The 230686-nt window shown below is 50.9% G+C and carries 217 protein-coding genes, 11 tRNA genes and 1 pseudogene (1 of these 229 only partly in view); 151 read left to right on the forward strand and 78 right to left on the reverse strand.

The genetic code is table 11. The annotated features are described in order from the left end of the window. Nucleotides 1–774: the 3' portion of a hypothetical protein gene (locus tag IVG45_RS19185; protein ID WP_196435370.1), read on the forward strand. It extends 402 nt beyond the left edge of the window; 774 of the gene's 1176 nt are visible here — the last part of the coding sequence; its start codon lies beyond the left edge, outside the window; the stop codon is at nt 772–774. A gap of 114 nt (nt 775–888) precedes the next feature. Here the strand turns inward: IVG45_RS19185 and IVG45_RS19190 are convergent, their stop codons facing one another. From IVG45_RS19190 to IVG45_RS19210, 5 genes are all read right to left on the reverse strand, one after another. Continuing rightward, a complete protein-coding gene (locus IVG45_RS19190; RefSeq protein ID WP_196435371.1) occupies nt 889–1809 on the reverse strand; it encodes a hypothetical protein in 921 nt (306 codons plus the stop codon). 234 nt (nt 1810–2043) lie between these two features. Continuing rightward, nucleotides 2044–2790: a hypothetical protein gene (locus tag IVG45_RS19195; RefSeq protein WP_196435372.1), complete on the reverse strand. Its 747-nt coding sequence runs from the start codon at nt 2788–2790 to the stop codon at nt 2044–2046. A 210-nt stretch (nt 2791–3000) separates the two neighbouring features. Next, nucleotides 3001–3222: a hypothetical protein gene (locus IVG45_RS19200; RefSeq protein ID WP_196435373.1), complete on the reverse strand. Its 222-nt coding sequence runs from the start codon at nt 3220–3222 to the stop codon at nt 3001–3003. A gap of 366 nt (nt 3223–3588) precedes the next feature. Then, entirely contained in the window at nt 3589–4719 is a 1131-nt protein-coding gene (locus tag IVG45_RS19205; RefSeq protein WP_196435374.1) for a tyrosine-type recombinase/integrase, read from the reverse strand. Between the two features lie 144 nt (nt 4720–4863). After that, a tRNA-Lys gene (locus tag IVG45_RS19210) sits at nt 4864–4939 on the reverse strand. Nucleotides 4940–5090: 151 nt separating this feature from the next. On the opposite strand from IVG45_RS19210, the gene IVG45_RS19215 reads away from it, so the two are divergent. Together IVG45_RS19215 and IVG45_RS19220 are read left to right on the forward strand one after the other, a co-directional pair. Next, complete coding sequence (locus IVG45_RS19215) at nt 5091–5885, forward strand: hypothetical protein (RefSeq protein WP_196435375.1); 795 nt, start codon at nt 5091–5093, stop codon at nt 5883–5885. Nucleotides 5886–5973: 88 nt separating this feature from the next. Further along, nucleotides 5974–6267 (forward strand): hypothetical protein, encoded by a 294-nt coding sequence (locus IVG45_RS19220; RefSeq protein WP_196435376.1) that lies wholly within the window; start codon nt 5974–5976, stop codon nt 6265–6267. A 409-nt stretch (nt 6268–6676) separates the two neighbouring features. Here IVG45_RS19220 and IVG45_RS19225 read toward each other — a convergent pair whose 3' ends face one another. Genes IVG45_RS19225 through IVG45_RS19250 form a run of 6 tightly spaced genes read right to left on the reverse strand, consistent with a single transcriptional unit; the run spans nt 6677 to nt 12456 of the window. After that, entirely contained in the window at nt 6677–7432 is a 756-nt protein-coding gene (locus tag IVG45_RS19225) for a beta-ketoacyl synthase chain length factor (protein ID WP_196435377.1), read from the reverse strand. Next, complete coding sequence (locus tag IVG45_RS19230; RefSeq protein ID WP_196435378.1) at nt 7432–8631, reverse strand: beta-ketoacyl-ACP synthase; 1200 nt, start codon at nt 8629–8631, stop codon at nt 7432–7434. The genes IVG45_RS19225 and IVG45_RS19230 overlap by 1 nt, the downstream gene beginning before the upstream one ends. After that, nucleotides 8628–10943: an MMPL family transporter gene (locus IVG45_RS19235; RefSeq protein ID WP_196435379.1), complete on the reverse strand. Its 2316-nt coding sequence runs from the start codon at nt 10941–10943 to the stop codon at nt 8628–8630. The genes IVG45_RS19230 and IVG45_RS19235 overlap by 4 nt, the downstream gene beginning before the upstream one ends. A 3-nt stretch (nt 10944–10946) precedes the next feature. Beyond that, a complete protein-coding gene (locus IVG45_RS19240) occupies nt 10947–11573 on the reverse strand; it encodes a LolA family protein (protein WP_230874657.1) in 627 nt (208 codons plus the stop codon). Then, entirely contained in the window at nt 11570–12190 is a 621-nt protein-coding gene (locus IVG45_RS19245; RefSeq protein WP_196435380.1) for a hypothetical protein, read from the reverse strand. Before IVG45_RS19245 ends, IVG45_RS19240 begins: the two co-directional genes overlap by 4 nt. A gap of 2 nt (nt 12191–12192) precedes the next feature. Then, entirely contained in the window at nt 12193–12456 is a 264-nt protein-coding gene (locus tag IVG45_RS19250) for a phosphopantetheine-binding protein (RefSeq protein WP_196435381.1), read from the reverse strand. 128 nt (nt 12457–12584) lie between these two features. On the opposite strand from IVG45_RS19250, the gene IVG45_RS19255 reads away from it, so the two are divergent. From IVG45_RS19255 to IVG45_RS19315, 13 genes are all read left to right on the forward strand, one after another. Further along, the gene (locus IVG45_RS19255) at nt 12585–13091 is read left to right on the forward strand and encodes a methyltransferase family protein (protein ID WP_230874658.1); all 507 of its coding nucleotides are present in this window, start codon (nt 12585–12587) and stop codon (nt 13089–13091) included. 38 nt (nt 13092–13129) lie between these two features. Beyond that, the gene (locus IVG45_RS19260; protein ID WP_196435382.1) at nt 13130–13363 is read left to right on the forward strand and encodes an acyl carrier protein; all 234 of its coding nucleotides are present in this window, start codon (nt 13130–13132) and stop codon (nt 13361–13363) included. Next, nucleotides 13360–14652 carry a hypothetical protein gene (locus IVG45_RS19265; RefSeq protein ID WP_196435383.1) on the forward strand — a complete coding sequence of 431 codons (1293 nt, stop codon included), beginning with the start codon at nt 13360–13362 and terminating at the stop codon, nt 14650–14652. The genes IVG45_RS19260 and IVG45_RS19265 overlap by 4 nt, the downstream gene beginning before the upstream one ends. A gap of 3 nt (nt 14653–14655) precedes the next feature. Then, entirely contained in the window at nt 14656–16083 is a 1428-nt protein-coding gene (locus IVG45_RS19270) for an amino acid adenylation domain-containing protein (RefSeq protein ID WP_196435384.1), read from the forward strand. Between the two features lie 85 nt (nt 16084–16168). After that, nucleotides 16169–17980 carry a type I restriction-modification system subunit M gene (locus IVG45_RS19275; RefSeq protein WP_196435385.1) on the forward strand — a complete coding sequence of 604 codons (1812 nt, stop codon included), beginning with the start codon at nt 16169–16171 and terminating at the stop codon, nt 17978–17980. Then, complete coding sequence (locus IVG45_RS19280; protein WP_196435386.1) at nt 17980–18309, forward strand: DUF1016 N-terminal domain-containing protein; 330 nt, start codon at nt 17980–17982, stop codon at nt 18307–18309. The genes IVG45_RS19275 and IVG45_RS19280 overlap by 1 nt, the downstream gene beginning before the upstream one ends. Nucleotides 18310–18319: 10 nt before the next feature. Continuing rightward, entirely contained in the window at nt 18320–19633 is a 1314-nt protein-coding gene (locus tag IVG45_RS19285; RefSeq protein WP_196435387.1) for a restriction endonuclease subunit S, read from the forward strand. Next, entirely contained in the window at nt 19630–20283 is a 654-nt protein-coding gene (locus IVG45_RS19290) for a transposase (protein WP_196435388.1), read from the forward strand. Before IVG45_RS19285 ends, IVG45_RS19290 begins: the two co-directional genes overlap by 4 nt. Next, nucleotides 20276–21301, forward strand: coding sequence for a virulence RhuM family protein (locus tag IVG45_RS19295; protein WP_196435389.1), 1026 nt, complete (start codon nt 20276–20278; stop codon nt 21299–21301). Before IVG45_RS19290 ends, IVG45_RS19295 begins: the two co-directional genes overlap by 8 nt. Beyond that, nucleotides 21298–24318: a type I restriction endonuclease subunit R gene (locus IVG45_RS19300; protein WP_196435390.1), complete on the forward strand. Its 3021-nt coding sequence runs from the start codon at nt 21298–21300 to the stop codon at nt 24316–24318. The genes IVG45_RS19295 and IVG45_RS19300 overlap by 4 nt, the downstream gene beginning before the upstream one ends. Before the next feature lie 96 nt (nt 24319–24414). Next, complete coding sequence (locus IVG45_RS19305) at nt 24415–25536, forward strand: acyl-CoA dehydrogenase family protein (protein ID WP_196435391.1); 1122 nt, start codon at nt 24415–24417, stop codon at nt 25534–25536. After that, nucleotides 25533–26354, forward strand: coding sequence for a polysaccharide deacetylase family protein (locus IVG45_RS19310; protein WP_196435392.1), 822 nt, complete (start codon nt 25533–25535; stop codon nt 26352–26354). The genes IVG45_RS19305 and IVG45_RS19310 overlap by 4 nt, the downstream gene beginning before the upstream one ends. Before the next feature lie 38 nt (nt 26355–26392). Beyond that, a complete protein-coding gene (locus IVG45_RS19315) occupies nt 26393–26770 on the forward strand; it encodes a rhodanese-like domain-containing protein (protein WP_196435393.1) in 378 nt (125 codons plus the stop codon). Nucleotides 26771–26881: 111 nt separating this feature from the next. Here IVG45_RS19315 and IVG45_RS19320 read toward each other — a convergent pair whose 3' ends face one another. The 9 genes from IVG45_RS19320 to IVG45_RS19360 all read right to left on the reverse strand — a co-directional run bounded on the left by IVG45_RS19320 (nt 26882) and on the right by IVG45_RS19360 (nt 39991). Beyond that, the gene (locus IVG45_RS19320) at nt 26882–29023 is read right to left on the reverse strand and encodes a putative bifunctional diguanylate cyclase/phosphodiesterase (RefSeq protein ID WP_196435394.1); all 2142 of its coding nucleotides are present in this window, start codon (nt 29021–29023) and stop codon (nt 26882–26884) included. Next, nucleotides 29020–30060: an ABC transporter substrate-binding protein gene (locus tag IVG45_RS19325; protein ID WP_196435395.1), complete on the reverse strand. Its 1041-nt coding sequence runs from the start codon at nt 30058–30060 to the stop codon at nt 29020–29022. The genes IVG45_RS19320 and IVG45_RS19325 overlap by 4 nt, the downstream gene beginning before the upstream one ends. Continuing rightward, entirely contained in the window at nt 30057–32069 is a 2013-nt protein-coding gene (locus IVG45_RS19330; protein WP_196435396.1) for a TonB-dependent receptor plug domain-containing protein, read from the reverse strand. Before IVG45_RS19330 ends, IVG45_RS19325 begins: the two co-directional genes overlap by 4 nt. Nucleotides 32070–32623: 554 nt before the next feature. Then, complete coding sequence (phoU, locus tag IVG45_RS19335; RefSeq protein WP_196435397.1) at nt 32624–33346, reverse strand: phosphate signaling complex protein PhoU; 723 nt, start codon at nt 33344–33346, stop codon at nt 32624–32626. Between the two features lie 11 nt (nt 33347–33357). Next, nucleotides 33358–34191, reverse strand: a complete 834-nt coding sequence (pstB, locus tag IVG45_RS19340; RefSeq protein ID WP_196435398.1) for a phosphate ABC transporter ATP-binding protein PstB — start codon at nt 34189–34191, stop codon at nt 33358–33360. A gap of 37 nt (nt 34192–34228) precedes the next feature. Beyond that, a complete protein-coding gene (gene pstA, locus IVG45_RS19345) occupies nt 34229–35884 on the reverse strand; it encodes a phosphate ABC transporter permease PstA (RefSeq protein WP_196435399.1) in 1656 nt (551 codons plus the stop codon). Beyond that, nucleotides 35881–38160 (reverse strand): ABC transporter permease subunit, encoded by a 2280-nt coding sequence (locus tag IVG45_RS19350; RefSeq protein ID WP_196435400.1) that lies wholly within the window; start codon nt 38158–38160, stop codon nt 35881–35883. Before IVG45_RS19350 ends, pstA begins: the two co-directional genes overlap by 4 nt. Before the next feature lie 203 nt (nt 38161–38363). Further along, entirely contained in the window at nt 38364–39353 is a 990-nt protein-coding gene (locus IVG45_RS19355) for a PstS family phosphate ABC transporter substrate-binding protein (protein ID WP_196435401.1), read from the reverse strand. A gap of 125 nt (nt 39354–39478) precedes the next feature. After that, nucleotides 39479–39991 carry a dihydrofolate reductase gene (locus IVG45_RS19360; RefSeq protein ID WP_196435402.1) on the reverse strand — a complete coding sequence of 171 codons (513 nt, stop codon included), beginning with the start codon at nt 39989–39991 and terminating at the stop codon, nt 39479–39481. 56 nt (nt 39992–40047) lie between these two features. Here IVG45_RS19360 and IVG45_RS19365 point away from each other — a divergent pair, with 56 nt between their 5' ends. Beyond that, on the forward strand, nt 40048–41058 hold the full coding sequence (locus IVG45_RS19365; RefSeq protein ID WP_196435403.1) for an asparaginase domain-containing protein: 1011 nt from the start codon (nt 40048–40050) through the stop codon (nt 41056–41058). A gap of 169 nt (nt 41059–41227) precedes the next feature. After that, a complete protein-coding gene (locus tag IVG45_RS19370) occupies nt 41228–43198 on the forward strand; it encodes a methyl-accepting chemotaxis protein (RefSeq protein ID WP_196435404.1) in 1971 nt (656 codons plus the stop codon). Here the strand turns inward: IVG45_RS19370 and IVG45_RS19375 are convergent. The 3 genes from IVG45_RS19375 to IVG45_RS19385 are packed head-to-tail and all read right to left on the reverse strand — an operon-like array spanning nt 43195 to nt 45948. Next, nucleotides 43195–43782: a phosphoheptose isomerase gene (locus IVG45_RS19375; RefSeq protein ID WP_196435405.1), complete on the reverse strand. Its 588-nt coding sequence runs from the start codon at nt 43780–43782 to the stop codon at nt 43195–43197. The two genes, IVG45_RS19370 and IVG45_RS19375, sit on opposite strands and share 4 nt — an antisense overlap. Nucleotides 43783–43789: 7 nt before the next feature. Continuing rightward, nucleotides 43790–44161, reverse strand: a complete 372-nt coding sequence (locus IVG45_RS19380; protein ID WP_230874659.1) for a YraN family protein — start codon at nt 44159–44161, stop codon at nt 43790–43792. Next, nucleotides 44158–45948, reverse strand: coding sequence for a penicillin-binding protein activator (locus IVG45_RS19385; protein ID WP_230874660.1), 1791 nt, complete (start codon nt 45946–45948; stop codon nt 44158–44160). Before IVG45_RS19385 ends, IVG45_RS19380 begins: the two co-directional genes overlap by 4 nt. 50 nt (nt 45949–45998) lie before the next feature. Here IVG45_RS19385 and rsmI point away from each other — a divergent pair, with 50 nt between their 5' ends. After that, the gene (gene rsmI, locus IVG45_RS19390; protein ID WP_196435407.1) at nt 45999–46844 is read left to right on the forward strand and encodes a 16S rRNA (cytidine(1402)-2'-O)-methyltransferase; all 846 of its coding nucleotides are present in this window, start codon (nt 45999–46001) and stop codon (nt 46842–46844) included. A 100-nt stretch (nt 46845–46944) separates the two neighbouring features. Continuing rightward, nucleotides 46945–48819, forward strand: a complete 1875-nt coding sequence (locus IVG45_RS19395; protein WP_196435408.1) for a cytochrome c peroxidase — start codon at nt 46945–46947, stop codon at nt 48817–48819. Nucleotides 48820–48859: 40 nt separating this feature from the next. On the opposite strand, the gene IVG45_RS19400 is transcribed toward IVG45_RS19395, so the two are convergent. Further along, the gene (locus IVG45_RS19400) at nt 48860–49861 is read right to left on the reverse strand and encodes a hypothetical protein (protein WP_196435409.1); all 1002 of its coding nucleotides are present in this window, start codon (nt 49859–49861) and stop codon (nt 48860–48862) included. A 380-nt stretch (nt 49862–50241) separates the two neighbouring features. On the opposite strand from IVG45_RS19400, the gene IVG45_RS19405 reads away from it, so the two are divergent. The 4 genes from IVG45_RS19405 to IVG45_RS19420 are packed head-to-tail and all read left to right on the forward strand — an operon-like array spanning nt 50242 to nt 52705. Beyond that, nucleotides 50242–50790: a flavodoxin gene (locus tag IVG45_RS19405; RefSeq protein WP_196435410.1), complete on the forward strand. Its 549-nt coding sequence runs from the start codon at nt 50242–50244 to the stop codon at nt 50788–50790. A 5-nt stretch (nt 50791–50795) separates the two neighbouring features. After that, the gene (locus tag IVG45_RS19410) at nt 50796–51563 is read left to right on the forward strand and encodes a 4Fe4S-binding leucine-rich repeat protein (RefSeq protein ID WP_196435411.1); all 768 of its coding nucleotides are present in this window, start codon (nt 50796–50798) and stop codon (nt 51561–51563) included. Next, nucleotides 51553–52230 (forward strand): hypothetical protein, encoded by a 678-nt coding sequence (locus tag IVG45_RS19415; RefSeq protein ID WP_196435412.1) that lies wholly within the window; start codon nt 51553–51555, stop codon nt 52228–52230. Before IVG45_RS19410 ends, IVG45_RS19415 begins: the two co-directional genes overlap by 11 nt. A 13-nt stretch (nt 52231–52243) precedes the next feature. Continuing rightward, nucleotides 52244–52705: an ankyrin repeat domain-containing protein gene (locus IVG45_RS19420; RefSeq protein ID WP_196435413.1), complete on the forward strand. Its 462-nt coding sequence runs from the start codon at nt 52244–52246 to the stop codon at nt 52703–52705. A 320-nt stretch (nt 52706–53025) separates the two neighbouring features. Here the strand turns inward: IVG45_RS19420 and pgi are convergent, their stop codons facing one another. Further along, the gene (pgi, locus tag IVG45_RS19425; protein WP_196435414.1) at nt 53026–54666 is read right to left on the reverse strand and encodes a glucose-6-phosphate isomerase; all 1641 of its coding nucleotides are present in this window, start codon (nt 54664–54666) and stop codon (nt 53026–53028) included. A gap of 436 nt (nt 54667–55102) precedes the next feature. Here pgi and IVG45_RS19430 point away from each other — a divergent pair, with 436 nt between their 5' ends. The 13 genes from IVG45_RS19430 to yacG all read left to right on the forward strand — a co-directional run bounded on the left by IVG45_RS19430 (nt 55103) and on the right by yacG (nt 68772). After that, nucleotides 55103–55696, forward strand: a complete 594-nt coding sequence (locus IVG45_RS19430; RefSeq protein WP_196435415.1) for a hypothetical protein — start codon at nt 55103–55105, stop codon at nt 55694–55696. 125 nt (nt 55697–55821) lie between these two features. After that, nucleotides 55822–56739 (forward strand): copper oxidase, encoded by a 918-nt coding sequence (locus IVG45_RS19435; protein WP_196435416.1) that lies wholly within the window; start codon nt 55822–55824, stop codon nt 56737–56739. A gap of 62 nt (nt 56740–56801) precedes the next feature. Further along, nucleotides 56802–57227: a YqaA family protein gene (locus IVG45_RS19440; protein WP_196435417.1), complete on the forward strand. Its 426-nt coding sequence runs from the start codon at nt 56802–56804 to the stop codon at nt 57225–57227. A gap of 15 nt (nt 57228–57242) precedes the next feature. Next, nucleotides 57243–58019, forward strand: a complete 777-nt coding sequence (locus tag IVG45_RS19445) for a hypothetical protein (RefSeq protein WP_196435418.1) — start codon at nt 57243–57245, stop codon at nt 58017–58019. A 112-nt stretch (nt 58020–58131) separates the two neighbouring features. Next, nucleotides 58132–60942 (forward strand): valine--tRNA ligase, encoded by a 2811-nt coding sequence (locus tag IVG45_RS19450; RefSeq protein ID WP_196435419.1) that lies wholly within the window; start codon nt 58132–58134, stop codon nt 60940–60942. Nucleotides 60943–60960: 18 nt separating this feature from the next. Then, nucleotides 60961–62391, forward strand: a complete 1431-nt coding sequence (locus IVG45_RS19455; protein ID WP_230874661.1) for an HDOD domain-containing protein — start codon at nt 60961–60963, stop codon at nt 62389–62391. 2 nt (nt 62392–62393) lie between these two features. Beyond that, a complete protein-coding gene (locus IVG45_RS19460; RefSeq protein WP_230874662.1) occupies nt 62394–63185 on the forward strand; it encodes a response regulator in 792 nt (263 codons plus the stop codon). Between the two features lie 129 nt (nt 63186–63314). Continuing rightward, nucleotides 63315–65024 (forward strand): type IV-A pilus assembly ATPase PilB, encoded by a 1710-nt coding sequence (gene pilB, locus IVG45_RS19465; RefSeq protein ID WP_196435421.1) that lies wholly within the window; start codon nt 63315–63317, stop codon nt 65022–65024. A gap of 3 nt (nt 65025–65027) precedes the next feature. Beyond that, complete coding sequence (locus IVG45_RS19470; protein WP_196435422.1) at nt 65028–66245, forward strand: type II secretion system F family protein; 1218 nt, start codon at nt 65028–65030, stop codon at nt 66243–66245. Nucleotides 66246–66323: 78 nt separating this feature from the next. Continuing rightward, on the forward strand, nt 66324–67187 hold the full coding sequence (locus IVG45_RS19475; RefSeq protein WP_196435423.1) for a prepilin peptidase: 864 nt from the start codon (nt 66324–66326) through the stop codon (nt 67185–67187). Nucleotides 67188–67190: 3 nt separating this feature from the next. Beyond that, on the forward strand, nt 67191–67802 hold the full coding sequence (coaE, locus tag IVG45_RS19480) for a dephospho-CoA kinase (protein WP_196435424.1): 612 nt from the start codon (nt 67191–67193) through the stop codon (nt 67800–67802). Then, nucleotides 67799–68569, forward strand: a complete 771-nt coding sequence (gene zapD, locus IVG45_RS19485; protein ID WP_196435425.1) for a cell division protein ZapD — start codon at nt 67799–67801, stop codon at nt 68567–68569. The genes coaE and zapD overlap by 4 nt, the downstream gene beginning before the upstream one ends. Then, nucleotides 68569–68772 (forward strand): DNA gyrase inhibitor YacG, encoded by a 204-nt coding sequence (gene yacG, locus IVG45_RS19490; RefSeq protein ID WP_196435426.1) that lies wholly within the window; start codon nt 68569–68571, stop codon nt 68770–68772. The genes zapD and yacG overlap by 1 nt, the downstream gene beginning before the upstream one ends. Before the next feature lie 14 nt (nt 68773–68786). On the opposite strand, the gene IVG45_RS19495 is transcribed toward yacG, so the two are convergent. From IVG45_RS19495 to IVG45_RS19510, 4 genes are read right to left on the reverse strand one after another with little or no spacing between them, the layout of a single operon-like run. Next, a complete protein-coding gene (locus tag IVG45_RS19495) occupies nt 68787–69719 on the reverse strand; it encodes a Nudix family hydrolase (RefSeq protein WP_196435427.1) in 933 nt (310 codons plus the stop codon). Continuing rightward, complete coding sequence (gene argJ, locus IVG45_RS19500; protein ID WP_196435428.1) at nt 69720–70934, reverse strand: bifunctional glutamate N-acetyltransferase/amino-acid acetyltransferase ArgJ; 1215 nt, start codon at nt 70932–70934, stop codon at nt 69720–69722. 21 nt (nt 70935–70955) lie between these two features. Continuing rightward, nucleotides 70956–71231 carry a sulfurtransferase TusA family protein gene (locus IVG45_RS19505; RefSeq protein WP_230874663.1) on the reverse strand — a complete coding sequence of 92 codons (276 nt, stop codon included), beginning with the start codon at nt 71229–71231 and terminating at the stop codon, nt 70956–70958. After that, a complete protein-coding gene (locus IVG45_RS19510) occupies nt 71228–72271 on the reverse strand; it encodes a tRNA (5-methylaminomethyl-2-thiouridylate)-methyltransferase (protein ID WP_196435429.1) in 1044 nt (347 codons plus the stop codon). Before IVG45_RS19510 ends, IVG45_RS19505 begins: the two co-directional genes overlap by 4 nt. Nucleotides 72272–72402: 131 nt before the next feature. On the opposite strand from IVG45_RS19510, the gene IVG45_RS19515 reads away from it, so the two are divergent. Continuing rightward, nucleotides 72403–73557: a PilT/PilU family type 4a pilus ATPase gene (locus IVG45_RS19515; protein ID WP_196435430.1), complete on the forward strand. Its 1155-nt coding sequence runs from the start codon at nt 72403–72405 to the stop codon at nt 73555–73557. A 44-nt stretch (nt 73558–73601) separates the two neighbouring features. On the opposite strand, the gene IVG45_RS19520 is transcribed toward IVG45_RS19515, so the two are convergent. Together IVG45_RS19520 and IVG45_RS19525 are read right to left on the reverse strand one after the other, a co-directional pair. Then, nucleotides 73602–73925 carry an NGG1p interacting factor NIF3 gene (locus tag IVG45_RS19520; protein WP_196435431.1) on the reverse strand — a complete coding sequence of 108 codons (324 nt, stop codon included), beginning with the start codon at nt 73923–73925 and terminating at the stop codon, nt 73602–73604. Nucleotides 73926–73935: 10 nt separating this feature from the next. Then, nucleotides 73936–74088 carry a hypothetical protein gene (locus IVG45_RS19525; protein WP_196435432.1) on the reverse strand — a complete coding sequence of 51 codons (153 nt, stop codon included), beginning with the start codon at nt 74086–74088 and terminating at the stop codon, nt 73936–73938. A 149-nt stretch (nt 74089–74237) separates the two neighbouring features. Here IVG45_RS19525 and IVG45_RS19530 point away from each other — a divergent pair, with 149 nt between their 5' ends. From IVG45_RS19530 to topA, 5 genes are all read left to right on the forward strand, one after another. After that, entirely contained in the window at nt 74238–75137 is a 900-nt protein-coding gene (locus IVG45_RS19530) for an IS1595 family transposase (RefSeq protein WP_196434642.1), read from the forward strand. Nucleotides 75138–75309: 172 nt separating this feature from the next. Continuing rightward, nucleotides 75310–76353 (forward strand): LysM peptidoglycan-binding domain-containing protein, encoded by a 1044-nt coding sequence (locus IVG45_RS19535; RefSeq protein ID WP_196435433.1) that lies wholly within the window; start codon nt 75310–75312, stop codon nt 76351–76353. 70 nt (nt 76354–76423) lie between these two features. After that, complete coding sequence (gene dprA, locus IVG45_RS19540; RefSeq protein ID WP_442923360.1) at nt 76424–77512, forward strand: DNA-processing protein DprA; 1089 nt, start codon at nt 76424–76426, stop codon at nt 77510–77512. 8 nt (nt 77513–77520) lie between these two features. Continuing rightward, a complete protein-coding gene (locus IVG45_RS19545; protein ID WP_196435434.1) occupies nt 77521–77988 on the forward strand; it encodes a DUF494 family protein in 468 nt (155 codons plus the stop codon). Between the two features lie 15 nt (nt 77989–78003). Further along, the gene (gene topA / locus IVG45_RS19550; protein WP_196435435.1) at nt 78004–80325 is read left to right on the forward strand and encodes a type I DNA topoisomerase; all 2322 of its coding nucleotides are present in this window, start codon (nt 78004–78006) and stop codon (nt 80323–80325) included. Between the two features lie 3 nt (nt 80326–80328). Here topA and IVG45_RS19555 read toward each other — a convergent pair whose 3' ends face one another. Then, nucleotides 80329–80808 carry a DUF192 domain-containing protein gene (locus tag IVG45_RS19555; RefSeq protein WP_196435436.1) on the reverse strand — a complete coding sequence of 160 codons (480 nt, stop codon included), beginning with the start codon at nt 80806–80808 and terminating at the stop codon, nt 80329–80331. Between the two features lie 70 nt (nt 80809–80878). On the opposite strand from IVG45_RS19555, the gene IVG45_RS19560 reads away from it, so the two are divergent. From IVG45_RS19560 to IVG45_RS19600, 9 genes are all read left to right on the forward strand, one after another. Beyond that, a tRNA-Leu gene (locus IVG45_RS19560) sits at nt 80879–80962 on the forward strand. A 147-nt stretch (nt 80963–81109) separates the two neighbouring features. Next, nucleotides 81110–82369, forward strand: a complete 1260-nt coding sequence (gene tig / locus IVG45_RS19565; protein ID WP_230874665.1) for a trigger factor — start codon at nt 81110–81112, stop codon at nt 82367–82369. 8 nt (nt 82370–82377) lie between these two features. Then, entirely contained in the window at nt 82378–83010 is a 633-nt protein-coding gene (gene clpP / locus IVG45_RS19570; RefSeq protein ID WP_230874666.1) for an ATP-dependent Clp endopeptidase proteolytic subunit ClpP, read from the forward strand. 98 nt (nt 83011–83108) lie between these two features. After that, nucleotides 83109–84383, forward strand: coding sequence for an ATP-dependent Clp protease ATP-binding subunit ClpX (gene clpX / locus IVG45_RS19575; protein WP_196435438.1), 1275 nt, complete (start codon nt 83109–83111; stop codon nt 84381–84383). Nucleotides 84384–84533: 150 nt separating this feature from the next. Then, nucleotides 84534–86948: an endopeptidase La gene (gene lon / locus IVG45_RS19580; RefSeq protein WP_196435439.1), complete on the forward strand. Its 2415-nt coding sequence runs from the start codon at nt 84534–84536 to the stop codon at nt 86946–86948. A gap of 209 nt (nt 86949–87157) precedes the next feature. Further along, complete coding sequence (locus IVG45_RS19585; protein ID WP_196435440.1) at nt 87158–87430, forward strand: HU family DNA-binding protein; 273 nt, start codon at nt 87158–87160, stop codon at nt 87428–87430. Nucleotides 87431–87443: 13 nt separating this feature from the next. After that, nucleotides 87444–87519, forward strand: a tRNA-Val gene (locus IVG45_RS19590). A gap of 6 nt (nt 87520–87525) precedes the next feature. Beyond that, nucleotides 87526–87602, forward strand: a tRNA-Asp gene (locus IVG45_RS19595). Nucleotides 87603–87700: 98 nt separating this feature from the next. Next, a complete protein-coding gene (locus IVG45_RS19600) occupies nt 87701–89566 on the forward strand; it encodes a SurA N-terminal domain-containing protein (RefSeq protein WP_196435441.1) in 1866 nt (621 codons plus the stop codon). A 139-nt stretch (nt 89567–89705) separates the two neighbouring features. Here IVG45_RS19600 and IVG45_RS19605 read toward each other — a convergent pair whose 3' ends face one another. Next, nucleotides 89706–91178 carry a lipopolysaccharide biosynthesis protein gene (locus IVG45_RS19605; RefSeq protein WP_196435442.1) on the reverse strand — a complete coding sequence of 491 codons (1473 nt, stop codon included), beginning with the start codon at nt 91176–91178 and terminating at the stop codon, nt 89706–89708. 166 nt (nt 91179–91344) lie between these two features. Then, nucleotides 91345–92313: a helix-turn-helix transcriptional regulator gene (locus IVG45_RS19610; RefSeq protein ID WP_196435443.1), complete on the reverse strand. Its 969-nt coding sequence runs from the start codon at nt 92311–92313 to the stop codon at nt 91345–91347. Nucleotides 92314–92562: 249 nt separating this feature from the next. On the opposite strand from IVG45_RS19610, the gene IVG45_RS19615 reads away from it, so the two are divergent. After that, complete coding sequence (locus IVG45_RS19615; RefSeq protein WP_196435444.1) at nt 92563–94524, forward strand: TonB-dependent receptor; 1962 nt, start codon at nt 92563–92565, stop codon at nt 94522–94524. Nucleotides 94525–94637: 113 nt separating this feature from the next. Then, entirely contained in the window at nt 94638–95900 is a 1263-nt protein-coding gene (locus IVG45_RS19620) for an amidohydrolase family protein (RefSeq protein WP_196435445.1), read from the forward strand. A 20-nt stretch (nt 95901–95920) separates the two neighbouring features. Here the strand turns inward: IVG45_RS19620 and trmB are convergent, their stop codons facing one another. From trmB to IVG45_RS19635, 3 genes are all read right to left on the reverse strand, one after another. Beyond that, nucleotides 95921–96610: a tRNA (guanosine(46)-N7)-methyltransferase TrmB gene (gene trmB / locus IVG45_RS19625; RefSeq protein WP_196435446.1), complete on the reverse strand. Its 690-nt coding sequence runs from the start codon at nt 96608–96610 to the stop codon at nt 95921–95923. Nucleotides 96611–96830: 220 nt separating this feature from the next. Next, nucleotides 96831–97502 carry an NAD(P)H-dependent oxidoreductase gene (locus IVG45_RS19630; RefSeq protein ID WP_196435447.1) on the reverse strand — a complete coding sequence of 224 codons (672 nt, stop codon included), beginning with the start codon at nt 97500–97502 and terminating at the stop codon, nt 96831–96833. Nucleotides 97503–97505: 3 nt separating this feature from the next. Next, the gene (locus tag IVG45_RS19635; RefSeq protein WP_196435448.1) at nt 97506–98258 is read right to left on the reverse strand and encodes a DUF5765 domain-containing protein; all 753 of its coding nucleotides are present in this window, start codon (nt 98256–98258) and stop codon (nt 97506–97508) included. A 355-nt stretch (nt 98259–98613) separates the two neighbouring features. On the opposite strand from IVG45_RS19635, the gene IVG45_RS19640 reads away from it, so the two are divergent. Both IVG45_RS19640 and IVG45_RS19645 read left to right on the forward strand, forming a co-directional pair. Next, entirely contained in the window at nt 98614–99387 is a 774-nt protein-coding gene (locus IVG45_RS19640; RefSeq protein ID WP_196435449.1) for an MBL fold metallo-hydrolase, read from the forward strand. Beyond that, complete coding sequence (locus IVG45_RS19645) at nt 99384–101573, forward strand: putative bifunctional diguanylate cyclase/phosphodiesterase (RefSeq protein ID WP_196435450.1); 2190 nt, start codon at nt 99384–99386, stop codon at nt 101571–101573. The genes IVG45_RS19640 and IVG45_RS19645 overlap by 4 nt, the downstream gene beginning before the upstream one ends. Before the next feature lie 21 nt (nt 101574–101594). Here IVG45_RS19645 and IVG45_RS19650 read toward each other — a convergent pair whose 3' ends face one another. Both IVG45_RS19650 and IVG45_RS19655 read right to left on the reverse strand, forming a co-directional pair. Then, nucleotides 101595–103811 (reverse strand): primosomal protein N', encoded by a 2217-nt coding sequence (locus IVG45_RS19650; protein WP_196435451.1) that lies wholly within the window; start codon nt 103809–103811, stop codon nt 101595–101597. A gap of 327 nt (nt 103812–104138) precedes the next feature. Beyond that, entirely contained in the window at nt 104139–104645 is a 507-nt protein-coding gene (locus tag IVG45_RS19655) for a disulfide bond formation protein B (protein WP_196435452.1), read from the reverse strand. Nucleotides 104646–104975: 330 nt separating this feature from the next. Here IVG45_RS19655 and IVG45_RS19660 point away from each other — a divergent pair, with 330 nt between their 5' ends. Next, entirely contained in the window at nt 104976–106196 is a 1221-nt protein-coding gene (locus tag IVG45_RS19660) for a potassium/proton antiporter (RefSeq protein ID WP_196435453.1), read from the forward strand. A 33-nt stretch (nt 106197–106229) separates the two neighbouring features. Here the strand turns inward: IVG45_RS19660 and IVG45_RS19665 are convergent, their stop codons facing one another. The 7 genes from IVG45_RS19665 to secA all read right to left on the reverse strand — a co-directional run bounded on the left by IVG45_RS19665 (nt 106230) and on the right by secA (nt 116358). Beyond that, on the reverse strand, nt 106230–106934 hold the full coding sequence (locus IVG45_RS19665; protein WP_196435454.1) for a potassium channel family protein: 705 nt from the start codon (nt 106932–106934) through the stop codon (nt 106230–106232). Continuing rightward, complete coding sequence (locus IVG45_RS19670; RefSeq protein ID WP_196435455.1) at nt 106931–108535, reverse strand: potassium channel protein; 1605 nt, start codon at nt 108533–108535, stop codon at nt 106931–106933. Before IVG45_RS19670 ends, IVG45_RS19665 begins: the two co-directional genes overlap by 4 nt. A 5-nt stretch (nt 108536–108540) precedes the next feature. Further along, nucleotides 108541–109254 carry an SDR family oxidoreductase gene (locus tag IVG45_RS19675; protein WP_196435456.1) on the reverse strand — a complete coding sequence of 238 codons (714 nt, stop codon included), beginning with the start codon at nt 109252–109254 and terminating at the stop codon, nt 108541–108543. Next, on the reverse strand, nt 109242–110234 hold the full coding sequence (locus IVG45_RS19680; RefSeq protein ID WP_196435457.1) for an SPL family radical SAM protein: 993 nt from the start codon (nt 110232–110234) through the stop codon (nt 109242–109244). Before IVG45_RS19680 ends, IVG45_RS19675 begins: the two co-directional genes overlap by 13 nt. A gap of 170 nt (nt 110235–110404) precedes the next feature. Next, entirely contained in the window at nt 110405–110875 is a 471-nt protein-coding gene (gene trmL, locus IVG45_RS19685; RefSeq protein ID WP_196435458.1) for a tRNA (uridine(34)/cytosine(34)/5-carboxymethylaminomethyluridine(34)-2'-O)-methyltransferase TrmL, read from the reverse strand. Nucleotides 110876–110878: 3 nt separating this feature from the next. Next, complete coding sequence (locus IVG45_RS19690) at nt 110879–113383, reverse strand: glycogen/starch/alpha-glucan phosphorylase (RefSeq protein ID WP_196435459.1); 2505 nt, start codon at nt 113381–113383, stop codon at nt 110879–110881. Nucleotides 113384–113622: 239 nt separating this feature from the next. Continuing rightward, nucleotides 113623–116358 (reverse strand): preprotein translocase subunit SecA, encoded by a 2736-nt coding sequence (gene secA, locus IVG45_RS19695; RefSeq protein WP_196435460.1) that lies wholly within the window; start codon nt 116356–116358, stop codon nt 113623–113625. A 567-nt stretch (nt 116359–116925) separates the two neighbouring features. Between secA and IVG45_RS19700 the strand changes: the two genes are divergently transcribed. Together IVG45_RS19700 and IVG45_RS19705 are read left to right on the forward strand one after the other, a co-directional pair. Continuing rightward, entirely contained in the window at nt 116926–118401 is a 1476-nt protein-coding gene (locus IVG45_RS19700) for a hypothetical protein (protein WP_196435461.1), read from the forward strand. A 299-nt stretch (nt 118402–118700) separates the two neighbouring features. Next, on the forward strand, nt 118701–119177 hold the full coding sequence (locus tag IVG45_RS19705; RefSeq protein WP_196435462.1) for a copper resistance protein NlpE: 477 nt from the start codon (nt 118701–118703) through the stop codon (nt 119175–119177). A gap of 123 nt (nt 119178–119300) precedes the next feature. On the opposite strand, the gene IVG45_RS19710 is transcribed toward IVG45_RS19705, so the two are convergent. The 3 genes from IVG45_RS19710 to IVG45_RS19720 form a co-directional block, all read right to left on the reverse strand. Further along, entirely contained in the window at nt 119301–120632 is a 1332-nt protein-coding gene (locus IVG45_RS19710; RefSeq protein WP_196435463.1) for a selenium-binding protein SBP56-related protein, read from the reverse strand. Nucleotides 120633–120750: 118 nt separating this feature from the next. Further along, entirely contained in the window at nt 120751–121023 is a 273-nt protein-coding gene (locus IVG45_RS19715; RefSeq protein WP_196435464.1) for a DUF4242 domain-containing protein, read from the reverse strand. A gap of 237 nt (nt 121024–121260) precedes the next feature. Continuing rightward, nucleotides 121261–121857: a TetR/AcrR family transcriptional regulator gene (locus tag IVG45_RS19720; RefSeq protein ID WP_196435465.1), complete on the reverse strand. Its 597-nt coding sequence runs from the start codon at nt 121855–121857 to the stop codon at nt 121261–121263. 160 nt (nt 121858–122017) lie between these two features. Here IVG45_RS19720 and IVG45_RS19725 point away from each other — a divergent pair, with 160 nt between their 5' ends. From IVG45_RS19725 to glk, 4 genes are read left to right on the forward strand one after another with little or no spacing between them, the layout of a single operon-like run. Further along, nucleotides 122018–123592, forward strand: a complete 1575-nt coding sequence (locus IVG45_RS19725; protein ID WP_196435466.1) for a bifunctional aminoglycoside phosphotransferase/ATP-binding protein — start codon at nt 122018–122020, stop codon at nt 123590–123592. A gap of 57 nt (nt 123593–123649) precedes the next feature. Continuing rightward, complete coding sequence (gene dcd, locus IVG45_RS19730; protein ID WP_196435467.1) at nt 123650–124216, forward strand: dCTP deaminase; 567 nt, start codon at nt 123650–123652, stop codon at nt 124214–124216. Continuing rightward, nucleotides 124213–127482 carry a glycoside hydrolase family 15 protein gene (locus IVG45_RS19735; protein ID WP_230874667.1) on the forward strand — a complete coding sequence of 1090 codons (3270 nt, stop codon included), beginning with the start codon at nt 124213–124215 and terminating at the stop codon, nt 127480–127482. The genes dcd and IVG45_RS19735 overlap by 4 nt, the downstream gene beginning before the upstream one ends. An 11-nt stretch (nt 127483–127493) precedes the next feature. Continuing rightward, the gene (gene glk, locus IVG45_RS19740; protein WP_196435468.1) at nt 127494–128486 is read left to right on the forward strand and encodes a glucokinase; all 993 of its coding nucleotides are present in this window, start codon (nt 127494–127496) and stop codon (nt 128484–128486) included. A 122-nt stretch (nt 128487–128608) separates the two neighbouring features. Here glk and IVG45_RS19745 read toward each other — a convergent pair whose 3' ends face one another. Genes IVG45_RS19745 through sucC form a run of 6 tightly spaced genes read right to left on the reverse strand, consistent with a single transcriptional unit; the run spans nt 128609 to nt 133849 of the window. Next, nucleotides 128609–129700 (reverse strand): hypothetical protein, encoded by a 1092-nt coding sequence (locus IVG45_RS19745; RefSeq protein WP_196435469.1) that lies wholly within the window; start codon nt 129698–129700, stop codon nt 128609–128611. A 3-nt stretch (nt 129701–129703) separates the two neighbouring features. Then, nucleotides 129704–131329 (reverse strand): NAD+ synthase, encoded by a 1626-nt coding sequence (locus IVG45_RS19750; RefSeq protein ID WP_196435470.1) that lies wholly within the window; start codon nt 131327–131329, stop codon nt 129704–129706. 21 nt (nt 131330–131350) lie between these two features. Next, the gene (locus tag IVG45_RS19755) at nt 131351–131596 is read right to left on the reverse strand and encodes a DUF2442 domain-containing protein (protein WP_196435471.1); all 246 of its coding nucleotides are present in this window, start codon (nt 131594–131596) and stop codon (nt 131351–131353) included. After that, nucleotides 131574–131807 (reverse strand): DUF4160 domain-containing protein, encoded by a 234-nt coding sequence (locus IVG45_RS19760; RefSeq protein WP_196435472.1) that lies wholly within the window; start codon nt 131805–131807, stop codon nt 131574–131576. The genes IVG45_RS19755 and IVG45_RS19760 overlap by 23 nt, the downstream gene beginning before the upstream one ends. A gap of 9 nt (nt 131808–131816) precedes the next feature. Beyond that, complete coding sequence (gene sucD, locus IVG45_RS19765) at nt 131817–132683, reverse strand: succinate--CoA ligase subunit alpha (RefSeq protein WP_196435473.1); 867 nt, start codon at nt 132681–132683, stop codon at nt 131817–131819. Then, nucleotides 132680–133849, reverse strand: a complete 1170-nt coding sequence (sucC, locus tag IVG45_RS19770) for an ADP-forming succinate--CoA ligase subunit beta (protein ID WP_196435474.1) — start codon at nt 133847–133849, stop codon at nt 132680–132682. Before sucC ends, sucD begins: the two co-directional genes overlap by 4 nt. Before the next feature lie 86 nt (nt 133850–133935). Between sucC and IVG45_RS19775 the strand changes: the two genes are divergently transcribed. After that, nucleotides 133936–135561, forward strand: coding sequence for a sensor histidine kinase (locus IVG45_RS19775; RefSeq protein ID WP_196435475.1), 1626 nt, complete (start codon nt 133936–133938; stop codon nt 135559–135561). Next, nucleotides 135558–136904, forward strand: coding sequence for a sigma-54-dependent transcriptional regulator (locus tag IVG45_RS19780; protein WP_196435476.1), 1347 nt, complete (start codon nt 135558–135560; stop codon nt 136902–136904). Before IVG45_RS19775 ends, IVG45_RS19780 begins: the two co-directional genes overlap by 4 nt. 236 nt (nt 136905–137140) lie before the next feature. Here the strand turns inward: IVG45_RS19780 and IVG45_RS19785 are convergent, their stop codons facing one another. Continuing rightward, entirely contained in the window at nt 137141–137623 is a 483-nt protein-coding gene (locus tag IVG45_RS19785) for a hypothetical protein (protein WP_196435477.1), read from the reverse strand. 320 nt (nt 137624–137943) lie between these two features. Then, nucleotides 137944–139797: an EAL domain-containing protein gene (locus tag IVG45_RS19790; protein ID WP_196435478.1), complete on the reverse strand. Its 1854-nt coding sequence runs from the start codon at nt 139795–139797 to the stop codon at nt 137944–137946. Nucleotides 139798–139978: 181 nt separating this feature from the next. Between IVG45_RS19790 and IVG45_RS19795 the strand changes: the two genes are divergently transcribed. The 3 genes from IVG45_RS19795 (at nt 139979) to IVG45_RS19805 (ending at nt 144391) form a co-directional block, all read left to right on the forward strand. Continuing rightward, entirely contained in the window at nt 139979–140824 is an 846-nt protein-coding gene (locus tag IVG45_RS19795; RefSeq protein WP_196435479.1) for an HDOD domain-containing protein, read from the forward strand. Nucleotides 140825–141279: 455 nt separating this feature from the next. Continuing rightward, complete coding sequence (locus tag IVG45_RS19800) at nt 141280–142746, forward strand: OprO/OprP family phosphate-selective porin (RefSeq protein ID WP_196435480.1); 1467 nt, start codon at nt 141280–141282, stop codon at nt 142744–142746. Between the two features lie 115 nt (nt 142747–142861). Further along, complete coding sequence (locus IVG45_RS19805) at nt 142862–144391, forward strand: choice-of-anchor I domain-containing protein (protein WP_230874668.1); 1530 nt, start codon at nt 142862–142864, stop codon at nt 144389–144391. On the opposite strand, the gene IVG45_RS19810 is transcribed toward IVG45_RS19805, so the two are convergent. The 3 genes from IVG45_RS19810 to IVG45_RS19820 all read right to left on the reverse strand — a co-directional run bounded on the left by IVG45_RS19810 (nt 144375) and on the right by IVG45_RS19820 (nt 148748). Beyond that, nucleotides 144375–145748 carry a lipopolysaccharide biosynthesis protein gene (locus tag IVG45_RS19810; protein WP_230874669.1) on the reverse strand — a complete coding sequence of 458 codons (1374 nt, stop codon included), beginning with the start codon at nt 145746–145748 and terminating at the stop codon, nt 144375–144377. The genes IVG45_RS19805 and IVG45_RS19810 overlap by 17 nt on opposite strands. Before the next feature lie 138 nt (nt 145749–145886). Beyond that, on the reverse strand, nt 145887–147284 hold the full coding sequence (locus IVG45_RS19815) for a sigma-54-dependent transcriptional regulator (protein WP_196438102.1): 1398 nt from the start codon (nt 147282–147284) through the stop codon (nt 145887–145889). A 36-nt stretch (nt 147285–147320) separates the two neighbouring features. Further along, nucleotides 147321–148748, reverse strand: a complete 1428-nt coding sequence (locus IVG45_RS19820) for a sensor histidine kinase (RefSeq protein ID WP_196435482.1) — start codon at nt 148746–148748, stop codon at nt 147321–147323. A gap of 184 nt (nt 148749–148932) precedes the next feature. Between IVG45_RS19820 and IVG45_RS19825 the strand changes: the two genes are divergently transcribed. Further along, nucleotides 148933–149874 (forward strand): cation diffusion facilitator family transporter, encoded by a 942-nt coding sequence (locus IVG45_RS19825; RefSeq protein ID WP_196435483.1) that lies wholly within the window; start codon nt 148933–148935, stop codon nt 149872–149874. A 20-nt stretch (nt 149875–149894) separates the two neighbouring features. Here IVG45_RS19825 and IVG45_RS19830 read toward each other — a convergent pair whose 3' ends face one another. Genes IVG45_RS19830 through hemA form a run of 4 tightly spaced genes read right to left on the reverse strand, consistent with a single transcriptional unit; the run spans nt 149895 to nt 153522 of the window. Next, complete coding sequence (locus IVG45_RS19830; protein ID WP_196435484.1) at nt 149895–150320, reverse strand: Mov34/MPN/PAD-1 family protein; 426 nt, start codon at nt 150318–150320, stop codon at nt 149895–149897. Continuing rightward, nucleotides 150317–151186 (reverse strand): peptide chain release factor N(5)-glutamine methyltransferase, encoded by an 870-nt coding sequence (gene prmC / locus IVG45_RS19835; RefSeq protein ID WP_196435485.1) that lies wholly within the window; start codon nt 151184–151186, stop codon nt 150317–150319. Before prmC ends, IVG45_RS19830 begins: the two co-directional genes overlap by 4 nt. Further along, a complete protein-coding gene (gene prfA / locus IVG45_RS19840) occupies nt 151179–152264 on the reverse strand; it encodes a peptide chain release factor 1 (protein WP_196435486.1) in 1086 nt (361 codons plus the stop codon). Before prfA ends, prmC begins: the two co-directional genes overlap by 8 nt. A 7-nt stretch (nt 152265–152271) precedes the next feature. Further along, a complete protein-coding gene (gene hemA, locus IVG45_RS19845) occupies nt 152272–153522 on the reverse strand; it encodes a glutamyl-tRNA reductase (protein ID WP_196435487.1) in 1251 nt (416 codons plus the stop codon). A 146-nt stretch (nt 153523–153668) separates the two neighbouring features. Between hemA and IVG45_RS19850 the strand changes: the two genes are divergently transcribed. The 57 genes and pseudogenes from IVG45_RS19850 (at nt 153669) to leuB (ending at nt 194810) form a co-directional block, all read left to right on the forward strand. After that, on the forward strand, nt 153669–155393 hold the full coding sequence (locus IVG45_RS19850) for a tetratricopeptide repeat protein (RefSeq protein WP_196435488.1): 1725 nt from the start codon (nt 153669–153671) through the stop codon (nt 155391–155393). Beyond that, nucleotides 155390–155959: a lipoprotein insertase outer membrane protein LolB gene (gene lolB, locus IVG45_RS19855; RefSeq protein ID WP_196435489.1), complete on the forward strand. Its 570-nt coding sequence runs from the start codon at nt 155390–155392 to the stop codon at nt 155957–155959. Before IVG45_RS19850 ends, lolB begins: the two co-directional genes overlap by 4 nt. Nucleotides 155960–156024: 65 nt before the next feature. Beyond that, nucleotides 156025–156825 (forward strand): 4-(cytidine 5'-diphospho)-2-C-methyl-D-erythritol kinase, encoded by an 801-nt coding sequence (ispE, locus tag IVG45_RS19860; RefSeq protein WP_230874670.1) that lies wholly within the window; start codon nt 156025–156027, stop codon nt 156823–156825. A gap of 14 nt (nt 156826–156839) precedes the next feature. Then, nucleotides 156840–156914: transfer RNA gene (locus IVG45_RS19865), tRNA-Gln, on the forward strand. Nucleotides 156915–156949: 35 nt separating this feature from the next. Next, a complete protein-coding gene (locus tag IVG45_RS19870) occupies nt 156950–157903 on the forward strand; it encodes a ribose-phosphate diphosphokinase (RefSeq protein WP_196435491.1) in 954 nt (317 codons plus the stop codon). Nucleotides 157904–157951: 48 nt separating this feature from the next. Continuing rightward, on the forward strand, nt 157952–158563 hold the full coding sequence (locus IVG45_RS19875; RefSeq protein ID WP_196435492.1) for a 50S ribosomal protein L25/general stress protein Ctc: 612 nt from the start codon (nt 157952–157954) through the stop codon (nt 158561–158563). Nucleotides 158564–158578: 15 nt separating this feature from the next. Further along, entirely contained in the window at nt 158579–159145 is a 567-nt protein-coding gene (gene pth / locus IVG45_RS19880; RefSeq protein WP_196435493.1) for an aminoacyl-tRNA hydrolase, read from the forward strand. A gap of 79 nt (nt 159146–159224) precedes the next feature. After that, nucleotides 159225–159309, forward strand: a tRNA-Tyr gene (locus IVG45_RS19885). Nucleotides 159310–159328: 19 nt separating this feature from the next. Further along, a tRNA-Gly gene (locus IVG45_RS19890) sits at nt 159329–159402 on the forward strand. A 21-nt stretch (nt 159403–159423) separates the two neighbouring features. After that, nucleotides 159424–159499: transfer RNA gene (locus IVG45_RS19895), tRNA-Thr, on the forward strand. 35 nt (nt 159500–159534) lie between these two features. Then, nucleotides 159535–160725: an elongation factor Tu gene (tuf, locus tag IVG45_RS19900; RefSeq protein WP_196435494.1), complete on the forward strand. Its 1191-nt coding sequence runs from the start codon at nt 159535–159537 to the stop codon at nt 160723–160725. Nucleotides 160726–160759: 34 nt separating this feature from the next. Then, nucleotides 160760–160835 (forward strand) — tRNA-Trp (locus tag IVG45_RS19905). A gap of 38 nt (nt 160836–160873) precedes the next feature. After that, the gene (gene secE, locus IVG45_RS19910; protein ID WP_196435495.1) at nt 160874–161254 is read left to right on the forward strand and encodes a preprotein translocase subunit SecE; all 381 of its coding nucleotides are present in this window, start codon (nt 160874–160876) and stop codon (nt 161252–161254) included. Next, complete coding sequence (nusG, locus tag IVG45_RS19915) at nt 161254–161787, forward strand: transcription termination/antitermination protein NusG (protein ID WP_196435496.1); 534 nt, start codon at nt 161254–161256, stop codon at nt 161785–161787. Before secE ends, nusG begins: the two co-directional genes overlap by 1 nt. Before the next feature lie 100 nt (nt 161788–161887). Then, nucleotides 161888–162319: a 50S ribosomal protein L11 gene (rplK, locus tag IVG45_RS19920; RefSeq protein ID WP_196435497.1), complete on the forward strand. Its 432-nt coding sequence runs from the start codon at nt 161888–161890 to the stop codon at nt 162317–162319. Further along, the gene (rplA, locus tag IVG45_RS19925; protein WP_196435498.1) at nt 162319–163014 is read left to right on the forward strand and encodes a 50S ribosomal protein L1; all 696 of its coding nucleotides are present in this window, start codon (nt 162319–162321) and stop codon (nt 163012–163014) included. Before rplK ends, rplA begins: the two co-directional genes overlap by 1 nt. 178 nt (nt 163015–163192) lie before the next feature. After that, the gene (rplJ, locus tag IVG45_RS19930) at nt 163193–163687 is read left to right on the forward strand and encodes a 50S ribosomal protein L10 (protein ID WP_196435499.1); all 495 of its coding nucleotides are present in this window, start codon (nt 163193–163195) and stop codon (nt 163685–163687) included. 49 nt (nt 163688–163736) lie between these two features. Further along, a complete protein-coding gene (gene rplL, locus IVG45_RS19935) occupies nt 163737–164105 on the forward strand; it encodes a 50S ribosomal protein L7/L12 (protein ID WP_196435500.1) in 369 nt (122 codons plus the stop codon). A gap of 126 nt (nt 164106–164231) precedes the next feature. Further along, on the forward strand, nt 164232–168308 hold the full coding sequence (rpoB, locus tag IVG45_RS19940) for a DNA-directed RNA polymerase subunit beta (protein WP_196435501.1): 4077 nt from the start codon (nt 164232–164234) through the stop codon (nt 168306–168308). A 76-nt stretch (nt 168309–168384) separates the two neighbouring features. Further along, a complete protein-coding gene (rpoC, locus tag IVG45_RS19945; RefSeq protein ID WP_196435502.1) occupies nt 168385–172584 on the forward strand; it encodes a DNA-directed RNA polymerase subunit beta' in 4200 nt (1399 codons plus the stop codon). 151 nt (nt 172585–172735) lie between these two features. Next, nucleotides 172736–173110 (forward strand): 30S ribosomal protein S12, encoded by a 375-nt coding sequence (rpsL, locus tag IVG45_RS19950; protein ID WP_013820393.1) that lies wholly within the window; start codon nt 172736–172738, stop codon nt 173108–173110. 13 nt (nt 173111–173123) lie between these two features. After that, nucleotides 173124–173594: a 30S ribosomal protein S7 gene (rpsG, locus tag IVG45_RS19955; protein ID WP_196435503.1), complete on the forward strand. Its 471-nt coding sequence runs from the start codon at nt 173124–173126 to the stop codon at nt 173592–173594. Nucleotides 173595–173618: 24 nt separating this feature from the next. Then, nucleotides 173619–175715: an elongation factor G gene (gene fusA, locus IVG45_RS19960; RefSeq protein ID WP_196435504.1), complete on the forward strand. Its 2097-nt coding sequence runs from the start codon at nt 173619–173621 to the stop codon at nt 175713–175715. A 28-nt stretch (nt 175716–175743) separates the two neighbouring features. Continuing rightward, complete coding sequence (gene tuf, locus IVG45_RS19965) at nt 175744–176934, forward strand: elongation factor Tu (protein WP_196435494.1); 1191 nt, start codon at nt 175744–175746, stop codon at nt 176932–176934. A 6-nt stretch (nt 176935–176940) separates the two neighbouring features. After that, complete coding sequence (gene rpsJ / locus IVG45_RS19970; RefSeq protein ID WP_013820389.1) at nt 176941–177252, forward strand: 30S ribosomal protein S10; 312 nt, start codon at nt 176941–176943, stop codon at nt 177250–177252. A 29-nt stretch (nt 177253–177281) separates the two neighbouring features. After that, nucleotides 177282–177932, forward strand: coding sequence for a 50S ribosomal protein L3 (rplC, locus tag IVG45_RS19975; protein ID WP_196435505.1), 651 nt, complete (start codon nt 177282–177284; stop codon nt 177930–177932). 3 nt (nt 177933–177935) lie between these two features. Then, on the forward strand, nt 177936–178550 hold the full coding sequence (gene rplD / locus IVG45_RS19980; RefSeq protein WP_196435506.1) for a 50S ribosomal protein L4: 615 nt from the start codon (nt 177936–177938) through the stop codon (nt 178548–178550). A gap of 2 nt (nt 178551–178552) precedes the next feature. Then, a complete protein-coding gene (gene rplW / locus IVG45_RS19985; protein WP_196438103.1) occupies nt 178553–178846 on the forward strand; it encodes a 50S ribosomal protein L23 in 294 nt (97 codons plus the stop codon). A gap of 31 nt (nt 178847–178877) precedes the next feature. Then, entirely contained in the window at nt 178878–179705 is an 828-nt protein-coding gene (rplB, locus tag IVG45_RS19990; protein WP_196435507.1) for a 50S ribosomal protein L2, read from the forward strand. 12 nt (nt 179706–179717) lie between these two features. Next, nucleotides 179718–179990, forward strand: coding sequence for a 30S ribosomal protein S19 (gene rpsS / locus IVG45_RS19995; protein WP_196435508.1), 273 nt, complete (start codon nt 179718–179720; stop codon nt 179988–179990). An 8-nt stretch (nt 179991–179998) separates the two neighbouring features. Then, on the forward strand, nt 179999–180331 hold the full coding sequence (rplV, locus tag IVG45_RS20000; protein ID WP_196435509.1) for a 50S ribosomal protein L22: 333 nt from the start codon (nt 179999–180001) through the stop codon (nt 180329–180331). A 12-nt stretch (nt 180332–180343) separates the two neighbouring features. Next, on the forward strand, nt 180344–181015 hold the full coding sequence (rpsC, locus tag IVG45_RS20005; RefSeq protein ID WP_196435510.1) for a 30S ribosomal protein S3: 672 nt from the start codon (nt 180344–180346) through the stop codon (nt 181013–181015). A gap of 16 nt (nt 181016–181031) precedes the next feature. Further along, on the forward strand, nt 181032–181445 hold the full coding sequence (gene rplP / locus IVG45_RS20010; protein ID WP_196435511.1) for a 50S ribosomal protein L16: 414 nt from the start codon (nt 181032–181034) through the stop codon (nt 181443–181445). Beyond that, nucleotides 181445–181636, forward strand: coding sequence for a 50S ribosomal protein L29 (rpmC, locus tag IVG45_RS20015; protein ID WP_196435512.1), 192 nt, complete (start codon nt 181445–181447; stop codon nt 181634–181636). Before rplP ends, rpmC begins: the two co-directional genes overlap by 1 nt. A 2-nt stretch (nt 181637–181638) precedes the next feature. Then, a complete protein-coding gene (gene rpsQ, locus IVG45_RS20020; protein ID WP_196435513.1) occupies nt 181639–181902 on the forward strand; it encodes a 30S ribosomal protein S17 in 264 nt (87 codons plus the stop codon). 28 nt (nt 181903–181930) lie between these two features. Further along, on the forward strand, nt 181931–182299 hold the full coding sequence (gene rplN / locus IVG45_RS20025) for a 50S ribosomal protein L14 (RefSeq protein WP_013820378.1): 369 nt from the start codon (nt 181931–181933) through the stop codon (nt 182297–182299). Nucleotides 182300–182314: 15 nt separating this feature from the next. Further along, on the forward strand, nt 182315–182632 hold the full coding sequence (gene rplX, locus IVG45_RS20030) for a 50S ribosomal protein L24 (protein ID WP_196435514.1): 318 nt from the start codon (nt 182315–182317) through the stop codon (nt 182630–182632). 12 nt (nt 182633–182644) lie between these two features. Continuing rightward, on the forward strand, nt 182645–183184 hold the full coding sequence (gene rplE, locus IVG45_RS20035) for a 50S ribosomal protein L5 (RefSeq protein WP_196435515.1): 540 nt from the start codon (nt 182645–182647) through the stop codon (nt 183182–183184). A gap of 11 nt (nt 183185–183195) precedes the next feature. Next, nucleotides 183196–183501, forward strand: a complete 306-nt coding sequence (gene rpsN, locus IVG45_RS20040) for a 30S ribosomal protein S14 (RefSeq protein WP_196435516.1) — start codon at nt 183196–183198, stop codon at nt 183499–183501. Between the two features lie 31 nt (nt 183502–183532). Then, nucleotides 183533–183928, forward strand: a complete 396-nt coding sequence (gene rpsH / locus IVG45_RS20045) for a 30S ribosomal protein S8 (RefSeq protein WP_196435517.1) — start codon at nt 183533–183535, stop codon at nt 183926–183928. A gap of 14 nt (nt 183929–183942) precedes the next feature. After that, nucleotides 183943–184476 (forward strand): 50S ribosomal protein L6, encoded by a 534-nt coding sequence (gene rplF / locus IVG45_RS20050; protein WP_196435518.1) that lies wholly within the window; start codon nt 183943–183945, stop codon nt 184474–184476. An 8-nt stretch (nt 184477–184484) separates the two neighbouring features. Beyond that, on the forward strand, nt 184485–184838 hold the full coding sequence (rplR, locus tag IVG45_RS20055; RefSeq protein WP_196435519.1) for a 50S ribosomal protein L18: 354 nt from the start codon (nt 184485–184487) through the stop codon (nt 184836–184838). Nucleotides 184839–184848: 10 nt separating this feature from the next. Beyond that, a complete protein-coding gene (gene rpsE / locus IVG45_RS20060; RefSeq protein WP_196435520.1) occupies nt 184849–185355 on the forward strand; it encodes a 30S ribosomal protein S5 in 507 nt (168 codons plus the stop codon). 5 nt (nt 185356–185360) lie between these two features. Beyond that, complete coding sequence (rpmD, locus tag IVG45_RS20065; RefSeq protein WP_196435521.1) at nt 185361–185546, forward strand: 50S ribosomal protein L30; 186 nt, start codon at nt 185361–185363, stop codon at nt 185544–185546. Then, nucleotides 185546–185980, forward strand: a complete 435-nt coding sequence (rplO, locus tag IVG45_RS20070) for a 50S ribosomal protein L15 (RefSeq protein WP_196435522.1) — start codon at nt 185546–185548, stop codon at nt 185978–185980. The genes rpmD and rplO overlap by 1 nt, the downstream gene beginning before the upstream one ends. Continuing rightward, entirely contained in the window at nt 185981–187306 is a 1326-nt protein-coding gene (gene secY / locus IVG45_RS20075) for a preprotein translocase subunit SecY (protein WP_196435523.1), read from the forward strand. A 21-nt stretch (nt 187307–187327) separates the two neighbouring features. Further along, entirely contained in the window at nt 187328–187441 is a 114-nt protein-coding gene (gene rpmJ / locus IVG45_RS20080; protein ID WP_196435524.1) for a 50S ribosomal protein L36, read from the forward strand. A gap of 69 nt (nt 187442–187510) precedes the next feature. Further along, nucleotides 187511–187867 carry a 30S ribosomal protein S13 gene (rpsM, locus tag IVG45_RS20085; protein WP_196435525.1) on the forward strand — a complete coding sequence of 119 codons (357 nt, stop codon included), beginning with the start codon at nt 187511–187513 and terminating at the stop codon, nt 187865–187867. A 20-nt stretch (nt 187868–187887) separates the two neighbouring features. Continuing rightward, complete coding sequence (gene rpsK / locus IVG45_RS20090) at nt 187888–188274, forward strand: 30S ribosomal protein S11 (protein WP_196435526.1); 387 nt, start codon at nt 187888–187890, stop codon at nt 188272–188274. A gap of 19 nt (nt 188275–188293) precedes the next feature. After that, nucleotides 188294–188914: a 30S ribosomal protein S4 gene (gene rpsD, locus IVG45_RS20095; protein WP_196435527.1), complete on the forward strand. Its 621-nt coding sequence runs from the start codon at nt 188294–188296 to the stop codon at nt 188912–188914. Nucleotides 188915–188932: 18 nt separating this feature from the next. Further along, complete coding sequence (locus tag IVG45_RS20100; protein ID WP_196435528.1) at nt 188933–189940, forward strand: DNA-directed RNA polymerase subunit alpha; 1008 nt, start codon at nt 188933–188935, stop codon at nt 189938–189940. Between the two features lie 18 nt (nt 189941–189958). Beyond that, nucleotides 189959–190327 (forward strand): 50S ribosomal protein L17, encoded by a 369-nt coding sequence (gene rplQ / locus IVG45_RS20105; protein WP_196435529.1) that lies wholly within the window; start codon nt 189959–189961, stop codon nt 190325–190327. A gap of 15 nt (nt 190328–190342) precedes the next feature. Next, nucleotides 190343–190418, forward strand: a tRNA-Thr gene (locus tag IVG45_RS20110). Nucleotides 190419–190705: 287 nt separating this feature from the next. Then, nucleotides 190706–191238: pseudogene (leuD, locus tag IVG45_RS20115) on the forward strand (3-isopropylmalate dehydratase small subunit). A gap of 69 nt (nt 191239–191307) precedes the next feature. Beyond that, nucleotides 191308–191838 (forward strand): DUF4184 family protein, encoded by a 531-nt coding sequence (locus IVG45_RS20120; RefSeq protein ID WP_196435530.1) that lies wholly within the window; start codon nt 191308–191310, stop codon nt 191836–191838. Nucleotides 191839–191988: 150 nt separating this feature from the next. After that, the gene (locus IVG45_RS20125; RefSeq protein ID WP_196435531.1) at nt 191989–193533 is read left to right on the forward strand and encodes an alpha-isopropylmalate synthase regulatory domain-containing protein; all 1545 of its coding nucleotides are present in this window, start codon (nt 191989–191991) and stop codon (nt 193531–193533) included. 170 nt (nt 193534–193703) lie between these two features. Then, nucleotides 193704–194810, forward strand: coding sequence for a 3-isopropylmalate dehydrogenase (gene leuB, locus IVG45_RS20130; protein WP_196435532.1), 1107 nt, complete (start codon nt 193704–193706; stop codon nt 194808–194810). A 116-nt stretch (nt 194811–194926) separates the two neighbouring features. On the opposite strand, the gene pqqE is transcribed toward leuB, so the two are convergent. From pqqE to IVG45_RS20165, 7 genes are all read right to left on the reverse strand, one after another. Then, nucleotides 194927–196054 carry a pyrroloquinoline quinone biosynthesis protein PqqE gene (pqqE, locus tag IVG45_RS20135; RefSeq protein ID WP_196435533.1) on the reverse strand — a complete coding sequence of 376 codons (1128 nt, stop codon included), beginning with the start codon at nt 196052–196054 and terminating at the stop codon, nt 194927–194929. Further along, entirely contained in the window at nt 196032–196304 is a 273-nt protein-coding gene (gene pqqD / locus IVG45_RS20140; RefSeq protein ID WP_196435534.1) for a pyrroloquinoline quinone biosynthesis peptide chaperone PqqD, read from the reverse strand. The genes pqqE and pqqD overlap by 23 nt, the downstream gene beginning before the upstream one ends. Before the next feature lie 32 nt (nt 196305–196336). Further along, nucleotides 196337–196903 carry a Uma2 family endonuclease gene (locus IVG45_RS20145; protein WP_230874671.1) on the reverse strand — a complete coding sequence of 189 codons (567 nt, stop codon included), beginning with the start codon at nt 196901–196903 and terminating at the stop codon, nt 196337–196339. Then, nucleotides 196900–197628: a pyrroloquinoline-quinone synthase PqqC gene (gene pqqC, locus IVG45_RS20150; protein ID WP_196435535.1), complete on the reverse strand. Its 729-nt coding sequence runs from the start codon at nt 197626–197628 to the stop codon at nt 196900–196902. Before pqqC ends, IVG45_RS20145 begins: the two co-directional genes overlap by 4 nt. Before the next feature lie 9 nt (nt 197629–197637). After that, the gene (gene pqqB, locus IVG45_RS20155) at nt 197638–198549 is read right to left on the reverse strand and encodes a pyrroloquinoline quinone biosynthesis protein PqqB (RefSeq protein WP_196435536.1); all 912 of its coding nucleotides are present in this window, start codon (nt 198547–198549) and stop codon (nt 197638–197640) included. A 105-nt stretch (nt 198550–198654) separates the two neighbouring features. Further along, nucleotides 198655–198729, reverse strand: coding sequence for a pyrroloquinoline quinone precursor peptide PqqA (gene pqqA / locus IVG45_RS20160; RefSeq protein ID WP_054760176.1), 75 nt, complete (start codon nt 198727–198729; stop codon nt 198655–198657). A gap of 152 nt (nt 198730–198881) precedes the next feature. Continuing rightward, nucleotides 198882–199670 (reverse strand): sulfite exporter TauE/SafE family protein, encoded by a 789-nt coding sequence (locus IVG45_RS20165; RefSeq protein ID WP_196435537.1) that lies wholly within the window; start codon nt 199668–199670, stop codon nt 198882–198884. Nucleotides 199671–199762: 92 nt separating this feature from the next. On the opposite strand from IVG45_RS20165, the gene IVG45_RS20170 reads away from it, so the two are divergent. The 7 genes from IVG45_RS20170 (at nt 199763) to IVG45_RS20200 (ending at nt 207025) form a co-directional block, all read left to right on the forward strand. Beyond that, nucleotides 199763–200995 carry a multifunctional CCA addition/repair protein gene (locus IVG45_RS20170; protein WP_196435538.1) on the forward strand — a complete coding sequence of 411 codons (1233 nt, stop codon included), beginning with the start codon at nt 199763–199765 and terminating at the stop codon, nt 200993–200995. A gap of 6 nt (nt 200996–201001) precedes the next feature. Next, nucleotides 201002–201352: a DMT family protein gene (locus IVG45_RS20175; RefSeq protein WP_196435539.1), complete on the forward strand. Its 351-nt coding sequence runs from the start codon at nt 201002–201004 to the stop codon at nt 201350–201352. A gap of 28 nt (nt 201353–201380) precedes the next feature. Continuing rightward, complete coding sequence (locus tag IVG45_RS20180) at nt 201381–202226, forward strand: 23S rRNA (adenine(2030)-N(6))-methyltransferase RlmJ (protein WP_196435540.1); 846 nt, start codon at nt 201381–201383, stop codon at nt 202224–202226. Between the two features lie 23 nt (nt 202227–202249). Continuing rightward, entirely contained in the window at nt 202250–202675 is a 426-nt protein-coding gene (locus IVG45_RS20185) for a hypothetical protein (RefSeq protein WP_196435541.1), read from the forward strand. Between the two features lie 31 nt (nt 202676–202706). Continuing rightward, nucleotides 202707–204146 carry a metalloprotease TldD gene (gene tldD / locus IVG45_RS20190; protein ID WP_196435542.1) on the forward strand — a complete coding sequence of 480 codons (1440 nt, stop codon included), beginning with the start codon at nt 202707–202709 and terminating at the stop codon, nt 204144–204146. Nucleotides 204147–204206: 60 nt separating this feature from the next. Continuing rightward, complete coding sequence (pmbA, locus tag IVG45_RS20195) at nt 204207–205538, forward strand: metalloprotease PmbA (protein WP_196435543.1); 1332 nt, start codon at nt 204207–204209, stop codon at nt 205536–205538. A gap of 191 nt (nt 205539–205729) precedes the next feature. Beyond that, nucleotides 205730–207025: an HD-GYP domain-containing protein gene (locus IVG45_RS20200; RefSeq protein WP_196435544.1), complete on the forward strand. Its 1296-nt coding sequence runs from the start codon at nt 205730–205732 to the stop codon at nt 207023–207025. A gap of 86 nt (nt 207026–207111) precedes the next feature. On the opposite strand, the gene IVG45_RS20205 is transcribed toward IVG45_RS20200, so the two are convergent. Continuing rightward, on the reverse strand, nt 207112–208134 hold the full coding sequence (locus tag IVG45_RS20205; RefSeq protein WP_196435545.1) for a quinone-dependent dihydroorotate dehydrogenase: 1023 nt from the start codon (nt 208132–208134) through the stop codon (nt 207112–207114). 5 nt (nt 208135–208139) lie between these two features. Next, nucleotides 208140–209231, reverse strand: coding sequence for a glycine oxidase ThiO (gene thiO / locus IVG45_RS20210; protein WP_196435546.1), 1092 nt, complete (start codon nt 209229–209231; stop codon nt 208140–208142). Nucleotides 209232–209602: 371 nt separating this feature from the next. Here thiO and IVG45_RS20215 point away from each other — a divergent pair, with 371 nt between their 5' ends. From IVG45_RS20215 to IVG45_RS20250, 8 genes are all read left to right on the forward strand, one after another. Further along, the gene (locus tag IVG45_RS20215; RefSeq protein ID WP_196435547.1) at nt 209603–210532 is read left to right on the forward strand and encodes a porin family protein; all 930 of its coding nucleotides are present in this window, start codon (nt 209603–209605) and stop codon (nt 210530–210532) included. 140 nt (nt 210533–210672) lie between these two features. Next, nucleotides 210673–211617, forward strand: a complete 945-nt coding sequence (pip, locus tag IVG45_RS20220) for a prolyl aminopeptidase (RefSeq protein WP_196435548.1) — start codon at nt 210673–210675, stop codon at nt 211615–211617. Between the two features lie 14 nt (nt 211618–211631). Beyond that, nucleotides 211632–212219 (forward strand): UbiX family flavin prenyltransferase, encoded by a 588-nt coding sequence (locus IVG45_RS20225; protein WP_196435549.1) that lies wholly within the window; start codon nt 211632–211634, stop codon nt 212217–212219. Nucleotides 212220–212476: 257 nt separating this feature from the next. Then, nucleotides 212477–213124, forward strand: a complete 648-nt coding sequence (gene hxlA, locus IVG45_RS20230) for a 3-hexulose-6-phosphate synthase (protein ID WP_196435550.1) — start codon at nt 212477–212479, stop codon at nt 213122–213124. Nucleotides 213125–213274: 150 nt separating this feature from the next. Then, complete coding sequence (gene tkt / locus IVG45_RS20235) at nt 213275–215287, forward strand: transketolase (protein ID WP_196434599.1); 2013 nt, start codon at nt 213275–213277, stop codon at nt 215285–215287. Between the two features lie 79 nt (nt 215288–215366). Beyond that, nucleotides 215367–215636, forward strand: a complete 270-nt coding sequence (locus tag IVG45_RS20240) for a hypothetical protein (RefSeq protein ID WP_196435551.1) — start codon at nt 215367–215369, stop codon at nt 215634–215636. Between the two features lie 116 nt (nt 215637–215752). Continuing rightward, nucleotides 215753–217096, forward strand: coding sequence for a hypothetical protein (locus tag IVG45_RS20245; RefSeq protein WP_196435552.1), 1344 nt, complete (start codon nt 215753–215755; stop codon nt 217094–217096). A 155-nt stretch (nt 217097–217251) separates the two neighbouring features. Then, nucleotides 217252–217596 (forward strand): DUF2782 domain-containing protein, encoded by a 345-nt coding sequence (locus IVG45_RS20250; protein ID WP_196435553.1) that lies wholly within the window; start codon nt 217252–217254, stop codon nt 217594–217596. Nucleotides 217597–217643: 47 nt separating this feature from the next. Here IVG45_RS20250 and IVG45_RS20255 read toward each other — a convergent pair whose 3' ends face one another. After that, nucleotides 217644–218045 (reverse strand): hypothetical protein, encoded by a 402-nt coding sequence (locus tag IVG45_RS20255; protein WP_230874672.1) that lies wholly within the window; start codon nt 218043–218045, stop codon nt 217644–217646. Between the two features lie 247 nt (nt 218046–218292). Here IVG45_RS20255 and IVG45_RS20260 point away from each other — a divergent pair, with 247 nt between their 5' ends. Together IVG45_RS20260 and IVG45_RS20265 are read left to right on the forward strand one after the other, a co-directional pair. Next, nucleotides 218293–218574, forward strand: a complete 282-nt coding sequence (locus IVG45_RS20260; protein ID WP_196435554.1) for a hypothetical protein — start codon at nt 218293–218295, stop codon at nt 218572–218574. Nucleotides 218575–218589: 15 nt separating this feature from the next. Next, on the forward strand, nt 218590–219321 hold the full coding sequence (locus IVG45_RS20265; RefSeq protein ID WP_196435555.1) for a pteridine reductase: 732 nt from the start codon (nt 218590–218592) through the stop codon (nt 219319–219321). Here the strand turns inward: IVG45_RS20265 and folK are convergent. Beyond that, nucleotides 219310–219807, reverse strand: a complete 498-nt coding sequence (gene folK / locus IVG45_RS20270; protein ID WP_196435556.1) for a 2-amino-4-hydroxy-6-hydroxymethyldihydropteridine diphosphokinase — start codon at nt 219805–219807, stop codon at nt 219310–219312. The genes IVG45_RS20265 and folK overlap by 12 nt on opposite strands. 1 nt (nt 219808) lies before the next feature. Then, nucleotides 219809–220162, reverse strand: coding sequence for a dihydroneopterin aldolase (folB, locus tag IVG45_RS20275; RefSeq protein WP_196435557.1), 354 nt, complete (start codon nt 220160–220162; stop codon nt 219809–219811). Between the two features lie 87 nt (nt 220163–220249). On the opposite strand from folB, the gene plsY reads away from it, so the two are divergent. Next, the gene (gene plsY / locus IVG45_RS20280) at nt 220250–220822 is read left to right on the forward strand and encodes a glycerol-3-phosphate 1-O-acyltransferase PlsY (protein WP_196435558.1); all 573 of its coding nucleotides are present in this window, start codon (nt 220250–220252) and stop codon (nt 220820–220822) included. Here the strand turns inward: plsY and tsaD are convergent. Continuing rightward, nucleotides 220819–221832: a tRNA (adenosine(37)-N6)-threonylcarbamoyltransferase complex transferase subunit TsaD gene (gene tsaD, locus IVG45_RS20285; RefSeq protein ID WP_196435559.1), complete on the reverse strand. Its 1014-nt coding sequence runs from the start codon at nt 221830–221832 to the stop codon at nt 220819–220821. The genes plsY and tsaD overlap by 4 nt on opposite strands. A 107-nt stretch (nt 221833–221939) precedes the next feature. Between tsaD and rpsU the strand changes: the two genes are divergently transcribed. The 7 genes from rpsU (at nt 221940) to ahcY (ending at nt 228901) form a co-directional block, all read left to right on the forward strand. Then, entirely contained in the window at nt 221940–222173 is a 234-nt protein-coding gene (gene rpsU, locus IVG45_RS20290; protein ID WP_196435560.1) for a 30S ribosomal protein S21, read from the forward strand. 11 nt (nt 222174–222184) lie between these two features. After that, complete coding sequence (locus IVG45_RS20295) at nt 222185–222634, forward strand: GatB/YqeY domain-containing protein (protein ID WP_196435561.1); 450 nt, start codon at nt 222185–222187, stop codon at nt 222632–222634. Nucleotides 222635–222657: 23 nt separating this feature from the next. Beyond that, a complete protein-coding gene (gene dnaG, locus IVG45_RS20300; RefSeq protein ID WP_196435562.1) occupies nt 222658–224391 on the forward strand; it encodes a DNA primase in 1734 nt (577 codons plus the stop codon). Between the two features lie 75 nt (nt 224392–224466). Beyond that, nucleotides 224467–226281 (forward strand): RNA polymerase sigma factor RpoD, encoded by a 1815-nt coding sequence (gene rpoD, locus IVG45_RS20305; protein WP_196435563.1) that lies wholly within the window; start codon nt 224467–224469, stop codon nt 226279–226281. 5 nt (nt 226282–226286) lie between these two features. Continuing rightward, a tRNA-Ile gene (locus tag IVG45_RS20310) sits at nt 226287–226363 on the forward strand. A 67-nt stretch (nt 226364–226430) separates the two neighbouring features. Further along, complete coding sequence (gene metK, locus IVG45_RS20315; protein ID WP_196435564.1) at nt 226431–227591, forward strand: methionine adenosyltransferase; 1161 nt, start codon at nt 226431–226433, stop codon at nt 227589–227591. A 17-nt stretch (nt 227592–227608) separates the two neighbouring features. After that, nucleotides 227609–228901, forward strand: a complete 1293-nt coding sequence (gene ahcY / locus IVG45_RS20320) for an adenosylhomocysteinase (RefSeq protein ID WP_196435565.1) — start codon at nt 227609–227611, stop codon at nt 228899–228901. 169 nt (nt 228902–229070) lie between these two features. Here the strand turns inward: ahcY and IVG45_RS20325 are convergent, their stop codons facing one another. Beyond that, nucleotides 229071–230321, reverse strand: coding sequence for an SGNH/GDSL hydrolase family protein (locus IVG45_RS20325; protein WP_196435566.1), 1251 nt, complete (start codon nt 230319–230321; stop codon nt 229071–229073). Nucleotides 230322–230686 lie beyond the last annotated feature (365 nt).

A 230686-nucleotide genomic window follows, 5' to 3' on the forward strand; every position in this document is an offset into this window, starting at 1 on the left:
CTTGACATTTGTTCGCTGCCCATCACTGACCGTTTGCGTCCTTGCCAGTTACCCGACGATACCGTAACGCTCGAAATTCTCAACAAGCTGCAAGCGCCGCAGTTTGCTCAGCATGAATACGAACTGATTCATCGCTGTTTTGCAGAACTCGATGTAGAGCGCTTGAACCGATTGCCTGCTATTCCCGATCACTTGCTGCGCTTCCTGCTACGCCAGCCGCAGTATCAAGCGCTGTCGTTGCTCAGCACACTCGAACGCTATGACTACAACGCACTGCTGCGCTCGATTCGCTCGATTGAACAGAGCGTACACGCTTTGCAGCTCAATCTAAGCGACGTTGAACGACAAGTCGCAACGCTAGCCAACCTGTCTGCGCTAAATCGCTATCAAGAGCGTCTACACGCTGCGGCCACGACTCGACTGCTAGATGACTACGAGAAACGGCTAGGCGAAGCGTCTGATACGTCTCTAGCGTTTCCTAGTCCGCCTTTTTCCGCGACAGAAAACCTACAGCCAATAACCCGCGTCGTCGATTTGCTCGCAGAATGTCGTTTGCTGAATCACGATGCAATCCGCTATGTATCTGGCATCCAGTCAGGCTATCACTATGCGTATCGCGTGCTCAATCCCGTGTATTGCACTGCGATTATTATCCTATTCAAAACCCGAGACGATAAACTGCTTCCTGTAATTAAAGAAGTGCTTGCTAATAATGGTAATCCCGTTGCCGAAGCCGATTTGAATCGTATCAAAAGCCATTTTAAGCAAATCTGATGTAGCAACAGTGTTATTCGATTGAATGCTATTAAAAAATACCAATCTACCGATACATCTCAAATAAATGAGCATCAGAAAAGTCTCGAGCTCGAGACTTCAGTTCCCAATAGCCTAAGCCACCTGATCAAGAAAAAGCTGTTGATATTCTCTATGAACCAGACTACCTAGAGCTCGCTTATGTGCCTTCTCAAAATCTAATTTGTTAACATTTATTGGTTTGGTTCGATAGTCTTCAAGATGACGACGATAGCGAAGCCTTTTATTACGATTACACTTTGCTAAGGCATAATTTAGACCATGTGATTTTGCGTTGCTGAGAAACTTTTTGCTAAATCTAGCATCATGAAAGAAATCTTTGCGATAAAACTTTATTTTATTTAGATGCTTTAGTATGTCTGAATTTAGTTCATTCATACTACATTGAAGATTACGAAGGCAACACTCTATTCGCTGATAATTCCCACCAATCGGTTTTAGACCTTGTTTCTTACGTAACTCATTTTTGTCGTACATTGTAATTTTACAATTACTACGTTTGCTACCGATTACTTGACTACCAGGTTTCCCAGAACTTTTTGGATAAATACTTGACTGCTTAGCTCTATCGACATGGATATATAAATCAGGTTCCATATCAAACACATCTAATGTTAAGTCTAACCTTGTTACCGTTGCTTCAAAATAAATTCTTTTTACAACGTCTATTCCAAGCAATTTGATTAGGCACTTTCTTAGCTTAATTCTACCTTCCTTTTTAAGCTTACTTGGGTTATATTCAATACGAAAGAAGTTATGTTTTGTGTTTATTGGATAAAAAGACACATCTGCAGTATTATCACCATGAATCTTAAACTGATAGTTGTTGTTATATCGTTGATTACTGTTGTTAGTTACCTTACCTCCATATTCTTTGAATACTTGATCATATACCATGCAAGAGAAGAAGCTGTTCTTTCTTCTCTTATTAAGTGATAATGTCAATGCAACCTTGTCATATAGCAATCTCTGTGAAGGTAATTTAATTGTCTTCATAATATAACCCATGCGATGCTGTTAATATGTTATTGCTCTCAGTCACATGCAGTGCTACTTAATAAGAAAACACGACATGAACATCAACTATAATCATGAATAAATTAGTATAATAATGTGCTTTTGACGTGCTGTTAGTTTATTAAAAATCCACCAAAATTAGTCAAAAATTATACTGATAATTATACGAAAAATGACGTGGAAAATCCCCACGCCCTTTGCTCAGTAAGACTGTTAATCTAAAAGCTCATATTCCATCTCCTTAACATAACCTTGCATCTCTGAGAGGTAAAATTTTAATTGAGCGACTTTATCTGTGAGTTTAGCCTTAGCATCGCTAGGTTTAATACTATCCTTGCGACCATCATACTTTGCCTTTTTACCCAGTTTTAACGGAGTAACTGTTTGTCGTCCTCGTGTTGCTGGTGGCTCTATCTCTTCTTCCTCTAATTCACCTTTGAAGTTATGTACCGCCTGTTTCATAACATCAGTTGTGAGTTTGCTTACGTCTCTGCCAGATAATTCAAGAGCCACATTAAAAACAGCTTTCCAATCGCTCTTTTTCATACTACCCTTTAACACTAATAGCGCAGCTTGGGAGATTTCGCCCGGATCAAGTCCAAGTTCAATCAAAACCTTGACTTCGTTGATTATGTTGTAAATGGTTGTCGGATTTTTCTTGTAGCATTTTGCAATTTCATCGACCATTTCTTTGTTGGTTTCGAAATCTAAAACCTGATAGGCATACTCGACTTGCAAAAATCTTACCAATAGATTTTTCAAATAATCTATTGAACAAGCTATATTTTTTACAGTTTTTTTAATATCTGCAAAATCTGCTTTGATTTCTTCGGACTCTTGTGCTGAACAAATTGGCTTTGTGCCCATCTTTCTTGCCTCGCTATATTTAGATTTCAGAATTTTCATAATCATCCTTTGGATGTAATTATGAGTTTTTTTTAAATCCCGAAAAATATCCATAAAAGGCTCTCCAGGATAATAAGTTGAAGACCACACCATCAACTAGTGGTATCTCAATTGAGTTTGTTTGTGATTATGTATCCAATTTCGCCTCATCTATATACACTTTTGGTTTGTGAAATTTACAATTAGGGTTTTTTGTGTTTCGCTCATGCTTGCCACCGGTTGAAAACGCTTAAAACTCCTAAATTTTATTGACGAGAAAAATCATTATCTTTGCGCTAAAAACCATTGAAAAAATACAGCCTTGTCCAGATACAACCGTCGTCCCACTTTTAAGACTGCTCCGGCATGTTGCAGGCCATTTTTTTTCCGCGACTTTATTAACCAGTCGAGCTGCCGCTGGGTGAACAATGCTGGATGTTCACGCGCTAGCTCTGCTGCGGTAGTTAACTCGTAAATTTTTTTGCTTTGGTCAGTCTCACTCATCATTTGTGTCTCCGTTTTGCTTCTGCTTAAACTCCACGAGCTTTATACAAGGCAAAAAAATACCTTCAAAACAGGTAATAAAATATTTCTTTTATCATTTAATACAATGACTTAGTTTAAATACCTTTAACTTGAGTATTTGTCGAAGATGTTTTCAAAGAACAAACTCGCTGTTTTAAGTTGTGTTTTGGGGAGAAGGATATGAAGATGCTTTACAGGAGGAAATAACTCGAACCGCGAGCGTGTTTGAAGATGTTGAAACAAATGCCGGCTTGTCTTAGACAAGCCGGCATATCAAAAGAGATTGGTTTTGGGTAGCACCGTAAAATGGTGCCGAAGTGGGTGTTACTTCTAGCTAGGTGATCTGAACTATCCGTTGAACACTTTATTCATGATGCGCTCGGCCAGCGCGCTTTTGTGCTCAGTAGATAGATGGGCGTAACGCTTTGTAGTCTGGGTGCTTTTATGGCCTAGTAGTTCTGCTGTTTCGTGCAAGCTGGCACCATTCATTACCAGATAACTTGCCGCAGTATGCCTGAGATCGTGAAATCTAAAGTTTTTGATCCCTGCTCGTTTTAGTGCTTTGTTCCATTGCACACGAAAATTGAAGGGTTTTCTTGCGTCAGTGGGCGAGGAAAAGATTAGATTACAACCTGATTCCCGAAACTTCTTTAGTTCATCAAGAGCAAATGCTGGGATGGGGTTAATTCGGCGCGAGCCGTTTTTAGTCGTTGCAAGCTTTGCCAGACCTTTATCAAGGTCTATATCTTTCCAGGTAAGGTTTAAGATTTCAGCTTTGCGCATGCCTGTGGTGATTGCCATCATCACCAGCAAGTACATTTTGTTCCAGGTGGATTTTTTGCAGGCTTCCAATAATGCATCACGCTCCCGATCATCAAGGAAGCGTTCAACTTCATTGGGCGTTGAGTCAACTGAAACACCCTCTACTGGATTTTCATTGAGATAACCACGCTTAATGGCATATTTGAAAATACTGGATAAGACGGCTCTTTGCCGAAGCACCGTATTGCTAGAACGTTGTTTGTTAATTTCTATCGACTTGCCTGGACCATGTCCTTTTAGGACTTTGCCTTTGCCGTACTGATCAAGTGCTTTTCGGACATCAGCTGATGTGATGGCTTTGATAGGTTTTTTGTTGAAGACTTCTTGCCAGTAGTAGGCACGAGGAATTTGATTCTCGTCTTTTTTGTTCCACTTGGCGATGTACTCATCGACTAGTTCGTGGAAGGTTAAAAAATCGAGTTCGATGCCGAGCTTAGAAAAGACTTCACGGCCACCAAGCGTTTCAACTTGCTCAGGTGTGAGATTGCTTACTTCAGATGGAGAGAGGAGTAAAATCTGATCTAACTTAGCATCAAAGTCTGAAGACCATTTTTCAGCGTCTTTTTTGGACGAAAAGGTCTTAGCTTGGATAAAAGTATAATTCTTACGGATGTCGGCACGAAATCTGCCGTTTGGTAGCTTGCGAATTGTTGCCATGTTATCAGTCCAAAAACGTTAAACTGACAGTGCGCAAATTTTATATGCACGATTTGTGCATTTTGTTGTGCACTGCTGGAGTTTAAAGCGTCTTCAACCGATGGCATTTAGTTGAAATTCTCTTTGCCGATCAAAGAGTTAAGATGGTGGGTCGTGTGCGATTCGAACGCACGACCATCGCATTAAAAGTGCGGTGCTCTACCGGCTGAGCTAACGACCCAACAACTGAATTCACATTATAACGGTTTTTTATAAAAAAGCAATTATTAATTGGCAACCGAATTGCCTCAAATTAAAAGTAACCCAAGGGGGCAATAAAAACGGGTCGTTGCCTCACATTGTGTGTAACCGAAATCAAGCGGGTTACCACCATGGGAAAACACGAACGACGAGCCTATTTGCAAGCCATCCAAAAGCGCTATCGACAAAGCGATAGGGCCACTAAACAAATGATCCTGAACGAGTTTTGCGAAGTCTGCGGCTACGCCCGCAAGTACGCCATTCGTCTGCTGAATCGAAAAGCAAAGCCAGCAGCCTCTCCAACCAAACGGCCCGGACCCAAGCGAAAATATCAAGCCGAGGTGTTGCTGGAGCCCCTGAAACGCATCTGGTTCGCCAGTGACCAGTTGTGCGGCAAGCGCTTGAAGGCGGCAATTCCGCTCTGGTTACCACACTACGAAGACCAGTACGGCACACTAGCGGACAGTGTTCGCGTCGACTTGCTGACGATTTCGGCGGCGACCTTGGATCGCTTGCTCAAGCCCTTGCGTGTCCAGAATTCCAAAGGCTTGTCCGGCACTAAACCCGGTTCGCTGTTGAAATCCCAGATTCCCATCCGCACCCATCACTGGGACGAAACTCAGCCTGGCTTCGTCGAGGCTGACACAGTGGCTCATTGCGGGAATTCACTAGCGGGTGATTTCGTCTGGAGCCTGACGATGACGGATATCGTGACTGGCTGGACCGAGTGCCGAGCGACCTGGAACAAAGGTTCGCAAGGGGTGTTGGAACAAATTCAGGCCATCGAAGGACTATTGCCGTTCCCGTTGAAGGGCTTCGATTGTGACAACGGTTCTGAATTTCTCAACCAGCACTTGTTGCGCTATTTCACCGATCATCCACAGCAAACCCGCCTTCACCCGCTCCCGGCCCTACAAAAAGAATGACAATGCCCATGTCGAGCAGAAAAACTGGACGCACGCCCGACAATTATTCGGCTACGACCGGCTGGACAACGCCGCCCTGGTGCCGTTGATGAACCAGGTATACAGCACCCTTTGGTGTCCTTTGCAAAATCATTTCTGTCCCAGCCTAAAACTTCACAAAAAACACAGGGACGGCGCCAAGATCATCAAAAAATACCACGCGCCGCAAACCCCTTATCAACGGGTGATCGATCATCCTAACATCCCGGAAGCCACCAAACACGCTCTCCGGAAACAGCATGCCAAACTCAATCCATTTGCTATCAAGGCGGCCATTGAGCAACAATTGAAACTCATTTTTTCACACATCCAGGTTACCTCTAATGTGAGGCAACGACTTTGACCCTTCGGTTACTTTTTTCTATGAGGCAATATGCAACTCGAACCGGTTACCTGATGTGGTGTTAATGTTTGAGGATTATATAATTCCGTCGAATAATGCCGGGACGGTCGGGTGGTGTTGATCGCAATCATAACCGTTGTAAGTTTGAACATTGATGGTATGTCGGAAATCTTGGGATTGAATTTTGTCGAGTGGAGTCAAAAAAAATTTCAGATTCTGAAAGCTGGCTGATTGCGTTGGTTATCTCCCAAACTAGGCTTGTTTTTTGTCTGCATATCATTCCAGCTACCATGGGATCCTGTCCTGAGTATTTTGGGCTAATTTTAATTTATGGCATGTGGGGGAATACTTATGCGATAGCCACTCCATTAGAGTGGTGAGCTAAAATGTTTCAGGCTCTTGGATTTTTTCATTGTTTTGTTGATGCTTCCACCCGAATTTCCCAGCCGGGAGAGGCTGGTGAGATGGCTAAAATTTGTGATTGCCGGTCGGTTGTCAGCCACTCCAGCAGTGGTAGGGTGGCCAAAACCGGCATGATGGTGGCCATGGAAACCCAATTCGACGAGAAATCCGTAGAGCCGAACCGGGGTTGGCCGATATAGGCGAGACCGTTCTCCGCCCGTCCGGCGGCCAACACAAAGGCGCTGGCAAAAGCAGGCCAGCCTAGGCCCGGAGCCAGATAGGCCGGCCAGTTTTCATCATAGCAAACCAACAGTAATTCCCCTCCCTGGTAAGCCAGTTGGCACCAGGCTTCCAGCAACCCCATCGCGAAAGTATCCAATCCCGCCGCCAAGGCGGTGGCCGGTTGTGTACAGTGCTGGGCGATGCTCCAATACCCGGCCGCCGTATTCTGCACGGAATTGTGAAAGGCGCTGGGCGACACAATGCCGTCGGCTTTGCTCAGTTCCAGACACAGTTGGTCGGTGGTTTGGATTTCGCCGGCCACGCTGGCGAATATTGCCGGCAGATTGGCGGGAGAACGGCCGGATTTTGCAAAGGCTGTCGCCGCAGCGCTGAATGCCATTTGGGTTGCCTGACTGGTGCGGCGACGCAGCATGGGTGGGATGCTGTCGCCGGCGGAACCGAACGCCGGAAACGGCAATTTCGCCCGAAAATTAGGATCCGGGGCGCAGGCGCCGTAGCCGAGCAGAGTCATGCATTCCATCACGCAGCCTCCAGTAACACGCTGGCATTATTGCCGCCGAAACCGAAAGCATTGCTGAGGATTAGCCGCGGGCGCACATCAAGGTTCGGCGCGGCAAGCACCGGTAGGCCGCATTGCGGATCGGTCCGCTGCAAGCCGCAGGTGCCGGGCAGAAAGCCCTTATCCAGGGCCAATAAACTGATCACCACTTCAACCGCGCCGGCCGCGCCCAAGGTGTGGCCCAATAAACCCTTAACGCCGCCGCAGGCTGGCGGATTGGGAAACAGGCTGGTGATGGCCTTGGCTTCGGACAAGTCGTTCAGCATACTGGAGGTGGCGTGCAGATTGATGAAATCGACTTCGCTGACCTCTCGGCCCGCCAATCTCAAGGCTTGGTTCATGGCGGCGGCCGCACCGATCCCCTCCGGGTGCGGCGCGCTCATGTGATGAGCATCGGACGATTCACCCACAGCCAGCAGGCGCGGACGGTCCGCGTTGTCGGGCGATGGGCGCTCCAGCAGCAGCAGCGCCGCGCCTTCGCCGATGTTGATCCCCTTGCGCTCGGCGTCCATCGGCCGGCAGGCATCGGTCGAAATCAATTGCAGGCTGTTGAAACCGCGTAAGGTCAAACGGCACAAACTATCCACGCCGGCCACCAGTACCGCGTCGCAAATTTCGGTATTGATCAATCTTTGCGCCACGCCTAGTGCCTTTGCGCTGGAAGAGCAGGCGGTGGAAATCGCGTAGCATGGCCCTTGTAATCGGAGTTCCTTTTGTAAATATTCGGCGGTAGCTTGGGCGGTATGGGTTTTCAAAAAATCGAATCCGGCCGGCATCGCGCCGGTCCGGCGTAAATCGACATAGGCATTTTCGGTTTCGTAGATGCCCGAGGTGCTGGTGCCCAATATCAGACCTATCCTAGCCGCGCCGTGTCGGACTATGGCGCGCTCCACTTGGCTACGAAAATCGGCCTGTTCCAGCGCTTTCAGCGCCAGTCTGGCATTGCGGCAATCATAGTTTTTCAGGCTGGCCCGAATTTCGGGTAAGGCGGATATGACTTCGCCCACCACGGTTTCGAAGGGAATGTCGAACAACCGTAGCGGTTTTAAACAGCTCTGGTTGGCAATCAGGCTGCGATACAAGGCTTCGATATCGTCGCCGGCGGCGCTGAGGCATTGGTAGGCTATCATGCTAACGGGGCTGGGGTGGAGTGTGGTCATTGCTTTTTAGATTGAGGAATCAGCAAGGGGCATAGCAGAAAGCCCAGGGTAACGCCGAGGCTGACCGACAAGGCCAGGATCGGTAGCGTCGGGGTTTTGCCTAGACCTAAGGCGCCGAAAGAGGCCAGCGTGGTTAGCGTGGACGAAGCAATCGCATGATAAGTAACATCGACATCTTTGCCACGGTTTTCCATGAAGAAGATGCCGTAATCCACGCACAGTGATACCGACAGCAACAACCCGATCACATGCAGAAAACTCAGCTCTTCGCCGATCAATGCCCAGGTGGCGAAAATGAACAACACGGCGGCCAGCGAAGGGAACAGGGTCAACAGCATCTTGCGCAAGTCGCGTTGTTGCAGCCAAATCAACAAACCCATGATGGCAATGCCGATTACCAGCATGCGCAAGGAGCGATCCCGGTATTGCGCAGCCAGCCGATCCAGTTGATTCTTCTGGCTGAAATAGCGGGTGCCTTCCAGGCCCCGCAAGCCTTCGATCAGCATGGCCGGATCGTGATCTCCTAGCCACAATGACAAGATTACCCCATGCTGGCCTTGGATCAGTTGGCCGGACAGGATATGTCTTACCGGCGATGCCAGCACGGCTTCCGGGCGTAGCGCTTCCGTCGAAGAGAGCGGCAAATGGCCTAGCTTGTCGATCGAGAGTTCGGCTTTGCCGAGGGCGGAGTGCCAGGCCTCGCGAAATTGCGGGGTCAGAGCCTGATCGTAAACGCCGGCGTTTTCGGCTTGCAATTGCTCTGACACCAACCATGGGAACAAACCGTGGTATTCGCTCAACACGCCGGCTTGCTTTAGCGATCTTAGACGGCGTTCGGCGGCTTCGGAGCGTTGCAAGGCGGTTTCGAAGTCATCGGCTTGAATCAGCACGAAGCGGCCCGGTTCGATACCGGAAAAGTGAGCGCGAACCGCTTGGTCCTGCTGCTTGAGGGAATCCATATTCATCGCCAGGTTTTGCATGTCGTCCATCCAGCGCAGCTGCGGTAAGGCCAGCACGGCCAGAACGGTGGCGACGGCAAACAAGCTCCGCAAGACTTTACGGTGGCGGCCGCAAAAATCCACCCAGGCGCCTATGCCCGGTAAATGAGCGGCATGGATAGCCGTTTGGCCGAGCAGGGCGGGCAGTACCCAACGGGTCAAGCCCAGGGATGCGACGATACTGAACAACGCGAACACGGCGATTTGTTCGAAACCGGGAAAGCCTGTAAACCCCATGGCTGCATAACCGATCACCGTGGTCAGACCGCCCAACAGCAGGCTGGACCATACCAGCCGCACACTGGTTAGCGGCGAAGCGCGGTGTTTGGCGCAATGCACCAGGACGTGGATAGGATAGTCGGTGCAAATACCGATCAGGCTGGCGCCCAGCGCCAAGGTCAGGCTATGGACTTGTTGGAAGATCAAGCCGGTGGCCAGGGTGCCGACCACGAACGAAGCCGCCTGTATCATCATGATCCAGTGCAACGCGATAAAAGACCGGAACAACAGTAGGAACACCAAAATCACGCTGATGCTGGACACCACCGATACCAGCGTGACGTCTTGGCTGATCTCGCCATGGGCGGCCACGCTGAACACCGGTACGCCGGCCATGGTCAGGCGGAAGGCATTGCTGGCGGATTGATTCAAGGTGTCGAAACGGGCGCGAATGTCGGTTTGCAGGCGTTGATGGGCTTCCGAATCCAGCGCGGCCGGTTTGCTTTGCAGAATCAGCCCGCCGCCGTCGGCGTTCAGGCGAGCTTGTTGTTCGAATTGGCCTTGCAAGTCCTTGAAACCGTTCAGCGACAATAATAAAGGGTCTTGTTTGGCGATGGTTTTGACGAAACTGCCCTGCGGGGAAAGCAAGGCTTGCTTGAGACTTTCGGCGCGGCTGTCCAATTGGCTTGGGTCGAACAGTTTGCCGGCATCCTGGCTAGGGTTAAGGCTGAACACTCGAGCATGGTAGGGCGCATGGGAACGGACCGCATCCAGCCAGTCGCGTGGCGGTTCGTTGGCCGGCCAGACTTGTTCCACGTCCTTCAGTCCAGCCAATTGCTCCACCAGACGGTTACTGAAAGAGCTCAGAGATTGTGAGTTGTTAATGCTTGGCGCTGCGGCTTTTTCTACTACCAATAGATAGCGGCGCGACAGTTCGCCCGATTGCAACAGTCCCGACAGCAGTTTCGAATCGTCGTCGTCGGTGGCGGTAAAAAACGCGTTCAGATCGGTTTCGACCCGGATTTGCCAAAACGTCAACGCCAATAACGCCGGAAACAGTACGAGAAACCAGCGCTTACGCCAAACAAAAGACATTGATCAATCTCCGATGGCTTCCCGCAACAGGCTTTGCATGGAATAGGCAGGGCCTTGTTCCGGGTTGGTCTTCAGCATCCGGTATTCGGTGGATTCGCCGTCCGCTTGCCGGATCAAAATCCTCCGCTCCCGGTCGCCGTCGTCTCCGGAAATTTCGATGGCCGGAGTTTCCTCAACGCTTTGATCCGGTTTGGGTGTCAGACGCAAGGTCCAACGCTTATTATTCTGCTCGGCGGTAAAATCATAGTTGGTTTGCAATTGTTCGGTTTGTCCCTGCAATATCGAGCGGAATACCTTGATTTGTTCGGCGGCCTGGTCGGCATAGTCCAGCGGGGCGGTATGGCGTTGGTTTTGTTCAGGGTCCCAGTAATACATGCGTTCATCGGCGATGGCCATGATGACGCGCTTGGGATTTAGTTGTAGTTTGACCAGGCCTCCGTCGGCGCCGGACAGCATGTAGCCTTGTCCTTGCCAGGGGGCGGAGGCTAATTCCAGCTGACGAGTTTCTTCATAATGGAACTGCGCTTGCCCGCTTTGCCGGATGCGGGCCAACAGATCAATCGGGTTTGTTGGCTCGGCAAGCCCCGCCAAGGGTAAAAATGCCAGCAGCCAGCACGGGCCCCGCATCATGTCCAAATGCCCTTGAATACTTTGTGGCCGTGTACAGCCATGAATTTGAACGTTTCCATCGCCGGGGGGATTTCCAGATCGGGGAAGCGCTTATGCCGGTAAAACCATTCCGCGATACCCAGCAGACCCATCAGCATATACACCAGCACGCCGGTATAGATAGCCCAGGCTTGTTGTCCCGCCAGGGCCGGCAGGGCGGCGCAGATCGGTACATTGACGGCGAAAAACAGAGTCCAGGCCCAGGTTACTTCACGCAGGTATTCGGCAATGCCGGGTTTGAACTCGGGGAATTGCAGGCGCACCAAGCGTTCGCACAAGGATGGCGGCGCCCACAAGGTATGTCCGAATAGCGCTGTCAGCCACAGGTAGGCAAACGACGGCAGTAGCCAGATGAAGTAAGTATTGGCGAAGTAGGCGCCGGTCAATAACACAGCCACTAACAGCAGGGTGGTAAGCCGCCAAATCAGCTTTTTGAATTGAAGGCCCCGCCAAAAGGTGAGTCCGGCAAACACCACCAACTCCAGGCTGGCAAAGCCTCGTTCGGCCAGATAGGCGCTAAGAAAAGGGTAGGCGAGTAACAGGCCGGTAATGCCTATCGCCTTCAGAGCATTGGGCATGCTTAGCGGGTGCGATGGGTCGCGACAAAGTCGGCCAGCGACCTGAGAGAGACGAAAATCTGGTTGTTGCGTTCGTCGCCGGAAGTGATCTTGATGCCGTACTGGCGATCCAGCATCACGCCTATTTCCAGCGCGTCAATGGAATCCAATCCCAGCCCTCCGCCAAATAGAGCCGCATCGGGAGAAAGGTCGTCGGGCACGATGTCCTCAAGGCGCAAACCTTCGATGAGCATGGTTTTCAATTGGCTGATCAAGTCATCTGACATGGCTGGACATATCCCTTTAACAAAGCTTGAATTCTACACAAAATCCCAAGGCGGTTCAAAAACACTTGGATTGCGACCGAGGGAATGCCAAAATTGCCGGCATTGCAAATATATCCACGGATAAATACGTGCGTTTTTTCTTAGCTTTCAAAGTCATGTTGTTCACCGTACTGGTGCCCGGCACGGTCACCCTGTATTTCCCTTACGAGTTACTTTCCCGTTCGGGTACTGATTTTCAGTCGGCAAACCTGATGTTGGCTATCCCGGCGCTGGCCTGCATGCTGATGGGTATGGTCATTTATTTACGTTGCGCCTGGGATTTTGCAATCGAGGGTTTGGGCACTCCGGCGCCTATCGATCCTCCGAAGAAGCTGGTCGTGACCGGACTCTATCGCCGGACCCGCAATCCGATGTATCAAGGAATTGTGTTGTTATTGCTGGCCGAATGCCTGTTGTTTGTCGATTCGGGTCTGTTGATTTACGCCAGTTCGATTGCGCTGGTTTTTCATCTGTTCGTGGTGTTTTACGAGGAACCCGTTCTCGGCAACCGATTCGGCGAAGCCTACAACGACTATTGCCGCCAGGTTCCGCGCTGGGGCATGGCTTGCCGTTCCTTCCCGGCGAATGCTGCTTAAAATTCAAGTTCTTAGTCTTTTCAATCTCTATCCCACCCATGAAGCAAAAACTAAAAACCTTTATCTTCGCCGAGTTGATTTATCACGAAGACCCGGATTCCTTCAACGATGACGACGATCTGTTGGAAGCCGGGCTCGACAGCATGGGCATCATGCGTCTGATCATGTTCGCCGAGAAGGAATTCGGTGTGACCCTGCCGGACACCGAAATCGAGCCGGACAATGTGCAAAGCCTGAATGCGCTGGAACGATGGATACGCCAAGCCCAATGACGGCAGCAACATCCGAGCTGTTCAACCCGGCGGACTATTTCACCTTCGTCCTCGATCAGGAAATCCGCGACGCCGGCATGCCGGGCGGCTATTGCGGGTTCGCGTTGAGACTGGCCGCTACTCCTGATCTGGATCGGTTGCAACAACGGCTGGATTTGCTGGTGGAGATGTTTCCGAAGGCCTCGGCTCGCATCGAGCTTCAAGGTAAGCGCTATGCTTGGGTGGCTACCGGTCGGCGCATTCAGCTGGAGCGCCATCAATGCCAAGCGGTCGAGGATGAGGGCGAAGAAAGCCGGCGCATTGTGCTGGAAATCTTCAACCGGCCGGAATCCTTGCCGCTGACCGTGCATTGGATAGCCGAAACCGGCGGCGGCACCTTGTTGCTGAACTGGCTGCATCCCTTGCTGGATGCCCGTGGCGCGAAAATCCTGCTGGATTTCATTACCTCCGACCATCCCGAACGTTTCCAGGAATCGCCTTCCTTAATCAACGCCAAACTGGCGCAATGGAGTTTCTGGAAAAAATTGCAATTGTTATTCAAGGCCAAGCGCCATAACAACGAGGCTAACAGCCTGGATAGCTGTTTGCCTACCGGCATCGAACAAGGCCCGCAAACCCTGAAATTGAAAGTGCGGCGTTTCGATCAGGATCAATCCCGCCGCATCGCCAAACTGGCGCAGCAAACCACCGGCCTGGCCGGACGCACGCTGTATTATCTGGGCTGCTTTATGCGGGCCATGGAGCAGGTAGGGCCACCGGCCGCCAAGGCCGGTTATTGCATTCCCTATGCCTTCAACCTGCGCCGGCAGGGCGCGCCGACGCCGGTACTCGGCAATCACGTCGGTTGCCTGTTTGCCCGTGCTACTCGCGAGCAAGTGGGCGATAGAAAAGGCTTGTTCGAGCATTTATTGGCGCAGCATACTCAGGCGGTACGGGATGAACTGGATTTGGCTTATCTGCCGCTGATGTGGCTGGGCCAATGGCTAACGCCGGCCCGCTACGCGAAATTTTTGCGCAAGCAACACAGCGGCGGCGAATTGAGTTCGTTGTGGTTTTCCGATCTGGGCGACATGTCCTGGGCCAAAAACGGCTTCCTCGGCGCGCCGGTCACCGAATTGACCATGATGTGCTGGATGACCCTGCCGCCGGGCCTGGCTTTGCTGGTCGGGCAACTGGATGGCCGGTTATCCTTGTCCTATAGCTACTTGTCTCCAGCAGTGGATGAAGCCTGGCTGGATCAGGTGATCGCGCGGATGGATGCCGAATTATTGGAAAATGACGAGGCCTGATCCATGTTGCTGGAACCCTTTCTGCGCCAATGCCGGCAACAACCCGATGCCTTGGCCTTGCGCGAGCAAGACCGTAACTTAAGTTATGGTCAGTTATTGCGGCAGGCTCAAGCCGTTGCCGCCGCCTTGCAGGCTCGCGGTATTCAACCGGGCCAGCCGGTCGCCATTCATCTTGACCGTGGTATCGATGCCACGATCGCGTTATTCGGAGTGCTGTTGGCCGGCAATTGTTATGTGCCGCTCGACCTGAAAAATCCGCCGTCCAGATTGGCTTTCATTACCACAGATGCCAAGGTGCAAGCGGTTTTGGGATTGGGTGTCGCGCCGGCTTGGCTGGCTGATGGCTTATGGCTGGACACCGCCCATTGCCACGAGGCCATTACGCAAGCCGTCGAGATTGGCGGCGAATCGCTGGCCGCCATCCTGTATACCTCCGGTTCCACCGGTCAGCCGCGCGGCGTGGCTTTGAGTCATGCCGCGGTGAATGCTTTCGCGCGCTGGGCCACCGAGTTACTGGCCTTGAATGCCAGCGACCGCATTGCCAGCAGCGCGCCATTCTTCTTCGATCTATCGACTTTTGACCTGTACGCCGTGTTGGGCGCGGGCGCCAGCCTGCATTTCGTCCCGCCCATGCTGACCATGGCGCCGGCCCGGCTCAGTGCCTGGCTAAAGCAACAGGCCATCAGCGGCTGGTACACCGTGCCATCGCTGCTGGCTTTCCTGGCCTACAAGGGCAATTTGGCGCAAACGCCTCTGGATGCTTTGCGTTTTCTGTTGTTCGCCGGCGAGGTATTCCCGACCTCGGCCTTGATCGATTTGTCCGCCAGCCTGCCGCATACGACGCTGTACAACTTCTTCGGCCCCACCGAAACCAATGTCTGTTGTTACTGGCCGGTTTCGCGAGAAAAGTTGATAGCGGATCAAACCATTCCGATCGGCCGGCCGGCCGCCGGCTGCGAGCTTTATATCGAAGCCGAAACTGGCGAACTCTGGGTGCGAGGCCCGATATTGGCCAGCGGTTACTGGAGCGAAGGCGGTTTGCATCCCTTTCTGAATCAACAAGGCTGGTACGCCACCGGCGACCGCGTCAGTCTGGAGCAGGGCGAATACCGCTTTCATGGCCGCTTGGGCCGGATGCTGAAATGCTCGAGCTATCGGGTCGAACCGGCCGAGATCGAAGCCGCCGTCAATGCGATAGCCGGGGTGATAGGCTGCGCGGTAATCGGCATCCACGATCCCACCGCCGGCCAGCGTCCGGCATTAGCTATGGTTCTAGGGCCGGAAATGACGATCGCCGAGATTCGCAAGGCACTTAGCCGTCAATTGCCAGCCTACATGCAACCTAGCCAGTATCTGGTTTTGGACCAGTTGCCGCGATTGGCTAATGGGAAGCTGAACTATCAACAGTTGCGGATGTTGCTGAAGGCTTAAAGAATTGGTCGGAACAGTTTTTTGCTTGGATCGCAGCATGCAGCGAGGATATATGGAAAACAACTTCATCCATCACGGAGAGTAAATGATAAGTTTCAAAGATAAAGCCAACCTGATCTGGGAAGTTGCGGACCTGTTACGAGGCGACTACCGGCAGTCGGATTACGGTAAGGTGATTTTGCCGATGACGGTGTTGCGCCGCCTGGATTGTGTGTTGGCACACAACAAGCAGAAGGTACTGGATTACCTGCCTAAAGTTGAAAAACTCTCCGATAGCGCTAAAGACCTGACCTTAAACAAAATAGCCGGGGCGAATTTTCACAACCGTAGCCAGTACGATTTTGCCAAACTGGTCGCAGACCCCAGCCACATCGCCGCCAACCTGCGCAACCACATCAACGGCTATTCGGCCTCCGCCCGCGAGATTATCGAATATTTTAATTTCGACGATCAGATCGAACGCATGGACGATCCCAAGGCGGATATTCTGTTTCAAGTGGTAAAAAAGTTTGCCGAGATCGATCTGGCCGACATGGATACCATACAAATGGGCTATGTATTCGAAGACTTGATCCGGCGATTTGCCGAGCAATCCAACGAGACGGCCGGAGAACATTTCACACCCCGAGAAGTAATCAAGCTGATGGTTAATGTGCTGTTCAATGCCGACAATCAATCATTGACCCAAGCGGGTATCGTAAAAACCCTGTACGACCCGGCCTGCGGCACCGGCGGCATGCTTTCCGTGGCCGAACACCACCTGCAAGGCTTTAACCCCGATGCCAAACTAGAAGTGTTCGGGCAGGAGATCAACCCGGAATCCTACGCCATTTGCAAATCGGACATGCTGATCAAGGGGCAAAACCCGGCCAACATCAAATTCGGCAACACCTTTACCGTGGACGGTTTAAGGGATGAAAAATTCGATTACCTGCTCTCCAATCCGCCCTTTGGCGTGGACTGGAAAAAAGCTCAAAAAATCATCACCGACGAACACATCAATTTAGGCTACGCCGGCCGCTTCGGCGCGGGCTTGCCGCGTATCAACGACGGTTCCTTGCTGTTCTTACAGCACATGATTGCCAAGATGAAACCCCGCGAAGCCGGCGGTAGCCGTATCGGCATCGTCTTCAACGGCTCGCCGCTGTTTACCGGCCAGGCCGGCAACGGCGAAAGCAGCATCCGCCAATGGATTATCGAAAACGACTGGCTGGAAGCCATTATCGCCTTACCCGATCAACTGTTTTACAACACCGGCATTTCCACCTACATCTGGATACTCAACAACCAAAAAAGCGCCGAACGCAAAGGCAAAATCCAGCTAATCAACGCCATCGGTGCCAAAGACGAAGAACTGATTAAAGCCGGCGAACGCAGCTTCAATCGCTTTTGGGAAAAGATGCCGCGCTCGCTGGGCAACAAACGCAAACAAATCCCGGAAAACGGCGACAGCAAAGGCATAGGCTTTATCACCAAGCTCTACGGCGATTTTGTCGAAAACGAGTTCGTCAAAATCCTGCCCAACGAATTTTTCGGCTATTGGCGGGTTACCGTCGAACAACCTGAGAAAGACAGCAACGGCAATATCGTCAAAGGGCGCGACGGCAAGCCCAAAGCCGACAGTAGCCTGCGCGATTACGAAAACATTCCGTTTTTACAGAAAACCCGTGATTGCAAATTGATCTCACAAAATATCGAAGAATATATCGAACGGGAAGTAAAACCGCATTTACCCGAAGCCTGGGTTGACGACAGCAAAACCAAAATCGGCTACGAGATTAACTTCACCAAATACTTCTACGAATTTAAACCGTTGCGGTCATTGGCGGAGATTAAAGCCGATATCCTGGCGCTGGAAAAAAGCAGCCTGGAACTGGAACAAAAGGTGTTGGAGTGATGGGTGAATTAGATGATCAAGCCTTATATTTGGCGATACGCGGCATTTTAACTGCGGCGCATCGCCACGTTTATAGTGCTGTCAATTCTGCCATAGTCGATGCCTATTGGCGCATTGGTCAACTGATTGTTGAACATGAGCAAGGTGGAGCGGATCGGGCTGAATATGGCAAAAAACAGCTTGAGCAACTTGCCGGGCAGCTTAGTTCTGAGTTTGGCAAAGGCTTCGATGTGCGCAATCTTCGTAATATGCATGCCTTTTATCAGACCTTCCCAATTCGGAACGCACTGCGTACCGAATTGAGCTGGAATCCGAGCATAGCTTGTTAATCGGGGAAGAATGATGGAACGCTACGACAAATACAAGAACAGCGGGATTGAGTGGATTGGTGAGATTCCTGAGGAGTGGGAGGTTAAACGTTTCAAATACTTATTTGGTTTAATAACCGATAAAGCAGAGGAAGAACTGCCAAAGATTGGTCTTGAAAATGTTGAGAGTGAAACGGGAGCACTTATTGAGACCAATAGTGATTTCGATGGTGATGGCATTCATTTTATTTCAGGCGATATTCTCTTTGGAAAGCTGAGGCCGTATTTAGCAAAAGTTTACCTATCGAACTTTCAAGGTAAAGCTGTTGGTGATTTTTTTATTTTCAGGAGTAGGGGGGAAATTTATGCTGGTTTTGGCTCAAAGTTAATTTTATCGAAGAGGTTTATCGATATTGTAAATGGCTCCACCTTCGGTTCAAAAATGCCTAGGGCTTCTTGGGCTTTTATTGCAAATCTACAGATTGCATATCCAACGATTGAAGAACAAACCGCTATTGCCAACTATCTTGATCGCAAGACGGTAGAAATTGATACGCTGATTGCGCAAAAAGAGCGTTTGATTGCGCTGTACGAGGAAGAAAAAGCCGCCATTATCAATCAAGCCGTGACCAAGGGTATTGATTCTGCCGTAGGGGTGCCCCTTGTGGGTACCCTGGAACAGGGCAACCACAAGGGATTGCCCCTACGGGATTCCGGTATCGATTGGCTGGGCGAGATTCCAGCGGGGTGGAAAGTTAAGAAATTAAAGTATTTGTCTTTAATTTTACGCGGTAAATTCGCACATCGCCCGAGAAATGATGAAAGGCTATATGGTGGAATATATCCATTCATACAGACAGGGGAAGTAACAAATGCCAATAAGTTTATAAAAGGATATAGACAAACACTAAATGAAGCTGGCTATGCCGTAAGTCAGGAGTTTCCATCTGGTACTTTAGTTATGACTATTGCCGCTAATATTGGAGATGTCGCAATACTAAGTTTCGATGCTTGCTTTCCAGATAGTATTGTTGGGTTTTACCCAAAAAATGAAGTTATTGTCGATTTTCTATACTACAAACTCATTTCAATTCGATCAAACTTGATCGGTTGTGCAACCCAAAACACACAACAAAATTTGAATATCGACAGAATTTCACCAATTGAAATATCCTTTCCCAATAACAAAACAGTTCAAACCGCCATCGTCCACCACATCGAAACCGAAACCACTCGCATCGATGCCAAAATCGCCAAAACCCAACGCATCATCGAACTGCAAAAAGAGTACCGAACCGCGCTAATTTCCGAAGTGGTCACCGGCAAAATCAAGGTACCCTCATGACGAAACCAACCGTAGGGGCGCCCCTTGTGGGTGCCCTTGAAATACCGCAATGTCCGACAGGGCAACCACAAGGGATTGCCCCTACGGATATAACAACACATCAGAAAAAACATCACCGCCGATCCATTCGGTTGAAAGGCTACGATTATTCGCAATCGGGTTTGTATTTCATCACTATTTGCACACAAAACCGTTTGTGTTTATTTGGAGAAATTACTGACGGGAAAATAATTTTGAACGATGCGGGGAAAATGGTTCACGAACAATGGACTATTTTGCGCAACCGATTTCACTCTATTGAATTGCATGAATATATCGTTATGCCCAATCATTTTCATGGCATTGTTGAGTTGATCGTAGAGGCTCCCCTTGTGGGTGCCCCTGTCGAACACCCGCAAATGCGGCAACCACAAGGAATTGCCCCTACGGGTAACCCAACCATTGGGGATATTGTAGGGGCATTTAAATCGTTAACCACCAATGACTATATTACCGGGGTAAAACAATATCATTGGCCTAGCTTTAATCAAAAGCTATGGCAGCGTAATTATTACGAGCATATTATCCGTAGTGAACAATCCTTTCTCGAAATCTCGGAGTATATTCAGAATAATCCGATGAAGTGGCTGGAGGATACATACTATGGATAAACCTTCCTCCCAATTCATCATTTATCAAACCGAAGGCGGCCAAACCAAAATTGAGGTGCGGCTGGAGAATGAAACGGTTTGGCTGACGCAAAAACAGATGGCCGAGTTGCTTCAAGTCACGCCACAGAACATTACCCTTCATCTCAAAAATATCTATGAGGAAGGGGAACTGAACGAGCAGGCAACTTGTAAGGATTTCTTACAAGTTCAGCAAGAAGGCGAGCGGCAAGTTAAGCGCCGGCAAAAACTCTATAATCTCGATGCGATTATCTCGGTGGGTTACCGCGTGCAATCTCATGTTGCCACCCGCTTTCGGCAATGGGCTACCCAGCGTCTTAGTGAATACGTTATCAAAGGCTTTGTGCTGGATGACGAACGCCTAAAAAACCCCGATCAGCCGTTTGATTATTTCGATGAACTGCTTAAACGCATTCAGGATATCCGTACCTCTGAAAAGCGCTTTTATCAGAAGATTACCGATATTTATGCCACCAGCGTCGATTACGACCCGACCCAAGATGCCAGCATCAACTTCTTTAAAACGGTACAAAACAAGCTTCATTGGGCGATTACCGGCCAGACGGCAGCCGAAATCATTAAAGCGCGCGCCAATGCCGAGTCGCCGAATATGGGTTTAACCAACTTCCGGGGCGAAAAAGTTCGCAAACAGGATGTTGTCGTTGCCAAGAACTATCTGGATGAGGACGAACTGTCGGCACTAAATAATCTGGTGGAACAATATCTGGTCTTCGCCGAAGGTCAGGCGATGCGGCGTATCCCCATGAGCATGCAAGACTGGATCAAAAAACTGGATGGCTTTCTGGGACTGAATGACCGGGAAGTTTTAACCCATGCCGGCAAAGTCTCACAGCAACTTGCCAAACAGATCGCCGAACAGGAATATGACAAATTTCATCAATTGCGAATACAGCAAGCCGACCAACAAGATGGCGCGTTTGAAAAAGTTATCAAGCACCTGCCCAACGGTAAAAAGTCGGACGCTAAGGATTCAAAATGAGCATCACATCTGAACAAACCTTCGAGACGGCAATTATTGAATCCTTGTTGGCAAACGGCGGTTATACTCAGGGCAATGCCAGCGACTACAGCCCGGAACTGGGCATGTTCAAAGCCGAAATATTGCAGTTTTTACGCGACACACAGCCCAAGCAATGGGACAAATTGGCCGCCATTCATGGTAACGACATAGAAAACCGACTTATCCAGCGTTTGTACAAAGAGTTGGATTTGCGCGGTGCGTTGGACGTGGTCCGTAACGGTATTGTGGATTATGGCGTGCGCTTTAAGATGGCGTTTTTTAAGCCGGAATCGGGCTTGAACCCGGATACCTTAGCGCTTTATACGCAAAACCGGCTAAAGGTGATTCGTCAGGTCCATTACAGCAAGAAAAATACAAACTATTCGGTAGATTTGGTTTTGTCATTGAACGGCTTACCGGTGGCAACGCTGGAGCTAAAGAACCGCTTTACCGGTCAAAACACGGCGCATGCCAAAAAGCAATATGCCAGCACGCGCGATAACAAAGAGCTGTTGTTCACCTTTAAAAAACGCAGTCTGGTGCATTTTGCCGTCGATGACGAAGAAGTCTATATGACCACCCGCATCGATGGCAGCCAAACCCATTGGTTGCCGTTTAACAAAGGCCATCAGTTTGGCGCGGGCAACCCGCCTAATCCGGCAGGATACCGCAGCGACTACTTGTGGCGGGACATTCTGCAAAAAGACAGCTGGCTGGAAATCATTGGGCGTTTTATCCATCTGCAAGTAGAAGAGTTCGACTTTGAAGGTCGCACTCACAAAAAAGAGAAATTGATTTTTCCGCGTTTCCACCAGTTGGATGCGGTACACAAGATAACCGCTCATGCTCAAAACCACGGCGCGGGACACAATTATCTGGTGCAACATTCGGCGGGCTCGGGAAAGAGCAATACCATTGCCTGGCTGTCTTACCGCTTGTCCGGTCTACATGATGCGAGTAATCAACGCATCTTTGACAGCGTCATCGTGGTAACGGACCGGCGAGTGCTGGATTCGCAGCTGCAAAATACCATTTATCAATTCGAGCATAAATCGGGCGTGGTTCAGCGCATCGATAAAGACTCTCAGCAATTGGCGGACGCTATTGGCGGCGGCACAAATATCATTATCACCACCTTGCAGAAATTTCCCTATGTGATCGATAAAGTGGGCGAACTTCCCAACCGCAAATATGCGGTGATTATCGATGAAGCGCACAGTTCGCAAGGTGGCGAAGCCAGCAAAAAGATGAAGGCGGTACTGGCAGGCGGCGAACCGGAAATCCAGGAGCCTTACCCCGAGTACGACAACGATGACGGTGAAGTCGTTGACGTGCAGGAGTTAGTCAATCTCTACGTGGAACGCTCTGCTGCGGCTCGTGGCAGGCAATCCAATTTGTCCTTCTTCGCTTTTACGGCTACGCCAAAATATAAAACCTTGGCGGTATTCGGATATAAGGATGCCGACGGCAAGCCGCAGCCGTTTCATCTTTATTCGATGCGCCAAGCGATCGAGGAAGGATTTATCCTGGATGTGTTGCAGAACTACACCACCTATCAGCTTTATTTCAAACTATCCAAAGCCATTGAGGACGATCCGAAAATCAACAAAAAAAAGGCGGCTCAGGCAATCGGCCGTTTTGTCGCTTTGCATCCCCATAATCTGGCGCAGAAGACTGAGATTATTATCGAGCATTTTCGTCAGGTGGTGACCGCCAAGATTGGTGGCAGGGCCAAAGCAATGTTGGTGAGCGGATCGAGATTGCATGCCAAGCGCTATTTTGAGGAATTCAATCGCTATATCAAAGAGAAAGGCTACGAACGGAATATCAAAATTCTGGTGGCTTTTTCCGGCAGGGTGGTGGATGACAACTTCCCGGACGGTGTAACGGAATCACAGCTGACCGGATTCGGCGAAAAGGAACTGCCCAGAGTATTTGCCGATGACGACTATAAAATCCTGATCGTCGCAGACAAGTACCAAACCGGCTTTGACCAACCCTTGCTACACACTCTTTATGTGGACAAGGCGTTGTCCGGGGTTAAGGCCGTGCAAACACTTTCGCGCCTTAACCGCACTGCACCTGGTAAGGAAGATACTTTTGTGCTGGATTTTGTCAACGATAGACAAACCATTTTGGACTCTTTTCAGCCCTATTACGAAGTAACCTGCATAGGTGAAGAACCGGAACCTAATCATCTATATGATTTAAAAGTCAAATTGGACGAGCAGCAAGTTTATTTAGGCTCGGAAATCGATGCATTTGCCAAAATCTATTTTAATCCTACCACACAAATGACCGGCCGAACCCAGTCTCAGCTTTATAGCTTTATTGATCCGGCGCTTGATCGTTACAAAGCCATCGACACAGATGATGAAAAAGAGGAATTCAAGAAAAGCCTACGCACCTGGACAAATCTATATGCATTCCTCGCCCAGATAATGCCCTTCCGCGAACCCGAATTTGAAAAGTTTTACGCTTACGCCAAACTGTTGTTAACCAAGCTACCCAAGCGTGACCTGGCCGAAAGCATGAAGCTGACGGATGAAGTGGCGCTGGAATACTATCGCCTACAGAAGATCAAGGATGGCTCATTGGAATTAATAACCAGCGGGGAAGGCGAACTGGACGGCTTGACCGAGGCTGGAATCAAACGAGCCAGGGAAGAAAAAGCCGCTTTATCAGAAATCATAGACGTATTAAACGACCGCTTTGGCACCGAGTTTGAGGAAGCAGACCGGCTTTTCTTCGCGCAGATCGAAACAGAGCTAATGGCGGATGCCACTCTGCAAATACAGGCTAAGGTTAATCAACTGGACACTTTCAAATATGCTTTTGAAGCGATGTTTATAGACAAGTTGATTGAACGCATGGACCAGAACCAGGAGATTTTTGAAAAAATACTCGAAAATCAATCATTCGGCAGCCTGGTAAAAGAATTAATGATGAAAAAAGTGTATGCGAGGATGAATGAAGTTCAGGAACAATGTAGCTAACGGTCATGAGGCAGGGCAAAGCATCGCCCCTTAGGAAAAATTGAATCATCCTCATTTTGGCGGAACGCCTGACGGCATCCGTCCTACCAATCAGCCATGAATAAACCCCCCGATTTTTCAGCGCTATTTCCTTATGCCGGCCAACCGGACGAAACCCAAATTCTGGCGCGTTTCCGCACCGTCGCCGAGCAAGGCGCGTTGCGCCACGCGTTACCCGAATGTTTTGGCGGCTTCGGCGACGACTTCGCCGTTCTGCTCAAGACTCATCGTATTCTCGGTGAAATCAGCCGCGATCCCGGTTTGGTGCTGGCGGTAAACGCCCATCTGTGGGGCATAGTCTTTCCGATTTTGCTTTATGGAAACGAAACCCAACAACAAGCTTTTCTGCCGCAACTGTTAAGCGGCGAATGGTTGGGCGGCCATGCCATCACCGAACCGTCCTGCGGTTCCGACGTGCAAGCGATGAGCTGCAGCGCGGAGCGGACCGATAGCGGCTTTGTGCTGACCGGTGAAAAACGCTATATCACCAACGTGCCGTTGGCCGACTGGCTGGTGGTTTACGCCAAACTGGACGGCAAGATCACGGCTTTTCTGGTTTCCCGCGAAGACCAGGGTTGCCGGTTCAGCGCCGAGGGAGCTTTGAACGCTTGCCGGGGTAGCGCTACCGGTAGCGTGCATTTGCAAGATTGCCGGATCGATGCCGGCCGCTTGTTGGGCAAGACCGGTGCCGGCACGCAGATGATACAGAAGGCGCTGGAATACGAACGTGCCTTCGTGTTTGCCGGCATCGCCGGCATCATGCAATGGCAGTTGGATGAAGTGGTTCGCCACAGCCGGGAGCGGCGCTCGGGCGGCGTGCATCTGGGCCGGCATCAAGCCATCGGCCATCGCATCGCCGACATGAAGTTGCGGCTGGACACGATAGCCTTGTGGCTTAATGAATGCGCCCGATTGGCCGATGGCGGGCAAAGGCTGACGCTGGCTTCGGCCCAGACCAAGCTGTATGCGGCCGAAGCCTTCTTGCAGTCCAGCCTGGACGCGGTGCAGATCATGGGCGCGGCTGGCCTGGAGCCGGGTAGTGCGATGGCCGAATTGGTACAGGACGCGTTGGCCGGCCGCTTGTTTTCCGGTAGTTCCGAAGTGCAAAAAAATCTGATCGCCGCCTTGTTGGGCACCGGCGACGCTTACCGGGGCGGCCCGCAAGCCGTTTCGTCATGAATTTTTCCGCGTACCGAAACTGGCGGCCGACGCCGTTAATGCTGGCTTCCATCCTGTTGACCATGGCCGCGCCGCTGGCGCTCATCATCCGTCCCGACAGCTGGCCCTGGGTCTTGGCTATCGTCGTCGCCGATAATTTAGTGTTGACCTTTGCCGGGCTCTGGCCCCGCTGTTCCTGGGCCGGTTCGAACTGGACCTCGCTTCCTCCTTCATCCGCCGAGCGTGGAGAAATCGCCATTACCATAGACGATGGGCCGGACCCGGACGTCACGCCCGCCGTGTTGGATATACTCGAACGATACGGGGCCAAGGCCACCTTTTTTTGCATAGCCGAAAAAGCCCAACGTTATCCTGGCTTGTGCCGAGACATCGTCAATCGCGGGCATCGGATAGAAAATCACAGCATGCATCATCGGTTCCACTTGCCGTTTCAATTGCTCGGTGGCTGGTTTTCCGAACTTAATGCGGCCCAGAATGCTCTGACGGAGATTAGCGGTAGCCGTCCGGCATTTTTTCGCCCACCGGCCGGATTGCGCAACCCGCTGTTGGACCCGGTATTGAGCCGGCTGGATTTGCAATTGGCTAGTTGGACCCGGCGCGGTTTCGACACGGTCGAGCAGGATGCAAACCGGGTGTTGGCGAAATTATTGGAGGGGCTGCGGGCCGGCGATATACTGCTGTTGCACGATGGCAATGCGGCCCGAAGCCGTCGCGGGATGCCGGTGATACTGGATGTGCTGCCGCCCTTATTGGATGCTATCGCCGCCGCTAATCTGCGCGCGGTAACCTTGCGAGAAGCCCTTGTCCATGCGCGGTAAAGGCCGGTTAAATCTCGCCAACCCTCGGAGATATTGATATGAAAAAATACTACCTGATCCCGGCTTTTATCTTGATCATCGCTGGTTGCAAGTTTCAACAGCCGGATTATTTGGCAGTTGTCACGCCGGCTGAATTAAATACTATTCTGCAACAGCGGGATATATTCCTGGTCGATGTGCACACGCCGGAACAGCAACACATCAAAGGCACCGACGTTTTTATTCCGTATAACGAAATTGAGCAGCACCAAGACAAATTGCCCAAAGATAAAAATACCCCTATTTACCTGTATTGCGAAGGCGGACCGATGGGTAATGCCGCGGCCCGCTCTCTACACGAATTAGGCTACGATAATTTATTTAATCTTGGCGGCGGCACCAATGCCTGGCGAAAAGCGGGATTTGGGTTTGAATAGCCGAAGGCCTATTGATTTTTATGGGTTGGTTTCGGTGTTCCGAAGGATTATTTTCTCCGGCCACGTTATGGTTATGATTGCGAGGCCATTAAGGCTTGATGCCCGGTCCGGCTAGCGCGGGTAGTGAGCATGAATGGGGTGCGCGCGGAAACCGCGGCAAAATTCGGCAAAATCTTGAGCCGGCATGGGCTTGGCCAGTAAATAGCCTTGCAGCAGATGGCAGCCCTCTTGATTTAGAAAGGCGGCCTGTTCGACGGTTTCGACCCCTTCGGCTATCACTTCCAGGCCCAGGCCGCGCGCCATCGCGATAATGGCGCGAATGATGGTGGCGTCGCTGGGATCGTCGATGCAATCGCGGACAAAGGATTGGTCGATCTTTAAAACATCCAGCGGAAATTGCTTTAAATAACTGAGGCTCGAATAGCCGGTGCCGAAATCGTCCACCGCGAAGCGTAGTCCGGCCTGCCTGAGGGTTTTGAAGGTACGTTGGCTTTCTTCGGTGGGTCTAAGTAGGCAGCTCTCGGTCAGTTCCAGTTCCAAGATACCGGACGAGTCGGGAAGCCGGCGGGACAGAATCTCCAGCGTGCGCTTGGCAAAATCCGGATGCCAAAATTGCGGTGGCGCCACATTGACGCCGACATGGAAGTCGTTATCGACTAGGCCCGCATTTCGCCATTCGGCCAGCGTGATCAATGCGGTTTCCAATACCCATTCGCCGATAGGCAGAATCAGGCCGGTTTCTTCCGCCAGCGGGATGAATTCGGCCGGCGATACCCACAGGTCTTGAAATTGCCAGCGCAGCAACGCTTCGGCACCCACCAGTCGTCCGTTCAGCCTGTTATATTTGGGTTGAAAGTGCAGCAATAGTTCGTTCTGTTCCAGCGCCCGTTTCAGGCCGTTTTCCAGGTTAAGACGGCGTACTCCACGCTGTTGTAGCGACGGGTTATAAAACCGATAGGTATTACGGCCATGTTCCTTGGCTTCGTACATGGCGCAATCGGCATTGCGGGTCAGCACTTCGCCGTCTTGGCCGTCGTGCGGATATAAGGCAATACCGACACTGAAACTGGTGCTGATGTCGTGTTCATTGATTGAAAACGGCCGGCTCAAGGCTTCGCCGATTTGTTGCGCCACCCGGCCGGCATCCAGCCTGGCCTGATCATAATTTAGGCTCAGATCATTCAGTATGATGATGAATTCATCACCGCCCATGCGGGCCACGGTGTCGCAGGCTCTGAGCTGTTGGCGCAGGCGGTTTGCCACATCCTGCAGCAAATTATCCCCAAAGGAATGCCCCAGGGTGTCGTTGACGTATTTGAAGCGGTCCAGGTCCAGAAACAATAGAGCCGCCGAGTTTTTGCGGCGGTGGGCTTGGGCCATTGCCAGTTTTAAATGATCCTTGAGCAAGGTGCGATTGGCCAATCCGGTTAGGTCGTCGTAAAAGGCCTGACGCTCCAGCATGGCCTGATAGCTTTGAACCTCGCTCCGGTAATCGCCGAGCCAATTGGTCATCAGATTGAAGGCCTTGCCCAGTTCCCGCAGTTCGGGACCGCCGCTTTGCAGGGATACCGGTTCCAAGCGGCCCTCGATAACGTCATGGGCGGCTTCGCCTAAACGTTTCAACGGTAAGGTGATGCGCGCGGTCATGGTCAGCGAAACGGCGAGGCTGATGGCCAGTATCACCAGTACCACGGCCAGCACCAGCATGAAAGTGTTTCTCAGAATATCCTCGAAATAAGCCAGATTCATGCTGATTTTGACTTGGCCTATCACGCGCGGCTTGGCCTGCGCATCCAGGAACAACGCATCTTCATCCAGAAACCCCTTGCTGGCAATGGGCTGGTTGATTTCGCTGAAGCCTTGGCCGCCGGAAACCACCCACCAGCGCCAGAAATTGAGGGATGAGCGGCTATCGGCGGTTCGATCGGATGTAGACGCGGCGCTTTCCCGTCTGAGTTCGGCCAAGGTTTGGCCGTGATTATCGAGGATAGCCACATTGGCCAGGTCGGGTAAATCCGCCAAACGTGAAATCTGGCTTTCCAATAACGGGTTTTGATGGGTGTAGACCGCATATTCGCTGGTCTCGGCCAATAAGGCGGCCAGCGCCAGATTATATTCCTGGCGGGCTTCGAATTGGCGCGCAAGCAAGGTATAGGTAACGATAAAGCCGACGCATAGCGCGGTCAACAGTACCAGGGCCGCGTTCAGCAAGTTAAAGCGCTTGGCCATGGTCAATGCTTGAAGGAGTCTCATCGAAACACCTCGGTCATTTCAGACAGCCAGCGATCGGCGATTTTCAGCTTCATGTGTTCGGCGGTTGTACTGTTCAACACCAGCTGAACTTTGCGTGGAAACAACGGTGCCAGCGCTTCGGGCGAGCTGTTTTTTTGCAAAATGGAATTCGCCAGTTCGGCGGCTTGGGTGCCGAGATCGGTATAGTCCCAGTCCAGGGCATACAAGGCGCCGGCTTTAACCCATTGAGCCGATAGGCCGATTAGCGGAACCCGATTTCGGAATGAATACAGCAATAGTTCTCGCACGGAGGCTGCGTTATAAGCCACCGTGCCGTCGACCGCCCACACCGCGTCCAGTTGTGGTGGTAGATTCTGCAGCAGCGCGGGCAAATCCTCGGCGCTTGAGGCGGCGGCCTGAGTCAGGCTAATGCCTTCGGCTCGAGCCTGTTGCTCTAGGGCCTGATAGAGATCCGCGCTGTGTTGAGGGGCATGGATCACGGCGATTTGTTGCGCATCGGGCAATAAACGGCGTAGCCATAGCCATTGTAAACTCGCCGGAAAATTTAAGCCGACCGCTGTCGCATTGGGATGTTGACGTAATTCGTCGGTGTCGAGCACCAGTCCGGCCACCAATGGCGTTTTTTGAGGTTGTGCCAATGCAATACGGGTAGCCGGCGTGCCCAGCGTCAGGATTAAACTGGCGGGATGTGTTCGCAGTTGTTCGGCAAAGGTCTCGGTTTCGGCATTGCCGGTTAGCGTCTGAATTCGATACTCGGCCTGCAAATGTTGCTCGGCCAGATGGGTCTTGAAGCCATCCAGCGCCTGTTGGTAGGGTGGGCTGTCGTGGCTCAGCAGAATCAGGATGTCGGTTTCCGCCCGGACCGGCCAGGATAATCCCAGCCCGATCAATAACCTAAACAATAAACGGCACGTATGGCCGGCGATTACCGTCAGCCAGTCGTTGCCGCGTTCGTGGCGGCTCGGCCGGCGATTCGCCCGAGGGGCGATAACCGCATAATAAATTCGGATTTTTTGTCTCCGCTTGGCTAGGGTCAAAACTCGTAGCTCACCAGCAAACGCAGATTTCGCCCGTCCTGGGGGATGACATCGGGTACCAAGGGCGGACTGGCGGGATCGACATAGCGTTGATTGAACAGGTTATACAAGCCGCCGGTCAGTTCCAGGCCCGGTAGCCAGCGGCGTGATAACAGGGTTAGGTTGGTGACGGTATAGCCATCCGCGCGCGCACCGTCATTCGTGGCTCGGGAACTGATGTATTGTACTTCAAGACCGGCAAATAATTTTTCCCGCCACAGCGGCGCGCTCAGATTGAGTTTGATCATGTGCAATGGCGCATTCGGCGCGGTGCCGACACCGTCTATCCTGCTTTGCTGGTAGGTATGGCTGAGACGGCCCTCGAATTGCTCGAAACGTCCCTTAAGTTGAGTTTCCAGGCCATGCGCCTCGGCATTGCCCTGATTGTGAAATTGTCTGACGCCCGCATTCGAACGGTTCAAATTGATCAGATCGGTCAAGCGGTTGTAATAGGGGCTGACACGCAGATCGAAATATTCGTTTAAACGTTGTTCCCAGACTATCTCGTAGGTTTCGATTTGTTCCGGTTTTAGGCTGGGATTGCCTATCCAGGGGGTAGAGCCTTGGCAGCAGGTATAAACGCTTTCAAAGGCATTCGGCGCTCGAAAAGCGGTGCCGTAGAGTAATTTTAACGTGGTGCCGGCGGTCGGCTCGTAGATTAGTCCGAGACGGGGATTGAAGGTGCCGCCGAAGCTGTCGTAATGGTCCCAGCGGCCACCGGCTTGCAGACTCAAATTCTGCAAAATAGTCCATTCGTCTTGTAGATAAATGCCGTAAATGCTGCTGGTCTGGCGGTTGTCGGCGTAGAGGAAATAGGGGTCTTGATCATGATTGGCCATCAGCTGTAAATAATTGCGCCGATACTCGCTGCCCAGCGTCAGCCGGTGATCGTCGAAAAAAGTATGGCTTAATAATACTTCGCCGCCAAACCATTGGCCTTGCCAGAGGTCTTGGTTGTCGACGCGTTGGGACGCCGAAATCCGGTAGGGCAATACATCATCGAATTCGTAGCTATCCCAAAATACTCGGGAGGTTAGCTCCCAGTCGCCGCTAAAATTATGATGATAATTCAGGTCGGCATAGGCGCGGCGATCACGATAGTGGGTATCGGCTTCACCGAAAGTGGTGCCGGTGGTACCGGTGGGTAAATATTTCTTGCGCCCCATCCAGCTGCCGCTGAGGGTAAAATCGTCCCAGGCCAGTTTGCCGAACAGGCGGTCGACTTCCTCGCCATCCAGGTTACGGGCCGTCCCCGAGCCGGGATAATATAGGTTTTCGTGGCCGTCGCTGTTGTAATGGCTGGCGGACAGGAATGATTCCAAGCCGTTGGCAAATTTTTTGCCGTGGCTGACCTGGCCTCGATGGCTATCATAGCTGGCCATTTCGCCGGCCAGGCGAGTGCCTTGCAGGTCGCGTCCGCGCTGGGTGATCACATTGACCACCGCGAACAGCGCGCTGCTGCCGTACAGGGATGATGAAGGTCCGCGCACTACTTCCACCCGTTCGATGTTTTCCACATCCACCAGAAAATCTCGGCCTAGGCCGGCATAGTCCTGTAAGTTTTCGTTGACGCGGTGGCCGTCGATCAAGACCAGGATACGCGTGTTGTAGTCGCCGGGCGGGGCAAAGCCGCGTACGCCGGCGTGATGATAGGCGCGATCATAGGTGCTTATGAAACCGGGCAGGCTACCGAGCATCGCCGCCACGGTACGCCAGCCGTAGCGCTTGATTTGCTCGGAGCTGATAATGTCGACCGATGCAGGGGCCTTGGTGATGGGCTGCTCGTGCCGGGACGCGCTGAATACCGAGGGTAATTCACTGAATAGTAACGCTTGCTCATCGGTCGCTTGGACTGACTGCAAATCGTCTTCCGCGGAGACTGTTAGACAGAAACTCAGCAAGGCTGCAGTCAGAAGCGGATAAATATGCACGGATATGTCATCAAGTTGGGTGTATTTGATTGGCAACAACTGCCCGGAACCGGTTTCCTCGCACTAGTCACCGACAAAGTAAAGGCTTCGAGGGTTATTGGTTACAAGTAGTAAGGTTATTATTTGGGCGATGATACTACGCAACGAAATGCCGGAAAGCAATGCCAATTTCCATCGCTAATGCAGGTGAATCAAGGGCGGAGCTAGTGTCTGAGTCTGTCATGACATGCGCGCCTGGATGGCTGTCGGGGAATGAACAATTGAGTTAAGACGGATAGAATTTGGCGCAAGCGGTTAAGCGCGAAACCAATAGTCTCTCAATCCGCCCGGAAGAATAGGGGGAATTAGTTTTCGATTAGCTGGCCGGTATCTCTCCGATATTGGCGGCTGTAGCCGCGACTCGAGACTTTCGGTCGCGGCTACAGCCCACGGATTCAATATCTACTGATGAAAGCGCCGGAATGTTGGTGACTTAAGGTGATTTTTGAGAAAGTTTGTACCCATTGCCAATGTCAAATATGTGTCGTTGGCTGAGCGGAGCCGAAGCGAACGGTTGACTTCGACTCCGCTCAGTCAACGGCAAACTGCAACGGTTAGTGAGAAGAAGCATTCACCGTTTTTTCCAGCTCTTCGCGGCTAAGATGGCGAACATCCTTGCCTTTGACCATATAGATTACATGCTCGCAGACATTGCAGGAATGGTCGCCGATTCGTTCCAGCGCGCGGGCGGTCCACAGCATGTCCAGCGCGCGGGTAATATTACGCGGATCTTCCATCATCTGCGTAATCAACTGCCGGGTAATACTGGTGTATTCGCGGTCGACCTTGCTGTCTTGCGCGGTAATCGCGATCACTTCCTCGGTATCGGTACGGGCATACGCATCCAGCGCGCCATTGAGCATTTCCTTAACCATTTCCAGCAAGTGCTCGATTTCATAATATTTATCCTGGTAATAATCGGCACCTTCCAAACGCATGGTCATTTTGGCGATCCGGGCGGCCTCATCGCCTATGCGTTCCAAATCGGTAATAATCTTGATGGTCGCAATCAACATACGTAAATCGAATGCGGCCGGCTGACGCTTGGCCATGATTTCGGTGCATTCATGATCGATGTCCTTTTCCAGCGTATTGACCAGTTGATCCTGCTGTATGACTTTTTCGGCGCTTTCGATGTCGAAACCCATGAAGGCTCTGGTCGCCAGATCGACTTGTTGTTCTACCAGGCCGCCCATGGTCAACACCTTATTGCGGATGTCTTCCATTTCCTTGTTGAACTGCCGGGAAATATGTTGATTGATGATGCTGTTATCCATGAATTCTGCTCCTAACCGTAACGACCGGTAATATAATCTTCGGTTTGTTTTTTAGCCGGGTTGGTGAATAGATCGCTGGTTTCACCAAACTCGATCAGCTCTCCCATGTACATGAACGCGGTGTAATCGGAAACCCGCGCGGCTTGCTGCATGTTGTGCGTGACGATGACGATGGTATATTTTTCCTTGAGTTCGTCGATCAGTTCTTCGATTTTCAAGGTCGAAATAGGGTCCAGCGCCGAGGCCGGTTCGTCCAGCAAAATCACTTCCGGTTCGATCGCGATTGCTCGGGCGATTACCAAACGTTGCTGTTGGCCGCCGGACATGCCTAGCGCATTGTCGTTCAGACGGTTTTTGACCTCGTCCCACAGTGCCGCGCCGCGCAACGATTTCTCGACGATTTCATCCAATATCCGTCTGTCGTTGATGCCTTGAATTCGCAAACCGTAAGCCACATTTTCATAAATGCTTTTAGGGAAGGGGTTGGGTTTTTGAAACACCATGCCGACCCGGCGCCGTAATGCCGCCACATTGATGCTTTTGTCGTAAATATCCTCGCCGTCCAGCAGCAACTTGCCCTGAATCGTCACGCCATCGACCAGATCGTTCATCCGGTTGATACAGCGTAACAAGGTGGACTTACCGCAACCGCTGGGGCCGATATAGGCGGTGACTTTTTTACGCGGCATTTGCATGCTGACATTGTGCAGCGCCTGTTTACTGCCGTAAAACAGGTTGAGGTTCTCGACGCTGATACAGGTGTCGAACGTGTCGCGGTTATTTTTATCCGCTCGATTCAGCGCATTGATGTCAATGGCATGGGGTTTTCTTGCTTCTGTTGTCATTGTGTTTAATCCAAACGTGTCATGTTGAAGAACAACATTAATTTTCCAGTGCGCGGTATTTTTCCCGGAGGTTATTGCGGATGGCGATCGCAAACATGTTCAGGCCGATAATGACCATCACCAGCAACAGGGAGGTGGCGTATACCAAGGGGCGGGCCGCTTCGACGTTGGGGCTTTGGAAGCCGACATCGTAGATATGAAAACCCAAATGCATGAATTTTCTATCCAGATGCAGATAAGGGAAATTGCCGTCCAGCGGTAAAGTCGGCGCCAATTTGACCACGCCCACCAGCATCAACGGCGCGACTTCGCCGGCCGCGCGCGCCACCGCCAGAATCAGGCCGGTCATGATCGCCGGGCTGGCCATCGGTAACACGGTTCGCCACAGGGTTTCGGCCTTGGTAGCGCCCAACGCCAGACTGCCTTCGCGTATCGATTTGGGTATCCGCGACAAGCCTTCCTCGGTGGCGACGATCACCACCGGCAGGGTCAGCAAGGCCAGGGTCAAGGAGGCCCACAATAACCCTGGTGTGCCGAATACAGGTGCCGGCGCGGCTTCTGGGTAAAACAGCTTGTCGATGTTGCCGCCGACGATGTAGACGAAAAAGCCCAGGCCGAATACGCCATATACAATCGACGGTACGCCGGCCAGATTATTGACCGCGATGCGGATGATGCGGGTAATGAAACCTTGCTTGGCGTATTCGCGCAGATAAACCGCGGCAATCACCCCAAACGGTGTCACCACCACCGCCATCAGCATGACCATCAAAACCGTACCGAAGATGGCCGGAAAGATACCGCCCTCGGTATTGGCTTCGCGCGGTTCTTCGCTGACGAAGGCAATGAAGTTTTTAACGTATTCAACCGATTTATCCAATAGACTCATCGCGTTCGGTCGAGTCAGCTTTACCACCCGATTCAACGGAATGGTGATTTCACGGCCGCCGGCTTCCGAAACCACGATGCTGCAACATTTGATCTCCTTGTTCAGCTTGGCCAGTTGCTCTTGAATGACTTTGTATTCTTGTTCAAGGGCCAATTTTTGCGCGGCAAACTCTTGTCGCTTGCTTTCGTCCCATTGGTTTTTTAGTTCCAGAGCCCGCTGTTTCAAGCGTAAGCGTTCCAGATTGTAGTTGATCGCTCCCACTTCCTTGTTTTGTAGATCATCGATTTCTTCGAACAATGCCAGATCTTGTGCCAGCTTGTCTTGCGCGACGTCCCAGGCTTGTTCGCCTTCGGCTATTACCGCCCCGTCTTGCTTGACGGCTACCAAGCGGCCGTAAAAGTTCCCCCATTCCCGACGTTCGACTTCGATCAAATTATCCGGCGTACTTTTCTGGCGGATGTATTGATCCTGTATCCAGCGAAAGTCGCTGCCCAGAATATCGCGGTTGCCGGTCTTGACCAGAAATTGCAGTAAATACTCGGCTCCGTTCAATACCTCATGTCCGGCGGCCCTGGCTTGAGCTTCGTGCAACAAAGATTGGTCGACTTCCTCGCCGATGATCACGCTAGCCTGACCTTGCTGGTCTTGATAGTGATATTCGACAATGTCGGCTGGCCAGAAATGTCCCAGCCCCCGGATCGCAATCAACAACAACAAACCCAGCACCAGCAGTAAATTGATACTGACCGCGCCGGCAGTCATCCAGATCCACGGCGAACCGCTTTTAAACCATGTTTTAATCATAACGAACTGTATTTTTGTCTCAGATTCTGACGTATCAATTCAGCCAGCGAATTGACGATAAACGTGAACATGAACAGCACCAACGCCGCTAAAAACAGTACCCGATAGTGGGTGCTATTGACTTCCGACTCAGGCATTTCCACGGCGATATTGGCGGATAAGGTGCGCAAGCCTTGGAAAATACTCAGATCCATCACCGGGGTGTTGCCGGTTGCCATCAGCACGATCATGGTTTCGCCGACGGCGCGGCCTAGGCCTATCATCACCGCCGAAAAAATGCCGGGACTGGCGGTCAGTATCACCACTTTGGCCAGGGTCTGCCAGGGTGTGGCGCCCAGCGCCAAGGAACCGGTGGTCAGATGTTTGGGCACGCTGAAGATCGCGTCTTCGGCAATCGAGAAGACCATCGGAATCACCGCAAAGCCCATGGCCAAGCCTACCACCAGGGTATTGCGCTGATCGTAGCCGATGCCGAATTCGTTGCGCATCCAGATGCGCAGGTCGCCGCCGAAACAAACGGTTTCGATCACCGGACTGAGCTCGAATGCCAGCCAGCTACAGACGATGATAATCGGCACCAGCACGATCGCATCCCAGCCTTCCGGAATTTTGTTGCGAATCTGTTTGGGCGCATGTTGCCAGTAATAGGCAAAAACCATCACGCCCAACGGCACGATCATCAGCAAGGCGAAGATGCCGGTTAAATGCATTTCCACGAACGGCGCCAGCCACAAACCCGCCAGAAAGCCCAGGATCACGGTAGGCAATGCGCCCATGATTTCGATGCCGGGCTTGACATATTGGCGCACGCCGGGCGCCATGAAATAGCCGGTATAAATCGCCCCGAACAGGGCCAGAGGAATCGCGACCAACATGGCATAAAACGAAGCTTTCAAGGTACCGAATACCAAAGGGGTCAAGCTCATTTTCGGTTCGAAATCGTTGCTGGCGGCCGAGGATTGCCAAATGTAGGCCGGCTCGGCATAGCTTTCGTACCAGACTTTTCCCCACAGGGAGGACCAGGATACTTCGGGGTGTTCGTTTTCGACTTTCCAGTAGTTGATGTTGCCGTCTTCCGTTTGCAGCAACAAGGCATTGGCGCGCGGTGACAGGGTCACGGCCAGCGGTTTGCCTTTCGAGACTTTTTCCTTGATCAACTCGCGTTCGGCCGTCGTATTGTAAATGCCGATGGCGCCATTGGCGTCAGCAACCAGCAAGCCCTTGCGGCGTTGTTCCGGATTGATGGTGATCAACGGCGCATCCGAAACCTTGAAACTGCGCAATTTTTGCACACTGTAATGATTTTGCTTGTCACGCACGATGGTCCACTGTCCCAGTTCGCCGGCGCTATCGCCTATCAACACGGAAATGTCGCCATTCAGGAACTCCATGCTGGTGATTTGCGCGCCCTTGGTCATCACGTTGATTTTGTGCTTGATGACCGGCAGGCTTTTGTCGGAAATATCGACTACCGCCAGATCGCCAGCGCGTCCGGCCAGATACAGATTGCGGAATTCCTTGTCAATCAACATGAAATCGATGTCGTTGGCGGTCACGTCCAGGATAGCGTCGCCGCGCTCCCAGCTTGCCTCGTCGTCGAACATCGATTCTTTTTTAGTCAGGGTGCTCAAAATCAAGCGGTTGCCGGCGGTTTTAGCCAGAAAGCTGCTGCTTTGGTCGCTCAACTTCAGGGTGATTTTTGTCAGGGCTTGCCCGTCGTTATCCAATACTATCGGTTCGGCTCCCAACGGATAGGAAATCGACGGCGTAATCAGCCGTTTTCCGTCCGGATAAGTTTGTTTGTAATCGTGCTTGATTACCACGGCGCGGCCATCCGACAGGCCATAGGCAATCACGCCCTTATCCACGCCGCCATGGGCGTAACTGGTAATTTGCGCGCCGGCCGGTATCGGTAACGCATCGACTCGAATCACCTGGCCGTTGGCGGCATTAAAAAATATGGCCTTACCTTGGTCGGTGAAGCGTACGCCGACCTCGTTTTGCTCCTCCATCGACAAGAACACCGTGCTGCCCAATGCCGGTTCCGGCGCTGCATAGCTGCTTACCGGTTCGGCATGCGAAGATAACAACAGCGGAAAAACCACGTAAAGCAGATAAAAAAAGATCAACACGATCGCGCCGATAATGCTTAAACCGCCGATCACGACGGCGTGCGCCACGATTTTGTCTTTTAAAAGTCGCCAGCGCTGATACGCATCGCTGGAGGATAGTTGTAACAGCGTCGATGTCGCCGGAGAGGATTGGGTTTCAGGCATAACAGAACATTAGAGTAAATGTGGCGTCCTTGTAACACAATACAAAGATCAAGTATAAAAAAGCCGACAAATCACCAAGGCAATTTATCGGCTTCAGTATGGTTGAAAAATCAATACTTACTTTCTAGGATATTGATTTTTCTTTTATTCCTTAATGCATCCCTGCATTGAGCTTCCCTGTATCACTCGTCCTTAAATGATGATTATTGAATCAGAGTCAAGGCTTTTTCGACTGCTTTGGCGGGCAGGGGAATATAACCGTCCTTGATAACGACTTGTTGGCCAGTTTTTGACAGCACCATTTTGATGAACTCTTTTTCCAGCGGTGCTAAAGGCTCGTTGGGTTTTTTGTTGACGTAAACATACAAAAAGCGAGACAGCGGATAAGCGCCGGAGGTGGCATTTTCCGGAGTCGGGTCAACAAAAGGCGCGCCGTCCTTAGCCGAAAGTGGAATGGCTTTTACGCCGGAAGTCGAGTAACCGATGCCGGAATAGCCGATACCATTATTTGAAGTGGTAACCGCCTGCACAACGGAAGCCGAACCGGGTTGTTCGTTGACGTTGTTCTTGAAATCGCCTTTGCACAGCGCTTCATCCTTGAAGAAGCCATAGGTGCCGGAGACCGAGTTGCGGCCGTACAATTGGATGGGTTTGCTGGCCCAGCCGCCGGTCAGGCCTGCTTCACCCCAAGTGACGATGTCGGTGGCATGGCCGCATTTACGGGTGGAGGACATGATGGCGTCGACTTGCGGCAGGCTCAAGCCTTTGACCGGGTTGTCCTTATGCACGAATACGGCCAGAGCGTCGATGGCTACTGGAATCGCGGTCGGCTTGTAGCCGTGTTTGCCTTCGAAATCGTCGATTTCGTTGTCTTTCATTTTACGGCTCATCGGTCCCAGGTTGGAGGTACCTTCGGTCAGAGCCGGTGGCGCGGTTGAAGAACCGGCGGCTTGGATTTGAATATTGACGTTGGGATACAGCTTGCCGAACTCTTCCGCCCACAAGGTCATCAGGTTGGCCAAGGTATCGGAACCGACACTGGATATATTGCCCGATACACCGCTGGCGGCGGCATAGTCAGGAAGCGCGGGATCAACGGAGGCCGGTGCCGCAGCCACGCCGCTTGCCATAAACGCTGTAGACGCAAAGCCGAATCCCAGAATGAGTGACTTCAGCTGAAATGTTTTTTTCATATTATTTCTCAATCAATGTTTGAAACCAGAATCTATACTGCCCTTTGAGCATGACAATAGTATGAAGCGAATATGACAGTTTTATGACAAAGACTAATTGTAAGCTCCCGGAGCGGTTTTTGCCATCACTTAGCGGTCCGGGAGGATTGTTTACGCAGGTTTTCCAGTTTTAAAAAACTGTAGCTGAAATCGACGCTTCCATCGTCTGTTATCACTTCCTTGCCGATTTCTCGCCAGGCGGCATCATCGATTTCAGGAAAATAGGTGTCGCCGACAAAAGCTTTGTTGATCAAGGTCAGATACAGGTAATCGGCGAACGGCAATAAAGCCTCGTATAAGGTCGCGCCGCCGATCACAAACAACTCGTTGCAGTATTGAGCATACTGTAGGGCAGTGCCTATATCGGTAAACACCCGGCAATCGGGCTGTTGATAATCCGGATTGCGGCTGATGATCAGATTTTCCCGCCCAGGCAAGGGCCGGCCGATCGCGTCGAAGGTTTTTCGGCCCATCATGATGGGCGAGCCCATCGTGATTTGTTTGAAGCGCCGTAAATCGGCCGACAAATGCCAGGGCATTTGGCCGTTTAAGCCGATCACGCGATTGCTGGCCATGGCCACGATCAGTGAAATTTTCATGGTTTGTGTTTAAGATGCCCGGCTAGTCAAATTCAGGCCGCGCATCTTACTATTTTATGAAAAACATATTGTTGGTTTTTACCGGCGGGACTATAGGCTCGCAAATCGAAAACGGCATTATCGATACCCGCCAATCGGCCGGCTTTAGGTTAATCCAGTTGTTTCAGCAAAATTATCCCGATCAGACGCAAGTTTGTTTCAAGACTCTGCAGCCGGTGCAAATTCTCAGCGAAAATTTGCACCCCAGGACTTGGCGGGATGTGATTGCCGCGATAGAAGCAGAGGATTTATCCGGCTTCGATGGCATTATCATTACTCACGGCACCGACACACTGGCCTTTAGCGCTTCTGCTTTCGGAGTATATTTCAACCGGCTCAAAATTCCGATGCTGCTGGTGTCCAGCGAATTGCCGCTGGAAAATCCAAATGCCAACGGCTTGAAAAATTTCATCTGCGCGGTGGAATATATTAAGCAAAAGCGTGACGCGGGCGTGTTTGTACCTTATCAAAATCCGGGACAAGTCATGCATATCCATGTCGCAACCCGTCTCGGCAGTTGCCTGCCTCTCAGTGCTGATTTCATCAGCGTGCAATCCAAGCCCTTTGCGATCTTTGAAAACGGCGTATTCCTGGAAAACCACCCTCTGCCCGCTACGAAAAATAACGAATTTAGGCTAAAAAACCAATTTGCCCGAATTCTGCTGATCAAGCCTTATCCCGGCCTGGACTACGCTCATTTTAATTTGGACCAGGTCGATGCGGTGCTGCACGACTTATACCATTCCGGTACAGCTTGTGCTTCGGAACAATGGGGAACGGGACACAGTCTGATTGCCTTCAGCCGGCTTTGCCGGGAAAACCATATTCCATTATATCTGGCGCCGGCGATCAAATCCGATGCGGCTTATAGCTCGACACATCAATTATTGACCCACGGCGCGCAAATGATCTGGAACACCTCGCTTGAAACCGCTTACGCCAAAATAGCCTTGGCCCATGCCAGCTTCGATGATAAGCAAATGATCAGCAGTTTTCTGCTGCAGGATATTGCCAGGGAGCAGGTTTAATCCTCAAAAAAATATTTGTTGACCCAATCGGCTCACGGCAAGCCTCTCTACCAATAATTCTGATTTGCACGGACTGAGCCTATAAAAAATCTCGAAAACAGTGGCCTGTAATCTTGTTGTCATAGAACTGTAATAAATTGTGTTTTTTGGACTTGGATCGCCCATCAACATGAAAATCAGTCAAATCTGTAAACTCGTCACATTGGCCTTGGTCGTTGTTATGATCGGCTTTGCCGTGGCGGTGAGTTGGTCCCTCAACCATCTGAACAAAGCGTTCGGAACGGTACAATTTTTCGGCCAGCAAAAAGACCAAATTTACAGCCAAGTCAGCCAACCGCTGTTCAGTTATCTGCACAGCGGCGAAGCGACCCTATTAAGCGAGTTGGAAGCCAACCTCGCGCGATTGACCAACGATATTCAAGCAGACGATAGGTTGTCGGTTAGCGTTAAGGATTCATTGGTGGCTATGTTGCGCGAATTACAGCAAATCACGCTGCCTGAATTGGCCGCGGCCGGTAAGTTGGCGGAGCCCCAAATGTTGTTGATCAATAACGAACAGCAATTATCGGCTCATTTACGGACCTTGCTGAATTATGCCGAGAAAGCCCAAGCCGAGCGGCAGGCGGACCAACGCGCATATTTGTTAACCCTGGGCCAAGCCCAGACCGCATTGTTAAACTTGGCTAGAGCCCGGCAAAGTTTTTTTACCGGCGCTAAACCGCCGGTGTCCGATGTTGTTCAAAATCCTCTTCGGCAATTGAATGACGGCGTAACCCGCTTGGAAAGTTTACCGCTATTGGGCGTGATGAAAAACCGGGAAACCGCCGACCAGCTATTTAGCCTGGGTGGCGCGGACAAACCGGAAGACGCCGAAGACATGGCCGTGGAACCTCTGGCTGAAATCCGTTTTTTATTGAATCGTTATGAAAAAGACCTGGCAAATGCGCAACAGGTTATCCAACGGAAAACGCTGACCCAAGCCAATACCAACCGGCAAATGCAGGCCTTCCAAACCAAATTGCTGGCGCTGGAGGCCGACATCAATCGGGAGTACCAGCGTTATGAACGGATGCTCTATGTCATTATGATTGCTTGTATCGTGCTGATTACCGCGATGAGCTGCTTGATGCTGGGTATTACGCATCATATGGCTGGCATTATCAGTCAAATCACCAATTACATTGACAAGCTGGCGAACGGCGACCTGAGCGGTATGTTTGCCTTGAAAAGCCGGATTGCCGAAATCAACCGCCTGAAAGTGTCGTTGGAAAAACTATACGATTATTTCAATTTACTGATTAGCAACATTAATCGTGAAACCACGGCCTTGAAACAGCATGGCGTAAATATCGAAAAGGTGGCGCAAAATTTGGAAAGTATCATTGCCGACCAGCGCCAGGCTACCGAGCTGGCCGCCCGGCAAATGGCCGAGCTTTCCAGTTCGTTCAAGGATGTTGCCGCCAATGCCTCCGAATCGCAGTCCAGCACAACGGCGGCTCGGGAGTTGATTGAGCAGGGGGTTCAACATATGAACCATACCAGCCGGGAAGTGTTCAACTTGGAGCAGGTGATCAATCAAACCGCCGATGCGTTGTGTTTATTGCGGCAGGATGCCTGCGCGATAGAAGGGGTATTGGGCATGATTCAGGGGTTTGCCGAACAAACTAACTTATTGGCGCTAAACGCGGCGATTGAAGCGGCGCGGGCGGGAGAGCATGGGCGCGGGTTTGCGGTGGTGGCCGATGAAGTCAGAAAACTGGCCGGGAACACGGCGCATTCCGCCGGCCAAATTCAGGCGTTGGTGGAAAAGCTTAGCAAAGCCACTCATAACACGGCGTTATTGATGAACAATCAACAACAAGCCGCCGGCAGAACGACGCAGGCCGTGGAACAAGTACAATCCGCATTTAACGGCATCACGCTGGCGATAGAGCAAATTTACGACAAGAGTTCGCGGATCACCCAGTCATCGAATCAGCAATTACAAACCACCGAGCGGATGGCCGGCAATTTTGAACAGACGGCCGAGTTGGCTAAATTAACTACCCATGCCGCCAAAGAAAATAAACAGAGCGCATTTTCATTGACGGGGGTTAGCGACAATCTACATCAGCTGGTGGCGGTTTTCAGGCTGAATTAGCCGCCGAACAACTGGTGGTCGATCAAATCGCATAAGCAATGCGAGATCAAAAGATGCACCTCCTGAATCCGGGCGGTGGAATCCGACGGCACTCGGATTTCGATATCGGACTCGTTCAACGCGCCGGCCAATATCCCGCCATCCTTGCCGCTTAGCGCAATCACGGTCATGTCGCGCTCATGCGCGACCTTGACCGCCTTGATGATGTTGCCGGAATTACCGCTGCTGGTGTAGACCAGCAAAATGTCACCGGGCTGGCCCAGCGCGCGCAATTGCTTGGCGAAGATTTCATCGTAATGGTAGTCGTTGGCGATCGAGGTGATGGTCGAGGTGTCGGTACTCAACGCAATCGCCGGCAGGGCGGGGCGTTCGCGCTCGAACCGGTTCAGCATTTCCGAGGAAAAATGCTGGGCGTCGCCGGCAGAACCGCCATTGCCGCAAGTCAGCACTTTTTTGTCGTTCACCAAGGCTTCGACGATTTTTTGCGAGGCGAATTCTATCAGCTCGCACAGGCTGGCCATGGCGTCCTGCTTGGTTTGGATGCTGTCGGAAAAATGGGCGATGATGCGGTCTTGTAAGCTCATAAAGTAGTCAGGTTTGAAAAGCGTTTTTAATCCAGTTGATGCGGTTGTCGCCGGAGACGGCCACCACATCGAAGCGGATGGCGCAATGGCTCAGATGGTTGATTATGACATAGTGTTGGGTGGCGGCGACGATGCGCGCCTGTTTTTGTCGGGTGATGCTGGCCAAGGCGCCGCCGAATTGTTCCGATTTTCGGTAGCGTACTTCGACGATCACCAGCGCGGCGCCATCTTTCATGACCAAGTCCAATTCTCCGGCTTTGCAACGAAAATTACTGCAAACCCAGGCCAATCCCTGCTGTTGTAAATAGGTCAAGGCTTGCAGTTCGGCGCTGTCGCCCTTGACTAAATGCTCTGGTTTGGGTTTGCCGAACAAGCTCACTGGGCAAAGCCGGTGGCTACCGGCACGCCGCCCTTGAATTGCGCGCAGACTAGTTTACGGGTAATCCGATTGTCGCCACTCAGGGCTAACTGGCCGGTGGCGCCCGCATAGGGTGAGCCGGCCAATTGATCCAAGCGGCCAACGATATTATAGGCATCGATGCCCAATGCCATCAGGCGAGTGACCGTTTCGGAGAGGCCTTGCCAGCTATTTTGTAATGCCGATTGGCTCAAGGGGCCGCCATAATAATCGGCGAACAGCCAAGGCACATCGCAAAAGTGGAATGAACCCAGCTCGGCATCTTGCACCGGACTGGGCCGTCCCGAATAGATGGTAGGCATTGCATAAACCGCCAGGTCGGCGTTTTGTTGATATTTCAACTGCGGTGCCAGCTCGCGGGCGGCCTCGGCATTGGCGCTGAGCAAAACAGCCCGTGCCGGTTGTTGGCCGCCGGGATAGCTGGCGGAATTGACCAGTTGGTTGAACTTGTCGACTATTTCATGCTGTTTGGGATCGTAATTTTGCATGCCGGCCACGATGCCGCCACGGCTTTGCCAGGACGATGCCAGATAATTGCCGATGCGCTCGCCTTGAGCGGTATTGGGTACCAGGATTAATGCGCTTTGCCGGCCGTCGCCATGGGCTTTCAGGGCTAGCGCATCGGCTTCGTCTATCGGGCTCAGGCCAAATTGATATAGATTATTCTGGATTAAATTTTCGACATGATTCAGTGCCAATATCGGCACCGTCAACTCGGCGCTAGCCGCCAAAGCCTGAATTTGTTCCTTGATCAACGGGCCGATCACCTGGGTGGCGCCTTCGCTAACCGCCCGCTGATAGAGGTCGGTAATATCCTCTTCGGCGCTATCGTAAAATTTCAGCGGGACTTGCGGCGCGGCGCTAGCCGCCAGGCGGTGGGCCGCCGTCAAGCCGTCCTTGATGGCTTTGCCGGCCGTTGCGTAGGGGCCGGATGTGGGTAGCAACACCGCAATCGTGGCTCCGGCGGATTGGGCCGGGGCGGACGCCAGTCCGGCTTCGGACGGCTGAGCGGAAACCGGTGAATTAGCCAGATAGGCCTGTAAAAAATCGGCATTGGCCGAATGGCCCGGATAATTCAGCCGCCATTGCTGAATCTGTCCGCCAATATCGGCTCCCGGTTGATGCCGTTGCTTCAGGATTTTGGCCAAGGACATCCAGCCGCTCAATTCGTCGGCTATTTCCGGCTGTGCAGTCAGCGTTTGTTCGGGCATTACGCTGAGCATATCCAGAATGGCCGCAATATTGGCCTGTTGCTGCTCGGGCTTTTGCAACAAGTTCCCCAATTTTATCCGGGCGCTGACGGCCGGCAGCACATCGCCCATTAACAGATGGGCAAACGCTAACGATTGGTAATAATTAATCTTGTCCTGTGTCGACAATAAGGCGGGGCGGGCGATTTTCAACTTCTGCAAAGCCTGCTCGGCATCGCCCATGCTCAAGGCTATTTGCCCGTCCAGCAAATTGAATTTGCCGCGCTGTTCCGGCGACAACTCGGCTTGATTGAGCAGGTCCAATTGTTTTCTGGCGGATTGGCTGTCGCCGGACTGAATGAAGGTGTCGGCGTTCAATAAATAATTGGATGCCTGATCATTGGCCAAGCCATAGCTTTTTACCGCCGGTTTGGCCGGCATGCGCTGCTTGGGCTGGGTTTGTACTTCCAGAATCGGCTTGTTTTTCACCGGCTCGCTGCTGCAAGACGTCAGCAAAACCACGGCAAAAATCCAGCAAATCGCCAAGTGACGGGGCATAATGAAGCGAACTTTTATATCAGTCATAGCATCGGAGGGCTTAAAAACAGATGTCCGGAAAATTATACGTGGTTGCCACCCCAATAGGTAATCTGGCCGATTTCAGCTTTCGCGCGCTTGAGGTGCTGAAACAAGTCGATTTGATTGCCGCCGAGGATACCCGCCACGTCAAAATGCTGCTGCAACATTACGGCATCAACAAACCGCTGATCTCGCTGCATCAACACAATGAAGACAGGGCATCGCAAGGGTTGGTGGATAAAATCCGCGATGGTCAATCGATAGCGCTGGTGTCCGATGCCGGCACGCCGTTGCTCAGCGATCCCGGATTGCCGCTGGTAAAGCTGGCCAGACAAGATGGGCTGGAGGTTACGCCGATACCGGGCGCCTGCGCGCTGATCGCGGCATTGTCGGTGTCCGGCCTGCCTATCACCCGCTTTAGCTTCGAGGGCTTTCTGCCGCGCACAGCCTCGGCCCGTAAAAGTTTTTTTCAAGATAAACTGAGCGATACTTCGACTTGGGCATTCTACGAATCCAGTCACCGGATTCAGGCGGCGCTGGAAGATATGGCCGGCATTTTTCCGCCCGAACACGAAATCGTTATCGCCCGCGAAATCACCAAGCTGCATGAGACTATCGTCAAGGCGCCGCTGGCCGCTGCTTTGCAAAAGGTTCAAAGCGACGAGAATATGCGCAAGGGCGAGTTCGTGGTGATCGTGGCGGGCCGCAAAATCGAAGTCGATCAACAACAGCTGAGCGAGGAGCATCTAAAAATTCTGCGCCTGCTGTTAAGCGAATGCTCGATCAAAACCGCCGTGGCGCTGGCGACCGAAATCACCGGCCAGCGCAAGAAGCGCCTGTATCAGGCGGCTTTGGACATGCAGGAAAACCAGTAAGGATTGCGTCAATATAAGCCATTCCGGATGGCTGTTTTAGGGATGATCATCAAATAGACAGGAGGTTATGGGGGGATTGTTTCCATCATCAGTGGTGCTTATGAAAAATTTTTTTTATTGTTGGGTGTTGAGTTGCGCGTTGACCGACGTTTGGGCGGAGGAAAGTAAACCGCTAGCCCCCGGCTACACCGCGCTGCCGTTCGAATCCGCCGCGCCCGGCAGTTATGCCTTGCCGGCGATAGGCTTGGCCGCCGACGGCGAGGTGCTGACGGCGCAAAACCAAGCTAAGCATCTGCATCAATTGATGGGCGACAAACTGGTGTTGCTGAGTTTTATCTATGCCGCGTGCAGCGACGTCAACGGTTGCCCGCTGGCAACCCAGGTCTTGCATAAGATTAGCCGGCAGTTGCAAAAACAGCCGGATCTGGCCGCTAAGTTGCGGCTGTTGACTCTGAGCTTCAACCCAATCCAGGACACCCCGGAAATGATGCGCCACTACGGCGAGGGCTTTAAGACAGGGGACTTCGACTGGCAGTTTCTGACTACCCGCGACGAACAAACCTTGAAGCCCATCCTCGACGGCTATCAGCAAAACGTGCAAAAAATTTATGACGACAAGGGCCAGTTCACCGGCACCTTCTCGCATTTGCTTAGGGTTTATCTGATCGACACCGACAAACAGATTCGCAATATTTATAGTGTCGATTTTCTGCATGCCGACACGCTGATTAACGATGTCAAAACCTTATTGGCCGGGACTACCCCCCAAGCCGTGCCGCAACAGCCGAATGCGGACATGCTGTATCGGGCCGGCGACAACAAGCAGGACTATCAACAAACCGATTACCAGACCCGTTCGTTGGCACTGGAACAACGCCAGGGCAAGCCAGCCAAGCTAATAAGTTTTGCCCAAAAGCCGCCGCTGGGATTGCCGAAATTGCCGGTGCCGGCCGACAACCCGATGACGCCGGCCAAGATCGCACTGGGTCGCAAATTATTCTACGACCGCCGCTTGTCGCTGAACAATACCTTTTCCTGCGCGATTTGCCATATCCCCGAGCAGGGTTTCAGCAGTAACGAAATGGCTACCGCGGTCGGGATCGAAGGCCGTAGCGTTCGGCGTAACAGTCCGTCGTTGTACAACGTTGGCTATGCGCAATTGTTGTTTCACGACGGCCGCGAGAATAGTCTGGAGCAACAGGTTTGGGGGCCGCTGCTGGCGCATAACGAAATGGCCAATCCATCCATCGGCCATGTGTTGGATAAACTGAAAGTCAGCACCGACTATCGTGGCCTGTTCGAAAAAGCCTTTAACAAAGGCCCAACGATGGAAACCGTCGGCCAGGCGCTGGCCAGTTATCAGCGCGCATTGAATTCGGCCGATTCGCCATTCGACCGCTGGTATTTCGGCAAGCAGAAGGATGCGCTGAGCGATCAAGCCAAGCACGGTTTCGCGTTATTTACCGGTAAGGCCGGATGCGGCGCCTGCCATGACGTCGGCGACAAATCGGCCTTGTTCACCGATCACAAACGCCATAACACGGGTATCGGCTATGCCGAGTCCATGCAAAAATCGCCGGACAAGCAAAAAGTGCAAGTCGCACCGGGAGTGTTTGTTGATGTCGATAGGCAAAATCTGCAAGGCTTGAGCACGGAAAAGCCGAACGATCTCGGTTATTACGAAATAAGCCAGAATCCGGCCGATCGCTGGGCTTATAAAACCCCCATGTTGCGTAACGTCGCATTGACCGCGCCTTACATGCACAACGGCTCGCTGGCGACACTAGAGGACGTGGCGCGGTTTTATAACCAGGGCGGCATCGCCAACGACAACTTGTCGCCGTTGATCAAACCCTTGGGTTTGTCGGACGCGGAAGTCGCCGATCTGGTTGCGTTCTTAAAATCCTTGACCGGCGGCGATGTCGGGACTTTGGTGTCGGATGCGTTTGCCGCGCCGGTGGGGGATAGTCAATAAACCATTCCGATATGGCTCTCGCTGAATAAGGGCAAAACGCTTATTTTGTAGCCATTAGTCCCGTAATATGAGGGAGAAAAGTTTTTTCGTTGGCGAAAGTAATGTCGTACATTTTGGTTAGGCCTTGCACTTGTTCATCGCTGAGGCCTAAAACCAGTAATAGAAAGTTTTCTTTGTTGATATCGAGTCTGCGCCGCATTTTGCTGTATTTTTCGATAAAAGGCCGGAATTCGCCGGATTTGCATTCGATAAATACCGGCGTTCGGCTATTTAACAGAAAAAACACATCGACTTCGTATTTGTCTTCATTGGCGAATTGAATATTGAAATTTCTCAGGCAGGAGAAAAGCCCATTGCTTTCATAGCAGTGCTTCAATAGCGTCATAAACACATACCATTCCAACCATTCGCCATTGAAGAAGCTAACGATCGCCGGTGCGGACTGTAAAGTCAGGTGGACTCTTTTTTCGTTTTTATTATAAAAATACTTGGCGACAAACGAGAAGTCATACAGGTTTTTACAAAATCTGGTAATGATTTTAATCTGATTCTGGCTAGTGTTAGTCAGGTTCAATACCACCGAGGTATAGTTATTCCGCTGGGTTTTTCTGATCTTATCCAGGATGTCTTGCAATACCTCGATATTGTCGCCGAGTTCGACGGCCACCTCATCGTAAAATCCTTGAGTATCGAGAGCTTCATGATTGACTCCGACTTGAATGTCTTTACGTTCAAACCAGGTGATAATTGGTTTGTATTGCATGCTGTTGCTCATGACGGCCGTATTATGCAAATCCAGGTCTTCGATTTTGGCCGGCGGAAGGCCGGATTGACCGGTCTCTTTTTCAGCATTGCCGTGTTGTTCCAACTCCCGGTATTTGCCAAGCAACACGCCGTATTTGTCTATCAGTTTTTTTACAAACTCGACGGTGTCATGAATAACAGCCGCTTTTTCGCAAACCGGGCATTTCACGGCCTTGCCGACATGATCATTCGAAACTTCCCTTAGATATGAGCAATTGTTGCAGCGAAGAATTGCCATGTGTAAACCTTCCCGACTGAGCTTAAGAAAATAGTTCGTTGTGTATGAGCGTATCGCATCGGATTTGCTTCGCTTTTTATATGGGCAAACTGGTCCGAGCGTGGAAACTTGCTTTGTGCCAAGAATGACAAGACCGCCTATTCTCGGCAGCCTCTGTCTTGTATTTGACAGTATGCGTGGGTGTTACAAATTGTTCCTTTTTGCCGCAATTGTAGCCATACCTTCACTGAGTTCAATATTTTTCAGGTAATGGCTCCTGTATCTCAATGAAAATTAATGGAAAAATTTTTATTTTTGATGCCAAGAATTTGGATCGAATTTTGCTGGACTTAAGCAAAAGGCTGCATGGCCCATCCCGCAATCTCGATTACAGGTGATTTATGAGCAAAATCGGTATTTTTTTCGGCACCGATACCGGCAGCACCCGTCTGGTTGCCAAGAAAATCTATAGTCTTTTGGGCGAGGAACTGGCCGATAAACCCAAAAATATCAATCGGGCCAGTCCGGCCGAGCTACTACAGTACGATGCGTTGATCCTGGGTACGCCGAGTTACGGTGTCGGCGATTTGCCGGGATTGGCGGTAGGCTGCCAGGAAGCTAATTGGGCGGAGTTCGTGCCCTATCTGGACGGTGTGGATTTGTCCGGTAAACGGGTGGCGCTGTTCGGCCTGGGCCATCAGGAGCGCTATGCCTCGCGCTTCGCCAGTTCGCTGATTCAATTATATCGGGTGTTTTACGGTTATGGCGCCGACATCATCGGCCGCTGGAGTACCGACGGTTATCAGTTCGAACATTCGGATTCCATCATCGACGATCAGTTTGTCGGTCTGGTCATCGATCAACGCGGCCAACCGCACTTGACCGAGGAACGGATCAAAACCTGGTTGGCGCAGATCACCCCGCAACTGTTACCGGTAACCGCGGCGTGACTATCATGGCGCAAACAGATCCCGAGCAAGATATAACGCCGCTGGCCGATTGCGCTAGTTGTTCCTTTCGTGCCAGTTTGCTGGAGGCCGGCACCTGTAAACCCGGCGATTGTTGCGTGGCGGCGAATAGCGGTCGGCAAATCGACCGTTTTTTCAAGGCGCACCCCGGCTTTGCGCCGGATTACGCCCACGACCCGTTTTGGGAACGGCGCGCCATTGCCGCCCGATATTTGCCCACCAATAAATTACAGCCGCTGATGACCGATCCGGACGAAGCGGTAAGGCGGGTGCTGGCTTATCGGGTTCCGCTGGAATGGCTGGTCCAGTTACGTAATGATAGCGACCGCGAGGTCAGAATCACCGTTGCCGATCGTTTGCCGGAACATGAACTGGAATTGATGGCCGACGATTCCGATTATTTGGTGCGGGTCTATGTCGCCCGGCGCTTGCCGCTGGGCCGCTTGTTTCGTTTGGTGGCCGATTCGGATAGCGAAGTCCGGCGCATCGTTGCCACCCGTATTCCTCGAGTCAGTCTGGGTTTGCTGGCGCACGACGCCGAAGTCGAAATCCGCCGGATTGTGGCTCAGCGGATGGAGGTTGACGACCTAGTTATGCTGAGCAAGGATGAAGATTGGGCCGTGCGCTACGAAGTGGCGTTGCGGGCGGAACCGGATTTGCTGCAACTGATGCGGGACGATCCGGATGAAGAAGTCCGTCTGACTGTCCGGCAACGCCTTGAAACTTTAGCCTCCCCCGCTAACCATGAGCTCTGAATATATTGTCGGCCTGACTTATGCCGATCGCTTGAATATGGCTACCGAGGCCCGGCACGCGGCCATCAAAACCCTATTTGGCCCGCAGATTGCCTCGCTGACCTCGCTGATGGGGCCGATGAGCGACGGGCCTGAATGGCCGGCCGGTGCCGCCTGGTTGGCGGCTCGGCATGGGGCTAATGCCTGCATCATTTCCGACGGCTTGTCCGATCCTTGGGTGGAGCGTGACAAACCGGAGACCGGCCTGGGACTGGAAGTGTTTATCGAAACGCCCGACGCCGGCATTGCCGCCGATGCACCGCTTACCGCGCTGGCCGATACCTGGCTATTCCCGATGTTGGCCGAAGTCAGCCATACCTTGGCCGGCTATCCCCGCTTGTCCGAAAAATTGCTGAATGGCGAAATCTTGTCGCTGGAATTCAATATCGACCATATCAAGGATGGCCGCGGCCGGGTTGGCGCATTGTTGAGCACGCCCGGAAACGGATATTCTGATCTGGCGATGCCGGGCGGTACGCTGAAGCTGATCGCGGCAACCTTGCTGACCGTGGCGGAGTTGAAGTTTCTGCGCGGCAAGGGCGAGGCCGGACGGTTGGAATTGAGGGAAAAGCTGCATGCCGCCGGCATCGGTCATTGGTCTCTGCTTCACCGTCCGTCGCTGGTTTAAAACAGGGGCGGCCATGCAATTACATGACGATATTAGCCGCTGGCTGCTGGATAACGGTTTTGACAGCCGGCTGCCGTTAACGGTTAACAACAGTGGTAAACACGCGCTCATTCTGGCCGCGCAACAAGCTCGTGACGATGTGCTGAGCCGGCTAATACAGCAAGGCGCGGATCTGAAAGTGTTGGATGCCTATGGCAACAATGCCTTATGGGCCGCTTGTTTTGCCGAGTCCAATGCGTGTATTGCCTTGTTGCTGCAAGCCGGGATCGACATCGATTATCAAAATCCCAGCGGTGCCAGCGCGTTGACCTATTCTTCCTCCAGCGGCAAACACCTGGTGGTGGCGCAATTGCTGCAAGCCGGTGCCAACCCATTACTGACCACGCAGGACGATTTTAGTGCGCTGGATCTGGCCGCCAGCCGTGAATGTTTGCAGTTGATGCGCAATGCGGTAAAGGCATTGGCATCAAGTTGAAATCGACCTAGGAGTGATTCGTGGCGATTCGGCAATCAGAGTTGCTTCGATAATCTCAGGATTCCATCAAAAATAAGTTCCCGATATTCGAATGTCTTGTAGGGGCGAATGAATTCAAGGAAATTATTTCCAACCAAATCCTTAGGCGTTTTTTCAGAACGATTGCCTCCATTTCGTATTGTTCGCTGAGCGGAGTCGAAGCGAACAGTTGACTTCGACTCCGCTCAGTCAACGGCAAATTGCTTGGCTTGGGTTCATTTATTGCCTTAAATCGCCTAATGACCCGCCGAGTTTAGGGATGCTCGGCGGCATCCAAGAAATTAGGCTTTACGCAGTTTTTTATAGGTATTGATCAAGCCGTTGGTGGAACTGTCGTGGCTGGTGATTTCATCGTCGTTTTTCAATTCCGGCAAAATCGCCTTGGCCAGGACTTTTCCGAGTTCCACACCCATTTGGTCGAAGGAGTTAATGTTCCAGATTACGCCTTGGACAAAGATTTTGTGTTCATAAAACGCAATCAAGCTGCCCAGGGTTCTGGGAGTCAATTTTTTGAACAAAAACGAGTTGGACGGTTTGTTGCCTTCGAAGATTTTAGAAGCAATCAGTGCGTCGTCCAGGTTGGGTTCGTGGCTTAAATCCTGTCTGACTTCCGCTTCGGTTTTGCCGCGCATCAAGGCTTCGGCCTGTGCCAGAAAGTTGGAAATCAGAATGTCGTGGTGGTCCGGCAGGTCGTACTGGCTTTGCGCCGCCGCCAAAAAGTCGCCTGGAATCAGTTTGGTACCTTGATGGATCAGCTGGAAAAACGCATGTTGGCCATTGGTGCCGGGTTGGCCCCAAATAATCGGTCCGGTGTTGTAATCGACTTTATCGCCGCTGATGGTGGCGCTTTTGCCGTTACTTTCCATGTCGCCTTGTTGAAAATAGTCGGCGAAATACTTCAGCGACTGCGCATAAGGCAATATGGCATAGGTTTCGGCTTCGAAGAAATTGTTATACCAAATGCCTAGCAAGCCCATGATCACCGGAATGTTCTGTTCAAACGGCGCGCTGCGGAAATGTTCATCCGCCAGATGGGCGCCCATCAGCAATTCCTCGAAATTATCCATGCCGATGTAGAGGGCTATGGACATGCCGATCACCGACCACAAGGAATAGCGGCCGCCTACCCAGTCCCAGAATTCGAACATGTTGTCGGGGTCTATGCCGAATTCCTTGACCTTTTCGATATTGGTCGAAATCGCCACGAAATGTTTAGAAATATGCGCGGGATCCTTGGCCGAACTCAAAAACCAATTGCGTGCCGAGCGGGCATTGGTCATGGTTTCTTGGGTGGTAAAGGTTTTTGATGAAATCAAAAACAACGTGGTTTCAGGATTCAGGCGTTGCAAGGTTTCGACGATGTCGGTTTGGTCGACATTGGAAACGAAATGCGCTTTCAGGCCTTCCTTGCCGTAAGGGGTCAAGGCGGTGTCGACCATCTTCGGGCCTAGATCGGAGCCACCGATGCCTATGTTGACGATGTCGGTAATGGCTTTGCCGCTGAAACCGGTCCAGGCGCCGGAGCGGACTTGCTCGGTGAATACGCGCATTTTCGCCAAAACCTTGTTGATCTCGGGCATCACATCCTGGCCGCGAAAATAGACCGGTTCATTGCTGCGATTACGCAATGCGGTATGCAGTACCGCGCGTTTTTCGGTGGTATTGATGATGGAGCCGGAAAACATAGCCTCGGTTTTTTTGGAAAGTTCCGCGCGATTAGCCAGTTCGATCAGTAACGGCAGGGTTTGTTCGGTGATCAGGTTTTTTGAGTAGTCAAACAACAAGTCGTTGAACGTGACGGAAAACTTGTCAAAGCGCTGCGGATCCGTGGCAAATGCCTCTTTCATGCAAAATTTGCCGACAATGGTTTGATGATGTTGTTTGACGGCGTTCCATTCGGCGGATTTGATTAATTTGGACATATTGTTTTTGTGGTAAACCGGACAGGGGCTTGGGGCTCTGGAGTAGTGTAAAGTTGTAGCGGAAAGATTGATTACCTCATTATAAGGATTGTCTTTGGGAGATGACAAAAAAATCTTGATTAAGCATCACTATTTAACCGGATGCCTCATGCTTTTGCAAAGCATCGGACCGAGTCGAACGGCGTCTGGTGTCAACGGGAGTGGCGCGGGCTCAATTCGAATTTGGACCTATGGGCTATCGGGAATAAAATCGGGCGATGCGGACGGATGTTCCCGGCAATATAAGTATTGCCTTTATTTGCTAGGGGTGATGTGCTAGAGTTAGGCCGGATTTTTATAGGGTTGTAATCGGTTTTTTTCGCTTGCAGCTTGCGGTCACATCATGCTTAACCGCATGAAATAATAATTAAAACTATCAACAACGGGAAGGGTAAACATGAAAACAACTCGTCTTTTCAGAAATAGTCTGTTCGGCCTCATCGGCCTGGTTTTTTCCTCTACGCTATGGGCTCATGGCGGCGCCGCGGGTACTGATACCGACCAGTGCAAGTTCGAGCTGGAAAAAGATCATTGGATCCATTACACGGCCTATCAGCCTAAAGCCTATCCGGCGGAAGAATTCTGCGGAAACATACCGGACACCAATTCGCTGACTCAATTGGTATTCGATTATCAGGATCAGCGTTATCGCAACATGACGGTTGAGTTTGAAGTCACCAAGGAGCCCGAAGGTACGCGGGTGTTCTATGAAGAGCCTAAAAAACACAAATCCGGTACCGTTATTTTGAACTTGCCTAATGGTGTGCCTGATCCGGGTAAATATCTGATCCACATTACCTTGTTGCAAGATAGCGGCGAGCGCTTGGATGCTCATATGAGTTTCAAGGCCGGCGAAGGCCAACCGACCAGTAAAGGCAGCATGGGTCTGTATGCGCTGGTGTTCTTTGCGGGTCTGTACATTTTATATCTGTCCAACGCAGGTTTTAAACGTAAAGTTGACGAACTCATCGGTAGAGCCAAGGAAATTTAAACTTATCGGGGTTTATCCTGTCTTTGCAAAACGTCGGGATAAACCCTCGGTTCGGATCGAGCCGAAATCCATGAGTACGCTGTACAAGATTTTTCAAACTTCGGTGTTATAGAGGTATTACTCTAATGGTCAAAACAGTATCAATTGCCGCTTTAGTCTGTGCACTATCTGTTGCCAGTGTTTCCGCAAAAGAATTTCAAGAACACAAAAACATGATGGATCACGGCGACGGCCATTTGATGGATATGGATGGCGGTATGGTGATGGGGCAAAACGCCGACACCTTGCCGGGCGGATGCGACAAAATTGCCGCAACCAAGGAAATCACCGTGCATGCCGGACATAAATATTCCGAAAAGTTTCCCGGCACCATGTTCGCATTCGATCAACAAGAATTCCAATTCGAGCCTTGCACCAAGTTAACCGTGCATTTTGTCAATGATGACGAAATTCGGCACCAATGGATGATGCATGGCTTGCCCAAATATTTGTACCCTAAAGGTATGTTCCATCTTGAAGTTAGCGGACCGGGCAGTGTGTCCGGCACGTTGATTCTGCCACCCGGTGATAAAACCTATCTGGTGCATTGCGATATTGCCCAGCACATGGAAAAAGGCATGAAAGCCCAGTTGAAAGTGGGAAAAGGGGGCGAGGATTTGCCGAGTATTCCGGGTGTGACGGCTAGTATCTTCCCCGATGATTACAGTGGAAAACCATTTGCGCCTAAAGAGTTTGCCGCGCAAGAAACGGCCGCAATTGCCGCATCCGTTGCGGCGGCCGCCAACGCACCTAGTGCCAAGGCCGCTGATGCCAAGCCGGCAAACGATGAGGCTTTCATATCCGGCGTGGGTGTGGTCGGTTTGGCCATCGGTGTGTTAGCCGCGCCCTTTCTGGCCAAGCGATTTAAAGGTATGAGTACCGGCGAAGTCATCGCTACCGTATTTGAATGGATTTCCGAAGGGATTGGTTTTGCCGTGGATTTGGTCGGCAAATTGCTGAAAGTGCTTTCAAGCAAAAAAGCCATTCCGTTACCCGATAAATAACATCAACCGATAAAAGCCCCTGAAACAGCATGTTTCAGGGGCTTTTTTATGGGAGCAACAAATTGGCGATAGAATCGTTAGGCGTATTGGGTTTGTTCATCAGTGCTTTTATTTCCTCAACCATAGCGCCCGGCGGTTCCGAAGCGGTATTGGCCTATTTGGTCAGCAGTCGGCAGTATGCCGTCGAGCAGTTAGTGTTGGTGGCGACTGTCGGCAATACCTTGGGAGCGTTGACTACCTGGTGGCTCGGGCTTTGGGCCGCCAAGAAATATCCCGCCGAAGCCCTGTTGCCGGACAAGCATCGAAAATCATTGCTGACCGTACGGCATTGGGGTAGCTGGGCATTATTGTTTTCCTGGTTGCCGTTGGTGGGGGATGGTTTGTGTTTTGCCGGCGGTTGGCTCAAGTTGTCGCTGCTGTCCTCCGTAATAGCTATTTTTTTTGGCAAAGCTCTGCGCTATATTGCGGTTGCTTATGCATTTATCTAATTTTCAAGAACAACAATGACGTTTTTTAGTCTTCCTCATTTTCCCTCGGCGGACTCGGTTGCGGAACATAGGCACCGGGATTATTTCATTGCCGCTTTTACTTTTGTGACGACCACCATCTGCCTGACTACCGACGGCTTTGCGCCGCAGTACCTTCAATATGTACTGGCCTTCTTCGGCTGGCTGTTTTTGATCGGCTTTCTGCGCGGCGAATGCAAATACGTTCGTACCCAGGTCGCGGTGGCCGTGATGTTTGCGGTAGTGGGCGAATATTTCGCATCCATTTACATGAAAGGTTATATCTATCGCTTCGAGAATGTGCCGGCCTACGTGCCCGCCGGGCATGGCTTGGTGTATTTGACCGCAGTGGCGCTAGGGCGATCGGGTTTTTTTCAGCAACATGCGCGGCGTATCGCCTTGTTTGTCGTTGGTGTTTGCGGCCTGTGGGCGTTGTGGGGGCTAAGCAGTTGGTCGCAGCGGCAGGACGTAATCGGCGCGGTGTTGTTTTGCGTATTTTTAATTTATCTATTTAAAGGCCGTTCACCCATGGTGTATCTGGGAGCCTTCTTTATTACCTCCTGGTTGGAGATTGTCGGTACCAGTGCCGGCACTTGGGCTTGGGCGGAAATAGACCCGGCCTCGAAATTACCGCAAGGCAATCCTCCAAGCGGGGTGGCGGCATGGTATTGTCTGGTCGACGCTGTGGCGATTGCCGGCGCGGCACCTTTGTTGGACATGCTGACCAGAAGCGCCAACTATTTGCGCAATCAGCAGGCTCCGATACGGAAATAGCCGTTACTGCTAGGCTTTACGATCCGGAAAAGCGCAAAACCTGGCCGCCCGGCATTTTGCGGTTAAAATAGCCCTCTCGTTTTTACAAAAATAAGATTACTTGACTATCGCCATGGAAAAAACCTATTCCCCGCACGCTATCGAACAACGCTGGTATCAACTTTGGGAAGAGAGCGGTTATTTTGCCGCCAAGCAAAATGGCGACTCCTATTGCATCATGATTCCGCCGCCGAATGTCACCGGCAGTTTGCACATGGGCCATGCCTTTCAAGACACCATCATGGATGCGCTGACCCGCTACCACCGCATGAAAGGCTATAACACCCTGTGGCAGCCGGGCACCGACCACGCCGGTATCGCCACCCAAATGGTAGTGGAGCGCATCATCAACGCCAATGGCAAAACCCGCCACGATTTGGGCCGCAACGCGTTTATCGAGAAAGTCTGGGAATGGAAAGAAGAGTCCGGCGGCACCATCACCCGGCAATTGCGGCGCATGGGTTCGTCGCTGGATTGGGAAAAAGAACGCTTCACCATGGACGACGGTATGTCGGACGCGGTGCAGGAAGTGTTCATCAAACTCTATGAAGAAGGCCTGATCTATCGCGGCAAGCGCCTGGTGAACTGGGACCCGGTGTTGCATACCGCCGTTTCCGACCTGGAAGTGTTGTCGGAGGAAGAAAACGGTTCGATGTGGTATATGCGTTACCCGCTGACCAACGGCACCGGTCATTTATTGGTGGCAACCACCCGCCCGGAAACCATGCTCGGCGACGCGGCGGTGGCGATTCATCCCGATGACGAGCGCTACAAACATCTGCTCGGCGAATTCGTCGAATTGCCGCTGACCGGCCGTCGCATTCCCATCATTGCCGACGAGTATGTCGATCCGGAATTCGGTACCGGCGTCGTAAAAATTACCCCGGCTCACGACTTTAACGACTATGAAGTCTGGTCGCGGCATAAACAAATCTCGGCGATTGCCGACCTGCCGCACGGCGGCTTGATCAATATTTTCACGGTCGATGCGGCGATACGCGGCAACGACGACGAATATACATTAATTCCGGAAGCCTATATCGGTCTGGACCGTTTCGAAGCCCGCAAAAAAATCATCGCCGATCTGGAAGCGCAAGGCCTACTGGAAAAAATCGCCGACCACAAATTGATGGTGCCGCGCGGCGACCGTACCGGCGCGGTGATCGAGCCTTTGTTGACCAACCAGTGGTACGTCAAAATCGCCCCGCTGGCGAAACCGGCCATCGAAGCGGTCGAAACCGGCGCCATTAAATTCGTGCCGGACAACTGGAAAAACACCTATTTCGAATGGATGCGCAACATCCAGGACTGGTGCATCTCCCGGCAAATTTGGTGGGGCCACCGCATTCCAGCCTGGTACGACGACCAAGGCAATACTTATGTCGGCCATTCCGAAGCCGAAATTCGCGCCACGCATGGTCTGGCCGCCGATTACCCGTTAAAGCAAGACGAAGACGTGCTGGATACCTGGTTCTCGTCGGCTTTATGGCCGTTCTCGACGCTGGGCTGGCCGGAACAAACACCGGAATTGGCGAAGCATTATCCCACCAGCGTGTTGGTGACGGGTTTTGACATCATTTTCTTCTGGGTGGCGCGGATGATTATGATGGGCTTGAAATTCCAGGGCGAAGTGCCGTTTAAGGAAGTTTACATCCACGGCCTGGTGCGCGACGCGGAAGGCCAAAAAATGTCCAAATCCAAAGGTAACGTGCTCGATCCGATCGACATCATCGACGGTATCGATCTGGAAGCTTTGGTGGCAAAACGCGTGTCCGGTATGATGCAGCCGCATCTGGCCAAGAAAATCGAACAAGCCACCCGCAAGCAATTTCCGGACGGCATTCAGTCGTTTGGCACCGACGCTTTGCGTTTTACCTTTGCCTCACTGGCATCGACCGGCCGCGACATTCGCTTTGACTTGCAACGTACCGAGGGCTACCGCAACTTCTGCAATAAATTGTGGAACGCCGCGCGTTACGTGCTGATGAACACCGAAGAGCAGGATAACGGTGTCGATTGCGCCGAGTGTCACTATAGTAAAGCCGATCTGTGGATTTTGGCACAGCTGAACCACACTATCGCAGCCACCAATGACGCAATCAAAGGCTACCGCTTCGATCTGGCCGCGCAAGCGATCTATGAGTTTACCTGGAACGAATACTGCGACTGGTATCTGGAACTGGCGAAAATTTCGCTGCAAAGTGACGATCCTTTATTGCAACGCGGCACGCGCCAAACCTTGCTGCGCGTACTGGAAACTGTATTGCGCCTGACGCATCCGATCATGCCGTTCATTACCGAGGAAATCTGGCAACGGGTCGCACCGCTGGCCGGTGTTACTGCGGCGACCATCATGCTGCAACCCTATCCGGAAAGGGAAACAGATAAAACCATCGACCTCTTTGCTGAAGAGCAAATCCAATGGGTAAAGGAATTCATTCTTGGAATTCGCCGGATACGTGGCGAGATGAATATCGCACCCGGCAAGCCACTAAATGTGTTGCTGCAAAACGGTTCCATGGCGGACCAGGAAGCTTTGCAATCCACCGAAAACTACTTGCTGAAGCTAGGTCGCTTGGAAAGCATTACCTGGTTGAGGGTAACTGACAACACACCGGAATCGGCGATTGCACTGGTCGGCGGGATGAAAATCCTGATCCCGATGGCCGGCCTGATCGACAAGGATGCAGAATTGGCGCGATTGGAGAAAGAAATCCAACGCATCGAAAAAGAGCTGCCGCGCATCGAAGGCAAACTCGGCAATGCCGCGTTCGTCGATAAGGCGCCCGCCGAAGTCCTCGCCAAGGAAAAGGAAAAGCTGGCCGGCTTGCAGTCTTCGTTGAAAAATCTCAACGAACAATTCGCTAAAATCAAAGCGCTTTAGATGGGAGGCGGGGACATATTGCAAAAACAGGCGCGTAGTCTGGATGAATGGGCTGAGGTGCTGCGGGCCGAGGAAATGCCCATTTTCTCCAATACCGCCCAACAGATCTTTGTAGCGCTCGATGATAAAAAAAAGGGCGCCATGGAGTTGGCGTCCATTATTCTGCAGGATCCGAATCTCACCGCCAAATTGCTGAGAGTCGGCAACAGCCCCTATTACAATCCATCAAGACAGAGGATTAGCACCGTGTCGCGGGCCATTGTGATTCTTGGCCTGCAGATGATTCGAGAGTTGACCTTGGCCTGTTCGTTTTTTGAGGCCATTCTGTCGTCGGCCAACAAGGAACGGGCTAACCAGGAAATTGCGTTAGCCATCCATGCGGCGACACAAGCGCGTGCATTGGCGATTCTGCTCCGCGATGAGTCGCCGGAGGAAGTGTTTGTTGCCGCGCTGTTGAACAATATCGGCCATGTGGTGTTTTGGTGCTCGAGTAATAAGCAAGTTGTTAAAATTCACCAACTGATTTCGAACAGCGGACTTGTCGCGGCCAAGGCCGAGAAAAATGTGCTGGGTTTCAGTTTGGCGGATTTGGGCAAGAAATTGAGTAAATCCTGGCATTTGGGTGGCTTGATTGAAAGCGCTATCAACCATCCGGAATCCTCGGATAAAAGAATTCAAACGGTATGCATGGGGGGGCGGATTTGCGAAGCGATCAAGCAGGGCTGGGAATCGGAGGCCATGGCGGCCTGTTTGAAAGAATTGCACCGTTTAACTGGCGAACCGATCGAGTTAATCAAGGCTAAAATCAAGGCTAATACCGCAAGAGCGGTGGATATTGCTCAACAGTTTGGCGCGCTTGATGCGTCCAGGTTTATCAGTCAGGAACATGGTGGGCCGGCGGTTGTATTACACGAGGAAGAGCGTCCCGATAAGAAACAGTTACAATTTCAAGTATTGCAGGATATTACCAGTCATATTAGCGGCAATATCGATCTGAATGTATTATTCGAGATGGTTATGGAGGGTATCTATCGGGGGGTGGAAATGGATCGCATCTTGTTTATGCTGCTGAGCCCCGATAAAAACTCCTTGAGTGAAAAAATTTCGTTGGGGTGGCAAAAACAGGCTGATAGCGACAAATTCCACGTCTACAATGATGACGCAAACGGCAATGTGCTTTTCCATGCCTTGTATGATCATGATGGCCAGTGGCTGAAGCCGTCCGAGCATGCTGCGCTTTACACCACGCAAATAAATATGAGTCTTGGTCGACACGAATGTTTTGTGTTCCCGATTCGGGTTGAAGAAAAGCCTATCGGTCTGATTTATTGCGACCGAGGTACGCGTAATCAGGCATTGACTGCGGAAGATTTCTCCTCGGCCAAGCATTTTGTCAAACAAGCTCAGATCGGTTTAACCTTGTATCGCATGAAAACTCATAAATCATAATCGTGGACAAAATTGCCTGTCTCGATGTGTTCCTGGTGGAGCCTTCGCATACTCAGCAGATCATCATCAAGCAACGCTTGCAAAACAGCGGGATTGAGCAAGTTACTTGCGTTTCCAGCGGCGGTGAAATGTTGGAGCATCTTAGGCATGCGAAGCCGGATTTGATTATCAGCAGTATGTATTTGCCGGATATGACCGGGGTCGATCTGATACATGAAATTCGCAAGGACAGCGAGTCTTATGAGATGGTTTTTTTACTGATTTCCAGTGAAACCAATATTAAATACCTTGAGCCGATCCGCCAAGCCGGCGCGATTGCAATTCTGCCCAAGCCATTTTCCCAGCGGGAGCTGGACACGGCTCTCAATGCCTCGTTGGATTATCTGCATCCGAAACCGGTTGATCTCGAGCATTTCGATGTGGAGGATTTGCATGTGCTATTGGTCGACGATAGTGAGTTTTCGCGGAAATATATCACCAAGGTTTTGAATAATATCGGGATAGAGCATATTAGTTGCGCGGCCGACGGGAAGCAGGCGCTGCGGATGTTTCAGGAGCATTATTTTGATCTGGTGGTGACGGATTTCAATATGCCAGAAATGGATGGTTTGCAGTTGGTCAGGGCGATTCGCGGCGATGACCAGCAAATCTCCAGCGTACCGATTTTGATGGTGACGAGTGAACAAAATCAGAATCGCTTGGCGGCTATCGAAAAAGCCGGCGTTTCGGCCGTGCTGGATAAGCCGTTCGAGCCAATGTCAATCAAACATTTGATTGCCCAGTTGCTCGGTTAGCCTTGTTTAACCGGCCGTCGGTGCGCAGAGTGCTTATAGACAAAATCCTTAATTCATCTATAGTTGCAGCACAACTAATAGAAATTACTTCACATACCCTCTAGTGCCCTCGGGGGCTTAAAGGCATAAATGGCGACAGCACCTTCAAATATTCAGTTTAGCGGTCTGGCTAAATGCCTTATTCAGCAAGGCTTGCTTACAGAGGAATCCGCCGCAACAGCCGTGCAGGAAGCGCAAAAAAATAAACAACCCTTCGTTTCCTATCTGGTCAAAAATAAATTTGTCGACAGCCGCACGGTTGCGGGCTTGGCGTCGGCGGAATTTGGCGTGCCGCTGTTGGATTTGGATGCTATCGATTTAAGCGTGATACCGATCAGGTTGGTCAGCGAAAAACTGATACGCCAGCATCATGCCTTACCCTTATTCAAGCGCGGCAATCGGTTGTTTGTCGCCACTGCCGACCCGACTAATTTCCAGGCCTTGGATGAAATAAAATTTCATACCCGGTTGAATACCGAAAATATTCTGGTCGAAGAAGATAAGCTGATCAAAACCATAGAAACGGCGTTGGAAGCGGTTGATGCGACCATCTCGAATCTGCTGGATGAAGATCTGGATAATATCGATATTTCCAGTGGCGATGAAAGACCGGTCGAAGAATCGACTTCCGATGTCGACGATGCGCCGATTGTGCGGTTCGTTAACAAGATATTGTTGGATTCGATCAAAAAGGGCGTTTCGGACATACATTTGGAGCCTTTCGAAAAAAAATTCCGTATACGCTTTCGGGCCGACGGTATCTTGTCCGAAATTGCCAGCCCCCCGGTCGGCATTGCCAATCGGATTACTTCCAGGATCAAGGTCATGTCTAAAATGGACATCGCCGAACGGCGCGTGCCTCAGGACGGCCGGATTAAGATGCAGCTTTCCAAAAATCGCGCAATCGATTTTCGGGTCAACACCTGTCCGACTTTGTTCGGCGAGAAAGTGGTGATGCGGATACTCGATCCCACCAGTGCCCAGATAGGCATTGAAAAATTGGGTTTCGAGCCGGTTCAACAACAACAATTTTTATCGGCTATCAACAAACCCTATGGCATGGTGTTGGTGACCGGTCCTACCGGTAGCGGTAAGACGGTGTCGCTGTATACCGGCCTGAATCTTTTGAACAGCGTTGAGCGCAATATATCCACCGCCGAGGATCCGGTGGAAATCACGGTGGAGGGCATCAATCAGGTCAACGTCAATCCCAAGGCCGGTTTGACTTTTGCCGAAGCCTTGCGGGCATTTTTACGGCAAGACCCGGATGTGATCATGGTTGGCGAGATTCGCGACCTGGAAACCGCCAGCATTGCCGTCAAGGCCGCGCAAACCGGACACTTAGTGTTGTCAACCCTGCATACCAACGATGCGCCGCAAACCATTAACCGCTTGGTGCAGATGGGTATTGAGCCGTTCAATATCGTATCCGCGGTGCTGTTGATCATGGCCCAACGCTTGGCGCGGCGCTTATGTGAATATTGTAAAAAAGAAGCCGATTTTCCGGACAATATACTGTTGTCGGCCGGATTCAAACAGGAAGATATCGGCAGCTTCAAAGTTTACGAGCCGGTGGGTTGCGAACATTGCAATAATGGCTATAAAGGCCGGGTAGGTATTTACCAAGTATTGCCCATCACTGAAAAAATGCGGGCGTTGATTTTACGCGGCGGTAATGCAATGGAAATGGCAGAGTTAGCCAAGGAAGAAGGCATCAACGACCTGAGAGCATCCGGCTTGCTAAAAGTCCGCCAGGGTATTACCTCCCTGGAAGAAATCGATCGAGTTACCAAGGAATAAACCATGGCCAAACAAACAGAACAAATCGACTTTATTTGGGAAGGTCTCGACAAGCAGGGTAAAAAAACCGGTGGGATGATCAGCGCCAAGAGTGATGCCATCGCCCGCACGGAGTTGAGAAAAATGGGGGTTAGGGTGATCAAGATCAAACCCAAACCCAAGCCTCTGTTTGGGAAAGCCGCTCAGAAAATCACCTCCGGCGACATTGCGGTTTTTGCCCGTCAGTTGGCCACCATGCTGGAGGCCGGGGTACCGCTGGTGCAGTCGTTCGATATTATCGGTAAGGGGCATGATAATGCCAGTATGTCGGAAATGTTGCTGTCGATTAAGGCCGACATCGAAGGCGGCGATACCCTGGCCCAGGCCTTGGCTAAAAAACCGCTTTATTTTGATGATTTGTTCTGCAATCTGGTGAATGCCGGCGAGCAAGCCGGTGTCTTGGAAGGCTTGCTGGACAAGATCGCTACCTATAAGGAAAAAACCGAGTCTATCCGGAAAAAGGTTAAAAAGGCCTTGACCTATCCGATTGCGGTATTAGTAGTGGCCTTCATTGTCACGGCCATTTTGTTGATTTTCGTGGTGCCGGTATTTCAAGAATTGTTTCAAGGCTTTGGGGCCGATCTGCCTGCGTTTACAAAGTTTGTCGTTGCTTTGTCGGAGTGGGTGAAAGAATGGTGGTGGAGCGTGGTCGGTGTAATCGGTGCGGCCGGTTACACCTTCAGTTTCTTCAAGAAGCGTTCCCGTCCTTTCAATCATTTCCTAGATCGAACCCTATTAAAGATCCCCGTGGTAGGCATGATTCTGGAAAAATCCGCGATTGCCCGCTTTGCCCGAACCTTGTCCACCATGTCGGCGGCCGGCGTGCCGTTGGTGGATGCATTGGTTTCGGTGGCGGGGGCGTGCGGAAACATCTTGTTCTACGACGGCGTGATGAAAATGCGGGATGATGTCTCGACCGGACAGCAGCTGCAATTTTCGATGATACAGACCGGATTGTTCCCGAACATGGTGGTGCAGATGGTGGCGATTGGGGAAGAGTCCGGATCGATAGACAGTATGCTGGACAAAGTGGCCGATTTTTACGAGGAAGAAGTCGACAATTTGGTTGATAACCTGAGTAGTTTGATGGAACCCATCATCATGTCGGTGCTGGGCGTATTGATCGGGGGCTTGATAGTGGCTATGTATTTACCTATTTTCAAAATGGGTAGCGCGATCTAAATATGTTTTGTAATTTAATTTCTCAGATCTAGGGAGTCGGCAAAACTGGGCTCTGGCTTACCCGTTTAACCTTTATCAATGCAAGATTTACTCCGAAATCTACCTGTGCTTCTCGTTATCCTTACCTTTATCCTTGGCTTGATGGTAGGCAGCTTTTTGAATGTGGTGATCTACCGCTTGCCGGTAATGATGCAAAGAGGTTGGCGGCGGGAATGCCTTGAGTTTCTGCAATTACCAGCGGAACAATCGCTAGAAACATTCAACTTGTTATGGCCGGGGTCGCGTTGTCCCGTTTGTAAAACAGACATCAAAGCCTATCAAAACATTCCGGTGCTGAGTTATCTGTTGCTGGGCGGCAAATGCGGGCATTGCGCGACGCCTATTTCCCCGCGTTATCCCTTGATTGAAATTTTTTCCGGTATTTGTTCGGCTCTGATGGCCTGGCATTTCGGTTACAGCTTGGCTATGTTGGGTGCCTTATTGCTGACCTGGGGCCTAATTGCATTGAGTTTCATCGATATCGATCAGCAATTGCTGCCCGATTCCATCACCTTGCCTATGCTATGGATGGGGTTGTTTTTAAGCCTGTTTTCGCTGTATACCGATAGCCAAGCCAGCATTATCGGCGCGGTTGCCGGCTATTTAAGCTTGTGGAGCGTTTATCATTTGTTCAAGCTGTTGACCGGCAAGGAAGGCATGGGCCATGGCGACTTCAAATTGCTGGCGATGTTGGGCGCCTGGCTGGGTTGGCAGTATTTGCCGCTGATTATTCTATTGTCGTCGCTGGTGGGGGCGGTGATAGGTATTGCGATGATATTATTTAAGCGGCATGATGCCAGTCGTCCGATCCCATTTGGCCCCTATCTGGCTGCAGCCGGTTGGCTGGCTTTGATTTGGGGGGGCGAGATCAATCGTCTATATCTGAATATGGTCGGGCTTTAAGTTATGCTCAAAATCGGATTGACCGGCGGCATCGGCAGCGGCAAATCCTGCGTGTGTGGATTGTTTGCGGAGTTGGGCGCGCCGATCATCGATGCGGATTTGGTAGCCCGACAACTGGTTGCGCCGGGACAACCCGCGCTGACTCGAATTACCGAAGCCTTTGGCGACGCCGTCATTAATCTTGACGGATCGCTGAATCGTGCAGAACTCAGGCGGAGAGTGTTCTCGGAACCTCGGGACAAGAAACGCTTGGATGCCATCATGCATCCTTTGATTTATCACGAAATGCAAGCCGAGGTAGCCCGCTTGCGGGCCGATTATTGCATTATGGCCATTCCGTTGTTGGTGGAAACGCAGCATGCTTATCGGGTTGACAGGGTGCTGGTGGTGGATTGCACCTTACAAACCCAAGTCCAACGAGTGGTGGCTAGAGATCATGTTGGCCTGGCTCAAGCCGAGGCGATTATTGCCAACCAGGCTACTAGACAGCAGCGTTTGGCGCTTGCCGATGACATCATCGATAATTCGACCACGGTCGAGTACCTTGCAGAACAAGTCAAAAGTCTGCACAATTCATACCTTTTATTAGCCACCGCTAGGACAACATCGGCTTGAACACACAAACGACCTACGAATTCCCTCTTAACGAACGAATTCGGGTGTTTATGCGCCTGGAACAATTATTTCAACAGCTCAATCATTTCATGGCGGGCGGTTCGGTTTTTGACAAGCGCGCGGCTATCGGCTCGTTGCTGGATATATTGACGATCTTTAGCCGTAGTGATCTTAAGTCTGAATTGATCAAGGAATTGGATCGGCATGCGAAAGTTTTGGGATTGTTGAGCCACAGTCAGGATGTCGACAGCCGGAAGTTGGAGGGGATTCTGGGAGAACTGAGTCAAGCCAGCCGCAATTTGTACAATGCCAGCGGAAAAGTCGGGGCTAGCGTAATGGAGAGCGGATTGTTCCAGAGTATTTCTCAGCGCAGTTCGATTCCCGGAGGAAGTTGCTCCTTTGATTTACCGGCATTTCATTACTGGCTGGAGCAAGGCCAAGCCGAACAACAGAAAGATCTCGAACAATGGACCCTGCCATTTACTGATATTCGTATTGCAATTGATCTGATTCTGGGCTTCATTCGCCAAAGCAGCGTACCTAAACAGGAAATTGCCCAAGCCGGATTTTTTCAATTAGCGCTGGACAAGGCGCATCCAGTGCAATTATTGCGAGTCGGCGTGCCGGCCTCGGTGCAGTGTTTTGCTGAAATCAGCGGAGGTAAGCACCGCTTCAGTATTCGTTTTATGAAACCGTCCAATGATGAAAACCGTCCCACGCAAACTCAGGACGATATTGCCTTTAGCTTGGCGCGTTGCGCGGTCTAATGAACAACCGGCAAGTCATAACGGTTGCCTGCCCAACTTGTAAAAAACTCGTGCAATGGGTGTCTGAACAGCGTTTCAAGCCGTTTTGCAGTGAGCGTTGTCGGTTGATCGATTTGGGCGACTGGGCCACGGAAGCGCACAAAATTCCGGGTAAGCAAATTTCCGCCGAACCGGACTCCGAGTACGGCGATTCAGAACTATAAATTCGGGTCGTAGCTTATAAAAAGGCGCTGATGCCGGCAACTCCTTGACCGCCGGCATGGATAACTTTCTCCATATCTTCCAGCCTCAAACCTCCCAACGCAAAAACCGGCAATTTGGCCTGTTCAACCAGCTTCATCATGCGCTCCCAGCCCAGCGGAGCCGCGCCGGGATGGGTCGGGGTCGCTAATATCGGCGCCAGCACCACAAAATCCACGCCAATGTTTTCGGCGTGTTGTAATTCCCGTTGGTTATGGCAGGAAGCGGCGACCCAATCATGATGCCTCGGCCGTGACCGGCGGGCCATTAAAGCGTGGCTGCTGAGATGAATGCCGTCTGCAGTGGCCTCGCTGATCGGTAAATCGGAGTTGATCAACAGCCGGATATTCTTATGCCGGCACGCCGATAGCACCGCTTGATAGGTGGCGTCGATTTCGGTGGCGGGTAGGGATTTGATACGCAATTGCAGCAAACTAATCTTGTTTTGGATGATTTTGCCCAGATTGTCGAGAACCTGTGCCGTGCTATCGCCTTCCAAAATCGCATACCGGTCAGGTAGGCGGGCGGCGTTAATGATAGGCCGGTTGGCCGCCGGGAAGGCATACTCGCTTAATCGATGCGGCGCGACCCAGTGCATGGCCTGGCCCTCGCAAGCAGTGGCTTCGCCGGAAAATTGCTTGACTTGCCAGACATCCAGCAAAACCCGCAAATCCGGGTAACGATGATGGATTTTGATTAATGGCGTGGCATTGCATATTTCGATGCCGACTTCTTCGCGTAATTCTCGGCGCAAGGCCTGGAACACGGTTTCTTCGGCTTCCAATTTGCCGCCCGGAAATTCCCACAAGCCGCCTTGATGCGCGTGGGCCAAGCGTTTCGTGATCAAGATGTTGCCGTCGCCGTCGCGTACCACGCCAACGGCGACATGTACCGCATTACCGGTCGTCATTTAGGAGCGGTATTCGGCATTGATACGGACATAATCGTAGGAAAAATCGCAGGTCAGCACTTCCTCGCGAGCTTCGCCACGGCCGAGCCGGACGGTGATGGTGATTTCTTCCTGATCCATGACCCGCTGGCCATTTTGTTCGGTATAGCCCGGCGAACGGCCGCCGTTTTCGACGATGCAGACGGTGCCGAGGTAAATCTCGATTTTCTCCAAATCCATGTTTTCGACACCGGCGCGGCCCACCGCCGCCAGAATCCTGCCCCAATTGGGGTCGCTGGCGAAAAAGGCGGTTTTGACCAGTGGCGAATGAGCAATGGTTTTGCCTACCAATACGGCTTCCGCGCCGTCTCGTGCCTGTTCGACCACAATCCGTATCAGTTTGGTAGCGCCTTCGCCGTCACGAATGATCAATTCCGCCAGCCGCTTGCAAACCGTTGTCACTGCATTGGCAAAGGTTAGGTATTCAGCGCTGTCGGCCAGAATTTCCGGCGCTCCGCCGCAACCACTGGCCAGCAAGACACAAGCGTCATTGGTCGAGGTGTCGCCGTCAACGCTGATGCGGTTGAACGATATTTCGGCTGCTGCGGACAGGCATTGCTGCAACAGGGAGGGGTCGATAGCGGCGTCGGTGGCGATGAAGCCCAGCATGGTGGCCATATTAGGCTGAATCATGCCGGCGCCCTTGGAAATGCCGGTAACAGTGACCGGGTGTCCGGCAATATCGATGATCATCGATGCGCCCTTGGCGAAGGTATCGGTAGTCATGATGGCGCGGGCGGCCTTGTCCCAATGGCCTTCATTCAAGTCGGCAACCGCGCTTGGCAATGCCGCGGTGAGTTTCGTCACCGGTAGCGGCTCGCCAATCACGCCGGTGGAAAAGGGCAACACTTGCTGAGCGATGCCTTCCACTTCGCCGGCCAGCGCCGCGCAGCTGGCAAAAGCGTCCTGTAGGCCTTGTTTGCCGGTGCCGGCATTGGCGTTGCCGGAGTTGATCAATAACCAGCGCGGTTCTTGTGACAGGTGTTCGCGGGCAATCAGTACCGGCGCGGCGCAAAATGCGTTTTGAGTGAATACCGCCGCGCAACTGCCGGTTTCGGCCATTTCGATGACCAGAATGTCATCGCGCTGGGTTTGTTTGATGCCTGCGTTGCAGGTGCCGAGTTTGATGCCCTTGACCGGATGCATCATGGGGAAGTCACATTGTCCTACTGCCATGCCATTACCTGTAAACTAAAATTAAACCACTTCCAAAACAATCACATATTCGCCGTTGTCGGCGCGGGTATCCAATACCTTGTGGCCGTTGATGCGGCACCAGGCCGGTATGTCTTGCATGACGCCGGGATCGGTGCATTCGACCGTTAATATATCACCGCTTTGCAGAGTTTTAACCTTGTCCTGGGTGCGAATGACTGGTAATGGACACAGTAGGCGGCGAGCATTCAAGGTCGTGGAGATTGATCCCGACAATCTGCCGCGCTCCCTGCTTTCCTGTTGTTGGTCCCTATTCATACGAACCATGCCTCGGGGATTTGATCCGCGGGCAAGGGTTTGACCTGGATATTGCGCTCTGCGCCTTGTTGGTCGCGGATGGTGACGTCAACTATTTCGGCTTCGCGGCCTTGGCCATAACGGGCGGTAATTTGTCCGGCCAGCAGCAGATCTTCCTCGCTGGGCGTGCCGTCTATCAATACCAGCGGGCCTCGGTGGCTGGCGCAATTCATACTGATAAACTCCTTTTTGTAGCCGCTCATGAAGCGGGCTTCACCGTCCTCGCGAGCGATTATAAGTTTGTAGTGGGGCTTGGGCCGAATGTGCCGGCCGACTTTTAGCAGCATGACGTCATCGAGATCGTAATCGCGTTTGCCGCGCGCTTGCCATAAATCGACCAGTTTCAGCGAATAGGCTTCGTCGGTTAAAAAGCAGCAGCCGCCGGCCGGTTGGGCGTAATCGGCGAAACCGTATTCTATAGCCAGCGCCATTTGCGGCTTGCGGGAACGGCCGCTGAATCCGAACATTTTGTCGCGGCTGATCCAGCCTTCCCGCTCCGGCAAGGTGGCCGGCAGATTTTGCGCGGACAAAGGCCTGACCAGCAAATCGTCGGCACCGGATTCGGCGGCGACGATGGGCATGGTCTGTTTGCGTTGCGACATCGGCCGCTGGCCTACCACTTCACCGGTGATAATGAAGTCGAAACCGTTCTCAGCCATCCACTGCTTGGCCTTGTTGACCATGAAAATCTTGCAGTCCAGACAAGGATTCATGTTAGCGCCATAGCCATGCTTGGGATTCAGCAGCACTTGTTTGTATTCCTCGATGATATCGATAATGTGCAGTTTGATGCCCAGTTGTTCGGCTACCCATAGGGAGTTATTGCGTTTGGGTTTGTCCGAGTCTTGCTTGCGAATGGCGTGGGTATGTCCCTCGACGCAAAATCCGGTAAAAAAATTGATGCCTTCGACGTGAATGCCTTGATCCAGCATGGCTTTGGTGGCCAGCATGGAGTCCAGACCGCCGGAAATCAGCGCCACCGCTTTTCGTTGTTGATTCATAACTGCAAAAACACAAGCCTTGGAAAAAACCTACCATTATACGCGATACTTTGTCGGTATTTCCCGACTTCAACTTGGAGGACGATTACTTTACACTTACTGCTCTGTTCACAAATGCAGGCGGCTAGGTTATGGAATTCAAGGATTATCTAAAAATATTGGTTCAACACGATGGTTCAGACCTGTATTTGACGGTAGGAGCTCCGCCGGCGGCAAAATTTCAGGGTAGCTTGAAGCCTATCGAAAACGTCAAGTTGACCAACGAGCGTCTGAAGGAAATCGCCAACAGCATCATGGATAACGATCAGCGCAGCAACTTCGAACATGTGCCGGAAATGAATCTGGCGATTTCCGAGCCGGGTATAGGCCGTTTTAGGGTCAATATTTTCAAACAACGTAACTCTTATGCTCTGGTGATTCGCAACATCAAGGTCGATATTCCCAATGCCGATGCCTTGGGCTTGCCGCAAATCCTTAAAGACAAAATTATGGAAAAGCGCGGCCTAATTCTGTTCGTCGGCGGTACCGGTTCGGGAAAGTCCACGTCGTTGGCGGCTTTGATCGATCACCGCAATAGCAATTCTTCCGGCCACATCATCACCATCGAAGATCCGATCGAATATGTACACCCGCATAAAAAATCGCTGGTCAATCAGCGCGAAGTGGGAGTCGATACATTGAGTTACGAGGATGCGCTGAAAAACACCTTGCGCCAAGCCCCCGACGTGATTCTGATCGGCGAAATCCGCAGCCAGGAAACCATGGAGCATGCGCTGGCTTTTGCCGAAACCGGCCATTTATGTCTATCGACGCTACATGCCAACAATGCCAATCAGGCTTTGGATAGGATCATCAATTTCTTTCCGGAAGAGCGCCGTAATCAGTTGCTGCTGGATTTATCGCTGAATCTGCAGGCCTTCATTTCGCAACGCCTGGTGCCGACCGTCGAAGGCAAGCGGGTGGCTGCGATCGAGGTTTTGCTGGGCACCAAGCTGGTTAGCGATTTGATTCAGAAGGGCGAGGTGCATGCCATCAAGGAGGCGATGGAAAAGTCCGAGAACATCGGCATGCAGACTTTCGACAGCCATTTGTTGAAGCTTTACAAAAGCGGCGTGATTTCATTGGAGGAGGCCTTGCGTAATTCCGATTCCCCTAACAACCTGAAATTAAAAATCAATCTGAGCGAAGGTCTCGGTTCGGCCACGGCATCCACGGGAAGCGGATTGGATAAGCTGTCTTTGGAAGCGATCAGCAAGGATGGAGATGATGCGGAGGAAGGGCATTAAGCGCTACGGCGGTTGATTTCCCCCGAATATACTTGCGTTGCCGATTATGGCAAGTCGTCGGCGCCGAGTATGCGGTACACCGAGTACGCCGGTTGCTCATAAGGATGAGCGGCAAGCAAGGCCTCGATTGCCGCTTTAATTTTGCTGTCGGTGCAGATCATTTCCACTTTATATTCAGGGACTGTTTTTAGTTGGCCGATGTCGCCCGAATAGGGCCGGCTGCCCGCCAGAGGTTTGAATTGCCCTTGTCCCAGTGTTTGCCAAGCACATTGATCGTAACCGTGATATTGGCCCGCTCCGGCGGTAAATACGGCATTTTTAACCGAGTCGAGGTGGCTGGCGGGGACGTAAAAAATTAATTGATACATGGCGATTATCTTAGCTGGTGCCGGCAAGCAAAAATACACCCCATAACATAACCAGCACGGTTATTTCTTCCAGCATGCTGATCGCGGTCTGGCGGTATTGGCGGCTACGCATGGCTATTTGGTTGGCCTTTTGGTCGCGCATGTGAACGGATTGACGCATCATGATGAGTTCTCCCGAGGTTGTTTTTGTGTTTTGTTTTTGTTCTTTAAAAGTATAGATGGAAACAAAAAAAGAACAAATAAATTTCATGGCTATGAACTTACCACAGGTTACCCGATCTGAATTTTAGTGGGATATTCTGGAGAGCGGTCATGCAAGCAAAGATCACGAGTTTTTGGGAGTGGCAACAGCACTTTGCCGATGAAAAAAGTTGTCTTCAAGCCATCATCAACCTCAGGTGGCCTGAAGGGTTTTGCTGTCCACGCTGTGGCCATCAGAAAGGTTGGTTGCTCCAGACACGACATGTCTACGAATGTGCAGTTTGTCATCATCACACATCGGTGACAGCCGGCACCTTGTTTCACAACACCAAATTACCGCTCGTGAAATGGTTTTGGAGTCTTTATTGGGTATCGTCGGACAAGGGTAGTATCTCCGCATTGCGGCTGACCAAACTAATTGGTGTTTCCTGGCTGACGGCGCAACGGCTGTTGAGAAAATTACGCACGGCCATGGGTGATCAGAATAATCTGTACAAACTAAGCGGCATTATCGAATTCGATGATGCCTTTATCGGCGGCAAACGTGCCGGTAAACGCGGGCGAGGCGCCGCCGGTAAAACCACTATTTTAGTGGCTTGCGAACATAATGATGGTAAGCCCGGCTTTGTGGCTATGAAGGTGGTTGAGCAGGTGACGCACGAGAGTGTTAGAGCATTCGCCCAACAAACGCTTGCCCCAGGCCAAACCCTGCATACCGATGCGCTGGCTGCGCTCAATGTGCTGGCCGAGGAACATCACCATATCGCCAAGGTAACCCCTCCTGAAATGGCGAGTGAATGGTTACCTTGGGTTCATGTGGTCATCAGTAACCTTAAAAGCTATTTGCTGGGTACTTACCATGGTGTGTCAGGTAACTATGTACAGGAATATCTCGACGAATTTTGCTATCGGTTGAATCGACGATTTTGGGAAAACCAGATTCCTAACCGATTACTCACGCTATGCGTCACACATGACCCGGTATTTCTTCAACCTGCAACTTGTTCATAGCCATTATAAATTTTGAGCGGATCGTGTTGGACGGGTGTCATCGGTTTTCGCGGCGGTCCGGCAGTCCTGGTCAAAAATCAGTAACTTAAGGGGGAGGGCTGGATTTCTAGCCGAATTCATCTAAACTTTGAGACCACACTGACTCTTACCCATGGCTGGCAGGACTAACGATATGGCTTTACGTGTATTGCTGGGAGTGATAATTCCCTTGCTTTTTAGTGCATCCGTTTGGGCGGATATGCTGCGGATCAATCCCAATCATCCTGATCAATATACGGTGGTTAAGGGCGATACCTTGTGGGATATTTCGGGTAAATTTCTTGAACACCCCTGGCAATGGCCGCAGCTTTGGCATAACAATCCGCAGATCAAGAACCCTCATTGGATCTATCCCGGCGATACCCTGTATTTTTCCTATGTCAACGGTGAGCCGCGTTTGAGTCTGACGCCCGGTAGTTCCGATTATGGGATGGCGCCCGATTTGGTGCCGCATATCCGGGAGTCCTCGATTGAGCAAGCTATTCCGATGATACCCAGCGATGCGATTGCGCAATTCTTGAGTTCGCCTAAAGTCGTCACCGCTGATGACATGGCGGACGCGCCCTATGTGTTGGAGATTGCCGACGAGCATTTGATTGCCGGCAGCGGCGATCGGGTTTATGTTCGGGCCATTGAAAATCCAGAAGGACTGGGATACACCATTTATCGTCAAGGCCAGCCTTATGTCAGCCCGGAAACGCAGGAAATACTCGGTTATGAGGCGCAATATATCGCCGATACGCTGATCGAGAGCCCCGGTGATCCGGCGACTTTACGCATTACCAAGGCCGATAGCGAAGTGCGTCAGGGGGATCGATTGATGGTTAGTGCCGAAAGCGAGATGGCGCTGAATTATTTCCCCAGACCGCCGGAGCATCAGGTGACCGGAAGCATCATTCGTGTCATGGGGGGCGTTTCTCAAATTGGTCAGCATGATATTGTGGTGATAGATAAGGGCAAGGCCGATGGCTTGGAAGTTGGGCATACTCTGGATATTTATAGAAGAGGTCGCATCGTGACCGACCGGGTACAATCCGACAATGCCGTACCGGTTAAATTGCCGGATGAACTGGCTGGAGTGTTGATGGTGTTCCGGCCTTTCGATCGGGTCAGTTACGCCTTGGTGATGAAAGCCACTTCGGCCATTCATACGTTGGATAGAGTGCAGACGCCGTAACTTACAACTAAATCCGCTCCGTCTAGGAGCGGATATTCTCCTTATCCGGTTAAATCCATTTTTGTCGATAATACCGCACCCGCATATCAAATTCTGGCTGGCGCTGGTGCGAGTTCCTGGCGTCGGTCCTCTAGCTATTCAGCGGTTGCTGGCGCATTTTCCGCTCGAATGCATTTTTCAAGCATCCCGTTCCAGCCTAAGCGGCAAGGGATTTAGCGATAAGCTGATCGATGCCTTGCAAAACCCGCCTTGGGACTTGGTGGAGCAGGATTTAGTCTGGCTGGAGCAGCCGGAAAATTTTGCAATAACGCTTGAAGATGAGGCTTACCCGGAAGCCTTAAGGGAAATCGCCAGTCCTCCGCCGGTTTTGTTCGTCAAGGGTAACCCCGAATTGCTTCGGTGGCCGCAAATTGGTATGGTCGGTAGCCGCAATCCCTCGACTATCGGTACTAGGATCGCATTTGAGTTTGCGCGTGCCTTGGCGGAAGCCGGGTTTGTGATTACCAGCGGCATGGCGCTGGGCATCGATGCGGCCAGTCATCGAGGAGCCTTGGATGCCGGAGGCTTTACCATTGCCGTGGCGGGAACCGGATTGGACCGGGTTTATCCGGCTTGCCACAAGCAATTGGCGACCGATATTGCTGGCTCCGGCGCGTTGATTTCTGAATTTCCGCCCGGGACTGGCGCCAAGGCCGGGCATTTTCCCAGGCGAAATCGGATTATCAGTGGCTTATGTCAGGGCTTGTTGGTAGTCGAAGCCGCGCTACAGAGCGGTTCGCTAATTACCGCCCGCTTGGCGCTCGAACAAAATCGCGAAGTTTTTGCGATTCCAGGCTCCATTCATAATCCTTTGGCGCGCGGTTGCAACGCTTTAATCAGACAAGGAGCCAAATTAGTCGAGACCGTCGAGGATATTTTCGAAGAATTAGGTCAATATAATCAATTATATAAGCCGATTGCCACGCAAATAGGGCAGACGGCGCTTGACCTGGAGCAACAAAATCTATTGAAATTGATTCCGTACAGCCCAATAACGGTTGACAACTTGGTTCAGGAAAGCGGTTATTCAGTGGAAACTGTTTCGTCGATGCTGCTGGTTCTGGAACTGCAAGGCTACATTGCCGCGGCCGCCGGCGGTAGCTATTACCGAATTCAATAAAGGCTCTAATGAAAGAAGATATTTTTGATGTGCTGATCTATCTGTTTGAAAACTATCTGGATGGTGATAGTGACAACTATCCCGATACCGATGTGATTGCCAGCGAATTGCTGGATGCCGGGTTTCAGCAGCCTGATGTCAGCAAGGCCTTCGATTGGCTGGAGTCTTTGGCGGAGATTGAAGCCATCACGCCGGCGGTCCCCTCATCCTTCAGGATTTATAGTAGTCAGGAGGAGGCGGTTTTCGATCTGGAATGCCGTGATTTTCTGATGTTTCTGGAGCATACCGGGATTTTGACTTCGGCTAACCGGGAAATAGCGATCGATCGGGCGATGGCTTTGAAGGATGAAGACATCACCCTGGATAAGTTGAAGTGGATAGTCTTGATGGTGTTATTGAGCCAACCGGGCGACAGCGCGGCATTTTCCAGAATGGAAGACATCGTTTACGATCTGATTCCTACTTCTTTACATTGATTTGTTACGGATAGCATGAGCAAAAGTTTAGTCATTGTAGAGTCCCCGGCCAAATGCAAAACCATCGAAAAATATCTGGGCAAGGATTTTCAGGTGCTTGCCTCTTACGGGCATGTGCGTGATCTGATTCCAAAGGAAGGCGCGGTCGATCCGGAAAACGGCTTCGCGATGAAGTACCAGGTCATCGACCGTAACCAGCGCCATCTTCAAGAAATCGGCAAGGCGATCAAAAATGCCGATACTTTATATCTGGCAACCGACCCCGACCGCGAAGGCGAGGCCATATCCTGGCATGTATTCGAGCATCTTAAAGAAAAGAAACTGCTGAAAGACAAGTTGGTGCGGCGGGTGGTGTTTCACGAAATTACTAAAAAAGCCGTTACCGAAGCCATTGCCCATCCGACCGAATTGTCCACCACCATGGTCAATGCCCAGCAAGCCAGGCGAGCCTTGGATTATTTGGTCGGTTTCAATTTATCGCCGCTGCTGTGGAAGAAAATCCGCCGTGGATTGTCTGCGGGTCGGGTGCAAAGTCCGGCCCTGAGGATGATAGTCGAGCGGGAAATGGAGATCGAGGCCTTCAAAACCCGCGAATACTGGTCGCATACCGCCGACGCCAGCGCTGGGGGGCAGCCCTTCAAGGCCAAGCTAACCCATTTTAATGGCGAAAAGCTGAATCAATTTAGTTTTACCGATGAAGAGCGGGCGACTCAGGTCAAGCAAGCCTTGCTGGATGCGGCTGACGGTCAGCTGATCGTTGCCAAACTGGAGAAAAAACAACGCAGTAAAAACCCTGCTCCGCCGTTTATTACCTCGACCCTGCAACAGGAAGCCGCGCGCAAATTGGGTTTTACCACCAAGCGCACGATGATGGTAGCTCAACAATTATACGAAGGCATCGATCTCGGCGGCGAAACCGTCGGTTTGATTTCCTATATGCGTACCGATTCGGTGAATCTGGCCGAGGAGGCGCTGGCCGATATTCGCGCCTTGATTGCCGAAAAATACGGCAAGGACAATGTGCCGAAAGAACCTCGCCAATTTAAAACTAAATCCAAAAATGCGCAGGAAGCGCACGAGGCGATCCGTCCGACTTCGGTGCAAAGACTGCCCGAGCAAGTCAAAAATCGGCTGACCGTCGAGCAATACAAGCTTTATGATTTGATTTGGAAGCGCACCGTTGCCTGCCAAATGGTTCATGCTACCTTGAATCTGGTTGCGGTGGACTTGAATTGCGGTAGCGATAAAAACGTGTTTCGCGCTACCGGCTCCACCGTCACCAACCCCGGTTTCATGATGGTTTATCTGGAAGGGGTTGATGACAGCCAGGAGGCGGCGGATGATCAGGATAGATTGTTGCCGCCGATGGAGGAGGGCAGGCCGGTGGTATTGAACGATGTTGCCGCCAATCAACATTTCACCGAGCCGCCGCCGCGTTATAGCGAGGCTAGCCTGGTTAAGGCCTTGGAAGAGCACGGCATCGGCCGGCCGTCGACTTACGCGACGATCATATCGACCTTGCAAAATCGCGAATATGTCACTATCGACAGCAAGCGTTTCTATCCGACCGATGTCGGGCGGATTGTGAATAAGTTTTTAACCGAGCATTTCACCAAATATGTCGATTACGATTTTACCGCCAATTTGGAGGACGATCTGGATGCCGTAGCGCGCGGCGAGAAAGACTGGATCCCGTTGATGAATGATTTTTGGCGGCCGTTTACCAAGTTGATCAGCGAAAAAGAGGAGTCGGTCCAGCGCAAGGATGTCACGCAGGAAAGCATTGACGAAAAATGCCCGGATTGCGGCAGTCCGTTATCGATCCGCTTGGGACGGAACGGACGCTTCATTGGTTGTACCAATTATCCAACTTGTTCCTATACCCGTAACTTGGGTGACGACAATGCCGGCGCGTCGGCGGTGGAGCCCGAAGTGGTGGAAGGCCGGGTTTGCCCAAAATGCGCGTCTACACTAGTGATCAAGACCGGCCGGTACGGCAAATTTGTCGGTTGCAGCGCCTATCCGACCTGCAAGCATATCGAACCCTTGGAAAAGCCGCAGGATACCGGGGTTGAATGTCCTCAATGCAAGAAGGGCTCGATACTGAAACGCAAGGCTCGCAGTGGTAAGATATTTTATTCCTGCTCCGAATATCCCAAATGCGACTATGCCCTGTGGGATGCGCCGGTCAAGGAAAGTTGTCCTGAATGCCAGTGGCCGATTCTGACCCTGAAAACGACCAAGCGGCGTGGTACCGAAAAAGTCTGCCCGCAAAAAGAGTGTAAATATGCCACGCCTTATGAAGGCGACCCCGATGATGTTAACGGACCGAGCTGAAAGCTAATTGCCGGGTTCGGTGTGTCTTGGTTCGATGATGACTGCCTGATCGATTTTGAGCTGATGGCGCTCGATAAAGCCGGCGTTGACTTCCAACATGTAGCGGGCCTTAGTCTCGGAGCTGTAAGCCGGGCAGGGCGTTTGTGCGCAGGGTGATAAATTGTGCAACATATTCACAATCCTGCCATCTTCCGACAGAAACAGCACATCGAGTGCTAGCAGGGTGTTTTTCATCCAGACCCCGCGCATAGCTTCGTCCGGATAGACGAATAGCATGCCCTGGTTTTCCGCTAGCTGGGTTCTGTACATTAGGCCTAGCGCGCGTTGAGTTTGGGTGTCGACAATTTCCACATCGAGCCTGTAATCTTCGGCCAGCGTCACTAAGCCCCATTTTTTAGTATCGGTGGCCGGCGAGGATTGCGCCGTTAATGCCGCCAGCAGCAAGATCAAGCCGCCCATCAAGGCTGTCAGTTGAGTGTTCATGTCAGAGTGATTTGAATATTGGGTTGTCTTTGCGGAATTGGCTGATTATAATGCTGCGTTCATTTGTTTTGCGAGCGTGGCGAAATTGGTAGACGCGCTGGATTTAGGTTCCAGTGGTAACCCCGTGGGAGTTCGAGTCTCCCCGCTCGCACCATTTCTTTCTGTTATTCACAGCGATACAGCATCTGTTTTTAAGTCATGGCTTCCGCTGATCGATCTCCCCCAAATCCGAATCTTTTTAATTTTTTGAGGTAATGCAATGCAAGTTTCTGTCGAGAAGACATCAGAATTAAACCGAAAAATGACTGTTAGCGTGCCTGATGCGGTGCTCCAGGAAAAAATGGAAACTCGCTTTAAAAAACTCGCTCGGGAAGTTAAGGTTGACGGCTTTCGTCCCGGCAAAGTACCTACCAGCATGGTTAAAAAACTGTACGGCGAGCGCGTTAAGAATGAAGTTGCCGGTGATCTGATCCAATCGACTTATTTTGAAGCATTGCAACAACAGGCATTGGTGCCCGCCGGACATCCGAGTATCACGCCCGCCGAAAAAAGCGAAGGTTTTGAATATATTGCCGAGTTTGAAGTGTATCCGGAAATCAGCCTGGACGCTATCGAGGCGCTGGAAATCACTCGTCCGACCGCCGAAGTCACCGAGGCCGACGTCGACAACATGATTGAAAAGCTGAGACAGCAAAAAAAGACTTGGGCGGTTGTCGAGCGCGCGTCGCAAGAGGGTGACCGCGTCAACATCCATTTCTCCGGCGTGTCCGAAGGCGAAAATTTTACCGACGGCAAAGTCGAGAACTATGCGGTTGAAATCGGCGGCAAGCAAATGATTCCCGGCTTTGAAGATGAGTTGAAAGGCCTCTCTGTCGGCGAAACCAAATCCTTCAACATCACTTTCCCGGAAAAATACAACAGTGAAAAATTGGCCGGTAAAGCGGCCGTGTTTGAAATCGAAATGGTTAAGGTCGAACAACCGGTTTTGCCTGAACTGGATGCCGATTTCATCAAGGCTTATGGTGTCGAGGAAGGCGATGCCGATAGTTTTCGCGCCGACGTCAAAGTCAACATGGAAAGAGAGTTGGTGCAAGGCCTGAAAAACAAGCTGAAAAATGCCGTGATGGATGCGTTGTACGATAACGTCAAGATCACGTTGCCGAATGCCTTGATCGATCAAGAAATCCAAGCCTTGATGAAACCCTATACCGAACGCGCCAGCAAGGCTAAGCTGAAACTGGAAGATTTGAACTTGCCGCGCGATATGTTTGAAAATCAAGCCAAACGCCGAGTAGCATTGGGCTTGATTTTGGGTGAGATTATTCAAAAACATGAAATCAAGGTCGATGCCGATAAGGTGCGCGCCGTAATTGATGATATGGCGAAAAGCTATGAGAAGCCCGAAGACGTTGTTAACTGGTATTATGCCGACAATAGCCGCCTAAACGACGTTCAGCAAATGGTGCTGGAAGATCAGGCCGTGGCCTGGGTTGTCGAGCGTGCTAGAGTCACCGATCAAAGTGTCGGCTTCGAAGATGTCATGGAAAGACAACAAGCATAGGAACCTAAATGATAAATCTAAATGGCATGAGCAGTATGGCCCCCCAAGCCGCCGGCGGTTTGGTGCCTATCGTTGTTGAACAAACAGCGCGTGGCGAGCGGTCGTTTGATATTTATTCCCGTCTGTTGAAAGAGCGGGTGATTTTCTTGGTTGGCCAGGTTGAAGATTACTCGGCTAATCTAGTGGTGGCTCAGTTGCTGTTTCTGGAATCCGAAAATCCGGATAAAGATATTCATCTGTATATCAATTCGCCAGGTGGCTCGGTGACAGCGGGTATGTCGATCTATGACACCATGCAATTCATCAAGCCCGATGTCAGCACCATGTGTATCGGCCAGGCGGCCAGCATGGGAGCTCTTTTGCTGGCGGGCGGCGCGGCGGGTAAGCGTTATTGTTTGCCGCACTCACGAGTCATGATTCACCAGCCTTTGGGCGGTTTCCAAGGACAGGCATCGGATTTTGATATTCATGCACGGGAAATCTTGGCTATTCGCGAGCGATTGAACAAAATTCTGGCGCATCACACCGGCCAGCCGTTGGAAAAAATCCAACAGGATACCGATCGGGATAATTTCCTGAGTTCGGCCCAGGCGGTCGATTACGGTTTGATCGACAAGGTTTTGACCAGTCGTAATGCCTAAATTTAGATTCGCCGCATCGCGGCGAATTTTTTGGGAAAGTTGATTATTTTGATATATTCTTTAGCTATCGAAGCAATGTATTACCTCGGGGTCTGTCCATGAGTAAAGACAAAAAAGGTAAGGACGAAGATAAACTGCTTTACTGTTCATTTTGCGGCAAAAGCCAAAATGAAGTCAGAAAGCTGATCGCCGGACCGTCAGTGTATGTTTGTGATGAATGTGTTGAGCTTTGTAACGACATTATTCGTGACGAACTGCTGGAGGACGAGAGCTCGGTCGGGAGTGGGGCTTTGCCTAAGCCTAAGGAAATCAAGCTGGAGTTGGACAATTATGTGATCGGCCAGGAAAACGCCAAAAAGATTTTGGCGGTGGCTGTTTACAATCATTACAAGCGTCTACGCAGCAATAGCAAGAAATGCGATGTTGAACTGGCAAAAAGCAATATTTTGTTGATCGGACCGACCGGTTCGGGCAAAACCCTATTGGCCGAAACGCTTGCCAGATTACTGGATGTGCCCTTTACCATCGCCGATGCCACCACGCTGACCGAGGCTGGCTATGTGGGCGAGGATGTTGAGAACATCATCCAGAAAATACTGCAAAAATGCGATTACGATGTCGAAAAGGCCGAATCCGGTATTGTTTATATTGATGAAATAGACAAAATCTCCCGCAAGTCGGATAACCCTTCGATAACTCGCGATGTGTCGGGTGAAGGCGTGCAGCAGGCGTTGCTGAAGCTGATCGAAGGTACCGTCGCTTCCGTGCCGCCGCAAGGTGGCCGCAAACATCCGCAGCAGGAATTTTTGCAGGTTAATACCGCCAATATTTTGTTTATCGTCGGCGGTGCTTTTGCCGGTTTGGATCGCGTTATCAAGAGTCGCACCGAAAAAGGCGGTATCGGTTTTTCCGCCGAAGTTAGGGCCAAGGACGACAATCAAAATGTCGGTGAAATTTTTGCCGACGTGCGCGCCGAAGACTTGATCAAATACGGCTTGATTCCGGAGTTTGTCGGACGCTTGCCCGTCGTTGCCACGCTGGACGAACTGGACGAGGCGGCGTTGATACAAATCCTGACCCAGCCTAAAAATGCCTTGATCAAGCAATACAAGCATTTGTTTGAAATGGAAGGTGCTGAACTGGAGTTTCGAGACGGTTCGTTGGCCGCCATTGCCCGTAAATCCATGGAGCGGAAAACCGGTGCTCGTGGTTTGAGGACTATCGTCGAAAACGTATTGCTGGATACCATGTACGAACTGCCGTCCAGTGATAATATCGCCAAAGTCGTGATTGATGAAGGCGTGATACTCGGCCAGTCGGAACCCATTTTGGTTTATGAGCCGGAACTCAAACGAGCTGTTTCCGATTCGTAAACAATTGGGCTGTATTTGTCGAAAAAAAGGGGGGATTGCTTTGCAATCCCCCCTTTTTTTGCCTTTTCGACGAAGAAACTTGTTTTCTATTTGATCGTCCTCATATAGGATTGCAGTTAAATTGCTTTCCCGCCAAAGGACACAACTCAAATGACTCACGTAAAAAGTAAAGACGATCTTATCCCCGTACTGCCGCTTCGGGATGTCGTGGTGTATCCGCACATGGTGATTCCGCTGTTTGTCGGGCGGGGAATGTCCATAGACGCGCTGGATGCGGCGATTAAGCAGGATAAGCAGGTTCTATTGATCGCGCAAAAACAAGCGGATATTGATGAGCCCGAATTTGATGATTTGTACAAGGTGGGCACGCTGGCCAATATTTTGCAGCTGTTGAAACTGCCGGATGGTACGGTCAAGGTTCTGGTCGAAGGCACGCATCGCTGCTCGGTGCTTCAATATCAAGAGTTTGATGGTTATTGCGCCGCCAGCGTCGCCGAGCTTGAAGATGAATTGACTATCGACGAGCAGGAAATGGATGTGTTGCAGCGCACGGCTATCAGTTCGTTCGACCAGTACGTCAAGCTAAACAATAAAATTCCGCCCGAAGTATTAAATTCACTGGCGGGTATCGACGACCCGGGCCGGCTGGCCGACACCATGGCGGCCCATATGGCGCTGAAGGTGGAAGAAAAACAGAATATGCTGGAAATGGTCGATGTGGCCAAACGCCTGGAAAACCTGATGACGTTGATGGAAGGCGAGGTGGATATTCTGGAAATGGAAAAGAAAATCCGTGGCCGGGTTAAGAAACAAATGGAAAAAAACCAACGCGAGTACTATCTGAACGAGCAAATGAAGGCGATTCAGAAAGAACTGGGCGAGATGGATGAGGCCAGCAACGAAGTCGAAGAACTGGAAAAGAAAATTGCCGCGGCCGGCATGTCGGCAGAGGCAAAAACCAAGGCCATGGCTGAACTGAATAAGTTGAAAATGATGTCGCCGATGTCGGCGGAAGCCACCGTGGTGCGCAACTATATCGATTGGATGGTCAATGTACCTTGGAAGAAAAAAACCAAGGTTAGACACGATTTGAAGGTGGCGGAGCAGGTGTTGGAATCCGAGCATTATGGTTTGGAGAAGGTCAAGGAACGCATCTTGGAATACCTGGCCGTACAACAACGAGTCAAGCAGTTGAAGGGGCCGATCTTGTGCTTGGTTGGGCCGCCGGGGGTGGGTAAAACCTCATTGGGCCAATCCATTGCGCGGGCTACCAACCGTAAGTACGTGCGCATGGCCTTGGGTGGCGTTAGGGACGAAGCGGAAATCCGTGGTCACAGGCGTACCTATATCGGCTCGATGCCCGGCAAGATTTTGCAGAATTTGTCGAAGATCAAAACCCGTAATCCTATGTTTTTGCTGGATGAAATAGATAAAATGGCTGCTGATTTCCGCGGCGATCCGGCTTCGGCCTTGCTGGAAGTGCTCGATCCGGAGCAGAATCACACCTTTTCCGATCATTATCTGGAGGTGGATTTCGATCTGTCCGATGTAATGTTTGTGGCGACGGCCAATACCATGAATATTCCCGCGCCGCTGATGGATAGAATGGAAGTGATTCGTTTGGCTGGTTATACCGAGGACGAAAAGATTAATATTGCCCTGCGTTTTTTGATTCCGAAGCAGGTCAAAAATAACGGTTTGGCTGAATCCGAAATCGAAATTTCCGAATTGGCGGTGAAGGATATTATTAGGTACTACACACGGGAAGCCGGTGTGCGTAGCCTGGAACGCGAAATATCCAAAATTTGCCGCAAGGTGGTGAAGGATTTGCTGTTGCAAAAAGGTAAAGACAAGATTTGCGTCGACAAGGAAAATTTGAATAAGTACCTGGGTGTCAGGCGCTTCAGTTACGGCATGGCCGAGGATAATGATCAGATTGGCCAGGTTACCGGATTGGCTTGGACCGAAGTGGGAGGTGAATTGCTGACCATCGAAACCGCCGTGATGCCGGGCAAGGGTAAGCAACAAGCTACCGGTAAACTCGGGGATGTGATGAAGGAATCCATCGACGCCGCGGTTACCGTGGTTAGAAGCCGTGCCGATGTGTTGGGTATCGATAAAGAGGTTTTCCAAAAAAGCGACATCCATATTCATGTTCCGGAAGGGGCTACCCCAAAAGACGGGCCCAGCGCGGGCATCGGTATGTGTACGGCCATTATCTCGGCCTTGACTAAAATTCCGGTCAAGGCCGATGTAGCGATGACCGGTGAGATTACCCTGCGCGGGGAAGTGTTGCCTATCGGCGGGTTGAAGGAAAAACTGTTGGCGGCCCATCGGGGCGGCATCAGAACAGTTGTTATTCCTTCCGAAAACGAAAAAGACTTGGCCGAAATACCGGAAAATGTCAAAAGCAATCTGACGATCAAATGCGTGCGCTGGATCGATGAGGTATTGGAGATTGCCTTGCAGAATATGCCGGTTCCTATCGCGGTTACAGCGGTCGACAGGGCGGATACCCCAAGCGCTAAAAATGATGCCAAGCCGCAAACGGTTGTTGCGCACTAAAATTGTGGTTAATATTTCTGAAAACCTTGGAAACCGGGGCTTTCGGCTATTTCAGTGCTTGACATGGCTTGTTTCCCGTTGATATAAAGTCCCACCTTCTCGCAAGAAGGTGGCTATCAATAGGAGTGGGGGCGAGCCTGTTAGTGGCGCATTCAAATGACTTGTTTGCTAGTTCATAATTAATACAACGACATCCTAAGGGGAAATAAATGAATAAATCGGAACTGATTGATGCTATTGCTTCGGCATCTCAATTGACAAAAGCCGACGCCGGCCGTGCTTTAGATGGTTTTATCAAATCTGTTGAAGAAGCACTGAAAAAAGGCGATTCAGTTGCCTTGGTTGGTTTTGGCACCTTTGAAGTGAAAGAAAGAGCCGAACGTAAAGGCCGCAATCCGCAAACCGGTGAAGAGATTACTATCAAGGCCGCAAAAATTCCTTCATTTAAAGCTGGTAAATCTTTAAAAGATGCTGTAAACTAGCATTTCTTTAGTCGGGTGCTTAGCTCAGCTGGGAGAGCATCGCCCTTACAAGGCGAGGGTCGGGGGTTCGAACCCCTCAGCACCCACCAGACTTAGGAGCGGTAGTTCAGTTGGTTAGAATACCGGCCTGTCACGCCGGGGGTCGCGGGTTCGAGCCCCGTCCGCTCCGCCAAAACAGAAACCTCGGGCCGAATGGTTCGAGGTTTTTTTTTGCGTGTTAATTTTTTATCGCCTGGATGGTCAGGCTAAATGCTGTTTAAGGACAGAGCTATGCTATTAGAGATTAGAGAAAAGGTGCAAGGCGTATTTGCGTCGATCATTTTAGTGCTGATTTGTGTGCTTTTCGGTTTATGGGGTATCCAGAATTATCTAGGGGGTGGCAAGGAAGCGCCGGTGGTTACCGTGGGCGATAAAGACTTTTATCAACGCGATGTTAATCAGGCCTATCAGCAATTCGCTCAGAATCTGGCCGGCATGAAATTTGACGAAGACATGCTGAAAAAACAAGCGTTGGAAAAGTTGATTAGAGACGAGGTGCTGCTGCAATATGCCCAAGACCAGAATTTAGTCGTGACCGACGAAAGCGCCAGAGACTTCATTCAGTCGCTGGAATATTTCCAGAAAGACGGTAAATTCGATAAAACCCAATATCAAACCCTGCTAGGTTCGCAAGGTATGTCGTCCGACGAATTCGTGGGGCGGATCAAAAAAGCCCTGATCATGGAGCAGGTGCAGAGGGCGATTGTCGACAGCGGATTTGTTACCAAGGCCGAAGTGGACGGTTTTTTCAAGATTCAGAATCAAAAACGGGATGTCGAATACCTGACCATTCCTTTGGCTGCTGTCGGTGCGCCTTCCGAAGAAGAGATAGCTGCTTATTATCAGCAGCATCAGGATGCATATCAGACGGATGAGCAGGTTTCGGTTCAATATGTGGAATTGTCCTTGGATATGCTCGCCAATGATGTCGATGCATCGGAAGAGCAATTGAAAGCCTATTACGAAGAGCAGAAGGCGCAATTCAGCAACCCCGAAAGGCGCAAGATCAGCCATATCCTGTTTGCATTTGGCAAGGATAACGCCGGTGAAGAGCAGGCCTTACAAAAGGCATTGAAAGCCAAACAAGAATTAGCCACTAAAGACTTTGCCGGATTGGCCGCCGAGTTATCCGATGACAAACTCACCGCGAAAAACGGTGGCGATCTGGGATTATTTAATGTCGGTGTCATGGAAAAATCCTTCGAAGATGCCGCCAGCCAGTTAAAGCTTGGCGAAGTATCCGCGCCGGTTAAATCGGCATTTGGTTACCATCTGATCAAGGTCACTGAATTGGTTCCAGGGGAAGTTAAGTCTTATGAAGCCGTTAAACCCGAACTGACAAAAGCTTATAAAAAAGCGCAGGCTGAAAGCCGGTTTGGCGAGTTGGGGGAAAAGTTGAGCGAAGTGAGCTACGAAAATCCCGGTAGCCTGGACGCCGCGGCCAAGTTGCTCGGAACCGAAATCAAGCAAACTCAAGCGTTTACCCGAAATGCCGGTGAGGGTGTCGCTTCCGATGAAAAGGTACGTCTGGCGGCTTTTTCCGAAGATGTCTTGAAAGGTAGCAATAGCGAGCCGGTCGAAATCGGCAGCGATAAGCTAGTGGTGCTGCGTATGCAATCTCATCAACCGGCGGCCAATAAAGAGCTGAAGGATGTGAGGAATGATGTGGCCGCTGCATTGCAAAAACAAAAAGCTCAGGATAAAGCGATTGAAAGCGCCAATAAAATCAAGGATGAATTGTTGGCCGGGAAAAGTCTGGCCGAGGCGGCGCAAGCGGCTAAGTTGACGGTGAAAAAAGTCACGGGCTTGATGCGTAACACAGCAGAGGTGGAGCCCACGGTTAACCAAGCCATTTTCCGGGCGCCAAAGCCACAAGCCAATCGGCCTAGCGTGGTTGTGATCGATGAGCCTTCGGGCGGCAAGATCGTGGCCAGCATTCAGCGTGTCAGCGAAGGTACGATGACGGATGCCGACAAGGCCAAGCAGGCGCTGATAGAAAAAAACATGGCGACCGCTTTTGGCAAAGCCCAATTTGAAGCGGTGTTGAATCAACTGCAAGCGAATGCCGATGTTACGATTCAAGCGCAAAAGCCATAATTCCGTAAGCTGAAAACGCCGGTGGGTCAAGGTTTGATCGACTTGAGCCCGCCGGCGTGGATTCTGTCCCGTGTTCGACTTCTCTCAATAGCTGGTGTGCTATTGAGAGGATGGCACTTGACCGACAATATCCTTCTGCTCAACGCCGCCGCATTAAAGGCCGGATATCGAACGCCACCACCACCAACAAATAAACCACCAATCCCAATGTGCCGCTAATCCAGACATTCCAGTGGTACTCGGCCAGCGAATAACGATGGGCAAAATACAAACCCAAGCCCAAGACGATATATCCGGAAATTTTGCCTAGCGGATAAGCCACCGGGTAATAAATCCGTCCCAGCAGCCAGGATAGGCCGACCATAAAGCCATAGCAAGCCAGCGTGGCCCAGGCCGAGCCCAGGTAACCCCAGCGTGGAATCCATAGGACGTTCAGCGCCACGGTTATCACGGCCCCCGCCAGTGACACCCAGGCGCCCATGCCTGTGCGGTCGCTGAGTTTGTACCAGATCGACAAATTGACATAAATCCCCAGGCACAAATTGGCCAGCAGTAAAATCGGGACTACTTCCAATCCGGCGCGAAACTCTTCGCCAATGAAATATTTGAACAAATCGATGTACAGCATCACCAGCAGGAAAATGAACATGCCGGCGATGACAAAGTATTGCATCACCAGAGCGTAGGTGCGTTTGGCGTCGGCCCGGCCGGCATGGGAAAAAAAGAAAGGCTCGCCGGCATAGCGAAAAGCCTGCACGAACAGACTCATCAGGATCGATAATTTGTAGCAGGCGCCGTAAATCCCCAACATTTTCAGATTGGTGGGTACATCGTAGGGCAGCATGACTTTTAGGATTGCCCGGTCCAGCATTTCGTTGATCATGCCGGCAAAGCCGATGACTACCATTGGCAGCGAATAGCGGCAAATGGGCAACAGCACGCGCGGATCGAGTTGCAGTGGTATGCCTCGAAACTGCGGCAGCAGCAGCAGCAATTTACAGCCGCTGGCCAGTAGATTGGATAGAAAAATGTATCCAACTCCCAATTGCGGGTCGTAAACATTGGCCGGGATTGAGTCAGGCCACCAAGCTAAAAGCTTAGGACACAACAGCAAAAAAAACAGATTCAGGGCGATGGTGATAAAAATCTCAGCCATTCGGATACCGGCAAAGCGCCAGGCCCGATTTTCGGCCCGCAACCGGGCAAAGGGCAGGGCGGTGATGGCGTCCAGAGCCAGAATGCCGGCAAACCACAACAGATATTCAGGGTGGTCTGGATAGCGTAGCCAGGCCGCTAACGCTTGTTGCCAGTAAAACACCGCCGCCACAAACACCAGATTGATAAGCAATAAGAAACCCAGGGTGCTGTTATAGACCGCTTGATCTGTATATTCCGGTTTTTGCCGGAAGCGAAAATAGCCGGTTTCCAGGCCGAATATCAAGACTACCGCAAAAAAACCGGCATAAGCGTAAAACTCCGACACCACGCCGTATTCGCCGGCGCTGAAGGTATAGGTGTACAAAGGCACCAGGAGATAATTCAAAAAGCGGCCCAGGATACTGCTCAGGCCATAAATCGCGGTTTGGGAGATGAGTTGGCGTAACGGATTCAAGCGCTTTGATTCCTAGGAAAGGTCGGCCGGACAGACTAGGTCCGGACAAGCATAAAAGCGGCTTATTTTAGTCCGATTTAACCGGTTTCTTTAGCGTCCGCTAAAAGTTATCCGGTCCTGGCGGTCTGTGTTGGCATATCCGGCAATGAAAACGTAGAGACTAGCCTCATTCCCGCCGGCAAAGTTGCTTGGGAGGGAAGCCGAAATATTTGGCAAATGCCGCGCTGAAATTGCTGGCATGCTGATAGCCTACCGACTCGGCGGCTATGCCAACTGGGCAATGGCTGGATTTTAATAATTGATAGGCTTTTTCCATCCGGATATCCAACAGCAAACCATACGGAGTGGTGCTGAAACACTGGTGAAATAATTGCTTTAATTTGAATTGATTGGTTCCCACCCGTCGACAGAGTTCTTCCACCGAGGGTGGACTTTTGAACTCAGCGGAAAGAATATCGCGCGCCAAATCGGCTATTTGTCTATCCCTTTGGGTTATCCGCGCGGATCGTTGCCGGTCGCCGCCGAGCAAGTGACTCAGTTCGCTGGCCAATATCGCCATGGCTTGGCCTTGCCTGAATAATGGCCGGGCTTTAACCGCGACGGAGTTGCCAAGCAAGCTTCGCGCGGCAATGATGGTGGCCGCCGAAATCGGCTGATGACTGATCACCCGCATGGATTTGTCTTGAAAAATTCCGCTAAACACGCCAACGCCAAAATGGCGTTCCAGCCAGTCTTGGTTCATCGAAAAACGTAATTGCGTGACCGGTTGATCACCTTCATATTCCCGGTAGCCATCGCTGGAATTGAAGGTGGTAATCGTGGTGTAGCCTTGTTTAAATACGACGCCGTCATGTTGATTGGTCGCAAAGCGCGAGCGGCCTTTCAGCCCCAAAGTCACCACCATGCGCGGCTGCTGAGTATCCATCCGGCTCAACACGGCTAGATTCCGCTTAGGGCTGTACTGGGTTTCGATGTAACTTAAATCGCGATCCAACTTGAAAATCTTCGATTGGCCGTGGCCCAGGGTTACGGGCAAGCCGTGAGACAGGCAGCCGTCGTCCGGCAGAAACTCGGCCGGCAATTCGTCGCTGGGAATACGCCAGACTGAGTTTGGCGCCGTTGGTTTCTGCTGCATTTCGTCACCTGTGATTTGTTCGATCGGCTTTTATACCAAGCAATAAGTGCGCCGCATCGACGGCTCAAGCTTTGACTGGGTGCTATGCCGCGCCAGATAGAGACGCACCGTCATTTGCCATTACGAATCGAAAAAAACACGGCATATCCCATACAAAAATCCGTTTGCCATTCGTAATATTCCCTTGCCCATAAAACAACCCGGCGACAAAGCTATATATTCGCTACCAATAGTTACTTTGGAAGCACCATGAACCGTTCTGTCGCCCTTACGCCTATTTCGTTTTTACAATTGAGCAAGACTTTGCCGATACTCTTGCTGAGCGCCGGTTCGGCCGCCGTTATGGCGGATGAATTCACCGGGGAACTGGATACTACCGAAGTCGTCGCCAGTCCCATCATCGAGGAAACACATTTGGATCAGTTTTCCGACGTGTCCGCCATTGTGACGGAAGAACAGTTGCGCGACCAAAACGCCGTCGACCTGGCCTCGGCCTTGCGCCGCACGCCGGGCGTGCAGATTACGCGATTCAATCCGGTGGGCGCTTTCGGCGGCAACGAAGGCGGCGGCGTCTTCATCCGCGGCATGGGGCATAGCCGTCCGGGCAGCGAGATCAAGACTTATATCGACGGCATTCCGTTCTACATGGGCGTGTGGGGCCATCCGTTGCTGGATTTGCTGCCGATCAACGGCATGCAATCGATTACCACCTATAAAAGCCCGCAGCCGTACATCAACGGCAATAATTTCGCCTCGATCAATCTGGACACCAAGCGCGCCACCGAAGACGGCATTCACGGTCACGGCCGCTTGTCCGGCGGTTGGTATTCCACCATCAGCGAACAAGCCGACATCACCGGCAAGCAGGGTGACCTGGATTTCATGCTGGCGCAGGGCTATGCCAAATCCGACGGCCATCGCGACAATGCCGATGGAGAATTGAAAAATGTGATGGGCCGGATAGGCTATCAACTGAACGAAAATTGGGCCATCGGCAGCCATTTTCTCTATACCAATAACCAGGCTGGCGATCCGGGTGACAATCGACTGCCCAAGCCGGCGGTCGATCCGCGCTACAACACCGAAGCCGGCCTGGTTTCGCTCGATTTGTCGCACCAACACGGCGATTGGCATGGTGATTTGAAACTGTATACCAACACCGGCGAGGGCAATTGGCTGGGTTACGTCAACAATGACACTGGACGCTTGACCGACACCTTGTCCAGTTTTGACATGTACGGTTTGCGCTGGAAGGAACAATTCGCACCCTGGCATGGCGGTGAAATCACGGCCGGCGTCGATAGCGACTGGAATTCAGGCCGGGTGACCGACATCGATACGGTCAGAAGTTTTAGCTTCGATACGCCGACTTTCCGCGTCACATCGCCGTTCGTGGCTCTGAGTCAGACCTTCGAACTTAATAAAAGCTGGTCGCTGGTGCCGTCGGCGGGTGTCAGGTATTACGACCATAGCGAATTCGATTCGGCTTCCTCGCCGCATGCAGGTATTTCTTTGGTCTCCGAGCGGGTTACCGTATTCGCCAATTTTTCGCGTGGTATCAATTATCCCGGCCTGGAAGCGCCAACCTTGACCGCTTATTTGCCGGCATTTTTCGGCGAATCCTGGAAAAAGTTGGGAGCGGAGGAAGTGCAACATGCCGAAGTCGGCGTCAAACTGATGCCGTTCGATTCTACCGAGCTAGATCTGAGCGTGTTTAACGATAGGGTCAAAAATCGCTATATCTTCCAGTTTGCCGATGGCTCGGGTTTCAACCCGACCTTCCTGAATCTGGGTGAATACGCCATGCGCGGTTTCGAGGGCTCGATCAAACAAGGCATCACGGAAGACTGGAATGTGTTTGCCGGCCTGACCTTGCTCAACCCCAGCGTAGACAATCTGCCCTATACACCCGCCAGGGCCGTGACTGCCGGTATCAACGGCCAGATTGAAAAGGTTAGGTTGGCTTTCGATGCCCAGTATCAATCGGAAATCTATACGTTGAATCGTGGCCGTGGGCCAGGGGCCAACACCCAGACCGTCAGTTCGTTTGTCGTGCTGAACGCCCGAGCATCCTATCCGATTCCGGCGTTGGGCAAGGACGGCGAAGTGTTTATTGCCGCCGAAAACCTGTTGAGCCGAGATTACAGCTATAGGCCTGGCTATCCGATGCCGGGACGCTGGGGGCAAATCGGTATTTCCGCCAGTTTTTGATCTCAAGAGAGCGCAGGGGCAATATCAACAGCCCCTATGCCAATAGAGCGGTCTCGTTAAAATCGAGCCGCCTCATTTTCATCGGCCACTACAACATTAACTATCCGTTATTGATGACTATATCCACTAAACTTCGCCGCCGTATTTTTATTCTAATGGCGCTGATCGGAGCATTAAGCGGTTCGCCCGCTTTTGCCAAGGCTGAAAGTCTGTTGATCGGTGCCGCTCGGGTATTCGATGGTTACAGCCTGCGAAACGATGCGGCGGTCTTGCTGGTCGATGGCCGGGTTTCGCGCATCGACAACCGCGCGGCCTTTAACGACGTCGAGGCTGTCCGCATCGATCTGGGCGATGCCACGCTGCTGCCCGGTTTGATCGAATTACATGCCCATTTGAGTTTTCGGCAGGTACCGGCCGAAATTGTGCTCAGGCACGGCATCACCACGGTACGCGATGTCGGTGGTCCTTTACATGCGCCTCATGGTGGGGATGGGAGTCTGCGCTTGATGACATCCGGCCCCATCATCACGGCGGCCGACGGATACCCGATTCCCAGTCTGGGACAAAGCGATATAGCGGTGCCGGTTTCCACCGAACAGCAGGCAAGGGACATCGTGGGTAAATTGGTTGAAGGTGGCGCGGTCATAATCAAGGTGGCCTTGGAGCCGGGTGGGGAGGCCGGGGCGCCGTGGTCGTCCGGTCATGCGCACGAGCATGGCTCGCATCATGTGCAAGCACAGGCTGCCCAGCAACCTCATCAGTCCTCGTCAGCTCACGGTTCGGCGGACAAACCCTCGGCCTGGCCATTGTTGCCGGAAAATGTGGTGAAAGCCATCGTCGACGAAGCCCATAAACTGGGGCGCAAGGTTTCCACGCATATTGCCGAGGAGAAGGGCGCCCGAATCGCCCTGAATGCCGGCATAGACGAATGGGCTCACACACCTTGCGAAGCGCTGCCGGATAGTTTGTTGCAGCAGGCGGTGGCGCAACAGGTCAAAATCGTCGGAACCATCGACACGCTGTCGAAATGTCCGGGCGTGATCAGTAATGTCAGGCGTTTGGCGGCATTGGGCGGAGAGTTCTTATATGGCGCGGAAATCGCGCATCCCGACATTCCCTGGGGTATCGATGCCCAGGAGTTAATGTATCTGGTGCATGTCGCCGGCATGCGGCCGTTGGATGTATTGCGTACCGCCACTTCCACGGCCGGGCAATATCTGAACATACCGCTGCTCGGCAGCTTGCTGCCCGGAGCGCCGGCGGACTTGATCGCGGTGAAGGGCGATCCGCTGCAAAATCTGAAATTGCTGGAATATCCGGAGCTGGTGGTTTCGGGCGGTAAGGTGATAGTCAACCGCTTTGCCGATGCGGATTGAACCGCCATAATCGTGATTGTTTAAACTTTGGTGAAAATCAAATCCCAGACGCCATGCCCCAGATTCAGGCCGCGATTCTCGAACTTGGTCAACGGCCGGTAGTCGGGGCGAGGACAATAGTCGCCGGTCGGGCTAGCGTTTTTTAGGCCCGTGTCGGTGGCCAAGGTAGCCAGCATGTCCTTGGCATAGTCGTGCCAGTCGGTAGCGGCGTGAAAATAAGCGCCGGTCGCCAGTTTTTTATTCAACAGTTCGAGGAAACTGGGGCGAACAATCCGGCGTTTGTGGTGGCGGCGCTTGTGCCAGGGATCGGGGAAAAACAGATGCACGCCGGCGACGCTGCAATCGGGGATTTTCTGCTCCAGAATCTCGATCGCATCGTGGTGATAAATCCTGACATTGTTGATGCCGCGTTGTTCCAGCAGCATGATCAAATGGCCGACGCCGGGGCGATGCACCTCGATACCTAGGTAATTCAAATCCGGATTGGCCGCCGCCATCGCCGCTAGGCTCTCGCCATTACCGAATCCGATCTCGACTATCAGCCGCGCTCGTCGGCCGAAGGTTTGTTCTGCATCGAAAGCCTGTTGCGGCGGCAAACAATACTTATCCCAATGATTCTCCAACGCCTGTTTTTGGCCGGCGGTGGCGCGTCCTTGGCGGCGGATGAAACTACGGATACGGGCAGGGTCGATTTTTTTGGGTTCGGTCATGGGCATAACGATGGTTGGCCGGGTAAAACAGGGTGGATAACAATGGGTGATCCAGCGTTCGAATTGTATATAAGTTGTGCTTCGCGCTGAATAGTTCCTTTGAGCTAAATACACGTCACCATCCCGGTTGGGGCTGGGCGTCCATGGCCCGTGGATGGCCCTATCACCATCCTTGGAGGGTAGTGCGTCAGCGTTCGTATATCCTTGAGTTGCGATTAATTTACCTAAACCACTGCACCACGGCATCTCGTTGTTGCCGGGTTTTTGGCCTAGCCGGCTCGCCTTTTCTGTAACCGAAGGCGACCAGATAAGCTAGTCCCCAGGCGTTTAAGTCGATCGCCATTTCGTCCGCCAACATTTGTTCCAAGGCGGCTTGCTCGAAGCCTTCGATCGGACAGCTATCGATACCGATCATCGCCGCGGCGGTCATCATGTTGCCCAATGCGATGTAGGTTTGTTTGCCGCTCCAGTCGGTCATCGCCCGCTCAGAGTCCAGCAGCGCAAAATCGTGCCGCTGGAATTTTTGTAGAATCGCGCTGCGGGCAAGCGCCGCATCCTCCGGAAACTTCTGCACAGTCCGCATAAAATCCTGGACATACTCGCTGTCGTAACGCATGAACACGGCTTTACGAATCAAGGTGACGATCAGATGGCTGGCCGTAGGCAATTGTTTCTGGCCGCCCCAAACATGGGGCAACATTTTTTCCCGTAACGCCCGGTTTTGCACCACCAGAAATTTCCACGGCTCCAGGCCAAAGGAACTGGGCGACAAGCGGGCGGTTTCCAGAATAAACTCGAAATCATCGTCGCTGACGCTCCGGGTCGCGTCAAACTCCTTGCAGGCATGGCGAAACCGGAATGCGTCGATGATGGCTTGTTTGTCGATACTCATGGCTTACAAACTGTCTCCAACTTCGCGGTGATAAAACGGCCATTTTTTGACGTGCAGATGTTTTCTGATCGGGGTTTTGATCACCGATACGCACAGCGCAATCGAGAACAAGCACCATACCGCGCAATATTCGTTAGGATCGTCGGTGGTGACGTCGGAAATCCATGGTCCGATCAAATAATGAAAAGCCACGAAACGCCAGGAACCGTACATCAGCGGCAGATAAAACGCCGCCAAAATGTAAGAAAACGCATGCAAGCCCCAGTTAAAGCCGAACAACCATTCAACCGGTTGAGACATCAGGCCGTTCAACGGCATTTGCCAGGCAATGTGCCACGCGCCGGAAACCGAGCAGGTTTGCGCGCCGCAAAAACCTTCCACGCCGGGTACGCATTCGCCGGCCCAGGCGAACGGATACATCTTGATCAGCATCGCCAGCGAACTGATCGCGCACAGGGTATAGACGGTGGTGCGGATTTTCAGCTTGACGCTTTCCGGGATGAAGTACATCGCCACCATATTGACGAAAAACGGCTGGAAGGCGATATGCAAATAGCCCAGTAAGGTCAATACCTGATTGTTGGGATTGTCGCAGAGGTTGATGTAAACATAGGTTGCCGCTTGCAATAACTCCATCAAGGCAAAATAAGTCAACGGAATCCACAGTTCCTTGGATTCACCTTTATAAGCCACATATACGGCAGTCGTTAAACCGGCGGCGGCTAAAACGCCGGACGCTTCTCCACTCCAACACATTGCAATACCCTCTAGTTATTATGATTATCATTGCGGGAAATACCGCAAAAGCGCGGAATTATCACATAAAACCGGACGGAATTAAGCGGATTTTGGTAATTGCCGTTTTATCGGATACAGCTTAATCATTCCGAGCGCGGACGTTGTTCCGGCAAGGATTTTCTCAGCACGTGGCTAGGTAGTGGATAAGTAAAGCGCTAACACAGGCTGGGATTTGAAAAGAAACACAAAACGGCGCTAATAACATGTTCATTTTATGGTTTTGCTGTAGACTCAAAAAATGCTTTTTGCGGGGTTAACGATGCCGAAATCCGCCAATTGATAGCGTGGTATATAACTCACTAGGACTTTAGCAATGCGTAACATTTGTTTATTTGAAGCGGAAAACCACAGCTTTATCCTGCTCAACGAAAGTGAACCCGGAGAGGAAGATGGCGTCCGTTCCAACCAGTTTCTGGTGATGCACGGTAAGAATGGCGTACTGCTCGATCCGGGCGGATTTGGCGTCATGCCGCGGGTTCTGGCCGAAATGTTACGCTATACCGGACCGGAAAATATCCGCGCCATTATGCTTTCTCACCAGGATCCCGATATCGTTGGCGGACTTTCCACCTGGCTGGAGCTCTGCGTTGCCAAGGTGTATGTGTCGAGTATCTGGATGCGCTTTTTGCCCCATTACGGTTTAAAGGACATGAGCCGTTTTGTGGGAGTCCCGGACCAGGGCCAAGTCTGTGAAATTGCGCCCGACTTTCATCTTAGATTGATACCGGCGCATTTCCTGCATTCCGAGGGACAAATCAACGTCTATGATCCGGTTTCTAAAATCTTGTTTAGCGGCGACATTGGCGCCGCCATGCTGCCCTTGGATAACAACGATGCCTTCGTGGACGATTTTGCCAGCCATATCCCTTATATCCGGGGCTTTCACCAGCGTTACATGGGCTCCAACAAAGCCATCCGTTGCTGGCTGGAAACCATAGCCGAGCTCGATATTGAAATGATTGCGCCTCAACATGGCCCGATTTATCGGGGGCAGGCGGTTCCGGATTTTCTGAACTGGCTTAAGGATTTGCCTTGCGGCATCGATTTGATGCAAAGCGGAGGACGTTTTTCCGAGGATTGTGCATGAGCCAGTCCGCAACCAACCATCTGGAAATATTGCGGTTGCAAGTCATTAACCGCCTGGCCGATCTGCTGGAAGGACAGACCCGCACTCAGTTTTATGCGACCAGCCTTTCCGAACTTATCCTGTCCGTTCACCATGAAATCACAGGTACCTTGAACCAGGCTCTTGGCAGTGGAAATCAGGATGTTCTCAACGAAGCGATGCAATATGCCGCTACTACCTGCACACGCCTGGACGATACGCTCAGCCTGTTGTTCAGCGAACGTTCCCGGCAGTGGCAGCAAGGCGGAGAACACCTGCGTGCGCTGATGAGCGAAATTAATGGCACGATCGCCAGTCTTTCAACCACGCTGATCGAAAAGGACTTGCTGGAGCGGCAAAGCCGTGTTCTGGAACGCATCATTCTTTCCCACGAACGCGTGGCGCAATGGAAAGAATTCGTGCAGGAAATCCTATTGGATTTCCATGCGATATTTCCTTTCAATTTTTTCTTCATCGCCTTCGCCGAGGAACACGGCTTATCGGTATATCTCTACTATATTGGCACTTATTCGGAAGAAGTTCGCCGGCAAGCCAGCGAGATGTTAAGCCGCCGAATGCTGATCGATTTGGGGCTGCCGGCCAATACGCCATTGGATATTGAAGAATTCATCATTCCCAATGCGGCAACCGTTAGCTCTGTCGACGATATTCATCTACTTACCGTATCGGTACCGGAACACGCTCCCAAGTTGGCCGGCTTGCTTGGCGTCGCTTATGCGTCGAATGCAACCTTGTTGCCTCAAGAACAAAGCGTGATCAGTTCTATCCTGGCGGTGATGGTCATGGTGGTAGGCTCCAGCAAGATCTTGTCGCGAACCTTGGCGGAGCTGGAATATTACTCGATGCACGATCCGTTGACCGGTCTGTACAATCGCCGCCATTTCAATGCCATGCTCGAATATGAGGTCGGCCGCTCGGAGCGGCATAATCACTCCTTTTCCTTGCTGTTGCTCGATCTGGACGACTTTAAGGACGTTAACGACTCTTACGGCCATCCTACCGGTGATCAGGCGCTGGTCGCCGTTGCCGAAGTGTTGCGGGCGCATTTGCGCAAGGGCGATTTGCCGACCCGTATCGGCGGCGACGAATTTGCGGTTATTCTGGTGGAAACCGACCAGCAAGGCGCCTTGAAAGTGGCCGATACCATGGGCCGAAACCTTAGAGAATTGACCTTGAATTCGGAAAACGGCAAGTCCTTTCATCTTACCGTATCGATTGGGGTCATTACCTATCCGCAGGACGGAGAAAGCATCAGCGACCTGTTAACGGGCGTCGATGTGGCGATGTACCGCGCCAAGGAGCTTGGCAAGGATGGTTTTTCCACCATCGATACGCTCAAGGATAGAATTCAGATCAACCGCAACACCCGCGATCAGGCGGAACATTTAAGAGTAGCCTTGCAGGAGCAACGTATCGTTCCCTACTTTCAGTCGATTATCGACTGTAAAAGCGGCGATGTTTTTGCTTTTGAAACCGTCGCCCGTCTGAAGGAACTGGATGGGCAGACCATTTCCGCGGCCACGTTTATCGAAACCATCGAAAAATACGGCTTGAGCCGCGACCTCGATCAGGCCATCATCAACAAAGCCTTCGCCACTAAACGCGAGAACATGCTGAATGCCGATAACCCGGAAGTAAAATTGTTTATCAATTTGTCCGCTCAGGAAATACAAGGCCGAGGCATACTGGGCTATGCCGAAGAACTATGCAATAAACTGGCTATTCCAGCGCATTGTATCGTTTTCGAAATTCTCGAACGCGACGCGATCAGCGACATGACCAATATGCGCCGCTTCCTGACCAATCTGCGTAGAAAAGGCTTTGCTTTCGCGCTGGACGATTTCGGCAGCGGTTACAATTCCTTTCATTACCTGCGCGAACTGCGTTTCGAATACGTCAAGATCGACGGGGCTTTCGTGCGCAACATCCTGAACTCCAGCGTCGATTATGCGTTGGTGCGGAATTTGTCCAATTTGTGTCAGGACATCGGCATCCGTACCGTAGCCGAATTCGTCGAAAACCAAGAAATTTTCGACGCCTTATGCGACATGGGCATCGACTATGCGCAGGGCTATCATATCGGCATGCCATTACCCGAAATGTGCTATGCAACAGCGAAAAACTTGGCTGTTCGTTCCAAGCGTTAATCGGTTAAAGAGTGCTGCTTCCTAATACAAATCCGCCGGATCCACATCTAGCGACCAGCGGATATTCCGGGCCTGTTTCAGTTTGACTAGCTTGGGTAGCAGGCTGTCTAGCAAATGATGCAGTTCTTTACGCTGCGGGCTTTGCAGTAATAATTGAAATCTAAATTGGCCGGCGCGGCGCGCCATTGGAGCGGAAACAGGACCCAACACCTGGATGCGGTCGTGGTTGAGTTTCTGAATCAGCAGGCAGACAGCTTGCAGAAACTCCTGCGGTGCCTGGGCATCGGTGGCATGCACCCGAAACAGGGCCTGATGGCTATAAGGCGGCAAGCCGGCTTGTTTGCGCTCGTGTAGCGCAATATCGGCAAAAGCCTGATAACCTTTTTCTATCAGCGTGGTCAGCATCGGGTGTTGCGGTTGGCGGGTTTGTAATACCACGCGGCCGCGTTTGTCGGCTCGTCCGGCGCGGCCGGCTACTTGCACGATCATTTGCGCCAGCTTTTCGGCGGCGTGGAAATCCACACTGAACAAGCCGCTGTCGATATCCAGTATCGCAACCAGCGTCACATCGGGAAAATGGTGGCCCTTGGCCAGCATTTGCGTACCCAGAATGATGTCGGCCTGGCCGCTGTTGATCTGCTCCAGATAAGTTTCCAAGGAACCCTTGCGTTGGGTGGTATCCCGATCCAAGCGGATAATGTGTTGGCCCGGAAACAACTCGGTCAAGGTTTGTTCGATACGCTCGGTGCCTAAGCCCAACGGTTGCAATTCGCCGGTTTTGCAAGCCGGACAGTGTTTGGGCAAGGCTTGTTCGCTGCCGCAATGGTGACAGCGCAGACGGCGCTCGCCGGCATGAATCACCATGTTGGCATCGCAGCGGCCGCAACGCGAAACCCAGCCGCAGCCGTGGCAAATTTGCACCGGGGCAAAGCCGCGCCGATTCAAAAACAGCAACACCTGATGGCCTTGGGCCAGGGTAGTTTGGATCAACCTAACCAAGGGCTCCGACAAACCGGACTGCAGCGGTTTGTTACGAATATCCAAAATTTGGAACAACGGTTCGACCGCATTGCCGGCCCTAGCCGAAAGCGGTAATAATTGATAGCGGCGGCGGGCGACATTGAACAGGCTTTCCAGCGAGGGTGTGGCCGAGCCCAGCAGCACCGGAATATTCAACATTTTGGCGCGGGCAATCGCCACGTCGCGGGCCGAGAAACGAAAGCCTTCCTGTTGCTTGAACGAGGTGTCGTGCTCCTCGTCGAGAATGATCAAGCCGGGCTGTTGCAAGGGCGTAAACAAGGCCGAACGGGTGCCAAGCATGATGGCGGCGTTGCCCTGTTGCATATTCAGCCAGGCGCTCAGGCGCTGGTTGTCATTTAGTTTGGAATGAAAGCAGACGATAGCCACGCTGAAACGTTGGCGAAAGTGTTGCTCCAGTTGCGGGGTCAGGGTGATTTCCGGCAGCAATACCAGCACCTGCAGCCCGCGGCGCAGGGCTTCGGCGATGATCTGCATATACACTTCGGTTTTGCCGCTACCGGTTACGCCTTGCAGCAAGGACACCGAAAATCGGCCCAAGCCGGACACGACCGAATCTATCGCATACTGTTGCTCCGTATTGGCGAGCAGTGCCGCGCGGATACCGGTTGCATCGGCTGGTGTGTTCCGCCGAGTTTGTTCCCGCAACCAGCCTTTTTCCAGCAAAGCCTTCAGCGCGGCCTTATGTTCGGACAGCTCGCATAGGGGAATCGGATCGGGCCGGTTGTGAAACAGCTCCAGCAAGGCCTGTTGTTTTGGCGCGCGCTTGAGCTGTTCCAGTCCTGTTTGACGTCCTTGAATGGTCAGGGTATAGCACATTTCACGTTGCAATACGGCCGGCTTGCCTTGCCGTAACGCAACCGGAAATGCGGTGGCGATGACTTCACCCAACGGATGGTGGTAATAGCGGCTGGCCCATTGCAGCAATCGCAAATCCCCGGCCGACAGCAGCGGCTCGGAATCCAGAATTCGCTCGGCCCGTTTCAATCGCTTAGGGTCGACACTGCTGGCGCCGGTGTCGGCAATCCCCATAACAATCCCGGTTTTGGTGCTTTTGCCGAACGGTACCGTAACGCGCATGCCCGGTTTAATGGTCTGCGGGTCATGCTGCTCGGGAGGCCAATAATCGAACAAGCGATCTAATGGCACGGGGATGGCAATTTGCAGAATCTGCTTCGATGAGTCATTGCAGTTAGCCATATATGGTGATGTTTTGTCGATGTTACGGTCCTAAGTGATTACGGTCGTTGAGGAATCCGAGTTACCCACAAAACCTGTGGATAACTTTGTGGATTAAGTTAGGGTAAGTGCGCTTAGTGCCGGTTTTTATTACGGATTTGTTAAATTGGATAGATTTGAGTCAGGTATATTTTTTTATAAAAATCAATGGCTTGTGCATATAATTAGACTCTGTTGGATACTGGTCCGTAGGACGCGCATTTATGATTGTCTAACTCCATGTTTTGTGCATAACTCTTGCTGTAACACGTCGACTCGATACCTTTGTCGCGGTCAATCATGGCAATTTTAATCGCGGTTTTCGGCCAGAGGTTTAAGCCAAAACGGCGCCAGACTAAAGCCTGCTAATAATAAAAAAGCGATCAGAGTCCAGGCCGGAATTGCCAGGCCCAGGAAAACTCCATCGATCTGCGCGCATTCCCCGGTGCCGCTCAGCATCAGTTTGATGGTGTCGGCCAACGGAAAATGCTGAAACACATATTCCAGGCCGGGGCTGCATTCCGGTACTTGATCGGGCGGCAAATGCTGTAACCAGACATGGCGGGTGGAAATCCCGGCACCTATCAGGGCCGAGACAGTAGCGGCCACGGCATAAATTTTATGGCCCCGGTTATGAATTGCCGCGATCAGAAATACCAAGCCGGTGGCCAGAATCGCCAAGCGCTGGGAGATGCACAACGGGCAAGGTTCCAGTTCCATCTCAAATTGCATATACGCGCCTATTGCCAGTAACAGACAGCAACCGGCAAAGCCGACCAAAAACCAAATACGCGGACTCAATATCATTAAATTCATCTTCAGTATCGTTAGTAAAAGCTTGAGGATTCCAAAATCAGCAAAATATTGCCATTGGGGTAGTATGGTAACAATTTAACCAAGGGCATATAAAATGTGCCGTAAGTCTTTCCGGTCGTTTATTAAACAACTCAGGTGATTTATGACAATAACTATACCCAATCCAAGCAATTTGCCGTTGACTGAGCGGAGTCGAAGTCACCCATTCGCTTCGACTACTTTGGCTTTGCTCAGCACAAGTCCGCTCAGTGAACGACAATTTGGTATCGATAATGGGTACAAATTTTGTCAAAAATCACCTCATGAATGCCATTACCCGGATAACTATCCATGCCACCCATCGAATTAGTCAGCTTGGCGGGTGCCATCCTGCTGTTGATCAGCATATTTTCCAGCAAATTGGCCACTAAAGTCGGCATACCCTCGTTGTTGTTTTTTCTGTTGACCGGCTGGATGATAGGCGAATTCGGCGGACCTGAACTCCGCAGCCCGGAAATCGCGAAATTTATCGGCGATTTCGCGCTGATTTTTATTTTGTTTACCGGCGGATTGGATTCGCATTGGCCCAATATCCGTCCGGTTTTGTGGCAGGGATTATGCCTTTCCACTTTCGGCGTTTTCATCACCATGTTGCTGTTAGGCAGTTTTGCCTGGTTTGTGCTGGGTTCGTTTAGTAGCTTTTCGTTGGGCGTGCATGGTATCACTTTTACCCAAGGCCTACTGTTGGCGGCGATTGTATCCTCCACCGACGCCGCCGCCGTGTTTTCGGTTTTGCGTTCCAGCCAAATCGTCTTGAAAGGCAATTTGCAACCACTGCTGGAGCTGGAGTCGAGTAGTAACGACCCGATGGCGGTGTTGTTGACGGTTACTTTACTCAATTATTCGACAGGAGCCGATGCTTCGTTTCTGCAAGGCGGCATGTTCCTGGTGCTACAGTTGGTGTTGGGTGTCGGCATTGGTTATGGCGCGGGGCGTTTCATGGTCTGGTTGCTGAATCGCCTGGGTTTGAATTCTCCCGGTCTTTACGCCATTGCTTCCATAGCATTGGTATTGCTGACTTATAGCGTAACCACCTTGTCGCACGGCAATGGATTTTTAGCGGTTTATGTCGCCGGTATCGTCGCTGGAAACCGGGAAGTTGTTCATCAGAATTATATTTGCGCTTTTCACGACAGCTTCGCCTGGCTGATGCAAATTATCATGTTTCTAACCTTGGGCATGCTATCGGTGCCTTATCGGGCCGAGTTGTCGTCGCTGGCCAGCGTCGCGGTCGTGATCAGTCTGTTCCTGATGTTTGTCGCGCGTCCCGTCAGCGTATTTATCAGCCTGTTCTGGGCCAGGCTAGGTTTTAAGGAAAAGCTGCTGGTATCCTGGGTGGGTCTGCGCGGGTCGGTACCGATCGTGCTGGCTACTTTTCCGTTGGCGGCCGGTATCAAGGAAGGTGGCGAAATTTTTGTGTTGATCAGTTTCATTGTGGTGATGTCGGTGTTGATTCAGGGTTTTTCATTGGCGGCCTTCGCGCGTTGGTTGGGTCTGGCGCGGAAAAAATAGGGATCGTCAGGGGAGAGGTGTGCCGCGCGCGAGTTAAATCTTACAAAATTGATTCTCCACGTCTTTTTTGAAGGCCCTAATTTCCCGAGATGGGCCTAAAATCACCAGAATATCGCCGACGCTCAGCCGGCGATCGATTTCTTCGACCACGAAATGCAATTCATCGCTGAGATGTTTATTGACGATGCCGATCAGAATCAGGTTGTATTGCGCACTTAATTCCAATTGACTGACATGGGTGTTCTCCAGATAGCTGTTTTCCGGAATCGCAACCTCGGCCAGATGTAGGTCGTGCCGGCCGAACACGGTATGATCAAAAATATCGTTGATGTCCGGCCTTTTCAGCATGTCGTGTATCTTGCGGCCACAGATTTCGTAAGGGTCGATGATCTTGTTGGCGCCGGCCGCCAACAGCTTTTCGGCCGATTCCGGGCTGTCGACGATGGCGATGATATTCAGTTTTTTGTCCAGAGCCCGCGCCGACAGGGTCAGAAACACGTTTTCGGAGTCGGTATCGAAAAAGCAGAACAGCGTATCGACATGGGCGCCGATGCCGACCTGCCTTAAATCGTCGTCGCTGCGGAAATCGATATTGGCGGTCTCGAAACCGTTCTCGCGCGCCAGAGCGGCCTTGGCCGGATCGTGATCGATCACGGTGATTTGATAGAGCGCTTTATCCAGCCGGCTGATAGCCTCGAACGACAGCCGGTTGTAACCGAATACGGCAATATTTTTCATGCGGGCTTCCTGCTGAATAGACGGCGTTGCTCCACTTGGTCGCGAAAATGATCGATGCCGTACTTGCGTCCCAGCAACACCAGCAAGTCGCCATGGCGCAGGATGAAGCGCGCTTCCGGATTGAAATAAAAGTGCTGTTGTTTGACCTGATATTTATTCTTGTGCTTCAGATGTATCGGATTGTCGCTGATCACGCCGAGTAAAGTCAGCTTGCGCTGCTGTAAATCCAGTTGGCCGATTTGTTGGTTATCCAGCGCCGATTTTTCGCTGACCAATACCGATTCCATCACAATATCGGTCCGATTATGCAGGATGCCGGAAATTGCCTCGAACGCCACCGGTTGGCCGACGAATTCCGCCGCCAGCAAACCGGCAATCTCGAACGGCCTGATCACATTATCCGCGCCGGCCTGATACAGCTTGTTGACGTTATCGTGCCGGTTGGCGCGGGAAATGATCCGCAGGTTTTTATTCAGATGGCGGCTGGTCAAGGTAATGTAGACATTGATCACGTCGTCGCCGGTGATACAAAGAATGGCGTTCGCCCCCCGGCAAATGCCGGCATTCATTAATACTTCGTTGTGGCTGGCATCGCTTTCAATTGCCAGATAACCGCGTTTTTTGGCCAGCGCGATTCTTTGCGGGATTTTATCTATCACCACGAACTGTTGCCGTTCGTCGTGCAAATGGCGGGCGATTTCCTGACCAACCCTGCCGAAACCGCAAATGATGATGAAATTGTCGTAGCGCTCAAGTTCGGCATAGACCCTACTTTCGTGTACCGACAGCATTTTTTCGCTGAACGCGGCGATCAGGATGGAGGTAAAAAACGACAACACGCCCAAACTAGCCAATATCAGAAAAATCGTCACCCAGCGGCCGCCGGTGGTTTGCGGGGTGATGTCGCCGAAACCGACCGTGGCCAGCGTGACGATGGTCCAGTAAAAAGCGTCAAACAGGTTCTTGATGCCGCTGCCGACGGCTTGGTATTCGAACATGTAAATCGACACGCTGGCGATGAATACCAGAAAACAGGTGAATATCAGCAGCGTGATTAGTTCAAAGCGTTTGCCGGCCAGCGCATCGGCAAATAATTTGGCGCTATCGGAATAGCGGAATAGTTTGAACAGCCGGAAAATGATGAAGATGCGCAATATATCCAGTGGCCGATAGCTGGGCAAAATAGCCAGGATGTCGATAATCGCGAACGGCGACGAGATATATTCCAGATCCCTGATTATCGCCTTCCTGAAAACGCCGGCCAGATTGAAGTCCAGATTCAGATACAGGGCTTTCTCGTATTCCTCGATGATGACTTTATAGGTGTCCGAATAAATCCAGCCCCTGACGAAATATTCGACGATGAACACCAGCAGAATGGCCAGTTCGAAATAGCCGCCCATCTTGCTGTCGGCGTGTTCGATGTCGTAAATCAGAAAAATGACGCTCAAGATCAACAGGCAGATCATCGTGGCGTCGAAATATTTCTTTTTGCGGCTATGGCTGTTTTCCAGCAGGTCGTAAAAAAACAGCTTGGCTGTCCGATACCAGTCGGCCGATTTTAGGTAATACGAGCAATAAACGATCAGTTTGGCGAGCATCAGGGTTATTTCTTAAATTCGATCACTTTGTTGGGCGGGCTCAGATTGATTTCGTCGATCGCGCAATGGTTGCCGGCTTGCAGGATGTAGACGACGGCGTCGGCAACATCGCCGGCCAGCAGGGCTTGGCCGGACTGTTTGCCGGGCGCGAACGCCAAAGTCTCGAAAAACGCGGTATCGACCATGCCCGGATTGACTAGCGACACCCGCACCGGACTCTTGCCGCATTCGTCGCGCAAGGCCTGGCTGAAGCCGCGCAATGCAAACTTGCTGGCGCAATAAATACTACCGTTGCGGCTGCCTTTCAAGGCCGCTTCCGAACCGATATAAACCAGATTGGCGTGCGACTTTTGCTTTAATTTTGGCAATAGCGCCCGCGTCAAATAGGCTTGGGCGGTGAAATTGACCGTCATCAAGGCTTCGATTTGCTGATAGGAAAACTGTTCCAGTCCGCCGAATTGGCCGTAACCGGCGGCGAACACCACGGCATCCAGTTCCGGAAAATCCTGTTGAATTTGTTTGGCAACCGTTGGAATGTCCGGCAACTTGGCCAGATCCAGTTCGACACAGCTAAACGCCGGATGAGGCCGGCTAAAGCGCCGGCAGTCCCTGGATATGCCGATTACGCCATGACCTTGAATCAGCAAGCGCCGGGCAATGGCCCGGCCGATGCCGGAACTGGCTCCGGTCACCAGCACCGTACGCTTTACAGGACGCATGGGAAAAACTTGGTCCGCGGGATGTATTCGAGCAGCATCGCCGTGCAGTCGGCCATCATCGCCCCCTCCAGGTCCGCACGGTAAGACACCATGCCGGACGCGGTTTGCAGCGGGCTGGCAAACAGTTTTTCGTCGGGATACAGCTTGTGGATTTTTTTGAAATATTGCTCCGGCAGGCGAAACACGCCCAAGCTGGCCGAATGCAAGGTTTCGGCATTGATAACGGCAAACACCTGCTCGAATAAGTCCCGATATTGCCGGCGATAATCATGCTGATAAATCAATGGGTCGAAACGCAAGCCGATTTGCCAACCTTGCTGCTGTAACTTGGCTGCGGCTTCGATACGTTTGGCGACACTCGGCGCCCTGGCTTCCACTTTGTCGGCCACCGTCTCCGGCGACAGGCTAAAGGCCACGATACAACGCGGGACCACGGCGCGATTCAACAGGCTTCTGATCTGGGTGCTCTTGGTGCGCAACTCTAGCCAGGCATTCGGCAGTTCGGCAAACAGCGGTAAAAAAGCCTGGGCGAAGCCGGTTACCGGTTCGAACGCCAGGCTATCGCAATCGTAGCCGGAGAAAAAATACACCTCGCTGTCCGGCGTTTCCCGGCAAGTTTCCCGGATTTGTTGCTGAAAATCCTCGTAATTCACGAACAACACGTAATTGGCCGACTGGTACATGCCTTGCAAAAAACAATAGCGGCAATCGTACAGGCAGTTGAGCATGTGCGAGAAATAGTAATTACGTTCACCGCCTATGCCGTAGCCGGCCGGTGCCGGTAACACGAATTTTTGGTGCTTCCGCGCTAATATCAACGCCGGGTGCTGTTTTTGCAGGCGGAAATTCTGCGCCTTGGGATTGAACACCTCGCCGTAACGTTCGCAGGCTATCACTCGCGCGTCCGGAAAGCGGGCGCGTACCGCCTCGGCATGCGGATGCGCGGCAACGGCGTTTTCGATGTAAAGGGAGGTTATCACTCTGAAGACGGCGGATAAAAAAGCATTGAGGGCATTATAAGTGACCAACCGTTATTCAGCATTGGTGGAAGGCGAAGATGCATGGATAAAGGGCGGATGCGCGGTTTATGTCTCTGGCCTTATACACAACAAACCATCATCATGTTCGAACGTTCAGGCTCGATTGTGTGCTAGCGGCAGTGTGCTCCGGGAAAGCCCAGTTGCTTCCAGGCTTCGTACAGTACGATGGATACCGTGTTGGACAGGTTCAGGCTGCGGCTTTCCTGGCGCATCGGCAAATACAGCTTCAATTCAGCAGGATGTTGGTTCAGAAACTCCGCCGGCAATCCGCGCGATTCCGGGCCGAATAATAGGGCGTCTCCGGTCTGAAACTTAATCTTGCTGTAGTTCTGGCTGCCCTTGGTGGTCAGCGCGAACAAGTGTTTGGGTTTGGCCCGCTCGACATAATCGGTTAACGAGGCATATTGCCTGACGCTGACCCACTCATGGTAATCCAGTCCCGCCCGGCGCAGGCGCTTGTCGTCCAGTTCGAAACCGAGCGGCTGAATTAGATGCAGATGTGCGCCGGTATTGGCGCACAAGCGGATGATATTGCCCGTGTTTGCCGGTATCTCGGGTTCGAACAGGACAATATCCAGCATCGATTATTTGCTGTTCACGTCGATGGGCGACAGTTTCCAGATCTCGCGATTGTAATCGGCAATCGTGCGATCGGTGGAAAACTTGCCGCTGGCCGCCGTATTGATGATGCTCATTTTGGTCCAGTATTCCTGGTCGCGCCAAGCTTGATCGACTCTTCGCTGCGCATCGACATAGCTGCGGAAATCGGCGATAGTCATCCATGGATCGTGCGGACTTTTGATCGATCCGATCACGTCATCGAAAATACCCGGCTCGAACTGGTTAAAATGACCGCATTCCAACAAACGCATCACGCCCTGCAAATCGGGATCCTGGTCGATGTAGGTTTGCGGGTTGTAATAAGGGCGCAAGGCTTCGACTTCCGCTTCGGTCAGGCCGAATAAAAAGAAATTTTCCTCGCCCACTTCCTCGCGAATCTCGATATTGGCGCCATCCAAGGTGCCGATGGTCAACGAGCCGTTCATCATGAATTTCATGTTGCCGGTGCCCGATGCTTCCTTGCCGGCGGTCGAGATTTGCTCGGACAGATCCGCTCCCGGACAGATTTTTTCCATCGCCGACACCCGGTAATTGGGTAGGAAAACCAGCTTAAGCTTGTCGCCGACCTCGGGATCGTTGTTAATCACGCTGGCCACGTTATTGATCAGTTTGATGATTTTTTTCGCCATTACATAACCCGGCGCGGCCTTGCCGCCGATCAGCACGCAGCGGTCTACCCAGTTCTGGGTGTCGCCACGCTTGAGCCGGTCATAAAGGTGAATCACGTGCAGCACATTCAGAATCTGCCGCTTGTATTCGTGTATCCGTTTGACTTGCACGTCGAACAACGCTTCCACATTGATTTCGATATCCAGCTCGGCCTTTTTGAAATCGACCAGACGCTGTTTGCTGGCTTGATTCAAATCCCGCCATTTTTTTCTGAATGCGGCATTTTCCGCATAAGGCTTGAGCTTGGCTAATTGCGACAAATCGGTAATCCAGCCATCGCCTATGGTTTCGGTAATAAACTCGGCCAATTCCGGATTACAGCCCGCCAGCCAACGCCGGGGGGTGACGCCATTGGTTTTGTTATTGAACTTATGCGGCCACAATTCGTAGAAATCCTTGAACAGGCCTTCCTTCAGCAGTTTGGAATGCAATTCGGCCACGCCGTTTACCGAAAAGCTGCCGACGATGGCTAGAAACGCCATCCGTACTTGCTTGACATGACCTTCTTCGATCAGCGACATTCTGGCCATGCGTTCGCCGTCGCCCGGCCAACGGGCGGAGACTTCGGCCATGAAATGGGCGTTGATGTCGAAAATAATTTCCATCAGCCGCGGCAACAAGTGCTGCATCAGATTAACCGACCATTTTTCCAGCGCTTCAGGCAGCAGGGTGTGGTTGGTGTAGGCCATGGTTTCGCAGGTGATTTTCCAAGCTTCGTTCCACTGCAAGCCATGAATATCCATCAGTAGTCGCATCAATTCGGCGACGGCGATACTGGGATGGGTATCGTTCAATTGAAAGCAGTTTTTCTCGGCAAACTTGGAAAAATTGCGGCCATGGCGGCCGATCCAGTTGGCGAGCACGTCCTGCAAACTGGCCGAAGCCAGCAGATATTGCTGTTGCAGGCGCAAGGCCTTGCCGTTTTCGTTGGCGTCGTTGGGATACAACACCATCGTGATATTTTCCGCGGTATTTTTTTGCGCCACCGCTTCGGCATAATCGCCGGCATTGAATTCTTGCAGATTGAATTCCTCGGTGGCGATGGCTTTCCATAAACGTAGAGTATTGACCGTGCCGTTCCGGTAACCCGGTACCGGCGTGTCGTAGGGCATCGCCAATACGTCATGGGTATCGGTCCAGCTGGTTCGTTTGTGTCCGTTTTCGTCGATATGGGATTGAGTTCTGCCGCCGAATTTGACCCGGGTCATGTACTCCGGACGTTCGATTTCCCAGATGTTGCCGTTGCGTAGCCAATGATCGGGCTTTTCGACTTGTTCGCCATTGACGATTTCCTGGGCGAACATGCCGTATTCATAACGCAAACCGTAGCCGGTGACCGGCAGTTGCAGCGTGGCGCAGCTATCGACGAAACAGGCCGCCAGCCTACCCAGGCCACCGTTGCCCAAACCGGCGTCGGGCTCGCTCTCCATCAGTTCCTCGGCTTCCAAGCCCATATCGTATAAGGCTTTATTGACTTCGTCGTCTATCCCGAGATTCAACATGGCATTGCTCAATGAGCGGCCCATCAAAAACTCCATCGACAAGTAGAAGGCTTTCTTGCAATCTTCGTCGCGATAGACGTTATAGGTTTTTTTCCAGCGTTCGACCAGGCGATCGCTGATCGCCAGCGACAAGGCTTCGTAGGCATAATGCGGAGAACGGCAGTTCTCGTCACGACCCAGGCGATGGCTGTAGTAGTGCTTGAAATCGGCGGTGATATGTTTCTTTTCCATTCCCAGCTTGGGAAGCTTGGTGATGTCGGATTTCGGGCTGCTTTTGCTAAAGACTTTATGTGGCATCGTTTTACCCTTCAGGTAGTGGATAAATGAGTTTTGAAACCAACTGGCGCGCCACGCCGGTTCGAATAACCCGCGCGTCTATATCACCCGCGAAACCGGCCGGGATTCATGGCGATTATGTGAAAAATTATACCCGTCACCCATCGCAAGATACCGCCACCGGCGCGGAGCCTGATACCAGGCTCCGCGCCGGTGGCGGCGAATTTCCAGTGTTGGGTAAGTGTATTTCCAAAAAAGGCTTAACTCAATTTGCCATGGCAATGTTTGTATTTTTTACCCGATCCGCATGGGCAGGCATCATTCCGGCCAACCTTATGGCCGTTTCTGATAAAGGGTTGCTCGCCGGCGATAGGTTCGGCGGCGGCTTCTTCCTGCTCCTGTTCAAACGCCGAATGGGCCTCGGCATGTTCGTAATGCATTTCCATCGGCGCTTGCCGTTGCTCGTCTATCGCTTGCACATCCTCTTCGCGGGAGACTTGCACCTTGGCCAAAATGGTCACGACTTCCGATTTGAGGTGATCCAGCAGGCTGTTGAACATTTCAAACGCTTCGCGCTTGTATTCCTGCTTGGGGTCTTTCTGCGCATAACCGCGCAAATGGATGCCTTGGCGCAGTTGATCCATTGCCGCCAGATGTTCTTTCCAGCTATTGTCCAAGACTTGCAGCATCACCGATTTTTCGAAGTGTCTGATCACGTCGGTACCGATGCTGTCAGCCTTGGCCTTGCTGTCCTGCTCGGCTTTTTCCACGATTAATTTGCGTAATTTGGCTTCGTTCAAATTACGGTCTTGATCCAGCATTTCGGCAATCGGCAACTGCAGATTCAAGTCTTGTTGCAGATACAATTCCAGGCCGCGAATGTCCCACTGTTCTTCCATGGTTTTGGGTGGAATGAACTGGGTGATCGCATCGTTGATGATGTCGGCGCGTATTGCGGAAATGATGTCGCTGATGTCCTCGGCCGCCATCAGTTCGTTACGTTGCGCGTAAATGACTTTACGCTGATCGTTGGCGACGTCGTCGTAGGCCAAAATTTCCTTACGAATATCGAAGTTGCGGCCTTCCACCTTGCGCTGGGCGCTCTCGATGGAGCGCGTCACCCAAGGATGCTCAATGGCTTCGCCTTCTTCCATGCCCAGTTTTTGCATCAGGCCTGCCACCCGCTCGGAGGCGAAAATCCGCATCAGGTCGTCTTGCAAAGACAAATAAAATCGCGAGGAACCCGGGTCGCCCTGGCGGCCTGACCGGCCCCTGAGCTGGTTGTCGATCCGTCGCGACTCATGCCGCTCGGAGCCGATCACATGCAGACCACCGGCGGCGATGACTTGCTCGTGCCTATCCAGCCAAGCGCCACGCACTTGCTCTTTTTCGGCGTCGCTGGCTTCCTCGCCCAATGCGGCCAGTTCGGCGCTCAGATTGCCGCCCAGTACAATATCGGTACCGCGGCCGGCCATGTTGGTGGCGATGGTGACCGCGCCCGGCATGCCGGCGTTTTCGACGATATGCGCCTCGCGTTCGTGTTGTTTGGCATTCAGCACTTCATGCGGAATATTGTGCTGATTCAACAAGCCGGAAATCAGCTCGGATTTCTCGATCGAGGTGGTTCCCACCAACACCGGTTGTCCGCGCTTATGGCAATCCTTGATGTCCTCGATCACCGCATTGTATTTTTCCCGCGCCGACAGATAGACCAAGTCGCCCATGTCCTTGCGGATCATCGGCCGGTGGGTCGGGATCACCACTACTTCCAGGCCGTAGATTTTGTTCAGCTCGAAGGCTTCGGTATCGGCGGTGCCGGTCATGCCCGACAGTTTGGTATACAAGCGGAAATAATTCTGGAAGGTGATCGAGGCCAGGGTTTGGTTCTCGTTCTGAATAGTCACTCCTTCCTTGGCTTCTATCGCCTGATGCAGGCCTTCGGACCAGCGCCGGCCGGTCATCATCCGTCCGGTGAATTCGTCGACGATGATGATCTGATCGTTTCTGACCACATAATCGACATCTTTTTGAAACAGTACGTGTCCGCGCAATGAGGCGTTTAGATAGTGCATCAGACGGATATTGGCCGGATCGTACAGCGCCGTGCCTTCTTGGATCAAGCCTTGTTCGGCCAGCAGGTGCTCGACTCGCTCGTAGCCGGCCTCGGTTAAATGCACTTGGCGGGATTTTTCGTCGACGAAATAGTCGCCCGGCATTTGATCCTGCTTTTCCGGATCGTCGGCTTTTTCCTGTCTGGTTAAATAGGGAACGATCCGGTTGGTTTTTAGATAGATTTCGGTGCTGCCTTCGGCTTGTCCGGAAATGATCAGCGGCGTTCTGGCTTCGTCGATCAAAATCGAATCCACCTCGTCCACAATCGCAAAATGCAAGTCGCGTTGGACCTTTTGCTCCAGGCTGAACGCCATGTTGTCGCGTAAATAATCGAAACCGAATTCGTTGTTGGTGCCGTAGGTAATATCGGCGGCATAGGCGGTTTTGCGCTGATCGTGATCCAGATCGCTGACGATTACGCCGGTAGTCAACCCCAGGAAGCCGTAGAGCTTGCCCATGGTTTCGGCGTCGCGTCGGGCCAGGTAATCGTTGACGGTTACCACATGCACGCCGCGTCCCGGCAAGGCATTCAGGTAGGCGGCTAGCGTCGCCATCAGAGTTTTACCCTCGCCGGTTTTCATTTCGGCGATTTTGCCGCTATGCAAGACCATGCCGCCGATCAACTGCACATCGAAATGCCGCATGCCGAATACGCGGGTTGAGGCTTCACGCACCAGAGCAAAGGCTTCGGGTATCAGGTTGTCGAGTTTTTCGCCTTGAGCCAGCCGGTCGCGAAAGGCTTGTGTTTTGGCTTTTAAGGCCTCGTCGGACAGCTTTTCATATTCGGTGGCCAAGGCATTGACTTTTTTGACCAGCTTGCGTTTTTTCTTGATCAGCCTGTCGTTACGGCTACCAACTACCAATTTAACCAGCTTACCCAGCATGATACTTCCAGTGTGTGAGTGAATTCAAAGCGGAGGATTATAAACCCTATATTGCTCCTGTCGCTAGAAAACAACCCTTGCAATCAGGGGAATACGGTGTCTAAGCCTGCCGATAACGCGCTAGTTTTAGTCCTGAGCGGGCTTAGAGCCAAGTATGCAACAGTCCAACAGAGCTTCCATAATCGATTCATCCTCAAACGGTAAAATATTTCAGCAGTGGATTTTGGATAAAAATTTGGCCATCATTGCCTTATTTAATTGATCCGGGTTTTTGTTTGCCTAGCGTGGGTTTGCGGTTTGTTGACTATAATTGCCGGGAAATGGCTGATTCCGGTAAGCCGATTCGCCTAAAAGGGCAATGGATTGTCGATGTGATAACCGCTCTAATAATGGTCGGTATGTTTCACGCCGTGGAGTGGGGGGATAATGCCGCTAAAACATATTTGGCCCAATAACTTTGCCGGTCTACGGTCATGGCAAAATTTCCAGCCTTTGAACTTAAAGCGCGAGCATAAGAACCCAAATAGAAGCGGGAATCAATTTAACAACCTAATTTCAGAGAACATCATGACAATAACAAAAAAAAACTGGCTTTGTGTTATTCCGGTTCTATGTTGGACACCCGCGGTTTTTGCCGATTATAAAGATGATATTGGTTACACTGCTCTGGCCGAACAATTGGGTTTGAACATGCCGACCGGCGCCGGCGTCAATGTGACTCAGGTCGAGGCATCCACGGTTAAGGACGGCGAAAAGGGCTACCCGATTTATGCGCCGGATATCAACGATTCGCAGTTTGCCGGCAAAACCTTCAGTTTTCCGGGGGTAGCCAGTACATCCGCCTCAAGCCATGCCACCGGCGTCGCTTCGCTTTTTTACGGCAACAATGCGATGGCTTACGGCATCGACACTATCACCAGCTATGAAGCCAACGAATGGATCAAAAGTATCGTAAGCAGCGCGAGCGTTAATACCAGTAGGATAGCCAATCACAGTTGGGTCGGTAATGGCGCTACGACTACCGATACCGGCAATATTTTGCGGCTGGTCGATAGGCAAGTGCAGCACAATGAATATATTCAGGTGGTTGGCATGGCCAACAGCGTCAGTACTAATCCGCTGATCGGCAGCGCCTACAATGTGATTGCCGTCGGCAGGACCGACGGCGGACAAGACCGTGGTTCCGATGCTGTCGACGCCGTTTACTCAAATAATAGAACACGTCCGGATCTAGTTGCACCCCAGACTACCACCAGCTCCGCCACGCCTATTGTTTCGGCAGCTGCCGCAATATTGGTCGAAACCGGACATGCCGGCGGGGCTAGTCTTTCCAACGGCTCGGCCGACATCGGCGCTACGGTTTACAACGCCGAACGTTCGGAAACCATCAAGGCCGCGCTGATGGCGGGCGCCGACCGGGTGACAGACAACAGTTCCACTAGTGTCAATATCACCGATTACCGCGGCAGCGGCCATCAGACCGACAACGGCTTGGACGATCGATTCGGCGCCGGGCAGCTGAATATTTTGCATAGCTATCGAATCATCGCGGCCGGTGAGCAGGACAGTGCCGAAGACAATCTGGCCGACGCTGGACGGATAGGTTTGTATGGCTTTGATTACGATGCCAGCTTTGGCGGTGATGCGGGCAGTAATAAAACAGCCACCTATAAATTCGATGCGGAAACGGATTTGAGTTTGACCGCTTCCCTGGTATGGAATATCGGTATTTCGAACAATGCAAGTTTAACGACTACCTTGCACGATCTGAATTTGGAATTGTTCGACGTCACGGATGGAATCATGACGGCCTTCTCGCAAAGCGCTGTCGATAACACCGAAAACCTGTGGTTGACCCTGGCAATGGGGCATAGTTATCAATTATTGGTCAAGTCGGGCGAAGCCGGCAATTTTAGCTGGGATTACTCATTGGCCTGGCATATGAGCCCGATCGATACTGCCCTGGTTCCCTTGCCTGGTGCGTTTTATTTGTTTGTCAGCGCCATCGCCGGCCTCGGTTTCGCCGGCCGCCGCAAAGCCTGATCGAGAACAAGGGGGGCTGGTTAATTGACGAGCCGCCCGGGCCTAATCGCTACATGACCCTTGAAACGTCCGAAAACCAGCCTAAAGCTTGTGCAACCGGGTATTGGCGCCAACATAAAACAGCCGGCAACCGGCCAGCTATGCCACAATAAGCAGGTGGGATGAAGTGAGTCGGTTATCGGGCTAGTTGTTCGATGATCGAGGTTATTTAGGGTATGCAAGCGAAGCTCTCGAAATCAGGGGGTCGCGGTGTTCTCCCATCCTATTTTCCTTTATCGTCGTTTTGCCGAGGAGCAAATATGCGGACATTTAGACAACCCTTTAAACGAACTCTGACTGTTGTTCTGTTGCTGGCTTTTTTCTCGGTTTCCCCGGTGATGGCCGAAACAGCCGAGACCAAGGATAAGGATCATCATGCGCACAATAGCCTGGATTGGCCGGGTATTTACAATGGTCTTACCCCATGCGCCGATTGTGTGGGTGTTAAAACCACGCTGGCTTTAAACAAAAATAGTAGTTATGTTCTGATCACCCAGTACCTTGGCAAGTCGGAGAGGGAGTTTGTGGAAAAAGGCAAATTCACTTGGGGCGATAAAGCCAATACGATCGTTCTAACACCTCGCAAGGGCACCACTTCGCAGCAATATTTTGTCGGCGAAAACGTGCTGATTCAACTCGATAAAAATGGCAACCGTATCTCCGGCAAAGAGGCTGATCGCTTTATTCTGCGTAGAACCGATGTCACCGATAAGCCACCGTCACATGCGGGGCATTGAGCGGCTGACCGTGATGGGTGAGGCAAATAGCTAACCCCATCATGGTTAACAAACTTAAATCTCCATAATTGTGCAGCCCCGCGGAGCGTCTAGTACCGTTCCGCGGGGCTTTGTGCTTATAGTCTATTTGAGGGTTGGCGGAGTGTTAGGTGAAATGCCGTACAACGAATATGCTCCAAACCGCATCTGATGCGCCCTACCCAGTTTTTCCTTGTTGAAGTCGATCGAAAACTGCTCGGTCAACTTGTTGCCATCCCAGTTATATGCCTTGAAGTATTGCTCGTTATCCGCGCCCTTCTTGTCCCAGTTAGCCAATAGCGACGAGGTGTAATACAAGCGCTTGCCGTCCCAACTCGAGGACACCATGTTGACCTGGGCGCCGATTTTTTGCTCGAACACTTGCTTGGGATGGAACGGGTCGCTGATGTCGAAGCGGCGAGTCATGCCATCCATGAAGGTGTTGACCCACAAGGTTTTGTCGTCGCTGGAAATGGAAATGTCCACCGGCAGCGGGATTTTGGCCGGTTCGCCGATGTCGGCGACATCCTTGGCTTGCCATTCGCCTTTCTCATCTTGATGAATCAACCAGATTTTTGAGGTCAGCGCGGTGCTGGTAAAGCAGTAGTTATGCTCTTCCGCCCAGGCACAGCGGATTTCCAAGGGAGCTCCGGGTACGTCGAAGACTTTTTTCGGCTGGCGGCTGTGCAAGTCCCATTGCACCACGGTGTTGCCGAAGCGCTTCATCGCTTCAGGATCGTTCAACATTTTGCCGAAGTCCATCATGTAGTTCGACCAGCCGGTGAATGACGAGGTCAGCATCAGGTTTTTGCGCGGTAATACCCGCACGTCGTAGTTGTAGCCGTCGGCGTATTTGCCGGATTTGATCGCGCCTTGCAGGTTGCTGTCGGTCGGCAGCCAGTAGGTGGCGATGTAATCGCCGGCGTTGCTGTATTCCACAATCGCGGTACGGCCGCCGTGATCCTTATTGTTGGACAGGCCGGTGATGATCATCCGGCCCGGCAAGGCGTACAAGCTGTGCGGGCCGACCACGCCGCCGCTCTTGGCGACGAAATCGGTGATGGTTTTGGTTAGTTTGGGTTTGGCCGGGTCGGTGGCGACGTCGAAGATGAAAATCTTGTTGGTATCCAGGCCGCCGGCCCACAGAAATTTACGGTCGTCGGTAAAGTCGGAATGGTGGGCTTCGTTGCGACCGCCGACCGACAGGCTGCCGACGACTTTACCGTACTTTTGAGACTTTGGATTGACATCGACGGTGACCAGTTTGTCCTGCTCGTCGCCCAGGCCTTCCATGCCCAAGGTCCAGATATAGACGAAGTCTTCTTGTCCCGTGATCTTAGCCATGTAGGGCGAGGCACAGGTTTCGTCGGCGCTGGCCGACAGGCTGGCGCTGCCGAGCAATAGCGCGGCGGTGAAGGTAGTTAGTTTGAATGTCATGAGAGTTCTCCCCCGAGATGTTATGGTTATTACCCGTAGGATGTTCCGACCTTAGGAGGCGCATCGTTCGCTATCGATGCGCTTCACTGCGTTCAGCACATCCTACGGCGGTGTGGTATCAATCGCCCGTGGTCGGATCGATGATGGTGGTAATTTGTTCGATGCGATTGGCCGGAAAACCGCCTTGTTCGGCGTGCTCGCGTATCGCCTGCTCGCTGTCGGCGATGTAGATGCAATAGACTTTATCGCCGGTAACGTAGCTGTGCAGCCATTGGATGCGCGGCCCCATGTCGCGCAGCACGCCGCAGGATTTTTGCGATATGCCTTGCAGTTCGGCCTGGGTCAGTTTACCGGCTCCTGGAATATCGCGTTCGATGATGTATTTGGGCATGATGATCTCCTGATAAATGACCGGTCGTCTATTCGGTCGATTCTAAAAAAGCCGCCGGAAAGGCAGCGGTTATTTACATTGTTGTAGGAGGTACCGACGATAGGAGGCGCATCTGCCGCGAAATACCCAGGGCACGAGTGAGACTCACTGTGTTCAGTACATGCAATGGTTCTTAGCCTTAGTATAGGGTGTGCATCGCGCACCAAGCTCCTGCAACAAGGGAAATTCCTGGCGGCTTCAAGCCCTAAAATAATCATCCAACAAATCCCGGCAAACCGCCTGCAAAGGCTCCACCGATTGTTCGACTTTCATTCGCAACAAGGCCCCTTGCCAGCCATTCAGCATCAAATCCGCCATACTCTTCGCCGAGCGATCCAGCCGTACCTTGCCTTGCCGTTGGCCGCGTTCCAGCGCGGTTTGCTGCAAATTGCTGTAACGCTCCACGGCGTCCAGCAAGGCATCGCGGCATAACGGACTGGTGTCGCCGATCTCACCCATCAAATTGCCCAGCAAACAGCCGCCCTTGAAACCGCTTTTTGCTACTTCGGCTATCAGTTCGGTGTAATACGCTTTCAATGCCGCCAGGCCGTCCAGTTCGGGGTTTTGCAAATGCACCGACAGGCGATGAATAAACGGTTCGATGTAATGGCTGATCGCCTCGGCCGCGAAGCGTTCCTTGCTGTCGAAATAGGTATAAAAAGAGCCCTTGGGGATTTGCACCGTGTCCAGAATTTGTTTGAGGCCGGTGGCGTGATAGCCTTTTTCCAGCAACAAGCTGACACCCTGATCCAGCAGTTTATCTTTTTTGATTTGTTTGGGCTGTAATTTCGGCATGGCTAAATTATGCGACCGGTCGTCTTGTTTTGTAAACAAGTTTTTTAGCAGACGATGATATGTAGGTAGGTCGCCGATTTCACTATTCGCGGATATTCTGCCAGAATCCGGCAACACACCGAGAGGGCGTTTCATTGAATCGAAAACATTCCTAACACCGATGGTAAACCGCGACCTTGATTGCACATTAATCCAGGCGTTGCTTGATCCGGCCCGTTATCCCGAGCCGGCCGAGCCGGTGCGATTAATCGAAACGCACATTTCCTGGCTATTGCTGGCCGGCCTATATGTCTACAAAATCAAAAAGCCGGTCGATTTCGGGTTTCTGGATTTCACCCGATTATCCAGTCGGAAGTTTTTTTGTCACGAAGAACTGCGGTTGAATCGGCGGCTGGCGGATGGACTTTACCTGGATGTGGTCGGTATGGGCGGCAGCTCCGAGCGGCCGGTATTCGGCGCCGAGCCGGCCATCGAATACGCGGTGAAAATGCGGCGCTTCGACGAGGACCAATTATTGGATCATCTGTTGGCGCGGGACGGATTGACGACGCGGCATATCGATAGTTTGGCGGAGACCATGGCCCGATTTCATGCCGATTTACCGCCGGCCGCCATCGATGCCGGCTACGGGGACGCGGAGTCCATTGCCTTGCCGGCCCGGCAGAATTTTCAACAATTGGCCGGGTTGCTGAATGCTGAATATGCCGAGCAACTGGCCGGCTTGAGGGCCGCCAGTGAAACCGAATATGCCCGTTGTCTGCCGCTGTTCCAGCGGCGGCTGGAGTCGGGCATGGTCAAAGAGTGTCACGGCGATTTGCATCTGGGTAATATCGTGTTGATCGATGGCAGCCCGACACCGTTCGACGGTATCGAATTCAATCCCTCGCTGCGCTGGATAGACGTGATTAACGACATTGCTTTCTTGATCATGGATTTGCAGCAACGCCGGCGTCCCGATTTGGCCTATGCTTTTGTTAATGCTTATCTGCAAATCAGCGGCGATTATGCCGGCTTGGGCGTGCTGAATTTTTATCTGGGCTATCGGGCCATGGTGATGGCCAAGGTCACGGCGATTCGGGCCGCGCAGCTCGGCGAGCAAGCTTGCTTGGCCGCGGGTCAACGCTATTTGGACTTGGCTGAACGATGTTACTCGCCTAAACGGCCGGGCTTAATCATTACTTACGGTCCGCCGGGCTGCGGTAAGACCACGGTGTCGCAAATCGTATTAGAGCGGCGCCAAGTCATTCGTATCCGATCCGATGTCGAACGCAAGCGCTTGTTCGGCTTGCAAGCTCATCAATCCAGCGGATCGGCGTTGGACGGTGGTATTTATAGCGCCGAAGCGACAGTGCGTACTTATCAACGCTTATTGATGCTGGCGCGCGCGATTCTGCAAGCGGGTTTTAGTGTAATCGTCGATGCGGCATTTTTAAAACAGCGGGAACGAGAGCAGTTTAAAAGTTTGGCGGACGAATTGAAATTGCCGTTTGCGATTTTAGCCATCAGCGTGGACGAGGCCTTGCAAGAACAACGTGTAAATCAGCGCCGAAACGATGCGTCTGAAGCCGATCTAGCGGTGCTGCGTATGCTAAAAGCAGCCAGCGAACCCTTGCTCGCCGGGGAGCGCGAATATGCGGTGGAATTGAGCAATAATGGTGCGGTGCGGGATATTGCCGCCCGGCAAGCGTTTTGGGATAGGCTGGATAGCCTATTGGTTCGATCAACAAGGGAATAGGCCGCATTTTTATGCTATTTTGACAACCTGTTTTCATCTAATAACGCAATAAGCCACATGAGCATAAAATCAGACAAATGGATACGCCGCATGTCCGAGCAACACGGCATGATAGAACCGTTTCAAGCCGGTCAGGTGCGCGAATCCGATCAAGGCCGTATCATCTCCTACGGCACCTCCAGCTACGGTTACGACGTACGCTGTTCCAATGAATTCAAAATTTTCACCAACATCAATTCCACCATCGTCGATCCCAAGGATTTTGACGAAGGCAGTTTTGTCGACGTCAAATCCGATGTTTGCATCATCCCGCCCAATTCCTTTGCCTTGGCCCGCACGGTGGAATATTTCAGGATTCCGCGCGATGTGTTGGTGGTATGTCTGGGCAAGTCGACTTATGCCCGTTGCGGCATCATCGTCAACGTCACGCCGTTGGAACCAGAATGGGAAGGCCATGTGACGCTGGAGTTTTCCAACACCACGCCGCTGCCCGCCAAGATATACGCCAACGAAGGCGTGGCGCAGATGCTGTTTTTCGGCGGCGACGAAGTGTGCGAAACCTCTTACAAGGATAGGGGCGGTAAATACCAAGGACAGCTGGGTGTTACGTTACCTAAGGCATGAGTACATCACTGGCCATGTTCAAACAATTCTTCAGGCAATACGTCCCAACGCCCAATCCGGCCCAAAAGTCGGCTCAAGATAGCCTGGACGATTATTATCGGCAGGTGCAAGGCATTATCCTGAATCGGCAGGATTGGGTGACTGGATTGCTGCCGGCCAGTACCGCGGTCACCACGCATGGCAATTACACCGATGCCTGGGTGCGAGACAACGTATACAGCATATTGGCGGCTTGGGGTTTGGCCTTGGCTTCTCGGCGCGGCGGCTTGCGTCCGGATCGGACTTACGAACTGGAACAAAGCGTGGTCAAGCTGATGCGCGGGCTGTTGACGGCCATGATGCGGCAGGCCGACAAGGTGGAAAAATTCAAGCACAGCCAGGATCCGATGGACGCCTTGCATGCCAAATACGATACCCATTCAGGCGCGGTGGTGGTGGGCGATCACGAATGGGGGCATCTACAGCTGGATGCCACTTCGCTGTTTTTACTGATGCTGGCGCAGATGACGGCCTCCGGGCTGCGCATCGTGTTTACGCTGGATGAAGTCAACTTCGTGCAAAATCTGGTGCATTACATTAGCCGCACCTATCGCACCCCGGATTACGGCATCTGGGAACGTGGCAACAAAATGAATCACGGCGTCGCCGAGTTGAATGCCAGTTCAATAGGTATGGCCAAGGCCGCGTTGGAAGCGATGGCCAATTTCAATTTGTTCGGCAAGGACGGCGGACAGGGTTCGATCATTCATGTGGTCAGCGACGACATCGCCCGCACTCGCATCACATTGGAATCGTTGTTGCCGCGCGAGTCGATTTCCAAGGAAGTTGACGCGGCGGTGCTGAGTGTCACCGGTTTTCCGGCGTTCGCGGTCGATAATCCGGCGTTGCGCGACAGGACCCAACGTTTGATCGTGGAAAAATTACAGGGCGGCTATGGTTGCAAACGCTTCTTGCTGGACGGACATCAAACCGTGCTGGAAGACCATCAGCGCCTACATTACGAACCGCACGAGTTGAAACAATTTGCCGATATCGAATGCGAATGGCCGCTGTTTTTCTGTTATCTGTTGTTGAATGATTTGTTCAATGGCAATAAATCCTCCGCGCTGGACTATAGGCGGAGATTGGAAGCGCTACGCGTCGAGGAAAACGGCCAATGGTTGCTGCCCGAACTTTACATCGTGCCGGCCGAGTCGGTGGCGGCGGAGAAAGCCAATCCGCATAGCCAGCAGCGGGTCGCCAACGAGAATATTCCGTTGGTATGGGCGCAAAGTCTTTTCATTCTGGGATGTTTGTTGCAGGACGGCTTTATCGACCTGGACGACGTCGATCCGTTGGGGCGTTATCGCTCCGGCAAACTCAATCGGCAGTCCTGCGTGGAAATTGCATTATTGGCCGAGGATGAATCGGTGCGGGCCGATCTCAAGCGGCAGGCCATCCCGAGTCAGACCCGGGCCGAGATAGCGCCGATTCAAGTGCGCGACGCCAGCGAACTGGCGGCCGCTTACACCCAGGTCGGACGCAACGATCGCATCGGTTTGAGCGGGCGCCCATTGCGGCAATTGCGGACATTGGCCACTTCCAAGTTGTATGTGCTGGCCGGCGAGCCTTTATTGTTCCTGCCGCAGTTCATGGACCAGAAGGGATTCTATATTGCGATGGACAATCAGTTGCTGATTCAGCGCTTGCGGCTGGAACTGGCTTATCTGGCGCGAAATTGGGACAAACCCGGTCAACCGCTGGTCGTGATCAACATCAAACATAACATGCTGGCCGGAGAAGACCGGCAGGTGTTGCTGGAATTCATTCAGCAGTTGCAAACCGGCCATCTGAATGGTGTGCCGATTCGGTTGGGTTTGTTAAACAGTTTCCTGGAAAGCGCCTGCCGGGAAAAAATCGGCTATTTGCATGATTTCAACTTTTCCAAGGTGCAATGGCAGCGGCCGGAACGGCCGTTCGTCGGCTTATTGCCGGTCGGCGACGATACCCCGCAACCCTTGCACGGCCATTTGCTGGCCGAGTGGGAAAATGCCGACGACGATTGGTTGCTCCAGCAATTGCAATGCAATCCCAATTTACAGGCTCAATTGGAGCTTTTGACCTTGTTGGAGCAGCGCTACGGCCTGGAACACGATACCGGTTTGCGCACCGATCAAGGTCTGATTTGCCGGGTGGGCGATTTGCTCGAAGAAGTCTACGGCCGAGCCGGCGATTTACATATTTGGCATATCGTGCGGCGCTGCGCCGGTTTGCTGGGTAAATACGACATCAACCTGGAGCAAGGCGCGACTGAAATTTTGGTGCGCCAGCATGGTTTGACGGTGGGACGTTCCTACAGCGGCAAAGCCACCTTACGCCGGCCGACCGATTCCTGGCAGATTCTGGATACTATTCGTAGCTTCAACCCCAATGACAGCAGCCAGCAAATTCTAATTCAGGAATTGATCATTTACCTGGGGATGCTGATCAAGTCGAATCCTGAATTGTTTGCCGATATGCATACCATTCGGGTTGGGCATATTCTGCAACTGATCATTGCCCGGCAAAAGCGCTTGAGTAGTACATCGTTGGATGCGGCATTTAGCGATATTCTGGCCTTGCCGCCGCATCGCTTGGCGCAATTGGTGCGGGAAACTCTGGAAGACTACAGTAACAGCGAAACGCAGTTGGGTCTGGTGGAAACCTTGCGCTACGACGGGGAACAGCATGATTTGGGGGGGGGGCGTTTCCCGGATAGCATGGATCCGAAACACTTCGGCGGTGCCGATGATTGGTATGCCTGGCGTGAACAGCAAGGTAGCGTCGGCCGCGAGAACGAGGCGTTTTTTATCGGCGTTTGGGATTTGTTGCATCACTGCAAGGGTCTGATGATAGGCGAGAAATACAACAGCAAGCGCCGGATCGACAGCGAGATTATGTTGGCGCAAATGACCGCCGGCGAACAAAGCTTTCGATTGCACATCAATCATGTGCTGAACAAGATCCAGGCGCCGGTTTATCGGCAATTGAGCGTGGAAGCCTTGCGGGCGTTGGCGTCCATCGTCCGCAACAATCCTGAATTGTATATCGACGATACCCTGGTGACCGATATTCTGATCGGCCACGCCGTGCGCATCAGTTGGTTGCAGGCGCATCCGCAATACCGGGATCATTACGAAGAATGCGTGTCGCTGGCCTGGCAAGCGTTTTATCAATTGCCGCCGCACGCCGCCGCTAACGGCATTCTCGATGCGCTGGTCTATTTACTCAATCACAATCAACATTAAACGAGGTCGAGATGATTCTTGCCGGCGACATTGGCGGTACCAAAACGGTTTTAGCTTTATTGGACAGGGGCGCCGATGGCCTGTTGACCTGTGTGCGGGAGCAAACCTTCGCCAGCGGAGAATATGACAGTTTCGACGAGGTTCTGGCGCTGTTTTTGCCCGAGAATGCGAAGATAGCCGCGGCCTGCTTCGGCGTGGCCGGGCCGGTGGTCGATCAGCGCTGTTTTGCCACCAATCTCAGCTGGACTCTGGATGGCGAAGAGCTCAAGGTTCAACTGGGCACCGAGCGGGTCCGGTTACTGAACGATCTGGAAGCCATGGCGGTGGGCATGTTGTATCTGAATCCAGACGATTTTATCGAACTCAATCCCGATGCCGAGCCCCAGAGCGGCAATATCGCGGTGATTGCGGCCGGTACCGGTCTGGGCGAGGCGATTTTATATTGGGATGGCCGGCGGCATCATCCTATCGCCACTGAAGGCGGCCACTGCTCGTTTGCGCCGCAAAACAGCCAGCAGGAGCAATTGCTGCGCTATTTGCGCGGTTTATACCCGCGGCATGTCAGTTGCGAACGGATTTTGTCCGGCATTGGTTTCAGCAATCTTTACGATTTTTTGCTGGAAAACCAGTTTGCTCCGGCTTGTCCGGCCGTACCCAGCGCCGCTGAATCCAGTCATGGTAGTGGTGTCGATCGTAACGCGGTGATTTCGCGCTTGGGCATTGAGGGCGAGGACGCCTTGTGCGTAGAAGTGGTGCGCTTATTCGTGGAAATTTACGCCGCTGAAGCCAGTAATCTGGTGTTGAAAGCCTTTGCCACCGGCGGCGTGTTCATCGGTGGTGGGATTGGCCCTAAGATTCGTTCCGCGATGGAAAACGGCGCTTTCATGCAGGCATTTAGCGCCAAGGGGCGCTTTCAGCCCCTACTGGGCAAGATGTCGGTGAAACTGGCCTTGAATCAAAGAACCCCGCTGATCGGGGCCATGCATTATTATTCGGCGGATTAAGGTCTTTGACAAAGTTTGTACCCATTGTTGATGCCAAAACTATCGTTGGCTCAGCATAAGCCCGCTCAGCCAACGGCAGCGTTGAGGGATCGGCTAAATTACCTAACCCTGGGATAGTCTAGTTAACTCTGCCCAGCCTTATGGCTGATATAGCTGCGGGCTATTTTGCGCAAGCCGTTGGCCGAAATTTCCAGGCCGAATGGCGATCCGATCGATTCCAGTTCGTACATCAAATCGGTGGCGGCGATCAGGGTCAGGTAGCGTAATCCTTCCGCTCCCGGCAGTTGTTTCGATACGGTGCGCAATAACGGCGCCAATTCATCCCAAGATTCGTTTATGAAGGCCCGCACCGGATCGCTGCCTTCGGCATGGTCGGTGGTCAAGCCTTGCTCAAAGGCGGCGCCGGCTTTATGTAAAACGGACAATAAAGTGTCGCGGCTGTTCGCCAAATCGCCTTCCAGCGGAGCTTGGGTGATGGCTTTGTCCAGAGATGCCTGCCATTCCTGCCAGACCGCTTGCCATTGTTGCAGTTCGCTGTCGCTGAATGTCGCCGCCGGTTGTATGTTGGCAGCTTTTACATTGGCGTTAAAGCCCAGGTTCAACATGATGTTTTTGGCGTCGGCCTTGACGCTGTTAAACCGTAGGCTGTTGACCGAGTCGTGCAGTTGTTCGCTGTCTTCGGCCGGCACGTAAGGCAGCAGGGTTTTGACGATGTCGTCGCGCGATTCGTTCAGGTCGATTTTAAATTCGGCCAACTTGGGGGCGACCACCTTCTGCAGTAACTCTTGCAGTTGGTTGATGTTGAGTTGTTGGCCATTGCTATCGAAGGCGCTGGTGTTGGTGACCGGAAAACTCAGCACGTTGCCGGTTTTATCCAGCGTGGGTTTTTGCAGCGTTTCTAAAATACCCTTCCATTTCACCAGCGTCATGCACTTGCCGCCCATCTTGGCGCCAAATTGCGCATGCACGTTGTTATCGATCTTCACTTGTCCATCGACACCGGTGATTTGCGGGTTGGATAAATCCAGGAAACTGCAATCCTTACCATCCTTCCACAAACGGGCGGTTTGACCTTCACCGGTAAACAATTGGGTGACCAGTACGTTGCGAATCAAACGGTAATCCATCGGTACCGGCACGTCGATTTCGCGGGCAAAACCGGTGGTGGACAGCAACAGGCTGGCGCTAATTAGCAGGGGGCGCAATAGACTCATGATTTATTCCTCAACAAGGGTGGCTACGCCGCGATAAGCCGATGAAATCGGATAACGGCGGTCGCGGCCGAAGGCTCTAGGGGTAATGCGGATGCCGGGTGGCGACTGCCGGCGTTTGTATTCGTTGCGGTCGACCAGGCTGATCGCGCGTTGCACCGCCGCCAGCGGATAGCCCAGCGCGACGATTTCTGAGGCGGATTTATCTTGTTCGATGTACAACGCCAGGATCGGGTCCAGCACCGCGTAGGGCGGCAACGAATCTTCGTCCTTTTGATCGGGCGCAAGTTCCGCCGACGGCGGGCGAGTGATGACGCGCTCGGGAATGACCGGAGAAATCGTATTGCGATATTCGGCCAATCTATAAACCAGTAATTTCGACACGTCCTTAAGCGGAGCGAAGCCGCCGGCCATGTCGCCGTAAAGGGTGGCATAGCCGACGCTCATCTCGCTTTTATTGCCGGTGGTCAACAGCAGTTTGCCCTGCTTGTTGGACAGCGCCATCAGCAGTACGCCCCGGCAGCGGGCCTGGATGTTTTCTTCGGTCGTATCCCTGTTCGAACCCGCGAACAGCGGTGCCAGCATCTGGTTGAAGGCATTTACGGCCGGTTCGATCGGCAGAATATGGTAGTTGACGCCCAAGGCTTCGGCTTCCAGCTTGGCGTCTTGGTTGCTCATGTCCTGGGTATAACGCGACGGCATCAACACGGCTTCGACTTTATCCGCGCCAAGGGCGTCGACCGCCAAGGCCAGTACTAGCGCGGAATCGATGCCGCCGGACAGGCCCAAAATCGCGCCTTGAAAACCGTTTTTAAGGACATAGTCTTTAATACCCAACACCAGCGCCTTGTATTCGCTGATCACCGGTTGATACAACGGGGCAATTTCGGTCTTGCGTGGGACTTTATCCATAAATTCGACCAGGCTGATTTGTTCTTCAAATTCCGGGGCGCGGAATACGATCTCCCCCTGTTGATCGGCGACGAAGGAGGCACCATCGAAAATCAGCTCGTCCTGGCCGCCGATTTGATTGACGTAGACCAACGGCACGCCGGCCGCCTTGATTTGGGCGCAAATAATGTCTTCCCGTTGCTGCATCTTGCCGGCGTGAAACGGCGAGGCATTCAAGGCCAGGATGAGGTCTGCTCCGTCCGCGCGGTTTTTGGCAATGATGCCGGTTTGCCAGATGTCTTCGCAAACCGTTAATGCCAGCCGGGTGTTTTTGACGCTGAAGATGCAAGTCTGCTGGCCGGCCGTGAAATAGCGCTGCTCGTCGAACACGCCATAATTGGGCAGGGCGATCTTGTGGTATTCGGCGATCACTTGGCCGTTATGCAATACCACGGCCGCGTTATAAAGCTGTTTACCTTGCCGCTGGGGATAGCCGATGACTAAGTCTATGCCGTGCGATTGCCCGGCAATCTGCTCAACCGCTTGTTGGGTTTGTTGAATGAAATCATCCCGCAGCAACAAGTCTTCCGGCGGATAGCCGGTGACACACAGTTCCGGAAATACGATCAGGTCGGCCTGTTGCTGCCTGGCCTGTTCAGCCGTCGCGATGATCTTGGCGCTGTTGGCCTTGATGTCGGCAACGCTGAAATTGAGTTGGGCGAGGGCGATTTTTAACGACATGTTAGAAAAGGTTTTGCAAGGTTATGCTGCTATTTGGTGATGAACACCTATCAACATGCTTTCGATGCTCAGATGATAATCCAGTGCCGGCCATTCAATGCCGGTTGCGCCACAGATGAAATGATAATTGAAACGGTCGCGTTCGTCGGCCGTCAGCAGTTCTTGGTACCAATCCAGCGGTGTCGAAATGATGCGGCCATCAGCTAACTCGACATGCAAATATTGGTTGTCTATGCGTACCGCTTTACCGCTTGCTAAAATATTCATTCCAGGCCTCCAAAAATGTTTGACGATGGGTTTGGGTGAGGTCCAATGCCTGCTTCAAATCTTTAGGTTTAAATGTATTGCGAGCCACTTTCAAGGTTGCCAATTCAATTTTTGCATATTCATCACCTTTGCTGATGTGAATATGCATGGGTTCGTGTTCGTTAGCGTAAAAGAAAAACTTGAAGCCATTTAAATTCAGCAGGGTAGGCATGTCGGAGGCTTAAAAACATTGCCGCATTGCCACCCCAATATCGGACGGAGAACTGACCATGTTGATGCCGGCCGATTTCATCGCCGCAATCTTGCCCGCCGCGGTACCGGTACCGCCAGTGACGATGGCGCCGGCATGGCCCATGCGCTTGCCAGGCGGCGCGGTTTGGCCGGCAATATAGCCGACCACCGGTTTTGTGACATGGGCCTTGATGAATTCGGCCGCCCGTTCCTCGTCGCTGCCGCCGATTTCGCCGACCATGACGATGCCGTGGGTGTCCGGGTCGCCCTGGAAGCGGGCCAAAACATCAATGAAAGTCATGCCATGAATCGGGTCACCGCCGATGCCGACGCAGGTGCTTTGACCCAGGCCCTCGCGGGTGGTTTGATGCACGGCTTCGTAAGTCAAGGTACCGGAGCGGGAGACGATACCGATCTTGCCGGACAGGTGGATATGGCCGGGCATGATGCCGATTTTGCATTGGTCGGGCGTGATCACGCCGGGGCAGTTGGGGCCGACCAGCAACGCCTTGGTGCCTTGCATCGCCGCTTTGACTTTGAGCATTTGTAGTACCGGAATGCCCTCGGTGATGCAGACAATCAGTTCAATGCCGGCAGCGACCGCTTCCAGGATGGCGTCGGCGGCGAAAAATGGCGGCACGTAAATCATCGACGCTGTGGCGCCGGTGGTGTTGACGGCTTGTTCGACGGTGTCGAATACCGGCAAGTCCAGATGTTTGGAGCCGCCGCGCCCGGGCGTGACGCCGCCGACTAGTAGCGTGCCGTAGGCCAGGGCCTGTTCGGAATGGAAAGTGCCTTGTTTGCCGGTGAAGCCTTGGCATAGCACTTTGGTGGTTTTATCGATCAAAATACTCATGCGATGGCCTCCGCCAATTTAACCGCCTGTTCGGCGGCGCTGTTCAAGTCTTCGGCGGCTACTAGGCCCAAACCGGCGTTTTTCAACATCGCCAGACCTTGTTCGACGTTGGTGCCTTCCAGGCGAACGACCACCGGTATCGTCAGATGCATTTCCTCGACGGCTGCGAGGATGCCGGCGGCGATTACGTCGCATTTGACGATGCCGCCGAAGATGTTGACCAGCACGGCTTTGACGCTGCCGTCGGACAGAATCAGTTTGAAAGCTTCCTTGACTTTATCTTTATTGGTGCCGCCGCCGACGTCTAAAAAGTTGGCCGGCGCGCCGCCTTTAAGTTTGACCATGTCCATGGTCGCCATCGCCAGACCGGCGCCGTTAACCATGCAGCCGATGTTACCACCCAGCGTGATGTAGTTGAGGTCGAATTGCTTGGCTTCGGCTTCCTTGGCGTCTTCCTGCGAGGCATCGCGCATCGCTGCAATGTCGGGATGCAGCGCCAGGGCGTTGTCGTCGAAATTGATTTTGGCGTCCAGCGCGACCAGATTGCCTTCCTCGGTGGCTATCAACGGATTGATTTCGATTTGGCTGCAATCCTTGGCCCAAAACAATTCATACATGCCTGTCATGATAGCCTGTAGTTGGCCTTGTTGTTCTTTATTCAACAGCAGTGCCGCCGCGACCTGACGGCAATGGTAGGACTGTAAACCGGCGGCGGGATGTACGGTTACCCGGATGATTTTCTCCGGCGTTTCGGCGGCCACCGCTTCGATGTCCATGCCGCCCGCGGCGGACGCGATGAAGACCAGTCGTTCGCTGTCTCGGTCTATCAGCAAGCTTAGATAAAACTCGGTTTTGATCGCGGAAGCCTGTTCAATCCAGACGCAATTGACCGGCAGGCCGTTGGCATCGGTTTGATGGGTTACCAACCGGCTGCCTAGCATGGTGCCGGCATAGTCGGCTACTTCCCTTGGATTGTGGGCGAGTTTGACGCCGCCGGCCTTGCCGCGGGCACCGGCATGGATTTGGGCCTTGACCACCCAGGACGAAGATGCCAGCGATTGCGCCACATGTTGTGCTTGCTCGCTGGTATCGGCCACGCCACCTTGCGGTACCGGGATCGAGAACGCGCGAAACAGTTGTTTGGCCTGGTATTCATGAATGTTCATTTTGGCTCCGCGGAAATGGCTTTGTAATCGTGTAAACAGAGTTTGCTATGATCTAGTTTACTTAGCCCACTCGAAAAAGTCGCGTCATGCCGCCCAATCAAGCCGACACTATATATCCATGCCCGTTTTCCAAGGGGTACGGCATCCCCACCCGCCAAGCTTGGCTGTTGTTAAAGATATTTTTTATCTATCGATTTATCAGCGCCAGCTTGTTCGTGATGCTGGCTTTCTTGCGTTTTGGGGCGTCATCACTAGGTACTTACAATGCGCAATTGTATCAGGTCACCAGCCTGGCTTATCTGGCGATTTCGTTGTTGAGTGTTCCGTTTATTTTTCGCCGCTGGCTGGGCTACACGCATCTGGCGCAGCTGTTTATTTTTACCGATATTGTATTTATTACTTTATTAATGCATGCCAGTGGCGGAGTCGGTAGCGGAGTCGGTGGTTTACTGGCTATTTCGATTGCCGCCGGCGGATTGCTGGTCGGCGGGCGTTGCGCGTTGTTGTTTGCCGCGCTGGCCAGTTTGGCGGTGCTGGCCGAAGAAATATTCGCGCTAGAGACGCATGCCTTCGATCTGGCGTCCTTGAATTATTCCGGCTTGCTTGGTATTACATTTTTTGCGATTGCATTAATATCGGTGATTCTGGCGCAACGGGTTGAACAATCGGCCAGCCTGGCCAGGCGGCACGCCCAAACCATAATCCGTCTGGAGGAACTGAACCGCTATATTATTCAGCATTTGCAATCGGGGATCATGATCGTCGATGCTCAGCAGTTTATTGTATTGAGTAACCAGTCGGCCTTACGTTTGCTCGGGATAAAACAATCGCCCACCCATCTGGCCGATGTCTCGGCATTATTGCAACAGGCGTTTTTACTGTGGAATCAAAGTCCTGAACAAGATTTTGCGATTATTCAATTGCAAAACGGTGAAGAAATTCAGGTACGGTTTTCCCTATTGATGGTGGGAAGCGAGCGTTTGCATATGCTGTTGTTTGAAGATATCGGTCTTTACAATCAACGCCTACAACAAAGCAAACTGGCATCACTTGGCAGACTCACCGCCAGCATTGCCCATGAAATCCGTAATCCGCTCAGTGCCATCAGCCATGCCGGACAGCTGCTATCGGAATCGCCGGAGCTAAAGCCGGGGGATTTGCGCCTGACTAATATCATTCAGACCCATTGCCAGCGGGTCAACAACATTATCGAGGATATTTTGAAACTGTCGCGGCGCAACCCTTCGCAAAAACAGCGTATCAGTCTCGATCAATGGCTGCCCGTTTTCATTCAAGAACAAAATCTGCATGCGGCGGAGCAAAGCCGGATTTTTGAGTTAGTCTTCAAACAGCAAGGCTTGAATGCCTATGCCGATCCCGGACACTTGAAGCAAATTTTGGATAATCTGTGTGTCAACGCCTTGAAATACGGCAAACCGGAGTTAGGCCGTATTGTGATAGAAGCAGACCGGATACAGGATGAGCCTTGTGTTCGGGTGATCGATAATGGGCCGGGCATAGATCAGGAAGGATTGCTGCATTTATTCGAGCCGTTTTTTACCACCTCTCGGCAAGGGACTGGCCTGGGGCTTTATATTTCTCGGGAATTGGCCGAGTTGAACCAAGCGCAATTGATCTATGCAAAATATCAAGGAAAAACCTGTTTCACCCTGTCGCTGGCGAATGCCGATAACGTGGTAATCGAAATATGAACATGCCTGTCACCTTAGTGGTTGATGACGAACCCGATATTAGAGAATTATTGGAAATTACCCTGAGTAGGATGAATATCCGTACTTGTAGCGCGGAAAACTTGGCGGTGGCGCGGCAACTGTTAGCCAGTCAGCATTTTGATTTATGTTTAACCGATATGCGTTTGCCCGATGGCGATGGGCTGGATTTGGTCGAATATATTCAGGAATCGGGATTATTGTTGCCGGTGGCGGTAATCACCGCGCACGGCAGCATGGATACCGCGATCAAGGCCATGAAAAAGGGCGCGTTCGATTTTCTGACCAAACCGGTCGATTTGGCGGCCCTGCGGCAATTGGTTAACAACGCGCTACAAACCTCGCGGTCCAGAGGATTGGAAAAGGAAAGGCGTACGCGCGATACGCTGCTGGGAGAGTCGGCGCTGATGCGCGAAATTCGCTCGAAAATTCAAAAGGTGGCGCGTAGCCAGGCCCCGATTTACATCAGCGGTGAATCGGGTTCGGGCAAGGAGTTGGTGGCCAAGTTGATTCATCAGCAAAGCCCACGGGCTGAGCAGCCGTTTGTGGCGATCAATTGCGGAGCCATTCCGCATGATCTGATGGAAAGCGAGTTTTTTGGACATAAGAAAGGTAGTTTCAGCGGCGCGATAGCCGATAAACAAGGTTTTTTCCAGGCCGCCAATGGCGGCACCTTGTTTCTGGATGAAGTGGCGGATTTGCCGCTAAATTTGCAGGTTAAATTGCTAAGAGCCATTCAGGAGAAAAAAATCCGCCCGGTCGGTGATCAGCACGAGTTGGCGGTGGATGTGCGTCTACTTAGTGCCACGCATAAAGATCTGGCGAAAATGGTGCAAGAGGGCAGTTTCAGGCAGGATTTGTATTATCGCATCAATGTCATCGAACTAAACTTACCGCCATTAAGAGCCAGAGCTAGCGATATACCACAAATTGTTAACCATCTGCTGATACGTTTGGCCAAGATGAATGGCGTTGCGGTGCCGCAGTTGAGCGAAGCCGCCTTGATGGCCCTGGGCCAATATCATTTTCCCGGCAATGTACGTGAACTGGAAAACATCCTGGAGCGGGCACTGGCCTTGCACGAAGGCGATCGGATCGAGGTCGAGGATTTGAGTTTACCTATTTGCGGTGAACGGCCTAGAAATGATGTTAATGCGGTTAAACCGGACAGAATATCTCTGCAAAGCTTTATGGAAAACATAGAGAAAAAGACTTTGACCGAGGCTCTGGAACAAACCCGCTGGGATAAAATGGCGGCGGCGAAACAATTGGGCATAACCTTCCGTTCCCTGTCTTTCCGCTTGAAAAGACTGGGGTTGGAGTAATTCAGGTGGATTTGGCCAGTCGTTTTAGAGGCTGTTTTTTAACAGCCTCTAAAACGACGGAAGATCTTAGCCGATTTATGGGAATAAATTTACCCACTCCGAGAAACTTGCCGTTGACTGAGCGGAGTCGAAGTCAACTATTCGCTTCAGCTACTTCGGCTTTGCTCGGCACAAGTCCGCTCAGCGAATAAAATATTTGGCATCGGCAATGAGTACACGCTTTCTCAAAAATCACCTTATTGATATTTATCCATTGCCTTTAGCTGCTGTAAAGCATCCTGGATTTTGGCCGTGGTGGCGGAGTCCAGTTCGGTGTTTTTGTAAATCTTGTCCAGCAATCCCTCTTCGACCAAGGCTTCCTTGATCCAACGTTTGGCAAAAGCATAATTACCGGGGAGCTTGGCTACTTCACCGGTTTTGGGGTTTTTCAAGCTGTCGGAGGGTAAATCGCTAGCCGCGGATTTTTTGGCCGCAGTGGGTTTGGTTTTGGCTGGGGAAGCTTTTGCCGCCGGGGTTTTTGCTACCGGTTTCGCCGCCAGGGGTTTTTCGGCGGCGGGTGGTGTCGGTATTTTTTCCGCTTGAGCAGCGGCAACCGGAGCGGGAGAGGGCGGCGTAACCGGAGCTGACTGATGGGTTTCCGGTTTATCTTTTTTTCCGATGACTACAAACACAACATAGGCAACAAATATTGTTGTCGTTATAAAAAGCAGCTCTGCCATAACCTTTCCCCTTGATTGTTTTAATTTTTAAGTTGATAGAATAATGTGATGACTATTGTTGACACCGAATCCGAATATACCAGAGCATGCTTGGGTGGTAAACCAATACTCCAATAGAAATTCCATTATTGTGATTTGCCGTATTTCTAGGCAATAACTGGATTTATCACGAATAATCCTGAATTTGGTGGTTGGTCGCGAATAAAAACCGAAGGGGAAGAGATTGGCCGAAAGCCGGGCTGACTAAGTTCGGATGCCTGATCTGGGCTGATGCCGATATGATTATCGGGCGGGATGGATCGATGCAAAGGTTGTCGTTTTTATAAAAACTCGGTATCGATAGGCCGGCGTTTCTGGGAGTTGAGTAAGATCGCCAATGAGACTTGGTGGCTATCCAATAAGGTGCGTTCCGGTCGGCCAAAGGCATAGCCCTGGCCAAGGTTAACCCCGATTTCCTTGAGTTTAAGGGCAATATTGGGCGTTTCGACGAATTCGGCGATGGTTTTTTTGCCGAGTTTGCCGGCGATTTCAACCATCGATTTCACCAGAATTTGATCGGTTTCGTTATTATCCAAATTCTTGATAAATTGACCGTCGATTTTGACGTAATCAACCGGGAAGGTTTTCAGGTAATTAAAGGAACAGAAACCGGCCCCGAAATCATCCAGGGCGAATTTACAGCCCAAATCCCGAATTTTATTAATCATGTCGCGGGTTCGCTCGAAATTGTCGACTGCGGCTGTTTCGGTAATTTCGAAAGTCAAGCGGCCGGCATCGACCCAGGTCAGTTCCAGTTTATCGCGTATTACCTGCAATAAGTCCGGATATTGGAATGCCGTGCCGGATAAATTAATCGCCAGCGAAATACGCGACATATAAGAAGGCAGGGCGGCCAGAAAATCGATGGCGTTTTCCACCACCCATAAATCGATGGCGTGAATCAAGCCCATGCGTTCGGCTACCGGAATGAATTGATCGGGCGTGATGGTCTTGCCTTCGTCTCCCCGCATCCTGATCAAGACTTCGTAATGGGAAATGTCGCCGTTATTCAACTGCACCACCGGCTGAAACATTAAAAACATGTCGTTTTCTCGCAACGCCTTGCGAATGATGGGAACCCAGTAAATATCGCGGCGGCGTTCCTTGATCGCGATATCTTCCTGGTTATATATCCGGATTTTGTCGCGGCCATTGATTTTGGCGAAATTACAGGCTTGGCGGCTATGCAAAATCATTTCGCCGGGATGTTGAGCCGGCATTGAATTATCCAACGCGGTAATGCCGATGGAAACGCTGGCGCTGTAGCAGATTTCACCGGTAAAGAAGCGGAAGTTTTCGACCGTGGTGCGGATGGTTTCGGCAACGATATAGGCCTGCTTCTTGGTCTTGTTTTCCAAAAACAGACAGAATTCGTCGGCGCCGATACGGGCGAACAAGTTACTGGTCGGTACCAGTTTTCGGATCAGTATGGTCAGTTCAACCAGCAAACGATCGCCGACGTCAAACCCTTCCAGCTCGTTGATCAAGCTGAAGCGGTCGACATCGATAAACAACAATGCCCCTTCTTTTTTGAGTTTGTTGCTGAGGTTCATAATCAACCGCAGCTGGCGTTCGAAACTGTTGCGGTTAAACAAGCCGGTCAGCTCGTCATGCGCGACCAGAAATTTGAGCTTGGCTTCGATCACGCTTTTGGACGCCAGCTCATTGATCAGTTGTTCTTCCTGTTGATGGCGTAAAAAACGTTCCTGTTTAAGCCGCATCAAAAAATTAATCGACAGTAGCAATAATTGCGGGTCGACAGGGGTGGAGATTTGATAAGTCAGGCAACTGCTTGCTTCGGATTGGCATTGCTCTAAATAGGCGGCGGAATCGGCGGAGTCCGAAGATCGCAGAATCACAAAGGGAATCACCGAGCCATCCGTGGCGCAGGAAAGGCTTTGACTCATCTCGAGCAGCTGGCATTTAGGCAGGCTGTCGTTTAGCACGATCAGCCCGATTCTTTCCGGCTGGTCGTGGAAGGGCCGCAGGATTTCATAAATTTTTTCGCCGCTGTTGACGTGCCGAATGTCTGAAAATCCGTTGCTTGTCAGGGTCGAAATGATTTGTTGGGCTGAAACGCTGTCGTGCTCGGCAACAATAATGATCTTATCTTTTTGTGGGTTGCAAACAGTCATATACCGGCCGGGTATTTTGGGTTATAAGGAAAAAAGATTAAATCTTAAAAAGCTCAATGTAATTAATTACTTACATCGTACTTGTAATTCTGTTAAAACCAGTTAGGCTTAAACCGCGCGCAATCCCCCGTTTGCTACGTCTAAGTCAGTATAGGCGACAATTTAATATTTGTAATTTTCGATGATAATTTCTACTCCAACTTTAACCGTTGCCGATTTACTAAAAGGCGACATCAAGCTTGCTTCCCCGCCCACGATCTACTTGGCCTTGAAAAACATTGTCGAGGATCCCGCTAAGTCGGCTCGGGATGCGGCATTTGTGATCGAGAGCGATGCGGCCGTGGCGATGCGATTACTGAAGATCGTCAATAGCGCATTTTATGGTTTTCCGTCGAAAGTCAGTTCCATTGCTACCGCTATCACGCTGGTCGGCGTGCGGGAATTGCAGAATCTGGCCTTGGCTACCGTAGTGATCGAGCGCTTTTCCAACCTGCCGGGACAGTTGTTTTCCATCCACGATTTCTGGTCGAAAAACCTGCGTAGCGCCTTGATCGCCAAGGAACTGGATCGGCAGTTCGGCGGGACCTATTCCGACACCGCATTCCTTTGTGGTTTGGTGCATAACATCGGCCAGCTGGTAATGTACCGGCGCATACCGGTCTTGGCGCGGGAGGTGGATTTACTGATCCAGTCGGCGATGCCGGCCGATATTGACGAAGCCAGACTGGAAGAACAGGTGATCGGTTTCGATCATTACCAGTTGGGTGCCGAGCTCTGCCGGCTTTGGAAATTGCCGGACGTGGTCGTCGAATCCATTGGCCTGCATCGATACCCCGATCATGTCGGCCGCTATGCCGAGATTGCAACCCTGGCGCGGCTGGCAAATTATTTCAGTTCGGTCGATACGCCCTACGATGCGATAATCGCCGAGGGTTTCGAACTTTCGCCGGATCAAGTCAGCATGATCATCGACAAAACCCACGATGAGTTCGAAGCTATCTTCAAATTGTTTTATCCCTCCAAATAAACTCTCCTCCTTGCCGTTCTTTATGCCAGACAGGACCAATCCGGCCAAAAGATCGCCAAAGTCATTGATCCACCTAGCCGTAAGGCCTTAGGCTCCTAGCCATCACGACTTCCTCCTCTCGAATTCGATTGCGCGTGGGACTGAGACGGAATCGAAGCCTGGGTAGATTCAAGTTGCCCGTATCCCGCCGGAAAGCCGCTCCATCGAGGCGGTCGAATCGGCGGCAATCATCGGTATCACATAAACCAATGTTATACCTGTCGCAAATTCGCAACCTAATGTCGCTTAATTGGTTGTTGTCATAAAACTGTCATATTCCCCCCCTACAATTCGCGCCAACTGCATGGCTTTAGTCGTGATTCCCCCAAGAATTTAAGCGGTTACACCGGAATTTACGTTCGGTGTCCGAGCCATTTGTTTTTCGATTCAACTATAAAAATTTTGGAGATTGGATAATGAAGTTAACGAAACTGAGTCTGGCGATGGCGTCGGTTCTGGGAGCGGGTTTTGCCGCCGATGCGATGGCGCTGGACTTGTATGTCGACACCAAAACCCAGCAAATTTATGCCGAGCCGGGTCCCGGCCGGACTAAATTGGGTTCGTTTGAAAAAGTCGAGGATACCGCCGCCCAGAAAGCCGAGATTCAACAAATCAAGGAAGATTTGGCCTTGAAGGACAACGAATTGAAAGCGTTGGACGAGCATGTGAAGGTGGCCGAGGAAGTCAAGATCAAAATGGGTAATAAAGGGGTAGAGTTTGAATCGAAAGATAAGGATTTCAAATTCAGATTGGGTGGACGTATCCATGCCGATGCTTCATACACCAGTGGCGATGACGATCTTTTAAACAGAAGCAACAATACCCATGTCGAAGCCAACGACGGCACCGAAATCCGTCGCGCGCGGATGGAAATGATCGGTACGTTTTACAAGGATTGGGATTTCAAAAGCCAGTTTGATTTTGCCGACAACAGTGTCGCGGTCAAGGACTTGTTCATGCAGTATAGAGGCTTGAAAGACTTCGAATTCACGGCCGGACAACAAAAACAAGCCTTCAGCCGCGAGTTGCAAGAAAGCTCGAATGACATGATGTTCATGGAGCGTTCGTTGATGGATGCTCTGAACGCTCCGACTGTTGACCGAGCCATCGGTCTTAACGTCGGCAGCTTCCAAAAAGACTGGACCGGCCAGGTCGGTATCTATGGCGATACCGTAACGCCTAATGCCAACAGTGGCAACGCCGACGAAGGTTGGGGTATCAGTACCCGCTGGACCTACGCGCCGATCAACGAAAAAACCAAGGTGATCCATTTGGGCGTGGCGGGTAACTACCGCGATCCAAACGCTAATGATCAAGTTACCGATCATGCATTGAGATTGCGCTCTGAGACTTCCCACATGTCTAACCTGAATCTGATTGACACGGGAAGCATCGCGGGCGTCAATGCCGTTCAAATGGTGGGCTTGGAGGCCAATGCGCTGTATGGTCCGTTTACCGTTGGCGGCGAATACACTCAAATGTGGTTGGATCGGGAAAAGATCAACGGCAGCAATTCCGACAATGTCGAGTTCAATGGTTGGTACACGGAAGCCTCCTGGACCATCACCGGCGAATCGCGTAAATACAAAAACGGCAAGTTTTATAAACTTGAGCCCAATAAAAATTTCAGCTTGAAAAACGGCACTTGGGGTGCTTGGGAGTTGGCGGGCCGTTATGCCGAAGCCGATTTGAACAGCGGCAATATCCGCGGGGGACAAATGTCCAATTTGACCGTGGCATTGAACTGGTATTTGAACAGCAATTTCCGCTTCATGGCCGACTACAACAAGACCTTGGATTTAAGCGGTTCGCCGATCAAAACCACCAATGGTGGGGAGCCCAACGTGGATACCTTTATGTTGCGCGGCCAGTTGGCATTCTAAAATCCTGATTTTTCAATCAGACTCAAGCCGCGCCGGGTACTCCGGCGCGGCTTTTTTTATGTTGATTTTTTGCGATAAGATACAGGCCCTTGGGCTTAGTGCTACGGAGATTATATTGAAAAAAACCACTTTCTTGCTGTCGACTGTTTTATTGTCCGCGTGCGCCGGGAATACGCCGCTTGAAGCGGAATCGCCCCGTTGGCGGATGCAAGCGGATTGCCTGTATTTTTCCGGGCGTGACCAAGGCACCGAAATTATCAGTGTTCAGCAATCGAGCCTGCGGGCCGTTTTAAGTAATTTCAAAACCGGCGAGGCGGATATTCTTGATCTCAGTCGACCGGAAAAAATAACCCGTATCAACCGCTTTGATTTAGGCCTGCAAAAAAGCGAAGAATTTACCTCGGCCGCCTTTCATCCTAGTTTGAATGTGTTTGCCGGCGTGATTGATACAGGGTTGGAGCGGGGGCGCCTGGAAATCCGTTCGTCCGACGATGGCACATTACTGGACCGTGTCGAAGTCGGTTTCGGTCCGGACGCGGTAGTGATCTCCAAGGATGGCGGCGTAGTCTTAGTGGCCAACGAGGGTGAAGACTTTTCCTATGACAAACAGACTGGCGAATTCTTTTCCGCCGAAGGCAGTATTTCCATTATTCGCCTGGATAAAAGCGGCCGGATAAAAGCCAATGCCAATATCGAGCTGGCGGAAGTGATGCACCGTGAAGGTTTTGTCGTGGCCGAAAAAGGCCATTTTCTGGAGCGGGAAATCGACTGGGATGGCGATGGTAAAATCAGCAAAAAAACCGATTTCGACGCTAATGGCGTGATCGAAAACAAAAAAGTCAAAATCGGCCGTTTCGAAGGGGCTGATGTGTACGCCAATGAAAACAAAGGCGAAGCCAAAATCCTGATTCCTGTCGCCGCCGACTCCAAAACCCTGTTGGAACCCGAATATATCGCCTTGTCGCCCGACGGCAAGCGTGCCTATGTTACGTTGCAGGAAACCAACGAGGTGGCGGAAGTCGATGTGGAAAATGGGCGAGTGTTGGGGTATTTCAACATGGGGATTGCCGAGCATGGCGCCGACCGCAAGGCTAACGGTTGGGTGGAATTTAACCAGTCGGTGATGGCCTTGCGCGAACCGGATGGCATTGCCCTGACCCCCGACGGGCACTATTTCGTTACCGCCGACGAGGGCGATACCGATACCGAAACGCTGGATGGCGATGAACCGTTACAAAGCGGCGGCCGGACCGTCAGCGTGTTCGACGCCAAAACCGGAGACTTCGTGGCCGACACCGGCAATCAATTGGATGAAATCACCTTTGCCCACGGTGTTTATCCGGATCGGCGCAGCAATAAAAAAGGCGCGGAGCCGGAGGGCGTGGTGTCGTTTGAAATGGAAGGTCAAGCTTGGGCCGTGGCGGGCATGGAACGCGCCGATGCCCTGGTGTTGATTTCATTGGCTAATCCCAAGCAACCCAAGGTCGTGGCGTTGGGTAAGATTCCGGGCGAGGAAAGCCGTTCGCCGGAAGGCATCGCGCATTTCGAGCGCAACGGCGAGCATTATGTGCTGTCGGCCAACGAAATGAACGGCACCGTGGCCTGTTTTAAAATCATGCAAGGTGAGCTTAAGTTGGAGCATTGAGCGCCAGATATTGGCGCATGTGGCGACTGGCCAGCCATTTGAGGCTGCAAAAAAGTAGCGTCGTGGGCGCCGCGTAAGCGATGGCTACTCCGGTTGCTCCGTAAAGGGCACCCAGGTTAAAGCTTAAAACCAGCATACTCAGTGCAAAAAAAGACATTAAGCTGACCACGGTGCGATTGCGTCCCATGAATTGTAGATAGTACAGCGAATCCGAGAACAGGGTCATGAATGCGGTACCCACTGCGGTAATCAGCAAGACCCAGTAGCCTTGCGAAAAAGCAGGGCCAAACAAGTCGAGTATCTCTCGGCCCCAGATGCTGATCATAGTCAGGAAAACGGCTACAAAGCCGGTAATCAGTTGCAGGCGTTTGATTAACAGCATCTTGATGGCTTGCCGGTCTTGACGCTCCAGCAACACCACCAGCATGGGCAAATAATAGCGATTGGTCGAGGTGCCGATCAGCGAAATCAATGCAGTCGTTTGCATAGCCACGGCATAAATCCCCACTACCGCTTGCGAGGGGTACAGTATTTCCAGGACGATGGTGCCGGCACTGCTCAGCACGGTCATCATCAGGCTACTGGCTAACAGCGGCAGCGACTTTTTTAGCCAAACCCGGCGCCGGTAAGTGTCGGTTTTGGCATGACGCAATTCGCTGGGGCTGGCCGCGTGGGCGGTAATCCACATCAATAGCAGCGTCAAGCACCAGGCTATCCCAAAGCAAAGTACCGCCGAAACCGCCGTGACGGCAATCCGCAAGTCATTTAATGAAATGACCAGTAGTAAAAATAGCGCGGGTAAAAAGAAACGATACAAGGCCAGCGCCAGGATTTGCTGACCATAAACCGTAATGGCTTCAATTAAAAATAAACACAAGGCAATGACCGGCAGAAAGCCGGTGTAAACGGCAATGGCGATATGAAAATCGGCCTGTTGCCAAGCCAGAAAACTTTCCAGCCCCAGGCTTATGATGCCCATTAATAGCAGGCTGAACAGCAAGATGGCGCGAATAGAGAAGCGCAAAAAACCTCGAAGTCGGGGCCAGTTTTCGCGTTCGATGCACAAGGCAATTCCGCGCAAGGCATACTTCTCAAGGCCCAGAGTCGCCAGGGTCGATAGCAAGGTCACAAGGGAAATCGCTACGCTGTAATCGTCAAATTCATCGATCGCCAAATGCCTGGCCAAGAAAATGTTTGCCCAATACATCAAGGCATAGTTGCCCAGACTCAAGCCAAACAGCATCAACGAGTTTAAATTATTGGGGTGGACGGAAAAATTGGGATTCAATGTTTTATGCGCGGGGGGAGGGGAAGTCATCGCCTGGCGATTTAAGCCATTGTGAGTTAAACGGCCCATTGTAACCTCGAACGGATGATGGAATTGTTACAGTGACAATGCCGGGGCCGAGGGAGGTGTGAAATTAACTTTGCAAAACCTTCTGGCGGCTTTTCGCCAGGGAGATTATCGTTGACCGCGCGCCGGTTTCCCGATTGCTCAAAACTTGCACTTTAAATGATACTTTTGTACCCGATAGCGCAGGGTTTCGCGGGTAGTGCTCAGCATGCGGGCGGCGGCGGTGACATTGGCGTCGCAACGGTTCAGCGCCTCCTGAATGATGAATTTTTCCATGTCCTGCAGGCTCAGGCTGCCGTCCAGCGGAATGAACAAGCCTTGCTGGGTGCTGCTGGGTGCGGCATTCGCCGACAGGGTTTGCGGATTTTGCAATTGCAGCCATTCAGCCGGCAAATCCCGGTCGTGGGCCAGCAGCACGCAACGTTCCAGCACGTTGCGCAATTCGCGAATATTGCCGGGCCAGTCGTAAGCCTTGATGATCCGCCAGGCTGTATCGGGGATGTTGCTGACCGTTTTTGCCGATTTCCGATTGCTATCGGCGATGAATTGCGGCACCAGTTGTTCCAGGTCCTGCTTGCGCTCTCGTAATGAAGGTACCCGAATGTTGATCACGTTTAAACGATGGTAAAGGTCGCCGCGGAACGTGCCTTGCGCGACTTTTTCCACCAAATCCAGATTGCTGGCGGCGATGATGCGGACATCGACGTTGATTTCGCTTTCACTGCCCAGCCGGCGAATGCGTAAGTCTTCCACCGCTTTTAACAGCTTGCTTTGCAGGTCCAGATCCATTTCACCGATTTCATCCAGAAACAGAGTGCCGGTGTGAGCCTGCTCAAACAGGCCGCGGTGGCGCTTTTTGGCGCCGGTAAACGCGCCGGCTTCGTAGCCGAATAACTCGGCTTCCAGCAGTTCGCGCGGCAGAGCGGCGCAGTTGATTTCCACCAACGGAGCCTGGGCGCGGTTGCCGGAATAATGCAAGATGCGGGCAACCATGCCTTTGCCGGTACCGGTTTCCCCGCTGACAATCAGGCTGGAGAAGGGGACGTTGATCACTTGCCTCAGCATGCTGCGTAACGAACACATCGCCGGGCTGGAGCCGGTCAGGCTGTCTATGCTGTAGTGGCTGTTGCGGACGGCGGTTTGCTGTTGCAAGCGGCGCTGGGCTCTGGCGCTACGGGCGGCGCCTTCCACCAATAAATTCAAACGTTCCAGCGAGCAAGGTTTTTCGATGAAGTCGTAAGCGCCCAATCTGACCGCCCGCACCGAATCGGCCACGCTGCCATAACCGGTCAGGAACACCCATTCGCTACTATCGATCTCCGGTTTTAGTTTTTCCAGCAAATCCAGGGCATTGCCGTCGGGCAAGTTCATATCCGACAACACCACCAACGGATCGATATCTTGTTCGCGCAATCGGGTTTCGGCTTGCCGAAGGGAACTGACCACGTTGACTTCCCAGTCGGCCTTTTTGAAGTAACGCGCTAGTTCGGCGCCAAGCAAGGCTTCGTCTTCAATGATCAGCAGGCTGTTGTTCGTCATCATGGTGGAGTCTCGGGCTGTGGATACTGTGCCGGTCTAGGCCGGAGTCAGCGGCAGGGTAAGGGTGACGCGGGCACGTCCATCCGTGTCGTTTTCCAGTTTCAGGTTGCCGCTTTGTTCCCTGACGAAGCGTTGCACCATGACTAGACCCAGGCCGCTGCCCTTCTCTTTCAAGCTGACGAATGGGCGTATGCCTTGTTGCAGAAACTCATGACTAAAGCCGGCGCCGGTATTGGTTACCGTGATGATCAGTTGCTGCTGCTGACGGAAAATATCGACGTCGACCGTGCCGGGTTGGTCACCTATCGCTTGCGCGGCGTTTTGCAATAGATTCAGCATCACTTGCCGGAACTCGGTCTCGGGTAACACGGCAATAATATCCGTATCGCCATGGATATTAAAGTGGATGGTATCGGCCGCCTGATAACTGAGCAGAGTGACCAGCTCTCGAATGATCCGGTCGATAGGGATGGCCTTGCCGGTTTCGCTGCTGTTGCGGGCGTTAGTGAGCAAGTCGTTCAGATGTTGGGTTAGGCGCCGAACTTCACTGTGCAGAAGGCCGATGCGCTCGCGCAGCTCGGGGTCGTTGGATTCGGAAAGCATGTTTTCCAGCGCCACTTGAATAATCGCCAACGGATTGCGCAGTTCATGGGCGGTGCTGGCGGCCATTTCGGTCAAGGCCGCCAGCCGTTCGGCCTTGGCCAAGCGCTGGCTCTGCTCCAGCAATTCATGGCTGGTTTTGCGTACCTGGCTTTCCAGGCGGCTGGTGTAGGTCAGATGGGCGTGTTCCAGCTCGATTAAATGCGCCACCAGATGGTTATAGCGTTGAAATAGATCACCGAGGACGGGGTCCGAGGTGGTGAGCGTGATAGGCTGCTTGACGCCATTGACCAAGCCGGTCAGCAAGACTCGGAGAGCATCGAGCGGCTCCAGCACATTGTTGCGAAAGAAATAATGGCCTATCCAGAACAGCAGCAGCGGCAAAATGATGGCCAGCTGTAGTTCCAGCCGGCTGTCGTTTTCGACGTTGATCAGCAGTTTTTCTTCTTCATTGGTTTGTTGATCCAAGACGGCTTGAATCAAACTCATCGTATCAATCAGCGCCTGCGAGTCGCCGTTGATGGCCTTGTCGAATTTTTCCTGCAGGCCGATCAAATCGACCGGTACGGTAAAGTCGGCGCTGTTTTGGTTTTGCAGTAAATCCAACAGCTGGTTTTGCAACTCGTTGATTTGTTCGCTAGTCACCGAGGGATCGTTTTTGTGCATAGCCAAGCGAGATTGCAGTTGCAACAGTTCGAAGATGGTTTCCTGTAGCCTGTGGCCCTTGCCGATGTCGGTTTCGATGGTGTGTATGCGCTGATGATTCAGCCAGGTCAGCCGGCCGATGGCCAGTAGTTCGCCGAGCACCAGAACACTCATGACGAGGGTGACGAAGATAATCGGTCTGAGTAGCAGCTGGCGCATGGTGTTGTATGGGTTGGGTTAATCAGTCCGGGGCGGGAACCATGGGTCGCCACGCCACTGGTTGGGACAAGAGGCAGGCCCGGCAAGCCCGTTTTTCGCGAAGTCGAAAGGATCAGTCGGCTAAAGTGTATCTGGTGGCGCTCAGATGCTATTCTAACCGAAATATTTTCAACGGATTTTGATAATGGGTGTTGAACAAAAATCGCTGGCCCGATATGGCTGGCTGTCGATTGCGGCGGCGCTTGCGACCATTGCTCTTAAGAGTTATGCCTACTTGCTGACCGATTCGGTCGGCTTGCTGTCCGATGCGCTGGAATCCTTGATCAATCTGGTGGCGGCTGTGATCGTGCTGATTGTACTGAGTATTGCCTCGCGGCCGCCGGATGACGATCATGCCTACGGCCACGACAAGGTCGAGTATTTTTCCAGTGGCGCCGAAGGCATCATGATTCTGCTGGCGGCCTTTAGCATTGCCTATACCGCCTGGGAAAGGCTGATGCATCCCGAGCCTTTGCAGCAACTGGATCTGGGGATCGCCATTTCGGTTTTTGCTTCCATGATCAATTTAATCGTGGCACGCATTCTGATAGGCGTGGGCCGTAGCCGGCAATCGATTACCTTGGAGGCCGATGGCAAGCATCTGATGACCGATGTCTGGACCACGATAGGGATTTTGATCGGTATCGGCATGATCGCCGTCGCCAATCACTTTGAAGTGACGTTAAACCTGGCTAAGCAGTTGGGTATGAACGGCTGGGAAATTCTTGATCCGATCATCGCTATTTTGGTGGCTTTGAATATTGTTTGGGCCGGCTTGCAATTGATTCGCCGCACCGTGTCTGGATTAATGGACGCAGCCTTGCCGGAGGATGAGTTGGCGCGGATCGTTGAAGTTCTGGAACGCTTTGCCGCTTCCGAGCATGTTACCTATCACGCCTTGCGCACCCGTTATGCCGGCGCCCGGCGATTCATGTCGGTACATGTGCTGGTGCCCGGCGACTGGTCGGTGCAAAGAGGTCATGATTTTCTGGAGTCGATCGAGCAGCAGATCATGGACAAGTTCGACAGTATCGATATCGACACCCATCTCGAACCGATAGAAGACCTGGCTTCCTGGAAGCACTGATGGGATCGGCTGCATGAGAGTTAGGGATTCTCGATCAGTCTGAGCGGGAGTTCCTTGACCGAGCTATCGATGATCCGAAACCCGCGCATTTCCAGTACACCCTTGGTATCCAACGAAATGATCAAATGCAGCGCTTCCGGATAACTGGCTTGTTCGATGTCGGTGGCCGAGGGTTCTGCCGGCGCGCGCGGGTGCGAGTGGTAAATCGCGAACAGGCTTTCGCCTTTGTCTCGCATCTGCTTCATCGCCGCGATTTGTTGGCCGGCATCCAGTAAAAAGCGGGTTTGGGGATGGTCGGCACTGTTGGCCACCGGATAACAACTGACCGGCGTGCCGCTGGCATTGGCACCCACCAAACCGCAAACCTCCGCATCGGGTGACAGTTGCGCCAAATGCAGCAATTGATTGGTGATTTTGCGTGGTAAACAAATTTCTGGGCTGTTCATACGGGGTTCCATAATCCTGAAGTGACTCGGGGGGTGCCGGATAGGTCGGTGTGGGTAGTGACCCGCCGGTAGTTTAACTGTTTAAATACGGCTTGGACCCGAGCTTCCTGATTGTAGCCGTGTTCGACCAAAAAATGGCCGTTGGGTTTTAGATGCCGGCGCGCTTGTTCGGCCAATAGGCGTATATCTTTCAGGCCTTCCTCGGCGCTGATTAAGGCCGTATCCGGTTCGAAACGCACATCGCCCTGGCCTAGATGCGGGTCGTTCTCGGCAATGTAGGGCGGGTTGCTGATAACCAAATCAAAGTCGGTATCAACCACTGCATCGAACCAGTGCGATTGCAGGAAGCTGACGTTGGCGGTGTTCAGTTGTTCGGCGTTTCGCCTAGTCATGTTTAATGCCGCTGGGCTGATGTCGGTGGCGATGACTGTCGCCAAGGGCCTTTCCGCCGCCAGCGTGATGGCCAAAATCCCCGAGCCGGTACCCAGGTCGATAATTTTACAGGGCCGTTCGGCGGGGAGGTATTCCAGACTCAGTTCGATCAATAGTTCGCTGTCGGGGCGTGGGATCAGCACGTCCGGGCCGACGCTGAAATTGCGCGACCAAAATTCGCGTTGGCCGGTCAAGTAGGCAATGGGCATGCCTTGCCGGCGTCGTTCGATTAAGGACCAAAAAAGCTTGGCTTGTTCGGGGGTAGGCTGATGATCCGGCCAAGTTCTAAGAAATGAGCGGTTTTTGCGCAGACAGTGGCAGAGCAATACTTCCGTGTCCAGAATCGCCGATTCAGATGCCGCCGCCAGTTGTTCGGTTGCCGCGGACAACAAACCACATATCGAATCAGGCATTTGTCGGGGCGAATCAGACATTGCCCAGTTGGGTCAGCAATTCCGCCTGATGTTCGTGGATCAGCGGCTGAATCACGTGTTCCAGGCCGCCTTCCATGATTTCTTCCAGCTTGTATAAGGTCAGGTTGATACGATGATCGGTCAGCCGGCCTTGCGGGTAGTTGTAGGTGCGGATACGCTCGGAGCGGTCGCCGCTGCCGACTTGCAGTTTACGGCTTTCCGATTGCTCGGCGTGTTGTTTTTCCTGGGCTGCTGACATTAAGCGCGCTTGTAGTACCGACATGGCGCGAGCACGGTTTTTGTGCTGAGAACGTTCGTCCTGGCATTCCACCACCACCCCCGACGGAATGTGGGTAATGCGGATCGCCGATTCGGTGCGGTTGACGTGCTGGCCGCCGGCGCCGGAAGCGCGGTAAGTGTCGACCCGCAGGTCGGCGGGGTTGATGTCGATTTCGTCGACGGCATCGACTTCGGGCATGATGGCCACCGTGCAAGCCGAGGTGTGCACGCGGCCCTGCGATTCGGTTTCCGGCACGCGTTGCACGCGGTGGGTGCCGGATTCGAATTTCAGTTGCGAATAGACATTTTGGCCGCTGATACGCATGATGACTTCCTTGAAGCCGCCGTGTTCGCCGCGATTTTCGTTGATGATCTCGGTGCTCCAGCCCTGTTTTTCCGCGTAGCGCTGATACATACGGGCCAGATCGCCGGAAAAAATCGCGGCTTCGTCGCCGCCCGTGCCTGCGCGTACCTCCAGGAATATATTACGGTTATCGTTGGGGTCCTTGGGCAGCAGCAGGATTTGTAGTTCTTGTACCAGTTGCTCGCGTTTTGATTCGGCGGCCTGAATTTCTTCCTTGGCCATTTCCCGCAGTTCCGGGTCGCTATCCTTGGCCATTTCCCGAGCCGATTCCAGATTGGCTTCGTTGTCTTGATAGATTTTGTAACAGGCAACCAGAGGTTCGATTTGCGCGTATTCCTGGCTCAGGCCGCGGAATTGGTTTTGGTTGCTTTGTACTTCGGGTTGCGATAACAGGGCGGTGATTTCTTCAAAGCGTTCGCCGAGGTTTTCCAGCTTGGTTTGTATCGAGGATTTCATGAGTGGTTTATCGTAATTTGAAAATTTCGCGCGAGGCGGCGATTAAATCGTGGCGTTCATTGGCGCCGGCGTCGCGTAGCTGGGCGCAGGGTGTGTGGATCAGTTTATTGGTCAGGGTGTGGGCCAGGCGTTGTAACACTTCCTCGGCGGAGACGCCGCTATTGAGCTGTATCAAGGCTTTTTGCAGTGCTTCATCGCGGGTGATTTCGGCTTGAGTCCGGAAATCACGGATGGTTTCCTGCGCGCCTTGCGATCGCAGCCAGCCCAGAAAATGTTCGACCTGAGTGTCGATGATTTCCTCGGCTTGCTCGGCGGCCCGTCGGCGCGAATCCATGTTTTGATTGACAGTATTCTGTAAATCGTCGACCGTGTATAAATATACGTCGGCTAATTGCTCCACTTCGGCTTCAATATCGCGGGGCACGGCCAAGTCGACCATGAACATGGGTTTGTGTTTACGCTTTTTGATGGCGCTTTCCACGCGGCCCTTACCCAATATCGGCAGTTGACTGGCGGTGGATGACACGACGATGTCGGCCTCCGATAAATGATCGGGTATTTCGGACAGGGCGATGGCGTAACCGTTAAATTGCATCGCCAGCGCGTGAGCTTTGTCATAGGTGCGGTTGGCGATGATGATGCGGCCGATGCCGTGCTGATAAAGATGGCGGGCGGTCAGTTCTATGGTTTCGCCGGCGCCTATCAATAATGCGGTTTGTTCCGACAGTTTGTCGAAAATTTGCTGCGCTAGTTGCACGGCGGCAAACGCCACCGAAACCGGGCTGGAACCGATCGCGGTATCGGTACGGACTTTTTTCGCGGCCGAAAAGGTATGCTGGAACAGTTTGCTGAGATTCTTGCCCAGAGTGCCGGCCTGCGAGGCAGCGTGGTAGGCGGTTTTCATTTGGCCGAGAATTTGCGGCTCGCCGAGGATCATCGAATCCAGGCCGCAAGCAACCCGGAACATATGCCGAATCGATTGGCTATCCTTATAGCTGTATAAATACGGCGTGAATTCGGCCGGTTTGATGATTTTGGTGTCCGCAATCCAGTCGATCAAGGGTGTTTGGTCTTCGCCTTCGGTTTTGCAATAAAACTCGGTGCGGTTGCAAGTCGATAGGATCGCCGCTTCAGAAATGTCTCGGACGTTACGCAGGTTTTTTAGGGTGTTTTCGAGAATGTCCGCTGGGAACGCCAGGCGTTCGCGGATGGCGACCGGCGCTGTGTTGTAGTTTATCCCTACGGCAAGTAGTGTCATTATGCGTCAATATTAGCCTATGAAAAGAAGGTCATTTTAAGGAATGCGCTGTTTTTGTCCAAATAGAATGATTAGGTAGGCTGAACTAATAAGTTTTTCTGATAATCTATGGCAACAATTTTATGAGAGTGGGTCGTTTGAATTGCATGAAAAAATGGATAAGCGTTGCAATGCTTTTATCTTTGTCGGGTTGCGCAACCACACCGGAAACGGCACAAGAATCCGAAGCTAAAATCACTCCTCGGGAAGCCTTGGCGCCTCGGGTTAACCGTAATACAGTGATTGACGAGGAAGTGCTGTATCTGTTGATGGCGGCGGAATTGGCGGGGCAGCGTAATCAGTACGATTTGGCGCTCGATGCTTATCTACAGGCGGCAAAGCGGGTCGATGATGCGCGGATTGCCGAGCGTGCCGTCAAAATCGGTATGTTTTTGAAAGACGAAAAGCGCACACGGGAGGCGTTAGAAATTTGGTTGGCTAAGGATCGGCAAAATCTGCCGGCCAGAAAGTTTGCGGTGTTGCTGGCCATTAAGGATTCTGACCGTGATGGAGCTGTTACCAATTTGGATGCGATATTCCAGGATGATCCGGCCGGTTTCGAAGGCGGAATGCTGGAGATATTGAAGGCAATGGAAAAAGAAGGGCGGGCTCGGTTTATTTATGATGTATTGGATGATTTGAGTCAGCTGCATCCGGATCAAGCGAGTTTGTTGTTTTTACAGGCGGTAGTTGCTTCCGTGTTGCATGACAACGATCTGGCTCAACAGAAAATCGGTCGGGTACTGGAACTTCAACCGGACTGGAATAAAGCCATTATTTTTCAGGCGCAATTGGCGGGACGATCCGGCGATATGGTCAAGGCCCGAGAATATTTGGAAAAGGCGGTCAAGCAAGCGCCCGATGATAGGCAGTTGAGAAAAATGCTGTTGGAAGTGCTGGTCAATACCGGGGCCTTCGATGATGCAATTAAGCTCTGCCAGGGGGTGCTGGAGGAAACGCCGGATGATGGTGAAACTTTGTTCACTCTGGCTCTGATTCATCTGCAGCAAAATCAAGTGGACAAAGCCGAGAATTATCTTGAGAAGTTGTTGAATAATTCGGACTGGGAAGGCCAGGCCAGTTTTTATCTGGGTAAAATCGAGCTGGATCAGCAACGTCCGGATAAGGCTCTGAAATGGTTCGATCGAGCCGAAGCCAAGGGGTATGGTTTCGAGGCCGATATGGCGGCGGTGTCGTTGTTGTTGAATCAGAAACAACTGGAAGAAGCGGAAGCGCGAATCAAAAAAATGGATGGTAAATATCCTGACCAGCATTTACGCGTTCTAATGATGAAGGCCGAGTTATACAATCAGTGGGGCAGGCATTCGGAGGCTTACGATGTTTTGACTCTGGCTTTGAAGGATGCGCCGGAAAACCGGGATGTGCTGTATGCGCGGGCATTGATCGCGGACCGGTTGAATAAGCTTGATGTATTGGAAGCCGACTTGTTATCGATTCTGCAAAAAAATCCCGATGATGTAGGGGCTTTGAACGCATTGGGCTATACCCTCACCGACAAAACCCAGCGCTATGACGAAGCCGAAAAATATCTGCTGAAAGCCTTGCAATTGCAACCGGATGAGGCGGTCGTTATCGATAGTTATGGTTGGTTGCAGTTTAAACGCGGGAATCATCAGCTGGCTTTGGAATCTTTAAAAAAAGCCTACGAAAAACAGCCGGAAAACGAGATAGCCGCGCATATTGCCGAAGTGATGTGGGTAATGGGCAGGGTCGAAGAGGCGAAAGAATTTTTTAGGCCGGTATTTAAAAAGTTTCCGGATGATGAATATTTGTTGAAGTTTAAAAACCGATATATGCCGGACGAGTTATGAATTGGCGGTTCGCTATTTGTCTGATGGCGGCTGTTTTGGCTAGCGGTTGTTCCTTGACGCCGGAGCAGCCAATGCAGTCTTATCAGTTGGCCGCCATGCGGCATTTGCAACGGCAAAAAAATTGGTCATTCGAGGGTAGGCTAGCCTTGGCCGATGGTAAGGAATCGATCTCGATGTCGATTGTTTGGCATCATGTCGAAGACCTGGATGATATCGAACTGGTTGGTCCGCTGGCGCAAGGTAGAGTAAAAATTTCCGTGGCGGCCGGCCAAGTTGTGGTGGATGACGGCGAAAATCGCAATGTGTATCAGGGGCTGGCGGACGAAGTGTTCGCCGAACAATTAGGAATTGAGATGCCGGTCAGTGCATTGAAGTTTTGGGTTTTGGGGGTGAATGATCCAGGACGGGTATTTGACGAGCAACCTGGCGGGTTTTATCAGGCAGGATGGTTGGTTCGCTATGGCGAAATGCAAAAGGTCAATGCCAATATGCTGCCTAAAAAGATGACGGCGGAAAAAGATAAGGCAAGAATGAAATTAATCGTGGATCAATGGGATTTGTTGTGACGGGAACGCAGAGTTTTGAGGCGGGTTGGGGTGAAAAGTGGCCGGCCCCGGCAAAATTGAATTTGATGCTTAGAATTACCGGTCGCAGGCCGGACGGCTACCATTTATTGCAAACAGTGTTTCAAATGCTCGATTGGTGCGATTGGTTAACCTTTCATGCTGTCGATGATGGGCTGATTTCGCTACGCAATCCTATTCCAGGTGTGCCCGAGCAGGACGATTTGACGGTCCGGGCAGCGAATCTTTTGAAGCGTCATACAGGGTGCGAGTACGGCGTTTGTATCGAAATTGAAAAGAATCTGCCGATGGGTGGCGGGTTGGGTGGCGGGAGTTCCGATGCCGCTACCACTTTAGTGGTGTTGAACCGGTTGTGGGGCTTGGGTTTGTCGAAATCGGAATTGATGCAATTGGGCTTGCAACTGGGCGCCGACGTGCCTGTGTTTGTATTTGGTGCTTCGGCTTGGGCTGAAGGTGTTGGCGAGGATTTACAGGTGATTACCTTGCCGGAACAATGGGTTGTGGTTATTAAGCCGGATTGCCATGTAAATACCAAAGAAATTTTTTCGGCGGAGGAGTTGACAAGAGATAGCAAACCCATCACAATGAGCGACTTTCTTGCAGGGGAAAGTCATAACGATTGCACGCAAGTGGTTGGCAAACGTTATTGGCCGGTAAAAAGCGCTATTGAAGCCTTGTCGATATATTCCGAGGCGAGATTGACTGGAACCGGGGCGTGTGTGTTTGCGCAGTTCGGGTCGATGGAAGAGGCGCAAAAAGCGTATCAGGCGCTGAAACGGGATTGGTCGGTTTTTTTGGTAAAAGGCTTGAATCAGTCTCCGCTCTACAAGAAGTTGGAAAACATATAATCTAATCAGTTTAATGGGCTGTCGCCAAGCGGTAAGGCACGAGGTTTTGATCCTCGCATACCAAGGTTCGAATCCTTGCAGCCCAGCCATACCTCCACATAACAAATTCCTCGGGAGTCCTTGAATGCGAGATGCTTCGATAATGGTATTTTCGGGTAATGCCAATAGGGCGTTGTCAGAAGGTATTGTGAGGAAGCTCAACATGCGCCTGGGAATGGCGACTGTTGGTCGCTTCAGTGACGGTGAGATATTTGTAGAAATTGAAGAAAATGTTCGGGGGCGGGATGTGTTTGTGGTGCAGCCCACTTGTTCTCCGACAAACGAGAATTTAATGGAGTTGTTGGTGATGATGGATGCTCTGAGAAGAGCTTCCGCCGCACGAATAACCGCAGTAATGCCTTATTACGGCTATGCTAGACAGGATAGGCGGTCAAGATCGGCGCGGGTGCCGATAACGGCGCGTCTGGTTGCCGATATGATTGGTCATGCCGGGGCCGATAGGGCGTTGACTGTTGATTTGCATGCCGATCAAATCCAGGGTTTTTTTGGGATCCCCGTGGACAACGTCTATGCCTCTCCCATATTGCTGGGGGATGTTTGGCGGCAAGAATACAAGAACCTAATCGTGGTATCGCCCGATGTTGGAGGGGTCGTCAGGGCTAGGGCGCTGGCGAAGCGATTGGGCGACGCGGATTTGGCGATAATCGATAAGCGCCGGCCAAGGGCAAATGTATCCGAAATCATGCATATCATCGGTGATGTCGATGGTAGAACCTGCGTCATGGTGGATGACTTGGTGGATACGGCGGGCACTTTATGTCATGCGGCGTCAGCGTTAAAGAAAAACGGTGCAACCAAGGTGGTTGCGTATTGCACGCATCCTGTTTTGTCGGGATCGGCTGCTGAAAATGTAAGAAATTCAGTCTTGGATGAATTGGTGGTTACCGATACGATTCCGTTGACGGATGAGTTAAAAGCAATAGGTAAAATCAGGCAGTTAAGCGTTGCGGAGATGCTGGCTGAAACAATACGGCGTATAGCGGTTGGCGAGTCTGTTAGCTCGCTTTATGTAGATTAGTTAAAAACTATTAAATAGTGCTTTTAGAACAGGCTTTTGGAGAAAATAATGGCTAACGTGTTTGAATTTGTTGCTGAAGCTCGCAGTACGACAGGTAGCAGTGCGGCGAAAGTGGTTCGTCGCCAAGGTAAGGTGCCGGCGGTAATTTATGGGGGCAGCGGTGCTCCGGAAATGCTGGTGCTTGATCATAACGAAGTGCAGAAACACTTGGTTCATGAGGCGGTTTATTCGCACGTGCTCGATATAAAGGTGGATGGAAAAACAGAAAAAGCGGTTTTGAAGCATATTCAGCGTCATCCCGCCAAGCCGCAAATTCTGCATTTGGATTTTATGCGAGTCGATGCCAGTCATAAATTGAAAGTGCATGTGCCATTGCATTTTATCAATGAGGCTGTTTCGGTTGGTGTTAAAAAGGGTGGTGTGGTAAATCACTCCATGGTGGATGTAGAGGTGTTGTGCATGCCGTCCGCATTGCCTGAATTTATTGAAGTCGACATGGCAAATGTTGAAGTTGGCTCAACTCTACATCTTTCAGATTTAGTGTTGCCGGCGGGTGTCGAGATTCCCGAGTTGCATTTAGGTGTGGAGCATGACCATCCTGTTGTGCAAATCACGAAGCCAAGAGCGTCGGATGAATCTTCGGAAGCTGCTGCTGGGTAACTCATTGCAAAGGTAATGATTAAGTTATTGGTGGGGCTCGGTAATCCGGGTCAGCAGTATGAAAAAACCCGGCATAATGCCGGGTTTCTTTTTTTGGATCATTTAATGGATTCGAAAGGAGGGGGCTGGTCGGTGAGTCAGCAGTTTCAAGGACAGGTAGCAAATATTTCAGTGGCTGGTATGAGGCTGGATATGTTGAAGCCAATGACTTTTATGAATAAAAGCGGCTTGTCGGTTGGTAAGATGCTTCGCTACTACAAGCTTAAGCCGGAAGAGTTGCTGGTTGTGCATGATGAGCTTGAATTGCCCGAAGGTGTGGTCAAAATGAAGCGTGATGGTGGTCACGCGGGGCATAATGGGTTAAGAGACATTATTGCTCATATCGATACGCGCGATTTTTTTCGTTTAAGGATCGGTATAGGTCGGCCGGCGATGGGTGCGAATGTTGCGGATTACGTATTGTCGAAGCCATCGGCTCAGGGCTTCAGCCTGCTGGATGCGGCTTTTAGCTTGCTTGAGGGTCATATAGAGTCGCTTGCCGCCGCCGATATTTCGATGATCAACGATCGTCTCGCTAGGTAAGGGTTAAAGTTTTTTCACTTAACTTAAAAAAGTGCTTGACCATCTGGTAATCTACAAGGATAATAACCAGATTAATGACGGAGGGGTTCCCGAGCGGCCAAAGGGATCAGACTGTAAATCTGCCGGTTCTACCTTCGGAGGTTCGAATCCTCCCCCCTCCACCATCAAATTTGAATTGGATCTGCGGGTGTAGTTCAATGGTAGAACTCCAGCCTTCCAAGCTGATTGCGTGGGTTCGATTCCCATCACCCGCTCCATTTTTTGGCTACGGTAATGTCGCTCATATAGCTCAGTAGGTAGAGCACTTCCTTGGTAAGGAAGAGGTCATCGGTTCAAATCCGATTATGAGCTCCAGTTTTGATTGATTATTCTTCTAGGGTGTTTTCGTAATGGCTAAAGAAAAATTTGAAAGAAAAAAACCGCACGTAAACGTGGGTACAATCGGTCACGTTGACCATGGTAAAACCACATTGACAGCGGCTCTGACCAAAGTAATGGCTGAACTGCAAGGCGGCGAAGTAAAAGCTTTCGATCAAATTGATAATGCCCCGGAAGAACGCGCACGTGGTATTACTATTTCTACCTCGCACGTGGAGTACGAATCCGCCAACCGCCACTATGCGCACGTTGACTGCCCTGGTCATGCCGACTATGTCAAAAACATGATTACCGGTGCGGCGCAAATGGACGGCGCGATTCTGGTTTGCTCCGCGGCGGACGGCCCAATGCCGCAAACTCGCGAACACATTCTGTTGTCTCGCCAAGTTGGTGTGCCATATATCGTGGTATTCCTGAACAAAGCCGACATGGTTGACGATGCTGAGTTGATCGAACTGGTTGAAATGGAAATTCGCGAGTTGTTAAATCAATATGAATTCCCAGGCGATGACACGCCAATTATCGTTGGCTCCGCCCTGAAGGCGTTGGAAGGCGATCAAAGTGAAATCGGCGTGGCTTCGGTTGTTAAGCTGGTTGAAGCGCTGGATAGCTATATTCCAGAGCCAGAACGTGCCATCGACGGCAAATTCCTGATGCCAATCGAAGACGTATTCTCAATCTCCGGTCGCGGCACCGTGGTAACCGGTCGTGTCGAGCGCGGTATCATCAAAGTCGGTGAAGCGGTTGAGATCGTTGGTATTAAAGACACCGTTCAAACCACCTGTACCGGTGTTGAAATGTTCCGTAAACTGCTGGATCAAGGTCAAGCGGGCGATAACGTCGGTGTATTGTTGCGTGGTACCAAAAGGGAAGACGTTGAGCGTGGTCAAGTATTGGCGCACGTTAACTCAATTAAGCCGCACTCGCATTTTAAAGCTGAAATCTACGTATTGTCCAAGGATGAAGGTGGTCGTCACACGCCATTCTTCAACGGCTACCGTCCACAGTTCTACTTTAGAACGACCGACGTAACCGGTGCGGTTGAGTTGCCTGAAGGCGTAGAGATGGTAATGCCGGGCGATAACATCGCGGTTACCGTAAAATTGATCGCGCCAATCGCGATGGAAGACGGCTTGCGTTTCGCGATCCGTGAAGGTGGTCGTACCGTCGGTGCGGGTGTTGTTGCTTCAATTATCGAATAATCGATTAGGTTGCATAAAGTAGTTTTTTCTGAATAGGTCAGTAGTTCAATTGGTAGAGCAGCGGTCTCCAAAACCGCAAGTTGGGGGTTCGAGTCCCTCCTGGCCTGCCATTCAGAAAAAAAATCAAAAATTTTCCCCAGTAGATTAAATGAACGCACAAGCAGAACAAGTTACTTCGGTAGCGGATATTGTGAAACTGGTTTTATGCCCGTTTTTTATCATTGCAGGCGTAATTGCGTTCTATCATTTTTCCGATTTTCTGTTGCTGTACAGAGTGATTGGTTTGGTGGCGGTAATTTCAGTGGCGGTAGGTATTTGCTTTACAACGGCTAAAGGTCGTGCAGTATGGCAATTCATGCTGGAATCCAAGCAAGAAGTTAGACGAGTGGTCTGGCCGACGCGTGATGAGGCCGTGAGAACCACCCTGCTTGTGTTTACAATGGTCTTTATTGTTGGCCTGATTCTTTGGTTGCTGGATATGTTTTTATTCTGGGCTATACAACTTTTGATGAATCAGGGGATTCAATAATGTCTCTGCGTTGGTATGTGGTACATGCGTACTCCAATTTTGAAAACAAAGTAAAGCAAGCCTTGGAAGAACGCATTAAACGAGAAGGATTAGAAGAATACTTCGGTAAAATCCTGGTGCCAACCGAAGAAGTTGTTGAAATGAAAATGGGTCAACAGCGGAAAAGTGAAAGAAAGTTTTTCCCTGGCTATGTGCTTGTTCAAATGGAATTGAATGACGAAACTTGGCATTTGGTGAGAAACGTACCGAGAGTATTGGGATTTATTGGTGGCGCATCCGACAAGCCGTCGCCGATTTCGGACAAAGAGGCAATGGCCATTCTGAATAGAGTGGAAGAAGGGGTTAACAAGCCGCGGCCGAAAATATTGTTTGAAGTGGGTGAGGTGGTGCGTATCATAGACGGCCCATTCAAAGACTTTAATGGAAATATTGAAGAAGTTAACTACGAAAAGAGTCGTCTACGGGTTTCGGTTTTAATTTTTGGTCGTTCTACACCGGTTGAGCTTGAATTCGTGCAGGTCGAAAAAGTTTAATTCCATTAGGCTAGTAATTATCGAATCCCTGTCATATTTGTGTCAGGGATTTTTGTTTGTTGGGGAGCTTAAAAGCGTTTGCACCCGTTAGGAGTATAAGATGGCAAAAAAAATTGATTCATATATCAAACTGCAAGTAAAAGCAGGCGAGGCAAATCCGAGTCCTCCGGTCGGTCCTGCATTGGGTCAACGTGGTGTCAACATTATGGAGTTTTGCAAGGCATTCAATGCCCGTACTCAAGAAGTTGAAAAAGGGCTGCCGTTGCCAGTCGTAATCACCGTGTATAGCGATAAAAGCTTTACCTTTATCACCAAAACGCCACCAGCTTCAATTCTGCTGAAAAAAGCCGCCGGTATAAAAAGTGGCAGCAGTAAGCCAAACTCCAGCAAAGTTGGCACGGTTACTCGTGCGCAATTGGAAGAAATTGCTAAAACTAAAATGGAAGATTTGAACGCGGCCGATATGGATGCGGCAATCAGAATTATTGCGGGAAGCGCTCGCAGCATGGGCTTGAACGTGGAGGGCGTGTAATGGCGAAATTAACTAAAAAAGCGAAAGCGATTAAAGCTAAAGTTGTCGGCAACAAACAATATTCAGTGGCGGAAGCCGTTAGTTTGCTGAAAGAATTTGCCAATACTAAATTCGATGAAGCCATTGATGTCAGTGTGAACCTGGGCGTGGATCCAAGAAAATCAGATCAAAACGTGCGTGGAGCTTCCGTGTTGCCGAACGGCACTGGTAAAACAGTACGCGTTGCCGTCTTTACTCAAGGTCCTAATGCGGATGCCGCGAAAGAAGCCGGTGCGGATGTGGTTGGTATGGATGATTTGGCCGAACAGGTCAAACGCGGCGAGATGAATTTCGATGTGGTTATCGCATCTCCCGATGCGATGCGTGTTGTCGGTCAATTAGGTCAAATATTAGGCCCACGCGGGTTAATGCCTAACCCTAAAGTCGGTACCGTAACGCCAGATGTGGCTACCGCGGTAAAAAATGCTAAATCAGGCCAGGTCAGGTACCGCACCGATAAATCGGGCATCATTCATTGTTCGATCGGTAAAGTGTCGTTTGACGAAAACGCAATCAAACAAAATCTGGAGTTCCTGGTTTCGGATTTGAAGAAAGCCAAGCCAACCGCGGCAAAAGGCGTATACCTGAAAAAAATCTCTCTTTCATCAACCATGGGTCCAGGCTTGTGGATTGATCAAACCAGTATCGATATCTAAGATCAAAGACTTTGGGTTGCCGAATCCTCGGCAACCGTCAAAGACCGTAGGTGCATAATGCTTAATATTCCTACGCAGACGGGAAGCTGGAACCAAAATGGGGAAAGATACCGTAAGGGGCATCGGAAGATGCGTTTCATAGATCCTGATATTGATCAGGAACCTACCGGAGGTAGATGTGGCACTCAATTTAGATGGCAAAAAAGTTGTCGTAGAGGAAGTTGCTGAATTCGCCGCTAAAGCCCATTCCGCCATCGCTGCGGAATATCGTGGTTTGACAGTTACCGAATTGACGGAACTGCGTAAAACCGCGAGAGAAACGGGTGTTTATTTGCGCGTAGTCAAAAACACCCTGGCAAAACGTGCGGTCGCTGGAACTGAGTTCGAATGCATGCAAGAAAAGCTGGTTGGGCCGTTAATTCTGGCGTTTTCGATGGAAGACCCAGGATGTGCAGCACGTTTGATTAGCGAATTTGGAAAAACTCATAACAAACTGATTGCAAAAATCGTCGCAATTGGCGGTCAAGCGTTTGATGGTGCTGAGCTTGATCGATTGGCAAGACTGCCAACCCGCGATCAAGGTATCAGTATGCTGATGTCGGTCATGAAAGCACCGGTTGAGAAACTGGCTCGCACTCTGGCTGCAATCAGAGATGAGAAAGAAGCAGCGTAAATTCGCAACCAACTAGTTAAATACGCATTAATTTTTAGAGGAATACATAATGGCAATTTCAAAAGAAGACATCCTGGATGCAGTCGCAAACATGACTGTGATGGAAATCGTTGATCTGATTTCAGCGATGGAAGAGAAATTCGGCGTTTCCGCCGCCGCCGCCGTAGCCGTTGCGGCACCGGTTGCCGCAGCCGTAGTTGAAGAACAAACTGAATTCGATGTTATTCTGACCGGCTTCGGCGAAAACAAAGTCGCGGTCATTAAAGCGGTCCGTGGTTTGACAGGCCTGGGCTTGAAAGAAGCTAAGGACGCTGTTGAAGGCGCGCCAACCACCGTGAAAGAAGCTGTTAGCAAAGCGGAAGCCGAAGCTGCCAAAAAAGAACTTGAAGACGCTGGCGCAACCGCCGAAATCAAATAAGTATCTTGACTGCATACCAGGCATAAGCCTACCAAACCGGGCTGACGGCATTTTGCCGTCGGCCTTTTACTGTTTGTTAAACAAACAGTAGTAAATAATCTCTGACGACGAAGGTATAGAAGCAATATGGCCTATTCTTTTACCGAAAAAAAGCGTATCCGTAATAATTTTGGGAAAGGTACCGAGGTACTTGAAGTCCCTTATCTTTTAGCAACACAAATTGATTCCTATGCAAGTTTCTTGCAATCGGGCATACAGCCCGAAAAAAGACGCAATAATGGGTTGCATGCCGCATTTTCAAGTGTATTTCCGGTGGTTAGCCACTCAGGATATGCCGTACTTGAATATGTGAAATATCGCTTGGGGGAACCCGCTTTCGATGTAAGAGAGTGTCAACAACGCGGCGCAACTTTCTCCGCACCACTGCGAGTATTGGTGCGCTTGGTCATTTACGACAAGGATGCTCCGGCGAATACAAAAGTCGTCAAGGATATTCGCGAACAGGAAGTCTACATGGGTGAATTGCCCCTGATGACAGACAACGGTACTTTTGTGATCAACGGCACCGAGCGGGTTATCGTTTCGCAATTACACCGTTCACCCGGCGTATTCTTTGATCACGACAAAGGCAAAACCCACTCATCCGGCAAACTGTTGTTCAATGCCCGCGTGATTCCTTATCGTGGCTCATGGTTGGATTTCGAATTCGATCATAAGGATGCGGTCTACGTTCGCATCGACAGACGCCGTAAAATCCCGGCAACCATTTTGTTGCGCGCGCTGGGTTACGACAACGAAGAGATGATCAAAATTTTCTTCGAAACCAATAAATTCTCGTTGAGTGCCGACAAATTCATGTTCCATGTAATCCCCGATAGATTACGTGGCGAAATGGCGGTATTCGACATCAAGCATGATGGCGCGGTCGTCATCGAAGAAGGCCGTAGAATTACGGCAAAACACGTCCGGCAATTGGAAAAAGCCGGCGTCACCGAAATCGAGGTACCAAGAGATTACTTATACGGAAAAATCTTGGGCCATAATGTCATCGACAAATCCACCGGTGAATTAGTGGCCAGCGTCAATGATGAGTTGACCGAGCCATTGTTGCAGAAATTGATCGAAGCCGGCGTGGATCAAATAAACACGCTGTATGTCAATGATTTAGACCGTGGGCCTTATATTTCAAACGCAATGCGTCTGGATACGACGACTAACCGTATGGAAGCGCTGGTTGAGATCTATCGGATGATGCGCCCCGGCGAGCCACCAACCGTCGAATCCGCCGAAAACCTGTTTGAAAATTTGTTCTTTACCGACGAGCGTTATGACCTGTCGGCTGTCGGTCGAATGAAATTCAACCGCCGCCTGGGCAGGGAAGAAATTGAAGGTACAGGCACATTGAGTAGGGAAGACATCATCGATGTCTTGAAAGAGCTTATCAAGATCAGAAACGGCAATGGCGTCGTTGACGATATTGACCATTTGGGCAACAGGCGCGTGCGCTCGGTTGGCGAGATGATCGAAAACCAATTCCGGATTGGTCTGGTGCGCGTCGAGCGCGCAGTCAGAGAGCGTTTGACCTTGGCCGATTCCGAAGGCTTGATGCCGCAGGAAATCATCAATGCCAAGCCGGTGTCGGCGGCGGTCAAGGAATTCTTTGGGTCCAGCCAGCTGTCACAGTTTATGGATCAAAATAATCCGCTGTCGCAAGTGACTCATAAGCGCCGGGTATCGGCATTGGGACCAGGCGGTTTGGCCAGAGAGCGTGCCGGTTTCGAGGTGCGCGACGTTCATACCACCCACTATGGACGGGTATGTCCAATCGAAACGCCAGAGGGACCGAATATCGGTTTGATCAACTCTTTATCGGTTTATGCCAGAACCAATGAATATGGTTTTCTGGAGACCCCTTATCGGAAGGTTGTTAACGGCCTGGTGACCGATCAAGTGGATTATATTTCCGCGATCGAAGAGGGCGAATATGTCATCGCTCAGTCCAGCGTGGCTGTCGACGAAAAAGGGAAGTTGGTCGAAGGCTTGGTGTCATGCCGTTATAAGGACGAGTTTACCCTGGCATCTTCCGATACCGTGCAGTATATGGACGTGTCGTCAAAACAGATTGTATCGGTTGCGGCTTCAATTATTCCATTTTTGGAACATGACGACGCCAACCGAGCGTTGATGGGCTCTAACATGCAACGCCAAGCCGTGCCGACTCTGCGCGCGGAAAAACCCTTGGTGGGAACCGGCATGGAGCGTGTGGTTGCTAAAGACTCCGGTGTAACCGTGGTTGCAACGCGTGGCGGACGTATCGAAGCAGTTGATGCCGGACGTATCGTGGTCCGGGCAAATGACGATGAAACTATCGCCGGCGTACCGGGCGTGGATATTTACAATTTAATCAAATATACCCGTTCCAACCAAAATACCTGTATCAACCAAAAGCCATTGGTCAGACTGGGCGATACCGTTAACAAGGGTGATATTCTTGCCGATGGTCCGTCTACAGACCTTGGTGAATTGGCCTTGGGCCAAAACATGCTGATCGCGTTCATGCCCTGGAATGGTTATAACTTCGAGGACTCTATTTTGGTGTCCGAGCGGGTGGTGAAGGAAGATCGTTTCACCACGATTCATATCGAAGAAAAAACCTGCGTGGCCCGTGAAACCAAGCATAGCCCAGAAGAGATTACCGCCGATATTCCAAATGTCAGCGAAGAAGCTCTGTCCAAATTGGATGAGTCCGGCATTGTGTATGTCGGCGCAGAAGTCAAGGGCGGCGATATTCTGGTCGGAAAAGTAACCCCGAAAGGCGAAACCCAATTGACGCCGGAAGAAAAATTGCTGCGCGCAATTTTTGGCGAAAAAGCAGCCGACGTAAAAGATACCTCGTTGCGCGTACCGAATAACGTGCGCGGTACCGTCATCGACGTTCAGGTGTTTACGCGCGATGGTGTCAAAAAAGACAATCGGGCGCTCGAAATTGAAGAAGCGGAGATCAAGCGCTATCGTAAAGATTTGGATGATCAGCTGAAAATCGTAGAGCACGACATCATGGCGCGGGTGAAAACCTTGCTGACCGGTAAAAAATCCGAAGTAGGACCTAAAGGCCTGAAAAAAGGCGAAGATATTACGGAAAACTACCTGGATAGCCTGACACATTCCGAGTTGCTGAAAATTAGAACCCAGGATGAAGATGTCAATCTGCAACTCGAATCCGTGGCCGAGCAAATTGAGCAGCAGCGCAAGGAGTTTGAGGAACGGTTCGAACAGAAAAAGAAAAAAATCACCATGGGTGACGATCTGGCGCCGGGCGTATTGAAAATGGTCAAGGTGTACTTGGCTGTTAAGAAGCGCATACAACCCGGCGACAAAATGGCTGGACGTCACGGTAACAAAGGTGTTATCTCCATGATCGTGCCGGTTGAAGACATGCCTTACACAGCCGACGGCAATCCGGTGGATATTTTGTTGAACCCTCTTGGTGTACCATCCCGGATGAACGTCGGGCAGGTATTGGAAACGCATTTGGGTTGGGCCGCTAAAGGCCTGGGTATCAAGATCGGCAAGATGCTGGAAGCACAGGCTAAGGTTAACGAAATTAGAGGTTTCTTAGAGAAAATCTACAACTGCAGCGGGCGAAATGAAGATCTGAATTCATTGTCGGATAAAGAGATTTTGGAATTGGCTGTGAATTTGGTCAGCGGTGTGCCGATGGCTACCCCGGTCTTCGACGGTGCGTCGGAAGAGGATATTCGAACCATGCTGCGTCTGGCGGATTTGCCTGAACATGGACAAACCGTGCTGTATGATGGCTTGACTGGGGAACCGTTCGAGCGTGAAGTGACCGTAGGTTATATGTATATGCTGAAATTGAACCATTTGGTTGACGATAAGATGCATGCCCGTTCCACCGGTCCTTACAGTTTGGTCACGCAACAACCTTTGGGTGGTAAAGCCCAATTTGGCGGACAACGATTTGGTGAGATGGAGGTATGGGCACTGGAAGCTTATGGTGCGGCATACACCTTGCAAGAAATGCTGACAGTTAAGTCGGACGACGTCACCGGAAGAACCCGGATGTATAAAAACATCGTCGATGGTAATCACACAATGGAAGCCGGTATGCCGGAGTCGTTTAACGTATTGGTTAAGGAAATACGTTCATTGGCAGTCAATATCGAAATGGAACAAGACTAAGTCGTGTATTTCGAACTTGCTAGATTCTGGGCAATAACGGTTAACATTTAAAGAGGATAAGCTCTTGAAAGATTTAATGAATTTCTTAAAGCGTCAAGGTCGTACGGACGATTTTGACAATATCCGTATCGGATTGGCCTCGCCGGACATGATTCGTTCATGGTCTTATGGCGAGGTGAAAAAACCGGAAACCATCAATTACCGTACTTTCAAACCGGAGCGGGATGGATTGTTTTGCGCCAAGATTTTTGGGCCTATCAGCGATTACGAGTGCTTGTGCGGTAAGTACAAGCGCTTGAAACATCGCGGTGTCATCTGCGAAAAATGTGGTGTTGAAGTAACCTTGTCCAAAGTTCGCAGGGAACGGATGGGTCATATTGAGCTGGCTAGCCCGGTGGCGCATATCTGGTTTTTGAAATCGTTGCCGTCCAGAATTGCACTGCTACTGGATATGACGCTACGTTCAATTGAGCGCGTGCTGTATTTTGAAACATTTGTCGTGACTGATGCGGGCATGTCGCCATTGGAAAAAGGCCAGTTGCTGACGGATGAAGAATACCTGAATGCGCTAGAAGAGCATGGTGACGATTTTGTCGCGAAAATGGGTGCGGAAGCCATCTATGATTTGCTGAAATCCATTGATCTGAAAGAAGAAATCAACATTCTTCGCGAAGAAATCAATTCGACCAGTTCCGATACCAAAATCAAGAAGTTTTCAAAACGTTTGAAGGTCATTGATTCGTTGTTGGCGTCAAACAATCGTCCTGAATGGATGATTATGAAGGTGCTGCCGGTGCTGCCGCCTGAATTACGTCCCTTGGTGCCCTTGGATGGCGGTCGCTTTGCCACTTCCGATTTGAATGATCTGTATCGTCGCGTGATCAATAGAAATAATCGGCTGACCCGGTTGTTGGATCTGAATGCGCCCGACATTATCGTACGCAACGAAAAACGCATGCTGCAAGAAGCGGTTGACGCCTTGTTGGATAACGGTCGGCGCGGACGTGCGATCACCGGCAGCAACAGGCGGCCATTGAAATCCTTGGCCGACATGATCAAGGGTAAGCAGGGCCGCTTCCGTCAAAACTTGTTGGGTAAGCGGGTCGACTATTCGGGCCGCTCCGTAATCGTGGTGGGACCGACCTTAAGATTACACCAATGCGGTTTGCCTAAAAAAATGGCACTGGAGTTGTTCAAACCGTTCATTTTCAGCAAATTGCAATTGCGCGGTTTAGCGACAACCATTAAAGCCGCCAAAAAAATGGTGGAGCGCGAGGGTGCCGAAGTTTGGGATATTCTGGAAGAAGTGATTCGCGAACATCCAGTATTGCTGAACCGCGCGCCGACATTGCACAGACTGGGTATTCAGGCTTTCGAACCCACTTTGATCGAAGGTAAGGCGATTCAGTTACACCCTTTGGTTTGTAGTGCGTTCAACGCCGACTTCGACGGCGACCAGATGGCGGTACACATTCCGTTGTCCATTGAGGCGCAATTGGAAGCCCGCACCTTGATGATGGCGACCAATAATATATTGTCACCGGCTAACGGCGAGCCAGTGATCAATCCCTCGCAAGACGTGGTTTTGGGCTTGTATTACATCAGCCGCGAGAAAATTAATGGTAAGGGCGAGGGTAGTATCTTTACCGATCTTGCCGAAATCATGAAGGCTTTGGATGCCAAGACTGTCGAGCTGCAAAGTAAAATTGAAGTCAGAGTCACCGAGAAATTGAAAAATGCCGAGGGTGAATTCGAAACCATCGTCAGTAGAAAGAAAACCACTGTTGGCCGGGCTATTATCTGGGGAATTGTCCCCGATGGAATGCCTTACGAATTGGTTAACGTGGATATGACCAAGAAAAATATTTCCCGATTGATTAACTATAGCTATCGCTATTTGGGAATTAAAGAGACTGTGATTTTGGCGGACCAAATCATGTATTTGGGTTTTCGCTATGCTACGCGGTCGGGCGTTTCTTTCGGTATCGAAGACATGGAAATACCCGTCAAGAAAGCCGACATTATTCGTTCGGCGGAAGCGGAAGTTAATGAAATCCAGAATCAATATTCATCGGGTCTGGTAACGGACGGAGAGCGCTACAACAAGGTTGTGGATATTTGGTCGCGCGCCAATGACCAGGTTGCCAAAGTGATGATGGAAGGCCTCGGCGAAGACGAAGTGGTCGATGTTAGCGGCAATGTAGTGAAGCAGAAATCATTCAACTCTATCTTTATGATGGCGGAGTCAGGTGCTAGGGGTTCCGCCGCGCAGATCAGGCAGTTGGCTGGTATGCGTGGTTTGATGGCTAAGCCAGACGGTTCGATCATCGAAACGCCAATCACGGCAAATTTCCGCGAAGGTCTCGACGTACTGCAGTACTTTATCTCCACCCACGGTGCTCGAAAAGGTTTGGCGGATACGGCGTTGAAAACCGCCAACTCGGGTTACTTGACTCGGCGCTTGGTGGACGTGGCCCAGGATTTGGTGATTGCGACTACCGATTGCGGTACTCAGAACGGCCTGACCATGATGCCCATCATTGAAGGCGGTGACGTGGTTGAGCCATTGATCGAGCGTGTGTTGGGTCGGGTTGCGGCTGTTGATGTCACCGAACCGGCTGGAAATACCGTGCTGATTCCCGCGGGAACCATGATTGACGAAAATCTGGTTTCAGTTTTGGAAGAACACGGCATTGATAAGATGTTAGTGCGTTCCGTCATTACCTGCGAATCACGCCAAGGTGTTTGTGCCAAATGTTATGGTCGCGATTTAGGTCGTGGTCATTTGGTCAATATCGGCGAGGCGGTCGGTGTGGTTGCGGCCCAATCCATTGGGGAGCCTGGAACTCAGTTGACCATGCGTACCTTCCATATCGGTGGCGCGGCGTCAAGGTCGGCGGCGGTAAGCAATGTTCAAGTCAAATCCGCGGGTTCCGTCAAGCTGAATAACCTGAAAACCGTTAAAAACCGGGAAAGTAATTTGGTTGCGGTCTCGAGATCGGGCGAGGTTGGTGTGATGGATGACTACGGGCGCGAGCGTGAGCGCTACAAAATCCCGTATGGCGCGGTTTTATCTATCCAAGACGGTAGTGCGGTAAGCGCGGGTGACATCATCGTGAATTGGGATCCGCACACACATCCGGTTATCACCGAGGTGGATGGTGTCATTCAGCTTCATGACTTTATCGACGGCATCACAGTGCAAGAGCATTCCGATGAGGTAACCGGCTTAACCTCGCGCGTGGTTACGGATCCTAAGCAGAGAAGTTCCGCGGGTAAGGAGTTGCGTCCCATGGTGCGGTTGATTGATGAAAATGGCGGGTTGATAAACCTGCCGGGTACGGACATTCCAGCACAGTATTTCCTGCCCGCCGGCGCGATCGTTGGTGTTAAAGACGGCGGTGAAGTGAAGGTGGGTGACGTTCTCGCCAGAATCCCACAAGAGTCCAGTAAGACCCGTGACATCACCGGTGGTCTTCCTCGCGTGGCCGATTTGTTCGAGGCGCGTAAAACCAAGGACCCGGCGATTCTGGCGGAAGCAACCGGCATGGTTTCTTTCGGCAAGGAAACCAAGGGCAAACAACGCGTCATAATTACCGATGCGGAAGGTGAGCAGTATGAAACCCTGATACCAAAATGGCGTCATATCACCGTGTTCGAGGGTGAGTTCGTCGAAAAGGGTGAAACCATTGCCGAAGGTGAGTTAACACCGCACGATATCCTGCGTCTACGTGGCGTTGAAGAATTGGCCGACTATCTGGTTAAGGAAATTCAAGACGTTTACCGTCTGCAAGGGGTAAAAATCAACGATAAGCACATCGAGGCGATTATTCGTCAGATGCTGAGAAAAGTTGAAATTACCGCGTCGGGTGAAACTGACTTTGTCAAGGGTGAGCAAGTAGAACGTACTCTGATGAATGCGGTAAATGAACAAGCCGAGAAAGAAGGCAAAATTCCGGCAAGTTATGAGTCGCTGTTATTGGGTATTACCAAAGCGTCCTTGGCGACCGAATCATTTATCTCTGCCGCGTCGTTCCAGGAAACAACTCGTGTTCTGACCGATGCGGCCGTAAGGGGTATCAGCGATGGTCTGAATGGTTTGAAGGAAAACGTTATAGTTGGTAGATTGATCCCAGCCGGTACTGGCTTGGCATATCATGAGCAGCGCCGTAAGAGAAGATCGGCTGAAGCATCGTCGGATAGCGATTTATCAATGAGTGCCGTCGAAGCGGTCGATGTTGAGGAAGCCTTGAAGCAAGCCTTGAACATCGAGTAAAAATAACCAAAAGTTCTTGACCATGTGTGTGTTAAGCAGTATTATGTTCTGCTCACATGAGTCAAGAGATTTGGGTCTGGCAACCGTGGCCTGCGATAAGCTTGTTTGCGGGTTTTTGTTTGTTACAAATTGCATATCGGAGTAGTTAAGAATGGCCACGATCAATCAGTTGGTCCGTAAGCCTCGCGCTAAAAAAATCGAAAAAACCAATGTGCCTGCATTGGAAGCATGTCCTCAAAGAAGAGGTGTTTGCACCCGTGTTTATACGACAACGCCAAAGAAGCCGAACTCGGCTTTGCGTAAAGTAGCGCGGGTTAGGTTGACCAATGGCGCGGAGGTAAGTAGTTACATTGGTGGTGAAGGGCATAATCTGCAAGAGCACTCGGTTGTGCTGATTCGCGGTGGCCGTGTAAAGGACTTGCCGGGTGTGCGTTACCACGTGGTTCGAGGTAGCCTGGATACGTCCGGTGTGAAAGATAGAAAATGTGGTCGCTCCAAATATGGCGCGAAAAGACCTAAAAAATAAAGGTTGGTAACAAATGTCAAGAAGAAGAGTTGCTGCAAAGCGAATAATTAATCCGGATCCACGCTTCGGAAGTGATATGCTCTCGAAGTTCATGAACATGATTATGCAGGATGGTAAAAAATCCGTTGCGGAAAAAATTGTTTATGGTGCTTTGGATGTTATCGAAGGCAAGGGCCATAAAGAATCCTTGGAGTTGGTTGCTAAGGCTTTGGAAAATGTGCAGCCACGGGTTGAGGTTAAGTCTCGCCGGGTTGGCGGTGCTACCTATCAAGTGCCTGTCGAAGTGCGTCCGGCAAGGCGCGTCGCATTATCTATGCGTTGGTTGATTGATGCGGCTAGAAAGCGTAACGAGCGAACCATGGCTTCGAAATTGGCTGGTGAATTGCTTGATGCTTCGGAAGGTCGCGGCGCGGCAGCTAAAAAGCGTGAAGATACCCATAAAATGGCCGAGGCTAATAAAGCTTTTGCTCACTATCGCTGGTAAGCGATAGTCTGTTAGGTTGTTGCCATGCCACGGAAGACGCCAATTGAGCTGTACCGTAATATCGGAATTATGGCTCACATCGATGCGGGAAAGACGACGACAACCGAGCGAATTTTGTTTTATACCGGCGTGTCGCACAAGATTGGTGAAGTGCATGACGGTGCAGCTACCATGGATTGGATGGAGCAGGAGCAGGAGCGAGGGATAACGATTACCTCGGCAGCTACGACCTGTTTCTGGTCCGGCATGGATAAGCAATATGCCCAGCATCGGATCAATATTATCGATACGCCTGGGCATGTTGACTTTACCATAGAAGTTGAACGCTCATTAAGGGTGTTGGACGGGGCATGTGCTGTATTTTGCGCGGTGGGAGGTGTTGAGCCTCAGTCCGAAGCAGTTTGGCGGCAAGCGAATAAATACCATGTTCCACGCTTGGCATTCGTTAATAAAATGGACAGAACCGGCGCCGACTTTGTTCGGGTGGTTGAGCAAATCAAAAGCCGCTTGGGCGCTATGGTTGTTGCGATGCAGTTGCCTATAGGCGTCGAGGAGACGTTTGAGGGCGTTGTAGACCTTATCCGGATGAAGGCTGTCTACTGGAAGGAAGATGATCTGGGTGTAACGCATCTGGAAAAAGAGATTCCGGCGGATATGGTTGCAGCGGCATCTATCTATCGCGAACGCTTGATGGAAATGGCGGCCGAGGGCTCGGAGCAGCTAACGGAAAAATATCTTGAGGAAGGCGAATTGTCTGAAGCCGAGATAAAGCAAGGAATAAGGCAGCAGGTAATAAATACTACGTTAGTGCCGGTTTACTGCGGCTCGGCATTTAAGAATAAAGGCGTTCAATGTTTATTGGACGGTGTGGTCGAATTTCTGCCTTCTCCAGTTGATAAGCCGGCTATAAAGGGATTTGTTGATGGCAAGGAAACGCTAGATGAAAGATTGGCGGATGATGGGCAGCCATTTTCGGCTTTAGCATTCAAGATTGCATCGGATCCCTTTGTTGGGATTTTGACATTTATACGGGTTTATTCAGGTGTATTGAAATCCGGTGATGCGATTCTCAATGCGGGCAAGGGAAAAAGAGAGCGCGTTGGCCGGATTGTGCAGATGCACGCCAACAGTCGTGAAGAGGTCGGTGAGGTTAGGGCTGGTGATATCGCGGCGGTCATAGGTATGAAGGATGTCACCACGGGCGATACATTTTGCGCCATGGATTCACCCATACTGCTCGAGAAAATGGAGTTCCCTGAGCCTGTTATCGCGGTAGCGGTGGAGCCGAAGACTAAAGCGGATCAGGATAAGATGGGAAGCGCGCTTGCAAGGTTGGCGCAAGAAGATCCCTCGTTTCGAGTTAATACGGACGCCGAGTCGGGGCAAACGATTATTTCCGGTATGGGTGAGTTGCACTTGGAAATAATTGTAGACAGAATGAAAAGGGAGTTTAACGTTGTTGCCAATGTAGGTGCTCCGCAAGTGGCTTATAGGGAAACCATTAAGAAGACCGTGGAGTGCGAAGGTAAATTCATTAGGCAAACAGGGGGGCGTGGGCAGTATGGTCACGTCTGGTTGCGCTTAGAATCAAGGGAGCTAGGTTCAGGCTATCAGTTTGTTAATGAGGTGGTCGGAGGAGTAATTCCTAAGGAATTTATCCCCGCCATAGATAAAGGCATACAAGAACAAATGGAAAATGGCATAATAGCCGGCTTCCCCGTGGTAGATGTAAAAGTTAGTTTGTTCGATGGGTCATATCATGATGTGGATTCGAATGAAATGGCTTTCAAAATTGCAGGATCGATTGCCTTCAAGGAAGGGGCGGAAACTGCAAATCCTGTGTTGCTGGAACCCATTATGAAAGTTGAAGTAGTGACTCCAGAGGATTATATGGGCGAAGTTGTTGGTGATATAAATCGGCGTAGGGGTGTGATCCATGGCATGTTAGATGTGCCAGCTGGAAAAGCAGTCGAGTGTGAGGTTCCGCTCGCTGAAATGTTCGGATACGCAACCGATTTGAGATCGGCAACTCAGGGAAGGGCGACATACAGTATGCAGTTTGAAAAATATAACGAAGCACCTGCAAATATTGCGGAAGCTATTATTAGAAAAGTATTTTAAATCTTTTATAAATATTAGGTATTGACTCATGGCTAAAGAAAAATTTGAAAGAAAAAAACCGCACGTAAACGTGGGTACAATCGGTCACGTTGACCATGGTAAAACCACATTGACAGCGGCTCTGACCAAAGTAATGGCTGAACTGCAAGGCGGCGAAGTAAAAGCTTTCGATCAAATTGATAATGCCCCGGAAGAACGCGCACGTGGTATTACTATTTCTACCTCGCACGTGGAGTACGAATCCGCCAACCGCCACTATGCGCACGTTGACTGCCCCGGTCATGCCGACTATGTCAAAAACATGATTACCGGTGCGGCGCAAATGGACGGCGCGATTCTGGTTTGCTCCGCGGCGGACGGCCCAATGCCGCAAACTCGCGAACACATTCTGTTGTCTCGCCAAGTTGGTGTGCCATATATCGTGGTATTCCTGAACAAAGCCGACATGGTTGACGATGCTGAGTTGATCGAACTGGTTGAAATGGAAATTCGCGAGTTGTTAAATCAATATGAATTCCCAGGCGATGACACGCCAATTATCGTTGGCTCCGCCCTGAAGGCGTTGGAAGGCGATCAAAGTGAAATCGGCGTGGCTTCGGTTGTTAAGCTGGTTGAAGCGCTGGATAGCTATATTCCAGAGCCAGAACGTGCCATCGACGGCAAATTCCTGATGCCAATCGAAGACGTATTCTCAATCTCCGGTCGCGGCACCGTGGTAACCGGTCGTGTCGAGCGCGGTATCATCAAAGTCGGTGAAGCGGTTGAGATCGTTGGTATTAAAGACACCGTTCAAACCACCTGTACCGGTGTTGAAATGTTCCGTAAACTGCTGGATCAAGGTCAAGCGGGCGATAACGTCGGTGTATTGTTGCGTGGTACCAAAAGGGAAGACGTTGAGCGTGGTCAAGTATTGGCGCACGTTAACTCAATTAAGCCGCACTCGCATTTTAAAGCTGAAATCTACGTATTGTCCAAGGATGAAGGTGGTCGTCACACGCCATTCTTCAACGGCTACCGTCCACAGTTCTACTTTAGAACGACCGACGTAACCGGTGCGGTTGAGTTGCCTGAAGGCGTAGAGATGGTAATGCCGGGCGATAACATCGCGGTTACCGTAAAATTGATCGCGCCAATCGCGATGGAAGACGGCTTGCGTTTCGCGATCCGTGAAGGTGGTCGTACCGTCGGTGCGGGTGTTGTTGCTTCAATCATTGAGTAATAAAAGATGGCTAATCAAACTATCCGTATCCAATTGAAAGCATTCGATCATAAATTGATTGATCAATCGGCGGGTGAAATTGTTGAAACAGCAAAGAGAACGGGCGCGCAAGTAAAAGGCCCTATTCCGCTGCCAACACGCAAAGAACGCTTCACCATTCTGATTTCTCCGCATGTTAATAAAGACGCGCGGGATCAGTATGAGTTGAGAACTTACAAAAGGTTGCTTGATATTGTCGAGCCTACCGATAAAACCGTGGATGCACTGATGAAACTTGATCTTGCAGCTGGGGTTGATGTTCAAATTAAGCTTAAATAATAGCTAGAAATATTTAGAGGAATTGGCAGATGTCAATAGGTCTTGTTGGTCGTAAATGTGGTATGACCCGAATTTTTTGTGAAGATGGTACTTCCGTGCCGGTTACTGTGTTGAGTGTGGAATCTAATCGTGTGATTCAGGTGAAAAGCTTGGAAAATGATGGTTACCGCGCTATTCAAGTTGCCGCTGGTGATGTTAAATCTTCAAAAGTTAATAAAGCTATGGCGGGTCACTATGCGGCAGCAAATGTGACTGCTGGTCGTGGTTTGTGGGAATTCAGATTAAAAGACGACGAAGGCGTTGATTTGTCTGCCGGTTCGGAATTGACTGTTAGCGTCTTCGAAGCGGGTCAAATGATAGATGTGTCGGGTACCAGCATCGGTAAAGGTTTTGCCGGTACCGTAAAAAGATATAATTTCAGAACTCAAGACGCTACGCATGGTAACTCAAGATCACACCGGGTACCTGGTTCAAATGGTATGAACCAAACACCAGGACGTGTATTTAAGGGTAAAAAAATGTGCGGTCACATGGGGGCGGCTAAAACAACCGTGCAAAATCTGACTATCCATTCTGTAGATATGGAAAGAAATCTGATTTTGGTAAAAGGTGCTGTTCCAGGGGCCAAAGGTGGTGATGTTGTCATTACGCCCGCAGTCAAAATGTTAAATAAAGGTTAAGTCATGAGTTTGCAAATACCTGCAATCAGTAATCAAGGTGCCGCGCTGAGTGTTTCTGAATCAGTTTTTGGCCAGGATTTCAACGAAACTTTAGTCCATCAGTTGGTTGTGAAATATATGGCAACCGCAAGGGCGGGTACAAAAGCACAAAAAAATCGTGCGGCGGTTAGTGGTGGCGGCGCTAAGCCATTTAGACAAAAAGGCACCGGTCGCGCGCGCGCTGGTACAACTAGAAGTCCAATCTGGAGAACTGGTGGTGTCGCATTCGCTGCTCAGCCTAGATCTTTCGATCAAAAGTTGAATAAAAAAATGTACAAAGTCGGCATCCGTTCCATCTTTTCGGAACTGCTTAGACAAGACAGAATTGCAATTTGTGATGACATAATCCCAGCAAGCCCTAGAACAAAAGATTTTGTTGCAAAGATTAAACAAATCGATGCAAAACGCCTTTTGGTGGTGGTTGAAGAGTTGAATGAAAACTTGATCCTGGCTGCACGCAATTTACCGTATATTGCGGTTGTTACCCCAACGAGTGTTGACCCTGTTTCTTTGGTCTCCGCTGATAAGGTAATTGCAACAACGGCAGCATTAAAGCAGATTGAGGAGCGATTGGCATGAGTATTCAACAGATAAAATTAGCGAGCATTTTGACCGCGCCGATCGTGTCGGAAAAAAGCTCTAACGTTGCGGATAAAAGCAATCAGTTCGTGTTTAAAGTGGCAAAGACTGCCACTAAGTTACAAATTAAAAACGCGGTTGAATTGATGTTTGGTGTAAAGGTTGAGACAGTACGTGTCCTGAATGTTAAAGGCAAAGTTAAACGCTTTGGGCGTTCATTGGGCAAGAGATCGGATTGGAAAAAGGCTTACGTCAAGTTACAGTCCGGACAAAACATCGAATTAGCAACAGCTTAAGTATAAAGATCAATAGGAGCGGTAGAAAAGCATGGCTATTCTAAAATCAAAACCGACCTCTCCAGGTTCTCGGTTTGTAGTGCGTGTACAAAATGATGATTTGCATAAGGGTAAGCCATTTGCACAGCTACTAGAAAAAAAGAGTAAATCTGGTGGTCGTAACAATATGGGCCGAATTACAACTCGGCATGTTGGTGGAGGACATAAGCAGTTCTACCGCATCATTGACTTTAAACGCAATAAAACCAATATACCAGCGGTAGTGGAAAGGCTCGAATACGACCCTAACAGAACCGCTAATATCGCACTGGTGTTGTACAAAGATGGTGAACGAAAATACATCATCGCACCAAAGGGTATTGAAGTAGGTCAAGAAATATTAAGTGCTGAGACAACACAAGTTAAGCCAGGTAACTGCATGCCTTTGCGCAACATGCCACTGGGTACGACCATACACTGTGTTGAACTTAAGCCTGGCAAAGGTGCCCAGATTGCAAGGAGTGCCGGAACCTCGGTACAGTTAGTTGCAAAAGACGGTGCTTATGTAACCATTCGTTTGCGTTCCGGTGAAATGCGTAAAGTAATGTCGGATTGCAAAGGGGTGGTTGGCGAAGTGTCAAACTCCGAGCATAACCTGATTTCACTAGGTAAAGCGGGCGCTAAACGATGGAGAGGTGTTCGTCCAACCGTTCGTGGTGTGGCGATGAATCCTGTTGACCATCCTCATGGTGGTGGCGAGGGTAGAACATCGGGTGGTAGACATCCTGTTTCTCCTTGGGGTACACCTGCAAAAGGTTATAAAACTCGCAAAAATAAACGTACTAGCAATATGATTGTTAGACGCCGTAAGCAAAAATAAGAGGTAGCAAACGTGCCGCGTTCAATTAAAAAAGGTCCATTTATTGATCATCATCTGCTGAAAAAAGTTGAAGAAGCAGTGAGAACAAATAATCGGAAACCGATTAAAACTTGGTCAAGAAGATCCATGATTAGTCCTGATATGCTGGGTCTGACCATAGCTGTGCACAATGGCAAGCAGCATGTTCCTGTTTTGATCTCGGAAAACATGGTTGGTCATAAGTTGGGTGAGTTTTCACCGACAAGAACTTATAAAGGCCATATTGTAGATAAAAAATCAAGATAGGAGCTAAAGTGGAAGTTTCAGCTAAATTAAGTAATGCTCCATTATCTGCGCAAAAAGCCAGATTAGTGGGTGATCAAATACGTGGTTTACCAGTTGAAAAGGCGTTGAATATATTGAACTTTAGTTCAAAGAAAGCAGCCGCCATCATCAAGAAAGTTCTAGAATCAGCTATTGCCAATGCAGAGCATAACGAAAGCGCGGACGTTGACGAATTAAAAGTATCCACTGTTTTTGTTAACGAAGGAAGAACTTTGAAAAGGATCAGTGCAAGGGCTAAAGGACGTGCTAATCACATTCTGAAAAGAACTTGTCACATAACAATTAAAGTAGCAGAAAGCTAATAGAGGTAGAAAATGGGTCAAAAGGTTCATCCCACGGGCATACGTCTCGGGATTGTTAAAGATTGGACTTCAAGATGGTATGCAAATAGCCAGAATTACCCTGTTCTTCTGTTACAAGATCTGAAAGTTCGCGAATACATCAAGAAGAAATTAGCGCATGCTTCTGTCAGCAGGGTTCAAATCAATAGGCCTGCAAATAATGCGAATATTACCGTGCATACCGCTCGTCCTGGTATTGTCATTGGTAAGAAAGGGGAGGATATAGACGTTTTGAGGCAAGACATCTCCAAAATGATGGGAGTGCCTGTTCAGCTGAACGTTGAAGAAATCCGGAAGCCTGAGTTAGATGCATATTTGGTAGCCGAAAGTATTGCGCAACAGTTAGAAAAACGCATTATGTACCGTAGGGCAATGAAAAGGGCTGTTACGAACACCATGAGACTGGGTGCTGAAGGTATCAAAATTACTGTTGCGGGACGTTTGAACGGAGCCGAAATCGCGCGTACCGAATGGTATAGAGAAGGGCGCGTTCCACTGCACACACTGCGTGCCGATATCGATTACGGCACGGCTGAAGCGAAAACCACCTACGGTATCATCGGTATTAAAGTCTGGATCTTCAAAGGTGAAGTCTTCAATATGGATGCTCATACAGCTTCATTGAACTCTGATTCTAAAAAATAGTTGAAGGAATAAGAATATGCTTCAGCCGAAAAGAACAAAATTTAGAAAACAACATACCGGTAGAAATAACGGTACAGCCCTTCGGGGTTCGTCGGTTAGTTTTGGTGAGTATGGATTAAAGTCTATTAGCCGTGGTAGAATGACGGCCCGTCAAATCGAGGCGGCTCGTCGGGCAATCAGTCGTCACGTAAAACGGGGCGGAAAAATCTGGATTAGGGTTTTCCCGGACAAACCTATTACTAAAAAACCATTAGAAGTTCGTATGGGTAAAGGTAAAGGTAGTGTAGAATACTGGGTTGCTCAAATTAAACCCGGAACAATGTTATTTGAGATAGAAGGTGTGTCTGAAGAGCTTGCGCGTGAAGCGTTTGAGCTGGCGGCGGCAAAACTTCCGGTCAAGACAACATTTTCCGCACGGACAATAATGTAATGAAAGCGACAGAATTAAGAAACAAGTCAAAAGATGAGTTGATGACCAATCTTTTGGAACTGACACGTGAGCAATTCAATTTGAGGATGCAAAAAGGCGCTGGTCAGCTGGTCAGGTCAAGCCAAGTAAAGCAGGTCAGACGCGATATAGCTCGTATCAATACTGTTTTAACTGAAATGGCGAGAGTCTAAAAATGAGTGACAAAGTAGAAAAAATCCGGACAGTGACGGGGCGCGTAGTTAGTAACAAGATGGACAAAACAGCTTCAGTGTTGGTTGAGCGTTTGGTAAAACATCCTGTGTACGGAAAATACGTTAAACGCTCGACAAAGTTCTTGGTCCATGATGAGAACAATCAATGCCAGGAAGGCGATATTGTCTCAATTGCTTCTTGCAGACCTTTGTCAAAAAACAAGACATTTAAATTAGTGGAAGTGTTAGAAGCTTCTAACAAGTAATTAATTAGAATTTAGTTGGGAATTTAAAATGATTCAGATGCAAACTAGCCTTGACGTCGCCGACAATAGCGGTGCAAAAAAGGTCATGTGTATCAAAGTATTGGGTGGCTCGCACAGACGCTATGCCGGTATAGGCGATATTATTAAAGTCAGTGTCAAGGATGCTATGCCTCGCACTAGGGTAAAAAAAGGCGATGTCTATAATGCCCTGGTTGTCAGAACTCGTAAGGGAGTTCGTAGAGCGGATGGCTCTGTGATACGTTTTGATGGCAATGCTGCAGTTATTTTAAATAACCAACTTCAGCCAATTGGTACCCGTATATTTGGGCCGGTCACAAGAGAATTAAGAGGGGATAAATTTATGAAAATTATCTCTCTTGCTCCTGAAGTTCTTTAAATATTAGGTGCCAGAATGCAAAAGATTAAACAAGGCGATGAAGTAATCGTCATCGTAGGGAAAGATAAAGGTAAACTAGGGAAGGTTATCAAGATAATAAACGAAAAGAAGATATTGGTAGAAGGGATTAATACTGTTAAAAAACACCAAAGAGGCAATCCGAATTTGGGTGTTTCTGGTGGAATAGTAGATAAAGATATGCCTATCGATATTTCTAACGTGGCTTTATTCAATCCTAAGACTAAAAAAGCAGATCGTGTTGGGTTTAGAATTCTGGAAGATGGAAAAAAAGTCAGATTTTTTAAATCAACTAATGATGTTGTTGGTCTATAAGGTAATATGGCTATGGCTAGATTAGAAGCAAAATATAAAAGTGAAATTGTTCAAGCCATGCGGGAACAATTTGGTTATAAATCAATTATGCAAGTTCCCAAGTTGACCAAAATAACCCTGAATATGGGGGTTGGTGAAGCAATTGCGGATAAGAAAATATTGCAATCAGCAGTTGCGGATATGGAAAAAATATCCGGGCAAAAAGCAGTTGTTACATTGGCTAGAAAATCGATCGCGGGTTTCAAAATTCGTGACGATATGCCGATTGGCTGTAAAGTCACTTTACGTGGCGCCAAAATGTATGAATTCTTCGACAGATTGATAACCATTGCAATTCCGCGTATTCGTGATTTTAGAGGCATGAATACCAAAAGTTTTGATGGCCGTGGTAATTACACTTTGGGTATAAAAGAACAAATTATCTTTCCTGAAATTGACTACGACAAAATTGACGCTCTTCGTGGCATGGATATTTGTATCACAACAACCGCGAAAACCGATGAAGAAGGTTTAGCATTGTTGAAGCAATTCAATTTTCCATTCAAAAACTAAGGGCGCAGACAATGGCAAAGAAATCAATGATTGCACGCGAAGTTAAACGTGCAAAGTTAATAAAAAAACATCAAGCCAAAAGAGACTCTTTAAAAGAGTTAATTAGATCGCCTAATGCCTCTTTTGAAGATAAAGAAAATGCTCAACTCCAACTGCAGAAATTGCCGAGAGATTCCAGTAAATCCAGATTGCGCAATCGTTGTAATCTGACTGGTCGACCACACGGCTACTACAGAAAATTCGGCCTCAGTCGTAACAAATTGAGAGAAGCTACTATGCGTGGTGATGTGCCAGGTGTAACTAAGGCTAGCTGGTAATTCTGTGCCCTTACGTTTTTGGAGAGATTAAATGAGTATGACAGATCCAATTGCAGATATGTTGACCAGAATAAGAAACGGTCAGTCTGCAGGTAAAAAAAGTGTAAAAATGCCTTCGTCAAAATTAAAACTAGCAATAGCCAAAGTTTTAAAAGAGGAAGGTTATATTTCTGACTATAAAACAGAAACTAGCGGTAGCCATATCGAAATGACCATTGATTTGAAATATTTCAATGGTGTGCCGGTTATTGAAAACGTAAAGCGTATTAGTCGTCCTGGCCTAAGAATTTATAAATCCAAGGATGAATTGCCTAAGGTGTTGGGTGGTTTGGGTATAGCTATTGTATCCACCTCTAATGGTGTCATGACAGATCGAGCCGCGCGTGCTATTGGGCATGGCGGCGAAGTGATTTGCACTGTTTGCTAGTTTAAGGAGATATCATGTCAAGAGTAGCAAATGCTCCTATCACCGTACCAGCAGGTGTGGATGTAAATCTGGATGGCAACACAATGCGGGTCAAAGGCAAATTAGGTGAATTAACTTTCGGTCTTCATGAGGCTGTTGAGCTGGATATTGAGCCGGGCTTAATTAAGATTAAGTGGAATGAAGGTACTAAAAATGCCAAGGCATTTGCCGGAACTGCAAGAGCGTCGATCAATAACATGGTTATTGGGGTATCCGAAGGTTTTGTAAAAAAGATGCTTTTGGTCGGTGTTGGTTACAGGGCTCAGGTTAAAGACAATCTTTTAACGCTTGCGCTTGGTTATTCAAATCCAGTCGAATATATCGTCCCGGAAGGGGTTACGGTAGAGTTGCCGACACAAACTGAGTTGCTGGTTAAAGGCAGCGATAAGCAAAAAGTCGGTCAAGTAGCCTCGGAGATTAGATCATTTAGACCGCCTGAGCCGTATAAAGGCAAAGGGGTTAGAATTGCGGATGAATACGTTGCTCGTAAAGAAGCCAAGAAGAAATAGGTAAAATAATGGATAAGAAGTCAGCCAGATTAAAAAGAGCTTTGAAATTGCGTTGCAAAATAAACAAGCTCGAAGTAAACAGACTAACCATTCACAGAACGTCACAACATATTTATGCTCAGGTTTTGAGTGTTGATGGAAAGGTAACACTTGCCGCCGCCTCTACGGTTCAAGCCGATATTAAAGGTGCTGTTAAAAATACTAGCAACATCAGTGCTGCAATGGAAGTTGGTAAAAAAGTTGCCGAGAAAGCGATTGCCGCCGGTGTAACACAGGTGGCCTTTGATCGTTCAGGTTTTAAATATCATGGTCGTGTAAAAGCATTGGCTGATGCTGCACGTGAAGCCGGCTTAAAGTTCTAGGGGAATTATTATGGCAACAGCACCAGCGCAAGGCAGTACTGATGGATTACAGGAGAAGCTCGTTTCTGTAAGACGGGTGGCAAAAGTTGTAAAAGGTGGTAGAGTATTCGGTTTTGCCGCGCTCACAGTGGTGGGTGATGGCGAAGGCCGGGTAGGTTATGGCGTATCCAAGGCACGAGAAGTGCCGGTAGCCATACAAAAATCCCTTGAGCAAGCTAGAAAGAATATGAGAAAGGTTGCTCTAAAAGAAGGTACCTTGCAATACTCGATTATGTCGAACACCGGCGCGGCCAAGGTTTATATGCAACCAGCCTCCGAAGGTACCGGTATCATTGCGGGCGGCGCCATGAGGGCTGTTTTTGAAGTCGTTGGCGTTCATAATGTATTAGCAAAGTGCATTGGTACTAGTAATCCGATCAATGTTGTCAGAGCGACAATTAATGGCCTGACTTCTATGCATGATGCTAAACAAATCGCGGCTAAACGCGGTTTGTCTGTTGATCAAATAACAGGATAATTATCATGGCAGCCAAAAAATTAAGTGTAATGATGACCAAGAGTAAAAACGGTCGTTTAAAAAATCATCAAGAGTGTTTGAAAGGTTTGGGGTTGCATAAAATCCGGCAAACTGTTCAGGTTATCGATACACCTGAAAATCGCGGGATGATAAATAAAATAGCTTATATGCTAAAAGTCGAGGAAGTTTAATGTACCTGAATACTATTGAGTCGGCGTGCGGTTCGAGAAAAAAAGCTAAAAGAGTCGGGCGCGGTATCGGTTCAACCGATGGTAAAACCTGTGGTAGGGGCCATAAAGGTCAAAAAGCACGTAGCGGCGGTTATCATAAGGTAGGTTTTGAGGGTGGTCAGATGCCGCTTCAAAGACGGTTGCCAAAAGTTGGATTTACCTCAAGAATCAAAAAATATACTGCGGAAGTTCGCTTGAACGAATTAGATTCAATTGCAGCGAATGAAATCGACTTACAGGTATTGATTGAAAATAATATAGTTCCGGCTTTTTCGAAAAAAGTTAAGTTAATTAAATCCGGTTCAATATCAAAGGCAGTTTCATTAAAAGGCATATTAGTAACTGCGGGCGCTCGTGAACTAATCGAAGCTGCTGGCGGAAAAGTTGAGGCTTAAGTGAGTACTAAAGGGTATGATGTTTCGGCTGGAAAATTTCAGTTCGGAGAGCTAAAGGCTAGGCTATTGTTCGTGCTCGGTGCATTCGTTGTGTACCGCGTTGGGGCGCATATTCCGGTTCCAGGAATTGATCCAGGAGCATTGTCTGCAATGTTTGCGCAACAATCGGGTTCAATATTGGACATGTTTAATATGTTCTCTGGCGGCGCATTGATGAGGCTGAGTATTTTCGCGCTTGGCATTATGCCCTACATCTCTGCATCAATCATTATGCAGTTAATGACCATTGTTATTCCTGCAATGGAGCAGATGAAGAAAGAGGGTGAGTCTGGAAGGCGCAAGATTACGCAGTACACCCGATATGCAACAGTTGTTCTAGCCATGTTTCAGTCCATAGGTATTTCAATTGCCCTGCAGAATCAGACTGCCGGTGGAATGTCAGTTGTTATCAATCCAGGCTTGGCTTTTGTTGTCGTAACCACCTTAACACTGGTTACCGGTACCATGTTCTTGATGTGGTTGGGTGAGCAGGTTACCGAGCGCGGTATTGGAAATGGTATTTCCCTAATTATTTTCGCGGGTATCGTTTCAGGATTACCTTCCGCAATTGGTGGTACCCTGGAGCTGGCCAGAACAGGCGAAATGAATGGGGCTTTTATTGTCTTGCTTTTCGCAATTTCGATTATCGTTACCGGCATAGTGGTTTTTGTTGAGCGTGCGCAGCGTCGCATCACTATCAACTATCCAAAACGGCAGCAAGGTAACAAGGTTTATGCTGGGCAAACTTCGTTTCTGCCTTTGAAGCTGAATATGGCTGGAGTCATTCCACCAATTTTCGCCTCAAGTATTATCTTGTTTCCCGCGACGATCGCGGGTTGGTTTGGTAATTTAGACGGTTTCACTTGGCTTCAGGATGTTTCTACTGTTCTTTCTCCCGGGCAGCCTGTTTACGTTATGTTTTATGCCCTAGCCATCATTTTCTTCTGCTTTTTTTATACTGCTTTGGTATTTAATTCCAAAGAAACCGCCGAAAACCTAAAGAAGTCAGGTGCATATTTGCCGGGCATTAGACCGGGTATCCAAACTACTGCGTATATTGATAAGGTCATGACTCGCTTGACGCTAATTGGGGCAATCTATATAACGCTAATTTGTTTGCTGCCAGAGTTCTTGATCGTCTATTGGAACGTTCCGTTTTCTTTTGGTGGTACTTCGTTGCTTATTATCGTCGTTGTTGTCATGGACTTTATTTCTCAGATGCAGACTCATTTGATGTCTCAGCAATATGAAGGCCTGATGAGAAAGGCTAATCTCAAAAGAAATTAATCAAAATATTAGGAGTTTGCCGTGAAAGTACGTGCATCAATTAAACCAATTTGTAAAAATTGCAAAGTTATTAAAAGAAGTGGTGTAGTTCGGGTTATCTGCAAAGATGGCCGGCACAAACAGCGCCAGGGTTAATTTTGTTTTTTTAAATAAAGATGTTATAATTCTCGATTAACTTAAGAATCAAAATTTAGGAGTATCTGGATGGCTCGTATAGCCGGTATTAACGTAGCTGATCATAAGCATGCAGAAATTGCATTGACTGCTATATACGGAATTGGAAGGCAGACAGCTAAGGTTATCTGCGCTAAGGTTGGCATACAAACTACCGTAAAAATCAAAGATTTGACTGAAGATCAAGTGGAATCTATCCGTAAGGTTATCTCAACAATGACGGTTGAGGGTGACTTGCGTCGCGAGGTTTCCATGAATATTAAGCGGTTGATGGATCTTGGTTGCTATCGAGGTATTAGGCATAGACGCGGACTTCCGCTCAGAGGTCAGCGTACCAGAACTAATGCAAGGACCCGCAAAGGGCCTCGGAAACCAGTTACTAAATAAAGTTTTAAATAGGCAAGTTAATGGCAACCCAAAACCGTGTAAAAAAACGCATTAAAAAAGAAGTGGCAGATGGAATAGTTCATGTGCATGCATCTTTCAATAATACCATTGTAACGATCACTGATAGAAAAGGTAACGCGCTATCCTGGGCTACTTCCGGTGGATCCGGTTTTAGAGGCTCTAGAAAAAGCACGCCTTTTGCTGCGCAGGTTGCTGCCGAAAAAGCAGGGTTAGTCGCGCAAGAATATGGAATGAAAAATCTCGACGTAATGATCAAAGGTCCAGGCCCAGGACGAGAGTCGGCTGTACGCTCATTAAACAATTTAGGCTTTAAAATTTCAAACATTGTTGATGTGACCCCAATTCCGCACAATGGTTGTCGCCCCCCTAAAAAACGTCGCGTTTAAGGTTTTGGAGTAATAAGAAATGGCAAGATATATAGGACCTGTTTGTAAGTTAAGTCGAAGAGAAGGCACGGACTTATTTCTTAAGGGTAGAGGTAAGGCGCTAGACGGCAAGTGTAAGCTGGATCAAAGACCAGGTCAGCATGGTGCAAAGCGCACGAGAAGTTCGGACTACGCTCTTCAGCTTAGAGCAAAACAAAGATTGCGCAGAATCTATGGTGTTTTAGAGAAGCAATTCAGAAATTACTATAAAGCTGCGGATCTGCAAAAAGGTGCAACCGGTCAAAATTTGCTCAACTTATTGGAGTCTAGATTAGATAACGTTGTTTATCGTATGGGTTTTGCCTCCACTAGAGCCGAAGCTAGGCAATTGGTTTCTCATAAAGCAATTCACGTAAACGGTGTCTCAATCAATATCCCTTCTTATCAAGTAAGTGCTGGCGATACTATTAGCATTCGTGAGAAATCCAAAAATCAACAACGAGTTAAAGAAGCGCTTGTCGTTGCGGAGCAGTACGGTTTTCCGCAGTGGGTCGAAGTTAGTGCTAAAGATATGAATGGTATTTTCAAATCACTTCCCGATCGTGTTGATCTTGGGTCTGAGATTAATGAGCAGTTGGTTGTTGAGCTCTATTCTAAATAATTCTTCTGGATTAAAAGTATGCAGAGTTCCATAGCAGGTTTGTTAAGGCCTAAATTAGTTGAAGTAGTTAGTGAAACGCCAAACCACTCCAGAATCGTAATTGAGCCGCTCGAGCGTGGCTATGGCCATTCTCTTGGTAATGCGCTTCGGCGTGTAATGCTTTCCTCAATTCCAGGTTGTGCTGTTACTGAAGTCTCCATAGCCGGTGTACTTCATGAATACACCACTATTGAGGGTGTCCAGGAAGATGTTATTGACATATTACTGAATCTAAAAAAGCTTTCAGTAGTGTTGCATGGGAAAGATGAAGTCACATTGACTTTGTCCAAGTCCTCCATTGGTAGTGTAACAGCCGGTGATATTGAGACAACCAATCTGGTAGATATAATTAATCCCGAATTAGTTATTGCTAACCTTACTCAAGATAAGCAGCTTGACATTAAAATTAAGATAGAGCGGGGTAGAGGATATATTCCTGCGGCGGTCCGAAAAGAGCAGCAAGATGATACTCCTGTTGGGGTTTTGATGGTCGATGCCGCATTTAGCCCTATCGTTAAAGTGGCTTACCATGTTGAATCAACCCGTGTTGAACAGCGAACCAATCTTGATAAGTTGGTAATCGAGTTAGAGACTAACGGTACCGTTGATCCTGAACAAGTTATAAAATTAGCCGCATCTATCCTGCATGATCAGTTGTCAGTATTTGTCGATTTCGAAAAAGTCAAAGAACAAATGCCTGAGGAAAGCGTGGTTGAAGAAGAGGCCTTTGATCCTATTCTTTTGAGGCCTGTTGACGATCTTGAATTAACTGTGCGTTCCGCTAATTGTCTAAAAGCGGAAAACATTTTTTATATTGGAGATTTAATTCAGCGTACCGAAGTAGAGCTGTTACGGACTCCAAACTTAGGAAAAAAATCATTAACCGAGATAAAAGATATATTGGCAATCAAAGGCTTGTCCTTGGGAATGAGGCTTGAAAATTGGCCGCCAGAAAATTTGGTTGATCAATCCCAAATCGGTATTTAATAATAAGGCATAATTGAAATGAGACACCGTAAATCTGGAAGACAATTAAATAAAAATAGTAGCCATAGAAAGGCATTATTTGGTAATATGGCCTGCTCTTTGTTTAAGCATGAGTTGATTAAAACAACTTTGCCGAAAGCCAAGGAATTACGTATGCTGGCAGAGCCTTTAATTACTTTATCCAAAGAAGATTCTGTCGCAAAAAGACGTCAAGCCTTTTCAAGATTAGGCGATAGAGAAGTTGTAACCAAGCTTTTCAATGAACTTGGTCCACGTTATAAAGAAAGACAAGGCGGTTATTTGAGAATCATCAAGTGCGGCTTTAGGTCCGGAGATGACGCGCCTATGGCATATGTCGAATTAGTCGATAGAGCCACTCAAGGTTAACAACGTAAAAATTTAGCTGGTGTAGCTCAGTTGGTAGAGCAGCTGATTTGTAATCAGCCGGTCGCGGGTTCGAGTCCCATCACCAGCTCCATATAAATCAAAGGCTTAGGTAGAAATATCTAGGCCTTTTTTGTTATGGGGATGCGCAGTAGATCAGCCATTGCTTTTTTCCACTTCTTGTCAGCGCCTTTTGCTGTTAATGTCAACTGCTGCTAATCCGCTTGATTAGTTGGCAATTCTATAAAGATTCGTTTTGAAGCTCTGTTTGAATTGACCAATTATTGCGGATTTTTCATAGTCGATATTCGCAACCTGTAAAGAATTGATCGGAACAAATATTATGGAACCGGACGAAAACACGAAAGCGTTGCGGCATTAATGAACCGCGGCAACGTCGATACCGACCAGATCATCCCCAAGCAGTTTTTGAAAAAAGCCGAGCGCAGCGGCTTTGGCCAACAGCTGTTTCACGACTGGCGTTTTAACGACGACGGCAGCGACAATGCCGAATTCGAGCTGAATAAACCAGCCTTCAAGGGCGCGAAAATCCTGGTGGTCGGCGACAACTTCGGCTGCGGCTGCGGCTCGTCGCGCGAACACGCGCCCTGGGCGATTGCCGATTATGGTTTCAACACCATCATCTCCACCAGTTATGCCGATATTTTCTATAACAACTGCTTCAAAAACGGCATCCTGGCGATTAAAATCGAGAAAGATCAGCTGGACAAATTGATGGCCGAAATCGCCGCCAACGAAGGCGTGCGATTTACCGTCGATCTGGAAACTCAACAGGTGTACACGCCGGCGGGCAACGGCTTAAGCTTCGAGATAGACCAGTTTCGCAAAGGCAATCTTCTAGCGGCCTGGACGACATCGGCTTGACCTTGAAGCATATTGATAAGATAGATTAGTTTGAGTAGGGGCATAAGCGGGATTTTCCGTGGTTGTGGGCTTAAAAAAACATTAGTCGAATAGAAAACATGCCTTTTACACCATTTCACATGGGTCCGGGCGCGGCGATAAAAGCCATTACAGGAGGCTACTTTAGTTTGACCGTCTTTGGATTTGCTCAGATAATCATTGATATTGAACCGTTAATTCGAATTTTACGGCACGATAGCGTTCTGCACGGTGTGACGCACACCTATATAGGCGCATTTATAATTGGTTTGTTTTCATTATTCGCAGGTAAAGCTCTGTTCCAATGTTTGTTCAGGGGATGGAATGCTTTGCTAAATTATAAATATCTCCGTTGGTTACAAGTTAATTCGAATATTTCTTGGCTTGCATCTGCTACAGGCGCATTTATTGGTACATTCTCACATGTATTTTTAGACAGCATTATGCACTCGGATGTGCAACCCTTTTTTCCATTTACACTGCATAACGGCATGCTGCATTTTATGTCTGATGGGTGGCTTTATTTGTTATGTGGTATTTTGGGGATATTTGGATTAATGGTTATAAGGGTAGTGGGGTTGTGGAATAAATGGGCAATCGAAATAAACTGAATAACGCCATAGCGACCGTGGTCTGGGTTGAATGCAATGAAACCCAGCATAAAATAGCTAATCGCTGGGTTTAACTGCCGCTCTACCCAGCCTACGGCCTTAATATAGCCTGATACGATTTACAGGGCACATCGAGAAAAAGCGACAAACATGCCTACCAATTCAAAACACATCCAACTTATGGACACCACGCTACGTGACGGCGAACAGACCCAGGGCGTGGCATTTACGCCGATGGAAAAAGTCAGCATCGCCAAGGCCTTGCTGCAAAATTTGCGCGTGGATCGTATCGAAGTGGCATCGGCGCGGGTTTCGGAAGGCGAGAAGGAAGCCGTCAGCCTGATCAACCAATGGGCTCGGCACGAAGGCTTTGCCGAGCGTGTCGAAGTGCTGGGCTTTGTCGATCATACCCGTAGCGTCGATTGGATCAAGTCCACCGGTGGCAAGGTGATCAACCTACTGGCCAAGGGCAGCGAGAAACACTGCCGAGAGCAACTTGGCAAGACGCTGGATCAACATAGCGCCGATGTCTTGCAAACCATCGCTTACGCCCACGAACAAGGCTTGATGGTCAACGTCTATCTGGAAGACTGGTCGAACGGCTATCAAGACAGTCGCGATTATGTCTATGCTTTGATGGAACGCTTGCAACACAGCACTATCGGTCATTTCATGTTGCCCGATACCTTGGGTGTGATGTCGCCGGACGAGGTTTATGCCAGTTTCAGTGACATGTGCCAGCGCTACCCTGCCCTGCAATTCGATTTCCATCCGCATAACGATTACGGCCTGGCGACGGCCAACGTGATGGCGGCGGTGCGAGCTGGCGTCAGCGCGGTGCATTGCACCATCAATTGCCTGGGCGAACGCGCCGGCAATGCTTCCATAGCGGAAGTGGCAGTGGTGCTGCGCGATAAAATGGCGATGGAATTGTCCGTGGACGAGAGCCATTTGGTGCGGATCAGCGAGATGGTCGAAAACTTCTCCGGCAAGCGCGTTGCCGCCAACGCCCCTATCGTCGGCGCCGATGTATTCACGCAAACCGCCGGTATCCATGCCGACGGCGACCAAAAAGGCGGCTTGTATAAAACCAAGCTGGGTCCGGAACGCTTTTCGCGGATACGCAGTTATGCGCTGGGCAAGATGAGCGGCAAGGCCTCGCTGAAGAAAAACCTGGAACAGCTCGAGCTGAATCTGTCGGAAGAAGATCAAAAGAAAGTGCTGGCGCGCATCGTCAGCATCGGCGATTCCAAGCAGACCATCACCACCGACGATCTCCCCTTCATCATCGCCGACGTGCTGGAGAGCAAGAGTTATCAGCACATCAAATTACTGGCCTGCTCGATCAGCAGCGGCCTGGATTTGCCGTCCACCGTGAGTTTGCGCGTCGAGGTCAAGGGCGAAAAACATCAGGCCACCGGTGCCGGCAGCGGCGGTTTCGACGCGTTTATCAATGCGATGGGCAAGGTGCTGGAAAAATACGATTACACCTTGCCGACCCTGGCCGATTATGAAGTCCGCATCCCCAAGGGCGGCCACACCAGCGCGCTGACCGAATGCGTAATCACCTGGGATTGCGGCAACGAATTGCGCAAGACCCGTGGCGTGCATGTCAACCAGGTGTTTGCCGGGATTTTGGCCACGATCAAATTGATCAACATCCAGTTACATGAAATGGCCTCGAATTCAATTTAACCGTAGGGTACGCACCGCGTACCATCGAACGTTACCGTTGGGATCGAAAATGGTAAGCGGTGCGTACCCTACTCAATTATATCGAAGGTCGAATGAATTCGACCCTACAGGTTAATCGCAAACAAACCGTTTTAATTACCCTTTCTAATCCACCTATAACCAGCGTAAACATGAAACACTACAAAATCGCAATACTGGCCGGTGACGGCATCGGCCCTGAAATCACCGCGGAAGCCGTCAAGGTTCTGAAAGTCATCGAAGAACGTAACGATGTGACATTCGAATTGCTGCCGGCCGCATTTGGTGCCTGTGCATATTTCGAATCCGGCTCGGCTTTCCCACATCAAACCAAAGCCATTTGCGACGAAGCCGACGCAATTTTGAAAGGTCCGATCGGTTTGAGCCACGAAGATTCCAAGCGCATTCCTATCGACGAGCAGCCCGAACGTGGCGCGCTGTTGCCGTTACGCCGTCGTTACAATACCTACGCCAATTTCCGTCCGGTTTCGCTGCCAAAATCCCTGGCGCATTTTTCGCCTTTAAAAGCGGAAATCATCGGCGAAGGTATCGACTTAATGATTGTCCGCGAACTGGTGGGCGGCTTGTATTTCGGCGAGAAGGAAATGGGTGTCAACGATGCTGGTTTGCGCTATGTCCGCGAAACACTGGAATACGATGAGGCGCAAATTTACCAAATCATGCAACAAGCCTTTAAACTGGCCAGCAAACGCCGGAAATTGCTGCATAACATCCATAAGAGCAACGTACTTAAATCCAGCGTATTGTGGAACGAGGTGATGGAAGAAGTCGCCAAGGAATATCCCGATGTACAAGTGGTCAACATGCTGGTCGATGCCGCCGCGACCGCGCTGTGCCTGAAACCGACCCAGTTCGACGTGATGGTGATGGAAAACATGTTTGGCGACATTCTCAGCGACCAAGGCGGCGGTATCTTGGGCTCGTTGGGTTTGATGCCTTCGGCCTGCATCGGCCCCGACAAAGCCTATTACGAGCCATCGCACGGTTCGGCGCCGGACATCGCCGGCAAAAACATCGCCAATCCTTATTCGATGATTGGTTCGGTGGCGATGATGCTTGAAAACAGCTTCGACATGGAAGCGGAAGCCAAAAACGTTTGGGCGGCGATGCAGGGCGTGTTTGCCGACGGTTACTCCACCGCTGACTTATCCAAACCAGGCAGCGGAGTGACCATGATCAGCACCGTCGAATTCGGCGATAAAGTGGTCGAGAAGCTGCGGCAGATGCCTAAGGTTTAGGGAACACGTTTGGGTAAAACCGGATCGCCGCAATCGTAATAGGTACGGCGTATCCGGTGTTTCAAGGATGTGGTGTTTGTCAGCCTAATTTGGCCGGTTCCGCCTATCCAAACGGATCAAAAGCGTTGTTTGGAGTTTTTGCTGTTACGGAATATCAACGGTTTTTCCGCGCCGGATAAAGCCCGGTCACGCGCTGAGGCTATTGCTTCGTCTATCCTATGCCGTTCCGGCGATTTGTCGCAGACGGGGTCGGTGCTGTACATGTCGCCATTAAACAAAAACGCCTGACAGCGGCAGCCGCCGAAGTCCTTACCTTTTTCGTCGCAGCTGCGGCAAGGTTCCTGCATCCATTCCGTGCCACGGAAGAAGTTGAAGGTTTTCGATTCGTTCCAGATCTGTTCGATGCTGAAATCCTTGACGTTCGGGCAATCCAGGCCGGGCAATTCGCGGGCGGAATGGCAGGGTAGCGCGGTGCCATCCGGGGCGATGGTCAAAAATGTGGTGCCCCAGCCGTTCATGCAGGCTTTCGGCCGATCTTCGTAAAAATCCGGTACCACGTAGTAAATCTTCATCTTGCCTGCGACTTTTTCCTTGTAGGCCTGGGCGATTTTTTCCGCTTCTTGGAATTGTTCCTTGGTCGGCAGCAACGCATCGCGATTCAGATGCGCCCAGCCGTAGTATTGGGTGTTGGCCAGTTCCAGATAGTCGGCGCCGAGGTTTTCGGCCATCTGCAAAATTTCCGGCATCTGGTGAATATTTTCCCTATGGATCACTACGCACAACACCATGGGGTAACCGTGTTTTTTGATTAGCTTTGCCACGTCCTGCTTATGCTGATAAGTCGCGGTGCCGGCGATGTGATCGTTGAGTTCCTGAGTGCTGGCCTGGATGCTGACCTGAATGTGGTCGAGGCCGGCTTGTTTCAGTTCGATGATTTTTTCTTCCGTTAGGCCATAGCCGGAGGTGATCAAGTTGGAGTAGTAGCCCAGTTCGCGGGCGTGGCGCACCAGTTCCGACAAATCTTGCCGAGTCAGCGGTTCGCCACCGGAAAAACCCAGCTGTACGGCGCCCATTTTGCGCGCTTCGCTTAAAACTCGTTTCCAGTCGTCGGTGCCGAGTTCGTCAGGGTATTTGGCGTAGTCCAAGGGGTTGGAGCAATACGGGCATTGCAGCGGGCATTTGTAGCTCAGCTCGGCCAGCAGCCAGCGCGGCGGGGTGATATTAAGCTTGTTTGATCCAGCCATTTTGCAGTGCCACATTCAAGAAATTGGTGATGTCGTTGCCCAAACCGCTGGTGGCGAAGGTTGCTTCCAGTTCGCTGACGATCTGATCCAGGGCCCTGCTGCCGTCGCAGAGTTTGAGTATTTCCGCCGAGCTTTGATTCAATTCCACCATGCCTTCGGGATAGAGGATTACATATTTTTGTTGCGCTTCTTCCCATTGTAAACGGTGTAGCGGCGAAAAAAGGATCGGTTGGTCAGGATTGATGGTCATGGGGTTCCGTGGTTATGTTGACCTATTTCGGGTTAGACAGAGCCAATATCTTCAAAAACTTCTGCTAACGGCAGACTGATGCTTAGACTGTTGAATTTACAATCGTCTTCGCCATGATAATCGTGCAGCAGCCATTCGTTGTCCGTAGCGCGGCGGAAACATTCCACCCGACGGCTATCGATGTCGACAATTACATATTCTTGCAAAGAATCTAAGCAGCGATAATACGCAAACTTGTTGCCCCTATCATAGGCTGCGGTCGAGTCGGACAAAACTTCGACGATCAGGATGGGTTGAGTCAGGTATTGTTCGGCTTTGTTGTCAGCCGAATGACAAGACACTATCACGTCTGGATAAAAAAATGCATCGGCGGCTTCGACGCGCAATTTCAGGTCGGCGATATAGGCCCGGCAAGGCGTGCCTCGCAGGCGTTGTTTTAACCCAGCAAAGATATTGCCCGAAACGACAAAGTGTTCACGCCGCGCGCCGACCATTGCAAACACTTCGCCGGCGACAAATTCGTGCTTCTCGGCTTGAGACTCTTCCCAAGCCAAAAAGTCGGTAGCGCTAAAACGAAGTTGTTCGGCGGTTTGCATCATTGTTCTATGTTGAAATACGGCGGCATGTCGGCCACATAAGCCAGATACATCGCATCGGCCATGGTCCACAGCACGTCCAGCTTGAATTTCAGGATTTGCACCATGCGTTCCTGTTGTTCGCGGGTTTTATACCAGTCCAGTGTCAGATGCAGGCCGTGCTCGACATCGCGGCGGGCTTCGGTCAGGCGTTTTTTGAAATAGATGTAGCCTTCCTGTTCTACCCAGGGGTAAACCTCGGGCCAGTTGTCCAGTCGCTGTTGATGAATTTTGGGGGCGAAAAGTTCCGTCAGCGAGGAACTGGCGGCTTCGTGCCATTCGGCGCGGCGGGCGAAGTTGACGTAGGCATCGACGGCGAAACGCACGCCAGGCAATACATGTTCCAGCGAGGTAATCTCATCGCGGGTCATGCCGACCGCGATGCCCAGCTGTATCCAGGCCTCGATGCCGCCGGGATCGCCGGGATGACCGTCGTGGTCGAGGATGCGTTGTACCCATTTTGCGCGGGTTTCCCGATCGGGGCAATTGGCCATGATGTTGGCGTCCTTGATCGGAATCATCACTTGATAATAGAAGCGATTAGCGACCCAGCCTTGTAGCTGCTGTTTGGTCAGCTTGCCTTCGTTCATCAGCACATGCATCGGATGATGAATGTGGTAGAACTTTTCCATGCCGCGCAGCTTGGCTTCGAATTCGTCGCGGGACCAGGGTTGATTGTCAGCACTCATGAGATACCTTTATAAGTCAATTTCCAAACCATCGTAAGACACTTCGATGCCGTTCGTCTCCAGTATCTTACGCTCCGGCGAATCTTCGTCCAGAATTGGGTTAGTGTTATTGATATGAATCAAAATCTTGCGCGCGTTTGGCACGCCATTCAGCACTTCGATCATGCCGCCAGGGCCGGATTGCGGCAGATGACCGATCTCGCGGGCTTTTTTCTGGCTGATATTTTTCTGGCACATTTCGTCGTCGGTCCAGAAGGTGCCGTCCACCAAAATACAATCAACGGCCAACATGGCCGCCATCACATGCGGTTCGATTTCGCCCAGGCCCGGCGAGTAATACAGCTTTTTACCGGTGGAAATTTGCTCGACGATGACGCCGATGTTATCACCGTCGTGCGGATCGTGGCGGTGCGGCGAATAGGGCGGCGCTTTGCTTTTCAACGCATGGGCGTAGATACGGATGTCGTCAATGCCGGGAATCTCGAACGGAGTTTCGTCGCAGACTATCGGATGATGATTGACGGTGCAGTAATCCTTCAACATGTTGAAAAGCGGAAAGCCTGTGGTCAAATCTTGCTTGACCATCTCGGTACAATACACGTTCAAAGGTTTGCCTTCGCGCAGCATCAGCATGCCGGTGGTATGGTCGATCTGGCTGTCGATCAACAGGACGGCTTTGATGCCGGTGTCTCGGATGCCTTCTTTCGGTTGAATAGCCGGAAAAGCTTCCAGTTGTGCGCGAATGTCCGGCGAGGTGTTGAACAGTAGCCAGTTGCGGTCGTCGGTGCTGATTGCTATGGACGACTGGGTGCGGGCTTTGCCGTTGAGTTGGCCGTTACGCAGGCGTCGGCAGTTATCACAGTTGCAATTCCATTGCGGAAAACCGCCGCCGGCGCCGGCGCCAAGAACTCTAATTTTCATGTTTGTTCAGGATTGTTCAATAAGGGCCGAATGATACGGGATTCAAAAACCGCAGGCAAAAAAAAGGGGCATGAAAATGCCCCTTTTTGTGGTCAACCGTAAAAATTAACGGTTGTAGATGTACATGGTCACTTCAAAACCGAAACGCATGTCGTTGTAAGCTGGTGTTTCCCATTTCATGTGTAATACCCTCCAGAGGTTTGTTGTTGTGAGCTAGCTTGATCAAGAAAGCTGCGCCGAAGTATACGATGAAGTTTTTTTTCGTGCAACAAAGCAATCGAACCGCGACGAGCGTTGGTTCGAGCAATGCGGCAAGGTTTAAGTTCCCTGACTTACCAGGCCATTTTTAGAGCAATCAACAACAGCACGATGGCGAAATAGCGCTTCAGGCGCTGGGCTGGTAATCGGTGGGCTAATTTGGCGCCTAATGGAGCGGTAAAAATGCTGGTTAGCACAATGCCGGCAAAAGCAGGCAGATAGACATAGCCAAGGCTACCCGCGGGTAAAACGCTATCACGCCAGCCCAATAAGGCGTAGCTGGCCGCCGCCGATAGCGCGATAGGGATGGCGCAGGCGCTGGAGGTGGCGACGGCGTTTTTCATGATCTGGCCATTGCTCACCAGATAAGGCACGGTCATGGTGCCGCCGCCTATGCCCAATATGGCCGATAGCACACCGATCAGCAAACCCATCGGGTAGTCCAGGAATTGTTTGGTGGGATGGTTTGAAGCTTTTGCTTGCCTGGGTATTGCCATTTGCACGCTGGTATAAAGCAGATAGGCAACGAAAAACCAGCGCAGAATTTCGGCGCTGAACTGTTCGGCCACCACCGCGCCGCCACCGGCTCCCACTAACATGCTGGGGGCTAAATGCCGTGCTCTGCCCCAATCGGTATTGCCCAGTTTGTGATGACTGCGTACCGATGCAATCGAGGTAAAAATCGCGGTTGCCAGGGAGGTGGCAACGGCTACCAGCATGATTTGCTCGGGATTGAACTGGCGAGCCTGGAACAGCCAGACCAGCACCGGCACGATCAAGGCGCCACCACCGATGCCGAACAAACCGGCGGCGATGCCGGCAAAAACGCCCAATAACAGGCTAGCTAAAAAAATTTCCGGCATAAGGGATAATGGTTGGGGAATAAGCAAAGCACTATGATAACGAGTCATTTATACTGTGTATTTTAATCGATAACAAAGGCGAGTCGGGCTTCATGAAAATCTATCTGGTTGGCGGTGCGGTACGCGATCGTTTGCTGGATTATCCGGTATCGGAACGCGACTGGCTGGTGGTGGGGGCTGCGCCCGAAACATTGCTGGCGCAAGGTTACAAGCCGGTTGGCAAGGATTTTCCTGTGTTTTTGCATCCTGAAACGCATGATGAATATGCCTTGGCGCGTACCGAGCGCAAAACCGCGCCCGGTTATAAAGGCTTTTCGATAGACGCCAACCCCCTGGTGACGCTGGAGGAGGATTTGTTACGCCGCGACCTGACCATCAACGCGATGGCGATAGGCGACGACGGCGTTTTGATCGATCCTTTTCATGGCCAGCGGGATTTGCAAAATAGGATTCTGCGGCATGTTTCGCCGGCATTTAGTGAAGACCCGGTCAGGATTTTGCGGGTTGCCCGCTTCGCCGCCCGCTATGCTCATTTGGGCTTTACGGTGGCGGACGAAACCCGGCAATTGATGCGGGGCATGGTGCAAAGCGGCGAAGCCGATCATCTGGTGCCGGAGCGGGTTTGGGCTGAATTGAATAAAGCCTTGCGCGAAGCCACGCCGGCGGCGTTTTTCCAGGCTTTGAAAGACTGCCGGGCATTGGCCGTGATTTTTCCCGAAATCGATGCCCTGTTCGGTGTGCCGCAACCTCCCAAATATCATCCTGAAATTGACACTGGCGAACATAGTCTGATGGCGTTGACAGAAGCGGCGCGGTTATCGACCAAACCGGAGGTGCGGCTGGCGGCCTTGTTGCATGATCTGGGCAAGGCGGTGACGGCTCCGGATTGCTGGCCTAGTCACCACGGCCACGAGCGTAAAGGCTTGCCTATTTTGGAGCGGTTTTGCCAGCGCCTACGAGTGCCCAAGTCCGTCAAAACTCTGTGCGCCCATGTGATGGAATACCATACGCATTGTCACCGAGTCTTCGAGTTGCGTAGCGATACCCTGATTGGCATGCTGCAAGCAATTGGCGCTTTCAAGGCCGACAACCACTTGCAGGACTTTCTGCTGGCATGCGAAGCCGACGCCAGGGGCCGCACCGGCTTCGAGCATGTGGCCTATCCACAAGCCGATTACATCAAGATGGCCGCGCAAACCGCATTGGCCGTCGATACCCGGCAAGTGTTGAACGCCGATGTACAAGGCCCGCAAATTGGCGAGGCCATCCAGCGATTACGCAGCCAGGCCGTCAATACCTTCAAACAGTATTATCAGACTCAATAAGCCAGCATGAGCTCTATTTTTATTTCCATCGGTTTGCTGATTTGCAGCAATGTGTTTATGACCTTTGCCTGGTACGCTCACCTGAAAGAACTCAACCACAAACACTGGTTGTTGGCCGCATTGCTTAGCTGGGGTGTGGCCTTGTTCGAATATTTGTTTCAAGTGCCCGCCAACCGCATCGGTTATACCGCGTTGAATGTCGGTCAGTTGAAAATCATGCAGGAAGCGATTGCACTCAGCGTGTTCGTGCCGTTCTCGGTGTACTACCTGAAAGAGCCTTTAAAGCTGGACTACCTATGGGCCGGTTTGTGTTTGCTGGGGGCGATTTATTTTATGTTCAGATCCAAGTTGGCTTGAACGCACACTCAAAAAACGGAATGCCTTTATGTTGAGTTATCGTCACGGATTTCATGCCGGCAATGTTGCCGATGTGTTAAAGCACAGTTTGATTACCCTGGTGATCAATGCCTTAAAGCAAAAAGACAAACCATTTGTCTATATCGATACTCATGCCGGGGCCGGCAAGTATTCGTTCAAGTCCGAATTTGCCCAGAAAACCGGCGAATATCAGCAAGGCATCGTTCGTATTTGGGCCAGCGAACAGCCGCCGGAGGAGATCAAGGATTATCTGGCGGCGGTCAGGGCGGAAAACACCGGTCGGCAACTGGTTCGTTACCCCGGCTCGCCGCAACTGGTCAGGCGTTTGATCCGGACCCAGGATAGGTTGCAGTTATCCGAATTACACAGTAGCGATTACGAGAGTCTGCATCAATTGTTTGCCGGCGACAGGCAAGTCAGCGTCGTCAAGGAAGATGGCCTGGAGCGACTGAGCAAAAAACTGCCGCCGATTCAAAAGCGCGGGTTGGTTCTGATCGATCCCAGTTATGAAGTGAAATCCGATTACAGCAAGGTGGTGGATGCCTTGCAAGCGGCTCATGGCCGGTTTGCCACCGGGATTTTCGGTTTATGGTATCCGGTGATAGATCGCAATACCACCGAAAGGATGCTGCTGAAGCTGCAACAAACCGGCATACCCAAACAGTTGCGGATAGAGCATTGCGTTGCCGAAGATGGCGCCGTGCGTGGCATGACAGGTTCTGGTATGCTGTTTATCAATCCTCCCTGGCAATTGAAAGACCAGGCGGAAGTTTTGTTGCCGTGGTTGAATCAAGCCTTGACGGATGGGCAGGGAAACTGGAGAGCGGAATGGCAGGTGCCGGAGTCAGTTTAAGACGGGATTTCTCAGGAATTGGCATGATTAAAAAACATCTCGATTTGATCGTCGTGGCTATTTTGGTGTTGTCCCTGGTCATGTACGACGTGACGATGGATTTGTTTTTCAGTTTGCTGCATTTCATATTCGAACTATGCCATATGGCTTACGAATGGTTGGAACTGGGCATCGAACATACCGTGGAGCATCTGTTCCATACTTCCCGGCACGGCAGTCAGATCGTTACGTTTTATATTTTGCTGCTGCTTGCGGTGATGGTGATTCATTGGTTATGGCGGGTTTTGCCGGGTTTTTATCAGGGGGCTAAACAGTTCGCGCTGCTAGCCTGGAAACGGCGAAAAACCGAGATGGAACTCTATTGGCTTTCCTTGACCCTAAGCAATAAAGTTATGTTGGTTGTTACTGCATTAAGCGTGGCTTATTTGGCTTCGTTTTTTGTAATGTGAGTTGCTCGCTACCCTAAATATTTAGTTGATTATGCCTTTATCCGAACAAGTTAAACAGACCATTCTTGCCGCCAACAGCCTGCAATCGCATGATGTGGATCGAGTGATGAATACGCTGCTCAGTGCGCCGGTCGACGCGGCCGATATTTATTTTCAGTCCAGCCATTTCGAGTCCTGGTCCATGGAGGGCGGTATTGTCAAGGAAGGCAGTCATTCCATCGAGCATGGTGCCGGGGTGCGGGTGGTCAGCGGCGATAAGACCGGGTTTGCCTATAGTGACCGGATAGAGCTGCCGATTTTGCTGGAAGCCGCCAATAATGTGAAAGCCATTGTCAGACAAGGCCAGAAGGCCAGCCATAAAATCGAGGTGCCTAAAAGTTGGCCGCAACTCTATCAGCCGTTCAATCCGTTGAAGTCGCTGAATGATCAGGAAAAAATCGATTTATTGAAGCGGGTGGATGCCGAAACCCGCAAACTGGATAGCCGTATCGAGGAAGTCATGGTCAGTCTGGTGGCTGCTTACGACCATGTGCTGGTAGCCAATCAGGACGGTTCATTGGTGGGCGATATTCGGCCACTGGTGCGGCTGAACGTCAGCGTGATCATGGTCGAGAATGGCCGCCGCGAACAAGGCAGCATGGGCGGCGGTAGCCGTAGCGATTACAGTTATTTTCTGGATAACGACAGAGCTCTGGAATACGGGCGGGAAGCGGTCAGGCAAGCACAAGTGAATCTGCAGGCCGAAGAAGCTCCGGCCGGTAACATGACCGTGGTGCTCGGTCCCGGTTGGCCCGGAATTATATTGCACGAAGCCATCGGCCACGGCTTGGAAGGCGATTTCAACCGCAAGGGTACCTCCGCGTTTAGTGGCCGGGTCGGCGAGCGGGTGGCGTCCGATCTATGTACCGTGGTCGATGACGGCACCTTACCGGGACGGCGCGGCTCGTTGAGCATGGACGATGAAGGTACGCCCACCGAAAATACCGTGCTGATCGAAAAAGGCATATTAAAAGGCTATATGCAGGATAAACTGAATGCGCGCCTGATGGGCGTCAATCCCACTGGCAACGGCCGGCGCGAGTCCTATGCCCATTTACCGATGCCGAGGATGACTAATACTTACATGTTGCCGGGCGAAAGCGACCCGGACGAAATCATCCGGTCGGTCAAAAAAGGCCTGTATGCGCGCAATTTTGGTGGCGGCCAGGTCGACATTACCTCCGGTAAATTCGTGTTTTCAACCAGCGAAGCCTATTTGATCGAAAACGGTAAAATCACTCGTCCGGTCAAGGGGGCGACACTCATCGGCAACGGGCCGGACGTATTGACCAAGGTATCGATGGTCGGTAACGATATGCAGTTGGATAGCGGCGTCGGTACCTGCGGTAAGGAAGGCCAGAGCGTTCCGGTCGGTGTCGGCCAGCCGACCTTGAAGATCGACGGCCTAACCGTCGGCGGTACCAGCGTTTAAGACATTGTAGGGTCGAATTCATTCGGCCGAAACCTGTAATCGAATTGAAGAGACTTTAACTTGCAAAATCAGGACGAAATCAACCGTTTGAAAACCGTGGTTCAGACTATTCTGGACGAAGCCAAGCAACAAGGTGCCAGTGCCGCCGAGGCCGCGTTCAGCGTCGATAACGGCCTGTCGGTGTCGGCTCGTTTGGGCGATGTGGAAACCATCGAATACCACTGCGACCAGGGCATAGGTGTCACTGTCTATTTCGGCCGGAAAAAAGGCTCGGCCAGCACCAATGACGTGTCGCCCGATTCCTTGAAGGAAACCGTCAAGGCTGCTTGCAGTATTGCCCGCTATGCCAGCGAGGATGAATATGCCGGCTTGCCCGATCCGGACAGGTTGGCCACCGAATTTCCCGATCTCGACCTTAATCATCCTTGGGCAATCGATGCCGAAAATGCCATTACGCTGGCGATCGAGTGCGAAAACGCCGCGCGCAGTTATGACAAGGCTATCAGCAATTCCGAAGGCGCTTCGGTCAATAGCCATCAAGGTACCCGTGTATTCGGTAACTCCCTGGGATTTTTGCAAGGTTATCAATCCACTCGGCATTCTATTAGCTGTGCGGTATTGGGCGGTAGTGGCGACGCGATGCAGCGTGACTATTGGTATAGCGTGGCGCGCAACCCGGTCTTGATGGAGTCGGCGCGCTATGTCGGCGAAAAGGCCGCGCAACGCACGGTTGCACGTTTGGATGCCCGTAGTCTCAGTACCCGTCAGTGTCCGGTATTGTTCGCGCCGGAAATGGCGTCCGGCTTGATCGGCACCTTATTGGGGGCGATCAGCGGCAGTAGCCTGTATCGTAAATCCTCATTTTTGCTGGATAGTTTGAATACCTCCATTTTGCCCGATTTCGTCCGGATACATGAGCAGCCGTTATTGGTCGGTGGCTTGGGTAGTGCCAGTTACGATGCCGAAGGCGTGGCAACTCAGGCGCGAGACATTGTTAGTCAAGGCATTTTGCGCTCCTATATTCTGAGTACCTATTCGGCCAGAAAATTGGGTATGCAAACCACCGGTAATGCCGGCGGCGTGCATAACCTGATCGTTGAGCCGGGTGAAAACGATTTCGCCGGCATGTTAAAGCTCTTGAACACCGGGTTGCTGGTGACCGAATTGATGGGGCAGGGCGTTAATCGCGTTACCGGCGACTATTCTCGCGGTGCGACCGGGTTTTGGGTGGAAAATGGCGTGATTCAATATCCGGTGCAGGAAATTACCATTGCCGGTAATTTGAAAACCATGTTGCGTAATATGGTGGCCATTGGCAAGGACGTGGATTTGCGCGGTAATATTCAAGTGGGTTCGATTTTGCTGGAGCAGATGGCGATTGCCGGCGAGTGATGCTGAAAGTAAAAGTGTTGATCGGCATCGCTGTGTTTGGCTTGACCTTGTTCAATCCGGCCTTGGTAAGATTAATGGAGTTAATGATCCAGTAATTTTACAATTAGGCCGTAGTAACCTTTTTATACGCCGATATTTCCGTCTAACAACTGAATTCGGCTCGGTGGCCCAAGCCAATTTTGCGGATAGCGATGGACAAAAACAGCAACGATTTATTGATAGACTCGGTCGAACTGGTAAAGATTGATGTCAAGAATCTGAAAGTCGGCATGTTTGTCTCCAAACTGGATCGGCCCTGGCTGGAAACCAAATTTTTATTTCAAGGGTTTGAGTTAAGAAATCAGACCGATATTGAAAACGTGCAAAAACAATGCGATTTTGTATTTATTGATGTCAACAAACAGTCCAAGGTTCCTCAATACGTTGCCCGAAATACCGGATACACCAAGGATTATCTCGAACATGTCGACCCGCCGGGTAAGCGCACATCGTTCAAGCAAGAAATAAAAAGAGCCGGAGTCATCCATCATAAAGCCAGTTCGCTGGTGAAAACCTTCATGGAAGAGGTGCAATTGGGTCGCCCGATTAATGCGGTGGCGGCCAAGAAGGCGGTGTCGGCGTGCGTGGACAGTGTGTTGAATGCGCCGGATGCTTTGTTGCTGATGACGCAATTGAAAAAGCGCGACGAATACACCGCGCAGCACAGCATGAATGTCTGTATTTATTCGATTGCGCTGGGCCGGCAAATCAATCTGTCGACCGAAGAGCTGAATAATGTCGGTTTGTGCGGCATGATGCACGATATGGGCAAAATGCTGGTTCCGCTTGATATTTTGAATAAGCCGGGGCAGCTAACAACCGACGAATTGCCGGTGATGCAAAGTCACACCACCAAGGGTTGGAATCTTTTGTTGAAAACCAGCGGCCTATATCCGGGTGCTATTGACGTTGCTCATATGCATCACGAGCGCTTGGATGGCGCTGGTTATCCTCGCAAATTAAGCGCCGAGCAGATCACGCCCTATTCGCGCATCGTGGCGATTGCCGATATGTACGATGCGGTCAGCAGTGACCGGGTTTATAAGCCGGGCAAGTCGCATCTGGAAGCTATCAAAATTATGACCGACGTTAGCGGGGGACACCTCGATCCGGCGTTGACCATGAAATTCATCGAGTGTCTCGGTATTTATCCGGCCGGCAGTATCGTCGAGCTGGCCAGTGGGCAGATCGCCTTGGTGTTGGAGGTCAATCCCAAGGCCAAGCTGAAGCCCAGGATTATGATCATACAGGAAAAACTGAATAAACCCTGCCTGGAGTATGTGGTCGATTTGGCGATGGTCAGCCAAAATGTCGATGGTCGGCAATTTGCGATCAAAAGGGTGCTTCGGCCCGAAGAATGCGGTGTTGATTTGCTCAATTATTTACAGGGAGGGTTGTTTGAAAAATTGCTGGACGGTGGCCTGCATCAGGAATTAGATCAAAATTAAATTCCGGTAATGGAGCGGCTAATACCGGCAGGGTATAAGGGCCGCTCCAGCAGGTTTAAAGCAGACGTCTTGTTTTTGACGTCTTATCAGTTTCCGGAAAGATTTTTCAAAATCTCTTCGATCATCGCGGGTCCCTTATAAATCAGGCCGCTATATACTTGCACCAAGCTGGCGCCCGCCTCGATTTTTTCGCGGGCATCACTGGCGCCAAGAATGCCTCCGGCGGCAATAATCGGCAGTTTGCCGTTTAATTCCGCCGCCAAACCTTTCACTACCCGTGTCGAACTGTCCTTGACCGGCGCACCGCTCAATCCGCCGGCTTCGTTGGCATGGATATGGCCTTGCACTTTGTCGCGGGCGATTGTGGTGTTGGTGGCGATTACGCCGTCAATGCCGAACTCGACCAGCAACTCGGCAATATGGCGAATCTCGTCATCGGTCAAATCCGGTGCGATTTTGACCGCAATCGGGGTGTATTTACCATGTTGGCTTTGCAGTTTCAGTTGTTCCTGTTTCAGTGCGTCCAGCAAATGCTTGATCTCGTCTCCTTGCTGTAATTGCCGCAGGTTTTTGGTGTTGGGCGAGGAAATGTTGATCGTTACATAGCTGGCCGGCAGGTAGCTTTTACGCAAGCCGATCAAATAGTCCTCGGTGGCATTCTCCAGCGGCGTATCCGCGTTTTTGCCGATATTGATGCCTAAAATGCCCCGATAGCGTCGGTTTTGTACCTGTTGCAGCAAATGGTCGATGCCGAAATTGTTAAAACCCATCCGGTTGATGATGGCCTGATGTTCGGGTAGGCGGAACAAACGCGGTTTGGGATTGCCGGGCTGCGGGCGAGGGGTGACGGTGCCGATTTCGATGAAACCGAAGCCCAGTGCGGCCAGCGCGTCGATATAATCGCCGTTCTTGTCCAGTCCGGCGGCGAGGCCAAGTGGGTTCATAAAATTCAGCCCCATCACACTGATAGGCTGATCGGTCGATCGTGCCCGGTTTAATGCCGACAAGCCGGTTTGTTCGGCTAGTTTCAATAATTTGAGGGTGACATGATGGGCCGTTTCCGGATCTAGGCTGAATAACAACGGGCGCAATACGGGATAAAAATTCATAACGGTTACCGGTTCAGAGCATAAGAAGTGGGATTGATTGCGGGAGGCCTTTGCAAAATCAAGTCGGCCAGCAATCGGGCGGAGGCCGGCCCCATCACCAGGCCATTGCGAAAATGGCCAGCATTGACGCTGAGATTGTCGATATCGGGATGGAAGCCTATGTAGGGAATGCCATCTGGCGTACCGGGGCGTAACCCCGCCCAGTGTTCGCAGACCGGGTAATTTTTTAAGTCCGGCAGTAGATTGATGGCAAAGTTGAATAGGTTTTTCCTGGCTTCGTGGGTGGTGACTTTTTCGAATCCGGCTTGTTCCACCGTGCTGCCGGCCAGAATCTTGCCATCCCGGCGCGGGATTAAATAGCGATCGCCATCCAGAATCATATGCGTCAATGTGTCCGGTTTTGCGTCGAACAGCAGCATCTGTCCGCGTACCGGTTCGATCGGTAGCTGTACCGATGCCTGCGGTAGCCAGATATTTAATAAGTGGCTGGTCCAGGCGCCGGCGCAAACGATGACCTGGGCGGGTTTGAAATGGTGTTGCGTGGTCTTGATATTGGTTAAGCGGCCATGGTTTATTTCAACGGCGCTGATTTCGGCCTGCTCGATAAAGCGGACGCCGAGTCGCAGTAAAAAAGCTTTTAAGGATTTTAGCAGGCGTGGATTGCGGGCCTGGGCAATATCGGGTAACCACAAGGGCTGGTCGACGTCGGTGTTCAGGTTTTCCAGCAGTGCTGTCGGATTGGTTTGGTAAGTGATGTTGCGGTTTTGGCACCAGCGGATAGCCGAAGCGAAATCCGGGTTTTTGCAAATCAGCATTCCGCACGGACGCCATTCCGGATCGATACCGGTGGCGTCATGCAGTTCGCGGCTCAGTGTCGGATAGCTTTTTAGACTGGCGATTACCAAGTCTGAAATGGCTTCGGCCTGGCGCCAGGGATAAATCGGCAGCAAGATGCCACCACCTGCCCATGAAGCTTCCCGGCCTAAATCGGATTTGTCTATCAAGGTAACTTGCCGACCGGCCATTTGCAGTTCGCGCGCGGTCAATAAACCGCTGATGCCTCCGCCTATGATCAGGATATCTATGTCTTGGTTCATCTGAAAACAGTCTATTGGGTTATGGTTCAAAGTAACACGAAATCGCTGGCAGCGGCTTGTTGCGTGATGGAATCGCCACTTATAAGCAGGCTTTGGCGCTAGGTTTTGTGCTGATTTTGTGTATTAGGAGCAACTTATTTCCTCTTGTGCGGATTTTAAACTAAATGTTGTTTTTTTTTAACATTCGATGATTTTTCATTATGAGTATTTTGCAGGTTATTGATATAAATCAATTTTTTTAAACAAAAAAAATAAGCCTAAAACTTGTAAGGCCGGGGTTTTGCTGCTAGTATTGCCTTCGTAGAAAAATACTGTGTTGCCTTAAAGCTAATAGCAGACTATCTAACAACAATAACCCTTGGGGAATGACAATGATTTTGAACAAAACACAATTAGCGCTGGGTATCGCCGCAGCGTCTTTAGCCATGGCCTTTGTTGCCCCGGTACAAGCGGCGGACACCAAAGCCGAGCGTGTTGCCGATGCGGCGGCCAGAAAAACCGAAGCGCTGGAATCTCAAATGCAACAAATGGCTGACCAAATGCAAGCCATGCAAGCCGAATTGAGCCGCGTCAAAGCCTCTTCCGCGCAAGCATCCACCGAATCCGCCAAGGTTCAAGAATTGGATAGCTGGATGGCTTCGATGAAGTCGGCGCCCGCCGCGACAAAAACCAAAGACAACATGGTGTTCTTCCGTGGTGGTTATGCAAATCCTGATAACAAACGCGGCGGAACTCTTGATCCAACTTCTGTTGCAGGTGTTGCCACCAATAGAAACGGTGTTACAACAGGTGCGATTTCAGATAGCGACGCTTGGTATTTCGGCGCTGGTTTCGACTTTAGCCTGAGCGACGATTTGTTCGGTATTTGGGATGGCACCGAGGTGCTGGCCGAGTTGAATGTAGAATACAAAGAATTGGCTGATAAGAAACCTAATGGTCTTTCCGCGCAAGAAGTTGCTGTTGTGAATAGTTTGGGCTTTAATATGCCTAATGCCAATACCGAAAGTGCGACTGTAAACCAGTTGTCTGTTTCCGCTTCGCCAAAAATCAAATTCATGAAAGGCAGCAAATTCCGCCCATGGTTGATTCCGGTTGGTTTTGACATCAACGTCATCAGTCCGCCATCCGATGCGATTACCGTGTTGAACACCGGAATCCAATTCGGTGCCGGTGCGGATTACAACTTGTGGAAAAACCTGTTCGTGGGCGCCGATGTGCGTTATCACTATTCTACCGACGATATCGATGGTGTTCGTACCGACGGTATGACTGCCGGTGGTTACTTGGGTATTGGTTTCTAAGCTTAGAAATCAAGCTTAAGTCCGAAAAGGGGAGGCGAAAGCCTTCCCTTTTTTTATGTCTGTTGGTTGGTGATATACTCAGTTGCTTTGTAAAGCGGGCGTTGTATCGGTTTTATCGCATTTTATTCGCTTGGTGAGTAATGCAATCTCTTTATCCTGACATTTCACCCTTCCACACTTTCTTCCTGGAAACCGACAGTATTCACCAGGTTTACGTTGAACAATCCGGCAATCCGGCCGGCATTCCGGTGATTTTTTTGCATGGTGGTCCTTGTTCCGGCACCAAGCCGGATCATCGGCGTTTTTTCGATCCGGAACGGTACCATATTATGCTGATGGATCAGCGCGGTTGCGGGCGTTCGCAGCCGTTTGGCGAGTTGGAGTCTAACACCACGCAGGATTTGCTGGCGGATTTGGAGGCGATTCGGAAGCAATTACGCATCGATCAATGGTTGTTATTTGGCGGTTCTTGGGGGGGTACGTTGGCACTGTTATACGCCCAGGCCTATCCGCGGCAAGTATTGGGGATGATATTGCGTGGCGTGTTTCTGGCGCGTCGGACAGACATGGAATGGTTTTTACAAAACGGCGCGAACCGCATTTATCCGCAAATTTGGAAGGAAATGCTGGATGCAGTGGGTGCTGAGTCGGGGGAGCAGATTTTGCCAAAATTATGTGATGCGATATTTGGCGATGATCAATCCGCGGCGGAGCGTGCCGCATTGCATTGGCAATTATGGGGAGGTCAAGTGGCCTTGGGTGCCGACTTTTTACCCAATGATCTGGCGCTGGATTCACGGGCGGTCAAGCAGGTGCAAATGGAACTGCATTATGCGCGCAACGCTTATTTCATTGCCGAAGACCAGATTCTGCAAAATTGCGCGGCATTACGGGATATTCCGGCTATCATTATCCATGGGCAGAACGATTTGACCTGTCCGCTGGAGGCTGGTTGGCTTTTACATCGGGCCTTGCCGCATGCTGGCTATCGGGTTTTACCGAATGCTGGCCATGTTGCCAAGGGCGAGGAAATGATAGATGCCTTGGTCGCCGCCAGTGATCAAATGGCAAGGATTCTGTCTTAAATATCAGGATAAACATGGCAAAGATAAAGCGACTGGTCATTGCAATGACCGGAGCTACCGGTGCGATTTACGGTGTGCGCATGTTGCAAGTGCTGAAGGAGTTGCCGGAATGGGAGACACATCTGGTGATTTCATCCGCGGGTTTGGTCAATTTGAAATACGAGCTGGATATGGATCGTGCGGCGTTGTATCAATTGGCGGATGTCACGCACGGCATTAACGACATTGCGTCGTGTATCGCCAGTGGTTCGTTCAAAACCGAGGGGGTGGTGATTGCGCCGTGTTCGATGAAGACGCTGGCCGCGGTTGCGCATGGGTTTGGCGATAATTTGATTTCTCGTTCCGCCGATGTGGCGTTGAAGGAAAGGCGAAAAACGCTACTGGTTCCACGAGAAACGCCGTTGAACTTGGCGCATATCCGTAATATGGCGGCCGTTACCGAGATGGGGGGTATTATTTTTCCGCCAATGCCGGCGTTTTACAATAAGACCGACTCCGTCAAGGCTATGGTGGACGAAGGTGTTGGGCGCATCCTGGACATGTTTGGGGTGGCGGTAGAGGGGCTTTACACGCCGTGGAATGGTTTGACCGGCGAAAAATGAAAGTGACTGAATATTTTGATGGATTCGCCGCGTATTTCGAGGTGAGTTTGAGTAAAAAACAATCAAAAAAGAAAATTAGCGGTAAATGGCAGGCTTTCAATTGACAGGGTACCTTGTTCTGATTTAGAGTTGCTGCCAGCTTTTTTATTGCCCATCAACCACGGTTGTTTCCTTGCCTACTTTGGGTAAGGTTTTCCAAGTGTTGATCGGCGGCCCTTATAACAATAACTGTAACTGTAACAATCGGAGCACATCTCATGGCAAGACCATTAATTCAAATGGCGTTGGACTCACTGGATTTCGACCAAACCGTAGCATTGGCTGATCAAGTAGCGCCTTATGTGGACATTTTTGAAATTGGTACCCCTTGCATCAAATACAACGGTATCAATCTGGTAAAAGAACTGAGAAATCGTTTCCCGGACAAACTGTTGTTGGTTGACCTGAAAACCATGGACGCTGGCGAATACGAAGCTGGCGCTTTCTATGCTGCTGGCGCGGATATCTGCACCGTATTGGGCGTATCCGGACTGGCAACCATCGCCGGCGTAATCAAAGCGGCTAAAAAACATGCCGCCGAAGTTCAAATCGACTTGATCAACGTGGCCGACAAAGCAGACTGCGCAAGAGAATCCGTGAAATTGGGCGCGCAAATCGTCGGTATTCACACTGGTCTGGATGCACAAGCGGCTGGCCAAACACCATTCGGCGACTTGAATGACATCGCTCGTCTGGGTCTGGGCGTTCGCATTTCCGTTGCCGGCGGTATCAAACCCGCAACCGTTCAACAAGTCGTTGAGGCCGGTGCAAACATCATCGTTGTTGGCGCGGCTATCTACGGCGCGCCATGCCCCGCAACAGCTGCTCGCGAAATTCGCGAACTGGTTGACGCTGCAGCTGCATAAGCCTGCTTTGGCATCACCTAGCTTTTCTTAAGCAAGCCGAGGACGAGTGGCAAACGCCACCCGTCCTTTGTTCGTTTTAAAAACCAGAATTATTAGCGGCAATTGCGCCGCACACTCAGCATTCATCACACGTTTAAAAAGGAGACTAACATGCCTTCGCGTCGAGACTTAGCGAACGCCATCCGCGCACTCAGCATGGACGCCGTACAAAAAGCCAACTCAGGACACCCTGGAGCCCCGATGGGGATGGCTGACATTGCGGAAGTATTGTGGAACGATTTTCTGCAACACAACCCTAGCAACCCAAAATGGGCCAACCGCGACCGTTTCATCCTGTCCAACGGTCACGGCTCCATGCTGATTTATTCCTTGTTGCATTTGGCCGGCTACAACCTGCCGATCGAAGAATTGAAACAGTTCCGCCAACTGCACTCACAAACCCCAGGCCATCCTGAATACGGTTATACCGACGGCGTTGAAACCACCACCGGTCCTCTGGGTCAAGGCATCACCAATGCCGTGGGTTTCGCCCTGGCGGAACGCACCCTGGCCGGTCAATTCAACCGTCCCGGTCACGACATCGTCGATCACCACACTTACGTATTCATGGGTGACGGCTGCCTGATGGAAGGCATCTCCCACGAAGCCTGCTCACTGGCCGGCTCGATGAAACTGGGCAAACTGATCGCCTTCTACGACGACAACAACATTTCCATCGACGGCGAAGTACGTGGTCACGGCAACGTTAACGGCTGGTTCCTGGACGACACTCCGAAACGTTTCGAAGCCTACGGCTGGCACGTCATCCCCAAAGTCGACGGCCACAACCCCGATGCAGTCAAAAAAGCCATCGAAGAAGCCAAAAAAGTCAGCGACAAACCGACCATCATCTGCTGCCAAACCATCATCGGTTTCGGTTCGCCGAACAAACAAGGCAAGGAAGAGTGTCATGGTGCCGCGCTGGGTGAAGCTGAAATTGCACTGACCCGCGAACAACTGGGCTGGCCGCATGCGCCGTTCGAAATCCCCGCCGACATCAAAGCGGCTTGGGATGCCAATGCCAAAGGTGCACGTCTGGAAAGTGCCTGGAACGACAAATTTGCTGCTTACCAAGCCGCTCACCCCGAATTGGCTGCGGAATTTAAACGCCGCATGGCCGGCGAACTGCCAGCCGATTGGGCGGAAAAATCCAATGCCTTCATCGCCGAAGTCAATGCCAAAGGCGAAACCATCGCCAGCCGCAAAGCCTCGCAAAACACCCTGAACGGCTTCGGCCCGTTGTTGCCGGAACTGCTGGGCGGCTCCGCCGACCTGGCCGGTTCTAACCTGACCTTGTGGTCAGGCTGCAAAGACGTCTGCGCCCCCGGTCATGACGGTAACTACATCTACTACGGCGTCCGTGAATTCGGCATGAGCGCCATCATGAACGGCCTCGTGCTGCACGGCGGCTTCAAGCCTTACGGCGCCACCTTCCTGATGTTCTCGGAATACGCCCGTAACGCCCTGCGTATGGCGGCACTGATGAAAGCACCGACCATCTTCGTCTACACCCACGACTCCATCGGTCTGGGCGAAGACGGTCCGACTCACCAACCGATCGAGCAAACCGCTACCTTGCGCATGATTCCCAACATGCAAGTCTGGCGCCCCTGCGATGCGGTCGAGTCTGCTGTCAGCTGGAAAGCCGCGATCGAACGCAAAGACGGTCCCAGCACCCTGATCTTCTCGCGTCAAAACCTGCCGCACATGGCACGCAGCCAAGCGCAGATCGACGCGATCGGCAAAGGCGGCTACATCTTGAAAGACAGCGACGGTACACCGGATGCGATCATCATCGCCACCGGCTCCGAAGTCGAACTGGCCGTGAAAGCGGCGGAAGCCTTGGCTGCCAAAGGCAAGAAAATCCGCGTGGTGTCCATGCCGTCGACCAACGTGTTCGAAGCGCAAGACCAAGCTTACAAAGACAGCGTATTGCCGCCTAGCATCGGCAATCGCGTGGTGGTTGAGGCTGGCGTCACCGATAGTTGGTGGAAATATGCCGGCAGCAATGGCAAAATCGTAGGTTTAGACCGCTTCGGCGAATCCGCGCCAGCCGGACAGCTGTTCAAGGAGTTCGGCTTTACCGTGGAAAATGTCGTAGCCAACGTGGAAGCAGTGCTGTAATTAAGACGGTGATAACCGGTTCTTGTTGGGGTATCCGGCAAGGACCGGTGTTTTAACTATGTAGAGTAAGGTGAACAATATGAAAAAAACGCAATTGAACCAAGGAATACTCGGTGGGTTATTATTAATCGCTTCGGCTGTGAATGCGCAGGATTATCCGGCAGCGGATTTTCAGCCTAAAGTGATATTCAGGGATGAGTCGGTTATTGAGTCGGATGCGAAGTCCGCATCGGTTCCTTGTGTAAACAAGGAAGCCGAATCCAAATCAGAACAGGTTGTAGCGGAAGTTGATGCTAAATATCCGGCCAGCAGTTTTCAGCCTAAAGTGATTTTTAGCGAAGCTAATTAGAATAAAAATTAAGCGATTGTGGCCTGTTTTTGTTATGGGCGCGTTACGTTAAAAGAAGGTGTAAACAGCCAAGTGCTTGTTGTGCACGACATTAATTCATTCAGGAGTATTCTCAAATGAAGAAAAACAGTTTGATGAATAGCTTATTCGGCATATTGCCGCCCTTATTTTTCGATAAGCCTTCTGTTGGCCGTGTCGTCGAAAGTAGGGGCGATGCCGGCGGAGAAGACGCGCAATTGACCGGCGTCGCCCGTTATTTACAAAAGCTTGAGCCAAAAGTAGAAGAAATCATCGCCGATGACCAGTTGACCGGCGTGGCAAAATATTTAGCACGGCAGCAGGCGTTGGAAGAGGCGCGCAAGCCAGAGCCGGTTGTTGAAGAATCAGAACCGGAAGTTATAGAAGAGATTGTCGAGTCCGCGCCCGAGCCAAGCGGGGTTGAGAAATATCTTTCTCATCAGAATGAAAATCCGATCACTCGGGTTGCCAAATATTTGCTGAAGCAATCGATTTTATCCCGTGAAATTCCGGTGACCGGTGTTGCAAAATACGTCACTAAGCAAGAGCATGACGGTCATGTAGTGACCGGCGTTGCCAAGTATGTGACCATGCAAGGCATGCGTGAAAGTGCGGCGCCCGGCGTTACCGGGGTGGCTAAATATGTGCTGAAAAATCAGCTGTTGACCAAGGAAGCGCCGGTTGTAACCGGTGTCGCCAAGTATGTTAGCAAGCAAACCCTGTTAGCCAAGGATGCGCCCAAGATTACCGGTGTGGCCAGTTATATCAAAACCTTGGAAAAGTTGGAGCATGAACAGGTGCCTGCAACCGGTGTGGCCAAGTTTTTGGCCGAGCAGTCCGTGCAGGCGAAAAAAGCGGCCGCGGCCGCTTTGGTTGCCCGCTATGTGGAACAGGAGGCCAGAATGCAAGCGGAAAAAGCTCAAGCTCAAGCGAATCAGGCAGAGGAGATTCAACCCGAAGCAGTATCGAGTGAGGCATTCGAAGGCTCTCGAGTGGCTATATACATCGCTAAGCAAGCGGCTGCCGCACAGGACAAACCCACCGGCGTGGCTCGTTATCTGGCCAAGCAACTTCAATTGCAAAGTCAGGCGGAACCCGTCAGCAGTGTTGCCAAATATCTGGCAAAACAAGCGACATTGGCCAGACAGCAGCCACCACTGACCGGCGTCAGTAAATATTTGGCCAAACAGATTTTGGTCGCCAAGCCCGTGGCTGAAATCAGTTCCGTCAGCAAATATGTAATGCGTCAGGAACTGCTGAACAGGGACACGGCGGAGTCGACCGGTGTGGCTAGATATGTTTCCAAGCAAACCGTATTGACCAGGGATGTGGCGCCGGTTTCCGGGGTTGAGCGATACATGGCAAGACAGTCCGTTCATGCCGATGACGCCGGTTATGTTAGAACCACCGGAGTCGAAAAGTATTTGCGCAAACAAGCCTGATTAGATAGGCGAGTTCGAGGAAGGCCAATACTCCTGTTCAAGGGGTATTGGTTTTTTTTCGGCCGTAAGAAGTCGGCTTGGATTGTTTTATAGTCCACAACTATTCCGAAACTGGTTTATTATGCCTACCCAACCTGACTTTTTTAGAGATTCGAATGTTTCGCCAGTTAAGTTTTAGTCTGCTGTTTCTATTGCCGGTTATGGCTTGGTCGGAACAAGCATTGGAAGAGCCGCCTGCGGTTCCCGAGCCGCCTGAATTACCGCCACGGGTGCAGTCCGGGGAAGAGATGGAGCCTGATATTACCATTATCCGCAAGGGCAAGGAGACTATTCAGGAATACCGCAGAAACGGTCAGCTTTATATGATTAAGGTCCAGCCTCAAGTGGGGCCACCGTATTATTTGTTGGACACCAATAACGATGGGCGTATGGATGTTAAAAAAAATGACCTGGATAAAAACACCAACATCAATTTATGGACGATATTCGAGTGGGATTAAAACCAGGGGTCGCCGCTTTGTCGGTTTAATCAAAGCGGCGGATTGAGCTATTCAGATACTTTCAGCAGCCAGCCGTCCTCGGCGTCGCATTTGCTGACTTTTGATTTCAGCATGACGGATATGCGTACCACGGTGTTTTTAATGCCATCGGGCAATTTGCCTTTAACCAGATAAAAAGTTTCCTTGTCTTCAAAAGTGACATCAATGGGTTGTTGCTTGATGCTGACATGGATATGTCCGGGGCCATTGCTGCCGGACGCGGCAAATGAAAACTCGGATCCGGGCGCGACGGTGGCTAAGTGCTCGGGTTTGAAGCGGCTTATTTTGGCTTTGATGCAAGACGCGCCATCGCTACCTCCACCGTGTCCGATATGGCCGGTCGATTGTGCCCAGGACATGCCGCAAAAGCCAAGCACGAATACGGCCACCAGAGATCTAAATGTCTGCACGGTTTTCTCCTTATTATTGTTAATCGTGAAACGGCTAGGGATTATATGTCCTCGGCATATAACTTTGAAGCTTGAAAAATCAAACCATACTCCAAGGCAGGTATTTTCGGAGCCATTTACTGGCGGATTGAATTGTGGCAGCGTAAGTGTCAAATAATCGATTTGGTTGATGTTTGCAGGGATTTTGATTAAATTGGATTTTCCAAGCATGTGCGTGGTTTTAAAACAATAATAAGAGGATGGGGTTATGTTATTTCTGGCTAAATTGTTCGGCATTCTTACCTTGGTTTGGTTTTATTTGACAGCTAAAAGTCATAATGCGCCGCTAGTAAACTGGTCCGTGATCGGGTTAATTGGTTATTGGTTGACTTGGTGGTTGTCCAAAATGTTGATTGTGGTGCCATTAGCGGGCATGGTACCCAAACATTCCGTGATGGAGTTTTTGTTGACTCAATTGCCCGTGGTTTGTGCGGTAGGCGCCTGCTTCCTGATCAGAAAGAAACTGATCGCGAGTGTGTCCGCAGCTTAATTATTATCTTTTTGAATGAGTAAGGTTGCGCTGATAACCGGAGCGGCCAGGCGCATCGGAGCGGCCTGTGCTCGCTTATTACATCAGCAGGGCTATAACCTGATTCTGCATTACCGCACCGCGCTGCGGGAGTCTCGGCAACTGGCCGAGGATTTAAATGCGATACGCCCGGATTCTGTATGCTTAATTAAAGCGGATTTGTTGGAATTGGATCAGGTCAATACGCTTGCCGAACAAGCATTGGCTTTTTGGGGTGAGCTAGATGTGCTGGTCAATAATGCCTCGTTGTTTTATGCCGGTAAGATTGGTGATGTTACCGAGCAAGACTGGAATGACTTATTGGGTAGTAATTTGAAAGCGCCCTTTTTTCTATCTCAGGCATTGGCACCGGCATTGGTGCGGCGTGGTGGTTGCATTGTCAATATCGCCGATATTCATGCTGAAAGAGGTTTGCAGGGCTTTCCTGTTTACAGTATTGCCAAGGCCGGGGTGGTGGCAATGACCAAGTGTCTGGCCAAGGAATTGGCGCCGAAAGTGCGGGTTAATGCGGTGGCTCCGGGGGCGATTTTATGGCCGGATCATCAGTTGAGTGATGAGCGGAAAGTCGAAATATTGCAAAAAGTGGCCTTGCAGCGTTGCGGACATGCCGATGATATTGCTCGCGCGGTGCGGTTTTTAGTTGAAGAGGCCGATTATATTACCGGCCATATTTTAACGGTCGACGGCGGCAGAATGCTATTTAGCTGAGCTATCGAGTTTTATTTTGGTTTGTTTCAAGCCTTGTTTGTTGAAATTTTGCCAGAGTTCTTGATAGGTTTTTCCGCTCACTGGGTGGCTTTGGTTCGGCGCTATTTCGGCCAAGGGTTCCAATACAAAGGCATAGCGTTCGATTTCGTCGCGCGGGATTTGCAAGCGGCCATCGCTGATAATCTGGTCGCCATACAAAATCAAATCCAAGTCCAGGGTGCGAGCCGAGAATTTTTGTGATTCACGGCTGCGGCCATGGTCCAGCTCTATTTGGCGCAATAGGCGGGCAACATCCTTTGCGGGTAATTCCGATTGAAAGCCTACCACCAAATTGTAAAAGCTATCGCCGACAAAACCGACAGCTTCGGTTTCATAAATGCTGGAGGTCGATAACTCGCCAAATACCTGTTCCAGTGCTTTCAGGCTGGAGGGGATGTGGGCTTCCTTGTCGATGTTGCTGCCGATGCTGATGTAACCGGTAGGCATGTTATTTGTGTCCGCGTTCGATAATGATGCCGACGTCACGCGCTTTGCTGATGGCGCCTTTCTTGTTTAGGACGATTTTTACCCAAGGAATCGGGAATTCGTTCAGTAAAATTTTGGCGATTTCTTCGATCAGAGTCTCCACCAATAAAAATTCGCTGTTTTCGACAAAAGTGACAATCCGGTCGGATACGGTCTTGTAGTCGAGGGCGAAGGCGATGTCGTCGGTGGTTGCGGCTTTTTGAATGTCAAAAGCCATTTCGATATCCAGTACGATTTTTTGCTTGATCGTGCGTTCCCAATCGTAAATGCCGATGACGGTTTCAATTTCAAGGCCGCCTAAAAAGATGATGTCCATTGTTGCTTTCCGGTTATTATATTTTTGTTATATCAGTATCGAGTAAATGGCTCGACTGCACAAGTTTTGATGAGAGAGGTTGATTGAATGATGGAATGGTTGCTCGTACCCTTGGCTTATTTAACCGGTTCGGTGTCCAGTGCGATTATTGTCTGCAAGATGATGGGGTTGGTCGATCCTAGGGAGAATGGTTCGGGCAATCCCGGCGCAACCAATGTCATGCGCATAGGCGGTAAAAAGGCCGCGGCGATCACCCTGGCGGGAGATGCGTTGAAAGGTTTGGTGCCTGTGTTACTCGGTCAGGCGCTGGGGGTGGATAGCCTAGTATTGTCGCTAATCGTGTTTGCGGCTTTTTTGGGGCACTTGTATCCGGTCTTTTTTGGATTTAAAGGTGGTAAGGGCGTGGCAACCTCGCTTGGGGTTACGTTGGGAGTGCATTGGCTATTAGGTTTTGCGGTCTTGGGAACCTGGATTGTGGTTTACAAGATCGGCAAGATTTCTTCGTTGGCGGCATTGGTAGCCGCAACCTTGGCGCCGGTTTTTGTCTGGTTGATAGTGGGCGACGTCAGTTTGCTGGTAACTTTTGTGCTGATTTCCTTGATTTTATTGTGGCGGCACAAAGGCAATATCCAGCGTCTTCTAGCGGGGCAGGAATCTTAATCTAGTCCCAATAGTTCATCTATTGGCCAGCGAGGGCGGGCGAAAATGTCCAAAGGCTGGCTCTGTCCGGCCCGTAGGCGTTGACAGCCGGCATAGGCGATCATCGCACCGTTATCAGTGCAAAACTCCGGGCGGGGGAAATAAACACTCGCCCGTTCTTTTTGACTCATTTGTTGCAGTTGCCTGCGGATTTCCTGATTGGCGCTGACACCGCCGGCTACGATTAATCTGTCCAAGCCGGTTTGTTGCAGTGCCCGTTTGCATTTGATCGCAAGGGTTTCCGCCATGGCTTGCTGAAAGGCAAAAGCAATGTCGGCTTTGTCTTGATGCGTTTTAGTGCTGGTGTTGAAGGTGTTCAACGTGAAGGTTTTCAGGCCGCTAAAGCTGAAGTCCAGTCCTGGTCTGTCGGTCATCGGGCGTGGAAATTTATAGCGGGCTTGGCCTTGTGCTGCTAGTTGTGCCAGGGCCGGGCCGCCGGGATAGTCGAGTCCGAGCAGTTTGGCGGTTTTGTCAAAAGCTTCGCCGGCGGCGTCGTCGAGCGATTCGCCGAGTAACCGGTAGCGGCCAACGCCGGCGACTTCGATTAGTAAAGTGTGTCCGCCTGAAATCAGCAGGGCCACGAATGGAAAAGGTGGTGGCTCGTGTTCCAGCATCGGCGCCAGTAAGTGGCCTTCCATGTGATGCACGGCTATTGCCGGTACTTGCCAGGTCCAGGCCAAGCTGCGGGCGGTGGCGGCTCCAACCAGTAGTGCTCCCATCAGGCCGGGGCCAGCCGTATAGGCGATGCCGCCGATGGCTGAAGCAGTTAGTCCGGCATCCGCCAAAACTTGCTTGATCAATGGAGTTAATTTGCGAATATGGTCGCGTGAGGCCAGCTCCGGCACTACGCCGCCGTACTCGTTATGAGTCTGTACCTGGCTGTACAATGTATGAGAAATCAGTCCTTTGTCGGCATGGTAAATGGCAACGGCGGTTTCGTCGCAGGAGGTTTCTATGCCTAAAACGTACATTAATTTTTTGAATAAAAGTATTTTGTCGGTATAATCGGGCGGTTTTACAGGGCTGGTTTCTTGCCTGAAGATTTTTTGAAATACTAACACAATTCGGATTATTGATAATGCCATCAGTTAAAGTTAAAGAAAACGAACATTTCGACATCGCAATTCGCCGCTTCAAACGTGCTTGTGAGAAAGCCGGCGTATTGGCCGAAGTGCGTCGTCGCGAGTTTTATGAAAAACCAACCACCGAGCGTAAGCGTAAAGGTGCCGCCGCAGTTAAGCGCCATCTGAAAAAATTGGCGCGCGAGCGTTATGCGTTGAAAAACCTGCGTCGTGGTCGCCCGCAAGCATAAGGTTGTTGAATATGGATTCGTTAAAGGAGCGTATCAGGGATGATATGAAGGCCTCGATGAAGAGTGGTGCCAAAGCCAGATTAGGCGTTATCCGCATGATACTGGCCGCCATTAAGCAGGTCGAGGTGGATGAGCGTGTCGAGTTGGGCGATGACAGGGTTATTGTCGTGCTCGATAAAATGCTCAAACAGCGTCGTGAATCGATCAGGCAGTACCGCGATGCCAATCGTAACGATTTGGCCGAGATTGAGGAGGCCGAGATTCTGGTCATACAGGATTTCTTGCCGCAAGCGCTGACCGAGGCCGAGATTGATCAAATGGTGATCAAGGCTATCGCCGAAACTGGTGCAGCTTCGATCAAGGATATGGGGAGCGTGATGGCGCTGCTGAAGCCGCAAATGCAGGGTCGGGCCGATATGGCGGTTGTCAGTGCAAGGATTAAGGCTGGTTTTTCCGCATAAATCGCGCCCCCGTTGTCGGTAAAATGTCCGGCAGAATCCCCAGGCAGTTTATAGATGAATTATTGGTGCGGGTCGATATTGTTGATCTGATCGATTCGCACGTCCCTCTTAAAAAAACAGGCAGTAATTTTGTTGCGCGCTGCCCGTTTCATACCGAAAAAACGCCTAGTTTCTCCGTTAACCGTAATCGGCAGATGTATCACTGTTTCGGTTGCGGTGTCAGTGGTAACGCAATTAGCTTTTTAATGGATTATAGTCATTTGGGCTTTGTCGAGGCGGTGGAGGATTTGGCTGCCTTTGTCGGTGTCGATGTGCCGCGCGAAGATGGCGGTGAATCCGATGAAGTAGTCAAGGAAAGCGCTTCGCACTTGTATGCGGTACTGGAAGAGGTGACGGCTTTTTATGCCGAGCAATTGCGTGGCGCGGAAGGGCAAAAAGCGGTCGAATATCTGAAGGGGCGTGGCGTAACGGGCGAAGTGGCTCGAGACTTCGGTTTGGGGTATGCGCCACAAGGCTGGGATGTTCTGGTCAGTCGTTTTGATCGAAAGGCTTTGGTGGATGCCGGTATGTTGGTCGTTAGGGATGATGGTAAGGTTTACGACCGTTTTCGTGGGCGTTTGATGTTTCCGATACGGGATAAGCGGAAACGGGTGATTGGTTTCGGTGGGAGAGTGTTGGATGATTCCTTGCCAAAATATCTCAATTCGCCCGAAACGCCGGTATTTTCCAAGAGTAAAGAGCTCTATGGTTTGTGCGAGCTTTTGCAAAAAAAGAACAGGCCGGAGCGGATTCTGGTGGTAGAGGGTTATATGGATGTGATCGCGTTGGCGCAATATGGTGTTTCCAATGCCGTGGCCGCCTTGGGTACCGCGACATCCAAAACCCAGATCGACTTGCTGTTTCGTTTTGCCGCCGAGTTGGTGTTTTGTTTTGACGGAGATATTGCCGGGCGTCAAGCGGCTTGGAAGGCAACCGAGGCTGCCTTGCCCTGTCTGCGGGATGGTCGGCAAATCAAGATTATGCTACTGCCTCAAGGACATGACCCGGATTCGCTGATTCGAGCCGAGGGGGTTCCGGGGTTTCTGGAACGAATTAACGGCGCAAATGTCTTATCCGATTATTTTTTTGAATCTGTCGGAGGGTCTTTGGATTTATCGACCATAGAAGGGCGGTCGCAATTAATGACGGCGGCGCGGCCACAGCTGGAAAAGGTGCCGTCCGGGTTTTTTAAGGACATGATGTGGCGGCGTCTGAATGACATGGTCGGTGGCGGTGCGCTGGAGGTTCCGAAAAATCAGTCTACACTTAGGCCACGATTCGAAAAAAATGTGACCACCAAGGTTGGGCAAAAACGACCTAGTTTGCTTCGTCGGGTTTTGGCTTTGTTGATACAGCATCCGCATTTGGAACATTTGGTTAGTCAGCGGGATTTAGAGTGGGGTGAGTTGAGTTTTTCCGGTAAGGAGTTGCTGGAAGATGTTTTGCATGTGATTGCACTTGAAAAACCCGAAAACAGCGCAATCTTATTAGAGGCATACCGCGAGTCGTCTTACGAGAAAGCGGTTAAGGCGTTGGCGGGGATGGAGCTTGATGTGCCGGAAGGTGGCGAGGAGGCCGAGTTTTCCGGCGCTTTGACTCAGTTACTGCGGCAATCCAGGGAGGATAAGTTGACCGAGCTATTGGCCAAGGAGGGGCGGGAGGGACTGAGTATTGAAGAAAAGCAGGTGTTGCGCATGTTGCTAACGCAGCGGATATAGGTGACCTAATTGTGTTTTGTCGCTATAATGGTCTGTTGTGCGGCGCCTGGTGCTGAAACGTATTGTGAGTAAAGAATGAATCAAGAACAACAGCAATCTCAACTAAAACAACTGATCGCAAAAGGCAAGGCGCAAGGGTATTTAACCTATGCGGAGGTTAACGACCATCTGCCAAGCGATATCATCGATCCCGAACAGATTGAAGATATTATTGGCATGATCAACGACATGGGTATTCAAGTCTATGAAGTTGCCCCCGATGACGACGATTCCTTGATTGCCTCCGATACGGTGGTTTCGGCCGATGACGAGGAAGAGGTTGCCGAGGTTGCGGCATTGGCTTCGGTCGACAGCGAATTTGGCCGTACCACGGATCCTGTGCGCCTGTACATGCGAGAAATGGGGTCGGTTGAGCTGTTGACTCGCGAGCAGGAGTTGAAAATCGCTAAGCGTATCGAAGAAGGCCAGCGCCAAGTTGTGAGTGCCATCGCGCGTTCCGGTTTCATTGTCGAGTCGTTTATCGAAACATTTGCCGGCGTGGCCGATGAGGAATCAAGTACTCGTCTGGGTGATCTGGTTCAGGGGTTTGTCGATTACACCGATGTCGATGAGGTGGCTGTCGAAGAGGTTGAGATCGAAGCTCCGGCGGAAGAAGCGGACGAAGACGAAGTCAAGGCCATCGATTACAACGAGGTTAAAGACAAAGTCGATTTGGTGAAAAAAGCGTTAAAGACTGCTATGGCGGCCGTCAAAAAACACGGCTATGGGCATGATAAATCAGAAAAAGCTTTTGATGCTCTTAGTGATGTGTTTTCCGAATTCAAATGGACGCCGCAGTATCTTAAAAAGATGACCTCCGTTGCGGACGATCTGATTGCCGCTATTCGCGAGCAGGAAAAGCAGGTTATGGATGTATGCGTTAAAAAAGCCAAGGTTCCGCGCCGCGAATTTATAAACGTTTTCACCGAAAACGAAACGCAGTTGAACTGGCTGGAGCAATTTATCCAGGATAATCCTAAATATGCCGATGCGTTGACTGCCAATCAGGATAAAATTAAGCAGGCTCAGCAAAGGCTGGCGGATATTGAAACCCAGCATGGCTTGAGCATCGCTCATCTGAAAAATATTTGCCGCAACATCTCGTTGGGTGAAGCCAAGGCTAGGCGTGCCAAGAAGGAAATGATCGAGGCCAACCTGCGGTTGGTGATCTCAATTGCCAAGAAATACACCAATCGTGGTTTGCAGTTCCTCGATCTGATCCAGGAGGGCAACATCGGTTTGATGAAGGCGGTCGACAAATTCGAATACCGTAGGGGTTATAAGTTTTCGACTTATGCAACCTGGTGGATACGTCAGGCCATTACCCGTTCGATTGCCGATCAAGCCAGGACCATTCGCATTCCGGTGCATATGATCGAAACCATCAACAAGCTGAATCGTGTCTCCAGACAGATTTTGCAGGAGCTTGGCCGCGAAGCGACTCCGGAAGAATTGGCCGAGCGCATGGAAATGCCGGAAGACAAAATTCGCAAGGTTCTGAAGATTGCCAAGGAACCGATTTCGATGGAAACGCCGATTGGCGACGACGAAGATTCGCATTTGGGTGATTTTATCGAAGATTCCAAGATGCTATCGCCGGTTGAATCTGCTACAATCGCCGGCCTTCGCGAATCGACGCAGAATGTTTTGGCGGGTTTGACTGCGCGAGAAGCAAAAGTGTTACGCATGCGTTTTGGTATCAATATGAATACCGACCATACTCTTGAAGAGGTGGGTAAGCAATTTGACGTTACCCGGGAAAGGATACGTCAGATCGAAGCCAAGGCGCTGAGAAAATTGCGGCATCCATCAAGATCGGAGCAATTGCGCTGCTTCCTGGATGGCGAGTAAATACCGGGCCCTTAGCTCAGTTGGTTAGAGCTTCCGACTCATAATCGGCAGGTCGTAGGTTCAAGTCCTACAGGGCCCACCATAATACCCAAGGCCGTTTTAAACGGCCTTTTCTATATTCACACTATTTAATCGTGAGGTGTGTCACCGTGAATAAAAACTATCTTTTTACCTCTGAGTCCGTATCCGAAGGTCATCCCGATAAAGTGGCCGACCAGATTTCCGACGCTGTTGTCGATGCCTTATTGGCGCAAGACCCGCGTTCCAGAGTGGCGTGCGAAACATTGGTAAAGACCGGCATGGTGATCCTTGCGGGCGAAATTACTACCGATGCCTGGGTGGATACCGAAGAACTGGTCAGAAAAGTCGTTTGTGAAATCGGTTACGACCACGGCGACATCGGTTTCGACGGTAACAGCTGTGCGGTGTTGAATGCCATCGGCAAACAATCCGCCGATATAGCGATGGGTGTGGATGAATCCGATAATCACGAACAAGGCGCGGGTGACCAAGGTTTGATGTTTGGTTATGCCAGCAACGAAACCGACGTCTTCATGCCTGCACCGATTACCTATGCGCATCGCTTAGTGGAAAGACAGGCACAGTTAAGAAAAAACAAAACGTTGCCTTGGTTACGCCCCGATGCCAAAAGCCAGGTCACCTTCCGCTACGAGAACAACAAACCGGTTGCGATCGATGCCGTGGTATTGTCGACTCAGCATGCGCCGGAAGTCGGTGGAAAAATGCTGGAAGAAGCGGTGATGGATGAAATCATCCTGCCGACGTTGCCTGCGGAATGGCTGCATAAAGATACCAAATATTTCATCAACCCTACCGGGCAATTCATTATCGGCGGCCCGGTCGGCGACTGCGGCTTGACCGGCCGTAAAATTATCGTCGACACCTACGGTGGTATGGCTCGCCACGGCGGCGGCGCCTTTTCCGGAAAAGATCCTTCTAAAGTGGATAGATCGGCTGCTTACATGGCACGTTACGTGGCGAAAAACATCGTCGCCGCGGGCCTGGCAGAGCGCTGCGAAATTCAGGTCTCCTATGCGATCGGTGTGGCCGAGCCAACTTCGATTACCGTCGAAACTTTCGGTACCGGTAAAGTCGAGGAGGATCGTCTGGTTAAAATCGTGCGCGAACATTTCGATTTGAGACCGAAAGGATTGATCGCGCAACTGGGATTGCTGAAACCAATTTATCGCCCAACAGCGGCTTACGGTCATTTCGGCCGCAACGAAGCCAGCTTCAGCTGGGAAAAAACCGATAAAGCCGAAGCGTTGAAAGACGCGGCCGGCATTTAATTGAAGGAATTAACATAATGAGCCAAACCGATTACAAAGTCGCCGATCTGTCGCTAGCAGACTGGGGCCGCAAGGAAATCAACATCGCCGAAACCGAAATGCCGGGTCTGATGGCCTTGCGTGCAGAATACGGTGCTTCGCAACCTCTGAAAGGCGCTCGCATCGCCGGTTGCCTGCACATGACCATCCAAACCGCGGTGCTGATCGAAACCCTGACGGCCTTGGGCGCGGAAGTACGCTGGTCGTCCTGCAACATCTTCTCGACCCAGGATCACGCCGCTGCCGCGATTGCAGCAGCAGGTATTCCGGTCTTTGCCTGGAAAGGCGAAACTGAAGCCGAAGCGGACTGGTGCATCGAACAAACCATCATCGGCCCTAACGGCTGGCGTCCGAACATGATACTGGACGACGGCGGCGACTTGACCGTGATGATGCATCAGAAATTTCCCGAGCTGATGGCTGACGTCAAAGGCTTGTCGGAAGAAACCACCACCGGCGTGCACCGCCTGTATGAAATGGTGGCCAAAGGCTCGCTGAAAGTGCCGGCCTTCAACGTCAACGATTCTGTCACCAAGTCCAAATTCGACAACCTGTATGGTTGCCGCGAATCGCTGGTCGACGGCATCAAACGCGCCACCGACGTCATGGTTGCCGGTAAAATTGCGGTAGTTTGCGGTTACGGCGACGTCGGTAAAGGTTGCGCGCAATCCTTGCGCGGCTTGGGTGCGACCGTATTGATTACCGAAATCGATCCGATCTGCGCACTGCAGGCGGCGATGGAAGGTTACCGCGTGGTAACGATGGACGAAGCGGCACCGTTGGCGAACATTTTCGTCACCGCGACCGGCAACGTCCATGTGATTACTCACGAACACATGAAGGCGATGCGCGACCAGGCCATCATCTGCAACATCGGTCATTTCGATTCCGAAATCGAAATCGCCGCCATCCGCCAATACACCTGGGAAAACATCAAGCCTCAGGTCGACCATGTGATTTTCCCCGACGGTAAACGCATCATCGTATTGGCGGAAGGCCGCTTGGTGAATCTGGGTTGCGCGACAGGTCATCCTAGCTTCGTGATGTCCAACTCGTTCTGCAACCAAGTCTTGGCGCAAATCGAGCTGTGGAATAACTCCTCGGCTTACGACAATAAAGTCTATGTACTGCCGAAGAAGCTCGACGAAAAAGTCGCGCGTTCGCACTTGGCCCAAATCGGCGTAAAACTGACTCAATTGACGTCCGAACAGGCTGAATATATCGGCGTGCCGGTCGAAGGACCTTATAAGCCAGAGCATTACCGCTACTAAACTCGCTGGTGATGATTGAATAAAAGGGGCTTGAATGCCCCTTTTTTGTTGTCATAGCAAATAGAGTCAAGTGTGCGTCAATGCAAGGCAATCGCGCTATTTAGCCTCTGTCCCGAAATGGCCGTCTTGCCAGGTTTTTACCGCTACAAGCAATTTCTCGGGCTGGTTATTAATCGTTCACATACTGGATAATCTGCTTAATCTGCTGTGTGCGCTCGATGAGCGCATTAGCCTCAGCTCTGGGGATTTTTCTTCCACGTAGTGCCTTGATCTCATTAATGAAGCCATGGAGAACAATGGGGATCGCGTTATCGTTGTTTTTACGTCCATCCTCATGGTACCGTTTAGCAATGGTTAGTTTGACTAGGAGTGCTCTCTCAATTCCTTTCTGGAGATCCATGTCAACGACTTGTTTACGAAGGTCCTGCAATAGATTGGAGATAAGAGTGAACTCAATCTTACTAGCCATGATGGCATGAAAAGCTGTGGTGGGGTGTTCATTATCCCAAAAAACGTAAGAATCGGGGGTGTCGCAGACTGTGTCAGTTGGACTTGCGGGCGCTACATAACCAGTGTAGCAGGGCTCTGTTGAATTGCTTAACCCAAACGCGGTTGGATTACCAACGACTTCCCGGAGGAAAGAGAACGTATCGAACCGGATAATGTTGACATTATTGTCATTGGCAACCTCGTCCAGCATTTGATTCAAGGCTTGGTTATACCGGGTTGTCAGAGCTGTTGCAGTCTCGGATACCAAGGTGGAGTTTGGTGGATTACCTTGGACTACCCGTGGAACTATTCCCAGGTCAGGCAGATTGGGTACAAGTATGTCTCGCGCCCCAGCATTGATGAAGGCTTGAATACTCTCTCGGATCCCTTGTACCGCTTGATCGCTAAACGGTTTTGTTGCTTCGAATCCTTGAGCGATGGTGCTTCCTATCAAGTCCGAAATATCATTGGATCCGGAAAAAACGATATAGAACGCATGTGGGTCATTGATTGTCTGGTCGGTGAATGCTTGTCTCTGCAAGTTTAAAGTCCATGGGAGTAAGCCTGGGGTAAATCCGCCTTCAGTGGGTGGGTTTTCTACGATGTTGTAATTGGTTCTGGTCCCTCCATAGGCAAAGTTAGTGCCGCCCAATGATGAGGCGGTTAGACAGATCCCTAGTTTTTCTGCAAGCATGTCAGTGTAGGCTTTACCATTGGAAAAACGGCCCATGAAGTAGTGATCCTCAGCCGGTGAGCCGTATCCTGTCAAAGATGTAGTGGCTTGAAATAGATTGCCTTGGTCGGATAGGCTGTCACCTATGACATACATATTGCTAAAAGAGGTATTACTGCAGGGGTTGGCTAGGGCTGCAATTGGGACAAGAAGGGCTAAAGCTGGTAAGGATTTTAACAAACGTGTTTTTATCATCATGATATTGCTCCTAAGGTACGGATATTTGTTAGTGATATACGATAATTTTTCATGGTGTAATGTCTCCGAGGTAAATTAATTAATGTCTAATGTGGAGCTAATTTAGTGGTGCGTTGTTTCGACTAAGAGAATATGGCCGTGAATATATTGCTCTTCAGTATAAGAGCTGTTAGTTTCAGTGCGTGGATATATCTGGGTTTCGAAAAAATAAGTATATTTATCAACCGGAAGAGATTTGCAGAGCGGGCTAAAATATTGATCAGTGATGTCCGGTGAGTCATTAATTTTCAACTAACGATCAAAACTCTTCTTGTTGATTGAGTCTTAAACTCCCCGCAGAATCAAGGGGTTTAGACTTCGTAAAT

The organism is Methylomonas sp. LL1, assembly GCF_015711015.1.
Taxonomy (GTDB): Bacteria; Pseudomonadota; Gammaproteobacteria; order Methylococcales; family Methylomonadaceae; genus Methylomonas.

Excerpts from the sequence above, each read along its gene's own strand:
- IVG45_RS20295 (WP_196435561.1), top strand. The coding sequence starts at position 222,185 with ATGGATTCGTTAAAGGAGCGTATCAGGGATGATATGAAGGCCTCGATG.
- plsY (WP_196435558.1), top strand. The coding sequence starts at position 220,250 with ATGATGGAATGGTTGCTCGTACCCTTGGCTTATTTAACCGGTTCGGTG.
- rplL (WP_196435500.1), top strand. The coding sequence starts at position 163,737 with ATGGCAATTTCAAAAGAAGACATCCTGGATGCAGTCGCAAACATGACT.
- IVG45_RS20125 (WP_196435531.1), top strand. The coding sequence starts at position 191,989 with ATGCCTACCAATTCAAAACACATCCAACTTATGGACACCACGCTACGT.
- rplK (WP_196435497.1), top strand. The coding sequence starts at position 161,888 with ATGGCAAAAAAAATTGATTCATATATCAAACTGCAAGTAAAAGCAGGC.
- IVG45_RS19315 (WP_196435393.1), top strand. The coding sequence starts at position 26,393 with ATGAAAAAATACTACCTGATCCCGGCTTTTATCTTGATCATCGCTGGT.
- IVG45_RS19635 (WP_196435448.1), bottom strand. The coding sequence starts at position 98,258 with ATGTGTTGGAGTGGAGAAGCGTCCGGCGTTTTAGCCGCCGCCGGTTTA.
- IVG45_RS19710 (WP_196435463.1), bottom strand. The coding sequence starts at position 120,632 with ATGACATTCAAACTAACTACCTTCACCGCCGCGCTATTGCTCGGCAGC.
- rpoC (WP_196435502.1), top strand. The coding sequence starts at position 168,385 with ATGAATTTCTTAAAGCGTCAAGGTCGTACGGACGATTTTGACAATATC.
- IVG45_RS20120 (WP_196435530.1), top strand. The coding sequence starts at position 191,308 with ATGCCTTTTACACCATTTCACATGGGTCCGGGCGCGGCGATAAAAGCC.
- IVG45_RS19760 (WP_196435472.1), bottom strand. The coding sequence starts at position 131,807 with ATGCCTACCCTGCTGAATTTAAATGGCTTCAAGTTTTTCTTTTACGCT.
- IVG45_RS19815 (WP_196438102.1), bottom strand. The coding sequence starts at position 147,284 with ATGACGAACAACAGCCTGCTGATCATTGAAGACGAAGCCTTGCTTGGC.
- sucC (WP_196435474.1), bottom strand. The coding sequence starts at position 133,849 with ATGAACATTCATGAATACCAGGCCAAACAACTGTTTCGCGCGTTCTCG.
- IVG45_RS19355 (WP_196435401.1), bottom strand. The coding sequence starts at position 39,353 with ATGAAAAAAACATTTCAGCTGAAGTCACTCATTCTGGGATTCGGCTTT.
- rpoB (WP_196435501.1), top strand. The coding sequence starts at position 164,232 with ATGGCCTATTCTTTTACCGAAAAAAAGCGTATCCGTAATAATTTTGGG.
- rpsE (WP_196435520.1), top strand. The coding sequence starts at position 184,849 with ATGGCAACAGCACCAGCGCAAGGCAGTACTGATGGATTACAGGAGAAG.
- IVG45_RS19655 (WP_196435452.1), bottom strand. The coding sequence starts at position 104,645 with ATGAATTTAATGATATTGAGTCCGCGTATTTGGTTTTTGGTCGGCTTT.
- IVG45_RS19205 (WP_196435374.1), bottom strand. The coding sequence starts at position 4,719 with ATGGCAACAATTCGCAAGCTACCAAACGGCAGATTTCGTGCCGACATC.
- lon (WP_196435439.1), top strand. The coding sequence starts at position 84,534 with ATGACTCACGTAAAAAGTAAAGACGATCTTATCCCCGTACTGCCGCTT.
- IVG45_RS19820 (WP_196435482.1), bottom strand. The coding sequence starts at position 148,748 with ATGCGCCAGCTGCTACTCAGACCGATTATCTTCGTCACCCTCGTCATG.
- IVG45_RS19515 (WP_196435430.1), top strand. The coding sequence starts at position 72,403 with ATGGAATTCAAGGATTATCTAAAAATATTGGTTCAACACGATGGTTCA.
- hxlA (WP_196435550.1), top strand. The coding sequence starts at position 212,477 with ATGGCAAGACCATTAATTCAAATGGCGTTGGACTCACTGGATTTCGAC.
- IVG45_RS19220 (WP_196435376.1), top strand. The coding sequence starts at position 5,974 with ATGAACCAGGTATACAGCACCCTTTGGTGTCCTTTGCAAAATCATTTC.
- topA (WP_196435435.1), top strand. The coding sequence starts at position 78,004 with ATGAGCAAAAGTTTAGTCATTGTAGAGTCCCCGGCCAAATGCAAAACC.
- coaE (WP_196435424.1), top strand. The coding sequence starts at position 67,191 with ATGCTCAAAATCGGATTGACCGGCGGCATCGGCAGCGGCAAATCCTGC.
- ahcY (WP_196435565.1), top strand. The coding sequence starts at position 227,609 with ATGAGCCAAACCGATTACAAAGTCGCCGATCTGTCGCTAGCAGACTGG.
- tuf (WP_196435494.1), top strand. The coding sequence starts at position 175,744 with ATGGCTAAAGAAAAATTTGAAAGAAAAAAACCGCACGTAAACGTGGGT.
- dnaG (WP_196435562.1), top strand. The coding sequence starts at position 222,658 with ATGTCCGGCAGAATCCCCAGGCAGTTTATAGATGAATTATTGGTGCGG.
- IVG45_RS19450 (WP_196435419.1), top strand. The coding sequence starts at position 58,132 with ATGGAAAAAACCTATTCCCCGCACGCTATCGAACAACGCTGGTATCAA.
- IVG45_RS19650 (WP_196435451.1), bottom strand. The coding sequence starts at position 103,811 with ATGGCTAACTGCAATGACTCATCGAAGCAGATTCTGCAAATTGCCATC.
- IVG45_RS19775 (WP_196435475.1), top strand. The coding sequence starts at position 133,936 with ATGCCGCCCAATCAAGCCGACACTATATATCCATGCCCGTTTTCCAAG.
- ispE (WP_230874670.1), top strand. The coding sequence starts at position 156,025 with ATGCTTAGAATTACCGGTCGCAGGCCGGACGGCTACCATTTATTGCAA.
- IVG45_RS19505 (WP_230874663.1), bottom strand. The coding sequence starts at position 71,231 with ATGAATAGGGACCAACAACAGGAAAGCAGGGAGCGCGGCAGATTGTCG.
- IVG45_RS19285 (WP_196435387.1), top strand. The coding sequence starts at position 18,320 with ATGATGGAACGCTACGACAAATACAAGAACAGCGGGATTGAGTGGATT.
- IVG45_RS20145 (WP_230874671.1), bottom strand. The coding sequence starts at position 196,903 with ATGATGCAAACCGCCGAACAACTTCGTTTTAGCGCTACCGACTTTTTG.
- IVG45_RS19290 (WP_196435388.1), top strand. The coding sequence starts at position 19,630 with ATGACGAAACCAACCGTAGGGGCGCCCCTTGTGGGTGCCCTTGAAATA.
- IVG45_RS19720 (WP_196435465.1), bottom strand. The coding sequence starts at position 121,857 with ATGCCGAAATTACAGCCCAAACAAATCAAAAAAGATAAACTGCTGGAT.
- rplX (WP_196435514.1), top strand. The coding sequence starts at position 182,315 with ATGCAAAAGATTAAACAAGGCGATGAAGTAATCGTCATCGTAGGGAAA.
- IVG45_RS19190 (WP_196435371.1), bottom strand. The coding sequence starts at position 1,809 with ATGAAGACAATTAAATTACCTTCACAGAGATTGCTATATGACAAGGTT.
- IVG45_RS20180 (WP_196435540.1), top strand. The coding sequence starts at position 201,381 with ATGTTGAGTTATCGTCACGGATTTCATGCCGGCAATGTTGCCGATGTG.
- IVG45_RS19445 (WP_196435418.1), top strand. The coding sequence starts at position 57,243 with ATGACGTTTTTTAGTCTTCCTCATTTTCCCTCGGCGGACTCGGTTGCG.
- IVG45_RS19530 (WP_196434642.1), top strand. The coding sequence starts at position 74,238 with ATGCAAGCAAAGATCACGAGTTTTTGGGAGTGGCAACAGCACTTTGCC.
- IVG45_RS19660 (WP_196435453.1), top strand. The coding sequence starts at position 104,976 with ATGCCACCCATCGAATTAGTCAGCTTGGCGGGTGCCATCCTGCTGTTG.
- IVG45_RS19875 (WP_196435492.1), top strand. The coding sequence starts at position 157,952 with ATGGCTAACGTGTTTGAATTTGTTGCTGAAGCTCGCAGTACGACAGGT.
- IVG45_RS19360 (WP_196435402.1), bottom strand. The coding sequence starts at position 39,991 with ATGAAAATTTCACTGATCGTGGCCATGGCCAGCAATCGCGTGATCGGC.
- IVG45_RS19785 (WP_196435477.1), bottom strand. The coding sequence starts at position 137,623 with ATGGCAGAGCTGCTTTTTATAACGACAACAATATTTGTTGCCTATGTT.
- IVG45_RS19375 (WP_196435405.1), bottom strand. The coding sequence starts at position 43,782 with ATGAGCTTACAAGACCGCATCATCGCCCATTTTTCCGACAGCATCCAA.
- IVG45_RS19250 (WP_196435381.1), bottom strand. The coding sequence starts at position 12,456 with ATGTCAGATGACTTGATCAGCCAATTGAAAACCATGCTCATCGAAGGT.
- rpsN (WP_196435516.1), top strand. The coding sequence starts at position 183,196 with ATGGCAAAGAAATCAATGATTGCACGCGAAGTTAAACGTGCAAAGTTA.
- IVG45_RS19750 (WP_196435470.1), bottom strand. The coding sequence starts at position 131,329 with ATGTCGTTAAAAATCGCCCTCGCCCAACTCAATTTCAGCGTTGCCGAC.
- IVG45_RS19745 (WP_196435469.1), bottom strand. The coding sequence starts at position 129,700 with ATGAGTCTATTGCGCCCCCTGCTAATTAGCGCCAGCCTGTTGCTGTCC.
- pth (WP_196435493.1), top strand. The coding sequence starts at position 158,579 with ATGATTAAGTTATTGGTGGGGCTCGGTAATCCGGGTCAGCAGTATGAA.
- tldD (WP_196435542.1), top strand. The coding sequence starts at position 202,707 with ATGCCTTTATCCGAACAAGTTAAACAGACCATTCTTGCCGCCAACAGC.
- IVG45_RS19260 (WP_196435382.1), top strand. The coding sequence starts at position 13,130 with ATGAAGCAAAAACTAAAAACCTTTATCTTCGCCGAGTTGATTTATCAC.
- IVG45_RS20200 (WP_196435544.1), top strand. The coding sequence starts at position 205,730 with ATGGACAAAAACAGCAACGATTTATTGATAGACTCGGTCGAACTGGTA.
- pqqE (WP_196435533.1), bottom strand. The coding sequence starts at position 196,054 with ATGGCTGGATCAAACAAGCTTAATATCACCCCGCCGCGCTGGCTGCTG.
- IVG45_RS19370 (WP_196435404.1), top strand. The coding sequence starts at position 41,228 with ATGAAAATCAGTCAAATCTGTAAACTCGTCACATTGGCCTTGGTCGTT.
- IVG45_RS20100 (WP_196435528.1), top strand. The coding sequence starts at position 188,933 with ATGCAGAGTTCCATAGCAGGTTTGTTAAGGCCTAAATTAGTTGAAGTA.
- fusA (WP_196435504.1), top strand. The coding sequence starts at position 173,619 with ATGCCACGGAAGACGCCAATTGAGCTGTACCGTAATATCGGAATTATG.
- rpsH (WP_196435517.1), top strand. The coding sequence starts at position 183,533 with ATGAGTATGACAGATCCAATTGCAGATATGTTGACCAGAATAAGAAAC.
- IVG45_RS19670 (WP_196435455.1), bottom strand. The coding sequence starts at position 108,535 with ATGCTCGCCAAACTGATCGTTTATTGCTCGTATTACCTAAAATCGGCC.
- phoU (WP_196435397.1), bottom strand. The coding sequence starts at position 33,346 with ATGGATAACAGCATCATCAATCAACATATTTCCCGGCAGTTCAACAAG.
- IVG45_RS19200 (WP_196435373.1), bottom strand. The coding sequence starts at position 3,222 with ATGATGAGTGAGACTGACCAAAGCAAAAAAATTTACGAGTTAACTACC.
- IVG45_RS20245 (WP_196435552.1), top strand. The coding sequence starts at position 215,753 with ATGAAGAAAAACAGTTTGATGAATAGCTTATTCGGCATATTGCCGCCC.
- IVG45_RS20325 (WP_196435566.1), bottom strand. The coding sequence starts at position 230,321 with ATGATGATAAAAACACGTTTGTTAAAATCCTTACCAGCTTTAGCCCTT.
- rplE (WP_196435515.1), top strand. The coding sequence starts at position 182,645 with ATGGCTAGATTAGAAGCAAAATATAAAAGTGAAATTGTTCAAGCCATG.
- rplB (WP_196435507.1), top strand. The coding sequence starts at position 178,878 with ATGGCTATTCTAAAATCAAAACCGACCTCTCCAGGTTCTCGGTTTGTA.
- IVG45_RS19495 (WP_196435427.1), bottom strand. The coding sequence starts at position 69,719 with ATGACGACCGGTAATGCGGTACATGTCGCCGTTGGCGTGGTACGCGAC.
- IVG45_RS19410 (WP_196435411.1), top strand. The coding sequence starts at position 50,796 with ATGGCGCAAACAGATCCCGAGCAAGATATAACGCCGCTGGCCGATTGC.
- IVG45_RS19615 (WP_196435444.1), top strand. The coding sequence starts at position 92,563 with ATGAACCGTTCTGTCGCCCTTACGCCTATTTCGTTTTTACAATTGAGC.
- rplA (WP_196435498.1), top strand. The coding sequence starts at position 162,319 with ATGGCGAAATTAACTAAAAAAGCGAAAGCGATTAAAGCTAAAGTTGTC.
- rplD (WP_196435506.1), top strand. The coding sequence starts at position 177,936 with ATGAGTTTGCAAATACCTGCAATCAGTAATCAAGGTGCCGCGCTGAGT.
- rplP (WP_196435511.1), top strand. The coding sequence starts at position 181,032 with ATGCTTCAGCCGAAAAGAACAAAATTTAGAAAACAACATACCGGTAGA.
- IVG45_RS19195 (WP_196435372.1), bottom strand. The coding sequence starts at position 2,790 with ATGGATATTTTTCGGGATTTAAAAAAAACTCATAATTACATCCAAAGG.
- trmB (WP_196435446.1), bottom strand. The coding sequence starts at position 96,610 with ATGACCGAACCCAAAAAAATCGACCCTGCCCGTATCCGTAGTTTCATC.
- IVG45_RS19690 (WP_196435459.1), bottom strand. The coding sequence starts at position 113,383 with ATGCCACATAAAGTCTTTAGCAAAAGCAGCCCGAAATCCGACATCACC.
- IVG45_RS19310 (WP_196435392.1), top strand. The coding sequence starts at position 25,533 with ATGAATTTTTCCGCGTACCGAAACTGGCGGCCGACGCCGTTAATGCTG.
- IVG45_RS20250 (WP_196435553.1), top strand. The coding sequence starts at position 217,252 with ATGTTTCGCCAGTTAAGTTTTAGTCTGCTGTTTCTATTGCCGGTTATG.
- IVG45_RS19320 (WP_196435394.1), bottom strand. The coding sequence starts at position 29,023 with ATGAGACTCCTTCAAGCATTGACCATGGCCAAGCGCTTTAACTTGCTG.
- IVG45_RS19780 (WP_196435476.1), top strand. The coding sequence starts at position 135,558 with ATGAACATGCCTGTCACCTTAGTGGTTGATGACGAACCCGATATTAGA.
- tuf (WP_196435494.1), top strand. The coding sequence starts at position 159,535 with ATGGCTAAAGAAAAATTTGAAAGAAAAAAACCGCACGTAAACGTGGGT.
- sucD (WP_196435473.1), bottom strand. The coding sequence starts at position 132,683 with ATGAGTATTTTGATCGATAAAACCACCAAAGTGCTATGCCAAGGCTTC.
- rpmC (WP_196435512.1), top strand. The coding sequence starts at position 181,445 with ATGAAAGCGACAGAATTAAGAAACAAGTCAAAAGATGAGTTGATGACC.
- rpsJ (WP_013820389.1), top strand. The coding sequence starts at position 176,941 with ATGGCTAATCAAACTATCCGTATCCAATTGAAAGCATTCGATCATAAA.
- IVG45_RS19600 (WP_196435441.1), top strand. The coding sequence starts at position 87,701 with ATGCTATTAGAGATTAGAGAAAAGGTGCAAGGCGTATTTGCGTCGATC.
- IVG45_RS19715 (WP_196435464.1), bottom strand. The coding sequence starts at position 121,023 with ATGCCCAAATACATCATCGAACGCGATATTCCAGGAGCCGGTAAACTG.
- IVG45_RS20175 (WP_196435539.1), top strand. The coding sequence starts at position 201,002 with ATGAGCTCTATTTTTATTTCCATCGGTTTGCTGATTTGCAGCAATGTG.
- rpsC (WP_196435510.1), top strand. The coding sequence starts at position 180,344 with ATGGGTCAAAAGGTTCATCCCACGGGCATACGTCTCGGGATTGTTAAA.
- IVG45_RS19240 (WP_230874657.1), bottom strand. The coding sequence starts at position 11,573 with ATGATGCGGGGCCCGTGCTGGCTGCTGGCATTTTTACCCTTGGCGGGG.
- IVG45_RS19420 (WP_196435413.1), top strand. The coding sequence starts at position 52,244 with ATGCAATTACATGACGATATTAGCCGCTGGCTGCTGGATAACGGTTTT.
- rpsL (WP_013820393.1), top strand. The coding sequence starts at position 172,736 with ATGGCCACGATCAATCAGTTGGTCCGTAAGCCTCGCGCTAAAAAAATC.
- IVG45_RS19620 (WP_196435445.1), top strand. The coding sequence starts at position 94,638 with ATGACTATATCCACTAAACTTCGCCGCCGTATTTTTATTCTAATGGCG.
- IVG45_RS19725 (WP_196435466.1), top strand. The coding sequence starts at position 122,018 with ATGGTAAACCGCGACCTTGATTGCACATTAATCCAGGCGTTGCTTGAT.
- IVG45_RS20185 (WP_196435541.1), top strand. The coding sequence starts at position 202,250 with ATGATTAAAAAACATCTCGATTTGATCGTCGTGGCTATTTTGGTGTTG.
- hemA (WP_196435487.1), bottom strand. The coding sequence starts at position 153,522 with ATGACACTACTTGCCGTAGGGATAAACTACAACACAGCGCCGGTCGCC.
- IVG45_RS19300 (WP_196435390.1), top strand. The coding sequence starts at position 21,298 with ATGAGCATCACATCTGAACAAACCTTCGAGACGGCAATTATTGAATCC.
- IVG45_RS19475 (WP_196435423.1), top strand. The coding sequence starts at position 66,324 with ATGCAAGATTTACTCCGAAATCTACCTGTGCTTCTCGTTATCCTTACC.
- pqqB (WP_196435536.1), bottom strand. The coding sequence starts at position 198,549 with ATGAAAATTAGAGTTCTTGGCGCCGGCGCCGGCGGCGGTTTTCCGCAA.
- IVG45_RS19535 (WP_196435433.1), top strand. The coding sequence starts at position 75,310 with ATGGCTTTACGTGTATTGCTGGGAGTGATAATTCCCTTGCTTTTTAGT.
- lolB (WP_196435489.1), top strand. The coding sequence starts at position 155,390 with ATGAATTGGCGGTTCGCTATTTGTCTGATGGCGGCTGTTTTGGCTAGC.
- yacG (WP_196435426.1), top strand. The coding sequence starts at position 68,569 with ATGAACAACCGGCAAGTCATAACGGTTGCCTGCCCAACTTGTAAAAAA.
- IVG45_RS19825 (WP_196435483.1), top strand. The coding sequence starts at position 148,933 with ATGGGTGTTGAACAAAAATCGCTGGCCCGATATGGCTGGCTGTCGATT.
- IVG45_RS19305 (WP_196435391.1), top strand. The coding sequence starts at position 24,415 with ATGAATAAACCCCCCGATTTTTCAGCGCTATTTCCTTATGCCGGCCAA.
- pqqC (WP_196435535.1), bottom strand. The coding sequence starts at position 197,628 with ATGAGTGCTGACAATCAACCCTGGTCCCGCGACGAATTCGAAGCCAAG.
- IVG45_RS19585 (WP_196435440.1), top strand. The coding sequence starts at position 87,158 with ATGAATAAATCGGAACTGATTGATGCTATTGCTTCGGCATCTCAATTG.
- argJ (WP_196435428.1), bottom strand. The coding sequence starts at position 70,934 with ATGGCAGTAGGACAATGTGACTTCCCCATGATGCATCCGGTCAAGGGC.
- IVG45_RS20215 (WP_196435547.1), top strand. The coding sequence starts at position 209,603 with ATGATTTTGAACAAAACACAATTAGCGCTGGGTATCGCCGCAGCGTCT.
- pgi (WP_196435414.1), bottom strand. The coding sequence starts at position 54,666 with ATGTCCAAATTAATCAAATCCGCCGAATGGAACGCCGTCAAACAACAT.
- IVG45_RS19295 (WP_196435389.1), top strand. The coding sequence starts at position 20,276 with ATGGATAAACCTTCCTCCCAATTCATCATTTATCAAACCGAAGGCGGC.
- IVG45_RS20165 (WP_196435537.1), bottom strand. The coding sequence starts at position 199,670 with ATGCCGGAAATTTTTTTAGCTAGCCTGTTATTGGGCGTTTTTGCCGGC.
- IVG45_RS19405 (WP_196435410.1), top strand. The coding sequence starts at position 50,242 with ATGAGCAAAATCGGTATTTTTTTCGGCACCGATACCGGCAGCACCCGT.
- rpsU (WP_196435560.1), top strand. The coding sequence starts at position 221,940 with ATGCCATCAGTTAAAGTTAAAGAAAACGAACATTTCGACATCGCAATT.
- IVG45_RS19230 (WP_196435378.1), bottom strand. The coding sequence starts at position 8,631 with ATGACCACACTCCACCCCAGCCCCGTTAGCATGATAGCCTACCAATGC.
- IVG45_RS19415 (WP_196435412.1), top strand. The coding sequence starts at position 51,553 with ATGAGCTCTGAATATATTGTCGGCCTGACTTATGCCGATCGCTTGAAT.
- IVG45_RS19800 (WP_196435480.1), top strand. The coding sequence starts at position 141,280 with ATGAAGTTAACGAAACTGAGTCTGGCGATGGCGTCGGTTCTGGGAGCG.
- IVG45_RS19755 (WP_196435471.1), bottom strand. The coding sequence starts at position 131,596 with ATGAATATTTTAGCAAGCGGTAAAGCGGTACGCATAGACAACCAATAT.
- rpoD (WP_196435563.1), top strand. The coding sequence starts at position 224,467 with ATGAATCAAGAACAACAGCAATCTCAACTAAAACAACTGATCGCAAAA.
- IVG45_RS20260 (WP_196435554.1), top strand. The coding sequence starts at position 218,293 with ATGTTATTTCTGGCTAAATTGTTCGGCATTCTTACCTTGGTTTGGTTT.
- IVG45_RS19215 (WP_196435375.1), top strand. The coding sequence starts at position 5,091 with ATGGGAAAACACGAACGACGAGCCTATTTGCAAGCCATCCAAAAGCGC.
- IVG45_RS19275 (WP_196435385.1), top strand. The coding sequence starts at position 16,169 with ATGATAAGTTTCAAAGATAAAGCCAACCTGATCTGGGAAGTTGCGGAC.
- folB (WP_196435557.1), bottom strand. The coding sequence starts at position 220,162 with ATGGACATCATCTTTTTAGGCGGCCTTGAAATTGAAACCGTCATCGGC.
- IVG45_RS19520 (WP_196435431.1), bottom strand. The coding sequence starts at position 73,925 with ATGTATCAATTAATTTTTTACGTCCCCGCCAGCCACCTCGACTCGGTT.
- rplR (WP_196435519.1), top strand. The coding sequence starts at position 184,485 with ATGGATAAGAAGTCAGCCAGATTAAAAAGAGCTTTGAAATTGCGTTGC.
- rplF (WP_196435518.1), top strand. The coding sequence starts at position 183,943 with ATGTCAAGAGTAGCAAATGCTCCTATCACCGTACCAGCAGGTGTGGAT.
- IVG45_RS19555 (WP_196435436.1), bottom strand. The coding sequence starts at position 80,808 with ATGAACACTCAACTGACAGCCTTGATGGGCGGCTTGATCTTGCTGCTG.
- IVG45_RS19610 (WP_196435443.1), bottom strand. The coding sequence starts at position 92,313 with ATGCAGCAGAAACCAACGGCGCCAAACTCAGTCTGGCGTATTCCCAGC.
- IVG45_RS19630 (WP_196435447.1), bottom strand. The coding sequence starts at position 97,502 with ATGAGTATCGACAAACAAGCCATCATCGACGCATTCCGGTTTCGCCAT.
- IVG45_RS19400 (WP_196435409.1), bottom strand. The coding sequence starts at position 49,861 with ATGGCAATTCTTCGCTGCAACAATTGCTCATATCTAAGGGAAGTTTCG.
- tkt (WP_196434599.1), top strand. The coding sequence starts at position 213,275 with ATGCCTTCGCGTCGAGACTTAGCGAACGCCATCCGCGCACTCAGCATG.
- IVG45_RS19810 (WP_230874669.1), bottom strand. The coding sequence starts at position 145,748 with ATGGGCCGTTTAACTCACAATGGCTTAAATCGCCAGGCGATGACTTCC.
- rpmD (WP_196435521.1), top strand. The coding sequence starts at position 185,361 with ATGGCAGCCAAAAAATTAAGTGTAATGATGACCAAGAGTAAAAACGGT.
- rplQ (WP_196435529.1), top strand. The coding sequence starts at position 189,959 with ATGAGACACCGTAAATCTGGAAGACAATTAAATAAAAATAGTAGCCAT.
- pstA (WP_196435399.1), bottom strand. The coding sequence starts at position 35,884 with ATGATTAAAACATGGTTTAAAAGCGGTTCGCCGTGGATCTGGATGACT.
- IVG45_RS19795 (WP_196435479.1), top strand. The coding sequence starts at position 139,979 with ATGATAATTTCTACTCCAACTTTAACCGTTGCCGATTTACTAAAAGGC.
- rpsQ (WP_196435513.1), top strand. The coding sequence starts at position 181,639 with ATGAGTGACAAAGTAGAAAAAATCCGGACAGTGACGGGGCGCGTAGTT.
- pip (WP_196435548.1), top strand. The coding sequence starts at position 210,673 with ATGCAATCTCTTTATCCTGACATTTCACCCTTCCACACTTTCTTCCTG.
- IVG45_RS20265 (WP_196435555.1), top strand. The coding sequence starts at position 218,590 with ATGAGTAAGGTTGCGCTGATAACCGGAGCGGCCAGGCGCATCGGAGCG.
- rplC (WP_196435505.1), top strand. The coding sequence starts at position 177,282 with ATGTCAATAGGTCTTGTTGGTCGTAAATGTGGTATGACCCGAATTTTT.
- clpX (WP_196435438.1), top strand. The coding sequence starts at position 83,109 with ATGAGTAAAGACAAAAAAGGTAAGGACGAAGATAAACTGCTTTACTGT.
- thiO (WP_196435546.1), bottom strand. The coding sequence starts at position 209,231 with ATGAACCAAGACATAGATATCCTGATCATAGGCGGAGGCATCAGCGGT.
- IVG45_RS19870 (WP_196435491.1), top strand. The coding sequence starts at position 156,950 with ATGCGAGATGCTTCGATAATGGTATTTTCGGGTAATGCCAATAGGGCG.
- IVG45_RS19385 (WP_230874660.1), bottom strand. The coding sequence starts at position 45,948 with ATGCCCCGTCACTTGGCGATTTGCTGGATTTTTGCCGTGGTTTTGCTG.
- trmL (WP_196435458.1), bottom strand. The coding sequence starts at position 110,875 with ATGCTGGATATTGTCCTGTTCGAACCCGAGATACCGGCAAACACGGGC.
- tsaD (WP_196435559.1), bottom strand. The coding sequence starts at position 221,832 with ATGTACGTTTTAGGCATAGAAACCTCCTGCGACGAAACCGCCGTTGCC.
- folK (WP_196435556.1), bottom strand. The coding sequence starts at position 219,807 with ATGCCTACCGGTTACATCAGCATCGGCAGCAACATCGACAAGGAAGCC.
- secA (WP_196435460.1), bottom strand. The coding sequence starts at position 116,358 with ATGCTGGGTAAGCTGGTTAAATTGGTAGTTGGTAGCCGTAACGACAGG.
- IVG45_RS19470 (WP_196435422.1), top strand. The coding sequence starts at position 65,028 with ATGGCCAAACAAACAGAACAAATCGACTTTATTTGGGAAGGTCTCGAC.
- IVG45_RS19435 (WP_196435416.1), top strand. The coding sequence starts at position 55,822 with ATGGTCAAAACAGTATCAATTGCCGCTTTAGTCTGTGCACTATCTGTT.
- IVG45_RS19350 (WP_196435400.1), bottom strand. The coding sequence starts at position 38,160 with ATGCCTGAAACCCAATCCTCTCCGGCGACATCGACGCTGTTACAACTA.
- IVG45_RS19395 (WP_196435408.1), top strand. The coding sequence starts at position 46,945 with ATGAAAAATTTTTTTTATTGTTGGGTGTTGAGTTGCGCGTTGACCGAC.
- IVG45_RS19270 (WP_196435384.1), top strand. The coding sequence starts at position 14,656 with ATGTTGCTGGAACCCTTTCTGCGCCAATGCCGGCAACAACCCGATGCC.
- IVG45_RS19735 (WP_230874667.1), top strand. The coding sequence starts at position 124,213 with ATGAGTACATCACTGGCCATGTTCAAACAATTCTTCAGGCAATACGTC.
- tig (WP_230874665.1), top strand. The coding sequence starts at position 81,110 with ATGACTGTTAGCGTGCCTGATGCGGTGCTCCAGGAAAAAATGGAAACT.
- rpsG (WP_196435503.1), top strand. The coding sequence starts at position 173,124 with ATGTCAAGAAGAAGAGTTGCTGCAAAGCGAATAATTAATCCGGATCCA.
- IVG45_RS19705 (WP_196435462.1), top strand. The coding sequence starts at position 118,701 with ATGCGGACATTTAGACAACCCTTTAAACGAACTCTGACTGTTGTTCTG.
- IVG45_RS19830 (WP_196435484.1), bottom strand. The coding sequence starts at position 150,320 with ATGAACAGCCCAGAAATTTGTTTACCACGCAAAATCACCAATCAATTG.
- IVG45_RS19700 (WP_196435461.1), top strand. The coding sequence starts at position 116,926 with ATGACAATAACAAAAAAAAACTGGCTTTGTGTTATTCCGGTTCTATGT.
- rsmI (WP_196435407.1), top strand. The coding sequence starts at position 45,999 with ATGTCCGGAAAATTATACGTGGTTGCCACCCCAATAGGTAATCTGGCC.
- IVG45_RS19675 (WP_196435456.1), bottom strand. The coding sequence starts at position 109,254 with ATGCGTCCTGTAAAGCGTACGGTGCTGGTGACCGGAGCCAGTTCCGGC.
- pqqD (WP_196435534.1), bottom strand. The coding sequence starts at position 196,304 with ATGACCATCAATCCTGACCAACCGATCCTTTTTTCGCCGCTACACCGT.
- secE (WP_196435495.1), top strand. The coding sequence starts at position 160,874 with ATGAACGCACAAGCAGAACAAGTTACTTCGGTAGCGGATATTGTGAAA.
- IVG45_RS19640 (WP_196435449.1), top strand. The coding sequence starts at position 98,614 with ATGCGTAACATTTGTTTATTTGAAGCGGAAAACCACAGCTTTATCCTG.
- dcd (WP_196435467.1), top strand. The coding sequence starts at position 123,650 with ATGAGCATAAAATCAGACAAATGGATACGCCGCATGTCCGAGCAACAC.
- leuB (WP_196435532.1), top strand. The coding sequence starts at position 193,704 with ATGAAACACTACAAAATCGCAATACTGGCCGGTGACGGCATCGGCCCT.
- IVG45_RS19545 (WP_196435434.1), top strand. The coding sequence starts at position 77,521 with ATGAAAGAAGATATTTTTGATGTGCTGATCTATCTGTTTGAAAACTAT.
- pstB (WP_196435398.1), bottom strand. The coding sequence starts at position 34,191 with ATGACAACAGAAGCAAGAAAACCCCATGCCATTGACATCAATGCGCTG.
- rplN (WP_013820378.1), top strand. The coding sequence starts at position 181,931 with ATGATTCAGATGCAAACTAGCCTTGACGTCGCCGACAATAGCGGTGCA.
- IVG45_RS20170 (WP_196435538.1), top strand. The coding sequence starts at position 199,763 with ATGAAAATCTATCTGGTTGGCGGTGCGGTACGCGATCGTTTGCTGGAT.
- rpsM (WP_196435525.1), top strand. The coding sequence starts at position 187,511 with ATGGCTCGTATAGCCGGTATTAACGTAGCTGATCATAAGCATGCAGAA.
- rpsK (WP_196435526.1), top strand. The coding sequence starts at position 187,888 with ATGGCAACCCAAAACCGTGTAAAAAAACGCATTAAAAAAGAAGTGGCA.
- rplO (WP_196435522.1), top strand. The coding sequence starts at position 185,546 with ATGTACCTGAATACTATTGAGTCGGCGTGCGGTTCGAGAAAAAAAGCT.
- IVG45_RS19365 (WP_196435403.1), top strand. The coding sequence starts at position 40,048 with ATGAAAAACATATTGTTGGTTTTTACCGGCGGGACTATAGGCTCGCAA.
- IVG45_RS20205 (WP_196435545.1), bottom strand. The coding sequence starts at position 208,134 with ATGAATTTTTATCCCGTATTGCGCCCGTTGTTATTCAGCCTAGATCCG.
- prfA (WP_196435486.1), bottom strand. The coding sequence starts at position 152,264 with ATGAAATCCTCGATACAAACCAAGCTGGAAAACCTCGGCGAACGCTTT.
- IVG45_RS19790 (WP_196435478.1), bottom strand. The coding sequence starts at position 139,797 with ATGACTGTTTGCAACCCACAAAAAGATAAGATCATTATTGTTGCCGAG.
- IVG45_RS19510 (WP_196435429.1), bottom strand. The coding sequence starts at position 72,271 with ATGAATCAACAACGAAAAGCGGTGGCGCTGATTTCCGGCGGTCTGGAC.
- IVG45_RS20225 (WP_196435549.1), top strand. The coding sequence starts at position 211,632 with ATGGCAAAGATAAAGCGACTGGTCATTGCAATGACCGGAGCTACCGGT.
- IVG45_RS19265 (WP_196435383.1), top strand. The coding sequence starts at position 13,360 with ATGACGGCAGCAACATCCGAGCTGTTCAACCCGGCGGACTATTTCACC.
- rpsD (WP_196435527.1), top strand. The coding sequence starts at position 188,294 with ATGGCAAGATATATAGGACCTGTTTGTAAGTTAAGTCGAAGAGAAGGC.
- IVG45_RS19850 (WP_196435488.1), top strand. The coding sequence starts at position 153,669 with ATGAAAAAATGGATAAGCGTTGCAATGCTTTTATCTTTGTCGGGTTGC.
- pilB (WP_196435421.1), top strand. The coding sequence starts at position 63,315 with ATGGCGACAGCACCTTCAAATATTCAGTTTAGCGGTCTGGCTAAATGC.
- IVG45_RS19280 (WP_196435386.1), top strand. The coding sequence starts at position 17,980 with ATGGGTGAATTAGATGATCAAGCCTTATATTTGGCGATACGCGGCATT.
- IVG45_RS19525 (WP_196435432.1), bottom strand. The coding sequence starts at position 74,088 with ATGATGCGTCAATCCGTTCACATGCGCGACCAAAAGGCCAACCAAATA.
- IVG45_RS19225 (WP_196435377.1), bottom strand. The coding sequence starts at position 7,432 with ATGGAATGCATGACTCTGCTCGGCTACGGCGCCTGCGCCCCGGATCCT.
- IVG45_RS19235 (WP_196435379.1), bottom strand. The coding sequence starts at position 10,943 with ATGTCTTTTGTTTGGCGTAAGCGCTGGTTTCTCGTACTGTTTCCGGCG.
- clpP (WP_230874666.1), top strand. The coding sequence starts at position 82,378 with ATGATAAATCTAAATGGCATGAGCAGTATGGCCCCCCAAGCCGCCGGC.
- IVG45_RS20240 (WP_196435551.1), top strand. The coding sequence starts at position 215,367 with ATGAAAAAAACGCAATTGAACCAAGGAATACTCGGTGGGTTATTATTA.
- glk (WP_196435468.1), top strand. The coding sequence starts at position 127,494 with ATGATTCTTGCCGGCGACATTGGCGGTACCAAAACGGTTTTAGCTTTA.
- IVG45_RS19645 (WP_196435450.1), top strand. The coding sequence starts at position 99,384 with ATGAGCCAGTCCGCAACCAACCATCTGGAAATATTGCGGTTGCAAGTC.
- IVG45_RS19665 (WP_196435454.1), bottom strand. The coding sequence starts at position 106,934 with ATGAAAAATATTGCCGTATTCGGTTACAACCGGCTGTCGTTCGAGGCT.
- nusG (WP_196435496.1), top strand. The coding sequence starts at position 161,254 with ATGTCTCTGCGTTGGTATGTGGTACATGCGTACTCCAATTTTGAAAAC.
- IVG45_RS19430 (WP_196435415.1), top strand. The coding sequence starts at position 55,103 with ATGAAAACAACTCGTCTTTTCAGAAATAGTCTGTTCGGCCTCATCGGC.
- prmC (WP_196435485.1), bottom strand. The coding sequence starts at position 151,186 with ATGTCTGATTCGCCCCGACAAATGCCTGATTCGATATGTGGTTTGTTG.
- IVG45_RS19245 (WP_196435380.1), bottom strand. The coding sequence starts at position 12,190 with ATGCCCAATGCTCTGAAGGCGATAGGCATTACCGGCCTGTTACTCGCC.